Below are 230,686 nucleotides of genomic sequence, written 5' to 3'. Positions count from 1 at the left end.
GGCAGCTCTTGACCCTTCTGGAATACCATTCAAATATTTGTTGGTTAACAAGCCTTCAGCCAGGGGTGTAAAAGCGATGCTTCCTACACCACTATGTTCCAGTACATCCTGTAAGCCGCCCTCAATCCAACGATCGAGCATAGAATAACTAGGCTGATGGATTAAGAGCGGTGTGCCCAGGCTTTTTAGAATACTGAGGGCTTCAGCCGTCTGCTCCGCATTATAGTTGGATAGTCCTATATATAAAGCTTTGCCAGAACGTACCGCATAATCCAGCGCCTGCATGGTTTCTTCAAGCGGTGTTTCCGGGTCTGGACGATGAGAGTAATAAATATCAACATAATCTAGGCCTAGCCGCTTCAGGCTCTGATCCAGACTAGCCAGCATATATTTACGTGAACCCCATTCGCCATAAGGGCCGGGCCACATGTTATACCCTGCTTTTGTAGAGATCACTATTTCATCACGATAAGGAAACATATCATTGGCAAGAACTTTACCGAACAGCTCTTCTGCTGAACCAGCAGGTGGACCATAGTTATTGGCCAGATCAAAATGGGTAATTCCAAGATCAAAAGCACGAGTGATCATTTCTCTGCCGTTCTCGTAATTATCGATCCCACCAAAATTCTGCCATAATCCTAATGAGATTGCTGGGAGCTTGAGACCTGAGTTCCCGCAACGATTATAACGCATGTTGTCATATCGTTTATCGTCTGCTACATATACCATTGCTTATCCCTGCCTCTCATTACACGCTGTTGTGAGCCTACCTTATCTTTAAACTTCTGAGCGTAATAATAATCTGGCAAGAGAAACCAAAGGACAGCTTTTTCCATCTAGCTTAATAGATCCTTGACACTGCCCATTACTTTTCCAATTCGATCTGTAATCAGCAGATCCGCTTGATCATCATAAGGTGTGGGATCTCCGTTCAGCAGCACCGTACGTTTGCCCCGGAAATAAGTCACCAAACTGGCCGCAGGCTGAACCGTTAGCGAGGTCCCACCAATAATAAGCATATCTGCAGAGGCAATCGCTGCGACAGAGCCCATAAGCACGGAATGATCCAATTCTTCTTCATATAAAACCACATCCGGTTTGATAATTCCGCCACATTCCGGGCAGCGAGGAACGACCTCAGTCATTTCCAGCAGTTGATCCAGCCCGTAATACCGTGAGCAGTCCATACAATAGTTGCGATGGATCGAACCATGCAGCTCAAGGACACTACGGCTGCCCGCCTGCTGGTGCAGGCCGTCAATATTTTGCGTAATCACCGCTTTCAGCTTCCCCTGCTGTTCCAACTCCGCTAGTAGCTGATGCGCACCATTCGGACGGGCCTCTGGATGAATCATTTTACTGCGGTAAAAATCAAAAAAAATATCCGGTGAGGACATAAAAAAAGTGCGGCTCAGCATCACTTCAGGTGGATAAGGTGAATTGTGCTGAGTTTGATATAATCCAGCTGCGGAGCGGAAATCAGGAATTCCACTCTCTGTAGACGTACCCGCCCCTCCGAAAAAAACGATATTGTCACTTTCTTTGATCCAAGAAGCAAGTGTCTGCAATTGATCCATGCTAAGTAGCACATCCTTTCCTTTTATTAGCTGATCAGTAAGTGATCCGAAGCTCATTAAAACCGGAAATGATTACATCTGCATCTATAAGGTGCTCCCCATCACCACTGGCGGAAATCCCAATTGCGAGGCGAAGCCCTGCACCTTTACCTAATTGCATATCGGCATTACTGTCCCCAATAATAATCGTCTCTTCAGGCGAAAGCCCTAACTCCCGGCAGGCCAATTCAGCCATTTCAGGAGCTGGTTTTCCGTTTTTTACTCTGTCCCTAGTAACTACCGAATCAAAATAGCCTGCCACATTAAGCCATTCCAAATGCTCTCCGGTGGTCTTTGCCCCGTCGGAGGTAACCACGCCAAGCTTAAGGGATGCCGCAGAGCATTGCTCCAAAAAAGAATGAAGTCCCGCTAAAGGCTGTGCCATACGGCGTCGGCGTAATTCATACATCGCGTTTTTAGTTATGCTTTTCACACGGGTCAGCGCTTCATTCCAAGGAACTCCTGCTGCATATAGCTGCCATGCGAGTACACCGTAACTTTCTTCTTCTGTAGCCATGGTAAGCGGCCCCGCCGGGTCGTACCCTATTAACTTCCCTTGCGGATCATGTTGCGTACCCAGCACCTTGCTGCGCTCTACAATAAATCCCGCTCCCATGATCGCAAGTTGATCTTCCAGTCCACGCAGCACAAGCTCCGCCCAATTCCCCCAGGTGGCTAATAGATCGAGTATTGTCCCGTCTTTATCAAACAATATTCCGGAGCAGGGAACGCATTCATCGTTAATGTGTAATATGGGCATGAATTGTTTCCTCCCTCTGTTGAACGACCCGTAACTACCTCAGATTTCCCAGCCAATCCAACAGGGCACTTACTGTGCGACTCTGCTGTTCTTCCTCGGATATTGTGGCTTCGCCGTCCCCCTTCTGAGGCCCGTAGCTGCCAAATTGCGCATGATTCCCACCTATAATTGAACTATAAACTGTATTATCTGGCAGATAGGAGCGCCCTTTGTTGTAGCTGTCTCTGTCAATCACTTGATCCTCAGTACCCACAACCGATAACACTGACAAAGTAGTCTCTCGTAGACTGCCCTTTTCATCTGGATAAGAGGCTAAGAAAAATACACCTTCCAGCTGGTCCGTATGCTCAATTGCGTAACGTGAGGCCATGACACCCCCAAGTGAATGTCCACCCAGCACAAAAGATTGCTTCGGATGCACACGAATAATCTCTTCTGCGGCATCCCCCTTCGTAACGGCTAAATTAAACGGCATTTTGGCGATGTAGAAGGGATGCCCTGCAGCAGCGACGCTCTTCGCAAGAGGGGAATAAGCTTCCGGTTTAACCAAAGCCCCAGGATAAAATATAATCGAGGCGCCTTTAGTAATGGAAGGTTCGAACGAGATCCAATTATCATTCTGTTCGACGGTAACTCCACCACTTGAAATCAGTGCGGTTTCGGCCTCTTGAGCCGGTGCATATGGCGTTAAATACTTCCATATCAGCAACCCGGCTACCACTAAAATAATCAATACAAAAATAGCGACGCGACGCTTAGTTATTCTTCTCTTCAACATGTTCCACTCCCAGATGTTAATGCATATAAAAATTATAGTGGAATCCCTCTATTCTAACAACCTTCAACACATCGCCACATTTCGCACACATGATAACGCTTTCTATTGTGACTTAATTCACAATTAAATCAAAGAAAATCTAGTATTTTAAAATTAAATTAATTTGCATACAGCATAATTTGGAGGCTAAATCATGGTAGGGGAAAACTCGCTGGAAACGCGCGGAGAAACCTTTTTTCTCAACCTGCGTTTTATGCTTATTATCACTGTTTTTGCCGGTAATGCAATTGAACCTCTGATTAACAAAATGAGCGGAATACACGGATTATATATGTGGATTTTCAGCTTTCACATGCCGCTGTTCGTACTGGTGACCGGCTATTTCGCCAGAAAAAGCCTTGCCGGAACTACCGGCCGCAAAATGCTGCTGCAAATTGGATTGCAATACCTCATTTTTCAAAGCTTATATTCCGCACTCGACGTTTCCCTCTTTCATGTAAGCAACATCCAGCATTCCATTTTTGCACCCTATCTGCTCCTATGGTTTCTGGCCAGTCATGCCTGCTGGCGCCTCCTGATGCTCGGTATGAGCAGATGGTCCATAACCGCTAAGCTCCTCTTCGCTGTAACAGCGGGGGTGGCTGTCGGATATCTCCAGCTGGACGGTGTATGGTTTAGCATCAGCCGTACCTTTGTATATTTGCCTTTTTTCATTATCGGCTATCATTTCTCCTTCGAAACCTTCGTCAAGCTCTATCAGAAATATATCAAAATCTTTGCAGCAGCCGCCTCCATTCTACTCCTTGCCGTCATGGCCGCATGGGGGGCAGGATTTCCCTTTGGCTGGTTATATGGCAGCATGACCTATATGCAGCTTGATGCCAATGTATGGTATGCAGGCGTATACCGTCTGGGACTGTACGGACTACAAATTGTCGCTTCACTCACTTTCCTCGGCCTCGTACCTTACGGAGCGAGCCGCATGACCGACTGGGGGCGCCGCACGTTGTATGTTTTCCTGCTTCATGGTTTTATCGTTCGTCTGGCTGCCGTTTCCGGGATTTACACCTATATTGGCAATGCTGCTGGGGCAGTAGTCCTGCTGCTCACCGCCGTATTATTCACCGTATTGCTGGCTCAGCCGTCCGTTAAACGGCTCTTTCACCCGCTGGTTGAGCCGTCCGTTGACTGGATGATCACCCTTCAGCGTGCCGCCCTACGGCGCACACTCTAGCTTTACATCCAGAACAAACAAAGCAAGGCGGTTCCTTGGATACGAAGATTCGTTTCCGAGGAACCGCCTTGCTTTGTTCATCTCCTAAGCTAAAGTTCTACTTCATCCTGATCCATGGTATATTTTACCTTCATCATAATATGTTGTTCATAATCGCCAAACTGGCGCCCGAACAGGTTAAGTCCGCCTTGATGAACTGCATCAGGGTTGATTCCAATGCGCAGCCGCAATTTGGGGCTCCGGTTAATCAGAAGATCATTTAAGGAAACATTCGACACCTTCTCCATATCAAGTGTCGTCTTTTCATGGTCAACACGCCAGGTCTTGAGAAACCCGTATTGTGTAGATCCATCCCACCACCAGTTCGGATTCAGCTTGCCCCGCCGGTCACCGAAATCACCGGGACTGGTCCACATGCCGATCTCCGATCCATTCACCCATACAGAGATGTTCGAAGGCCAGTTCTGGTCATAATTCGGAGCTTCCGAACAGATCTCCATGGATAATTCCAGCGATTCAATTTGTGCTCCGGAGGGGATATCCATAGGCAGCAAATATTCCAGAAATCCTTTGCGGAGCCAGATCAGCTGAGCGTTGACATGTTTAGGGTGATAAAAGCTCGACGGTTCATCTTCTTTGATAATAAGACCCTCGCTATTAGCCATTCCGCAAGTAGGAGATACCTCACAGTCGCTATAATGGCCGATCGGCATCTCTACTTCATAGACATGAGTTAATCCCTTTGACATCGGTTCTTTCAAATTCAAGGCAATATGAAGATCATCATAATTCCGGCTGCAAACTTTCATTGCCCCGCGTGAAGCCGGAAGCAATTCTGTATGAATTAACTCTGCTGCTTCTAATACTTTAATATTGCTTGCTACCGTCGACACTGGAAGCTTCAGCCTCTCAGCGATTTCAATAATATTTAAGTTTTTGGAGTTTAAGAGCCGAAGAATATCAACCCTAGAACGAGTTGATAAAGCATGCGTTACTGTGACTAATTTTTCCGGGTCGTTTAAGCTAAGTTCCAGCACAAATCAGCTCTCCTTGTATCCTAATAATTATCCTAATCTTACTTCTTAATGAGATGAAAAACAATTACACCTACAAGCCCTTTCACCTAGAAATGACCTCCGGAAAACCGGAAGCCATTTCATATGTCTCTTAGGTTTGTTCGATTCACAATGGCTTAATATCAATGAAATCAATTTCTCCGTAACCTTCGCCTTTGGTAAAACGAAGCTTGTTCATGCCTGCCTTCAGTTGAACCCGGGCTGTGGACAGCCCCCAATTCTCCCACCCTTTATTGGTGATATAGAATGGGCTGGCAGGTCCTGCATTGACACTAAGCTGAAAATTCGACCAATTCCCGCCAGACGTTCCATTCGCCGTTCGAGCCAAAAGAATATACTCGCCTGCGGCTGCCGCATCAACCGAAAATTCCACGTAACTATCCGGCGTATCAATATGACCCGCCTTAAGTCCAGCCGAGCCCTTGGGACTCGAAGAGGCATAGGCATCGCCGCCAAATATCCCTTTTTCCGCTTCGTAGCGGGTATGCATGGTTTCACCTGAAGGCAAAGTTATCGGAAGATTAGGGTCAACGGGAATACCCAGATTAGGTGTATGATCAGCATTCCAGCTGAATTTCTGCATCCGCACCTCGCGGTTCCAGCCAGCGTTATTGTATTTGGCGACATGGTACATGATCCAATCCTCTTGGCCGTCAGGAGACTTTGTAAACGAATGGTGTCCAGGTCCATAAAGTCCATTGCCTGAGGAAAAGATAGGCTGATTGCGTTTATTCCATGATGCCGGATTCAACAGATCACTGGAGATGTCTGCGGTGATCAGTCCCAGACAATAATCATTAGTCCAGCTTCCGCTTGCCGAGTAGACCAAACTAATGACTTCTCCATTTATAATCACCTGTGGTCCTTCATTCACATTTGGGGAATGATTCGTTTCCCAGCTATACGTTGGTCTTGAAATCTCTACGCGTTCGGAATCAATGGTCCAGGGATTACTCATATGCGCGATATAGAGATTCTGCCGCACATTAACATTCCCCTCCCAGCCGGACCAGATAAAATACAGCTCGCCGTTCACTTGCAGCACAGTACCGTCTATAGCCCACTTATTGCTTGAATCTGTGATCTGGCCTTTGTACTGCCAAGTTCCCTGCATCGGGTCTGCCGCTGTGTTCTCCATTACATGCATGCGGTGGTTTACGTTATCTCCGTCGTCCATCGCATAGTAGATATACCAAGCTCCGTTTATATAATGTAGCTCAGGCGCCCAGATGCCGCTACCGCCCGTGTTGACAACTTTAGTAGTCGCTGCATCAATAGTGGTCAACTGGGCTGACTTCCAGAGGGTAACATTGCCACCTGTTGTTTTGGTGAAATAATAGAAGCCATCTGTATGTTTATACACCCATGGGTCCGCCCCGTCCTGCATAACCACGTTGTAAAAGTCATTATGATCAGAGACAGCTAGGGTCACCTTCCCCATTGGAAGAATAAGAAGAACACTTAAGGCGACCAGATATTTTTGCCGGAAATTCACTTTCATAATCTATCACATTCCTTTCGAATGAATAGTTACGTAGCGCCTCTAATCTTCAATTGCAGCCTTACGCGCATTGATGCCGCGGATTCGCTCGGGGTCGAACTTCGGCTGTCTGTCATAAGTGTACAGTCCATTGACTTCCTGCTCCACATCGTACAGCTGGGTATAGCAGAATCCAAACATCAGCGGATGATCCAATAGAACATTCGTCAACCCCTCGTAGCGTTCGATAAACATTTGCTCTGAGGTCGGTCTGTCCCCATACCCCCATGATTTTTCATCTTTCTGCTGCGGGTTCCACCAAATTCCGCCATACTCGCTGATGAAGTAAGGTTGACCTTCATACGTTTGGCGATCCGGGAAGGTATTGAATACTTCTCCGCCACTTTTCATCGGTTCATATCTGTCCCGGAACGTCTGCGGATTCTGGTCATAGTCATGAAGATCGAAGATATCTGTAGCCACATGGAAGTTGCCGCTTGTATCAATTACTGGACGTGTTGGATCCATACGTTTTGTTACGTCGTAAACAATCTGGAGCACGGGGTTATGCTGTTTCGCACCGTCCCGGTCCCAGGTCTCATTAAAAGGGCACCAGCCGATCAGCGCGGGATGATTGAAATCACGCTGCATACCTTCGAGCCATTCCGGCAGGAAGTGAGTCAGGCTATCCGCTCCAGTAATATTCAGCCCCCAATTGGCATGCTCTCCCCAGACAAGATAACCTAATTGGTCAGCCCAATAAAGATAACGCGGTTCAAAGATCTTCTCGTGAAGCCTCGCGCCATTGAAGCCAAGCCCTATTGAGATTTCGATGTCTCTGCGCAGATCTTCATCAGTAGGAGCGGTATAGATTCCCTCCGGATAAAAACCTTGATCCAGAACTAACCGCTGAAATACGGATTTCCCATTGATCCGGAATGCCATCCCATCCAGTCGTACCGTGCGGAGTCCAAAATAAGAATGGACCACGTCACTCTCCCGTCCCTGACTATGCAAGGACAACTTCAGGTCATACAATCTGGCGTTTCCAACTTCCCACAAGTGAATCTCTGATAGCGGAATCGTAAGTTTTATAGAGGGTCCGGAAACGATCACACTGCTGTCCCCAACGGGTTTGCCGCCATAAAGAGCAGTGGCCCTAAGCGTGTCCCCCGCAGCGTTCCCTTGTACCTTCATTTCTAGGTGCACACAGCCATTGTCGGGATCAGCGACAACTTTCAGATTAGACAGATAGGTTTCAGGGACTTGCTCAAGCCATACCGTCTGCCAGATTCCTGTAGTGCGTGTATAATCACAGCCGTGCGAATGGAACTGTTCACTCTGCTTGCCCCGTGGCTGTCGTCCCGATCGAACGTCGTCTTCAGCATATACAGTAATCACATTACTTCCCGCTAAAAGATTAGAAGTAATATCAAAGCTAAACGGAGTATATCCTCCGCGGTGCGTACCTACGGATACGCCGTTCACCCAGACCTCCGCCATATAATCAACGGCGCCAAAATGAAGGATAACTCTGCCATTTGTCCAGCTCTCCGGTACGGTAAACTCCCTTTTATACCATACAGCAGCCATAAAATCTTTATATTCTACACCGGACAGCTTGCTTTCCGGACAGAAGGGCACAGTAATTGTCCCTGAGAGATTATGATCGTTAACAGGGTATCCGCGCTCCTTCCCACTTTTGCCATGATCAATTTCGAATTGCCACTGGCCGTTCAGATTGATCCACTCTGGTCGAACAAAGCCAGGGCGGGGATATTCAGGACGCGGAAGCGTTGCTTGTTGTGTCATGGTGTAACTCCTTTTAGTAAATGTTATTTATTGGATATGCATCATGATGTTGCGGATCGCTTCAAGCGGAGCTTTGGGCTGTCTATCATAGGTGAGCAGTCCGTTGATTTCCTGCTCGACATCCGTCAGCTGGGTATAGCAATACCCTTGGATCACCGGGGAAGTGAACATCGGGTCAACCACAGCCTTGAGCTTCATCAGGAAATCCTCTTCATTCTCTGCCCCAGAATAACCCCAGCCCTCCCACTCACTTTTCTTGAAGGCAATTCCACCAAACTCGGATACGAGAATCGGCTGGCCTTGATACGAAGCTCCACCGACAAATATTTTGCGGTTGGCCGGCATCGCATTTACAGAAGATTCTGCCGTGGCATATCTCTCCTCCAGCACTGCCTGATGGCTCTCATAGTCATGAATAGTCACCAAATCTGTAGTCATATGCTCCCACCCATCGTTATACACAACAGGTCTCATCTCATCCAAGGATTTCGTTAAATGATACATAGCCAATCCGTGCTGCTGCTGGCGTGTATCAATCTGGACATTGGGAACACCCCAGCTCTCATTAAGCGGAACCCAGGTCACGATACAAGGATGGTTATAGTCGCGCTCGATGATCTCCTGCCATTCCTTCGTGAAACGGCGGACATACTCCTCGGAATATTCGTAAGCATTGGCTGCCTCACTCCATACCAGCAGGCCGAGCTTATCACACCAATACAGGAACCGGGGATCTTCTGTCTTCTGATGTTTTCTCACCCCGTTAAAGCCCATTTCTTTCGTCAGCTGGGCATCCCGTTTCAACTCTTCGTCTGTAGGTGCGGTTAGTATCCCGTCAGGGAAGTATCCCTGATCCAGCACCAGTCTCTGGAAATATGGGCGGTTATTCAAGCATAGCTTGCCATTTTCAATCGACACCTTACGCATGCCGAAATAACTCACTGCTTCATCAATTACTTCCTCATTCCGAAGCAATTGGAATTGAATATCATACAAATTCGGATGCTCAGGGCTCCATAAACGTCCAAGACCATGATCCGCAAAATCACCCAAGCCGATAGTGCGCAGCTGCTCAGCATTCATGACCATATATTGATCTTCCGCAATTACTTCACTGTCATACGATACCGTTATGCGCAGCTTGAGCGGATCAGCAGACTTAAATCCTTGCAGAAAGGTTCGAAGCCGGATTTCATTGCGGTCAATATCAGGTGTCATCATGGTTTTACTCAGATGCACTGCAGACAGCGGTTCAAGCCAGACACTCTGCCAGATTCCGGTTGTGCGGGTATAAAAGATGGCAGCAGACTGCTCCAGCCAATATTGCTTGCCCCGCGGCAAGGTGACATCGCGGCTGAAATCCTCTGCGCGCAGTATGATGGTATTCCTTCCTTTGAGCAGCGAAGTAGTGATATCGATCTGAAATGGTGTATGTCCGCCTTCATGCACGGCCACCAGCTGACCATTCACCCAGACTTTTGCCAAATAATCAACGGCGCCGAAATGGAGGACAATCCGCTTCCCATTCCAACCCTCAGGAACTTCAAAAGTTCTTCTATACCACACAACATCATGAAATGAAGGATCTTCAATCCCGCTCAGCTTGCTCTGAAACGCAAAGGGCACTTGAATAACCCGTGAAAATAAACCCTTTGTGTCCGTCCGATACCATTGTTCTTCCTCACCGACATCTTCATCATCAAACGTAAAATCCCATTCTCCATTTAGGCTAAGCCAATCCTTACGGGCAAATTGGGGTCTTGGATATTCTGGACGTGGAACGGATGTGCTGCTTGCTTCTGTCAACATGGTGTACTTCACTCCTATTAAATAATTTCTATATAAGATGAACTTGTTTTTTTGCCCGCTATCCTTTAATCGAACCTACGTAAACACCTTTAACAAAATATTTTTGCAAGAAAGGATATACCATTAATATAGGAAGCGTAGAAACGACGATCGCACAATACTTAACCAGCTCGCGGAAAGCCGTCTGGCTCTGGGCACTATCGATGACTACCCCGCCTGCACTGCCGATCGAGGTTGCGGTTGCATCATTAGCTACTAATATTTCCTTCATTAATAGCTGCAGTGGGAACAGCTGTCTGTCCTTCAACAACACCATCGCATTAAACCATGAGTTCCAGTTCCCCACTAAATAGTATAAAAAGATTACGGCCAGCGTAGCTTTGGACAGCGGAAGAATCACATTCGTTAAAATATGGGCCTGACTTGCCCCGTCAATGGTAGCCGCTTCCTCCAATTCCTGCGGAATGGCTTGAAAGCTAGTTCGTAGGATAATAATGTTCCATGTGCTTAAAGCACTTGGCAAAATCATGGCCCACAAATTATTGTACAGACCAATATCCTTCATTAATAAGAACCAAGGAATCAACCCGCCGCCAAAAAACATGGTGATTGTAATCAGGATCATGATGAAGTTTTTGAAATACAATCCTCGTCTGGATAATACATAAGCTCCCAGAATGGTCATGATCATGTTGACTAATGTGCCTAATCCTACATATATAATCGTGTTTTTATAGCCGTTGATCAGACTGTTATCTTTAAATACCAGCTTATAGCCATCCAAAGTGAATCCCAGCGGTTTCAGCAAAATGCCTTTATGAGCAATCAACATGCCGGGGTCGCTGACGGAGGCAAACAGGATGTGCAGGATCGGATAAAAACACACCAAGGTTAATGCGGTCAGCAGAGTATAAAGTGTGCCGTCAAATACTCTGTCACCGATGGATTTATGTTTTCGTCTTTTTTTCGCTTTACGCTGCAAATTATCTTTCATAGCTGTCCCTCTTTCTTACCATAAGCTGACCTCGGACCTGCGTTTGGCTATTGTATTGGTCATCCAGAGCAGCCCGAAGTTAACGATTGAGCTGACCAAGCCCACAGCCGTGGAATAACTAAGACTGGCTTCTCTTAAACCGCGACGATACACGTAAGAGGCAATAACATCCGCCGTATCATAGATCAGAGGATTGTACAGCAGGATAATCTTCTCGTACCCGGACGACATCAACCCGCCGATGGCAAAAATAAACAGAATGATGATAACTGGGCTGATCTGCGGCAGCGTAATATGCCACATTTTTTTAATCCGTCCCACTCCGTCAATTTCAGCAGCTTCATATAATGAAGTATCGATGGAACTCATCGCCGCAAGGTAGATGATGCTATCCCAGCCGATGCTCTGCCAAATGCCGGAGAAGGTATAAATCGGCCGGAAGAACGAAGAGTAGCCGAGCAGTGAAGAGTACTCTTTTCCGGTAATAAATTGCAGGATTTGCGTGATAATCCCTTCATCTGCGGCAAAGATATGAATGATCCCGCATACCACCACCAGGGATATAAAGTGCGGCATATAGGTGATCGTTTGGACCACTTTTTTAAACTTAACCCCACGGATTTCGTTCAGCATCAAGGACAGAATAATCGGGGCTGTAAATCCAAAGGCAATCCCCCAAACATTGAGGAGAAGGGTGTTTTTAACGACCCGCCAGAAATAAGGCCCTTGGAAAAAATCAATAAAGTGCTTAAACCCTACCCACTCGCTCTGGCCAAACCCCAGCAGGGGTTTAAAATCCTTGAAGGCGATCATAACCCCCCACATCGGCCCGTAGCAGAAAATCAGGAACCACGCTAAAACAGGGACAGCCAACAGATAGACAAACCAGTTCTTTTTCAAATCCTTCTTAATCACTAACTTGGTATTTTTAGGTTTGGCGTCCTGAGGAATGGGCTTTATCGCTCTGTTTTTTCGTAATATTTCCATAAAACAACCACCTATCGTTTGTTATATCGATCTAAGGCTGCCTGATGGATACTCAAAAACTCTTCCAGTCCCATACTCTGAGCTTCTTTCAAAAATTTATCATAGGCATCTACCGGCAGGTCTCCCATTATGATTTTTGCAAAATACTCTCCTCGCAGTGTCGACAGCTGGTTTCCAAGCTCGGCTTCCCGCGAAGCTTCATCTTTGGTAAAGGAAATAGGTGGCATAGCCATACTGGTGTCCATATTTTCTGTCCAATTCTTGCGAATGTCTCCCGAGTAACTTCCTTTGGCAGCGATCAGCGGGTTGGAATGATGCTCATCCCGGATATCCGGCCAGTTGTGCATCCGGTATTTCCATAAGGTTGTCGATACGGGCTGACCTTCAGGGTCTTTAAAGATATAACTGTTCTCTGGATAATAAGGCATTCCCGTCTCATCAATCAGGTGGACCGTGCCGTATTCACCAAAGTTAATCAATTCCCAGCCCTTTTTACTGTAATTAAAATCAAGCCAAGCCATTGCCGCTTCTACATTTTTGCTTTGCGTGGTGATTGCAGCTTCGATCCCCGCTCTTTTGAAATTTTTGTACGTGGTTGCGGACTTATCTCCTTTGTTCAGAACCGGGTTCAGTGCGCCCACAAAGTCGATACCGCTCTGCTCTTTCCAATAACTCCACATCGTATCCGGAGAGTCCATCATCATCGCGGTATCTCCCGAAATGGCGCTCGCCATTCTCTGGTTAAAGTCTGCCGTTGCCCAGTCCGGGTTCAGTAATCCTTCTTTGTTCCATTGCTGCATGGTGGTCAAATATTCCTTAGCTTTCGGCTGTGCTGGCCCCCAGGCCACTTTGCCATTCTCATCAAGGAACGTCCAATCCCATACTCCATATGCGCCATTTATGATGCCGGTAAAAATCTGGCCGTAAGTAGAGCCGTAATTAAGCGGTGCTTTGTATCCGACTTCCTTTGCTTTAGTCAGGAAGGTATGCCATTCATCAATCGTATTTGGAACTTCAAGCCCTGTTTTGTCCAGCGCTTCCTGCTTAATCAATGTTCCAAACCAAGTCCACTCTGAATATGGGGCGATGCCATAGAAGCCGAGCAGCTTGCCGTCATCCGTGACCGTGGTTTTTCTTCTTGATTCATCCGAATTGCGCCACTTCGTATAGTTCGGAGCATTTTTCTCCATCAGATCTGTCAGATCGATATAAGCGCCGTCATTTACGCCCGCTTCAAAACCTCCCGGATAACGTCCCGGCTCAATGATAATGTCAGGCAGTTCACCGGAGGAGATCATCAGCGTGAAGGCATCCGCTTCCTGGCCGATTGGCGGCGTGATGAAGTTTACTTTGATTCCCGTTAATTGCTCCACCTGCTTCTGGACAGCATGATTGTTCATATCCGGAATATTGGAATTCGCAGGCATCCATACATCCAGAACCACATCACCTTTAACAGGATAAGCTGAGTAATCATTTGGAATGACTTCATCGAAGACGTCGCCGAGGTATGTATCATTCAAGGAATGATTAACTTCGTCGATTTGCTCTTGCGTTGGGGCTGTATTGCCGCGTATGTCTGCGCTGATATCTGTAAACTCAACCGGGTCTTTGGCTGTGCTCTCGTTCTCTTTGTTGTTGGAGACACCCTTATCAGCCCCATTGTTTGCACTGTTGCCACTACATGCTGTTACAGTCGAAATGATCAGTATTAACACAAATAAAAGACTAAAATAACGCTTTGCATTGTTCTTCATACTTAACCTCCCACTATAAAATATTTGCCATAACGCCTTAAGCAAATCCAAAGCTTGGAACCACGCTCCTTTTTGCCCTGTAGATAACTCCCCTTGATTAATACAGTTTTTCTGTATCTCAGATCGAATTATAAGCATCCAAAATTCATATGTCAACGCTTTCATACAATAATTTTGTAATCTTATGAACTTTTCTCAAACAAATATGTGGCTATACCAACTACAAACCTATTAAAAAACCGTACTAACCATCCTATATTTTGGCGAAAAACCCCTTATAAAACAGGCGTTTTTCGTCAATTATTATCGACAGCGAATAAAAATATCTGCATTACATGAAAAGGCCATTCATTACAGTTTTTCTGTAATGAATGGCCTTTTCAGTCTTGATTTCCTGTTTTATTCTTATTCTCCCGACGGTACGGTCTGAGCAAGCGTATCCCTACAAGGAACCCCAAAATCTGGTGTCCCATCCACCTTCCACCCAAATTTCTGGATACGGGTCGCGCGCAAAGACACATCCGCTCCAGCGGAAGGAAGCGCATGATAGACTATCCAATCTTCCTTGCCATCAGGAGAATGTGTGAAGCTATTGTGCCCCGTGGCAAAAATCCCGTTCTCTACACTTTTGCAAAATACAGGCGACATTGATTTTTCCCATGACAGCGGTTGCAAAGGATCTGCCGCTTCGTTCATGGTGAGCATCCCTAGTGCATAATCCTCAGACCAAGTCGTACTTGCCGAATAAACCATGAAAATACGATTGTTTCGCTGCAAAATTATCGGACCTTCGTTAATCGCCATGCCACCTTGCTTCTCCCATGACAGAGTTGGAGCGGTAAGCAGGTGATGCTCCCCTTCCAAGGTCCAAGGATTACTCATTCGCATAATGTAAATAGCCGACCCATAATCAGGAAAATGACCATATCCCGCATACAGAAAATACAGCTGATCCCGCAAAGACATTACTGTTCCATCCAACCCTGGGACAGGTGTCTGCAAAGCACCTCTCCATACCCACTGTCCTTCCAGCGGGTTCGCCGCTTCATTCTCCAGCACGCAAATCCGCCGTGAATCGTCGCCTCCTCCGTCATTCGCAGTGTAGTAAATGTACCATCTGTTGTCCAAATGATGAATTTCCGGCGCCCACAGATTGTAACTGTAGCTGCCCCCCGGTTCGGGAGACCAGATCACTTTCTTGTCGCCCTCCGCAAGGCCGGTCAAGGTTCTAGATCTCGTCAGCTCCAGACATTTAGCTTTTGTGGCCATAAAGTAATAATAGCCATCGGTATGTTTGAATACCCATGGGTCTCCTGAGCTTGCTACAATTGGATTTAAAAAAGTTGTACGCTGTGACATTCCCTTTCCCTCCTTAGCTTTTCATCCCCGTAAAAACGATCCACCGCGGCGATAATAATAGACAAATCCCGATTTTCCAGCACCTCCCATAAAATAATAACTCCCATCATACTCAGCTCTCCTAAAGTTGTCTAGAGTGGTAAATAGATACATCCGAACCCTGTTCCATTTTCCAAATAAAGCACTTTCCTTTCGAAAATGAGCTTTTCCTCCACTTCCCACGCTTTGCGTCAATCGACAAACTTCACATTGTCCGGTAGAAAAAACGTGCTCTTTGTGATAGACTCACTAATAACAATGACTTCTCCGTTCATTTTAGGCGGTAACTGTTTATACCAAAACAGCGGCTTTTTTTATAGAAACGGCATCGCTTTTCTTATTGAGGAAGCAGGTCCCCGTTCTTTCTATAAACCGTATATACGCAGGTCTTTGGAGTTCATTGCGTTAATGCGACACTATATTTGATTGAAATTCATTTAGGGGGGAATGTCATTATGGCAGCCAAGAAAATGCGTTCAGACATGATTAAAAAAGGCTTTGACCGTGCTCCACACCGTAGTCTCCTGAGAGCAGCCGGAGTAAAAGAAGAAGATTTCGGAAAGCCGTTTATTGCGGTCTGCAATTCCTATATTGATATTGTTCCAGGGCATGTGCATTTGCAAGAGTTCGGTAAAATCGTTAAGGAAGCGATTCGCGAAGCTGGTGGCGTTCCTTTTGAATTCAATACGATCGGCGTAGATGACGGGATTGCTATGGGACATATCGGCATGCGTTATTCACTACCAAGCCGCGAGATCATCGCTGACGCCTTGGAAACTGTAGTTTCCGCGCATTGGTTCGATGGCATGGTCTGCATCCCTAACTGTGATAAAATTACACCGGGCATGATGATGGGCGCACTGCGTGTTAACATCCCAACCATGTTCGTAAGCGGCGGCCCAATGAAAGCCGGCGTAGATAGTAAAGGTAAAAAGCTCTCTCTGACCTCGGTATTTGAAGGCGTTGGTGCTCACCAAGTCGGCAAAATCAACGATGCAGAGCTGCTTGAATTAGAACAATTCGGTTGTCCTACCTGTGGATCTTGTTCCGGAATGTTCACTGCCAACTCCATGAACTGCCTTGCAGAAGCACTTGGACTGGCATTGCCAGGTAACGGTACGATTCTGGCTGTTGCTGATGAGCGTAGAGAATTTGTTCGCAAATCCGCAACACAACTGATGGAATTGATTAAGCTGGATCTTAAACCAAGAGATATCGTAACTAAAGAATCCCTTGATAACGCATTTGCACTGGATATGGCAATGGGTGGTTCTACTAACACAGTGCTGCACACCCTTGCATTAGCTCAAGAAGCAGGTATCGATTATCCGCTTGAACGCATTAACGAAGTTGCAAACCGTGTTCCCTATCTGGCTAAGCTGGCTCCAGCTTCTGATATCTTTATTGAAGATGTGGACCGTGCGGGCGGCGTTAGTGCTGTATTGAATGAACTGCTGAAGAAACCAGGTGCTCTGTTCGGGGAATGTATGACCGTTACCGGCAAAACATTAGCTGAGAACGTAATCGGACACGAGATCCAAGATACTTCCGTAATTCATACTATCGACAACCCTTACTCCGAAAGAGGCGGTCTTGCCGTACTTTACGGAAACTTGGCTCCAGAGGGTTCTATCATCAAGGTTGGTGCAGTTGATGCTTCAGTAGGTGGATATCATAAAGGTCCTGCGATCTGCTTTGATTCCCAAGAAGCTGCACTGGAAGGTATCGCGAACGGTAAAGTTAAAGAAGGCCATGTAGTCGTTATCCGCTATGAAGGTCCTAAGGGCGGACCAGGAATGCCGGAAATGCTGGCGCCTACTTCACAAATCGTGGGTATGGGGCTAGGTGCTAAGGTCGGTCTGATTACAGACGGTCGTTTCTCGGGGGCTTCCCGCGGAATCAGTATCGGTCATATCTCTCCAGAAGCAGCTGAAGGCGGTCCGATCGCTTTTGTTGAGGATGGAGACATCATTGAGCTGGATCTCAACAACCGGAAGATTGAATTGCTGGTTGAAGAAGAAGTATTAGCAGTTCGTCGTACGGGTTGGAAAGAATTCGAACCTAAAGTTAAAACTGGTTACCTGGCTCGTTACTCCAAAATGGTAACCAATGCAAGTAACGGCGCAGTGCTGAAGATCTAATCCCTTTAGCAAAAAAGAATATTACAACAAGCAAGAGCAGTCCCACCTTAGTATTTCTACTGGCGGGCTGCTCTTTTTTTAATTATCCCAATAAAAAAATGTTCCACAACCCATCGCTGGATTGTAGAACATCTCTTTACATGTCCACTGTAAAATATTTATCAATAAGATCATGAATCAATTGGTTACTGTCGCACCTGGCATTTCTACATCCGCAACCGAATCATTAAGTGACAACGATTCTTCCTGTTGCGATTTGCGTTTTTTTGCAGTTTTCGGATGATGAGGCAGCTGTTGATTCATCTTTTTGAGCAGCTCTGAGACAGGCATCAGGATAAGCTTCGGCACAAGGACCTCGCTCCGTTCTTTAAGCCTTGCTCCACCTGCTGGATGAATCACACTTAACAGGATCCTTAAGTAAAATTTGGAGGAACGTGCGAATAAGCCATCCGGTAAATCACGTACGGTAAAGCCGAATTTCTCCGGTCCCCGGTTAATCATGCTGACTCCATAAAGCGCTTTGGCTTCCGCAAGATCCACATCTTTGGCAATGATCTCAGCAAGAATGGGCAGATCCTTTTCCATTCTGCGGATCATTCGAATCGCAAGTTGAGCGGAAGAACGTGAATGAATCCCTAATTCGAACAACTGTTTATTATCGATGTGCAGCTCAATGACTTTGTCACCTTTACGCAGCAGTTCTCCGCCCTCGAGTTCAACCGGTTCACCCTGATATTTCCGCATCCGATAATGCAGGAAAGGATCTGACGGAGTAATCGTTTGGAGATGAAAAAGAGCTTGAAATACCTGTTCCCAAGCTAACCAAAGTCCTACAAGCACCCGTTTACCAAAAGATAAGCGCCGGATAGGTGACGTCTCAGCCATCTTAATCATCTCATCAATCCGAATGCTGCGTAGTCCCCGTTTACGGGCTTCCTCCAGAGTCTGCTCAAGAGCCACAAGCATATTCCCTGGAGCATCCGCATCTGCACCCAGCGTTGTGCCGCTATCATGCAACAACATCACTTCCCCGGGATTTAGACGGGCCAGCATCTTCTCAGTGAGTTTTTCGGCGCCGAGCTTCTCACGCCAATCGCCAAACATTGCCGACCAAAGCACAATTTCAACTTGGCGTCGTTTGGAAATATCAAATAAATTGACAATACCCCAAGGTGGACGGTAATACGTACTGCGTTCGCCAATAATATTATAGATAATATCATTCGTACGTTGAATCTGCCGGCGGACGGTTGCTGGCCGCATGAGCCAGTTCGTCTTGTGAACATAATTATGAATTCCGATGAGATGTCCCTCATCATGGATACGCTGAATAAGATCAGGATAACGTTCAGCATTAGAGCCGACTACAAAAAAGGTTGCTTTTGCATCATACCTCTTCAGTAATTCCAGCAGTAATGGTGTAAATCGAGGATCAGGTCCATCATCGAAGGTCAGTGCGAATTCATTCCGCCCAGTTCCTTTACGAAAGACACGGTAACCAAAAATCCGGCTGATCATACCAGGGATAAAAGCATAAAATGATGAGATGTAAAATAACCAGAGCAGCAAAGTCTGCATATTAATTCCCCGCTTTTCCAGAGTTGACTTTGGCTCGCCTAATGTCTGCAAGCAGAACCCGTGAAACGGCCAAGTGAAGTAGAATAAAAAAACGTTACCCCCTATTTTAACACATGTATCAAAGAAATAGACGCTTTTAAAGTAAAATCATGTACAATGTAATCAACCTGGCGTATCCACTTATAAAAAAAGGGAGTTGTTTATATCTATGCTGCCGTTATACAAAAAATATTGGCGCACATTTTTTGACATCGGATTAATTGTCCTCACGGTTTATCTAATTATGTTCTCCTTTAGTAAGCTGTATCAGTTAGCTGCACCTGTATTCCTGTCTTTTTTTGTATTTTTGCTTATCGAACCCTTGGCCCGCTTCTTGAACCGCCGTGGTCTTGGTAAACCTTTTGCCTCCGCTATTTCAGTGTTGCTCTTTCTGATTGTGCTGTTAGGTACATTATTTGGTGCCGGTCTACTGATTACGTTCCAGGCCCTTCACTTCCAAGAGAACCTCCCTAAATATACATATGTGGTGCAGCAGCATTTTGTGGAGACCACGACCTACCTGCAGCAAAAAATAGATAACTTGCCACCCGATATTACGAACAAGGTCAACGGGTACTTTAAAGATGCCACGGATGTCCTAACAGGATGGCTGATTACTTTTCTAAAATACATGGCCGGTATTCTAGGCTCCTTCTCCACCTTCATGGCCAATTTCGGGATAGCCATTATTTTGGCATTTTTTCTTAGCATGGAAATCAAAGATTGGCGTAAAATCGCGCATGACAAAATGCCAAAAACCTTTAAGAACGCCTTCGCCTTTCTGCAAGGCAATGTTTTTAAAGCTATCGGTTCCTATTTAAAAGCACAACTTATTCTGATCAGCATTACATTTGCCATAGTTCTAGTCGGCTTATTTATTCTGCGAACCGGCAACGAAATCACAATGGCATTAGTCTGCGCGGTATTTGATGTTTTGCCGCTTCTTGGCGTGACGACAATTTTAGTCCCTTGGATCATCTATTTGTTCATCGTGGGCAATACTTCACTGGCTATCGGATTAATTATCCTCCTTGCCATTGTACTAATTGTTAGGCAATTGCTTGAGCCGAAGATTACCGGGAATTCGATTGGCGTATCCTCAGCCTTCCTTATGCTGTCGTTCGTCATTCTGTCCACATCTGCTTTCGGTATGGCTGGTCTGATTCTGTCGCCGATTCTGCTTATTCTGATAAAAGAACTGATTCAACAAGGGTATCTTCAGAGCTGGATCTATCTCCCGCAAGAGGAATTTATCGTTTCACCCTTTGCAGCTAACGGTCCAGCTTCCAATCAGACCAGCTCTGCGCCACCACCTGAACCTCAAGCTCCAGAGGGAACCGATGATAATAAATCCAATATCTGACCGAACAGCTTAACGGCTAGATGTGAGCTGTCCGGAGCGACGTTCTCCACCGCTACCGACACAGCATATCTGGGATGATCCAGCGGCCCATAGCCGATAAACCATTGATTGTTACGCGGCATACCCTTAACAAGGGTTTGTGCCGTACCTGATTTCCCGGCAACCGGCCATTTCGTGCTCTGCAGACTTGTGCCGGTTCCATCCGTAACTACTTTACGCATCCAGGACAGCAGCTGGCGGGCTGTAGATTCTGAGATCCTCCCGGCAGTTGAAGGGGAAAGATGACCCGGCAGATCCTCTAGCTTTTGCCCATTTGCAAAGGTTACACGCTGGAGAATTCTTGGCGCTCTCACTTCCCCGCCATGCAGTAACGTCACCACCAGGTTCGCTGCCTGAAGTGGGGTCACTTGCACATCTCGCTGCCCAATGGCCGTCTGCACTCTGGCGCCTGGATCATCCGGCAGCAAAGAAGTAAAGATCGTCCCCTTCTGCTCACCGGACAGTGGCTTAAGAACTGGAAAACCAAGCGTATTCTCCGCTTGCCAGCTAATATCTCTTCCGAGCCCCAGCGCGAGTGCTGTCGCTTGAAGCTGCGCCCCACTCAAACGTTCTGCCAGCGCAGCAAATACAGTATTACAGGACACGGCGAACCCTTGCGCCAGCGTGAGGGGACCGTGTCCTTTTCCTTTTAGACAAGACAATCCATATTTCTCATATTGCCCTGAACAATAGAAAAGCTCATCCGCTGAGGTGACCCCGGCTTCTAGTGCTGCTGCTGCTGTGACGATTTTGAAAATTGATCCAGGTACGGCAGCCTGCAACGCCCGGTTATTCCACTCGCCCCCTTCAGGGGATATCTTCTCTGGGTCGTAAAAAGGTAAAGATACCATGGCTTCAATATCTCCCGTTCCGGTGTCTAACACCACCACGGCTCCTTCCTTCATTCCAGCTTTGACAGCTAACTCCTCTATTTGTTCCTGAAGCTTTTTATCAATCGTTGTATATAAAGACAGCGGATAATACGGATTGCCCGGGGCTCGTACTTGAATGGGACTGCCCGGGACACGTTGCCCGCGCGCATCAACCTGAGCGTATGCCTCAGTATGCCCTACACCTCGAAGCAACGGCTCCAGGGTCTTTTCTAATCCGTCCGTTCCTGTCATCGGAATTCTCAGCCCCGATGGCGAAGCCTTCCCACCAGGGTTTGGGACCGCTTCCGATAAATATCCAAGCCACTGCCGTCCAGTTGCGTTCCCATCATATCTGCGAGCAAAAGGAAGCACGCCTACGCCGTCGATCCCCAATGCACTCACTTCTTCTGCTTGTGCGGATGTAAGTGCGAGCGGTCCTTTTCCCACTGAGGATGGCCAAAGCAATGGTTCTTTAAGGGAAGATCGCTTGTTTAGCAATTGCTCATAACTCACTCCAAGGATAGCTGCCAACCGGTGCATGGACTCAGCTTCTTCGTATACGACCTGCGTCACGGTATTCCTAGCCTTCGCCTCTTGAGGAAAAAACGCAGCCGTCCAAATGGTTTCCCCGGCAAGGGGTTCACTCTTTCGGTCATACAGACGCCCCCGCCCAGTGTCCAATACCGTCTCCCGTTCGCTTTGAATTTCTGCCATCTTTGCAAGGGTATATTTCGTTCCAGGGACCGTCTGTTCCTTCATAAACAGTTGAATCCACGCCAGCCTAAGGACCAACACGGCTATTACTGAACATAAAATAATCAGTCCGCCGAGTATACGTCTGTGGACATTATTGTGCAATCCCATTCCTCCTGACTGACGTTCATAGCCTTTATTATGTCCCACCCGCTGGATTATTTACACTCATGCTTAGTTAGCTAATTTATAGCCTTTTGAATAGCACAAAGACCAGTCCCAAATAATGGGAGACTGGTCTTTGTAGTTAAAAATATTTACTTAGGTTATGCAAAGTTACAAATTAAATTTGGACAGTTTTTCTTGCAACTGCCGGGACGCATGCTCAAGCTGCTCAGACAGCTCCACTAAATGATCACTCACACTTTGTTGCTCCCCACTAAGCGAAGCCACTTCTTGAGAAGCTGCTGATGATTCTTCTGCAATGGAGCTGATATTGCCCATCGAATTTGACAGCACCTTCTGGGATTGGCTCAAGCTATCCATCGATAAAGCAACAGATTCCAAGCGTGTAATAAAATGACGCATCTGATCCTGTACAGATACGAAGATATCGCTAGTGCTCTCCACTGAAGTCACCTGCTGATTAAAAAGAGGGGCTACTTCCGAGAGAACACCTACGGTCTCGTTCATATCCTTCATAATAGTGTCAGTTATATTAGCCACCACAGCAATGGATTCTTTGGACTGATCTGCAAGCTGGCGTATTTCATCGGCCACTACCATAAATCCCCGGCCGGACTCCCCTGCCCTTGCCGCTTCTATCGTTGCATTTAGAGACAAAATATTCGTCTGCTGTGTAATATTCTGCATAACATCAAGCACCTTCATCACTGATGATGTGGTGTCTTGCAGCTCATTCACTTTCAACACGAGCTTATTCGTCATGTCACCCGTCTTATTGGTTTTACCAAGCAGCTCTTTTAACTCATTAAAACCTTCTTCACTAAGCACGCCGATACTATGTGCGGTATGATCCATCTCATGCGTAGCTGAGTTCACTTTGTTCATTTGCACCGAAATTTGCCCCGTAAGCTCGTTACCCTGGTCCGCCTCCAAAGCTAGGCTGCCTGAACCTCCGGCAATTTCTTCTGTTGCTGCGGCAATCTCTTTGGCTGCCATCGCTGTCTTACGCGATACTCTACTGAGTTCATCGGCAGTTTCCATTACCTTCCTCGCGGTTTCATTAGTATGGATTACCAGTTCTGTGATCCGTTCCATCATCCTATTAAAGGAACCCGATAACTGACCAATTTCATCTCGTGAGGTAATATCCGTACGTACTCCAAGATTTCCATCTGCCCCTTGAGACATTAGATCCTTAAGTCGGGTCAAGGGCTTAGATACCATTCTGTACATCCAGTAACCAATTAGAATGGCGACAATAGCAGCCACCGCAACAATAATATATGTAGTTTTTAGAATACGAAGTGCGTCTTTCGTAAGATTCTCAGCCGGAACAACACCAAGCAATCTCCAGCTGGAGCTTTCCATCGTCCCGTACACAGCCAGAATGGATTTTCCTTTCTCATCCTTCGTTGGCAATGACCCAGCCTCATGCTCCAAACCATGAAGAAGAGTCCCTCCCAGACTGAGATAAGTATCTGTTCCCACTTGCTGGGACGATGCGATCAATTCATCCTTATCCGTCAGCAATTGCATGTAAGAGCTGGGTCCGAGATCAACTTTACGAAGCTGATTTTCTAATTCACTAATTCTAATATCACAGATAATTATGTATCCCGGGCTTTGTGTATCCCCAGCTATCGATTGTGCCAAATGAAACATACCCGAAGTATTTCCGGCTTGCCCCTGTTCTGTTCGGGGAATCCACAATGTTTGTGGTTGCTCCTCAAGCTGCTTGAACCATGAGGACTCTCTGAATTCTTTGATAAAAGCGCTGTCTTTTGATCCCGCTGACGAAGTAGGGACTTCCTGATTCATCGGGATGAGGTATACAGCTTCTACCCCCTTTGATGCGGTCAGCCAGGCATTTAGCTCGGCGCTAATCTGGTTGGACTGCAAATTACGATCCTCATTACTTGTAGTGGGATTATTCCCTTGTTTGAGTGCATCCTGAATCTCATTGTTGTAAAGAATTCTTCCTAGGCCATCCTCATAACGCAATAATTCAACATCAAACTTCTCTGCAGCTTGGACGACTGTCTGTTGATTGGCTGACAGCGCGTTATTCTCGATCGTTTGCTCAGCTACGGAATAGGAAATGTAGCCAAGTGAGAGAACGAGCACCATTGTTGAGATGAAGAAGATGAGAAAAAGCCGCACCCCAATCGATTTGGCAGGGTGCAGCTGGAAATGCGCCTTTTCTTTTTTTACTTGCGACTTCATCAATTGTTCACCACCGTTGTCTTCAGTTATGCCTGCTGGCTTATCTCTTACAAGGTCATGAACAATTCCAACGCCCGATCGGCAAGATATGGTAAATACTCATGACCGTACTCATAATAAACCATAAGCTCTTTGGACGCTAGTATTTTATTGTATGCGGCGAATTGAGTTGAAGGTGGACAAATCGTATCGGATAACCCGGTAACCCACAGTACTTTGGCCTGTATTCTTTCGGCAAGATTCTGAATATCGATATAACCGAGCCTATTAAAAATCTCATCCTCACGCAAATGATGGGGATCAAAAAACCGGAAATAATAGTTGATCTCCTCATAAGCTGAAGTGGTAATATCCAGCTCCCAAGCACGTTTATAATCTGAAAGGAAGGGATATACAGGCAGGGCTATTTTTATGCGAGGCTCTAATGCTGCACAAGCCACAGTCAGCGCTCCACCTTGAGATAGTCCAAAGGCACCTACACGTTCAGGATCAACTTCATCCATAGACATCAGAACTCGGGCAGTCTGTGCCGTATCCAAAAACACATTGCGATAATAAAGGTTATCAGGATTAGGATCATCCATCCCTCGAATGATATGTCCGCGTATCGTAGTCCCTTTTACGGTAAGGTTATCTTCGGAGAGGCCACCCTGGCCGCGACAATCCATCGCCAGGACGCTAATCCCGTGAGCAGCATATGCCACCTTCTCCATCCAATCCCCGCTGTCACAGGAGTATCCATGGAACATCACTACACCGGGACCTTTTTTATGTACGCTGTTCTTCGGTCTTACATATTTGCAATGGATTCTTGCACCGCCAACTCCGGTAAAATACAAATGAAAACATTCCGCAAGTTCACTGACAAACTCCGCTGGTTCCAGTTCATAATCCAGCGCCTGTGCATCCAGATCACGCAATGCCCGCTCCCAAAATTGCTCGAAATCATCCGGTTTTGGACTACTTCCGTTATATTCCTTTAACTGTGACAAATTCATGTCGCTTCCCAAAATATTGTTCCTCCTTAAGTTATGTAACGATATTGTTCGCTTGCTGTTCGTAACCGCGAAGCAACGTTAGAGTTACTATGCTAGATAGAAACGGAAAACCCCATATGGGTTTTCCGTTGATGTATGGATAGTTGCGATGGAATAGTGGGATGGGATAGTTAGGATGGAAAAGTTGCGATGGAGTGGGATGCAATAGTTGCGTTTTCTGCGACTGGATAGTTTAGTCGCAGCTCCAAGGCTGGATAGTTGCACTTTGTGCAGCTATATTTCAGCTGAATATGTGTGTTTTCCTCTTAGTTGCACTTTGTACAACTAAAAAACAGTAAAAGGAGCTTTTGGAGGTTACTTGGCTTATATAGTTGCACGAAGTGCAATTATATCGCCTAGTAAACAAAGAAATGTTAGTTTAAGTGCACAGAGTGCAACTATTTACGTCAGAGCCATAGAGTAACTTAGCAACAGACTGACTGAGGTCGCCAACTGAGCCACATTCACCACTCACTCGCTGCTTGCCTATTACCTCCACAACTAATTATATTCCACGTACCTACTACCTTCTTATTACCTCTACAACCACTCACATTCCACTTATCCGCTATCTTCTTATTGCCTTCACAACTAATCACACTCCACGTACCTACTACCTTCTTATTACCTCTACAACCACTCACATTCCACTTATCCGCTACCTTCCTATTGCCTTCACAACACCCACATTTCCATCTCGCCTATTAACTTCTTTATAATCGGCACAGTAACAGCTTCTGGCTGGATAGTTGTACTTTGTGCAGCTATATTTCAGCTGAATATGTGTGTTTTCCTCTTAGTTGCACTTTGTACAACTAAAAAACGGTAAAAGGAGCTTTTGGTGGTTACTTCGCTGATATAGTTGCACGAAGTGCAATTATATCGCCTAGTAACCAAAGAAATGTTAGTTTAAGTGCACAGAGTGCAACTATTTACGTCAGAGCCATAGAGTTGTACTTTGTGCAGCTTTATTTCAGCTGAATATGTGTGTTTTCCTCTTAGTTGCACTTTGTACAACTAAAAAACGGTAAAAGGAGCTTTTGGAGGTTACTTCGCTGATATAGTTGCACGAAGTGCAACTATATCGCCTAGTAACCAAAGAAATGTTAGTTTAAGTGCACAAAGTGCAACTATTTACGTCAGAGCCATAGAGTGACCAAGCCACAGAGTAACTAAACAACAGAGTGATCAGAATCGCCAACAGAGTCGAATTTCCTCCTAGCCTGCTACTTATCTATTACAGGCGATAATGTGTCGTTCTGTTGTACATTCTGCAACAGAACACGGAGGTCGCACAAGGCAACCTCCGCACTGAGCACACCCAACAACATTCAACACACCAAACCCAAAACACTTCTTGCAAACTCTACGCTACGCAATTCTCCGGAACTCTAGCAAGCTCACTGAAAATATAGGTCATTAAGTCCAATTTAGATTTTTCCTAAACCTGCATCATCGCCAACCTCTTCATGGGTTTCGATGACATAGTTGACGATTTCATTAACCGTTGTATAAGCAACGCCTACATAAGTATCAGCCGCGCCATAATAGATGGCGATACGGCCGGTTTCTGCATCATGCAGAGTAGCACAAGGGAATAGGACGTTATTCACAAAACCTCTTTCCTCGTACCATTCTTCTGGCGTTAATACAAAGTTCTTCGAGCGATATTTTACTTTCGAGGGCTCATTGATGTCCAAAATAACCGCTCCCATACTATACACAAGACCATTGCACGTTCCAGTTACGCCATGGTAGAACATCAACCAGCCTTCAGTAGTTTCAATCGGCGCTGGTCCGCCACCAATTTTGACACTTTGCCACCAGCCTTGACCACCCTTGGTCATTACATGGCGGTGTTTTCCCCAATATACGAAGTCAGGGCTCTCACTAAGGAATACATCACCAAATGGCGTATGGCCACTGTCACTTGGACGGGACAACATCACGAAGTTGTTGTTGATTTTTCTAGGGAACAGTACGCCGTTCCGGTTGAATGGCAGGAATGGGTTTTCCAAGCTGATAAATGTTTTGAAATCTTGTGTTTTTGCTACCCCAATAGCTGCGCCGTAGAAATCTGTACACCAGATAATATAAAATGTATCTTCAACCTTCACCAGACGTGGATCGTAAGCATAACGCGGCTGATAAGGATTACCTTCTTCATCTATAAATCGGATCGGCTCATCATCGATTTTCCAATCCAAACCATCCACACTATGTCCCATACGCAGATGCGGACGAGTAGTGTTATCTTCTACACGAAATACACCAATAAAACTGCCTTCATACGCAGCAACCGCACTATTGAAAATACGGGCTACACCTTTTGCAGGATTTCTTTTGATAACCGGGTTATCATTATGTCTCCAAATCGGATTTTCGTAGCCAGCAGGCTTTTCTTGCCAAGGCATGTTCGGGATGTTAATTGCACTTGCTCCAACCAATTTTACTTCACTCATTAGTTTTCCCTCCAAATGTATGCAACTTTTCAGTATGCTATTTTATCTAGTACTGTTATTAAATTTACTGTCGAGCTCACTTTACAGAACCTTGTGAAAAACCATTGTAGATATATTTTTGCAAGGCGGTAAACACAACCAATGTCGGTATAATTGCGATCATAATCGCCGCACATATTACTTCCCACTGCGATCCATATGGACCTTTAAACTTGAAGAGTGCTGTGGAGATCGTTTGCAGATCTGTTTTCGGCATATAAAGGAAAGGGGTGTAAAAATCGTTATAAATATTAACACCCTTCACGATCACTACAGTTACAATCGCCGGCTTCAACAGTGGCAAAATAATTCTCCAATAAATCGTCCAATAAGAAGCTCCGTCCAGCATCGCGGATTCATCCAGTGACTCGGAGATCGAATCCAAAAACTGCATGAAGATATAAACAGCGATAATATCCGTGCCCAAGTACATAACAATTGGTGCCCATCTGGTATTAAATAATCCCAAGTGATTGATGATTTGGAAAGTAGCTACTTGTGTAGTTACGCCTGGAATCAGGGTAGCAATCAGGAACATACTAATTAGGATCTTACTGCCTTTAAATTTGAAGCGCGATAAAATATAAGCCATCATCGAACCCGTCAACGTAGCACCCGCAATAGAAATCACAACGATAATGACAGTATTTTTAAAACCGAGCAGCATTTTTCCGTCTACAAAAGCCTTAGTGTAGTTGGAGAAATTCAACCAATTCTCTGGCAGCGTTAACGGTCCGGTAGAAGCATATTCGGCTCCGGTTTTTAATGAAGCGAAAAACACGACCACGATAGGTATCAAAGCTACAAGTGCTCCCAAAATCAAGGTGAGATATTTGAATATACTAGCAGTGGTATATTTTACAGAATGCATAGTTTATTTCTCCTCCTTGATCAGAACGCGCTGCAAAATAGTAACTATGATAACAATACCCAGCAATACCACGGCCATCGCCGATGCCAAACCAACCTTGCTGTATTTGAAAGCTACATCGACCGTCTGAATTACGAATGTACTACTTCCGTTAGATCCGCCTGTCATGACGTATGGAATTTCGAATACCCCAATGGCGCCACTAACCGCAAGAATCAAGTTCAATTGCAGAATACGTTTAATGCTTGGCAAAATAATATGCATAAACTGATGCCATCTGTTTGCACCGTCAATTTCAGCGGCCTCATAGATATCCTTACCAATAGAAGAAATAGCTCCGAGGAAAATCAGGAAGTTCATTCCCATGTATCTCCACAGTGACGCACCTGCGAGCGAGAAGTTGATCAAGTTAGGATTCAGAAGCCATTTCTGCTGCAGACTGCCAAGCCCAATCAGATTAAGAATCGTATCTAACGTTCCATCTGGTTTGAAAAAGAACAGGAAGATAAAACCGATTGCTACACCGTTTAGCAAGGTTGGGAAGAACAAAATCCCTTTAAACAAGTTTTTCATGCGAACACTAAAGCTCAAGATGGTTGCAAAATACAAGGCAAGTGCCATCTGAATAAAGGTGGTAAAGAAATAATACAAGCTGACCTTAAACACAGAAAAATACTCAGGTTTCGTAAAAATGGTCTTGTAGTTTTCTAAACCGACATATTCCATATTTTTGCTCAATCCATTCCAACTGGTGAAGCTGTACCGAAACATACTGATGACTGGATAATAAGCGAATGTGAGCAGCAACAATATCGGCACTAATGAGAATAAGATGATGATAGCGATTCTTTGATTTTTATAGCTCAAATTTGAAAACTTAAACACCCGATACACCTCCAGAAAAAGCATCCTCAATTATTTATGACTCGTTTAAATGTGAAGGGGGAAATGCTTGTTAGCATATCCCCTCCCACATTCACTACCGCCTAACCACCTATAGCATCTAAGAAGCTTATAGTTGTTACTGTGCTGTGACTTTAGCGCGAGCGGCTTTCCACTTGTCGTTCAGGTCTTTCATGATGTCATCATAGGATTCTTTTCTGTTGCCAATCGCTGCTTCAATAATCCGTTTCTTGAAGTCTGGCTGCCAAGCACCGATTTCAGCTTGTTTGTCGATTTCATCAGACCAGCCTTCTTCGCCAGCTTTAGCAGGAGCAAGAGTATCAAAGGTTACATCTGTACCTTCATATTGTTTCAGGATTTCTGGAAGCTCTGCACCGATAGCCGGGCTCATACCGCCGCCTTCAGTTGTAGGGTAGTTAGATTCGTTGATGAACCAATCCACCCAAGCTCTAGCAGCTTCTTTGTTTTTACTGTGCACGCTGACACCCAGATTGTAGTCCCCAGCAAGCGGCACAAGGATTTTATCCGCATTGGTTGGGAAAGGCATAAATCCAACATCGTCTGGATTTGTAGCCAGGCCTTTGATTTGGCCAATTGCCCAAGATCCAAGCACCATAGTCCCAATTTTTCCGTTGGCCAGATCAGCTTTGGAAGATTCCCAGTCTGTTGTAGTTGGATCTTCTTCAATCAAACCTTTTTGTGCTGCATCGTACAAAATTTTGTACAATTCATAGTGTGGTTGACCCGCTACATAGTTGTCGTCGCTAGCCACTTGAGCAATGTTCACATAATCACGGTCACCAGCTACTGTAGCCAGATCCGCTTCCCATTGTGTCAATGTCCAGCCTGCTGCGTAATTTGTGTAAAGAGGAACAGCTTGTGTTTTGTCTTTAATAGTCTGCAGGGCAGTCAAGAATTGTTCAGGGGTTTTGGGAACCTCTGTAATTCCGGCATCTTTGAAGACTTGTTTGTTATAGATAATCCCGTTAAAGTTGATAGTCATCGGAATACCATAGGCAACTCCGTCTACTGCACGTTCTTCCAGCCCTGTGTATTGTTTGCTCATTTCTTCAAGCTTGCCAAGGGGTTCGAAGAAATCAGGAATATCTTTTACAGCTATGCTAGTAGGTAACAAAAGAACGTCGCCATAATCACTAGTGCTCATACGAATTTTAATTTGATCTTCGTAAGTAGCGAGCGCTTCAAAGTTCACCTTTACATCAGGATATTTCTCATTAAATTTAGCCGCATACTCTTTGAATACGGTATCAACAATATCTGTTCTTTGCGTTATGACTGTGATATCCCCTTTGATATCCTTGGCTGCTGTACCATCAGCTGGAGCAGTTGCCTCTGCTGAAGAACCATTGTTTCCTGTGTTTTTAGCAGCTTCATTGTTAGTGTTGTTGTTTGAGGAACAACCGCTAAACAATCCCGCCACAAGTGTTAGTGCCATCAAGCCCATCATTGTTTTGCCTTTTTTCATGCTGTTACGACCCCTCTCTTCAATTCAACTCTAGTTTTAGGTAAATAACAAAAATAATAACTTTTATCATCACTCATAACTTGAAAGAGTAGCCATTAATACCGGATTATCTGAATTACTCTTGAAAACAAGTGATGATATCGCTTACAAACCCATTATAAATCTATTTTCGACGCAAAACGATGGTTTCAATTGCTTTTTCTGGTCTTGTATTTGTTATTTTTGTTTTACTTATAATAATTTTGTTATCTAATTTATAAAAACATCCACAAAAAAAGAGAGCTTTTCGCCCTCCTAATAAATAACTTCCTATATATGCCTAAAACTCACGTTCAATTTTCGGGAATTTACAGCCGCTTTTATAATCCTTAGGTGTCATACCACACATTTTCTTGAACAATTTATTAAAATATACCGGATCGCTATAACCCACCTTCTCGGCAATTTCATAATTTTTCAGGTCAGGATGCTCCATTAGCAGTTCCTTTGCTTTAGAAATTCTAATCCGAATCAGATAGTCTGTGATCGTCTGCCCCGTCTTTAATTTGAACAAACGGCTGAGATAACTCGCATTCATGCCCACCATCTCCGCTAGACGTTCAAGCTCGAAGTTCTGATCATACTCTCTCTCCAGAATACTTTTTGTCTGCTCAACTACATAATGTTCTCCACCATCCGCAGCTTGTGAGAAAATCTCCTCATGCTCCGTCACGGTCTTTTTCTTTACATCCTCTACTCTCTTAAGCAGTTCATATAGCTGAGTCTTATCAATCGGTTTAAGCAAATAATCCATCACCCCATGACGGATCGCTCGACGGGCATATTCAAATTCACTAAAACCGCTAAGGACAGCAATAGGGATATCCTCCATATGGTCTCTAGCCTGTTCAATCAGCTTAAAACCATCCATTCTAGGCATTTTGATATCTGTAATAAGCAGATCTATATCCTCCCGGGATAACTTTTCTAAATGTTCCCAGGCTTCCAACCCGTTGCCGTAAGATCCAATTACATGTACGTCTATTTCCATTCTGGATGTGATTTTTTCGAGCCCCCTGCGAATGACTTCCTCGTCGTCCGCAATCATAACATTTATCATTTGAGTAATTCCCTCCAGTTGTATCCGCCAGTTATTATGATTGCGCTATCATCACGAATAGTATCTCCCCATGTATTACGTCAATGTACGATTGCGCCCTTTTATAGTCTTATATTTACTATAACTAAAGTTATTCAAATTTCCCAGCTTCAACTACAAATTGTCCTTGAAATCATCTGCGAAAAAGTATATAACTAAATTAAGTTGTTATTATAAACTAACAAAACGATAATAACTATCTAACAAAATGAAGATTGCTAATTTTTCTATTTTTGTGTGTAAAGTGAGGATTCTCGATGATGTTAAACAACGAATACATTGCAGGCGTAACCTGGGGTTTCTCGGGTAGACGTGGTTCATGGACAACAAAAGAAGCTGAGTGTTCGCTGGAATTAATGTCCTCTGTCACCGGAGCGAACTGGACGGCCATTGCGCTCAGCGCGCTTCAAGCTACCGCTCATTCTACGGAAATCCCTTACTGGGAGGCTCCAACCGTTAGCGACGAAGAAGTTAAATGGGCTATCAGCAAAGCGAAGTCACTGCAGCTAAAAGTATGCCTGAAGCCGATTGTTAATTGTGCTGACGGAACTTGGCGTGCCCATATTAACTTTTTTGATAAGGATGTCCCTTGCGAGCCTAAATGGTCTGAGTGGTTCAGCTCTTATACTAAATTTATTCTGCACTATGCCGCTATCGCTGAGGAAACAGGCTGTGAAATGTTCTGTATTGGCTGTGAGCTTGTACAGACGGATAGACGCGAAGCCGAATGGCGTTCGCTTATTGCCGAGGTGCGGAAGGTCTACTCAGGTATTCTTACTTATAATTGCGATAAGTATCAGGAGGATAACGTAACCTGGTGGGATGCGCTCGATGTGATTTCTTCAAGTGGGTATTATCCAGCTAGTGATTGGGAGGCTCAGCTCGACCGGATTGAGCAAGTGGTGCGCTCACAGAATAAGCCGTTCTTTTTCATGGAAGCAGGTTGCCCAAGCCGGAGCGGGAGCGCTGCGATTCCCAATGATTGGACTTTAAAGGGCGAACCAAGTCAAGAAGAACAAAGTAAATTCTATCAGGCAATGTTTCAAGGCTGTGAGCACAGAGATTGGGTTCAGGGCTTTATGCTCTGGGATTGGCCTACTCATCTTTATCCAATTGAAGAAGCAGCACAGAATGATGATTACTGTATGTACGGTAAGCAAGCCGCTGGGATCATCAACGAATATTTCACCTCAAAAATCACCAAATAATGTGAGGAGTGACTGATTACAATGATTAATTCACCAGAATTATGGTTGACCCAACTTGAGGATGAGCTGAAGGATAATATTCTTAGTTTTTGGATGAAACAGACGAAGGACGAAGTGAACGGCGGTTTTATAGGTGAAATCGACAATCAGCTGAACATTACTCCTAACGCAGAGAAAAGCCTTGTGCTTAATGCCCGGATTCTTTGGTCCTTTGCGAGCGCTTACCGGATCTACGGTAAACCGGAATATCTGGCGATGGCAGAACGTGCTTATACCTATCTGATGGAACACTTCATTGATAAAGAGTATGGCGGATTATACTGGATGGTGGATGCTGAGGGCAGACCTTCTCAAGAGAAAAAGCAGATCTATGGCCAATCCTTTGCTATCTACGCACTGGCTGAATTCTACCATGCGACCGGACGTCCAGAGGTCTTAGAGGATGCGATTCAATTATTCCAGCTAGTTGAGAAATACGGCTATGATTCTATTTATAAAGGTTATGTCGAAGCTTTATCACGGGAATGGCAAATCACTGATAACCTCAGTCTCAGCAGCAAGGATATGAATGAAAAAAAATCTATGAATACCCATCTGCATGTTCTGGAAGCGTATACCGGTCTCTATCGAGTATGGAAGTCGGAGGAACTAAAGAGCACGCTAACTGAGCTAATCGAAACGATGCTGGATCATATCATTGATCAGGAAGGCCAGCATTTTCATCTTTTCTTAGATGAAGCATGGAATGTGAAATCAGATATTATCTCCTACGGACATGACATCGAAGGAAGCTGGCTGCTGGTGGAAGCTGCTGAAACCCTTGGAGAAGAGCAGCTGCTGCAGCGTGTGCGAACAGTCGCTGTCTCCATGGCAGAAGCCGTTCTTGCGGAAGGTATTGATAGCGATGGAGGGATATGGAATGAAGCTGACCCAAGCGGGCTGCTGAGCAAAGATAAAGATTGGTGGCCGCAAGCTGAGGCGGTTGTTGGATTCTATAATGCTTATCAGCTGACTGGTAACAGCAAATTTAATGAGGCTGCCCAAGCCTCCTGGACTTTTATCGATAAATACATGGTGGATCACAAGCTGGGTGAATGGTACTGGGGCGTGGACGAGAACCTTCAGCCCCTGCCTCACGGATCAAAGGTTAGCGCCTGGAAATGTCCTTATCATAACAGCAGAGCCTGCTTCGAAATGATCGCACGACTGAAATCAACTATAAAGGAGACTGTCTAATGTCATCATTATTCCAAGAACGCAAACAACAATTAACAGAACGTTATGAAGCCCTGATCGCTCGCAAGAACGAAAAGCTTCCTTATGGAAACGGCATTTATGACCGATATGCTCATCCACTGCTAACTGCTGAGCATGCGCCATTAATCTGGCGTTATGATTTTAACCCAGATACCAACCCTTATTTTGCCGAAAGAATTGGCGTCAACGGCGTCTTCAACCCGGGTGCTATTGCACTGAATGGCAAATTCTATCTTGTTGCTCGCGTGGAAGGCAATGACCGAAAATCTTTTTTCGCTGTAGCAGAAAGCGACAATGGCGTAGACGGCTTCCGCTTCTGGGATCATCCAGTTGTGCTGCCGGAGACAGAAGTTCCTGATATCAACGTCTACGACATGCGCCTCGTAAGCCATGAAGATGGCTGGATCTACGGCCTCTTCTGTACAGAACGCAAAGATCCAGAAGCCCCACATGGTGACCTTTCTAGCGCAGTAGCACAGTGTGGTATTGTTCGCACCAAAGATCTGAAGACCTGGGAACGTCTGGCGGATCTCAAAACAGGCTCTGCTCAGCAGCGTAATGTCGTGCTCCACCCTGAATTTGTAGATGGAAAATACGCTTTCTACACTCGCCCACAAGATGGCTTTATCGATGCAGGTTCCGGTGGCGGTATTGGCTGGGGACTCTCGGATACAATTGAAGATGCCGTAATTACCAGCGAGACTATCATGGACGAACGCTACTACCATACCATCAAGGAAGTTAAAAATGGCCAAGGTCCAGCTCCAATCAAAACTGCAAAAGGCTGGCTGCATATTGCTCATGGTGTACGCAACACAGCTGCTGGACTCCGATACGTGCTATATGCTTTCTTGTCTGACCTGGATGAGCCAAACAAAGTTACTCATTCACCTGGCGGTCATTTCATCGCACCAGACGGTGAAGAACGTGTCGGTGATGTCTCCAATGTCGTGTTCTGTAATGGCGTGATTGCACGTGATAACGGTGAAATCTATATTTACTACGCCTCCTCCGACACTCGTATCCATGTGGCTACAACTACCGTTGACCAAATGTTAGATTATGTGCTGAACACTCCAGAGGATCCCCTTCGTTCTTATGCTTGTGTACAGCAACGTATTGCTCTTATTGATCGTAATTTAGCATTGTAAAAAAAGTTCATAAACCCTAAAAATCAACAGAGCAGCGATTCTCCTATATTAGGAGGATCGCTGCTCTGCGTTTTGATCATTCACTGTTTGCTTCAAGCGAATATCAATCATCCAGAATAACTTAAGGACTCTGATGACGCTATTCACATGTATTTAGCCTTCAAAGTAAGTTTTCGGACTCCAGGGGCGCTATTCCCTGAAAAGAGTCCCATTTGGGGCGTTTTCTAGGCCGATAGCTGCGCTGGAGTCCGTTAGCATTGTAAATATCGGATAATACTGCATATAGGGTCTGCTGTGTCCGTTAGCGGGTTACTATGCGTATTTGATTGCGTATTTGATTGTGGTTTTAATTGCGTATTTGATAGTATTTGCCGTTTGCCTTTTCGACACAAAAAGCCTTTTACATGACGCACATCCATACTTTTCAGCCCATTCATGAGTAATTCCTATAGATTAAGCTCAAAATAGGTCAGTAACCCCTAACTCCAAGGAGGCTGAGATATTAATGTTCAAACGTATGGATGAAATCATGATTGAGATTCCTGAAGTTGAGAAGCCCGATCCCAATGCTGCTGCCGCTGTTCAGGAATTACTTGGCGGAAAGTTCGGTGAAATGTCGACCCTTAACAATTACCTCTTTCAATCCTTTAATTTCCGTTCAAAAGACAAGCTGAAGCCTTTTTATGATTTGGTGATGAGCATAACAGCGGAAGAGCTTGGCCATGTCGAGCTGGTTTCGCATGCCATCAACAAATGTCTTCGAGGGTCAACAAGTTATAAAGAGCCCGATTCCACCCCTCTAGGGTCCGCAAAAGATGCGCGTCTATCCTATCACTTTCTGGCTGGTGCACAAGGGGCTATGCCTTTTGATTCAACGGGGAACCCGTGGACCGGAGCAAACGTCTTTAATAGCGGCAACCTAGTGGAAGATCTGCTACATAACTTCTTCCTCGAATGCGGAGCCAGAACACATAAAATGAAGGTCTACGAAATGACAGACCATCCAGCTGCACGCGCTGTAGTCGGATTCCTTTTAGTCCGTGGTGGTGTCCACGTGGTCGCTTATGCCAAAGCCATCGAAGTGGCAACAGGTGTTAATGTAACTAAGCTCGTGCCGATTCCTTCGTTAAATAATAAATCATTCAGCGAAGCAAAAAAATATGAAGAAAAAGGCGTGCATACCAAGCTATACACCTGGAGTGAAAGTGACTTCGGCGCCATCGATCAGATTTGGAAGGGAACCCACCCAGAGGATAATCTTCCGCTTGAAGTTATTCAAGGATCCCCTAAAGGCTTTCCGATCCCCGTTGCTCCGGCAGTCGAAGAGGAATTCGCTCCCGGAATCTCCCCCGAAGACTTTAAAGAAATTGCCAAACGTCTCAAAATGGCTGGAAACATTACAGACTAATATTCATAGTGAATCTGGTGAGGAAGTTACTTACAATCTTCCTTACCCTAGATTCACTTTTTTTAATTGTACAAACTGCGGAACTCATCCTCAAGCATGGACATCAGAATCATGTTATGAAACTCTCCGTCTACATAAAGAGCATCCCGCTCCACACCGTCGCGTTGAAAACCAAGCTTCTCATAGACATGAACGGCTCTGGGGTTAAAAGTATATACACCGAGATGGATGCGATGCAGCTTCATAGTTTCAAAGCCATATCGTAGCATTTGAGTCATAGCTTCAGTCCCGTAACCCTTACCCCGATGTTCATGCCCACAAATGCCGATCCGGATATTTGCACTACGATTGTCCGGATCTATTTCATTTAGTACCACTTCTCCAATGAGCTCACCCGTGTCCTTTACTATAATCATAAGATCTACACGATCCTCGGCTGGAACACTAATCTTACGAATCCAAGCTGCCGTTTGCTCACGAGAGAAATCTCCTTGCGAACCTGTTAATTGCCCCATCTCAACATCAAGCAAAAAATTATAATAAGCCTCCAGATCGGATGCTTGCACACCACGTAGTTGAATCTGTTCGCCATCAATCTTTGGGATGGCAACTGGTTCTGTCATAACTAAATTCCCCCTTACTCAAGCAAAACTAGATTCCATGGCTTTTATATACTTTTTAAATCAACAAAGTTCTAGTCTCGCGGCTTATCCACGGAATCACGATGAACAATGTCCGCTGCGATAAGGATTTTCTCAAGCGGTGCAGAAGGATTATGAATACGGCTCAGAAGTTTCTCCACTGCGGCTCGGCCCATCGCTTCTTTAGGAACATGAACAGTTGTAAGCGGTGGAACGCCTCTTAAGGCATCCTCAATATTATCAAAGCCAGTAACCGAGATATCCTCCGGAATATTAAACCCTTCTTCCTTGAGGATGTCACTGACCGAAAGGGCTGTGGAGTCGTTAGCGCAAACCAAGGCTGTCGGGAGTGTTTTGGCTTTTTTACGCTTATTTACCCAGTTTTTAAAATCCTCCTGAAATAAGTCTTCCTCCACCCCTTCCAGAAAAAGATTCGCATCATCTTCCAAAGGCAGTCTTATTCCGCTCTCCTCCAGCGCACTCCGGAAGCCAATCCACCGGTCGCGGAAACTGCGTGAGAATCCAATATTGCCGATAAAATGTATTTGGGTATGGCCTGTGCCCATCAAATGATTCGTAAGTCGAGCCATAGAATCCACATTATTCGCAAACACGGTATCACTTGGAATTAGCGGATCTTCATGGTCAATCAACACCATCGGCAAACCAATACGGTGTACCTCAAGCAGCAAGGAAGTAGAGATTTGGCCCACACCTATCAAACCAAGGATTCCATTGGGATTCAAAATATTAACGAAATTATCCGCACGGTTCTCGGAGATAATGACCATCCCAAGCCCTTCCTGATCCAGCGCAATCGCAATACCATCCACAATTTTTCCCCAATACAAGGAATCCTGCGTCTGAGAACGAATATTCGGCATTAACACCAGCACGGATTGCTTATTCCGATCCCCGCCACCTACCGGAGGCGTGCGTTTTATACCTTGGACAAAAGCATTTTTTTGCGTAAAATAACCCAGCTGCGATGCCGCTTGAATCACTCGTTCTCTTGTCGTCTCATTAACGCCGCCTTTACCCGAAAGTGACTTGGAGACAACGAATTTGGATACGCCGAGATGATCAGCGATTTTTTGCATGGTAACCTTTTTAGCCATATATAACCCTCCAGAGAATGTCATCAAATTTATGTAGTACTAACTTTAATGCTGAGAAGTTTGTGACGCTCCTGCCCGCGCTTCCTTCCATTTTGCATTTAATTCGTCAAAAGCCTTTTGTAAATCAGGCGCAGCCAGTAACTCCTGAATATAATCCCCGGACCAAAAGGACATTTTGGCTCTATTCGCCAGCTCGATGAACGCATCACTTTGTACAGTAGCATCGAGTAGCTTAGGCTTATAAGATAAAAACTCACGATACTGCGACATAGAGGGATTCAAGCTTCCATCTGCCGGAAGAAATCCCCAATCATCTCGATAGGAAGTCTCCTTCACAAAAAAATTCAACCACGCCATAGCAAGCTCTTTGTTCTTGGTATATTTACTAACCCCCATGAACCAATCTGGATTGATCGGCGCATAATGAGCACTGCTATTATCATACGGAAACGGGAAGAATCCAATATCATCCGGGGCAGCCCCCACATCAAGGACTTGTCCAATCGTCCAATTTCCCAGTAAATACATCCCTGCTTGACCTTTAGCTAGCTTAGTCTTCGATATCTCCCAATTGTTCGAGAATAGTTCATCTTCAACATAGCCTTTACCAATTAAGGTTCGAGCAATGGAAATTGATTTCCCCCACTCATTATCAAGCTGCCACGGGCTATCCTCATTTACCATATTATTTAGATACTCTGGATTACCTGTCATATAGTTAACCAAACTGTTTCCCCATTCACGTAGAGGCCAGACGGCTCCATAATTCATATATAGGGGGATAATACCCGCTTGTTTTAATTTCGCACAAGCTTCGTAGAATTCATCCAGCGTCTTAGGAACAGTAGCTATTCCTGCTTTTTCAAATGCCTTTTTATTATAGACAATCCCAACCGTAGTAGTCCCCGTGGACAGCCCATAACGTTTCCCGTTATACGTAGCAAAAGAGGTGAAACGCTCACTAGCGGCGGTTTCTTCATCCAGCGGTTCGAAAAAATAATCCAGCTCCTTTGACGGAAGATTCACCGGAAGCAACAGTACATCACCGGCATCTTTCGTGGACAGCCGTACCAGAATATCCGTTGCATAATTGGACAAGCCTTCAAATTCCACATTGGCTTCGGGGTATCTCTGTTTAAATTGGTCCGCGTATCCTTGAAAAGTTCCGTTCTCAATCAGATCTATTCGATTGGTCATCATGACTATGGTGCCGGACAAGTCAGACTTCACCTCGTCTCCAACTGGAGGCGGAGTGGATTCCGTCTGCTTATTGTTATTGGCACAGCTACTACTCAATAACACTAAGAGAAGTAACAGTATGGTCCGCATAGTCCATTCTAATTTCAACCCCTTCAACGGACAGCCCCCTCTTATTTCGTTACTCAGGTAAGCCAATTAATTCCTGTTCCAGTAATGGCAGCGACAAAATAACATCGGTCCCTCGTCCAAGCTCACTATATACCTGGATCCCAAATGCCGCTCCATAATGAAGACGCACTCGCTGCTGTACATTTTTCATGCCTATCCCCCCGTTAATGCTTTTCTTAGGAGGACTTTCGTTCTGCAGCCCATCATTCAATTTCTCCAAAGTCTTCTCATCCATTCCGATCCCGTCGTCTTTAATATGAAACAACAGCATTTGCTCTGTAATCTCGCAGCGGATGCTTAAATGCATTTGCGGCTTATTATCATCTAAGCCATGGTAAGCTGCATTCTCAATGATAGGCTGGAAGACCAGCTTGATAATAGAGTAATTATCTAACGACTTCGGCACATCGATATCCAGTAAAAAACGGTTAGGATAACGATAGTTCAGCAGCTCGACGTAATTACGCACATACCCAAGCTCTTGCTTCAATGTCGTATTACTACTCAGATCACTTGTACTGTACCGTAGCAGTTTGCCCAGAATAGAGATCATATCCGCAGCTTCGACATCATCATTCAGCTCGGCGGTCATTCGAATGGACTCCAGTGTGTTATAGATAAAATGAGGATTGATTTGACTCTGCAGCGCATGAAGCTCTGCTTCCTTTTTCTGTTCTTCTATGCGGTAAATATCCTGAATTAGCTGCCTGATTCGGGCTAACATACGATTAAATTGATGCCCTAGCAGACCAATTTCGTCACGCCGTTTAACTCTGAACATCACATCCAGATCGCCGCCCTGAACTTTTTTCATCAATTGAATCATTTGAGTCAGCGATTTAGTAAGGGCAACGGAAAGAATAATCGAAATAATTAACGCCAGTACTATGATACTTAATGTAGCAGCAAGTGTTGTATTACGGGTCAGCTTCACATCACGCATCAGTACATCAACAGGAATAGAGATAATTACCTTCCAATTGGTTTTGGTAGAGCCAGAGTAAATATTCAACCGCTCTTTTCCGTTGACTGTATCATAAAAGCTTCCAGAAATGCCTCCAACTCTTTTGAACAAGTCTGAATCAGAAATATCTGTGGCCAGCAGCTTCTTGTCGCTGTCGTAGATGACCATTCCCTTCTCATCCACAATCAACGACTTCCCATGGGTGACTTTATCCAGCCCCGTAACTTGATTCTCCAAATTGCTAATATTCGCTTCAACCGCAATCAGCCCGATTGGATTTAACAAGCCATCCACGATTTTGCGAACAACGGTAAAAGCATATCGAGTGCTCTGCAGATTACTTGTATACGCTTGAGTACCGAACAATAATGCTTCTCCGCTGGAATCCTTAGTCTGCTGGCTCCAGTATTTATAGCTTTGCTCGAGATCGAGTCGTACGCCACCATCCTTCGCAGAATAATAACCATTTCCGTAAGCGTCAAAAATATAAACCGAGTTCGCACCTCGCTTAATATTGTTAATAAACGAAATATTGCCCTCTATCCCCCGTTGAATGGACAACAGTAGATCAAAATCACCGGGCGACAAAGCAGCACTCCCAGTTGCGCCTCCCATAATCTTTTTCTGCTCATGGTAGTTGTTCGAACGTATTAAATTCTGTTTGATATCATTCACATAGGCGGGCATAGATGAAATACGCTTCATATCTTCGATATAATCGTCTACTCCATCCATCATTTGATCGATTAATTTCTCAGAATAAGCAATGGTGTTCCCCTGAATAGATTCTGAGTAGCTCTTGAAGGTAAATACACTGATGAAGGATAGCGGGAGGGTAATGATAATTAAAAAGACGAGGAGCAGCTTGCGTTCCATGCTCATGTCCCCGATAACGGACCACCAGCCAGAGATGCGTCTACCTTTCATTTGGTCCTTCTCCTTAATACTTTTTACCTAACTTGTTATTAAATTATAACAAATACCTAACAAAGTTATTATACGGTGTAGTTCTTCATTACACAACAACAAACCGCCTCTTCATGTTGAAGAAGCGGTTTTGTTAGGTAAACAATTTAGAAATTAGTGATGAATCCACTCATTTTATAGTGAATAATGACAGCTTGTCCTTCAATTGACCTGAAGCACTTTCCAGCTTGCCAGATAATGAAACGAGTTGATCACTTACATTTTGCTGTTCATTACTGAGTGAAGCTACTTCTTGGGAAGTTGCTGAAGATTGCTCAGCTACGGCGCTAACGTTCCCCATAGCCTCTGACAACACACCTTGCGAATGATTCAGACTGCTAATCGCTGTCGTCACCGATTCCAGGCTTGTTATGAATTCATCCATCTGTCCTTTTACGGACAGGAAGATATCACTTGTACTCTTCACGGAGCTTACTTGTTCTTTAAACAGTGGTGCTACTTCGGATAATACAGCTTCCGTTTCGTTCATTTCCGCCATGATCTTATCCGTAATTCCAGCAACAAGGGCAATAGATTGTTTCGATTGGTCAGCAAGCTGCCGCACTTCACCCGCAACTACCATGAAGCCCTTACCAGCTTCTCCTGCACGAGCGGCTTCTATTGTCGCATTTAATGATAAAATATTCGTCTGTTGCGTGATACTCTTCATCACATCCAACACCTTAATTACGGAGAATACTGTCTCCTTCAGGTGGTTGACACGTTCGACAAGTGCACTTGTTTTTTCTCCAGTGCGGCTAGTCTGATCCAGCAGGTCAGTTAATTGCTTAGCACCTTGAGCACTAGCTTCACCAACCCCACGTGCTGCTTCATCCATCTCAGTGTTGGCGTATATTACAGTCTGCATTTGCGTAGCTATCACATCTGTAAGCTCATTACCTCGTTCAGCTTCAAGCGCCAGACTGCCTGCCCCACCGGCAATTTCTTCCGTAGCGGCTGCGATTTCCTTCGCAGAAATAGCTGTCTTCCGTGAGGCTTCACCAAGCTCACCAGCGGTCTCCAGCACATCCCGAGCGGTTTCTGTCGTTTGCGATACAAGCTCAGTAATACGCTCCATCATCACGTTAAAGGAAGCTGATAGCTGGCCAATTTCATCTTTAGAGACATATTCTGTACGTACACTTAGATCACCACCTGCACCTTGTACCATAAGATCCTTCAAGCGTGCTAGAGGGCGAGCAATCATACGCACCATCCAGATCCCGATTACTATGGCTAGCAGAGCCGCACCAGCAGCCGCAATAAAAGTAGTCAACAGAATCGGACGTGCTTCTTTTACTAGCTCATCTGTTGGGACTACCCCTGCCAACTTCCAATCCGCCCGGATCATTGGATTAAAGACAGCAAGGATCTCTTTCCCGTTTGTATCCTTCTCATCCAAACTTTTGTTATCCTTTTTACTTGCCTGAATAAAAGCGAACTCTGAAGGTTTACCATCGTCTTTTGAATCCGAAGAAGCTACTACGGTTCCATCAGGAGTGACAAGTTGAATTCGAGAGCCATCTCCCAGCTGTACACTTGCGAATGATTCCTCCAGCAATGTATTCTTCAACACAAGGATGACTATGTATCCTGTACCTGAGCCCAGGGTTTTGAGAGATCTTGCCATAGCAATATTTTTGTCTCCATCACCTTGAACAGCTGTCGAGAACCATATGTTCTTGGCTGCATCACCATCACCTTTAGAATAGTAGGATTCATAAGATGCAGTGTTGTCGACAATCTTCTTATACCATTCTTGTTCTCTTATGTTATCTAACTTAATGCCGCCACTGCCACTTGTAACAATGTCTTGATCAGGCGACTCCGGGATCAAAGAAACACTAAGAATATTAGAATCCGTTGTAATCTGACTGGACAACTTTTTACTTACTGCGCTTGTAGCTTCAAATTTCTCATAGGAAGATTGTGCAGTCACTAAAGACTTCAAATCTTCTTGCATCTGCGCATCAAAATAAAGCTGTAAAGCCAAGTTCTCGTACTGTTTCAAAGTAATATCTAACTTTTCTGAGGTCTGAATAATAGTCTGACGGTAGGCTTCCGATACGTTGTTCTTAATTGTCTTCTTGGCTTTTGAATAAGATAGCAGTCCAAGTGCCATTACCACAATTACAATTGCACACAAAAATATCAGGAATATCTTCACGCCAACAGATTCCATAGGATTAACTCTTTTGATCTGTCCCCGCAAATCTATCCCATTCTTCAAATTAAACTTAGGTGTCTTAACTGCCCCTTCAATCTTGCTTGTTTCCTTGTTTCCTGTGATCGCCGATTTCTTATTCTTTTTATTCATGCTAAACCTTCTCTCATTATGCTTTTCACTAATACTATCTTGATCAGGATCCCCCATCTTGATCACCTACCCGCTAATATTAGAATACGCATGAAAGCGTTAACCAATATATATATCGGCGTATTAGGTCTTTTTCCTTAGCTTTACGAGACTTTTTTTACAACTTTTAACCTATGTATGTTTAAACATAATAAATAGCTTGCTGCACCTCCTCTCTTGGAGATATTTGTTAATCCCTAATATATATAACTTATTGTTTGCTTTGTCAAAAAGAAAAACAGGGAGGCTCTTGGATGACCAAAGGCTTCCCTGTTTTTTATTAAAACTTCTTCTTACGCATCATATCAAAGTATGCAACCGGTTGATCTACCTTCATACGAATAGGTTGCAGTGGATGACGGGCAGCATCAAGCGAATTGCCTTTCTCATCCCATATTTCGCCAACCGTTTGCTTGAAGAACGTATCGTTAGGTCCAAAGAATTCTACTTCCTGACCTGGCTTAAAGTGATTGCGCTGTTGAACTAGTGCCGTACCACTTTCAGCATCATATTCAATTACAAGTCCGGCAAAATCATACGGAGCTGCTTTTTCTTCAGGCTCATAGATATGATCTTCATGATCCGGAGTATCATAGAAGAATCCTGTGTTTAGCGGACGGTTAGCCGCTTTGTTAAGCTCATCCAGCCATTCCTGCTTCAATTCATACCCTTCCGGATCTGCCATATAAGCATCAATGGCTTTACGATATGCATTAACGACAGTAGCCACATAGTGGATTGACTTCATTCGTCCTTCGATCTTGAAGCTGTCGATACCCACTTCAATCAGTTCAGGTATACTTTCCAGCATACACAAATCCTTAGAGCCCATGGAGAAGGGATTATCTCCTTGCTGATGCAGTGGAATCTGAGTTACCCCGGGAAGCAAAGGAGCTGGAGATTTCGCTTCAGCCTGCTCTTCCTCAGACACCCAAGTCCCTTCCGGACGTGCATCCTCAAACAAATCATATTTCCAGCGGCAAGACTGGCAACAGCCCCCGCGATTGGAATCACGGTCGGTGAAATGGTTGGACAATACACAACGACCCGAATACGAGGAACACATTGCACCATGGATGAAGCTTTCGATTTCAATGTCGACATGTTTTTTAATCTCAGCGATCTCTTCCAGGCTTGTCTCACGGCCCAAAACAACACGCGGAAGCCCCTCTTCCTTCCAGAAGGACACCGCTTGCCAGTTCAACGTAGACTGCTGTGTACTCAAATGCACTTCAAGACCAGGCACTAACCGGCGTGCTGTATCTACAATGATTGGATCAGCTACGATAATAGCAGCAATCCCAGCTTCATATAAGTTACGCAGGTATTCTTCAATTCCCGCGACATCTTCATTGTGAGCATAAATGTTTGTTGCAACAAATACCTTAGCGCCATATTTCTTGGCGAATTCAACACCTTCGCGCATTTCCTCGAAGCTGAAATTATCTGCGCCGGAACGCAAGCCGTATTGTTGTCCTCCGATATAAACAGCATCCGCACCATAGTGTACTGCGAACTTCAATTTTTCCAAATTACCAGCCGGAGCGAGGAGCTCCGGTTTGTCCAGACGGTAACGTTTGCCCTTATATTGCGGCTTTGTCATGGTTCCCATTCCTGTTCTCCCCTCCATCGCCCACAAAGCTAAGTCACATGCTATAAATGCTGTACCTAATCTTCGTGGGGACCTATAACCTCTTTATTTTTATCAAACTTAATATACTTGCTCTTTATAGAAAAATCCGAAGCTTAACTCCCGTTCAGGGTCCTGCACCGTTCTGATTACATCCATCCATTCCTCATTGAAGGCATAACCTTCCGGATCAGCCGCATAAAGATCTATAGCTTTACGATAAGTCTTCACAACCGTTACATTATACGCTATCGATTTCAAGAGTCCCTCAATCTTAAGGCTGTGTATACCTGCAGCCATCAGAATATGCAGATCCTCCAAAATACAAATATCATCCGAGCTCATAATATGAGTGCCGTTCTCGTCTTCATAAATCGGGAATTTCTGGTCATCTCGTTCTTCCTCAATCAGAAATAGTCCGCGTTCCTTCCCGAGACTTCCTCCATCACTAGGACGGCCTTGATGTGACATATAGCTTTCAACAAGCTTCCGCTTGGAATGGTATATATTGGTCATTCCATGAACCTGCACCTGTGCCTCAATCTCCAAAAGCGGAACCATTTCCGTCATTTCATCCATATTCAGCTCACGGGCCAGCACAACGCGAGAAGCCCCCTTGCGTCCCCAATAATTCGCTGTCGCATAGTTGGTGGAAGTCATTTCCGCATTCCAGTGCAGCTTCATTGCTGGCGCTTCTTTCTTCACAGTGGTTAACACTGCTGGATCCCCGAATTCAACACCATCAATGCCAAGCTCACCTAAAGCCTTCACATAGGCAGGAAGCTCATCCAGCAGACGGTTGGACATCAGCCCACCCAAGCTTGCATACACTTTGCAGCCTCGCGAATGTGCCATTTCTACGACAGTCGCTGTATCCTCCAGAGAGAAATGTCCAGCAAGCCGCATCCCGAAACGGTCATCCCCAATGAGCAACGCATCTGCTCCGGCATCCAGCAGAGCAGCAGCTTCCTCCAAGGACGCTGCCGTCACCAGCAATTCCGGTTTGTTAGTCATGTTGTACCTCCTACTTGTACAGTTATTTCAACCGCACCACTCTTCATTTTAATAGTTTATTTCGATTCTTGCTTACTTTTTTCGATATTGGCTAAATGTTCCTTGTAGGTCTTAGCAAATAAATGGCCCTGTGTACCATCTTTTTTGGTCACATAGAAGTAATATTCAGAAGCTTCTGGTTCGAGTGCCGCTTGAATGGACTCCAGCCCCGGATTACTAATAGGTCCCGGAGGAAGTCCAATATTCTTATACGTATTATATGGACTATCAACTTCCAAATCTTTATACAAAAGTCTTTCCTTCTGCTTATTGAGTAAATATTGAACGGTAGCGTCGATCTCCAGCTTCTGCTCTTTCTTTAGGCGGTTATAAATAACACCAGCCACAAGCGGACGTTCACTATCCACCACAACTTCCCGCTCAACCAGCGAGGCTACGGTCAACAGTTCATGCAGAGACAATCCACGCGTTTCTAGCTTTTGCTGCCAGTTAGGAATCGTATCGAGCTTCTTCTGGAACTGATCCAAAAGCGCTTCTACAACTTCCTGGGGCGTGCTATCTTTGACCAGCTCATAGGTTTCGGGGAATAAATATCCTTCAAGACGGTGGCGTAGATTCTTATCCTGCGGGATACCAAGAATATCAATCCCCTTCAAACCTGCACCAGTATCCATAATTTCAAGAAAAGTAGCCGCATCCTGATTCCAGGCTTCAGCGAGCTTCTTAGCGATCTGCTCAGCAGTATATCCTTCGGGGATAGTAAAGACCACAGTTTCTTCCTTAACTACATCACCTGCATTTAATCTTGCAATGAGTTCATCATAGCTATCACCGGGCTTAGCGATATAAGTACCTGCTTTGAAGCTAGAGCCTTCTTTAGTCCATTTCAAATATCCCTTAAAAAAAAGACTCTTACGGATAATGCCATTCTGCTCAAGCAGATCAGCAATCTCCGCACTTCCCATGCCCTTCTCTATCGTAAATGTTACAGCAGGACCTGCAGGCTCTACCGGCTGCATCCCGTTCCAAATGTACCATGCGCCCCCACCTCCTGCTGCTACCAGCAAAAGAATAATGATTAACACAGTACGGATTGCGGATTTCAAGTCTGGTTCCTCACTTTCCGACTATAAAGTATAAAAGTGTATTGCCTAAAATTCAATATATATTTCCTTAGATTGATGTATATAGGATATTGCTCGCATTTCAAGCAAAAAGAGCGCGGAATTCTCCGCCCTCTTCCGTGCCCATCATAAATGTAACGTACATGTTTAAGTTTTATTCAGCGCCATCTGCTGGAAAAGTCATCTCATCGTATAGCTCAGAGATGTCTTCCCACTCTTCATCGTCCATAATGCTCTCCAATTCCGGAAGTCCGTCAGAAGAGACAACGATACGCAGGATTTCATACTCCACGTCTTTGCCAGAGCCTTTCAGCACTGCATATCCGCGATCACCGACTTCAAATTCGGCGATAATATCGTAAATGGAAGATTTGCCTTGCTCATCTTCCAGTTCTACAGTTTCTCCGTATGCTTCTTTAAGCCGTGAAGTCCATACCGCTTGATCAGCGGATATCTCAGTCATTCTCCGATCCTCCGTCCAACTCGTCGACCAGTGTGTTGAAAGTCTCTTCGACAATCGCCCACTCCTCGTCATTATCGATCATGAACAATTGAAGATCGTCGCCTTCTTCCACATAACGGAACGCATATACCTCATCGGTTTCCTCGTCCTCGGAGTCTAGCGGAACCACCATCATATACTTAGCGTCCGAGCCATCAACCTCAAACTTCATAATGACCTCGAATTCCTCTTCATTACCTTCCTCATCGGGAATATAGATAATTTCCGGTTCTTCCTCTTGGCCAATCTGTTCGTTTGTCATATCCTCGCACCCCTCACCTTTTACTGTTAGCATCCAAAAAATTTTGCAAAATCAGGGCTGCAGCCATTTTATCCACAATCCCCTTGCGTTTCTTCCGGCTGACGTCCCCTTCAATCAGCACCCGCTCTGCGGATACCGTCGTCAGACGCTCATCCCAAAGGTGTACGGGCATTTCTAACTCTTCCCGTAGCTTATCAGCGAACTCTATACAGATTTCGCCCCGGGGTCCTACTGAGCCGTTCATATTCTTCGGTAGACCAACTACAATCTCTCCAATTTCGTGCTCTGCAACAAGTTCACGAATGCGTTCGAACTCATTACCCGTACCTCGGCGCTCAATCGTTTCAAGAGCTTGTGCCGTCCAGCCAAAAACATCACTTGTGGCTACACCGATTCTACGGTCGCCGTAATCTAAACCTAACTTCTTCTTCATTTCGGATTGTCCACCCTGTGATTGACGAGATAGAATCTAACCAGCTCTTCAATCAGCTCATCACGTTCTTTTCTCCGGACCAAACTTCTCGCATTGTTATGGCGCGGAATGTAAGCCGGATCTCCGGAAAGAAGATACCCTACGATCTGATTGATCGGATGATACTCTTTCTCCACCAGTGCATCGTATACTGCTAGCAATATTTCCTGGGGAGAAGCTTCCTTTTCGTCGCCCTTCACATTGAATTTGACCGTTTTGTCCATGGAGTCCATTTGTGACACCTTCCTTCTGCAAAATCGCCTTTTGGGACGGCTTCGCAAAGTTGCTACTGTGCAGCTCGCTTGCTTCCTTTATCATAACATATTCATGCCCCAACGAGGAAATCCTGCCCGTTATTAACGCTTTTTTTGGCATTTTCTCTACAAAAATTATGATATTTTTGGCTTTTAAGCTATTGTCAAGCACAATTATTCATGAATATCTAACATCCTGCTAATAAAGAGTAGCGGTACTGATATCAAACTCTCAGTACCGCTATGTTTTCTCGTAATACGTTTAGTTAGAGAAATGGTTTCGTAATTTTAACTTAGGCTAAGGAAGCTACCAATTCTTCAGCCTTTGCCAATGCTTCGTTTAGCTTAGAAGCATCTTTACCGCCGGCTTGCGCCATATCTGGACGCCCACCGCCACCACCGCCGCAAACTGCTGCAATTTCTTTAACGAGTTTACCAGCGTGGAAACCTTTCTTCACCAGGTCTTGCGGTACAGATACTACAAAGTTTACCTTATCATCCATCGCTGCACCTAATACAAGCACTGCATCCGGAAGCTTGGATTTCAATTCATCCGCTGTGGAACGCAAAGCATCCATATTGCCTGCTTGAACAGCAACAGCCAGGAGCTGCGTACCTGCGCCAACTGTCTTCACACTGCTTGTAAGTTCAGCAGCAAAAGTAGCACTCAGCTTGGATTGCAAGGACTCATTCTCACGCGAAAGCTCACGCACCTGGTTATGCAGCGCTTCGATCCGTTTCGGAACGTCATTCAGAGAAGACTTAAGAAGGCCTGCTGATTGTTTGAGCAAATCTAGCTGACTTTCAGTGAACTGGTAAGCGTAACGTCCGGTAACCGCCTCGATGCGGCGCACTCCGGAACCAATGCCACTTTCGCTAAGCAGCTTGAAAATTCCGATTTGCGACGTGTTGGATACATGACAACCACCGCAAAGCTCAAGGCTGTAATCACCCACTTGAACGACACGGACGATATTACCGTATTTTTCACCAAAGAGTGCCATTGCTCCCATTGCTTTAGCTTCATCAATCGGCTTGTTCTCAATCACTACATCTAGACCGCGCCAGATTTGTGCATTTACGCGATGTTCGATATCGCTCAATTCTTCTGGAGTAATCGCTCCAAAATGGGAGAAGTCAAACCGCAAACGAGCACCTTCCACTAAAGATCCCGCTTGATTAACATGCCCGCCAAGAACTTCTTTAAGCGCTTTGTGCAATAAATGGGTAGCTGTGTGGTTCTTCACGATATCTTCACGCTCCGCACGATCCACTTCCGCGCGAACGGATTCGCCCACTTTCAATTCTCCCGCTTCCACAGTTACCAAATGTACGTGTTGGCCGTGTGGAGCTTTAAAGAGTCCTTTTACCTTAGCTGTAACTGAACCCCCAGTAAGCACACCCGTGTCACTTACTTGTCCGCCGCTCTCAGCATAGAACGGTGTTGTATCAAGAATAACTTGGCATTCTGCGCCTTCACCGGCGACATCTACCAATTCATCACCCACAACAATAGCCAGGATTTTCGACTCTGTTACCGAGTCATTATATCCAACAAATTCACTTTTAACCGTCAGGTCTGCTAGTGCGCCTCCCTGGATCTTCATGCTGCCGCCATCATGACGTGCAGCTCTCGCGCGGTCACGTTGCTCCTGCATAGCCGCATCAAAACCTTCTCGGTCTACAGTTAAACCTTGCTCCGCTGCGAAATCTTCGGTCAGGTCAAATGGGAACCCATAAGTATCATATAACTTAAATGCATCGGCTCCAGCAATATTGCTGAGACCCTCTGCTTTTGCTTTAGCACTGATCTCACCCAAAATAGCCAATCCGTCAGACAATGTTTCGTGGAAACGTTCTTCTTCAGTACGAATAATCTTTGCGATATATTCGCGGTTGTCCACAACGGATGGATAGTAGACACCCATAATTTCGCCAACGGTTTCAGTCAGCTCATACAGGAATGGACGATCCAGACCCAAGGTCTTTCCGTACCGAACAGCACGGCGAAGCAAACGGCGGATAATATAACCGCGTCCTTCATTAGAAGGAAGTACTCCATCCCCTACTGCAAAAGTAACGGTACGCACATGGTCAGCGATTACTTTAAGCGCGATATCCTGCTCAACGTTATCTTTATAAGTTACACCCGCGAGCTGTGCTGTCTTTTGAATAATAGGTTGGAACAAATCAGTGTCGAAGTTGGAATCTACATCCTGTAGAATGGATGCAAAACGCTCCAAGCCAGCCCCTGTATCAATGTTTTTATTCGGAAGCGGCGTATAGCTGCCATCCTTGTTATGGTTGAATTGTGAGAACACCAGGTTCCATACTTCTAACCAGCGTTCATTTTCTCCACCTGGATACATTTCCGGATCGCTCATATCACTGCCGTAAGCTTCACCACGGTCATAAAAGATTTCCGAGCAAGGACCGCATGGGCCTTCGCCAATATCCCAGAAATTATCGTCGCCCAGCTTAATGATGCGTTCAGCAGGCAGGCCAACCTTTTCATTCCACAGCTTAAATGCCTCTTCATCCTCTGCGTACACCGTTACGGAAATACGTTCCGGGTCAAAGCCGATCCACTCTTTGCCGGTTAGGAACTCCCAAGCCCATGTGATAGCTTCTTCTTTGAAATAATCGCCGATGGAGAAGTTACCCAGCATCTCGAAAAATGTATGGTGACGGCGTGTCTTACCCACATTCTCGATATCATTGGTACGAATACATTTTTGTGAGTTAGTCAGGCGCGGATTTTCTGGAACCTCCCGGCCATCGAAGTACACTTTCAAAGGTGCCATACCCGCATTGATCCACAGAAGCGAAGGATCGTTGTGAGGAACGAGGGACGCACTTGGTTCAATCTTGTGACCTTTACTTTCAAAAAATTTAAGCCATTTGGAACGAATTTCACTTGCTTTCATCATTTACAGCTCCCGTCTCATCTTTTTACTTCGGCATTTACACCGGAAATTACAAAATACCTAAAAAATAAAAACAAAAAAACGCCCCTGAATAATTCAGGGACGATTAATATCGCGGTACCACCCTGGTTATCGCCTTGACCCCACTAATGGGACAATTGCAGACGATCGCCTTGTCGCGGCTGATAACGGGCGCCCCCGGTGAGCATTGATCTCACACTCCGAAATTAGCTTTCCACCGGCCTATCTTCAAGGTTCTCACAGCCATTACGAAACGTTTCGTAAAGGAACCTTTTCTCTGATCAAGCCATCCTCCGGTGTACTTCATTTTCATCAACGATTTGTCCGATTTGCATTTTAACATTTCAAGTATAGCCAGTGCCCTTGCTTCTGTCAATCTGGGGATGGGCGAATGTGAAGAATAACACATGATTTTTGTAACAGTAAACTTGGACTCAAAAAGGATATAGTGAAATCTAAGGTTAATTTGGAATATTTTGTATTCAGGAGGGCTGCCGTTGATGCTTCACGTCAAGGAGTTCAATCCATCATCGATTTTTGAAACAAAGCCTACACACTACCTTTTTATAGCGAGCCTCATTTTTATTCATATTATCTTTACTCTTGCGGTTAATCTCATCCTTTTTGAGCATGGATATTTAAGTTTTATTGCCAAAAACACAAACCACTGGATCAATGAAACGTTAGCCGCCAATCTAGTTGGGCTTCTCTTAGAAGTAATTATTTTTTTGATTCTGATAGCTAAAGTTTCGCCCCGGGATTTTGGGTTAAAAATAGAAAAATTACGAGCCGGACTGCTGGGTACCTTTCTGTTTTGGCTCGCTATAAATATAGTAGATTTGTGTATGGTACACTTGAATCACTCAGAGCTAACACTTAACAATGCTATCTTCAACCATTCAAATTTAGTTTTCGGTGAAATTCTAGGTCAAATCTTCGGAAATGCTTTATTGGAAGAAATCTTATTTCGCGGCTTCCTGCTCGTTCAAATCTATCTATACTTAAAAAAAATCAACAACAAAACTACACGGATGATCTCTGCAATGCTAATTTCACAATCGATCTTTGCCGCCATACATATCCCAAACCGGATTTACTCAGGATTAGTTGGAATGGAGTTTGTTTATGATTTTATCATGCTTCTAATTCTAGGAATTATATTCGCTCTACTCTATATCTTAACCCGAAATTTATTTTTCGTGATCGGCGTTCACTCATTAATGAATATTCAGATAGTGTTTTGGAACAGCAATTTCACATATACGGCAACTTTATTATGTATCTTATTACTGACTTGTCTTTTGCTTTGTATAAAAAGGAAAACATTTCGTGCGCAGCAACGGGCGGATATGGGGCTCTGATAATTAGAACTTTAATTATTCACAAAAAGAAGTTCCCCCCTTTAAGCAGGAGGAACTTCTATCACTATTACTATAATGTCTCTATTAATTCGCACCCTCTGCAATAGCTTTATAAGCAGCTAAATCCGTATAAACTTCCTCTTTAAGCGGATTGCGTTTATGCTTGATGATTTTATAGAAATGATAACCAAACACTGCAATATTAGCAGCTAAAGATAATGCACTTACTATCCACAGAGCGGTTTCACTATGAGAGGATTGTACAGAGAACTTTGACTCGCCAACAAACGCCGGGAACGACATCGTAAACATCATCCAAATCGCCAAAGTCTGTGCACGATGCTGCAGCCATGCCCCTTTTTTAAAGAAGAACGCCGGGATGGTACAAGAGATCAACAATGCTGCACCTGCATAGAAGGAATGGTCAGAAACTGCATTATATACATAGGCAAAGTTCCAAATGTCATAAGCAATGATCCAGAACCAAAGCTGGTCAGGCCACAACATATCTTTACTCTTATCTTTACTGATCACAATACCCATCCAACCAGAAATCGTAATAATGTTCAGAATACCTGCGATCCCGTTCATAATGTTCCAAGGACCACCTACCATCATTACGCCATCCACCATACCTTGCAAGCTGTACACTTGGAAATCACGAATAACTGCTTCAAGAATGTTAACTGCAAGGATAATAGCCGGGAACATTAATATATATTTATTTTTGTCCCATCCTTTAGCATAACGGATAGCCATAAACCCTATACATCCTGCCAAAGCAGAATATACTTTTACCCAGTGAAACCATGTTCCAGTACTGGAACCTTCTCCTGCCGTATTTGGCCAAACCGCTATGGTAAGAACAATAGGGACAACTATAAAAAGAATGATTGAGAACCACTTGCTCTTCCGTGCGATTTCATTTACAAACATTAATCCTGCTAGTACTACTAACCACATTAGCGCAGAGTACCAGGGAATCGATTCGAATAAAAACATGTTTTACTCCTCCTTGTAGGTTGGTGTATGTAATCTGTGTCTCAGGTCCAATATAGCCCATCCCTCTTTAAACGATCAAATCGCTTAAAACGTTGATTTATCAGTGTTTTTTTAGTTTCATTTCAAGTTGAGTTTACACAACCCTAGCACTAGAATTCGCCAAACTTTCTACCTTTCTTCTGAGAAATCTATTAGAATACATGTCTATAGAACTATATACTGCAAACCTAACTTGAATGTAAAAAAACCTTGTCGACAAATTTCTTTGTGGACAAGGTTCCTCATTAATGTTATTCAAAAGAATCGTTCAACCAAGTGTTTCGCGTATATAATACAATTCTCAAGTGTAGGGAAGTTCATGATTTCTCCAGCTAAATAGATATTGTTTTTCCCCTGCATCTGATCAACCCGTTCATAAAATCCCTCATGTAGCGCATTAGAATCCACATGTGGGAAATGCCTCCAACGCTTCATCATATATAGTCGAATGCTCTCTCCGCCCAGCTCGCGAAGTTTATTTTCTACCGTCTCTCGCATTTCCAGATCAGTCATAGCTTCATTCTCTGCTACATAAACCGTAACTAGATCCGTAGTTCCCATATCTGCCCACCGATAGTACCATGCCATCATATGCCCTTTACGTTCAGGGTACATATTCCGGGGGATATAGCCAGAAAGCTCCGGCAACCCCTTCACTCTATACGCATATACCCTAAACCATTCATAGGTTATATTCGCTAATAAAGTTTTGTCCTCACTTGACAGGCTAACTGTATCGCCCATTTGCTCTAAAGCTGCTGTATAAATGACCTTGTCAAAATAAAAGATGTCCTGACTCGTCTCTACTCGAACCTGCCCATCTTGTTCTTGCTCCATAAAAAGCACTTCACAAGTCAGGCGTAGATCGTTTACTTGGTCGGCCATTCGTCTAATCAGCTCAGTAACACCCTTAGGCCAGGTTATCATATGAGTAATTTCAATAAACGACAACAGATTATCATAGCTTAGAAATTTCAGCACATATGCAGCGGGAACATTATGGATACCACCGAATCCAAAAGTATTAAAATAATGCATGTAGACCTGCTCAAGGACAGACAGCTTATTCTCTACACACCACTGCGAAAATGGCTGACATAAATCTGGCGGTAAGTGGAGAAAACCCGGTTCTTGGAGAGACTCATAGCGTTTTAGAATATCCGGCAATCGTTTGAATTCTTGTGTAAACGCCTCTATCTGCTCCATGGGAATTTGTGAAGTTTTTCTCCCATTATTATCAAAAAATCCACGTTCTAACAATGGTCCCCTATCCATAAGATCAAAATCTCTCATAAAATCCATCGTATGTTTATAGGTAGGCAGGCCGATTAGCGTCCCCATTTCATAACTTTTTCCTTTGTACTCAATAGAATGACACTTTCCTCCTACTCTATCCGACTTCTCCATGAGGGTAATGTTGGTATATCCTTTTTTCGCTAATTCATAAGCAGCCGTAACCCCAGAAATCCCTGCACCGATGATTCCAATTCGGTCTTTATTCTTTGTGTTTGTCATCATCCGTTATCTCCTTGTAAATAACCATAATGGCAAAGTTTCTCGTTGTCCCGTATAGGCAAGTGCGACATCCGATGGTATTTTACCTTGATTAGGTCCGTCTGTAATTTGCCTGTTGAAGTTGTAGGTTCTCAAGTATTCATGTAAGCGCTTTTCTAAAATTTCAAAGGAATCTATCGTATCATCTACCCAAGCCTGCTGGTAGAATTCTTTGGTCAACACCGCCGCAAATTGCTGCAAGGGCTGAAATATCTCTGTTTGGTCTACCGTTATAGCGACTTGATTAATATTGTTCTTATGTAAAAATTCACTATATTTATGTTTTCCTCTGTCCCAGTTCGTAATGAATTCACGGCTTTTGTTCGTAACCAGATTATCGATATGAAAATCTAATGTCTTCATCAATGGGAGAACTTTCAGATGCATAAAATCTATAAAATGAATGGTAGATTTCCGATTGTATAGCTTAACTAGACCTAGTCTGGAGTAGGCATCATAAATTACATATTGATATACCTTTCCGACCCTCGGGAAAACTCCCAAATAGCTAATACTCTGCTGACACATATACCCGGGATGAGCATTTATCGGATTCTTCATCTTATAATCTAGTATTTTCCGTTTCTCTTTAAATCCTTTAGTGTGAGTGGATTGTGCGCCATTCCTCTTCTTTGCTTTGATTTGATTGGCGTAAGCTTCACGTTCTATTCGTTTATTTAGTCCGTTTCGACGTAGTACATTATAAATACCGGATTCCCCTATTTGCATACCTTCATCTTGCAGTTCATAAAAGATGCGTTTAGGCCCATCCTCAGGAAATCTGGCGACGTACTCCAAGATCAATCTTTCCGTTCTCTTATCTACTTTATTAGGCATTACCGGCTTTCTTTTCTTCTCCCCAAGTCCATCCATTCCATGTTGTTGATAAGCTTTAGACCACTTATAATAGATCGTCCGGGAAATGCCAAACTCCTTACAGGTTTCGCTCACATTCTTGCTGATGGCCCCTTGCATGAGGATATGATATTTGTTGTTCGCATTCACCTATTTGCACCCCTCCTATCTTTATTTTATACATAGTTAACGTTTAATTCATTACTATTCTAAAAAAAATGGGAGAACGCTCAAAGCGTCTCACCATTCCGAACAAAATGCGTTATGTATTTCCCTGCGGAAATCTCCAAGCAATTTAGTCGTTGGCCATATGCACAGCCGCCATCTATCCCAATTTTATCTCCCAGTGGACTAAACCAGATTTCTTCTGAATCATGCAGATCCATCGTCGAAGTATGACCGAAAACAACCGTTTTGTTAGTGCTAACTACCGGATTCTTATAAAAGGGTTCTCTAATCCAGATAAAATCATAAGGGTCTTGCTGCTTCCAATCCTCTATTAATGGATTAATGCCTGCATGAACAAAAATATGTTCTTCCGTCTCATGATAAAGCGGCAATGTGCTCAGAAAGTCTATATGATGTCTATAGTCCCGCCTAATTTTTTCTTTTAGCTGCATATAATCCTTCCAGCCAAAATCCTTCTGCAAACCTTCGTAGCCCGCCTCGCAATAACTCATCAGTGTATGAAATCCGCCGTTAGTTAGCCAATGGGTATCCAATTTATCATCTTCGCTGGTGAGCGCATCGCAAGCCATTTTATCGTGATTTCCTTTGAGAACTATCGCTCCACATTCTTGCTGCAGAGTCATCACTTGCTCCACAATTCCTTTACTGTCCAGACCTCTATCCACATAATCTCCCATTAAAATAAGCTTATCCTCCGCCGGGCGATAATTCACTTTTGATAATAGGGCATTGAATTCTACATAACTTCCGTGAATGTCACTAATTGCTAATATTCTGATGATAATCACTCCTTGCTCTAAGATGCAAAAAAAGATGTTCCCGCAGGTCTGCAGGAATATCTTTTGATGTTGGGCTTTCTATACTGAATCTATAACTAATGGCTCCTCATCCGACTGTGGAAAAAAATGACGGCTTCTGACCTCATGCACCGCTTCTTGAAAACGATCGCACAAAAAGATCAGCTGGTCGATCTCTTCCTTACCGACCTTTTGCGTGATTTCACTCAAAATGCCGGAATAGGATGCCATCTGCCTGCTATAAATCTGCTCTCCAAGCTCACTCAGACAGATATATACGACCCGACGATCTGTATCGGATGTTGTACGCACTACGTAACCTTTTTCCTCCAAAGTATTTGCCATTTGCGTGGCAGTAGGTCTACTTATCTGGAGCAGGTCACTTAATTTAGAAATCATAACTCCCCGGTGCTGTTTGTCACCTTCAGTGGCTTTCTTTTGCTTCATTACAGTGTGAATGACGTACATCATAACAAACTCTCTATACGATACTACATCAATCGAGTAGGGGCGAGCAGTCAGACGCTTTATATTTTCAAGGGCTATGATCAGCTTCTGCTCTTGATTGTCATGGGTATCCATAGGGCACCTCCAATATACCTCAATCTAATTAGATTACTTACCTATTCCCAAAAAATCAAGTCAAATTCAAATTCTCTTTAAATTAAAATTTAATAATTAACCTGTTGTGCTAATTGATGAATTTGTGTATTATACATAAATGATAGTTTGGCTACCTAATTATTACGACATGAATTCCCAAACTACAATATATAGAAGTTAAAGGAGAGGAACTGCTCTGGAGCATCTCACTCAGAAAAAGAAAGTTACAATTATGATTGCTTTAATGGCGGCTATGTTTTTCGCAGCAATCAACCAGACGATTGTGGGCACAGCAATGCCCCGAATTATTGCGATGCTTGGAGGTATTGAACATTATACCTGGGTAATTACCATCTATATGCTCACCTCAACCATTGCTACCGTACTTGTCGGTAAGTTATCCGATATTTACGGAAGAAAGCCCTTCCTGTTATCAGGGATTGTCATTTTTATTATAGGTGCTTTCCTATCCGGATTGTCGACCAACATTTTTCAAATGATCACTTATCGCGGGATACAAGGTCTAGGCGGCGGGATTCTAATGTCGGCTACCGTAACCGCTGTAGGTGATTTGTTCGCTCCAAGAGAGAGAGCCAAGTGGACTGGAATTATGATGGCGATATTTGGTTTCTCCAGCGTAATTGGTCCTACCCTTGGCGGATTCATGGTAGATCACATGGCTTGGAAATGGATCTTCTGGATCTTCTTACCTTTCGGGATCGTGGCCTTCTTTATGATTTTGAAAATGTTCCCTAAAACAACGCGTTCTACATCTGAGTCCATCGACTACTTAGGCTCCATTTTCCTTTCCCTGACCATCGTTGCGCTCCTGCTGGGCTTTTCATGGGCGGGAACAAAATATGACTGGGGTTCTCCGGAGATTCTAGGCTTGTTTGGGGCTTCCATTCTGGGTCTGATTATCCTGATTCTGATTGAACGTAAAGCTAAAAGCCCAGTATTGCCATTATCCTTATTTAAAAATTCCATCGTATCCATCTCAATGATTGTCGGCTTCCTGATGAATGCTGGTATGATGGGCGCAATGATCTACCTGCCTTTCTTCGTGCAAGGGGTAGAGGGCGTCTCCCCAACTAAATCTGGTTTTATCAATATGCCAATGTCACTTACTATGATTGTACTAAGTACTTTAGTGGGAAGATGGATCTCCAAAACAGGAAAATATAAACGTTATGCTCTAATGGGGATGCCATTCATGGTTGTAGCCATGATATTAATGGCCTTTATGAGTAACATTGCTACGGCTGTAGTCAGCATGATTATCTTCGGGGTTGGGTTAGGACTATCGATGCCTGTATTTACACTAACCGTACAAAATGCTGTAGCGCCTTCAATGCTAGGTGTTGCTACTGCTACAAATACTTTATTCCGTAATTTAGGTGGAACCATAGGTATTGCCATCATGGGTACCATTATGAACTCCTCATTAACGAAAAAATTAGAGGCAGCGGTGTCCTCTGGCAAAGGTCCGGATTTATCCAAACTTGATCCTGAATCCGCTAAACAGCTTTCTGCCTTTATGAATCCTCAAATGCTGCTAGATCAGCCTAAGCTTAAAGAATTGCATGCAACACTGCCAGAGCAAATCCAGCCGCTCTTCAATCAATTGATTGAGATGCTGCGGAACGCACTAAGCGATTCCCTGACAGTTGTGTTCTTAAGTGGTACGGCGCTGTTAGTTATCGCAGCACTGCTCGTTCTGTTCCTTAAAGAGATTCCATTACGTAGTGGAGAGAAAAAAATGGAGACACACGCAGAGGATAAAAACGGGAGTAAAAAACTCGAAAAATCTGTGCCTGCTGCACATTAATCACAAATAACCTTACATTAGAGATGTCCGTAAACAGCTTAGGCTGTGCGGCATCTCTTTTTTTATAAGAAGGGCTAGGATTCATTTGGTTGATCGTTCAATTCTTCGAAGTAAACATAGACTCCGTTTAACAGCTCCATTAACGTATCCGTCTGTTCTTTGCCCATGTAATCAATCATACCTTTAAAGGTATTCCGGGATTTCGTTACAGCCATCTCAGCCAGATGCTCCCCTTTTTCCGTAAGCGTGATCTCACTAACTCGGCGATCCTGTGCATCAGAAGTACGCACCACATATCCTTGTGCAATCAGACTATTGAGCATTTGGGTAACCGTAGGAGAGGTGACTTTCAGAAACTTGCTAATCTCCGAAACCGTCTGTCCCTTCTTCCCTTCCCGTTCTTTACCAAGCTTTAAAGAAACCAACATCCGGACCTCACTTGGCTTCAAGCCCCAAATCGTGGTTTTACGCCAGTTCATTCTAGCGAATTGTTGGAAAGCCTCCATTAATCCATCCACATTCTGATATTTCTCTTCGTTCATCAGTACACCCCATAAAATCATTTAACACTAAGTATAGCCTAATATGACGTAAAAAAGAATTGATAGATGTCAGATTACCCATTTTCAAAAAATAACTAATGGGATGTATAATATAATAATCATCCTAAATTGAAAGTGGGTATCTAATTTGTCCTTTTCTTACTCTACCTATGACGCTCTAGGACTTGCTTCACTTGTCAAAGCACGTGAAATTTCACCTCGTGAGCTGGTCGAAGCCGCCTTTGCTCGGTTAGATGAGGTCAATCCGGTCATAAATGCGGTGGTGCGCACCCGTCGTGAAGCTGCTCTTAGAGAAGCCGACGAGATGCCTGTTCAGGATAACACTCGGCCGTTTGCTGGCGTTCCGTTTCTATTAAAAGATATTTCCCAATCTATCGCTGGCGAGCCCATCACTTGTGGGGCTATGCTGATGAAGAACAATGTCGCACGGTGGGATTCAAATTATGTTGCACGAATTAGGAAAGCCGGCTTTATTCCACTTGGCCATACGAATACACCCGAGTTCGGCTTAAAAAACATTACAGAGAATGTCCTCCACGGCCCTGCTCGTAATCCTTGGAATCTCGAATATTCTCCTGGAGGTTCAAGTGGCGGAGCCGCGGCGGCTGTAGCTTCTGGTATCGTTCCAGTAGCGGGAGCCAGTGATGGTGGTGGATCCATCCGTATTCCCGCCTCATTCACAGGCCTATTCGGACTTAAACCCACGCGCGGGCGCACACCAGTAGGACCCGGAGTCGGCCGTCAATGGCAAGGGGCTTCTATTGATTTTGCCTTAACCCGGTCCGTTCGCGATAGCGCTGCTATGTTAGATCTGCTGCAGGTTGTGCAGCCGGAAGCCGCCTTCCAGACCCCGTTATACCCGGGCGTATATCTGGATGATCTGTTTAAGCCTACGCAACGTAAACTACGAATTGGATTTACGACGGCTTCCCCAGTAGGTACGCCTGTCTCTGAAGAGGCCGTAAATGCTGTTCTCAAAACCGTGAAATGGCTCGAAGCTGAAGGACATGCGGTTGAAGAAATAGAAAGTCCTGTGAATGGCACAAGACTGATGGAGAACTACTATACGATGAATGCCGGAGAGGTAGCAGCGATGTTCGTCTCCCTGGAGAGAAATATGGGACGTTCCATAACTGCTTACGATGTCGATATCATTACGTGGGTCCTTGGTGAGACCGGAAAAAATGTTTCAGCGGCCGAATTCGTACATAGTCTGGATGAATGGGACGTTGCAGCCGCCCAAATGGCGGAACTGTTTAATCATTACGACTTATATATAACACCTACGAATGCAAACTCTGCTCCCAAAATTGGTGAATTAACGCATAAACCTGCAGAGATAGCAAAGCTGCTGCACGTAAATGAATTGCCAAAAGAAGAACAGAGCCGCTTAATTTACGAGATGTTTGAGCCAAGCCTAACCTATACACCGTTCACCCAGCTCGCAAATCTGACAGGCCAGCCTGCAATGAGTGTGCCCGTCCATAAGTCAGCAAATGGCCTGCCGCTAGGCGTTCAAGTCATGGCGAACAAAGGCCGTGAAGATTTGTTGCTTCAGCTTGCTGCCCAGCTTGAACAATCCGCTCTTTGGATCGGCATGAATGGAAATCCGCTGTTCACCTGATCAATTAAGGGTGATGCTCTCGCAGCTCAAGCTCCCCTTACTCTTTCCCGCAAATGCCATAGAAGAAAATATGGATGGCTTCCTCGATGAAGGCATCCATATCTTCCTGTTTGCTAGCTTCGTCTAGAAGTTCACCCGCATTACGCATATACATCCCCATTAGTGAAAGTATCCCTTTGGTGGATACTTTATTTGAGATTTCTCCCCGCGCTTTCCCATCCTCGACCATCTTCACCAGCACCGGCAAAATGTCATTCGCATATCGTTCCTCAATATAATGGAACATTTCTTGATCCTCAACCATAAGCTCCTTCACAGTTGCGGGAGATAAACCGCTGTAAGTTTCCCTCTCCATGGTTAGAATGTAACCAATAATCTCCTTTAGAGAATGCTCTTGATAAATGTAATCTTCAAATTCCTGAATTTCCTTCTGAACAAAGTCCTTAAAAGACTCACTAAGCAGCGCTTCCTTACTGCCAAAATAATTATAAATCGTCACCTGAGAGACCCCTGCTTCTTTCGCAATATCAGCGATCCGTAGACGTTTCGGTTCCCAGTTCTTGAGCATCTCCATGGTAGTTTTCATAATTTTGAGTTTAATCTGTGCTGCTCTCTTCTCAAATCCATTCATAGCTTCCACCCTAACTTCGTTATTAAGTATGCATATTCAAATTTAATGAAATATTCCATTTTAATTATTTCATAATTATATTGACTTCATTAACCACTAGGAATAATATAACATATGAAATATCTGATTCATAATAGTTCATTATTTTGCGGCGGGGGTGGCAGCATGCTGGTTGTAGAAGGTTTAACTAAACGATTTTCGAATGGCAAAGGAATCGAAGATGTAACATTTACCGTAAATAAAGGCGAGGTTTTTGGATTTCTGGGTCCTAACGGTGCGGGTAAATCGACGACCATACGGCATATCATGGGTTTTATGAAACCAGATCAAGGGCATACGAGTATCCATGGGCTTGATGTATGGAAGGCACAAGGGACAGTCCAGAAGCATATCGGCTACTTACCCGGTGAAATCAACTTTTTCGATGGGATGACGGGTCTTTCTTTCCTTAAATTTATCTCAGCCATGCAGGGAATCAAAAATACTACCAAACGCGAGCAGCTGATTGAACGTTTGCAATTTGATGCCACCACTCCGATCCGAAAAATGTCAAAGGGAATGAAGCAAAAGGTCGGAATCGTCGCTGCTTTTATGCACAGTCCTGACGTTATTATTCTGGATGAACCTACCTCGGGTCTCGACCCGCTCATGCAAAAGGTATTTATTGATCTGGTACTGGAGGAAAAATCAGCCGGAACCACCTTTCTCATGTCCTCACACAGCTTTCAAGAAATTGAACGCACCTGTGACCGCGCCGCAATTATCAAAGACGGACGGATTATCACCGTGAAAAATATTCATGAACTGCAATCGATGCAACGGAAGCTGTTTGAGGTCATTTTTGCGAATAGTGAAGATGCAGTGAATTTTGCCGCCTCCGGCCTACAAGTGGAAGCTCACGAGGGAAATAGGGTCCGCATAGCTGTGCAGGGCAATTATGACCGATTCATCCGGGAAACTGGAAAATACAATATCCGCAGCATCGACGTATTCACGCAAAATCTGGAGGACATCTTCATGGACTATTATGACCGCGAGGGGGTAGTGTAATGAATCTTCCGCTCTATAAGGAAATGATGCGAGTGAACCTGAAAGGAATATTGAATTACGCCTTTGGTTCTGCCTTCTATATTCTGTTTATGATCTGGCTTTATCCTGGGATTGCGGGGAGCACACAAGCAATTGATGACCTTATTAAGGCGATGCCAGAGGGTGTGGGTAAAGCCTTTGGATTAAACAGCGGATTTACCAGTGCTGAAGCTTTTATCTCCGGAGAATATTATGGACTTATACTAGTTCTGATTCTTTCCATAGTTTGTGTGCAAATGTCAACGCAGCTTATGGCTCGACTCGTGGATCGCGGCGCCATGGCTTATCTGCTCATAGCCCCAACTACACGGAGAAAAGTCGCTACCACGCAGGCACTTGTTCTCACTACAGCATTACTCTTAATTATGGGTGTAACCACCCTCGCCGGATTATTAGGTAAAGCATGGTTCCTTGGCAGTGAATATGACTTTAACAGTGGTCGCTTCGCTCAGCTGAATACCGTGGCGTTTTTATTATTTTTTGCGGTAGGCGGCCTTACCTTTCTCGTGTCCTCTGTATGTAATGACGAGAAAAAAGCGCTCGGAATTTCCGGCGCCATCGCCTTCGGATTTTTCACTCTGGATCTACTCGGTAAAATAAGCGACAAACTGGAAGGACTGCGTTTCCTAACCTTATTCTCCTTCTATCAACCCGGGGAAATCGTTCAGGGCAACGTGGAGATTATTCAGGTCTCCAGTTGGCTGCTGTTGATCGGAGTGTTCACCTTTTCCTTGGGAGTAGAGCTGTTCAGAAGACGGGATCTTCCATTATAAGAGTACCTCATTTGATAAACTCGCTTTTACGCATTCCCAAAGCAACTATCGGACACCGTTGACCTTAAATGCAACTTTATCACAAATTTGTGTACCTAACGGACCCTAAAGTCGTTATTGGCTTGAAGAACAGCAAAAATGAACCTTTTCTAAAGGAATAGCTGCACTGGGGTCCGCAACCTTCCTCAAATGTCCAAAAATTTGCAAATAGCGTCAGCTGAGTCCTTAAGCCTCAGGAGGGTTATAACTATGACTCTTATAAAAAACAACAGAGCAGTGTTTCTCCACCTCTGGGAGAATCATTGCTCTGTTGTTTTATGCGACAAATCCCTTTTTATTTCGTATCCGGTCTAGGTACACCAAAGTTTGGCGTTCCGTCTTCATTCCACTGGATTACTTGCACACGTGCGTGACGATTCGGATCGTAAAGCGGATCACCGACAATTTCCTTATAGCTTCTAGCATGGAAAACAAGGATATCCTGTGTGCCATCCTCAGAGACAGTGAAGCTATTATGTCCCGGACCATATTGGCCGTTTTCCTCAGAAGTCGTAAACACAGGTTCAGGTGTCTTGACCCATGATTTTGGATCCATCAAATCACTATTCTCATCAGCAGTCAACAATCCCATACAATAGTTGTGATCTGTTGCACTAGCTGAGAAAGTCATGAAAATGCGTCCATTACGCTTAAGGATTGCCGCGCCTTCATTCACCAAAAATCCGATTTTTTCCCAATCGTATTCAGGAGTGGTGATGCACACCTGCTCGCCTTTTAGTGTCCAAGGGTTCTCCATTTCGGAAATATAAATATTTGAATTGCCAGGGATAGCAGGATCTTTTTGTGCCCAAACGTAATATCTAACTCCTTTATGCTCAAAAGTTGTTGCATCCAAGGCAAAAGATTCCCATTTTGTTTTTATTTGACCCTTTTCGACCCATTCACCCTCTAAAGGATTTGCGGATGAGTTTTCTAGTGCAAACATGCGATGATCAAATAAACCATCTTTCGTATCAGAGGTATGTGCAGCTGCATAATACACGTACCATTTCCCATCAATATAATGAATCTCTGGCGCCCAGATATTAGCACTCATCAAGCCCGTTTCATGCTTAACCCAAATGGTCTTCCCTTCAGCCTCAGCTAATCCTTGAATGGATTCAGAACGGCGAAGCTCAATTCTATCGAACTCTGGAACTGAAGCTATGAAATAGTAGTACCCGTCAGTATGTTTATAGATCCAAGGATCTGCTCGTTGCTCAACTAGTGGATTTTTCACATTAAATTCTCTCACAATGACAACTCCTATATTTATCTCTTTTTTTTATATTTGCAGGTCACCAAAACACACCCTTCCTTATAAGAAGTCAAGGTGTATTTAAGTTTAAATTCATTCGATCTAACCTTTGATACCCGAATTCAGGTTGATGGATTGAACGAAGTATTTTTGTGCAAAAACGAATAGCAGCAATGTTGGAATAATCGCCATGATTGCCGAGCCCATTAATTGTCCGATCATACGATAGTTTCCGTAGATATCTTGCAATAAGAGCAAACCAGCGGTAATTGGCATTTTGTCTACATCTGTGTACACAATAACCGGCCAGAGGAAGTCATTCCAAGATCCAGTAAAGGAGAACAATCCGCAAACAATCAATATTGGTTTAACTAACGGCAATATAATTTGCGCGAAAATTCTAAAGTCACTAGCACCATCAACTTTAGCCGATTCATCTAATTCTTTTGGGATACCGTTCATAAACTGTCTGACCAAGAAGATATTACCCATACCCGCAAGACCAGGGATAATCATAGCCCAGGAAGTATTCACCCAACCAAAGGAGTCAATGATTTTATAAGAAGGAATCAAGTTAACAACACCCGGGAAGAAGGAGATTCCCAGCAAAGTAAAGAACAATGTGTCTCTTCCTTTAAACTTAATACGGGTGTATCCAAAACCTGTAATCGAAATAACAATAACAACCAGAATGGTGTGAGATGTAGCAATAAACAATGAGTTACCTAACCAACGTAGAATTGGAGCTGTAGAGGTATTGTTTAAGATTGTAACGTAGTTCTCAAAGACCCACTCTTTAGGAAATAGTCTAAAGCCCGAGGATACTACTTCCGTTTGTGATCTAAATGAGGTGGAAATCCCGAATATAACAGGAATGATCCAAATCACACATAGGATACCTAGAAATATATAGGAAATATATTTTGAAATACTTACACTGGAGGAGCCTTTTATTTTGCCTGTTGTATTTACAACTGGATTTACTGCCTGGTTTGACATTTTAGTACACCTACCTTTTCCATTTCCTTGTTAGTCAATTAGTTTCTGCGAACCTATGAAGCATTTCGGTTCATTACAAAATATTGCAGCGCTGAGATCACCAAAATAACTAATCCCAGTAAAACTGCCATAGCTGATGCCATCCCGGCGATGGACTCACCGTTACCGAAAGCTAATTGACGAATATACATCATTAGAACGTGTGTACTTTGTCGAGGTCCGCCATCGGTCATCATTAACGGTTGGCCGAATACATTAAAGGCACCCGCAGTTGTCATAACAAAGGTATAAATTAATGGAAAACGAATAGATGGCAAGGTAATACTAGTGAATTTTTTAATAGAACCCGCACCATCGAGCTCAGCCGATTCATATAACTCTTGAGAAACGCCACTTAAGGAAGCACGATAGATAATCATGTTGCCCCCAATACCACCCCATAAAGTAATTACAATGATAATAATCCACGCATAGGGTTGATTTGCAGGCCAAGCAATTTGTGATCCAAATAGATTACCAGTGATCCCAAGTTGCTTATTAAAGATCAACAGCCAAATCAGTGCGGCCGCAGAAATTGAAATCAAGCCAGGAATATAAAGAATAGATTGAATTAAGCTCTTCATTTTAACTTTTTTATGTTCCAACGCCACCGCGACCATTAATGGAATAATAATCAGCAACGGAACAGACATAGCAACGAAAATCAATGTATTTTTTAGGCCTCTGAAAAATTGAGTATGAAAGGTTGAACTGTTGTCAAAAAGAATAGCCTTATAGTTATCAAAGCCTACCCATACCGGATCACTCATTAAATTCCATTTTGTAAATGAAGCATAAATCCCATAAATCGTTGGCAATAAAATGAAGACAGCAAACAAAATGACATGCGGACCTACAAAGAAAGCAGGTGCCCAATTGATTTTCTTTTTCATAGGAATTCATTTCTCCTTTTGCACAAAGTAATGCACCATAACATGGCACATTACTTCGTACAATCTATTCTATTTTGCTTTATTTTGCTGCACTGCTGCTTTCCGCAATTTTATCTTCAACAAATTTTTGCATCGTTGCCAAAGTCTCATCAATATCAACGTTGCCACGCACGATATCCGCACAGTAAGTATCTACAGCTTCCGCAATGTATGGGTAGTATTCATAGGTGTAAATGTATAGGGATTCGATTTCTTTTTCATCAGATGTAAAGAAGGATTGCATATAGTCTTTGTACTCAGGGCTTTGGTTAACTACGTTACTTGCTACGTTTTGTCCAGCTTTTGCCCATTCCATCGAATTCGTACGAACATATTCCAAGAAGTTAGCAATACCCACTTCTTTTTCGTCTGTTCTCTTATCATTTTTCAACATAGCGAACAAGTGAGAAGAAGATCTGTTGGTGAATTTATCAGGAGTAGGAGAATAAACATTGGTCACGCCAAAGTTCAAGCCTTCAACCCCAGCATGTGCTGTAGAACTCCAAGTTCCGTCTGTCGAGAAAAGTACATTTTGAGATTGGAACATCAAGTAACCGTCTTCACCAAACGGAGTCATCAGGCCAGCATCAGCGATTTTCTTAACATTTTCAAACGCTTGTTTAAATACAGGGGTATTAACAGCCGGTTTTCCATCGACTTGGATATCCCCGCCCAAATCTTGAATTTGAGCCAAGATAACCCAGCCCAGCAAGGCATCATTAACTACGTAATCGCCTTCATCCAATTTACCTTGTAAGGAAAGCATTTCATCAATAGTAACAACGTTATCATCCAAGAAGGATTCAGCGTTATATTTTTTCAGCAAATCTTTATTGTAATACATTACGTTACTATGAATATCAAGAGGAACTGTGTATTGAGTTCCATCGATATTACCAGTGTTCCAAGCTTGTGGTAAGTAATTTTCAGCTTTCAGTTCAGGTTGTGCTGGCAATACGGTATCTTGCATGGATTCTAGTACACCTTGTTTAACAAACCCAGGAACACGGTCAGCGTGGATAATTGCTAAATCAGGAACACCTTTGCTAGATGCCAAAACTGTAGAAATTTTTGTGTACATATCAGCCGTAATAACATGTTTTACTTTGATTTCGGGATTCGTTGCATTGTAGTTTTTAACAATTTGATCCATATAAGCACCGTCATCACCGGTCAGCGGTGTCCAGAACGTAATCGTCTTACTATCATCTTTACCACCGCATCCTGCCAAAACTGTCGATAATGTTAGAACCGTTGCTAATAAAACTCCAAATTTCTTTTTCATTACTCTCTCCCCCTGCAGCTGTAATGTTAAGATAACCATTCATGTTCACTTTCTTTGAAAACGATTAACTTGAGATTAGTATACATTCATTGTGAAAGCGTAGTCAATAACATTTAAATAAACTTAACAGAATTTTTTTTCGTTTAATTAACCTTTTGATTCATCTCTCGGAGATGAAAGCGATATTATATTTACTTCGGTTACCTTTCATGTTACTTTATATATAGATTAATAAACTTTACAGTATATGAAATAACTTTGAAAGAAGTGGGTAAAATGCAGTTGGAAATCGACAAATCCTCTCTTGTTGTTTACGAAGCTTTAGCGAGTGAAGTACGCATCAAAATTATTCAGTTGCTCTCCAAAAATAAGATGAACATCAAAGATTTGGCAGAAGAACTTAAAATAAGCAGTCCTATCGTTACCAAACACATTAAAAAACTAGAAGATGCAGGGCTCATAAAAACTGAAAAGGTGCCTGGTAAATCAGGAATGCAAAAAATCTCAATCCTTAGGGTGGATCATATTGAGATTAACTTCCCGAAAAAAATCTTTCACTCCTTTGCCTCCTACGAGACATCAGTGCCGATTGGTCATTATACCGATTATGATCTGAAACCTACTTGCGGACTTGCTACGGATAAGGAGTTTATCGGCAGAGTAGACGAACCTAAATATTTCATGGATTCTAAAAGAGTGGACGCAGAGATACTCTGGTTCACGCAAGGTTATGTGCAATATAATATCGCTAATTTCCTAAAAAAAGAGGAAACCTTACAGCAATTTGAAATTAGCTTAGAGCTTTCTTCCGAATTCCCCTTTGCTAATGACGTATGGCCTTCAGACATCACCTTTTCTTTGAATGGCTTGGAATTAGGGACTTGGACGAGCCCCGGAGACTTCGCTGATGCTAGAGGTAAATTCACACCGGAATGGTGGCCACACAATATCAATCAATACGGATTGCTAAAAACGATTAGAATTACAAACCACAATGGAACTTATATTGACGGTGACCCGCTGTCTCAGGTTTCGATTGAGGATTTAGATACGAATTGTGATCGTTGGACCTTTCGGATCGAAGTGAAGGAAGATGCAAAACACGTAGGAGGAGCAACGATTTTCGGAAAAAAATTCGGAAACCATGATCAAGATATCATTTTCAAGTTGTACTATCTGTAAATTTTTCATTTATGATCTAAGCAAAACTGGTTTTTTTGCGGGGGTGAACAACTAATTAGCTATTCTTCTTTAGCTCCCCCCCACCTGTTATGCCCTATCCCCTCTCTTTATCTTGCTGATATATCCCGCCTAGTCATCCATTCACTGTATTTCACTCTTATCCACTTCAGCAGTAATCACCAGTAGTTAAATCATTTGCCTCTATTTTGAATTTATAATTTATAAAAATATAAAAAGATTCATAAATCATTAAATTTCTGTTTGACTATTTGCTGATATCATGCTTAAAATGAGAGCATTATAAAACGTTTTCCGTATTATGGTTTAGTAATACATAAATTAAAACCATTTTCATATTCGAAAGCGTTTTTTTAGTAGCTAATTATGTAAGCGTTTTACATTTTTTTCAGTAAAGAAGGGAGGAATTGGAAAAATACGCGTGTACAAGCTCTACATCACTAGAATCGGAGGATCATACATTTGAGAAAAACTACTGGTAAACTAACCGCTTCCCTGCTTGCCCTCACTCTATTAGTGCCTGCTCCATTAATTTCTGCTGCTTCTGCAAGCGATTCCAAAGCAGTCGCATTATCCACTCAGCAACAAACTGCCGATTATTCCGGCCACTGGGCACAAAAAGATTTTCAAACCTGGGTAGATAAGGGCTTGATTCTGGGTTACGGAAACGGAATATATAAGCCAAATCAAGAAATCAACCGTGCAGAGTGGGTTACTCTGGTTAATCGGGTCTTTAATTTGCAGGAAAAAGCCGATATAGGCTTCACGGATGTTTCCACGACAGGTGCTTATTACGGAGATATCCAAAAAGCAACCGCTGCAGGATATGTAACAGGATACAGCGATGGCACCTTCCGACCCGCACAGCAAGTAAGTCGGCAAGAAGCTGCAGTAATGTTATTTAGACTGTTCCAACTCAACTCATCTGTTGGCACTTCTGCACCAAAGGATGCTGCTGATTTGCCAGAATGGAGCCAAGAAGCAGTATTGTCTTTACTTGGTGAAGGTTATCTGCAAGGCTACACTGACGGCAGCTTTAAAGGAACTCAGGCTGTAACAAGAGCGGAAGCACTGCGCATGATTGAGAAGCTTAGCGGAGAAATCACGCCTAAGAGCGGAAGCTATTCGGGGATTAACACTCGGAATATGGTTATCAGCAGCCCAGGCGTAGAGTTGAAAAACTCCACAATCTCAGGGAATCTCTACCTTACCGAAGGTATTGCTGAGGGCGATGTCACACTGAATAATGTCACTGTTAAGGGAAAAGTATTCGTTTCTGGTGGCGGTGAAAACAGTGTCGTACTAAGCGACTCCAATGCTGCTGAAATGGTAGTAGATAAGCATAACGGCAAGCTGCGAGTCGTTACTAGAGGCACAAGTGCCGTACCAAACGTACGCGTACATTCCAGTGCAATACTAGAGGAAGATGCATTAACGGGGGCAGGTTTCAGCCGGGTTATTGTTGAGAATACGCTGCCTAAGGATTCCATCCTCAAGCTGAAAGGAAGCTTTGATTCCGTTGAGCTTCAAGCGTTGGGAGAGCCTACACTCCATCTGACAGCAGGCAGTATTGCTGAAGTTACACTGAAGCAAAAAGCCAAGCTGCGTGTAGAGGCAGGTACAGAAATCAAGAATCTAATCCTTGGTTTCAACGATATCCTAACCATCCAAGGCACGGGTAAGGTTATCTTTGATAGCAAGTACAGTCAGTTAATCCATTTTGAAACACCAACTCCAACGGCTACGGCAACCACTGGTACCGGTGGATCTAACGGCGGTTCTGTTGCTACTTCGGCTCCGGAAGTTACAGCTACTCCGGCCCCAACGGCTACACCAAATCCGACAGCTACACCAAATCCAACAGCTACACCAAATCCGACGGCTACTCCGGCACCAACGGCTACACCTAGTCCGGGAGCAACTGCACCAGCACTCACCAATGTCTCGGTACATGATCCATCGGTGGTAGTGGATAATGGAACTTATTATGTATTTGGCTCCCATATCGATGCGGCCAAATCAGATGATCTGATGAACTGGACACAGTTCACTAATGGTTATACAACACCGGGCAACGTGATTTTTGGTGATCTGTCCAAGAATCTGGCAGAATCCTTTAAGTGGGCTGGCGAGAACGATTCGGACAGTAAAGGCGGATTCTCCATCTGGGCACCGGACGTATTCTGGAATAACGATTATAAGAACGCTGATGGAACAACTGGCGCTTATATGATGTATTACAGCGCTTCTTCTACTTATATCCGTTCGGCGATTGGCTACGCCACTTCGCAAAATATCGAAGGGCCTTATACTTATGGAAATACCGTAATTTATTCCGGTTTCACCAAAGATGAAGCTTATGACAGTGACAGTAAAGTAAATAAGAAATGGGACAATACAAATATCAAGGACCTTATCGACAATGGAACGCTGGAAGGTGTCAATCCAGATTGGTTTAATGCAGGTGGTTTGTATCAAAACAAAACCTATACAAATGCAATTGACCCAACTATTTTCTACGACAAAGACAACAAGCTTTGGATGACTTATGGTTCATGGTCAGGTGGTATATTCATTCTGGAGATTGATCCAGCTACCGGAGAACCTAAATATCCAGGCAAAGATGGAAAGACCGCTGATGGACGTCTTATCGACCGCTATTTCGGAACCCATATTTCTGGCGGAATGACCAAATCGGGTGAAGGTCCGTATATCGTTTACGATAAGGATACTGGTTACTACTTCTTGTATGTAACTTACGGTGGATTGGACTCCAAAGGCGGTTACAGCATGCGGCAGTTCCGTTCAACAAATCCGGACGGCCCTTATACGGATGCAGCAGGACAGAATGCTGTTCTAACTACCGATGGTGACAACACACCATATGGTAATAAGCTGTTAGGAAACTTCATGTTTACAAATCAAAATGCAGACCCGAATTTCCAAACGTATGGTTATGTGTCCTCAGGACATAACTCGGTACAATATGATGATGAAACGGGTAAAATATTTAACTTCTTCCACACTCGTTTCCCACTCCGTGGTGAAACCCATGAACTTCGTGTGCATCAAATGTTCACTAACGAAGATGGCTGGCCAGTAACTGCCGTACATCGTTACACGGGTGAAACTATTGGGGTTGTAGCACGGGATAATGTTGTCGGCTCTTATCAGTTCGTTAACCACGGCAAGGATGTTTCAGGCATTATCAAACCTACAGTAGATATCGAGCTAAAAAGTGACGGAACGATCGTTGGATCGTTAACCGGAACTTGGGAATTGAAGGATGAGTACTTCGCTCATTTGCTCATTAACGAAACGGAAAATGGAAGCACCGTACAACATCTCTACAAAGGTGTATTTGTGAAGCAATGGGATTCCTCACGCCAACAGCATGTTATGACGTTCACCGCAATGTCAGATCAAGGGATCACTATCTGGGGCAGCCAGATGGAATCGATGAGCGTTGAGCAGATTTTGAACAATATTGCTGCAGGCTTGAGTATTGGTGACACAAGAAAAATATACGATGACATCACCCTTCCTACGGAAGGCTTGCGCGGAGCAGAAATTTCATGGTCCTCTTCCAATGAGGCTGTAATTGCTAACAATGGTAAGGTTACTCGTCCTGAACTTGGACTTGGAAACGCTACAGTTGAACTGACTGCTACAATTAAGCTAGGTGAAGTCGCAGTAACTAAGACCTTCACCGCCGTTGTTATGGAAAAAAAGAGCACGCAATTGGAAGACGGCTTAGTAGCTGCCTTTGACTTTGATGGCGACCTTGCAGAAAATGGGGATCGCACAGCTGACGGCATAGTCACCGGAAATCTGATCAACAACACTGAGGATGGAGACATCACTTTTGAGGCTGGTAAAGACGGTCAGGCAGCCAAGTTTGATGGTAAATCCGGTGTTCGTCTACCTGACGGATTAATTCAAAGTAGCGCATATTCGGTAGGGATGTGGCTGAACCCATCCGAATTAAAAGCTTTTACTCCTGTATTCTTCGGTGCTAAAACCGAAACGAACTGGTTCAGTCTCCTGCCATATGGAAACGGTGGAGCAACCACCAGACTCTGGTTCGGTAGCGATACTTGGCTAGATGCTGATACAGGCTTACAAATTCCAGTTAACCAGTGGACGCATATTGCCTTCACTTACAATGCTGGAACAGTCAATATGTACGTAAATGGTATATTGAAATCCTCCGGAAAAGGATTCACAGATATTTTTGATACAGAAAACGGTGTATTTGCTCTTGGTGTGAACTACTGGGATGCACCATACAAAGGTTTGGTTGATAAATTCCGCGTGTATGATAGAGCATTGTCTGCGGAAGCTGTGGGCTGGCTTGTAAACGGTGAGCCTGATACGAACATTAAAGTAAGTAATATTTCATTCAGTGAAGCTGTTAAATCAGTAGCTGTAGGAAATACTTTCACCCCTCAAGTAAGTTTGCTTCCAACCAATGCCGGAAATAAGGCGCTAACTTGGAGCTCTAGCGATTCCAGCGTAGTGGCTGTTGACGCAGCGAGCGGAATAGTAACAGCACTAACTGTCGGTGGCCAAGCTGTAATTACTGCAACAGCGACTGATGGAAGCGAAGTTTCAGCCAGCTACACAGTAAATGTAACTGATGGAAAAGTAGCTCATTATGCTTTTGATGGCGACCTGGATGACTCCTTCCAATTGAACGGAAAAGGCGAAGTTACAGGAGCAAAAGTAGATAGCCCAACAGTAGGCAATATCACATACGGTAACGGTGTCCTCGGTCAAGCTGCAATATTCAACGGTACCTCCGGTATCCGTTTGCCTGATGGATTAATTGACAGCAATACCTACACCGTATCTATGTGGCTAAATCCTGAACAACTTACAGATGCAACAACTACTTTCTTCGGCGCTGCCACTAAAAATAGCTGGATTAGCTTCGTTCCTCAGAACGGTGGCGGTAAAACGTTGTTATGGTCCGGAGAAGCTTGGTATGATGCTATTTCTGCCATGAAGATTCCAGTAAATACATGGACACATGTTGCGTTTACGGTCAGCAATGGTACCGTAAAAGTTTACCTCAACGGAGTAGAGCAGTTCTCTGGTGAGGGCTTCCCGAATGTCTTTAAGAACAAGAACGGCGTTTTCGCTCTAGGCGTCAACTATTGGGATGCACCATTTAAGGGTATGATTGATGAACTGAAGATTTACAGCAGAGCGCTCAAGTCAGATGAAGTACAGGCAGAGTATAGCTCGAACGTAGATTAAGCAAGATTTGATTTGAAAAGAGAGCGGAGCCACAGGCTCCGTTCTTTTTTTAAAGTCCCATATTGTAAAAAAAGTATTTAACTAATATAATCATTAACTATACATCCGAAATAAACGTCGATTTTTATATTGTTATTAATAAATTTCTTAATCATCGGCGATTAGCCCATAAATTTTAATTGGAGGCCATTTATGAAACTTGACCTGTCGGAAGAATCCCTTCCCGTCTATGAAGCTTTAGCCAGCTCAGTACGCCTGCACATGTTGCGTTTGCTTGCCGAAAATCCTATGAATGTTAAGGAATTGGCCGCAGCAGTAAATTTGAGCAGTGCCATTATGACTATGCATGTGCGTAAGCTGGAAGCTGCCGGACTGATCCAGACGCATATGGCACCTGGTCGAAGTGGTCTGCAAAAGATCTGTACTCTAGCTGCTGAAGGAGCAGAAATCACCTTCCCAGGCAGACTGATCAATGAGCGCAAAAGTTATCGCAAGGAAATTCCGGTTGGACATTACTCCGACTTCCTGATCGAGCCAACCTGTGGTCTTGCAACTACTGAGAAAGTGATCGGCAGTTTTGATGATCCCCGCTATTTCTGGGATCTTGAGCGTATGAATGCGGGGATTCTTTGGTTCGGCAAAGGATTTATCGAATATAAAATCCCTAATTTCCTCCTCTCCAGCCAGCATCCTGAGGAACTGATTATAACCATGGAAATTGCTTCCGAAGCACCTTCCATTAATAATAATTGGCCTTCGGATATCACATTCACTCTGAACGGAGTGAAGCTTGGATTCTGGACAAGTCCCGGTGACTACGGGGATAGCCGTGGTAAATATACACCGGCCTGGTGGCCAGCACTCACGAACCAATACGGCTTGCTCAAGCAGCTGCGTATTACAGCGAAAGGTACATTTATGGATGGTTTGAAGCTCTCAGAAGTTACCCTTGATCAAGTGAATATCCGTGACAAACAGTGGTCTTTCAAGCTTTCCGTAGATGAAGATGCCGAGCATATTGGCGGGATTACTCTTTTTGGCAAAGGTTTTGGAAATTATAATGAAGATCTAATCGTTGAGTTGTTCTATACGGATAACCAAGAATAAAGCCGCATTCACCTCCCATTGGAGAGTCGAATGCGGCTCTTATTTTAGCTTAATTCTTTTCGATAAAGGGACCCCACAAGCCACCCCCCGGCAATGGACAACTACGTTCCTTAAGCTTGGCTACTACGGGGATGATGCAGCCGCAAGCGACGCAAGTTACCCCTTCGTGCAGCTTAGGGCAAGTCCCACAAAGGGCAACCCGTTCAGCGTAAACTTCATCTGGAACACAAAACTCTGGCTTAAACATGGAAGAAGACAAGATACGATTAATCTGCGTTGGCGTAACTTTATAATCCTCTCTGCATCCCTTGCATGTTGATGTTGTTGACATGGTAACACCACCTTAAGCCTTCGGCGTAATCTCCAGCACAGTTACTGACATTGGAGGCAGTTCAACATTAAGAAGATCGCCCTCCAGAGTGAAGGCAGTGAAGGCTTGCGGCACTACCGCCTCCGGTTGGCTGAAGGTATTGTGAGCATCAATTTTATCACCGGCAAGTGTTGTGCCTGTCACTTCAACCTTCTTCCCGGAAAGACCACGAAGCTCAAGTGGAACAGCAGCAGAAGCAGCATGGTTCAAGTTGCAAAGACTGACATGGATGATTCCAGAAGCAGTTACGGAAGCCGAAGCAGATACTTCAGGAATCTCACGGCCTTCAAAGCTGTAAGTGCCACTTTCCAGTGCTAAATCCAGCAACTCCGCATCCTGATGGACTTTAAACATATTGAATACATGATACGTTGGGGTCAGCACCATCTTTTCCCCTTCGGTCAATATAACTGCCTGAAGTACGTTAATCGTCTGCGCAATATTTGCCATCCGTACCCGGTCACTATGTTTATGGAAAATATTCAAGGTCACGCCTGCTACAAGAGCATCCCGAATTGAATTTTGTTGATACAGGAATCCTGGATTCGTCCCCGGCTCTACATCATACCAAGTTCCCCACTCATCTACGATAAGACCTACTCTTTTATCCGGATCATATTTATCCATAATAACGCCATGTCTGGTGATCAGCTCATCCATGCGAAGGGCTTTCTCTAATGTACTAAACCATTCACTCGTTTCAAAGCCTGTAGCTGCACCTTTATTCTCCCATGCTGGACCAGGAATTGTATAATAATGCAGGGTAATCGAGTCCATAAAGCGTGTTGCCTCACGCATCAGAACCTCCATCCAGTGATAATCATCCACGTTAGGACCACAAGCAATCCGGTGAATACGATTGTCCCCGTAATTTCGTACATACGTCTGATATTGGCGATAAAGATCTGCATAATATTCTGGACGCATATTCCCGCCGCAGCCCCAGTTCTCATTCCCCACGCCAAAATAAGTCACAGCCCAAGGCTCTTGATGGCCATTCTGCTGGCGAAGCTCGGACATTGGAGATACGCCTCCAAAGGTTAAATACTCCACCCATTCGGACATCTCTTGAACGGTACCACTGCCCACATTACCGTTAATGTAAGGCTCACATTCCAGCATCTCACATAATTCCATGAATTCATGCGTACCAAAATGGTTGTTCTCAACCGTTCCGCCCCAGTGAGTGTTAATCATACGTTTACGACCTTCACGGGCTCCGATACCATCTTTCCAGTGATATTCATCCGCGAAACAGCCACCTGGCCAGCGTAGTACAGGAATTTTAATTTCCTTAAGCGCTTTCACGACATCATTACGAATACCGTTGGTGTTAGGAATAGTTGAATCTTCTCCAACCCAAATCCCTTCATAAATGCAACGGCCAAGATGCTCAGAAAAATGTCCGTAAATATTTCTGTTAATCGTCCCTTTGCGAATGTCAGTATTAAGGATCGCACGTTCTGCCATGGTTAAATACCGCCTCTCAACGTTTATATTTTTATTAACTAATTAATAATTATATAAACATTATAAGACGCTGCTTAGGTATCCGTCAATCTCCAATATGAACAAAAGCTATTCTTTATCAATAGGTTTCTTTATCCCGTCTTCATAATAGTCAAAAATCAGCTGCTGCTGCGTTCCTCTTACCCCGTAAAACACATCAGAAATTTGTTTCCCCTTACGTCTTAACTCGTTCTCCAGCCACTCTTGGGTCAGGCCATTATCCTTAAGATTATCTGCGAGCATTATTCCATCCATAATCAATTCAACGGGAAAGCTCTGAGGAACGGACAACAGCTTTAGATCTTTTCGGGTAACATATTGGTACTCTTGTTTCTTTAATACAGACACCATTCCGTTATCTTCCAGCACAGCGTATTCTACTACCTCTAGATTAAAAATTTCCTTTTCTCTCAAGGCCTGATCCAAAGAATCCAACGAATATCTTACCTTTTTCATATTTTGCTCAAGAATTTTCCCATCCTCAATAAGTACAGTGGGTGAACCTGAAATCCAGCTTCTCATTTTACGACTTTTTAAAGCGATGATAGATAGTAAAAAAGATGTAACGGTAACGACTATAAGCGCCAGGATCATGTAGGAAGAATGCAGCTGTTTATTAAACGCCAAGTTCGCGGCTATTGAGCCCAATATAATACCCGTCACGAAATCGTGGAAGGTCAAGTTAGATAACGTTTGTTTTCCCAATATTTTGGCGATCAGCAAAAGCATGATCATAGCAACAAAGGCCCTAAGCACAATGTCCATATATACCTGCATCTCTAATGCTCCCTTCCTATTCAATCCTCCATTATTCACAAACCGAGTAGAAATGAAACCTCAACGAAAGCTCTGCCCATCCAAATCTGCCGATTTCTCTAAACGCCAAAAGGGCTCTGGAATGGTTCTACTGAACCTACCCAAAGCCCTGGCTTCAAATTCTTACTTTTCAGTCTTAATTGCTAAAAGATTGTATAGAACCATTGCGCTCTCAGCTCGAGTTGCTGAGCCTCCCGGAGCGAATTGCTGGTCACTTCGACCCTGGATAAGTCCAAGGGCTTGGGCAGCAATGATCGATTCACGGGCCCATGAGGCAGCCGCACGCAAGTCACCGAATTGGATTACAGGCTTCGGTTCCACCTTTTTCCCGCTGACATATTCGTAGGCTCGCATCACCATGACCGCCATCTCTTGGCGGGAAATAGGGGCTTCTGGAGCGAAGAGAGTCTCACTCACCCCATGGACTATCCCCGCCTCTACAGCCTGCGCCACTTCCTCCGCATACCACTCATCCGCAGATACATCCGCAAATGCTGTAGATGATTTCCCTTCAAGTCCCAGCAAGCGGATCAGCATAGCTGTAAATTCTGCACGGGTCACTGACCGGTTCGGCTCGAAATTCCGAAGTCTGACTCCTTGAATCAGATGTTTGGCCGTTAGCTCTTGTACAACCGCCGCCGCCCAATGTCCAGAAGGAACATCGTCATACGATTTGTTGTATTCCAGCACGGCATATGTGCCTAAGTGTTCGGTGCGCAGAGCCACCTTGCCCTTCAGCCAGGAACCGCCCGCATACTCTATATTTCCGGAATCCGGAAAATAATAGCCGCCGAGCAAATTCCTTTTGGCCTCAGGGTAGGCGTTAAGCTCTAATGTAACGGGCTCAACAAATTTGGGAAGTATGCTTCTTGTACCGTCACCAGCAACAATATACAGGTTAAAGAGAAGGAACTCTCCTGCCTGGTTTAGCACTGCACCAGATTTCTTCTCTGCGCTAGCTAGTATTCTCTGCGCCGCTTCCCCATTCACCTCAGAAGCCTCCAGAAAGATCTGGCTGCCGGCCAATTGCTCCGCAGGAATCAAACCCCGCAATTGTTGAAGCACCGCTGCCGGAAGGGTCACATTAAAGTTAGAAGCCTCTACCCGAAGCGGCTTCTGTTTGAGCATGTCTGCTGCCATCCCCGGCAATACTAGCATTCTCAATTTACCCTCGTAGACAATGGCTTCCGAAAGATCGTTCAACGAAGCTGCGTTTAGTTGCAGCCGCCCCGCCGTTACCTCCGGTACGGAAGGCACTTGTGGTTGCGGACTCGGAACAGTTGAAGTAGTCTCTTCCGCTTGTAGAATCTGAAGCCTCAGACTGCTCTGCCGTCCTCCGTAACTTGCAGTAATCACAGTCATGCCCGGATCAAGTGCTTGCAGCTGCCCCGTTGCCGTTACTGTGGCTACCTTCCTGTTACTGCTCTCGTAGATCACACCCTCGGTTACCGTAAGGTGGCTATCATCACTATATACCGCCGTTGTGACCACCTTACCGCTCTGCCCTATTTCCAAGGATGTCGGACCGCTTAACGAAATAGAGACGAGCTCCGGCAGTTGTCCATACACCTTTAATAAATAGGAAGCGGTCATGTTGTCATATACGGATGAAATAACCGAAACGCCCGGTCCTTTAGCTTCAATATGGCCATCTTTGCCTATACTTGCGACGTTAGGATCGCTGCTCTCATAGACTATACCTTCGGTTACTATATAACGGCTGCCATCGCTGTACACTACCGAAGTAACCGCCGTTCCGGTCTCCCCGACAGCCAGGCTTTCCGGGCCGCTAATTGCCGTTGAGACTCTTTCTGTAGGCTCCATGACTGTCACCTGAAGCTGTCGGAAAGGCTCTACATTTCCAGCCTTATCCACCGAACGATAATCGATCCCGAAGGTTCCGGGGTTCTCGATATATACGCTCTGAGTAACCGTATTCCATGCACCACCATTGAGCCGGTATTCTGTCCGCTTGACTCCCCAGCCGACAGCTCCCCCATTGGATTGGTCGGTGACATCAAAAGTGATATTGACTTTGCCCTTATATGCGCCCCCTTCTCCTGTTTCTCCAAGTATGGTAGCCTTCGTGACTGGAGGTGTTGTATCTTTCGGCAAAATTTCCAGATACGCGGCATATTTGCCATTCTCATTCTTACGGCTTCTTATGTCTGTGGCGAGATTATAGCCTACCTGCCTAAGAGCCAGACTTATCACCGGATCGGAAGGGAACTCCGTGCCAACCCATGAGGTAATATCGAACTGCCGCCACTGCTCCGGTCCGGAAAAAGTCTGCAGCGCAGCTTGAGTACCGATTTTTGGAGCATTATTGTAATTTAGCGTTGCCTCCGTCCAATCATCATCTTGGACTCCAAATACACCGATATCGGACAAAGTGCCTGCCCCGTCATTTGTCTTTCCGAACACATTCAGCTTCACAGAACCAACTTCACCGAGAAATGGACTCAGATCGAATTTTAGATAAACCCTTCTGTCTGTGTCCCCGCTGCCATTTCTGATCTGCAAGTAATTGACCGAACTATAATTGACTGCAGCTTTCGATCCTCCATTGACATACGCATCTTCAGAAACATACAGCTTCGTTATTGCCACTTCGTCTGGTTCCGAATCGGAAGGCTCAGAAGGCTCGGCATTCGGATCAATTCTGAACTTGACAACATGGCTTTTTCCTTTGGACCCGCTGGTATGAATTGCGAGTTCAATCCTCGGTGAGGTCTGCAGTACCGTTACGGTTGGATCTTTCATCAGCTCTTCCAGCGCGGTTCTGCCGACATCCACATTCACCACAGATTGAGACTGTGTCGGATCCGAAATGGCTATCGTCAGTTCATCTCCAGACTCCTTGATAATAATGGAGGCTGGATGATTGGCGCGCACGGATTCGATCATTCCCGGTACCCAGAAGTTCATAGCCGTAAGTCCCAGCTTCTGTTCCTTGACGGCTTGCACACTATCCGTGTTGGCTATAATTTCGATGTCAGGACTACTGCTGTAGCGCGCTGTCGCCGTTTCATCCTGATTCGGCAGAAGCACATACGAATACGATTGATTCACCGGATTCGTTCCTTGAGCAATCGACAGGCTGGCATAATTTCTCGTAATCGGCTCCGTTGATCCCCCTTGATTAATATCCTTCCATGCGCCAGTCCGAGACTCACGCAGACCGTCTATCGTTGGGGCATCAGGGAAATAATAACCGATTCCCGAGCCGGGAACATTGCCTTCCAGATGTGCCCAATGCACCTGATTCATTGACTCAGACCAACCCAGCGCGGATGGCTTGGCCTCTCCGTTGACCGTAAGTACATTGTCTCCGCTCGCCTTGAGCTTACGGTTATCTACGATGGTCTCCACCTTGCGGTTATCCGTGCTTGTAATGCCTGCCCCAAGTGCTACGATTTCATCATCGAACATGAACCAGGACTTTTTACCGGACAATGTGCTGTTATCCGGATCCAGATCCATGCCGGCCGCTCCATATAGGCCGTCTATGGATGATCCTCCCACCCATGTTTTAGATGTAGTCTTGGCTGCACCGCGACTTGCCCCATCCGATGTAACCCCAGGCAGACGATAAGCGTTCACGGTCGGCCAGAATGCATCTGCATATTGATCCAGATCCTGATTATACAGATAGGTCATGCCTTCGCCTGTATACCAGCCCTTCAGATTCTCTGTGCCCGCTTCATAGTTGGCAATTCGGGCCGAAGACATGCTGATCCCAAAGGCATATCCAGGCCGATGGTGGACAATCCGGTCCATAGCCGAAAACTGCTTATGCACAGTAAGGTCTCCTGATGGCTGCACCTCTGGATCGTCCATAAGCGTCTGGAGCAGAACAATATCGGCTACTCTTAGACCGTCGTAATAACTTTCTACTACCGTATCGGCTTCGAACCAATACTTCACCATCGATTTAAATCGGGCCGCTTGCTCCGGTGGCGCGGAAGAAGCCAGCCGCAAAATATGCGACCAAGGCACGAGCTGCCGGTTTCCCCGGGCTATCGATCTACCGAACACCATATCCATCATTAATTTTCTGTAGACGAGAGGTTCATAAGAATCCGTTACCCAGTTGTATACATTCTTCATATTGGTATCAGTCAGCGGCCAAGAGGACCCTGTCAGCAAAGTCATCATTTTCATCATATCGCCAAGCAATACAGCCCCATAACTGCCGGTATAAGCAATATTATTATGCTGGATAAAGGAGCCGTCCTCATAAAATCCGTCTCCGCGGGTCACATAGGGTAATACTTGGCTAACCGCATCCCTCCCTTGTTTGATCTTCGCACTGTCACGATTATGAATGCCCCTCAAGACCACTGCCAGTGCTTTATCCAGCCGATTCGCGCCGGTTTCCATCAACGAGGGTTGATTAGTCCGTTTGGTTGGGTCCGGGCAGAATTTATCAATGGCTTTGGTATATTTGGTAATCTGATCGGCTGACAAATACTCGAACATTAAGGCCATCGTATCTCCCAATGCAAGCGGAATGCCGATCTCCCATTCGAACCAATTGCCTTTCTCCAGTTTAGTTTCGTTATACCAATTCGCGTATAAGAAATCTAAACCATCCAGAATATCTGATTTCAACTGCATATTCTCGTACAATGGTGAGCCGGATGTCGAAAAGGCAATAGCCATATCCTTCAACCGGTTATAAGAGGCTGCCGTATCAAAAGCATCCGCTGTGCTGCCCGGCTTATCGCTCCATAAATAAGTACGGTTCATTTGCTTGTTCATCGTATCCCAGAATCCAGTTCGCTCCTGATTACTGATCTTATCGGATAAAGTCTTTATAGACTTGGCAATGTCCGGGTTATTCGGGTCGAAGGATTGCCCTCCGGTCAAATACTCCACCCATCTTCCACGAAGCTCGTCATATTCGTCTTTTGGAGTCTCTCCTTCAGTAATATTAAATTTCAATACATGCGTTGCCCCTATAGAATTCTTCACATCCACCGTTATAACTGTATTTCCCGAAGCTTGCACTACATCCGTCTTGCTATCTTTGCTGAGCAGTGTCAACCCCGGTATATCCAGTTCCAGGGACAATAGGTTTTGCGACTGAGTAGGATCAGACACCGAAACGACAAGCTCCTGATCGATCTGCCGAATCATCACGGAAGCTGGATTGAGTGCCTTGATGGAATCTACTGTTCCTGGATTCCAGAAATTAGCGGCGGTTATGCCCAGCTTCTTCTCTCTGACCGCATGCACATCCTCTGTATTGCGCAGCACTTCGATATCCGGGTTGCCACTGTAATCCTCAGTACCTGAAATGTCACGATTAGGCAACAGAACATAGGAGTATGAGCCATTCGTAGGCGTATCTCCATGCTCAACTGCCAGGCTTAAATAGTTGCGTGTAATGGGAACATCGGATTGAGTGGCATTAATCTCTTTCCAACTGCCGGTTCTGGCTTCACGTTGCGCCAGTATACTTGGAGCTTCAGGGAAATAGTAGCCCACGTCGGCACCTGGCACATTACCCTCCAGATGGGCCCATTGAACGTTCTTTAACGTCGCTGACCATCCGGACTGTGACGGTTCTACAGCTCCGTTGATTAGAAGTTTGTTGTTACCCACTTCGTTAAGCATCCGGTTATCGATAATCGTCTCAACAGACTGCGGGCCGGCAGTTGATTTAGAAATTCCCGAACCAAGCGCCACAATCTCATCATCGAACATAAACCAGGATTTCTTGCCTTGCAAATCGCTACCGGTCACTTGGGAGAGTGAGAAATCCATACCTGCTGCACCGTATAGGCCTTCCAGCGACGATCCACCCACCCAGGTTTTCGGATTCATGTAACTTTTCCATTCCACAGGCACCATCCCCTGCCCCGATCCATCCGTTGTCGTGCCAGACAAGCGGTAGGAATTGACGGTAGGCCAGAAGTCATTCCGGTATTGGGTCAGATCCTGATTGTATAAATAGGTCATCCCAATCCCCGTATACCATCCTTTCAGGTTCTCGTTGTTCCCTTTCTCAAACGCCGAGATGCGATTCGAGAACAGACTCAAGCCGAAGCCGTAACCTTCGCGTAGATGAACCACCCGGTCCATGCCGGCGAATACCTGATTCTTAATGAGAGCTCCTCTTGGATTGATCTTCCCGTCATTCATCAGCTTTTTCACAATCGTTATATCGGCAAGCGACAACCCTTCATAATAATTGCCGGATGTCATATTCGCTGAAATCCATTCCTTCGCCGCTTGCTTTATGGATACTGCAATATTCTCCGGAGCAGTTTCAGCCATCCGCAGCAAGGTGACAATTAACCCTCTTGCGCTGCCGCTTCCTTTTCTAGATATACCTCTGCCATTTACCGAATCCATAAATTGACCGTTGTAGATCACCGGCTCGTAAGTCTGAGCCACCCATTCGTAAATGTTCAGAACATTCGGGTCCGTTATTGGCCATGGAGAATCGGTCAGCAGATAAGACATATCCGCCGTCCCTTTGAGCCAGACCGAACCATATCCTCCCGTATAGGCAATATTATTATGCTGAACGAGGGAACCATCCTTATACACACCGTCACCATGGGTCGTGTACAAATACTCGGAGCCAATGGAATCACGGCCCTGAATGATCTTTGCACTGTTGTTGCCAATCACGCCTCTTACCGTGACCACAAGCGCTTTATCTAGTAGATTTGCTCCCGTCATCTTCGTACCCTTAACGCCAAGCACCGACCCTACTTTGGGGTCTGGACAGAAGGCATCAATAGCCGCAAGATACTGATTGATTTGCTGCGGTGTTAGATGGTCATACATGAGCACCATAAGATCATTCACAATCTGCGGCGTGCCAATCTCCCAGTCCCACCAGTTCCCATAAGCGCTTTTGCTCGGATTATAGCGGTTTGTATACATCCAATTGATTGCGCTTACAACATCATTCGCCAAAACGCTGTTGCCGTAAAGCTCCGATCCCTCCACAGAATAGGCCAATGCCATAGTCTTCAAGCGATTGTAAGCGCTTGTAATAAACTGCGAATCTGTAGTGCTCGCGGTATCACTCCACAAGGAGGTGCGGCCGGAGGATTTATCCATACTCTCCCAAAGTACAGCAGCCGATGCAGCCTGAGCGCTAATACTAGCAGCTATATCAGGATCACTCCCATCGTATTGACCACCACTTAATCGGTCGTACCATTTCAGCCTCAGTTTATTGTAGGCCTGTATCGTGTCGGGAGCTTCGACAGTAACCAGACATTCGGCTGCAAGGCTACCATCCGGTGTGGCGATCTTGATGGTCGAAGAGCCGATCCCCGTACCCATTACATTACCAAGTGCGTCCACAGTCGCAGCTTCTGGATTGCTCGAAGTCCACACTACCGTTTTATCCACCGCCGTTATAGGGGATAAAGTCGGCAGAAGTGCAACCGTGTCCCCTTTGACCATAGAAAAGGCCGTACGGTCTAGCGCAATTCCTGTAAGACCCGCATATTCCTCCAATGCGATATCATCTATCCATAGCTTTCCTTTTCCGGTCTCCAAAAAAGGCTCGATGACTAGCTTCGTCGCGTTAGCCGGCATAGTTAGAAGTACTTGCTGCATACTCCAGTCCTGTGTGCCTGTTATTTTGGGAGAGGAAGGTCCATCTCCCACTTTGGCAGTATTGTAATACTGTGTTCTAAAGTAGGCTCCCTGTCCAGTGACGTTGTCCGTCTTTAGCCAGACTTTAAGTCTGTAGGATTTACCGGGGATAACCGAAGTTACCCCCTGATTGATGGAAATCCTGCTTGTGGCAAAGGCATCGAACAGCATGGACCGGGTTCCTTCATGCGCAGTGCCAGCGTCTATCTTGATATTCGCTGTTTTATTCGTGCCTTTCCCGCTACCTGTAGGGACCCATAAGCTCCAGCCCACCGGAGCAGCGTCTGTAACCCCTGTCCAGGTTGAGTCAAGGGCTGTCGTTGTATTCTCAAAGCTTCCGTTAAGCATAAGATTTGATGCAGCCGCAGATGCCCTGCTATGCGAGGGATAAAGAACTCCCCCACAGGAAGAAAAAAGATCAACAATGAGAACTAATACTAAAAATAGACTTGGTTTACGCATTTGTTCACCCCAATCTTAGAATTGGTTAAAGCTAAAGGCATCTACAAGTTATCATCCTGCACAAAATTCAACACGGCGTCATCGACGGCCGAAGTTCTTCCCAGATCAGGAAGGTTCACAAGCTCAATCTCGCAAGTCTCCGCACGGCCGTGCAGCTCCAAAAGAACCAGCTCATTGCACCCCTTGCGCAAGAGTGGACCAGGGATATATAGCGCCCGCTGCGGTCCAACGTTCCAGTAACGGCCCAGATTAAATCCGTTAATCCAGGCGACCCCTTTATTCCATCCATCGAATCGTAGAAAGGTATCGCCAATCTCCTCCGCCTCGAAGCTCCCCCGGTAGAATCCGGGCAGACCCGAAAGGGGCGCAGCTTGCTGCTTCTCCACCGGATGCTTCTTGTACGCTAGTGAAGCCAGCTGTTCCTGTTCCAACGGCAAAGTACGAATCGTCCAGTTATATTGCAGCTGGTTATCAATCCGAACCCCGTCCAGAATCCCTTTCGGATCGCGAATGAGCGGCCCGTAATTGATTCGTCCCATGTTCTCGACGAGGATATCCAGCTGCGCTCCCCCAGCGGGGATGGAAAGTTCCAGTGGCAGCGGATTCCAGCGCTCAATCACCCCAAGCACCTGTCCATCCAGGAAGACCTGGGCCCGATCGCGCACGCCCTCGATGTAAAGCTTCTGTCTGGACCGCGGTCCCTGCACAAAAGTGCTGTACAATATAAAACCATAGGATTGTCCGAGCTTCTCCATCGGCTGTATACACACGCTGTTCACCGTCTCTGATAACTTCTCCAGATTGGAAGCCGTGAATAGTTCCGCTCTTTCCGTCAAAGCGACTTTCCCGTAAGAAATCTTCGGAATCGGCTCAGGGAGTGGACAAGTCGGGGCAAATCCATGGTTGCTGAGTACCGACCGGACAGCTTCAAATTTCGCCGTCGTATCTCCCCATTCCGTGAGCGGGGCATCATAGTCATAGCTTGTAGTCGTTGGCTCGTAGGTGACGATATGATTCGCACCATTATAGAAACCAAAATTGGTTCCACCATGGAACATGTACATATTAAATGAGGAGCCCTGGGTCAGAATCTCATCCAGAACACCTGCTACATCCCCGGCATCGCGTACATGATGATCCTCCATCCAGTGATCAAACCAGCCGTTCCAGTATTCCATCACCATAAGCGGCTCTTCAGAGCGGTATTCCCGATATTTGCGGAAGGATTCCTCTGTACTGGAGCCGAAATTGACTGTCGCATGCACATCCTCCAGTGTTCCGCCGAGCAACATCTCATCAGTTGGCCCGTCGGAAGTAAAGAGCAGCACATCGATCCCTCTGCTGACCAGTCCATCACGCATATAGCCCAGGTAGCCACTGTCATTACCATAGCTGCCATATTCATTTTCTACCTGAACGGCCAGAATTGGTCCGCCATGTGTGGAGAGCAGCGGAACCAGCAGAGGAATTAGCTCATCGTAATAACGGTCTACCTTGCTTAAATAAAGAGGGTCACAGCAGCGAAGCTGGAGTTCCCCGTAAGCTAGCAACCAGCCCGGCAGGCCTCCGAACTCCCACTCCGCACAGATGAATGGACTCGGTCTGACAATAACATGAAGCCCAATCTCCCCAGCCAGCTCGATAAAAGATACCACATCGGCCATGCCATCAAATACGAACTCCCCTTCTTTAGGTTCATGTATATTCCAGGCGATGTAGGTCTCCACGGTATTGAATCCGCAGGCTTTCAATTTCAGCAGCCGGTCTTTCCAATATTCAGGCACAACCCGAAAATAATGAATGGCTCCCGATACGATACGATAAGGCTGTCCGTCCAGCAAATAGTGTCCGTCGTTCCAGGTGAGCAGGCTCATTATCGACAACCTCCTTTATTAATATTTATTCTAACGATTCCCCGCAGTGGTAGACGGCAAGCCGTCTGATCTTGGGGCTTGCGGCAGCTTCTGACACCCGTAAGCGGATTTTCTCTGCGACAACCGGAGGGAAGGCGTCGATTTTCTTATGGCCAATCGAACTGCCACGCTTCAACTCCAGCCACGCTCCGTTGCTGTACGCTTCCAGCATATATCCTTCTACTCTTTCGCCGTAAGCGATATCCTCCATAATCTCGACATGATCAATCACAGTAGCTGCTGGCAATTCCAGTTCAACAATATCTCCAGTACCTGCTGTTACCGCCAGAGCCTTGTCAAATCTGCGTCTTATCTCCTTGCCGAATTCCAGCAGCCGCTGCACATCAGCCTCCGGAAACAGCCCGCGGTTGTCAGGGGCTACATTGAGCAGCAAAGTTGCCCCATGTCCAACCGAACGATAATAAATATCCATTAGCTGCTCCAGAGACAGCAGCAGATGCTCCTCCTCAGGATGCCAGAACCAGCGGTCTTTACGGATGGGCACATCGCATTCCGCAGGCACCCAGCTCGGCGTTCCGGGAAGCCAGTTCAATGAAGCTTCACTGAACATGCTACCCCGCGCAGAATTCGCAGTGTTCCAGCATGGATAAGGAGCAACGCCATCCTCATTGCCAACCCAGCGGATCGTTGGTGCCCCCATATTAAACACCATGGCGCCTGGCTGATGGCGCTTGATCAGATCCATAATCCGCTGCCAATCGTAATTGCGGCCCTCCGACCCTGCGCCGTCGAACCAAATTTCCGTAAGCGGACCATAGCCCGTAAGCAATTCCTGCAATTGCAGGGCATAGAAATCATCGTACGCTTGCGGATCTGCATAACAGGGCTCATGTCTGTCCCACGGAGACAAATAAATGCCGAAGCCAACTCCAAGTTCACGGCAAGCCTCCGCGCATTCCTTGACGACATCGCCGCGCCCTTCTTTCCATGGGCTAGAAGCCACAGAATAAGTACTTGTCGCAGTCGGCCACAAGCAGAAGCCATCATGATGTTTAGCTGTCAGTATAAAATAACGGAATCCAGCTTCTTTGGCTGTACTAACCCATTGGTGGGCATCCAAATGAAGCGGATTGAAGACCGCAGGTGAATCATTGCCTTCTCCCCACTCCTGATCGCAAAACGTATTGATGCCAAAATGGCAAAACATCCCCAGCTCCAGGTCCTGCCACTCCAGCTGTTCCCTAGAAGGCAGCGCCAGTTGCTCTTCCGGCTTGTTCTGTGAAAATCTGCTTTCCATCATTTCTACACTCTCCCATATGTTTGTGTAGGCCCAATATATAAATAAGGCTTTGGAAAGCCAGTTGATGACCTTCCAAAGCCCCGTCCACAACTTGTGATACTTGCTTATTCCCTGTTTATTTGATAACACCTTTTTCGTTGATAATTTTTGTTGCTTCATCAACCATCCATTGCTGCACCTTATCAATCGATTCATTTCCAAGCATAAATCTGCTGAAGCCGTCATCAATTATTTTGGTCAATTCGGACGTTGCCGTCGTCATCACCTGCGCACCATCAAGGAACTGAATTGCACTGTCAAAGAGTGTATATTTGAGTGAATCCATATCATACATATCCTCTTTGCCAGCTACCAGTTTGGTCAGCAAGGCTTCATTATCCGCTTTTTTATAACCGGAGAATTCCAGTCTGTTATCACTAACAGCCGTTGACATAAATCTCATCAGTTGGAAAGACGCCTCTTTGTTCTTCGAAGTAGCGCCCATCGCCAGCATATTGCCGCTGGTGAAGTATTTGCCCTCGTATTCTTTCGGTTCCGATCCTGCCGGAGGCACCGGTACCGGAGCAAAAGCTGTCTTGAAATCATGCGGATACTGCTCTGTATTGCCCGGATCAGCAATCGTCCAGTTACCAGCCAGAATCATAGCGGCTTCTTCATTAAAGAATTCCGTGCGGTAATTGAGCTTAGCCGCTAAAGCGTCTGCATAAGTTTTCGCAGATTTATCAGCAGACTCCATATCTTTGCGCAGCTGGAAGAAGTATTTATAGGTTGGATCCGCGAAAATGGTCGTCCCGTCATCATACACGAATGGATCTTTCATCATCGTTTGGGCCGGTGCGTTCATATACAACTCCCAGGTGTGGAAGTATGTGCCGTAACGTTTGTCTACGCCTTCACCTTTGGTCAGTTTTTTGGCATAGTCGCGGTAGTCATCCCATGTCCAGCCAAAAGTAGGTACAGGCAGACCCGCTTCATCCAGTGCATCTTTGTTCAGCATTACATAGTTGCTGCTCTTGGTATATTGCATCCCATAATAGTTGTTGTCTACCTTAGCATTCACATAATATTCATCCTCAGGAACGAGGTTATCCTTCTCATAGAATTCGTTCAGCGGGGCAAGCGCTCCCCGGGTCGCCCGTTCAAGTACGCCTCCAAGGCTTGGTACCTGAACAACGTCAATCGCTTCGCCGGATGAAATCAGGAAGTCGAGTTTCTTCAGCATCTCCACAGAATCACCGGGAACGAGTGTCACATGCTCTACCTTGATATTTGGGTTCTGATCCATAAATTCCTGCAGCATGGCATCCGTGCCTGCTGATTGGGCTTCATTGTCCCAGTTGTAATATTTGATGGCGACTTGCTTGTCCACCTTGGTGTTCCCGGCATTCGTACTGGCTTCAGCACCGCCATTCTTCTCTGAATTTCCGGAATTTCCACAGGCGCTTAACGTTAAGGAAACCGCCAGCATGGAGCCTAGTACAACGGATAATCTTTTTTTGCCCTTTGTTTTCATTTTACTTCCCCCCGCACTGAAATTTAAGTATAGTGCCTTGTTCATTTCTTATTATAGGCACCCGCTGTACAGGCCAAGTGCACAATTTTGCTGTAGTAGGATCACATTTTTGACTTTTACCCTCTTTTGCATACTCGCAAGTCAGCCCTTTACGCCCCCCAAGGAGATTCCGTTAATGACTTGCTTTTGCAGGGCAATGAACACGATGACCAATGGGATGATCGCCGAAACGGCTGCCGTCATCATAATCGCATAGTTGTTCGAATAATCATCTCGGAACAGTGTCATACCGAGTGGGATAGTGTACAGATTCTTGTTTAGCAAGAAGATCAGCGGATTCTGGTAGTCATTCCAGGTCCAGATAAATTTAATGATCGCCACGGTAGCGAGCACCGGCTTGCAGAGCGGAACAATGATAGACCAGAATATCCGCAAATGGCCTGCACCATCAATTCGCGCCGCTTCAATATATTCGTCGCTGATACCAATCATAAATTGCCGCAGCAAGAACGTGAAGTAGATGGAGAACATACTCATTAATACGATAGCAGCATGAGTATCATAGAGGCCGAACCAACGAATCAGCAGAAAACGCGGAATCAGCGTGGCCTGGTCAGGAATAATCATGAATGACAGCAGCGCCAGAAAGACCATATTCCGTCCTTTAAACTTGATTTTGGTCAAGGCATACGCCGACATAGATGAAATGATCAGTGTGATGCAGGTTGTAATAATCGCAACTTTAAAGGAGTTTAAATAGAAATGGGAGAAAGGTACCCGTCCCATCCAAACCATCTTGAAATTATACGCTACATTGATCTTCTCGGGAATCCATTGGATCGGGAAGCGCATTACATCTTTTTCATATTTGAAGGCTGCGGAAATCATCCAGATCAGCGGAATAAGAAATACAATGGACAAAGCCCCCATGATGCAGGTAGTGATCACTCTGGACATATTTTTTCTAATCAGTTGCATATTAATCTCCCCCCTTTATTCTTCATTTCTCATTTTCCAAGTGGCCGCGGTAATCAAGCCGATAACAGCGAATAGCAGCCAGGAAATTGCAGAAGCGTAGCCCATGTTGTAGTATTTGAATCCTTCCTCATAGATCCTGAACACAAGCACGGTAGAAGAATTATTCGGACCGCCTTCGGTCAAAAAGGCGATGATGTCGAACACCTTAAACGAGCCAATCAGCATGGTAATAAGCAGGAAAAATGTGGTCGGACGCAGCATCGGAACTGTGATGGCAAAGAATTTTTTCAACGCGCTGGCGCCATCTATTTCGGCGGCTTCGTAGATTTCATCGGAAATATTCGTCAAGCCAGCCATATAGATAATTATGGTGTAGCCAAGACTCGCCCAAGAACTGATAATAGCAATGGATAACAGTGAGGTCTTTGGATCAACTAGCCATTTCGGAGGGCTGGAAATTCCAAACTCCATCAGCAACTGATTGATCGGCCCAAGAGACGGATGGAACAATGCACTCCATACGGCAGCTATCGCAATAATCGAAGAAATATAAGGAATAAAGAAAGCCACTTTAAAATAATTTTTGAGGAACACACTGTTTTGAATCAATGCCGCGAGCACCAGCGCAATCGCAATCGGTATCGGCACGGTCATAATCATATAAAAAGCATTGTTCTTCAAAGCTTGAATGATACTCGGATCATGGAACATTTTGATATAGTTATCCAATCCGATGAACTCGATTCCTTTGACTCCCGACAATAGATCCCATTTCGAGAAGCTCAAATAAAGTGAGAATCCAAGCGCAAATACATTAAGAAAAAGCATCCCGACAATTTCCGGTGCCAAAAACAGCCACCCGGTTAAAGCCTCTTTCCGTTGCGGAGTCCAGAATTTCCGCTTCTCTTGCAGAATTTTTGGCACAGGTTGTTTTGCAGCCTCCACGTTGTATCACCTCGACAATTTGATTTGTCATTATAGTAATACATCCGCCTTCCGCAAGAAGGAGTGATTATGACCCGGAATGTGCAAGATTTTGACCTTTGTCCGCCGACAACAAAAAACCGCCCTAGAGGGGCGGCGAGTCTGTTCATATCATTAACAATTGTGCTTCTCAGCGTACCGAATGTTTGGATTTATATTCGCTTGGCGTTGTTCCTACATATTTTTTGAACACTTTTGAAAAATAGGTTCTGTCCGAATATCCCAGGCCGACGGCCAGCGACTCCAGGTTCTGGCTGGAGATTTTCAGCATTTTGGTAGCGACCTTCATCTTGTGCTGATGTACATAGTCCGTAAAGGTCAGGCCAGTCATGCGCTTGAAATAACGCGAAAAATAGCTTGGATCCAGAAACAGATAACGTGCCATATCAATTGAGGTGATATTATCGCCAAGATGCTGGTCGATATACTGCTGGATAAGCTGCAGCTTGGGCTCCTGCGGAGAAGCTCCTGTCACCTGCTGCTTGCTGCCTGTAATCTGTACAAGCTTTCTTTCCACCAGTTCCATCGTATCTTCAAGTGTGCGGGTCTGCACGAGATAGACGAACAGATCCTCATCGAACATCAGGCTTGTAAACATTAACTCGATGCCGCGGAGCATAAAGGATAAATCCCGGGCGAAATCGCCTGGATGAATAGACATTGCTTTTGCAGTCCTAGCGATTTCCTGTAAAGTGCCACGGATGGCTTCAAGGTCTTTTTTAATCACGGCCCGTTCCATCTGCGGGATATAGCTGTCCAGAAATCCTTGGGGAGCAGGCTGGAAACGTGGAGAAGCGATTTGCAAAGTATCCAGAACCGTGTAATCCGCACTTGCATAGAACTCGCATTTGTCCTGAACAATCTGCCGATGGATCTGGCCAATCGCCTGTAGCTCCATTTTCTCTGTGACGGCAATAATGCCCGGTTGAATCTTAAGAAGATGGGAGCATTCAGAACACAGCCGCTGTAAATAATCGTGAAAATGAAGACTGGCATTCTGCGCCAGATTCACACGATAATTATATAAAATCACAATATTCTTTTGCTCCAAGAAAGGCGTAATCCCTTCACACGTTTCGGACAATTCCAAGGCTATATTGTAAATAGCATATAAAATAAGTGGATACTCACTCTGCTTGTATCGCTTGTCGAAGCTGGAAAAATGAATACTGACCGTGCCCAGCATAAACCACGGATACGTCCAGGATATGCCGATTTGCGCCGCATAGGCCAGTGTGGTTTCAGGCGGAGCACCGCCAATCACCCTTTGGAGCAGGTTCTGCCGGAAGAGCTGGCTGTTGTAGCCTGTCTCCCCATGGCTGATCAACCCGATCTTCGACTTAAGCAAGTGTATGGACTTGGCAAGGCTTTTCTCCAGTTGCTCTTCTGTAAGCTGGTCCTTGATTAAATAATCATCCACTTTCAGCTTTACCGCTTGCTGAGCATAATGGAAATCCTCATGACAGGTCAGGAAAATAATTCTGACCTCCGGCTTCATGCGGGTGAAGCAATCGGCTAGCTCAATCCCGTTCTTTTGCGGCAAACCAATATCCGTGATCACAATGTCAGGCTGCACTTCCTCAAACATTAATAACGCCTTGGCACTGGAATAGGTGCTGCCGACAATCTGCAAGCTATGTGCCTCCCAGTCAATCATCTGCTGAAGCACTTTGAGCATAGGAACATCATCGTCTATGAGCATCACTTTATACATCAATATCCCTCTCTCTCTGACAGATTAACCTGATGATTGCCTTGCGGCAAATACAGAGAAACGGAAACCCCACCCTGCGGCAGATTATGCAGCGACAAGCGGGTATCCTGACCATAGGTCAGCCTCAGCCTTTGAACCACGTTAATTAAACCGACCCTTTGATAAGCTTCATCCTGTTCATCGTCCTTATACAGTAACCTGCGGTTCAGGCCCGCCAGAACTTCAGCCCCTGCACCGCAGCCATTATCTTCAACTTCAATCATGATCCCATCAGGGACCGTTCGCGAGCGAACGACAATACGCGGTGCCGGGTGGTCAACCAATCCGTGGACGATTGCATTTTCTACAAGGGGCTGCAAAATTAGCTTAGGGACGATGAGCTTCTCTGTATCCTTTTCCAGATCGACCTCCAGTTCAAGAGGGATTTCGTTGCGGATCTTCATAATATCGATATAATGGCCAAGCAGTTTGCATTCTTCCCGCAAGGTAGCCGGTTCATTGACCTTCAAATAGGCCCGGAGCAGACTCATTAATGAATCGATGATCCCGCTATGCAGCTTATCTTTGGCCAAAATAAGGCTACATTTAATCGAATTCAACGTGTTGATCAAAAAGTGGGGGCGAATCTGCATAAACAGCGCCTCCAGCTCCATCACCCGCTTCTGTTCCTGCTCCAGCTCGATGTCGTGAATCAGTCCTTGCAGCTGGTCCAGCATAGTATTCAACGTCTGCCCCAGCTCAGCGATTTCATCCTTGCCCTTGACCTCCAGCCTGACATCAAGATTCCCCATCCCGAACTGGCGCACAACGCGCTGCAGCTTCATGATCGGACTATGCAATCTTTTGGCAATCAGCATGGAGGTAGCCGAAAAGACAATAAATAAGAGGAGTACCAAGCCAATGCCACTATAAAACGTCCGCGAGATCTGGCCCGACCATTCTTTCTCCGAAGCTTCATAGATCAGCTGCCAATTGGATTTGTCGATAGCTCTGGCTGTACGAACGCTTCCTCTCGCTTCCTTGCCTTCTGGAGCCAATTCTGAGTTCCCAGCGATCAAGCCTCCTCCAGAATCAAATAACGCAACCTTGCCAAATTCGACGGGTCCGAGCAATTTATTGAAATAGGATTCAGGAATTGAGATAAGCAGCACGGACACCTGCCGTTTCTCCCGGCTGTCATAGATTACTCTGGCAATATAATAGCTGCTGCTTTTACCGGAACCGCTGTCAGCCATCCCAAGCCATTGCAAGGTCTCCGGTTCGTGGATATTGACACGGCTCATCAGCTTGTCCAGGTTAGCATTGATTACAGATAAATTCTCCGTCCCAGAGGAGATCACAAAGTGTTTCCGGTTGACCAAATACATGCGGATATTATTATTCAACGGCTTAGAGTTGATGAGCGAAAACACATCTTGAATTTGCGTAAAATGTACGTAATCCTGATAGCTATTTAGCCGCTCAGTATCCGCAAATGACTTCAGATTAGCGCGGAAATTGGTATCGTTTACAATAAAATGGGAAGCGAACGTCACATCATCAATAGTTTTATTTAGTTCGTCAATCATAACGTTCAGGAAGTTATCGTTGCTGAGCTGCAGCTTCTCTACCATCGTATCCCGGATGAGCACGAAGGAGATGATCGATACTGCAATCAGCGGGATAAAAATCAGCAAAAGAAATGAAACCTGGATACGTCTATAGTAAGTGAATTTGAACATGTTTTCTCCGCGCCTCTCTCATGCTCTTTTCTTTTATTCTATCAGCCCGTTGTCCAGTATCATACATTATCTGATTACCGTGACTTTCTTTTGACCGTCTGCAGAAACCATAAGCACTACTTCTCCAAAAATTTGTACGCCTTCCACTACATAGGAATCTAAATGACTGGATGGAATCTCGTGGCTGATCACGATAATATGCTCCTCATTCCTTTCGGGGAGGATGATGCGGCAGGCCTCCGCCTGTGCAGCAGCCACCGGTTCACCCGTATGGCGGTAAATCGGCACTTGTTCGACCAGCGGACAGAACAACTCACCCGCAGACTGCGGGTACAGCACCTGCATGATCGAGACCGTTCCTTTCCCCTTTCGGGAGTACACAGCATACTGATTGGGTTCCAGCAGATTATATTCGCGGGAGATTACCCCAGCATCAACCCTGCCCTGAAGACCATCAACATGAACAGGAAGGATACAAAGATTGGCTTCCCGCTCATTTTTGGTACGGCATATTAGCGTTCCATCTTCCATCTGAACCGTTCCGGGTGCAAAATGAAAATGCTGGGAAAATGTATGCTCCTGCCGGGAACTGAAGCTGTCCACCAGAAGCCAGTAAAAAGGCTTAATAAATAGGATCCTCCTTAACGGGTAGACCGGATCATCCCAATGACGGTAGCCGTCGTGGCTGCCCTCTACATAATCAAAGTCCGGATGGCTGATCCATTGGCAGCCCGTTGGCTTCGCAATCTGAGAGAAGGACCATGTATCCGTGATTTCGGTAAATCCAATTCCGTCGACAGTGGTCGTATTATGGGCAGCGCTTTCTTTTAGCGCTTTTCTAAGTGGTGTATGATCACTATAGTTGTATCTGCCAAGATCGGTAAGCAGATCCCGCCCATAGGCATACAGATCGAAATGTAGCAGATCCGCGTGCCCATGTCCACCCCCAAGCGGTCCGCAGTGAAAATATAGGTACAAATCCTGCTCGTCCCAGCCCGTTCGCATCACATAATGGCCGGAATGTGCATAGGCGTGTGACAAGTTTGGCGGTAGCTCCGCAGTCAGCCGCTCGTAGCTCTCAACTCCATTTATCCCAAACAACCAGGCATTGTCATAATCCATTTGATCGTATCCGCCAAAGCGGAGTACAGCATCCTGAAATAACCAGCCCGCATAAGTCAAAAGCGAACGGATATCGCTGTCATCACTATCGCCAAGCATCGGCTGCCGGTGATTCGGCTTGGCCCAATACAATGAAGCGACAGCCATTTGCTGAACCTTTCGCTGAAATTCTTCCTGAAGCTCCAGTCCGTTCAATCGGGCTAAGTGGATGCAGTCGAGAAAACATACCAAAACCTCATGGTGATAGGTGGGAGATTGCTCCCAGTGGATGCCGTCCGCCATAATCTGAATTCGCGCCGTCTCTCCCAATCTCTCCTCACTGAGCTGTCGCCAGTTATTGGCGCTAGTGAACTCAGGGAAGTAGAGCGCAGTTTGGAACAAACCACAAGTCTCCAACACCCCCCAGTTGCTGATCTTCTTCCAGCCCGTAAACGATAAAGCTAAATATTGGCCGTGTTCATGCAGAGATATCATCACTTTGGCCAGCAGCGTCGGTGTGAGCAGCGGACTATCCTGTATATAAGACAGTGCTTTAATCCAGTTAGCACAACGAAGGCCCGCTTCAATTGTACGCCATGTCAGCGTATCATTCGCAGGCTTGTCTGGAACGGGGTTACGGTCTATCCAATCTTCAAGCTGGCAGCAAAATACTCTCGCATAAACCTCTTTACCTGTTATCGCATACGCTTGTCCTAATGCCACCCAGTAGCGGTGGCGATTCAGCATATAAGCCCATTCTACATCCTTGTCCGGAACATGACGCCAGTCAATTTCTTCCTCAAAGGTAACCGGAATGCGGCTGCGCTCCATATCCCAGGGAAAACGAAAGAGAAACGTCTGTTCCACAACTTCATCCGCTGTCTTCATTACAGCTTCCAGCTCGTCTGCACAATAAAGCCGTACATAGTCAATAAGCTGCTTCCGGTTATCCTCTTTCCGCCAGCCCGGCGTGCTCCGTCGGGTCAAATACCGATGTAATTCAGTCAGCGCATCGTCCTGCCGCGCTTGGCTGAGCGCATTCTTCACTAGAGCTAAAGCGGGCAACTCAAGGTTGAGCAGCGCAAAGACGGCATAGGGGGAGATTTGTCTGACATCAGCGTTCATACCAGTACCCCTTGTTGCCTTTTTGCAGCCGCATCAATGCTTCAAGATAGAAATAATCTCCCCAGATCATGAAGTCATCTGGAGACAGATCGCCGCGCACATGGTAAGAACCATGCTTCAGCAGCCCCTCCGCCTCTTCACCGAGCGTGGAATAGTTCTGCACAAGCGAAGTCATCGACTGCACTAATCCCTGCTGAAAATAAGCCCGCTCCGAATCCTCCCCATCCATTAGCTCCAGCAGTTCCTGTAGTCCGGCTGCTACTATTGCTGAGGCCGAGCTATCCCGGTAAGTATCCGGAGATACCGGAGCATTAAAATCCCAGTAAGCGACATGATCCTGCGGCAAATGCTCCAGAAAATAGCGGGCCATCCGCTTGGACGTTTCCAAATACAACGGATCTTTGGTATAGCGGTAGGATAACGCAAAACCGTAAACACCCCAAGCCTGCCCGCGCGTCCAGGTCGATCCGTTAGTATAACCCTGGTGTGTGGCGCCGCCAATCGGCTCTCCGGTCTTCGGGTCGAAGAAAAACGTATGGTAAGAGCTGTCATCTCCCCGTACCAGATACCGTCTCGTTTTCTCCGCCTGCAAGACCGCCACCTCCCTGTATACGGAATCACCGGTCTGTTCTTCTGCCCAATACAAAAGGGGAAGATTTAACAGACAATCAATAATGATCCGCCCGCCTTCCTGAGCATCCCCCTCCGGTCCCCATGCCTGAATAAAACCGCCAGCTGTACGCCAGCGCTTCAGCAGCAGGTCTGCCGCCTGCAATGTCAGTTGACGCGCAGATTCGTCTTTATCTATAATCCACTGGGCTTTAGAGGATAACGAATACAGGAAGCCAATGTCGTGATGATCAAGCACGGTCTTTGCCGCGAAACGGCGGCGGAAATCTTCTACGGTATGGGATGCCGCAATACGGAAGCTGTCATCCCGCGTATATTCATAACACAACCACAACATGCCGCTCCAAAATCCGTTAGTCCAGTCGTCGTTGTTATTGAGCTGATAAGTTCCATTCCTGCTGACATGAGGGAAACTGCCCCCGAACCGGTCTATGTTCTTACGTACCTTCTCTATCGCATCTTCAATCGCACTGCTCCACATAAGTTCCTTGCTCCCTTCAGGCTCTTCGTTTCTTACGTTTCATGATAAGGAGAGTGAACAGGATCTAATAGGGGCGATTTTTGCTTTGATGTGCATTATTTTGACTTTTGAATGACGTGAAGTACTGTAAATTTACTTTCCAATCATAGGCATCAAATCAATATAGTAACAAAAGGTATAACTGTTTATGGGAAAATACGTTAAAATCAGAGAGTGACTTACATCTTTCATTCTTTTTTAGAAACGGAGTGTCCTATTAATGAAAAAGCTAGGTGCATTATTTTTATCCATTTTCATGGTTATGTCTGTCTTTACCACTGCGCATGCTGCTGAAAAGCCTGTCGGTGTATGGATTGATGGAACCGAAATAAAGTTAGGCAATTCTAACCCTGTTGTAGAAAAAGGAACGACCCTAGTTCCTATGCGTCCCCTGCTAGAGAAGCTTAATGTAAATATTAATTGGAATAAAAAAACCCAAACCGTAACAGGGACCAAAAATGGACTGGCCCTCTCACTGACCATTGGCAGCACAACCGCAACGGTAAACGGGGAGAAGAAAAAACTAGAGGTGGCTCCTAAAACCATCAACAATGTCACCTATGTTCCTGTCCGCTTTATAGGAGAAACGATCGGCTATAAGGTGGAGTGGAGTCCAGCGCTGCGCACCATCACTTTTGTGGCCAATGCTCAAGCTGCCGGAAGCACCGGATTCTTATGGAAAGTGGAGAACAACGGCAACACCGTCTATCTGCTTGGTTCTATCCATGTGGCTAACGACAAAATGTACCCGCTGCGTCCGGAGATTGAAGCTGCCTTTGAAGCCTCGCAATATTTAGGTGTCGAAGTAGATATCTCTAAGATTGATCAAGCTGAGATCCAAAAGTTTATTTTGGAAAAAGGCTCTTATACAGATGGAACCAAGCTCAAGGATCATGTATCCGCAGATACCTATAACAAAGTGACTCAACTGCTAAAAGCAAATGGTCTGGCGGAAAATGCATTCGATTCCTTCAAACCGTGGGTCGTTACCCAAGGTGTCTCAAGTCTACAGATGCAAGTTACAAGTTATACGGCGGATACCGGCATTGATTTATATTTTTTACAAAAAGCAGGCAAGCTGAACAAACCTATTATTGAACTGGAAAACACACAATTGCAGCTGAATATGTTCGACCAGTTCTCAGATGGATTGCAAGAAAAGCTTCTTGTCGACACACTCGGCAGCCTCAATCAAACGGACAATACTTCCACAGCAGCTTCACTGGATGCACTATCCCAAATGTGGATGCAAGGTGATGAGCAGTCGCTCGTAGCGATGACAAAAGCGGTCGCGCAAGAGCCAGAGTATTATAAAGGCCTGGTTTCGGATCGTAACGTCAACATGGTGAAGCATGTAAAAGAATATTTGAATAGTGATAAAAAAGCGACTTACCTTGTCGTCGTTGGCGCGCTGCATATGCTCGGTGACGATGGTATCGTGACCCAATTGCAAAAAGATGGCTTTAACATCGTCAAACAATAATTGTTTTAGCTAAAATAAACAAGGCTGTCTCTTAGTCATCTACGATGATTTTGGAGACAGCCTTTTATTTTACTTTTTTAGCTCAATCTAAAAGTAGAAGTTGGCTTAACGTGCGGACAGAGCGGAGGGCCCTCCGGGATTCTGGAGAAACGCACCCTCCGAACCCCAAGCCGCTTGTTCATAAACGGGCTACTACAATTTTATTAACTGATCTACCTTAACTGGAAGTCCAGTAGCTATTGAACGATTTGCCGCAATCCCGGTCATAATAGACAACGCCCCGTCCACATGGGAAGCCGCACGATTAAAGCGATCCTCCAGCGGACGTTCAAAAATATCACGCAGCATCACAGGATCTCCGCCCCCGTGCCCCCCAACTCCTTCTTCTATCTCCACTTCGTAAGGCGCTGCGAAATGAGGGAAGACCGTGATCCGCTTGTCTTTTAACGCCCCTTCATCTTCCTTGTTTCCTCCGGCATTTACATAAGACTGTTCGACGACCTTTACTTCCATCCGCCCCTTCGTTCCATTAAATACTACAATGAAGCCCTCCCAAGGCAGATAAGCATTAAGTGAATAATTCATAATCGTCTTATTTTTGTATTTGACCATAACCGCCATCGTATCCTCAATACTGATATTATCACCGAACACACTTTGGTCTCGCAGGTAACCATCCTCACGCTCCGTATCCAGATACATCTGCTTTAACTGCTCATTATCTTTAAGATGCAGGGCAAACGGATCATTTTCCGCCGCACTGCTACCATGAGCACGCTGATAAAACTCAGTCACCCCGCGCTTCTCCGCGTTTTCTCTGCCATAAAATCTTAGATCACCCATCGCATAAACCGTATCTGGGCGCGAACCCAGCCAGAAATTCATCAAATCGAAATGATGTGTGGATTTATGAACCAACAGACCACCGCTGTTCCGTTTATCACGATGCCATCTGCGGAAGTAATCCGCCCCATGCTGCGTATTTAGCAGCCACTCGAAGTTGACGGAAAGCACTTCTCCAATCGCGCCGTCCATAATAAGTTCACGGATTTTGGTGTTGTGTGGTGCATAGCGGTAATTGAAGGTCACACGCAGCTTTTTCCCAGTCCGCTCAATCGCTTCAAGAATTTCCTGACATTTCTCTTCATCCACTGTCATCGGTTTCTCCGAAATAACATCGCAGCCAAGCTCCATCGCCCGGATAATGTAACGATGATGCGTGCGGTCAATACTCGTGACAATAACCGTGTCAGGTTTGGTTTCCTCAATCATACGGTCAAACTCATGAGCTTTATAGGTAGGAACCGCTTGATATTTATATTTTTCCTCCAGCAAACGGTTCGCATAATCCATTCTTGCTCCATTCACATCGCAAAAGCCTACAATTTCAGAGGTTTCACGATAATTCGTGGTGATCTCACCATAAAAAAACTCCGCTCGGCCGCCAGTTCCTACGAAAGCATATTTCTTGTTGGACATCAGGATCACTCCATCACTTATTGATTTAAAAACGTTTTCTTCTTATAGTGTATAGTATAAAATACATCTGAATCTAAGCAATTATTAGCAGAAACAATAAAAACTTTGCATATATTATCCTCATTATCAGAAAGGAGCAGATTTAGCATGGAACAGGAGCCTCAGCCTCCTTTTATGATTGAGCAAATAAAAAGAGCCGGTCCATTCAGCATGGATTCCGACCATTATCACGATACTTATGAAATCTATTATTTACTCGCCGGGGAACGCAGTTATTACATTAATAACCTGATCTACACCTTGCGTAAAGGTGATCTGATTTTTATTAACAAGAACGAGCTCCATCGTACCACGTCTAAAGGCTCTGCAAGCCATGAACGGATCTTAATTAACTTTGAGGAAAGCTTTCTGCAAAAGACATTGGCGCACTTCGAGCTGCATTTTCCATTTATGGCTACACAAAGCTTGCTTTTGCGGCCCGGAGTACATGAACAGGGGGCCATTGAATATCTTCTTTTCAGCATGCTAAAAGAACAAACAGAACCACGGACACAGCAAATTCCCTATCTTCAAACGCTGCTCATCCAACTATTTATTGAAATGAACAGAATACAGGAAATAAGCCGCGAGCCCATTGCCCCTGAGAGCAGTGAGAAGCAGCTAAAAGTCTACGAAATTATCGATTTTTTACAAACACATTATGCTGAAAAGCTTACATTGGAGCGGCTATCTGAGACTTTTTTCATCAGCAGCACCTATCTCTGCCGTGTGTTCAAGCAGACGACTGGCTTCACCATCGTAGAATATCTAAACTACATTCGGATCAAGGAAGCCCAACGTCTCTTGCAGAGCACCAACGCTAAAGTTACGAACATCGCCGAGGATACCGGCTTTGACAGCATCGCCCACTTCGGGCGTGTGTTTAAACAAATCGTTAAACGTTCGCCCTTGCAATATCGCAAGCAAAACCGCTGATCCACAGCTAGAAATCACAACCGATTCTCTATGTAGCCGCTCCGTCGCCCGGAAGGATACATGTGAAATGTTGTCGGCATATGGGGGCATCGGGGGCATCAGGAGCATCGGGAGCATCTGGCATCTGGCATCTGGCATCTGGCATCTGGCATCTGGCATCTGGCATCTGGAGTATCTGGGGCATCTGAGCAACAACAATACCCCGTCACTAGATTATCTTTTCGCGCGAACAAAGTTCATGAGGCTATCGGACCCAGTGGACCTTATTCGCAGCATAATCGCTATTTTGGGATTTTATCGGACCCCATAGTCGCTATTGGCATAAAAAGCTACCTATATTGGCCGTTTTCGAAGCAATAACGTCACTGGAGTCCGAAAATGGCCCCAAAAGGCGATAAATCTGCAAATAACGTCATCTGAGTCCGCATAACTTTGTCTAGCAGGAGTAATCGGCGGTTTCGGGGGGGGCCGGGGGTTTAGGTAGCACTGTAACGCATAACAAAGAGCAGCGATCCCCACTAATGGAGTATCGCTGCTCAGCTGGCATTTTGTGATTAATACGGTCATCTCATTCCTCATCATGCCATTCATTTTGCTTCGTTATGTGATTTCATTTCCAAATCTCGTACGAGCCTGTGAACCTCAATTCCGGCCAGCAACACGATGCCAATCCCATGTGTATCGTTTAATTGCCAGGTCAATTCATCTTTATAATACAGTTTATTAAACGAATAACCCGAACCGCGGCAGACACCGTAAACATTGCCTTGTTTGTCAATACAATGACGGGTTAAGCCGCTCCAGCCGTTGATTGCAGAGGTTACGTATGAGTCTGGTTCCAGCAGCCAACCGCAGCGTACGCCTCTAGCAAAAGCGTAAATAAACATAGAGGTACAAGAAGCCTCCGCGTAGGACTCAGGATCCGTCAACACTTGATGCCATAGGCCCCGCTCATCTTGCAGCTTAAGATAGCCTTTACTAAGCTCGCGGAAATAATCAAGCAAATCAGCTCGCAACGGATGTTGCTCAGGCATAACTTCAAGCAGCTCAGTCAGCGAGAAAATCACCCAACCATTACCTCTGCCCCAAGGCACGCCATTGGGTTTATTAAACTTATAATCATACACATGATGCATAATGCCAAGCTCCGGCTGGAACAGCCGCTCCTTGTAATGTAAAAACTGCACCGCCGCATCATCAAGATAAGCCGCATTTCCGGTCATTTCATAATATTTGCTTAGAAATGGCGTGCTCATATACAGATCATCACACCACATCGTCTGCTGCATAAAATCAACTGTGCCACTGGTCCGATACAAAGCTCCGTCAGGCAGCCTGCTCTGCACTTTAGTAATGTAATTGGCAATTTCAGCAGCAGCTTCCGGTGCGCCCTGTAGTGGACGAAGCTTATGTGCTTCCAGCATCGTTGCCCCGAAGGATCCGCAGTCGTCCAGCGAATCCATCAGCGCCAGCTGATGATTGATGCCCGGAGCGCCATAACGTCCAAGGTCCCATAAGGCATATTTATGCAGCCCTGTACATTGCTCAATATGGTGTTGTGCATATTCGGCATAATGGGGGGCCTTAAGCTCTACTCCTGTTCTCAGCAATCCGTACAGGGTTACGCCTAGAGGGTAATTCCAGCGCCCAAACATAACACTCTCCAAATAAGGCCTAACCCAGCTATTCGGTTGGTCTACACGCCAAAAGGTTACTTCATCCGCTTCCCCAAATAAAGTATCCATAGAGGTCAGTTCTAAGACTTTCGGCGCTGCCTCCTTGGTGAACAATCCAAGGTACAACCATGGATCAGTTAATCCTTCAACGGGATATGGTTGCACGAGACTACTCTGAACACCACCAGACCGTACGTCCAGTTCAAATCCCCAATTCCCCTCTCCACAGATGGACTCCACGACCAGATCATGTAGTCCATAACCAAGCTCCAGTTGGATATCAAGCATACCTTTCACGTTCTGATACTCAGCTACAAGTTTCCCATTCACATAGATAGAGATTTCAGCCATTCCACGATAGCTACCTTGCAGACGAATGTCGTCTTTCTGTAGGCTGTTAACTTCCAGCTTACACCAAGCATACGCCTTGGCTCCCAGCATTTCCCCAAATATGCGTGAACAGTTGCCAGTTGCCTGTTCCTGTGGCGACCATTGCTGTGTCGGAAACCAAACGCAGCGAGCTGTCATTTGCTCTTCAGTGAATTCAGCTTCCAGCCAAGCTGCCCAAGATGTCTGCTGGGGTCCACTATAAATCCAACCTTCACAACCGCTTAACTGCGCCGTCGGAATAAGAAAGTGTACTGGTGCACCTTTGACACTGCCCGTTCCAAAAACCCCTCCGCAACCTGTACCTGTTGCAACATACTCCAGTACCAGATGGTTCCAGCCTTTATCCATGCCCGCCCGAAAAAACGTCTTTCTGTCCGGAAACACATCATCATTTAGATTGGAGCTAAACACCAGCCGTCCATTTATGTAAACCTTAACTGGACTATAGCAACTAACTGAGAAAGGGGCATCTACCTCATTGTCACTCCACAGCTTTCCCCATACATATACGAATTGTCCTGCTGCTAGCTCCGGCAGTCGTTCTTCCAGATTCATATCGTAACGGCAGTCGCGGAGCCGGTTGAAACCACTCTGCGAATGTACCCGGTACACCGGAGGCTGCGGGGGATAGGCACCGATAAAACGGCTGGCCACAGCGGCCAGTACATTTTCGATTTTGCCCCCATTATATTTGGCAATACAATCAGGATCAGGAAAGTATTCTGTAATATAAGTACTCACTAAGCGTATCCTCCTTCACACCGTTATTTCTCCACCGGGATACAGCGTCGAGTTGTACAATCTTTTAGGCTGAGGTAACGATTTCTCAGAGGCACAGGTACTAATATCTATCCACTCGCTTGAATATACCGTTGCGGACTCATCATTATAAATTACAACCTGTTCCCTGCCACATCCCAGAAGATCGCCGTGAACGGCATAACCTTCCTCCTTGAATTCAGCTACAACCCGCATATGTCCATCGTACAAAGCAGGATATACTCCGCCTCCCCGGCGGTACGCGAGAATATAATCCGGAGAACCCGCTTGCCAGTTGCTCACGGCTTCAACTATAGTCAGCCAACCGTCGCTTGTACGTTCTTCTTTCCAAAGTTCCTTGCCATTACAGTCTAGAAGAAACAACGCATCCTTGCCCTTCAGCCCTTTGCCGTCATCTTCGCGGATCATTCGGTCCAGCCCGGCAACCTGAAGGCCAGGCAGTTCAGGCCGGAATCGGCCTAACGCCAGATGCTGTGACTCGATGGAGCCGTCATAACGCCAAAGCTCTTGTCCGTCCCGGTCATACATCACCGTTACGCTTCCGCCGACAACCAGTTCAGGATAGCCATCTCCATTCACATCACCAACCCAAATACAGTCCGCATGGTCGTCAAGATCATGGCAGCTCCATAATAAATCACCTTTAGAATCAAGCAGATCATAACCTGCCATCACTTGATCCTGTCCATTTCCATGAAGATCGTGAACCCACGGATAATGTCCTACATTGCCTTTATGCGTCCATAATAAATTGAAATCCTGATCCATGGCCCACAGTTGATGATAACGGTCCTTCAGAATGATGTCGGAAGCGTGTTCTTGCCCTGTTAGATTGGCGATGATAATACAATCATGTGCATGTTCAGCAGGTAAGTCGTATATCGACTTAACCGTTCCTGTTGAACCTTCAAGAATATGAAACCGTCCATCCATTACACATAATACTTCCAGCGCCCCATCACCATCTAAATCATAAATTTGCGCTGGATAGTCCGAGCCTTGGCTGCCAGCATCAGGATCGGGTGTGCCCACCTGCCACAGCAGCTTGCCATCCATATCAAAAGCAGTCAGGCATTGCACCTGATGGGGAATATAACGTACATCCTGGCGATTATCCGGCTGAACCAGCAGCATTTCCGCACGTCCATCCCCATTCAGATCGCCAATAAGCATTTTGCAGCGTGGACCGGCAGCGGAAATATCTACTTTTGCCAGCTGATAGACTAATTGTGTGTCCTTCGTTTTCATTAGAATCCTCCTGTCTTCTCTCTTCGATTAGATCTCCGGGAAACGGACGGTTTGTCCGCCTGCTACTTCTATAATCAAACCGTCGATTTCCAGCCAGACAGATAGCGCTCCCGGATTATATACAAAATCCCGAGCAGCGGAGAAAATAAGGGCTTCACAAGCCTTCATATAATGAACGAGTTCAATATTTGTCGCGTACCAGATTTCCTCTAGTCCTCCCACTGCTTCACAGAAGCTTTCCATCAGCTCCCAGTTATTATCGTTATCAAATTCATAACTATGGCCCCACACATACATCAGATATAAATACTGCCGTTTATGCAGCTTCACGAACTGCTCCGCATGCTCCAGCAAATGATCATTATGATGGCAAGTCCCCCGCCATTCCAGCCAATCCTCCGGCAGCCCAAAGCCGCCGCCAGTGGTCTGTACCACACGGGCATATTCCATGCCTAAATGAGGCAAAAGCTTCTTTATCTCCTTGTTAAAGGAACCGTTAGGATAAGACATTCCCCGTATCGGCACCTGGAGCAGCGTCTCAAAACACTTTCGATCCTCCATAATCTCATGGATGATTTGCTCCTGCGGACAACGGGCCATCGTCGGATGGTGTTGCGTATGAACAGATACCTCATGTCCCTGGTACAGCTCAGTTATTTCATCTGCCGCAATACGATCACCTTCACCCAGCAGGCCAGAATTGAGATGAAATGTTCCTCTAATCCCATGGCGGTTAAATAGTCTTACCAATCTTTCGTCAGCCCGTCTGCCGTCATCATAGCTCATTGTAAGCGCCTTATGTCTGCCTTCAGGGTAACAATAATAAATAATAGACATCAATCTGAAGCCTCCTTCGCATTACTGTCCAAAAACCGTCAGATTTGAGTATTCAGCCATCAGGGGTGCCATCTGTCGAAACCCAATTTTCCCGCCTGTCAGTAGCGGCCCATAGGTTTCACCATCATCTATCCATGTAAAAATCGGCAGTTCATTGATTGCAAAAGACAGCATAGGACCACGCTTTACCACTAACATCCGGTAGGGCTCAGTCATGTCGCTTACGTCCGGAAGCGGATCGGCTGCCTGCGTAACCAGATGAAAACCATAACTTTTGCGCAAATTACAGGTATGAAATTCACGTTCTTCCACCCAACGCCTGCGAAAATACGAGATATGATACGTATCTATCTGCCCGTGATGGTATTGATCATATTCACCCGTACGGCGAGCAAGCGTGGAATCAAATAAATCCTTCCCACCCTCTCCTTTGGCCGCGATAAACAAAATCGCCAACCCCGGCTCACGCAATGAGCGGAAATTCCAAGATACGGCGAGGTCTGCCGGGAACTCTTCTGGACACCAGAGAACGACATTTGCTTGTTGTCCGGCCTCGGCATGGATAGTACTCTCCAGTCTCATTCGCTGTAAAGGGAAGGAAACCGCTCCCGCTCCCTCCATCTGGAATCCAGCGATATCACTAGTTGAAGCGAGGGGATTATGGTAGATTGGTTTCCATGCTTCAGGGATCAAACCACCTATACCCGTGTCCTGCATCGGCCTAGTCATAAATCATTCCTCCCCACAATGAAGCCTTTAATTCGCGCGTTCCGGTAAAGCACTACCGATTAATTCCAAGGCAATGATCGTATTTAAAGACCACTGCGAGGCTTCATTTGTATTCATCCAATCGATCTCATTTAACTCAGTCATATAAGTGACCCGATCAGCTTCCTCCTGTAGATTCACACAACCAAACGGATTCTCCAGCAAAATCGACCAGCACCGCTCTGCCGTCGCTGGATCCTTGCGGTAATATGCTCCATATGCAGCAATGGCTACGCTGAGTACAGGATGCTCAAAACGGAGTTTTCCTGAAATCAACCCTCCTGTAAATGCGTCCTTCTCTTCTTGTGGCAAATTATAAAATACGCCGAACTCAGCCAGCATATCTTCCCAGTCCGGGTCCTCCAGCATTGCCGCCAGCTCGAACCACACCTGCGGACCTCCCATGCTAATCGCTAAATGACGCCCCCAGTTATCGTCGCCCATTCCTGACAATAGGCCAGTTGCCGGATCATAACCATATGTGGGACCAGATAATAGCCGTAAATTTGCCCTTTTGATGCAATCCATGCCTGTTATAATCTTGTCACGATAAGCGGTATCCTCGAACCGCTCCCAGCGGGTCATCCAATTAGAGCTAAAGGCCGCCCAGTCCGGACCCACCCTAACATGAGTCGGGAATTCATCCTTCGGAAAATACGCCCGCATCGGGTCCAGAGTAACTGTTGAATAATCAGCATCCTTTACACTGTCCATAATATCGCCGACCCGCTCGTCTCCGGTCAGATAATAATAGTAGCGATGCAGACCCGCCATGGCGATACGAGCCTCTTTGCAGCCGCAGCCCCAGTGGATGACATTATGCCGCGAGCCTAGTCCGGCGTATTCGCCAAAATGATATACATCTACCTCACTCGTATGCCTGGTCATAGCTTCGGCCATACGGAACACATCCGCTCTCCCGGACCGGAGAAACGTTACCCACAACCACATATTTGGCACCAGCTCGGAATTCTGCCAGGCGCAGCCACCGAGATCATAGTTCCATACATGTCTGACCGGATCGTAGCTGTGCATGAAATCTCCGTAGTCCCAAAAACCGTACCATTTGCGCTGCTCGATCTCTTCCTTGTAAAAGGAGATGATCCCGTCCAGCCGCTCTTCCAGATATGCCTTGGCTGGCGTGTTCCGATCAGGCAAACTCCAGAAACCAAAAGCACCCGCTTCATGATAATAAGTTGGTTCGCAAACCAGCAATGAAGGTTCTTCAGCTTCTGCCTGCATCCGCTGCAACAATTCATGCCCGGGAGTCTGCGCCGTACACCAGAATGTTAGCTCGCTAGTATTAGCGATACCAAATGGAGTGGCCCGTAATTCTTCTGCACCTTCATACGAGGATTCCACATGTGTTTTCGTATCATAATGCCGCAAGTCCATAGCTGCCGCATCAGGTGACCAGAACCAGACAGTAAGCGCTGCCGCGTCAGTGGCAGTGGAACCAATCTCCATTCCTGCCGGATGCTTACGCCAGAAATTCTTCATCCCGACGGCTAGCCCTCCGCCCTCTGCCCCAACATAACCAAGTCCACCTGCCCGGCGGCCTTCTGCTGCCTTGATCCAAGCGCAGCCATCCTCTGTCCGCTTCCAGATCCCATAATGCTCGGAAGAATCTTGAACCAGCCGAAAGCTGCCCCAAGTAGCGGAGTCATCCAATAAACTAAGGAAATAGGCATCCTCTTCTGGATTAAATTTCACAGCACATCCTGCTACCTGATCGAGGAATAAATCACGGTACCTACCTTTGGTTCGCCGTGTATGCAACGTCTTAGGAGACTCGCTAAACAAGCCGCTATCTCCGGCAAAACGAACATGGCGGTTGTAAAGAGGTCCACGCATCGGCACTGTGAATTCTATTCCCAATCCTTTAATAAAATCCTGCTGTGGATTACCGTCATAATGAAACGTATGAACTAATCGAATAGACTCCAGCCCAGCATAAAAATATAAACGTAACGTATAGGGAAGCCACTCACGAGCACTGTGCGAAGCTTGGTGAAGTCCATCTAGCTTCACCACTGCGCGAACAGGTCCGTCCTGTTCAAGGATGGCACTTAACGTTCGTCCTGCGAACCGCTCCTCACGTATGCTCAGGGTGCCAGCACCCTCATCTCTCTGTTCACGTATACATACAAGCTCGCCATTACTGCATACTTCGGTTCCTTCCGTGTCCGCCGGATTTCTGCGCACAATACTGCGGATAAGACCCTTCCCCTGCTTGTTAACCGTGCAAATAATAACACCTGTATCTATAATGAAAGCTTCCTCTGTTTCCTGCACAGTTAGTCGCTCAGTCACTTCCGTAGCTGGAGTCGCTTGATTTATTGTCATTGTCACTAAGGAATCCTGCTGAATATCCGAATTTCCGCTTACTGCCGAGTGCGTGGACCATTTGACGCTCCCGTCTGGCCAAAAAGCTGCTGGCCAGCTTTGCAGCGGCACATGCTTTTCGTTCTTCGGCATACTTAAGCAGAGATTCTTTAACGATTCCCTGTCGAGCGCTCCTTTTTTCCAAGGAACCCCCCAGGTAACACCCACATCAATAGCGGGCTTTTTTAGCCAATGCAGGCCAATCGGCAGAGCCGTAGGCACAACAACCATCTCCTTCATACGTTCTTCGCCGCACGTCCTCTTTACTTTTAAAGAGCTTCATTATTATGGCTTAGCTCTCTATAGCGGCTTGGGGTTATTCCCTCTTGTTTCTTAAAAATCCGGTTAAAATAGCTATGCTGATAACCCACCTGTTCAGCTACATCGTTAATTCGCAGCGAAGTATCACGCAGCAGCTCCTTGGCTTTATCAAGCCGTAATTCGGTCAGATAATCGATGAAATTTTTCCCGGTGACCCGTTTGAATGATTTACTCAGTAAAAATGGGCTGATTCCTGTATAATCCGCACATCCATCCAGCGAAATATTATCCATATAATGCTCATTGATATACATCATGGCATGCTCAATCGTCCGTTTGATTCCGGCATCAGAACGTTCACTCAGCTCCGTCAGATACGGTGCGACTACCTTTTCCTGAAACCAGGCAAGGATAAGCTTCGGCTCATGAATTTGCGACAGTGCCGCGTACAGATTAGCCCCTTTGAACAGTTGGTTTGGATGAATGCCTGAGACCATAATGGCGTGCTGAATACTGCCTAACAAATGAAGCATACCCTGCTGTACATCAATCACTTTTGCCCCATTGGCACACAGTGCCTCCAGAAATTCCTCCAACAGCCGGTAAGCCTCTTCCGCTTCTCCTGTGCGCAGGGCCTGAATCATTCCGCGCTCCAAAGTGAACGAATATTGCGGTTCTGGCGTACTTTGCCCCTCACGATCCAGTAGCTCCATATTAATAATCTGGTTCTCACCACCAAACTGGCGATAACTAGCGGCTTGCTTCGCAGCCTCGAACGCTAGCGGAATACCGGATATCCTTCCAACCGGTGCACTAAACGCCACTGTTACCCTCATTTTTAACATGCGATTAATCGTTCCTGTCAGTTCTTCGCTAAAGGCTTGCACCGCTTCCAGCGATGGATTCGCAACGGGTTCGATAAGAAGTAATCCCGCCGTGAGATCATGGAAATTGATAATATCAGCCTGTTTAAAGTGCTCGGCAGACAATTCTCCGATAATATTGACGGCGGCGAATGATACAAGACTTTCATCACCGTTGCGGAACTTCCCCTCCTGGCTGGAGATGCCTGTAAGCTGAATATAAAGAATAATATAATGACAATCCTCTACTTCCCACTTAAAGCGCCGCATCCGGCTTTGCAGATCCTGCTCAGAATAAGAATATAAATACCCCTGAAACAGCTGATGTAGAAAGCTTTCCTTCACATGTGGAAGCTGCTCGGAAAGAGTGTACTTCAGGGCATGGCTCTCCCCGTGCAAGTTCTGCCAATGCCGTTCAATCAGAATGAACTCATCCTCCCTACTCGCAGCCGCCGCTTGGTCAGGCAACAAAGTCTGCAGCAAACGTCCTATCGGTGAATAGATTTTACGGGAAGCAAACCAAGACAGAATCGCCGCCAGCAGCAAAGCACTAAAGCTTACTAAAAATATCAGTCTTGAAATGAAGACGACAGGTGAAGTTATGCTGGTTATCGGTGAAGCGGACACATAGAGCCAATCTGCGGAGAGTCGGGAAAACTCACCATAAGTCACTGCATATGTAGCCTTACCCCAGTCGAAGAGAAAAGAGGACTCAAGATTTGACTCATGGTTCGCGCCCCGTTCCACAATCTCATTATGCAATGCGGTAAGTAAGGGAGAATCCTCGGCACTGTCTCCAGCAGATACGTACAAATCCCCCTTCGTCTGCAGCAAAAATGTCTCGCCGCTATTATAAGGTGTCATAGTTCGTAGCATCGCAGCTACTTTCTCCGTATCCATGCGGAGCAAAAGAGCCCCGAAGGGCTTCAAGCTTCCGCCCGGAATATGATGGACAAGCGTTAATTCTTTGACATTTGGTTTATTGGGATCGAATGCCCACTGCGTCCAATAGGTGCTTTGTTCAGTATCAATCAATTTGTCATATTGACCAGAAACCATGCTGGAGTCAATCGTGCCATATTCGGGATTAAATAGTAATGGATGATCTCCTGATAGATAGAGTTCAACGTTACTCGTCATCGTGTTCGAGCCCTGCATCACTACGAGTGTCTTCGTAATATCCCAAGCCCGCTCATGATCCTGAATAAAATCAAGGCCATTCAAGCTGTAATCAAACTTGGGATCAAAAGCCCAATGTGCCAGCATCAGCTCCAGATTGGACAGCTGATCATCAATATTAGCCGCCCGCTGTTCAATCTGCCTGTTATGCATCTGCAGCAGCTCGCTCTCCAGACGTCCCCCTGCCATCCAGTAGACAAGCGCACCAATAATAAACCCCGGAATGGATGACACCACCAGCATAATGATCAGGTTTTTCCGATAATACCGGCCTTTACAGCCTGACCAGCCTTTTGTATAACGCTTCCATTTCGCCACATTTCTCATCACTATGCTCTCACCAGCCGAATCAGATAAATTTGAAGTGCAATCGAACCACATTCGTTTTGCTCCTCAGATCCTTTCCAGCCGGATAAAAGCACTAGGAAGGATCTAGTGGTCAGCCTTAGCGTATAATTCGTTCATTTCCTTAACTAAATCATCTCCACCTGTTTTTCTCCATACGTCAAATGCTGATTTCAATTCAGCTTCATCAATTTGTCCTACAATATACTTTATGCGTGCATCGTTAATTACATTGTCTAGTTGAGCACCCTTTTGCGAATATACTGTGGAAATAAAGGCCTCTGCTGGATTAACCACGATCGAAGCTTCATTTGCCTTTTGAACTTCAGTTTGTTTAAGACGCAGCGGCGTTTGTGCTACAGTCTTGGACTTATCCTCTGGAATATAGGCCAATATTTGGTTTAGACCTTCCACTTCTGACTCTACAAGTACAGTATCTTTGGAGCGTTCAATAAAACCATCCACCATAGTGTAGTGAGTACCTTCCAAACCAAAACCTAACATCGTTTGTAATTCCGGATTATTGATTTGATCTAGAAAAGCCAGTACCCGTTTCAGTTCTTCTTCGCTCTTCACAGATGATTTTGGAATAGCCAGCATGCCCGAGAAACCAGAGGTCGGCAATGTGTGTAGCTTGCCATCCGTACCTGTTACGCCCCCGCTTACATCTACATAATGTTTATCCGGTTCGTCTTTGCCTTCTTTTTCTAGCGCAGCGTGAATTTTATCATCCACCCGGGCGCCTGTATCGACCACATCGACGATTACTCCTGCCTTATTGTTCACGATCGGATCTGTCCATTTGGCACTGTCCATTACAGCGAAGTCGGAGTTGATCAATTTCTCATCATACAGCTTCTTCATGAACTTAAGCGCTTCCAAATATTCTGGATATTCATGCTCAGGCACCAGCTTGCCATCTTGCACGCCCCATTTATTCGGTGTTCCAAACCATAACTTAATGGTATCAAAACCGCTGGCCCACTGGCCGCTCCATTTGACAAGCACCATGCCATACGTATCCTCTTTACCATTGCCGTCTGGATCTTTTTCCTTGAACGCTTTCAGCATATTGTAGAAATCATCTACCGTCTGCGGTGTTTGCAGCCCCACCTTCTCTAACCAATCCTTGCGGAAAACCATACCGTTACGGCCGAGTACACGCCCCCGATAGATTCCGTAATTCTTCCCATCAATGGCCGAGTTTTTCAGAATAACCGGGTTCGCTTGGCTTAAATTCGGATAATCCTTAAGATAAGGCCCTACTTCCCAGAATGCACCCGATTTGGCAGCGTTCACAAAACTAGAAGCCTTAACATCCCCCACGTAGATAATAGTCGGCAGCTTCCCAGAAGCTAGCGTAATATTAAATTTATCTGCATAAGATGCGTTCGGGACCCACTCAAAGTGGATTTTTGTGTGGGTCTGTTTCTCCAGTTCAGCAGCAACCGGACTGCCATCCTTCGGATAATTTGTTTTGAATATCGGCAGCATGAGGGTCAGATCCAGCGGGGACTCGCTTTTCTCTTCTCCAGTATTACTACTCCCCTCACTTTTGCTGTTAGAACCTGCAGATTCATTACCTGAGCAACCTGCAACAACAGTTGTAACCATCATAGCCACAAGTAAAAGTAACAACCAGCGCTTCTTTTTTACCGAACGATTAGCTTCCATTATTATACCTCCAAATTGGAATAAGTTAAGTTTGCTATCCTTTAACAGAACCCAGCATCACCCCTTTAGCGAAATGTTTTTGCAGAAATGGGTACACACATAAAATAGGTAGAGTACCTACTACAATAACCGCCATTTTAATCGACTGCTCCGGTGGCTGCACAAAGCTCGGATCCATAGAACTCATATCGCCAGCCGCAGATTGGGACAACATTACGATCTGTCGCAGCATCACCTGCAAAGGCCATTTTGTCGGATCCGTAATGTAGAGCAGTGCCGAGAAGAAATTGTTCCAATGTCCCACAGCATAGAACAACGTAAATGTAGCGAGAACCGGTTTGGATAAAGGAAGGACTATCTTCCACAACAAGCCCAGCTCAGAACAACCATCAATACGCGCCGCTTCTTCCATTTCTATAGGCAGCTCCTGAAAAAAGTTTTTGACAATAATCAGGTTAAAGGCGCTAATTGCTCCCGGTAAAATAAGAGAATTGAGCGTATCCAGCAGATGCAGCTCCCGAATGACGAGATAGGTTGGAATCATTCCTCCACCAAACAGCATCGTAAAAATAACAAGGTTGAGTACCAAATTACGGCCCATCAGATATCGTTTTGCCATCGGATAAGCCATAGTTACCGTGAAGAATAAATTAACGACAGTTCCGATTACCGTAACATAAATAGAAACCCCTATACTGCGCATAATCGTATCTGTTGAAAAGATAAACCGGTAGGCGTCAAATGAAATCGTGGTCGGGATCAGGAATACGGCACGTTTAGTAATTTCCGCATCTGTAGCGAAGGAGCCCGAAACCACAAAGAGGAAAGGGAGAATCGCTACGATTCCGATAATCCCTAAAAATATATAATTGAATATATCAAATGCAGTTCCACCCGTACTCTTGTATTGTTTGGCCACGGCAAGCTTCTCCCTTCTCAATAAAGTCCAGATTCACCAAATTTTTTGGCGATCCAATTCGTTCCGAGCACAAGCGTCACACCGATTATTGATTTGAATAATCCAACAGCCGTGCTGTAACTAAAAGCTCCCTGGGTAATCCCCAGTGCGTATACATAGGTATCGAACACCTCACCTACTTCACGATTAAGAGCATTCATCATTAAATAAATTTGTTCAAAACCGTTATCCAAAATCGTTCCCATCCGAAGAATAAGTAAAATAACGATTGTACTGCGGATAGCAGGCAACGTAATATGCCAAATCTGCCGCCACCGGTTCGCACCATCTACTACCGCAGCCTCGTATTGCTCCACATCTACACCGGCCAGCGCTGCCAGGAATATAATCGTCCCCCAGCCGCACTCCTTCCAGATCGTCTGGAGAATAATCAATGGACGGAACCAGTCAGGATTAGCTAGAAAGTCTATTTTCCTGCCTGTAAACGTATACAAAAACTCATTTACAGTCCCGCCTTCCGTAGTTAGAAATACATAGCTCATACTGGCCACAATGACCATGGATATAAAGTGCGGAACATAAATCATCGTTTGTATCGTCTTTTTATAGAAGGAAAGCCGTATTTCGTTTAGAAGCAGTGCCAGAATAATCGGCGCCGGAAAAAAGAAAATCAAATTATAAAACGATAACAATAACGTATTGCGCAGCAGCATAAAGAAATCAGGATTCTGGAAAAAAACACGAAAATGCTCAAAACCTACCCATTCACTTTTCTGAAAACCAAGAAACGGCTGGTAATTCTTAAAAGCCAGCAGCACGCCCCACATCGGAACATATTTGAAAACAAGAAAATAAAGGACTCCAGGGAGCAGCAGAATATATAACCATTTATCACGTTTAAAACGTTTCCATCTTCTTACCCGGATATTTCGATAGGTCTGCGGCTTTGGCTGTTGTTCTGCAGTTCCCGGAACTGTTACGTGCTTCATCCTGTTCACCTCCATTTGTCATGTACAGCTCGCGATTACTGTAGCCATGGATTACTGCAATCACCCTTACTGCGACTCCTATTATGCTGCTAGTGATTTTTTCCAGCAATCGGACTTTTTTGAACGCTTTATATAAGCTAAAAATTCCATTTTATCTAAAAAGTCCAAACCGCGCAAAAGTTTACTATTGTCCGTAAGACATTAAGCACCTATGATTCCAAGTGATGAGTTCCAGCAAATGTTTGCCTTAAAGGAGGAACTGAATTGAAGAACAAGCTATACTACGGTGCTGCTTGGTATCCCGAGCTATGGAGTGAAGAGGTGCTTGAGCAGGACATCCTTCTAATGAAAGAAACGGGGATTAATATCGTACGAATCGGAGAATTCATTTGGTCTGCTTTGGAGCCAGAAGAAGATAAGATTGATATCGGCCCCGTCGTGAAATATATCGAAAGGTTACATAGAAACGGAATTGACACAGTAATGTGTACGCCGACACCTACACCCCCCATCTGGCTTACTCATGGACATCCTGAGCGCTGTTATGTGGATGAAAGCGGAACGGTAATGGGACATGGAGCACGGCAGCATATTTGTACCAACAATCCTTATTTTCGTAAGCGGGCTGCCATCATTACGGAGCATATTGCCAAGGAGACCGGAGCACTGCCGGGGTTAACCGCCTGGCAGCTCGATAACGAATTCAAAGCGCATGTGGCGGAGTGTATGTGTGAGACCTGTAAAGACTTATGGCATATCTGGTTGCAGCAGCGCTACAGCTCCATTGAAAGGTTGAATGAGGCATGGGGAACAGCCGTCTGGAGCCAAACTTATCAACGTTTTGATCAGGTGCCACAGCCAGGACCCGCACCTTTCCTCCACAATTCATCCCTGCGGACGATGTATCGCTTATTTTCAATGGAAAAGATCGCTGAATTCGCCGATGAGCAGGCTGATATTATCCGCCGCCACTCCACTGCGCCAATTACCCACAACAGCAGTGTCGCTTTTCATCTAGATAATGAGCGGCTATTTCAAAATCTCGACTTTGCTGCCTACGACACCTATGCCTCACAGGAAAATATGCATGCTTATCTGCTTAACTGTGATCTGTGGCGAAATTTCAAGCCGGGAAAAGATTTCTGGATAATGGAGACCGGACCCTCGTTTGCCGCATCTCTAGTCAGTTTTGGTGTGCCCCATCCGAATGGATATCTGAAAGCAGAAGCAGTTGCCGCCTATGCGCTGGGTGCAGGTGCATTTTGCTATTGGCTCTGGCGCCAGCATACTTCCGGAAGTGAACAAACACATAGCTCGATCCTTAGTGCCTGGGGAGAACCAGCTCTAGGGTACGTTAATGTGCTGGAGGCCAATCAAGCACGGCGGGAAATTGAACAAATTATGCTCTCCACCCGGCCCCTTCGGGCAGATGTTGCGATCACCTATTCGGACAGAACCAAAGCTTATCTCGCAACTGAACCTCATCGGAAGCTAAATTATCGTAGTCTGCTGGGCGATTTCTACAAAAGAATTCTTCATATGGGCATTCACAGGGATCTGCTGCCCGAAGGCGGAGACTTAACCGGATACAAGCTGTTATTCACTCCATTCGTACATTATTTGTCCCCCGAGTATGTGCAAAGTGCCCTGGCCTTCACAGCAGCTGGCGGGATTTGGATTGTCGGTCCTCTTACCGGAGGACGAACGAAGGAGCATACCCTTCATACGAATGCCGGACTTGGGGAATTGGAGCGGTTAGCAGGCGTCAAAACTAAGTTTACCTATCCGCTGGAATCAACAGGCACGATTGGACACGCTTTTGGGGTATCTGCTCCCTTGTCCTTGTGGAGTTCTGTTTTTGAACCCGTTTCAGAGTCCGTTTCCAGTATCGGAATGATTACGGAAGGGGTGACGCCGGGGTTGTCCTTCCTGACGGAGCAGCCTTACGGACAAGGCACTATTGTTATGCTGGGTTCAATGCCTGCCGGTGAAGAAGGCGACCTAATGTTATATAAACTCATTGATCATTATGCAGAACGTGCTGGTGTTACCCTACGCAGTGATGTCACTAAGGGAACCCTTGTCTGCCCTAGAAGCGATGACCAGGCTGCCGAAGTCTGGACCCTTGTAAATATGGATGGACACGGGGGAAGTCTCACACTCCCGCGGGACGGACATGATGTTCTCTCAGGCAAATCCGTGGCCTGCGGCCCCCTCTCCCTTGGTGCATATGAGTACCGAGTAATCCGGTTATAAATACTTATCCTTGCAGCATAAAAAGCCGCTAACTCCTTGGTCACCCAAGCGGTTAGCGGCTTCATTTCCGTTATTTCAACTTTTTATAACGCCTTTTTTAAGAATAACGTTCCCATACAACGCTTCCTCACCTGTAACTATCACTGCATAACTTTGCTTAGAACGGTTATAGAAATCAAAACGTTCCTCATGTTTAATCGTGGCTTCAGCATCATGTTTGGCGATGATAGTCTCGTATGTGGTCCAAATGACCGGCACAGTTGGATCTCCTGCAACCACTGCCATAAAAGCCACCTGTTGCTCTGCGTAATGATCCAGAGGTAACAACTCTAAGATGGCATCCAGCAGTTCAGGAATACCGATGCCATCATATCTCAGTACCCTCGGATTCAACGAATGTCCGGGATAATTCGCATCAGCCAATACAAGCTCATCCCCATGACCCATCTCCATCAGAATGCGTACCAGCTCCGGAGACAGCAGCTTAGGAATTCCTTTTAACATAAGGCACCTCTTTACTTCCCATAAAATGATCGCAACGCTACCAGCTCATCAATCCGATGCTGCGGCAATTCTCTCTCCCCGCCAATCATCCGGGTAATGAAGGTGAGCTTGGCGGTATACTCAAGCCGCTCCATATTCAGATATGCTTCCATAACATCTTCTCCCCAAGTAAGGGCTCCGTGATTCTCTAGCAGAACTGCAGTTTTTTTGCCCAGGAAAGGCATCAGTGAATCTGGAATTTCTTCCGTCGATGGTGTTCCATATTCCGCCAACGGAATATCTCCGATCATAATCACCGACTCTGGCATCATCATCTTGTCGAGCGCCTCACCTTTTATGGCAAATGCAGTAGCATACGGGGGATGTGCATGGACCACACCCTTCATCTCTGGCAGCTCATTATAAATTCTTAGATGCATTTTTGCTTCAGTTGAGGGTCTGTAGCCTTCAGCTGCTTCAAGGACTTCACCTTGCAGATTCACTTTTACAAGCATATGAGGCTCTAAATATCCCTTACTCACCGCTCTGGGGGTAGTCAGAATTACATTCTCTGATAAACGAGCAGAAATATTCCCATCATTAGCCGCGATAAAATCTTTATTAAACAGGTTTCTCCCGATATCACAAATCTGCAAACGTAATTTTTGTTCTAAGGTATCCATAGGGTTTCTCTCCTCGTATCCTATTTTTCACAAACCTTCACCAAAGAAGGCAGATATGTCTTAAAGGCAAAAGAACTTTCCACTACCTGCTTGCCCCCGTAGATTTCCAGTTCCCCTAGGGCAGCCAGTTGAATAATTATATTGCCAATTGCACTGGCTTCCACAGGCCCTGCTACAACTTTTCTCCCCGTAATATTAGCGGTAAGCTGACAGAGCAGTTCATTCTGAATCCCACCACCGACCATATGAATGATATTGATTTTTTTGCCGGTGATCTCTTCCATTTCGTCAATCGTATGGCGATAGGACTCTGCTAAGCTCTCAAGTATGACGCGTATAATCTCAGCTTTCGTATAAGGGGCTTGCTGGCCTGTTCGTTCGCAATATTCTCTAATCCGTTGGGTCATCACACCGGGTGTACTGAACAGCTCGTCATTCGGATTAATAATTGCTGGAGCATGATTTATGGTTTCGGCTAGCTCAACCATTTGGCCTTGGCTGACGTATTTTCCCGCTTCGGCCCAATTCCTTTGCAGCTCCTGCAAAATCCATAGTCCCGTTATATTTTTGAGCAAACGATTAGATTGGCCGTAACACTGCTCATTTGTGAATCCGTATTCATAGCTTTTGTCTGTAATGACAGCTTTAGGCGTCTCCATGCCCACTAACGACCATGTACCACAGCTAATAAATGCTGCATCTTCCTTTAGAGAATAAGGAATAGAAGCTACTGCTGAAGCCGTATCATGAGAAGCGCCCGCAATTACCTCCATTGAACCTACGCTAAGCTCCTCTTGAATTACCGGAAGGATAGAACCAATAACCGTTCCCGCTTGAACCCGTTGTGGCACTATACCAACCGGGATATTAAGCCTGCTGAATACTTCAGTGGAGACTTCACCAGATACAGCGTCCATTAAGCCACTTGTACTCCAAATCGTGCTTTCTGCTGCCGCGATACCAGAGAATAAATAGTGGAACAGGTCTGGCATCATTAAAATAGTATCTGCGATCTCTAGCAGAGAATCATTATCCTGAAAATCAGCAAACAGCTGATAAACCGTATTAATCAAGCTCGGTTGAATACCTGTAATGCTAAATTGCTCCCTTGGTGGAAGCAGCGCCTCCAACCCTAGACGATGACTTCCCATTCTCCTATCCCTATAATGATGGGGGGAATAGAGCAACATCCCTCTTTTATCAATAAAACCGTAATCGACTCCCCACGTATCCACGCTTAGAGACCTCAATTTTCCATGCGCCCTATAAGCTCTCTGGATTCCTTTTTTCATTTCGTGGAAGAGCTTCAAAACATCCCAATACAAATGCCCGCCAACATACACCGGCGTATTAGCAAACCGATGAATTTCTTCTATGCGAAGGGTGTTACCGTCATACAATCCCAACATCACTCTTCCGGAACTGGCGCCAAGATCCATAGCCAGAAGCTTAATCGTATCACCCATTTCAAGCACACCTGCTCCACAAGAAGATTTTAATATAGCGGTCCGAAATTCTGACAGGCTCTGTAATCTGCTCCTTCCAGATTCTCCGTCCCAAATAACGACCACACCCGTGGTCTGAAAATACGTGATTCCTCAACGTTATGCATACTTACTGGAATGCGTAAAATCGACGCCAGCGTAATCAGATCCGCCCCGATATGGCCATAACTGATCGCCCCATGATTCGCGCCCCAATTATTCATGACATCATATACCGATTGGAATGAACCACTGTTAGTTAGCTTAGGAGCGAACCAGGTCGTCGGCCATGTCGGATCTGTTCTTTGATCCAAAGTATGATGAACCTCTTCAGGCAGCTCTACAGTGTAACCTTCAACAAGCTGAAGAACAGGTCCAAGCCCCTTCACCAGGTTCAAACGAGCCATAGTAACCGGCATTCCGCCTTGGGTTAAATAATCGGTAGAGAAGCCGCCTCCCCGGAAATATTCTTGAGAAGCTGGCCGGAATTGTGTATTGCTTAGACAAGCCTCAGCCTCTTCGTCTGTAATCTCCCAAAAAGGTTTGATTGCAGGCTTACCCTCTATCCTTTGCTCACCTGTACCATCAAGCGCTGCCGAACCAGAGTTGATCAGATGCAGTATTCCGTGAGCTGCTTCTCCCTCCAATTGATGACCCGTCACTCGCTTCACAGCATCGGGACTCCAGAAGGTTCGGACATCCGCAAAGATTTGTGCTGTATTCGTAAGCAAATAATTGAACAGCATCGTTACCCCATTCAAGCTGTCATTCTCTGTCGCTACGAGATAAGGTGCACGTTTGCCGTTCCAGTCAAAAGAAGAATTCAACATCGTCTCCATGAAATCGCCGTTAGGGAAATGGTCCGTCCATTGTCTCTGGCCTTGGAAACCGCCAACAATTGCATTGTGGCCGTTAGCTTCCTCCTCAAAACCAAGCTCAGCGAGAACCGGATTGCCGATCATCAGGTCGCGGGCGATCAATGTCATTTTCACACAGGTCTCCCACTGCTTCTCTTTCTCTTCTGCACTGATTTGCAGATGCGGCGGATTATTATCGGCGCCAACTTGGCAGTTTTCTTTAGTCCACGCTAGCGCACGCTTAAATTCCTCTTTATCATAAATCTCTTCTTCAAAGCGCCGGACATATTCAGACATATCTATATATTCATTGCGCATGCCCAGATACTCTTGGAAAAACTGTTCATTCACAATGGAACCCGCAATCCCCATCGAAACAGAACCCATAGATAAATATGATTTCCCCTTCATTTGAGCAACTGCTAAGCCTGCTCTAGCAAACTGCAGCAATTTAGACTGCACATCCGCTGGAATCTCTTCACTGCTAGACTCTTGAACATCTTCACCATAGATACCAAACGCAGGAATTCCCTTTTGAGCATACGCCGAGAGAACAGCAGCTAGATACACAGCACCCGGCCGTTCCGTTCCGTTAAATCCCCACACGGCATGCGGAATGGATGTATCCATATCCATTGTCTCTGAGCCATAACACCAGCAAGGCGTCACGGTGATCGACACCCCTACGTTAGCCCCGGAGAATTTCTGAGCCGCAGCAGCAGCTTCTTTAACTCCACCGATCGTAGAATCGGCGATGATGCACTCTACAGGACTCCCATTCGGATACCTTAAATTCGCTTCAATAAACTTAGCCACCCGCTGAGCCATGCCCATCGTTTGCTCTTCCAGTGATTCACGAACGCCTCTTCTTCTGCCATCAATGGTTGGGCGGATACCAATTTTCGGATAGTTTTCTATCAATGCCGTTCCTCCTCAAGATCATCTTAGAGTCATCGTTAATAGATCTATTTCTCCTTCATCATAAAATCTGCAAGCGCTTTAGTCAACACAAAACAACATATTACCTAAACAAAAGTGTGGTTTTATGTGATATAATTATTATATATTGTGGTTTTATGTGAATATGTAATTATTTTTAGATTTAAACAACAATGTAGTACACTAGAAAGCAGACGATTTATATATAAAGGTGAGTGAATGAATGAAAGCATTTGAACGACGGGATCTAATTATTAAAGAGCTTTACAGACAGAAGAAGGTCCATGTCGCAGAGCTAGCGCAAAAATTCAACGTCTCGGAAGAGACCATTCGGCGGGATCTAGATAAACTGGACAAAGAAGGTCTTGCCAAAAAAAATTATGGTGGGGCCATTCTCAACGCCCATACCAATGAAGATCCTTCCTACATCAGCAGACATCAGGTCAATATTGAAGCGAAGCGAATCATAGCCGATAATGTACTGCAATTAATCAATGATGGAGACAGCTTGGTGACAGATACGAGCTCAACGGTGTTTGAAGCCTTGCGTAGAATTATTGAGGAGAAAAACAATCTGACAATTATTACGAACTCTCTGGTGGTATTATCCGAATTTCAACACTCCGGTCAAAAGCTGATTTCCACAGGTGGCATTTTAGGTCCCGAGACCAGCTCCTTTGTTGGAAATACCGCTTCACAGACGATTCGAAAATATAATGTGGATGTAGCTATATTCAGCTGTAAAGCATTGTCCATGACAGGCGGGCTAAGTGATTCAAATGAAGAAGAAAGTGAACTGAAGGTGCTTATGCAGCAGCAGGCAAATAAAGTGGTTCTGCTCGTAGATCACTCCAAATTTGACCGGACTGCGTTCATTAAGTTGTTCAGCTTTGATAGAGTGGATTATATCGTTACAGATCAGAAGCCTTCTGAGGAATGGACCGATTTCTTAAATAATTACCATGTATCTCTTATCTATGCGCCCGCTGAGTGATCAGCAGGTGCATAGATAAAGAGAGATAATAACTTTATAACTTAGTTGTTTAAAAGACCACTTTCCAAGACGACCTTCAGCCATTCCCCAGCAATCAGATCATGCCCGGCAGTCGTCGGATGAACACCATCCCAAAGCCAGTAGGCTGCTTCTGCTCTCTCCACAGCTGCATTGAAAGCATCCTGTAAAGGTACATAGACCGTATCAAATTGCTCAGACAGCTGCTTAACCACTCCCTGATAATGTGTAATCTTCGCTTCCCATTCTGCCCACTGTTCAGCTGGAGCTCCGGTATTTAAAATAAAAGGCTCACATAAAACCAGCTTCGTATGTGGCAGAACTTCACGTGTTTCTTCAAGTACATGACGGTAAGCGCGTTCAAAACGGTCCGTAACTCCACTTGGTTCCCCTTTCATCATTCTCCAAATATCGTTAACCCCAATCAATATACTAATGATGTCAGGCTGCAAGCTAATTGCATCTTCATTCCAGCGTGCATATAAATCGGAGATTCGATCTCCACTCACTCCGCGGTTATAGAATACCAGATTCTCTTCTGCCCGCTCATTCCCTAGCTTGCCACCGATGATATACGCATAGCTATGTCCAAGAATATGATTCGGGTCTTCATCACGACCCCGATTCCCATCCGTAATGGAGTCACCCTGAAATAAGATCACTTTTGATTTTTTAGTAGCTGGATTAGTCATTGAATCTTTCATCTCCTTGATTACTAGTATATTAATCATTCAACTTGAATGTCTCCTATAATACAAGTAAAGTTATCATATAGAATACAAGGAGGAAAGAGAAAAATGAAATATAGAAGACTAGGCAATTCAGGGCTCAAAATCAGTGAGATCGGACTAGGCAGTTGGCTTACATATGGAACAGCAGCAGAGCAAAAGGCAGCCGATGCTTGTATCAGCAAAGCTTTTGAATGCGGTATCAATTTCTTTGATACGGCTAATGCATATAACCGTGGTGAAGGCGAAAAAGCGATGGGTGCTGCTCTACGCTCCTATGAAAGATCATCTTATGTGCTAAGTACAAAGGTCTTTTTCCCCATGGGAGACGATGTTAATAACCGTGGTTTGTCCCGGAAGCATATTATGGAGCAATGTGAAGCCAGCCTCCGCCGCTTAGGCACCGATTATATTGATGTATATTTTTGTCATCGCTTTGATACAGAGACCCCTGTAGAGGAGACTCTACGCGCGCTGGATGATCTGACGGCTCAAGGTAAGATTCTCTACTCCGCTGTTAGCGAATGGAGCGCAGCCCAAATCTCCAATGCTGCTGGTATCAGCCGCAGACTGAACCTGCGTCCACTGATCTCGAATCAACCCATCTATAATATGTTCGAACGTTATATTGAAGACGAGGTCCTTGAAGTATCCCAGCGTGAAGGGCTGGGCCAAGTGGTCTTCTCTCCTCTAGCGCAAGGAATTCTGACTGGCAAATATAAACCGGGGCAACAACCTCCAGCAGGAACCCGTGCAGCGGATAATTCAGTTAATGGTGTGATCTCCAGCTACCTCCGTGATGATGTGTTGTCTGTGGTTGGACAGCTGGATGAACTCGCTCACAGTTTAGACCTGAAGCTTTCGCAATTGGCATTGGCATGGATTCTACGCCAGCCTGGTGTAAGTTCAGCATTAATTGGTGCCAGTAAACCAGAGCAAGTTGCAGAAAATGCCAAAGCTGTAGATACGGTACTCTCCGCAGATACTTTACAGCAAATCGAGGAGATTCTTAAGCCGGTAGCTGATTTTGCTCCTGCAAGATAACCTATTGCGCACTTGCCATATAGTACACAAAAGAGGTTGTGCCAAAAGCCATCACCATGGCTTAGGCACATCCTCTTTTTCTTTAAGAAATCAATTTAGACTCTTCGGCTTGTTCAGAAGCCTTATGGATAAAAGGCTCCAGTGGTTTCTTGAGGAGTAATGCCAGCAAGAGTGCCAGCACACCGAAGATAATCAAATAAATCACATCACGAATCGCCACTTCCGGCAGAATTCCCCCTACCGCCTCCCGCATCAGACTAATTGCATAGGTAAACGGCATATACGGATTTAATATTTGAAAAAAACGCCCAGTCGTACTAATCGGAAATGTACCGCCGGAGCTAGAGAATTGAAGCACCATGAACACGATTGCTATTCCTTTTCCCAGGTTGCCAAATACAGCGACAAGCGTAAATACAATGGTTACGAACACGATGCTGATTAACACTCCAAAAAGTACAAACCACACCTTATTCACCACATAACAGTGCAAAATAAAAATGTTGCCCAGGACAGCCACCAGCCCCTGAAGAATCCCCACCGTAAGGAAGGTCAGCAGGCGGCCAAAATACAATTGATATCTTTTGTACGTTAGCCCCCCCGTATCCACACCTGTGCGGAGAAGAGAGACAAGCAGTGTGCCTCCGACCCATAAGGAAAGTACGACATAAAAAGGAGTCATTGCTGAGCCGTAATTCGGAATGGGATATAACTTATTCTCTTTTAACACTACCGGATTGGCCAAAAAATCACTTTTGCTCTTAATATCTCCTCCGAGCAGTTGCGCAATTTCCCCCAGATCAATCTCTTCTTTAATTTGGCGGATCGTGGAGGCGGCTTTTCGAATCGAGTCTTCCAGTACTGGAAGATCATTTCTCACCAAATCTGCGGCAAGCGCCACTCCTTTGTCTGCACGGGGGAGTCCTGTACGAATCAGCTCCGAGACCTGATGAACCCGCTCTTCTACAGTAGGCAGATCCTGACGCACGAAATTCGCAGCTTGCTGTATCTTTTCCCCTGCAGTAGGTAAGCTGCTCTCCAATAGCGGAAGTGTATCTCGGATGAAAGCACCAAAGCCCTGGGTCTGATCGGCAACCCCACTGGCTGCTGTGTGGACCGCTTCGCGTATAGCTGGCAAATCCTGCTGCAGACTAGCTAAGCTTGTCTGCCCGAACTCAATCGCCGACATCGTCTCTTCCAGCAGGGTACCCAGCGCGGGTATACGATCTGGCACCTGCTGCAATGCGGTGGCTGTGACATCTGCCGCCGAAGTTATTTGCTCCAGTGTATTTTTTATGGCAGGGATAGTCGACGAATCATACCCAGAGATAAGCTTCGCAATTGCCAGCTTCCCAAGACCAGACTTTAGGAACAATTGGTTAATTGCACTGGAATCAGCGTTATCCTTATTCTGAAGGTCAGCCGCCATAGCATTTACCAAGGACTTCTGAATGTTCAAAACACTGTCTACACCTTTCAATGCCGCAAGCTCAGCAATAGACACTGTTTCAGGGGAAAATGTGTTCAATGCATTTAACATAGAAAGTGTGTGTTCAATTACGCTGCTTCCTGCAGCCAACTGTGCTGAGAGTAACTCCAACTGCTCACGTACCGCTTGTGGCTCGTTATCCTCTCCCTTTAACTGTTCAGCAAGCTTGACCACTGAGCTCTCCGTTTGCTGTAGGAGATTAAGATTCTGTTTGACAGCTGCTGGAACAGCTTCAAATGCAGCACTGTTCTTCTCCAAAAATTGTTGAAGCTCCAGAACAAAATCATTTCCGGCAGTGGCAATCTTTTCTGCCTCAGGCAGTGCTGTTAAGGCAGCATTAACGATTTTATGCGCTTCCGTAAGACCTTGCGAGGCCTGAGCCATGATCTGTTCAACTTCACCATAATGGTTATCAAGTTGAACGATTAGCTGTGCCGCTTCTTCAATCTTGGGCAGCTTGTCCTGTAGCCCCCCTAAATGATCTAAGGTACTCGCGATTTGCGGCCAATGCTCAGCAATTTTCTCTAAAGCCTCACCCGCTTTTTCCACCTCTGGCAGCTTATTCTCCAATGTGGAAATACGCTCTGCTGAGGCATGAATCTGCGGCCAATTTTCCTGAATTTTTAATACACGTTTACCTGCGGTTTCAATTTCTGGCAGGCTCGCCTCTAATTTAAACAATCCTTTTTCTACCTTGCGTATAATGGGCAATTCAGATTGAAATTCCTTATCAATTTGACTTAAAACAGTAAATACCGTCTCACTAATCGTTTCCGTGAAATTCTCACTGATCTGTGTGGTGATTGAAGTGGCGCCTTTATCTGTGATTTTAGGAGCAATCGCATTTATTTTCTCATTGACGGTATATTCGATCTCTGGTTTCACAATCGTTCCTTCAAGAATTCCAGTCATTCGTTTGGAGAAATTAGCAGGGATAACAATACTGGCATAGTAATCTCCGCGTTTGACACCATTATGTGCACTCTCTGCATCTACAAAGGTCCAGCCCAAGTTTTTATTGCTCCGAAGACTTTCCATGACCTCATTGCCGATATTAAAATCCTTCTCCTGCACCTTAGTACCTTCATCTAAGCTGGTAACAGCAATTTTAATGCCAGAAGTATTGCTATAAGGATCCCATACTGACGCAACGTTCACCCAATCATACACGGAGGGCAATACCACCAAAGCGGCAACCAGCAATACGGCCACAGGAACTCTGAATAAATTACGCCAATCGTTCCTATAAATCCGTAGTATTCCGCCCATTCGCTGCTCCCCCTAATCTGCATGTTTTGATATTTTAATATGCCCGAGGAGACAAGCTTTTACTATTCATTTTAGGAAACTCATGACTTCTCATTGCTTTTTAAAAAAACTTTTAAAAAAATGCAACAAAAACTGCTCTTCTCACGTAAAGAGTAATATAAACCCGTTTAAGAAAAAACAGAGCGGGTAATAAGTTCTATACAACGTCTTACATATCTCAAGGGGGAGATTAATAATGTTTAAGAAAAAGTCAGCGTATGTGTTACCGGTTGTTGTTCTGTTGTTTCTTTCCCTCATTACTTCTGCAAGTACCGTTGGAACACGGGTAGATGCGCAAGATAGTGACAAGACCCAGCATCAAACAGTTTACTTTCATACTATTGAATCCGACCATGGCAAGCTCTCCGGTATGACCGATGAAATAAACTGGTATCAGGGTGCTGATGCCGATCGAATCTTTGCTGAAAGAGATCCAGAAGCTGCAGCAGAAATAGGCGGAGCTCCAGACAGTTATTATATTGTAAATGATGTTGATACTCTGACAACTTATCCGATTGCGGATAACGCCACAGTGACGATGCAAATTTTTGATCACACTGGCAATATGGATGACTTGGATATCAACTGGAATGAGTCCATCACCTTACAGCAATTTATGGATCAATTTAATAAAACGGATGTCATCGACTTGAGCCAGTTCCCGTATCACATCACCATTCAGGACGGCGTAATTACTTCTATCGTTCAACAATATATACCTTAAGGTGCAACATAAGAAAGAGGGTTACTCAGCAGCCATGTAAATGGCTTATAAGTAACCCTCTTTTTTTATTTCCTTAACGAATTATTGTTTAGCTGCATCCTTAACGGGAACCCCAAAATTCGGCGTACCATCTTCATTCCAATGGAAGACTTGAGCACGAGTATGACGGTTCGGATCGTACAGCGGATCGCCGGTAATTTCTTTATAATTGCGGCAGTGGTAGATGAGTACATCTTCCCCATTTTCATTTACAGTAAAGCTGTTATGACCCGGTCCATATTGTCCATTCTCTTCATTGGTCTGGAATACCGGTTCCGGCAGTTTGGTCCATGAAGTGGCATCCAGCAGGTCGCTGTCCTCATCTGCAACTAAAAGTCCCATGCAGTAATTGAAGTCCGTAGCGCTAGCCGAGAAGCTGATAAAGATACGGCCGTTACGTTTAAGCACTGCAGCTCCTTCGTTTACCTTGTACCCAATAATCTCCCAGTCATATTCAGGAGTAGCAATCATGGTCTGAGGACCGGTTAGCGTCCATGGATTACTCATTTCCGAAATATACAGGTTAGAATTCCCCTCAATATTCAGATCCTTCTGTGCCCATACATAATACAATTTTCCTTTGTGTTGAAAGGTGGTTGCATCCAATGCAAAGGATTCCCAAGCGGTTTTTACCTGGCCTTTTTCTACCCATGTTCCTTCTAAAGGATTGGCAGATTCATTCTCAAGAGCAAACATACGGTGATCGAATAATCCATCCTTCGTCTCCGTAGTACGCGCCGCCGCGAAATAAATGTACCATTTCCCGTCAATATAATGGAGCTCTGGTGCCCAAATGTTTGCACTAAGCGGACCCGTCTCATATTTACGCCAAGCTACAACCGGTTCTGCAGCAGCCAATCCCTCGATTGTTGTTGCTCTCCGAACTTCGATCCGGTCGTATTCTGGGACAGAAGCAATAAAGTAGTAATAACCATCTGTATGTTTATATACCCATGGATCAGCTCGTTGCTCCACCAATGGATTTTTATATTCTACACTCGTATTCATAATCTCTCTCCTCTATTTAAACTTTAACAATACAGAACCATGCTGTGGAAGAGTTTGAGAAATACCTTCGTTAACCACTTCCAAATCGCGGCTCTGCCATAGATCACGTATAGTATTAGGAATTGAAACCTTAAGCTGCTCGAACGACACCTGAAGCGTTAAAGCTTCATCGCTAAGATTAAACAAAGCTACATAATGGTTACCTTGTTCATCCTCAGATGTCCAGATCGCATGCTCCTCATTTAGCGCCACCTGTCTGCCGCCTTTACCATAACGATGCAGATGAAGCACTTCCTTATTGGTCAATAAAGATAATGTCCAATCATCATTGTCCCGAAGTTCTCCTCCAAACATTAACGGGGAGCGGAAAATACTCCATAGTGTCATCATGGTGACCTGCTCGTCATGAGTAAACCGCGTGAACCGGTCTCCCCCGCCATCTACAGAACGAATGCCCAGATGACCTAACGGAAGCATGTCACAATCCGGCCAATGGCCCGGCTGCACATAAGGAGCCCATTTCTCACAGCGCTCAAACATCCCGCGCAGCAAATGCCAATGATCCCAGTAATCATCGGTCATTCTCCAAAGGTTAGCGTGTCCGGCTAAGTGTTCAGCCTCTTCCACTGGAGCAGGTCCAGGCGAAAGACTGAGCACCATCTCGCGACCACTGCGGTCAATAGCCTTACGGATCATAGCAACTTCTTCTTTGTGATATCCATAAATGCGTGAAGCGGCAATATCATCCACTTTCACATAATCCACACCCCAACTGGCATACAACTGGAACAGCGAGTCATAATACGCCTGACTGCCTTCTTTTGAAGCATCTACTCCATACATATCCGTATTCCATGGACAAATAGAATTTGGGTGAGCCACATCGCGTGCGGTTTGCTCAGATCCTAGAATGGCACTGGCCGCATGAGCAGCCTGACGCGGGATTCCGCGCATAATGTGTATGCCGAATTTCAAACCCAATCCATGTACATATTCAGCGAGTGGCGCAAACCCTTTGCCTCCCGCTGCGGAAGGAAACCGGTTCTCAGCAGGTTGAAGTCTGGAGTACTCATCCATAACCAGCGGTACAAAGTTGCGGTACTGCGAAGAATTCGCTCCAGGCTCATACCACTGAATATCCACAACTACATATTCCCAACCAAAGTCCTTCAAATGGGTAGCCATATATTCTGCATTGCCTCTTACTTCTTCTTCATTTACACTGGCCCCGTAACAATCCCAACTATTCCAGCCCATCGGGGGCGTAGCAGCTAACAAATTTTGTTTGATGATTTTCACGTCCTTTTCAAAAACTTAGTATTCACTCCCAGCGAGGTGCCAAGGGATAAGGGCAAGTAGAGTCCTGCAATCTTGTTCTTACCTCTACAAGACAGCCACAATAACGGCAAGTGCTACCAAATTGCAGGCCAGAGCAATCTCGGCAATGTTCAATACGCTGCAAATATTGCTCCTCCGGTGCTAAAGGTCTTTCTCTAGTGGCTATTTCTATTAAACGCTCCAATTTTTCTGGGCTTATTCTCATGTTCTCATCACAGCTTTTGCAGCGACGGTTTTTTTCTTGGTTCTCTGACATGATGTTATTCCAGAGTCAAGACTACCACGGAAGCAGGTGGAAGCTCACAGCTCAGCTTTTCACCTAATAAAGACGCACCCTCAAAAGCTACTGGAGTAACTGTATCCGGTGCCTCAAATGTATTGTGCGCTCCCAGCACGGAATGCGTTAAAATCTGACCTGTCACTTTGCTAAAGCTAACCTCTTCAATACCAATACTTAGCGATGCGCTGTCCTTATGGCTCAGGTTACAGAGTGAAACATATACTTTGCCATTCGTATCACGAGATGCAGAAACGCTAATCTGTGGAATTGTAAGCTCCCCAAACGTATAATCAGGGCTCTCAATAGTAACTTCAAGCAGTTCATTATCCTGATGCTCTTTGTACATTTCAAATACATGATAGGTAGGCGTTAGAATCATCTTGTCGCCCTCCGTCAGGATAAGAGCCTGCAGTACATTGACCACTTGAGCCAAATTCGCCATTTGCACACGACTGCTATGCTTTTGGAAAATATTCAGCGTTACCCCTGCTACCAATGCATCTCTGAGTGTATTCTGCTGATACAGGAACCCTGGATTCGTACCAGGTTCACTTAAGAACCAGGTTCCCCACTCATCTATAATCATTCCAACCCGCTTATCCGGGTCATATTTATCCATAACCGCTGAATGTTTAGTAATCAATTCATCCATATGCAAGGTTTTTTGCATAGTCTCAAACCATTCGGCTTCATCAAAACCTAAAGCGTAACGTTTCTCTTCCCAGCTTCCAGGAATCGTATACGAATGAAGACTGAGACCATCCATAAACCGTCCAGCTTCGCGCATTAGCACTTCCGTCCAATTATAATCATCAACGTTGGCGCCACCAGCGATTCTATAGATCTGATTTTCACCATAATTGCGCACATATGTCTGGTAACGTCTGTACAAATCTGCATAATATTCTGGACGCATATTGCCGCCGCAGCCCCAGTTCTCATTACCTACACCAAAATACTTCAACTTCCACGGCTCTTCACGCCCATTTTCACGACGCCAGTCCGCCATCGGTGATTCGCCTTCAAAGGTCATATATTCAACCCACTCCGACATCTCCTGAACAGTGCCACTGCCAACATTCCCGCAGATATACGGTTCACAATCCAGCAACTCACATAATTCAAAAAATTCATGCGTCCCAAAATGATTATTCTCGACGACACCGCCCCAGTGCGTATTCACCATCCGCTTACGGGTTTCTTTTGGACCAACGCCATCCTTCCAATGATACTCATCGGCAAAACAACCCCCCGGCCAACGAAGGACAGGAATATTAACTTTTTTGAGTGCTGCTAGGATGTCATTGCGGAAGCCCTTGGTGTTCGGAATCGGTGAATCTTCCCCCACATAGATCCCGTCATAGATACATCTGCCCAAATGCTCAGCAAAATGACCATATAGATATTTGCTGATCTTATTAATTCCTTTACCTGCATGTAGCTTGATCGTAGTCATCTATTCTCTTCTCCATTCTTTTGCTTACCCCAGATGGAAATTCCATTTTCATTTAATCCAGTAAATACAAGGGTCTGAGTTTCTTTCTCCCAATCCCATGACGGAAGCAATTGCACCTTCTCTATCCGGCCTTCACCCTCGACAACATCATTCCAGACCAAGGTCAGGACTCTGCATCCATCAAAAGACCAGCTTCCCTTTCCATTCGCACCTTCCAGCTTAAAGTCAGAGGATAGACTTATGACGGCAGACTGAATCTGGCCATCCGCTGAGGGGTCCATTACAATCCATTCCCACTGTCCTGCGATTAGCTGTTCTGGAATATCCTGTTCCACTTCACCCGCATACCGTTCTGGAGATACAACAGGCCAACCATCCTCTGTCCACAGAATTCGACGAACCTGTAAATAGGACCAATGTTTATCGATTTCACCACGTGCATGATGAACTATATAATAGCTGCCATCCTCATGAAGAACTGAGTTATGGCCGGGAGCTATCCAACCTGGATCTTGTCCAAAGCGATAGCCACCCAGTATTTTATTGCCGACCTCATATCGGGGTTGATGCGCACTATCAGTCATATCTCGTCCGTTATAATCCACATATGGGCCGGTAATAGTATCTGCACGAGCGACACGAACGTTATAATCCTCAAACAGGGAGTCATAGGAGACGAACAAATAGTATTTTTTGAATTGCTCGTTATACACTATGTACGGTCCTTCAACTGCTCCATCTTTAATGGTATTATCCCGTTTAGCGATCAGCGTACCAAAACCTTCTTGCTTCGGTTTGCCCGTTTCCGCATTCAGCTCAATGATATGAATTCCACCAAAAAAAGAACCATACACCATCCACATTCGCCCATCTGCATCCGTAAGCACATTGGCATCAATCGCATTCAGTGAATCTTCAGCACGCGTCTGAATCACTACACCTTCATCGGTCCAAGGTCCCTCAATAGAAGCTGAAGTTTGAAGTCCGATTAGCGATTGTCTACTTCCGAAAGATGAGGCCGAGTAATACATTCGATACTGTTCACCGTATTTCACCACATCGGGTGCCCATAAATTAGTAGCCCCTGCCCATTCCTTCGCAACTTGGGGAATTCCCGGCAGCGCATAATGAACCCATTCCCAATGGATAAGATCCTGTGATTTCCGAACCATTACGCCTGGACGTAATTCTCCTCCGACTCTTATGTCCGTAGAAAAAACATAGTAACCCTCATCTGTTTTAATAATGCCTGGATCATGTGTGTTGTGAATCGTCCATAAAGACTCGATATCAATCACTGATAGATCATACATTGGCATGTTCCCCGGGGAACTTGGAAAGACAAGATCTGATGTTTTTTTTACCATTAAATTATCACCTCAGAAATAGCAACAGATTGAACAGCAATAAATATTAAATTTAAAATGAAAAAATATGTATTCGCTTACAATATAAAATAACATATATAAAAAGCCTTGTAAATATATTTCTATAAACCTTTTTATATTTATATGAAATTAAACTCGAAATAAATGAATTAGGGCGAAATAACAGCCTTTTTCTTTAGATTAATTCTTTATATGTTTAAATTTTACTAAATCAAATAAAAATCATGCCAAAAATCCCTCTTATATTCGTACATTCTACAAAATAAGGAAGTATACTTTATTTATATGCCTTATTAGTTTATAATTTTATAAAATAGTATAATTTATGACGTAATCGGAAGAAGGTATTGATAAAATGATCTATATTAAAGATTTAATGAGTGGATTAGAAATTTTTAAGGCACTAAGCTCAGAAATCAGAATTCTCATTTTAGAGCTCCTTGCCACCAATCAAGCCTTGAACCTGAATGAAATTGCCAAGAAACTGAACCTCAGCAACGGCGCCATCACCATGCATATTAAAAAGTTAGAAGAAAGCGGTCTCATTGAGATAAACACATCAGTGGGTAAGCACGGTATTCAAAAGGTCTGCTATTTAAATAAGGACAAGCTTATTGTTGACCTTCGCAGCAAGGATGTTGATAATCTTTACGAAGTAGAAATTCAAGTAGGTCATTACAGCAACTATCAGGCTGTTCCAACTTGTGGACTGGCTACCAAAGACAGCATCATCGGGGATTTCGACGAGCCGCGTTATTTTGCAGATCCGCAGCGAATTGAATCCGAAATTATTTGGATGGCTGAAGGGTTCCTCGAATATAGAATTCCGAACTACCTTAAAGCCAACCAAACGTTCCGCGAAATTCAGTTCTCGATGGAGATCGGCTCTGAAGCTCCTGGGTCTAACGATAACTATCCGTCCGACCTTTATTTCTATTTAAATGGAATTGAAATCGGATTCTGGACTAGCCCTGGCGATTTCGGAGATACCCGGGGAACATTTAACCCCGATTGGTGGCCTCCGCACCTAAACCAATACGGTATGCTGAAGCTGATCCGTATCAATAATGAAGGCAGCTTTATTGATGGCTGTCGGATTTCTGACGTGACCCTTGATGATATCCAATTGGATTACAAAAGTGAACTCACTTTCCGTATCGCAGTAACCGACAAACCTACAAACAAACGTGGACTCACGATTTACGGAAAACATTTCGGCAATTATAGCCAGGACCTACTGGCACGTGTGTTGTATGATGTACATGAAGTTGGAGAGGGCCTCCCTCGTAACGCTGTTATAATAGCAGAGTAACAACCCCGCTTAAATAAAAAGACCCTAGATTCAGCTAACGCTGATTTAGGGTCTTTTTGTGCTTCGTATATTTTTTCGATATTGAACCATAATAACTTTGTCTCCCAAACCACCGAGAAGGAGTGTTTCGAATGCGTGAAGGTCTAATTCCCGCTGTTCTTGGAACCGTCGTAACCGCTTCTAGCGCCGCTTTTCTTGGAAGCAAGTATAAGATGGCAGCAACAGGCGTACTTGGATTTGGTCTGGCTCATGTCGTATTGGGTGCCATTGATCTGTTTGAGCATCGGTAAGGATTGGAAGATGCCGGGTGGTATGAACACTGCCCGGTTTATTTTGTATTTCTTATGTTGGCGCAATTACAAGCTGCTCCAACAGATGATGTCATAAAAAAAACAGCGCTTCTCCTGATATCGGAGAAGCGCTGTTTATGTTTGGGTCATTGGCTGGTTGCTCCAACCTTGTCTCCATCATCTCACGTATCTCACGTGGCTTACGTGACTTACGTGGCTTACTGGCTTACGTGGCTTACGTGGCTTACGTGGCTTACGTGGCTTACGCGGCTTACTGGCTTACGTGGCTTACGCGGCTTACGTGGCTTACGCGGCTTACTGGCTTACGCGGCTTACGTGACTTACGCGGCTTACTGGCTTACGCGGCTTACTGGCTTACGCGGCTTACGTGGCTTACGGACCCAGATGACGTTATTTGCATATTTTTAGCTCTTGGAGCATGTTTTCGGACTCCAGTGACGCTATCCATTGGAAAATGACCAATATTGGACGTTTTTCAAGCCAATAGCTGCAATGGAGTCCGATAGCACCCAAAATATTGGAAAATGCTGCGTATAAGGTCCGCTGGGTCCGATCGCTACTATTAATACGTATATCTGATGGTACTTGTGCATGCATGCGTGATGGGTAGTGAAAACCCACACGCATGCGGCAGCGGTAATGCATGAGCATTCGAGAGCGGCAACCCACACGCTTCCGCAATGGGCAATATATGAGCATTCGAGAGCGAGAACCTACACGCTTCCGCAAAGCGGCAATATATGAGCATTCGAGAGCGAGAACCCACACGCTTCCGCAAAGCGGCAATGCATGAGCATTCAATTGCGGGAACCTACTTGTTTCCGGCAGCGTCAACCTATGTGCTTCTAACAGCAGCATTCCACTCGCTTCCGCCAGCAATAAGCTAAAGTCAAAAAAAGGGGCTGTCCCAGCAGCTATTTTCATAGCTTATGGGACAGCCCCTCTTAACATTTTGAATAATTATTTTATAGCTACATAAAATAATCGTTCAGCATCATCTTCTGCCTCTACCCACTCGAAATCGGCGTAGATCTTCACATCACTAAACCCAGCCTTAAGCAGCTCTTCCTTCATCCAGTTAGGATCGTAGGCGCGCTGAATATGGGTCTCTTCGAATCGGCGATAGCGATCGCTATGTCCGTCTTCACGGGCAAAAATGGACAGATGATGTTCAATTTCGCGGCGTGGAACATCCATCTCACAAGTCCAAATATAAGAAACAGATGGCTCGTCCAGAATAAAGGGCTGTTCTTCTTCATAACGAATTAGTGTGTTTGGATGATGCACATCGAACAGGAAGGTTCCGCCTTGCTTTAACCCTGCATAGGTACTGGCAAAAACAGCGCTGATGTCATCCTCTTCCAACACATAATTCAGACAATCACAAAAGGAAATTACAGAATCCACCAGCTCCGGAAGCTCCCATTCCTTCATGTTTTGTCTAATCCAACGAACACTGCCTTCGCGCAAAAAACGCCGTCCCAGGGGATGATCCTCCATTTTGCGCTGTGCCACTGAGAGCATATCAGAAGATAAATCGATTCCGGTCATATGATATCCTGAACCCGCCAAAGGAATTGTAATACTTCCTGTTCCGCAGCCAAGCTCGGCTACAGTTAACGGTTTGCCGTATTTACTCCATGCGGCTTCAGCAAAGGATATCCAATCTGGATACGGCATATCTGCCATAAGCTCATCGTATACATAAGCAAATTTCCCATAGGAAGACACAATTACACCGCTTTCTATAACAACATTTTATAAATTCCGTCTATTGAATCGTAGCTTAATCCGTCGTTTCTTCTTGCCCTTCGGTTGTTCCTTCTTCATTATCCTTAGCAACAAGATACGTCCAGTTCTCTTTTTGAGTAATATGGCCTTCCTTCATCAGCTTCCCAAGTGCACGCTTGAAGGCGGATTTACTGATTCCGAACCGTTGTTTGATAATATCTGGCGGCGTAGCATCCGAATAAGGCATCGCTCCACCTGGACGAGCATTTAAGAACTCCAAAAGTGCGGCGGAATCTACATCCATCCCCACTTCTTTACGAAGACCCATAGAAAGGTTAACACGTCCATCTTCACGGATATGAGAGACACGTGCTTCAAACTGCTCACCAAGACGCAGCAGACGGCTCCGCTCCGAGGAATGGACCATACCGATAATCCCAAAGCCTAGCACACCCGCATCCACAAGTACAAAAGTACCCATTTGCAGCGGCTTATACACTCGGGCTGTTACAGTCTGCCCCATCCAAGATTCAGGTGCAGGCAGAGCTAGAGGAGCAAGCTCCTGTTCTCCGGCCAGCTTGGCACGCAGACGCCCCTGTTTATCATGCTCCATGATCGCAAACACATAGTCCCCAACCTGCGGACGCAGCTCTGGAAGCTCTGGAAGCTCACGGATAGGCAGCAGCAGCTGACGTCCAAGACCCATCTCCAAAAAGCAGCCCAGACGCGGATGAATATCAGCCACTTCCAATAACGCCATCTCGCCCAGCGTCAGAAATGGTTTTTTCATCGTTGCCGCAAGACGGTCCTCGGTATCAAAGAAAATGAAAACTTCAACTTTATCGCCGGCTTTTACCTTCTCTGTCAGCTCCGTATAATGCAGCATAACATCTTGGTCTCCAGCATTCAGAAAAAATCCGTATGGCGAAACTTCCCGCTCTACATGAAGTGTAACCGTAGTTCCTGCAATCAGGCTCATACAGTCTCCACAACCTTGGCATCGGACCACAGACGCTCGATATTGTAATATTCACGCTCATCGCGGTGGAATATATGAACGATAACATCGCCAAGATCCATCAGCACCCAGCGTGCTGAATCCATGCCTTCAATCCCTTTGATCACTCCGCCTGCTTCATGAACCACTTTACGGACTTCGGTAGCGATCGCCTGTACCTGAATATCCGAGTTACCGTGACATACGATAAAGTAATCACTGATTGGTGAAACATTACGTAGATCTAGTGCCACGACGTTCATTGCTTTTTTATCTTCAACAGCCTTAAGGGCCAGTTCTAACAGCTTGCTTGGTTGTACACTCATATTTTATCCTCCAATATTCTAACTAAATCATTACGCGCCAGTACCGTTAAGGGGAAAATCACCCGACGTTTCTCCAGTAACAAACTAATCGTAGAATCGAACCCAGCGACTAATCCTTCTTCCAAACTTACTTGTGCCTTCTCGCGTATCTTATCAACCCCGGGAAAATCACGCCCAGGCTCGATGTAGTCAGCTAGGCAGACGATCTTTTCAAGTAAACTCATGTCTTCACGGCCTGAGGTATGGAAACGAATCGCATTGATAATATCAGGATCCGTAATCCCATAGTCTTTCTCAGCTACAAAGGCGCCTACTTCCGAATGCCACATCTGCTTGTCATACACCAGAAGATCCAAATTTAATTGATTTTGTTCAATGATCTCCTTCATACGCTCAACCGGCCAATACTTAGCCACATCATGCAGAATTGCTGCTGTCTCTGCACGCTCAGGGTCAGCACCATATTGCTTCGCCAGTTGAATAGATGTCTCCATCACGCCGAGTGTATGCTTCCAGCGCTTATCAGGCATCTGTGCGGAGACCGCTTCAATCAGTGCTTCGCGGCTGTATGCCATACAATCCACTCCTTTGAACATAATCGAACACTGCCTCTGGAACCATATAACGAATAGATTTACCTGCTGCCGCCCGTTCTCTTAACATCGTTGACGAAATATCAACCAGTGGCATATCTGCAAGCAATACCTTTTTTGCTATAAAGTCTGGCAATGCATCTAGATCAAGAGGTGTCCCCGGACGACCCACACCAATAAATGTAAGCCGCTGCACCAGTTCTTCAATCTCGTTCCATTTCGGCAAATACTGAACCATATCCGCTCCAATGATGAAATAAAGATCGAAATGCGGATACTCCTCTTGCAGACGTCTTATGGTCTCATAGGTATAGGAGACGCCACCTCTGACAACTTCCCAATCTAATGTGCAAAAAGCTTCGTGATTCTTCACCGCTTCCTGCACCATGGCTAGTCGGTCTTCTCCAGATACACCCGCCTCATGTTTATGAGGCGGGATATGTGAAGGCATAAACCATACCTCTTGCAGACCATAAGTATCTCTTGCGGCTTCCGCTGCCATCATATGACCGATATGAAGAGGATCAAAGGTACCTCCCATAATTCCAACTTTCAAGAGGACAACCTCCTCGGTAAGGTATACTTACAGCTATTAACGCGGCAGCTCAATGGTTTTGTTATCACGTGATTCTTTGTATAGAACGACAGTTTTACCGATCACTTGCACAAGCTCAGAACCCGATTGTTCAGCCAGAGCAGCACCGATTTCCTTGGGATTCTCAATATTATTGCTCAGTATACTAATCTTCATAAGCTCGCGCTTCTCAATAGCTTCTTCAATATGGCGTACGAGGTGATCGTTTACTCCACCTTTGCCCACTTGAAAAATAGGATCGAGATGATGCGCCAATGAACGAAGATACCGTGTTTGTTTACCAGTTAACATAAATGAATAACTCCTTAATTAACATATATTATTACCTATTATTACCCTAACTTGATGAATCCATTTCTTACTCATTTCCACCCAAACAATCGAGAATAGTCTGCCGCATGATTTCCGTAGGTGCAGGCTTCCCTGTCCAATACTCCAGAGCATAAGCTCCCTGATAGACAAACATACCAAGGCCTCCATGAATCGTACAGCCCCGTTCGAGTCCTTCCAACAATAGCCGCGTGCGCAGCGGATTATAAATCAGATCGCTTACGACCATTCCTTCACGAAGCAGTCCAGGATCTATCGGTGTCTCATCCATATGAGGATACATACCTACGGAGGTAGTATTGATCAGCACGTCTACACCACTTAGCATTTCTGCTACTTCGTTCATGCTAATCCCGATGACATTCCCTTTGCTACGGCATTGTGTCGCCAAATCCTCTGCCTTATCAACACTGCGATTAGCGATAATGATTGAAGAAGGCTTCTCCTGAAGTAGTGCGGCAACAATTCCTCTTGCTGCTCCACCGGCCCCGATAACCATAATCTTCACACCAGACAAATCAGAAATAGCTTCCGCTTTGAGCGAACGCACATAACCGATCCCATCCGTATTATATCCGGTGAGCACTCCGTTATCATTAACAATCGTATTGACTGCACCAACGGCTACTGCACTCTCATCTAATACATCCAAATATTGCATCACCGCAACCTTATGCGGAATCGTCACATTCACTCCACGGAAACCAAGCGTACGGATCGCTTGCACCGCATCGCCCAGCTTCTCCGGGCGGATGTGAAGCGGTACATAAGCACCCGGAATTCCCAGCGCTTGCAGCGCTGCTTCATGCATAATTGGAGATTTGGATTGTATAATAGGATCTCCCATTACACCGAGTAGAATATTACCGCTATTGTAGCCTTCGACTGCAGTTGTAGACAATAGATTATCCTCCCTCGTTAAATCATCGAAGGGCGGGTAAGCACCTTCACACCACGCGGAACATGAATGGCCACAACTGCACCTTCAGTTCCATTAACCTTAATCCAGCCCAGACCCGAAATATACAGATCGGCTCTGCTGCCCCGGTTAATCCGGAACTCATGCCGCTGCCAAGGTGGCAGCTTGTCCATCCGGTCACTTCCCGGTGGAGACAGCATTTCACCGCGATGATCCTGATAGAGGGAATCTGCGCGTTCCAGCTTCGTGCGATGGATTTTTAAAGTACCACTAATAAAGCAAGTGAAGGATTGATGCGGGCCTTGTACGAAATCAAAACGTCCCAATCCACCGAAGAAAAGAGTCTGTCCTTCGTTCAACTGATAGACTGTCGGCTTCAAAGGATTGGCAGGCATAACTGCATCCAGATCCTGACGCTCAACTAATTCACTATAACGCCAAGGATACACAATCCCTGGAGTATCTATAATGTAGTGGCCGTCATCCAGTGGAATTTTGACCGTATCGAGTGTTGTGCCAGGGTAACGTGAAGTCGTTAACTCCTGCTCTAAATCGCTATAGTCCGAAATCAGACGATTAATAAGTGTGGATTTGCCCACATTGGTAGCACCTACTACATATACGTCGCGTTGACCGCGCAACTCCGTTACGGCTTCCAGCAAACGGTCAAAACCTTGATTGCGTTTCGCACTGCAAAGTACGATTTCAGCCGTCCGCAAGCCTTCCTCTTTACAGCGCTGCTGCATCCAGTTACGCAACTTGTTCCAGTTTGTAACCTTCGGCAGCAAGTCACATTTATTCACTGCAAGAATAACAGGGTTATTGCCAACAAACCGCTGCAGGCCGGAAATCAGACTGCCTTCGAAATCGAAGATATCGACAATATGAATAACAAGCGCATTCTTCTCTCCTACTCCACTCAGCAGGCGAAGAAATTCATCCTGATTCACCGAAACAGATGAAGCCTCATTATAATTTTTAATCCGGAAACAGCGTTGGCAAATCACCGGGTCACGTTCAAGTGCAACCTCCGGAAGGTATCCTGGTTGATCCTTATGTTCCGTCTGAAGCTTGATGCCGCAACCGCTGCACTTCTCAGGACGCTGTGTTTCGCTTTGTTCGTTCATTACTATTTATCCTCCTCGTGCCACAATCCTTTTTTGCGAAGCCGTGTCAGAGCAACCCGCTCTACCCGGCGATTAAACCTTGTGCCGAACCCCTCGTCCTTGACGGAGATTGGCAGTACCAAAACAGTATACAGGCCAAGGCGATTGCCGCCGTATACATCAGTAAGCATTTGGTCTCCCACCACAATCGTTTGTTCAGGGGGCAGCTCCATCTGCTTCATCGCTTTGAGAAAAGGAGCATTACTCGGTTTACGAGCCTGGTGCACAAATTCAATATTAAGCGGTGTTGCAAAGCGGGACACCCGTTCCATGTTATTGTTAGATACGATGATGAGCTTAAAGCCCAGTTCCTTCACCTTTTCGAACCATAACAACAGCTCCGGAGTAGCCACAGGCGCTTTGGCACCGACCAGTGTGTTATCCAGATCCGTGATGATTCCGCGATATCCCTGTCTATACAGCTCGTCCAGAGCAATATCGAATACCGTATTCACCCGGAGTTTGGGAACTAACATTTCAAACAATACGTTCACCTCGATTTCATACAAAAAACTATAACATACTCCTTGCGCATCGCAAATAAATCTGTAGCTATACTTTCACGCAAAGTGTTATTTCTTGGATCTCATTTTTCTCCGCACCCACAAAGCTTCAGTATACACGCTCTGCCAGTCTTTGTCTTCAATAACCTCAGGGCTATATTTCGCCTTTTCGAACATTGTTAGTAGTGAGTATAGATGATCAGCCACTGCCGGCCGTTCTCCACTCCAGCGATCTACGGCTTCACGTAAAGTTTCGTGTTCTTCTTTTAGCATTCCCTTGCGATGCAAATACCTTACCCAACGCTCAGTTTCCGCCACTACTTTCTGATCTGGCGTTAAAGGCCGGCCATTGCGCAGCTGCTGCATGAAGAAGCGAAGCTTAAAGCGTCTATGCCAAACTATAAAAATCGCCCAGGACAGCAAAACCACTACAGCTGCCACAACAACCCATAGACCTACATGAAACCCTTGATCTTCTTGTGCATTATTCACAGGCGCTGGTGTAGGTTCTGCCTGCTCTTCTTGATCTTCTGGCTCGACTTCAGGGGTTTGCTCACTCTGAGTTAGAAGCGGAATATTAAATCCAGGTGTAGCTTCAACTGGAATCCAACCATAATCACCAAAATAAACCTCAGCCCAAGAGTGGGAATCCGCATTGGTAATTGTATAGTTATTATTCACTGTGCCGGATTGCTGTTGTGCCGGATTCATTGGGATTTCTGGCTGTTCCCCAGGTGCGTACCCCTTAACCCATCGTGCAGGGATGTTCAGAGAGCGCGCCATAGTAACCAGTGCCGTAGAATAATAATCACAGTAACCTTCCTTTAACTCAAACAAAAACCCTTCTACAAAATCGTTGCTTGTGACACGTGATATATCTGGATTATTGGTATATGGAAAGGTTTGTTGTAAGTATTGTTGCAAAAGCGCTGTTTTTTCATACGGCGTTTTTCCTTCAGCCGTGATTTCCTCAGCCAGCTCCCTGACTCTTTTAGGAAAATCGTTAGGCAGTTGAAGAAACATTTTCTCCAAATCGTTCCCTTTATATAGCTCCTCATACGTCTTTGTTGTCAATTCTTGAACAGGAATTACAGGAACCTCAGACGTCACCTCAAAAGTAGACGGATAAGCGAGTTTTTTCCCATCCACATCCCAGATCAGCTCGCTGTCTCGGCTTCTCCAGGAGAGTCCATCTCCAACTTTTTCCCCATTTAAAGAATCCACCGAAGATACTGAATAAGTGCCAAATAGTACGGGAAATTCATTATTATTAAGCACGGTTACTGTTTGTTTCAGTGTTCGTGTATTTACTTTAGAACCCACACTGCTCTCTAAAGCTTCACCTACATCCACCGCTTCTAGAGGTCCCCGATTTAACCGGTCTCTATCGACCCAACCTCTTCCGGAATATAATCTGCGCGTTTCTCCCCGCATATAAATACGCAAATCAGAAACTACTGTCATCACCGGTGTATAATCGAAGGTAAAGCCGCCACCTAGTTGATCATCATTCAGACTGTAGCCTGACGAAGTATTGTTAGTAGGGGAGACAGAACCCATCTCAGATTTCGTGGTCCCAACTGTGCCCTTCCCAGAAGACTTCCCAATCCCATTCCATTCTTGCCAAGCGGTATAAGGATCGGTTAGGGTAGGCCTTACCCCAGGCATATTCACTCCAATTAGGATGACCAAAGAGAAGACGATGGCAATATTAATGACTATTTTCGTGGGATATTTCAGCAGATGCACCCAACCACGCGGATATTGAAGCTGGAAGCTTCTCAGATGCTGGCTGACCAGCCAGCCCATCCCCGCAAATACCGTCCAGGCTACTTCCTGCCACAAAACAATAGATGTAAAGGAATCCAAGGCAGCCAAGGCCACTATGTTCATTCCTATAAACCATAAAATACGTCTTTTTGAGGATGCCCACCAAGACGACAACAGCAGCAGGGCTGAGGCTCCGAGAGCAAACCAGATATAGGGCACCATATGAACTGCAATATCCTGCAGTCTGTCCGGGAGGGTTGTTGCCCAAGGATCAGCAACGTATATACCATAATTGATAAGTATCCGATAAACGATATAAATAATAGCTGCCGCTTCAATAAAGAGCCTTATCTGAACTTTTACAGGAATTATGATTTCAATAACAGTGATCGTTATTAATGCAGCCCACACAACAGCAGTTGTCTGTCTTAACCAGATAGGTTCCGTATAAGAGACCCACTGGTGGGCTATAATTAAAAGCCACAATAGACCTAAAGAACGGTGCCAGGAGAATTTCATCTGATTCCACCAGTTTCTCATATCAGACTTCCCCTCCTAATACTATGGGAAGCTCTTGCAGTGAGCTAATGCTGTAGCCTGTAATCCCCCGTGATCTTAGAACGTCTGTCCAATCTGTGCTGCTATTCGTTTCTGATAAATTCCCTATATGAATGTGCGACGGAGTCATCCCTCTGCTGTCAGCCCAACGTAGTGCATCCAGTACAGGCTGACCACGTTGAGGACTAATTAGCACGAAGTATGAGCCTTTAGGGAACATACGGTAACCTTTTTCCAAACGGGATATGAGTGGACCGTGCCCTTCGGCGTTAAGATCGATCAAATATTGAATCATTTTCTGACGCTCAGCAGCACCTTCAACAGGTGCAAATACCTTCGTGGTCTTATCCAAACAGCAAAGACCGATCCCAATTCGCTCTCGAATGCCGAATCCAAGTAGTGAGGCTGCGACGGAGACTGCGAGTTCAAATTGATTCGAATTCGTATAAGCAGAAGCAGAGCCGTCCAGAACTAGAATGGTCTTGGGAATCGACTCATGCTCGAACTCTTTGGACTTCCACGAGCCTGTCTTTGCCGTTGCATTCCAATGAATGCGTGTTAGGCGGTCGCCATATACGTAGTCGCGTACACCGTTAATTTGGGTAGTCTCACGTCGTGATTGAACAACAGAGGTCTGTGGCCCAGAAAGACGGGATTTTCTTTCATATAACTGCCACCGCGGAACATAGATTGCACGAGGCAACACCTGAAACTGGCCTTCAGCCAGAAAAGTACCTTTATGCTCAACAAGGCCAAAAATATCTTGGCTGATGATATCCGTATCTGAAAATGTATAAGTGCCCCGTTCGAGAACTGGTGTCTGAAACCGCAGTTCCCCAAGTCCTCTGAGGCTGGGAATCAGGCTTTCCTCAAATACCCAGGATTCGCCATTATGCCGTTTCAGAACTTCCCTAACAACTACATAAGGTAAAGGCAAAATCCCCGGGATTGTGACCTTCAGACCTACACGAAGATACCCACCGGCAGAGAGCAAATCTCCCTTATCCTGTTCGGCATAAAAACTGCGAACACCCTTAGCCCGCCGAACGCCTCCCAAACCTCCAGCAATCAGATATGCAATAAGTACAGAGACCATAATAAACAACATAAATGCAGTTTTACCGCCCTGAAATAGTACATATAAGAGAGTAATACTCCAAATTACAAGGATGCTGGCGAACTTAGTAGGCTGAATGCGAGCTGCCACCGTAGACAAATAACGTCTCATATTATTGCCTCATCGTAACAGGCACTTGAATGCTCTGCAGAAGCTTTTGAAGCAGTGAATCTACGCTAACATTATCTAGGCGCGACTCTGGACGCAGCAATATACGATGACCCAAGGCAAATGGAGTAAGCACCTTTACGTCATCTGGAAGCACATAATCTCTTCCCTGTAAGAAAGCATAAGCTTTACAAGCCAGCATAAACGATAACGAAGCTCGTGGACTTGCACCGAGCAATACAAGCGGATGCTCTCTTGTCTGGCGCACAATATCTAACAAGTAATTCAGTACAGGATCACTCATATAAATCTCACGAATTTCCTCCTGAATACTAGCGATCTGCTCCATACTAGTGACAGCCGTAAGCCTGTCCACCGGTTGACCTTCTTGATGGCTCAGCAATAGATTTTTTTCGGTTGCTGCATCAGGATAACCAAGACTAATTCTTAGCATAAACCGATCCAACTGAGCTTCCGGCAGCGTGTAGGTTCCCTCAAAATCTATCGGATTCTGGGTGGCGCACAACATAAATGGATGCGGCAGCGGATAGGTCTCCCCATCTACGGTTACATTTCGTTCCTCCATCACTTCCAGAAGGGCGGATTGTGTCTTTGTGGTGGCTCGGTTAATTTCATCGGCCAGCAGGATATTCGTCATCACTGGACCTGGGCGGAAATGAAACATCTCATCTCTCGGATGATACACAGATACACCGGTAATATCACTCGGAAGAATATCCGGATTACATTGTATCCGGCGATACTCTCCGGACATTGATCTGGAAAGTGCGCGAATAAGCTGGGTCTTTCCTGTTCCCGGTACATCCTCGATCAGAACATGACCACCGGCAAGCAGCGCTGTTAGCAGCAATTGTATTTCAAATGATTTTCCAAGTATGCAGGATTCTAGATTATTACGGACAGCATTCATGATGTGCATTGATTCTTGACGAACGGGCATATATGATCCTCCTAGGTCAGAATAAGCAGTAATATTTATATTTTACATGATTAGGGGACCCAAAGTACATTGTTGAAGCTTACGAAGTGTAAACAAACCAAAAACCCGCAGGACAAAATGTCCCGCAGGTTCTAATCTAAATCGCTAAAATCCCATTATCCTTTAGGCCGAACAACCAATGCAGCCAGGAAAGAGAACACAATCGCTGACGAAATCCCTGCGCTCGTGATATCAAAAATCCCTGTAACTACACCGATCCAGCCATCCCTTTCCAGCTCTGTCAATGCTCCATGGACCAAAGAGTTACCGAAGCTTGTGATTGGAATGGTTGCGCCCGCACCCGCAAATTTCACAAGTGGATCATAGATGCCAAAAGCATCAGCAATCGCTCCGGCTACAACTAATGTACTCATCGTATGTGCAGGTGTCAGCTTCAATACATCAAACATCAGCTGGCCTATAACACAAATGGCTCCTCCGATCAGAAAAGCCCATAAGTAAATCATCATTAAACTCCACCTCCACTTTCTATAGCAACAGCATGAGCCACACACGGAATGCTCTCTCCCTGCTGGTATGACAATGGGGATAATAAGGCTCCAGTTGCCACAATCAGCACCCGTTTTAGTTCACCTTTTTTAATACGCTTGAGTATATGACCATAAGTCACTACTGCGGAACACCCGCAACCACTTCCTCCGGCGATCACATACTTCTGTTTCTCCAAATCGTAGATAAGCAAACCGCAATCATCAAAGGTTGTTTGCTCCATTGGAATCCCTTCTTTAGCTAATAAGGTTTTCGCAATGGGCAAGCCTACAGATGCAAGATCACCTGTAACAATTAAGTCATAATGCCCGGGGGATAGTCCGGTATCCCGAAAATGCGCAGTGATCGTATCCGCCGCCGCCGGTGCCATCGCTGTTCCCATATTAAAAGGATCTGTCAAACCGAGATCCATTATTCGTCCAAGGGTAGCCGAGACCACTACCGGATTGTTGCCAGTCCCATCATTCTGACCTACTACAGCACAGCCCGAGCCTGTGACCGTATATTGCGCCGTTGGCGGCTTCTGTGAACCGTATTCGGTAGGATAACGAAATTGCTTCTCCACCGTACAGTTATGGCTGGATGTTCCCGCGAGCACGTATTTGCTGCCTCCGGAATCTACGATCATAGAGGCAATTGCAAGGCTCTCCATGGAAGTGGAGCAAGCACCGAAAACTCCAAGATAAGGCACACCTAATTTTCTTGCCGCGAAGGAGCTGCTGATAATCTGGTTCATCAAATCTCCGCCAACAAAAAACTCCAGCTTCTCCTTATCCAGGTTTGCATTAATCAGTGCCAGTAGGGAGGCTTTTTCGAAAAGAGCCCGCTCAGCCTTTTCCCATGTTTTTTCACCCATTTCCAAGGAATCAAATATAAAATCAAAATCTGACGTTAATGGACCCTCTCCCTCTTCAGGACCCACTACAGCGGAAGAGCCTAAAATAACGGGACGGCTCGTGAACTCCCAAGTCTGACTGCCAAGCTGTTTCATGTATGTGCACCTCCGCCAACGCCTAAAAAGAGATAGACGATACCAATTATGAAAGCAGCAACGGCACCAAATACGATGACTGAACCCGCCAGCTTGAACATATTGCCGCCCACACCGAGCACAAGTCCTTCCGCACGATGTTCAAGAGCTGCTGAGCACATACTGTTCGCAAAACCAGTAACCGGAACCGCAGTTCCTGCACCGGCCCATTGCGCCAGTTTGTCATACACGCCAAAGCTGGTCAGGATTACAGAAAGTAGAATCATCGTCGCTACAGTTGGACTTGCGGCTTCTTTGGAGGTCATATCGAATATTGCCATATAAGCCTCCTGAATCCCTTGTCCAATTACACAGATTAGGCCGCCAGCAAGAAATGCTCGCACACAGTTTTTGAATACGGGCCTAGCGGGTACAAAGGGCTTGGACAATTTCTCGTAATCTTGCGGGGTCAGGGTATCAAGCTTCAGCTTGACACCCGATTTTTTCGTTTTCGCCGGCATTGAGGGCACCTCCTGAAAGTTAGGCGAAGGGGGCTGACAAGCATCATAGTAGTACTCACTTTGAGCCCCTCAAGTTGTTTCTTCGCTTAGAAGTTTTCCTTATTGTTTGCCATACCCCGCTTCGTTATGTCCCTCCAATTCAGGAAAAATACAGTAACACAACTATCAGCAGCAAGAACAGCACAAGAATAAGCACTGCTTCCTTTTCCAGAGAGTTGTGGCGCCAGTAACGTCTGCGCGCTCCGCTAACCTTTAGGTTTCTTTTGGAGTATCCTCCCTGCACCCTTCTTTTGGGTACACTACCTGCTACCCTCATTTCCTTCGCATCCTTTCTAAAGCTCCTGCCACCAGAGCCCCTATTGCATTGTATTCGCGGAGCGTTCACCGGGTGTTCATTGTCTCTTTAGCATGGACAAGTGAGCTCACAATGTTCATACTAAGTGGCAGGAAGAAATAACGTTGTCGTCCATTTTGGATCGCAACCGTTTCTCGTAGAACTATAAGGATGATGTATAACGCAAAGCTTATACGTCCTTATATTTTAATAAAGGAGTGATTTCAAATGAATCAAGAAACATTGGATCTATTCAAAACACTTACCGAATTCCCTGCAGCCCCGGGCTTTGAGCGCGAACTCCGCGCTTACGTCAAGGATGCTATGACACCTTATACCGAAGAGTTCGTGCAGGATCGTCTCGGAAGTCTGTTCGGCGTATTGCGCGGTGAGGAAAACGGGCCAAAAATTATGGTCGCTGGACATTTTGACGAAGTGGGCTTTATGGTCACCGGAATTACTAACACCGGGATGATTCGTTTTCAACCGCTAGGCGGATGGCTTGCTTCTGCTGTTGCTTCCCAGCGTCTCCAAATCATTACACCAAAAGGCACATTGACCGGTGTTGTTGGCAGCACGCCTATCCACCTACTAAGCGCAGAAGAACGCGGCAAGACGGGCGAAATTAGCAAAATGTATATTGATATCGGTGCAGACAGCCGTGAAGAGGCGGAAAGCTTTGGCGTCAGACCAGGTCAACAAGTACTGCCGATCTGTCCGTTCACCCCGCTTGCCAACCCTAAAAAAATCATGGCTAAAGCGTGGGATAACCGTTACGGTGTAGGTCTCGCCATTGAGCTGGTTAAGTCATTACACGGCAAAAAGCTGCCTAATACTGTTTATGCTGGTGCTACTGTACAAGAAGAAGTCGGACTTCGTGGAGCACGTACAGCCGCTAATCTTCTGTCCCCAGACATTTTCTTCGGCTTGGATGCGAGCGCTGCTGCCGATATGACCGGGGATAGCCAAGCCTTTGGCCATTTGGGAAAAGGCGCTCTCCTGCGCATTTATGATCCTACGATGGTTACACATCGCGGCTTAATCGAATATGTACAAGACACAGCGGATACTCACAAGATCAAATACCAGTATTTTGTCTCCCAAGGTGGAACAGATGCAGGTCAGGTTCATGTAAGTGGAATCGGCGTTCCTTCCGCAGTCATCGGAATATGCTCACGCTACATTCATACTGCTTCATCAGTTATTCATAGCGATGACTACGAAGCTGCTAAAGAGCTGTTAGTTAAACTGGTAGAAGGCCTCGACCGCACTACACTGCAAACGATTATTGAGAACAGCTAAGTTCTTATTTTTAAAAGAGCAGCGATCCTTTTTGAAGGATTGCTGCTCTTTTTTGGGTCGGGGCTTACGGACCTGTGTCACTTGCGCCCCAGTGGTGTTTACAAACCCCGATATTACTTCTAAAAAACAATTGTGCTTATGAACCCCGTTGCCCGCTGATCCCGCCATTGGTACTACGACGGACCCATGATGCTTACGAACCCACGTTGTTTATTGTTTACGCTCCCAAGGTTACTTGCTTACGGCGACACGTTGTTTATTATTTACGCTCCCAAGTTACTTGCTTACGGCCCCATGTTGTTTATTGTTTACGCTCCCCAAGTTGCTTGCTTACGGCGACACGTGGTTTATTGCTTACGCTCCCAAGTTACTTCCGGACTCAGATGACGCTATTGCTAATTTAGAGCCTTTTGAGTAAAGTTGCGGACCTCAGTGACACTATTCCAGAGAAATGGGCTCATAATCGGTGTCATTTATGCTAATAGCGACTATGGTGTCCGATATTCCTCCAAAAGTGGCATAATTCTGCGTTTAAGATCATCTGTGTCCTATAGAGACTCCCCCTATCTCTTTTCATATAAAAAAAGCCCGCCTCAACGGCGAGCTCTTTGACAATTCTCAGACAGCTATATCAACTCATATCCAGCGGCACTTTCCACGAAGGTATCGGGAAAGCCTCATCCAGCTTCCATCTTTCTTCTTCACTCAGCGTAATTAAACCTGCAGCAGCATTCTCAATTACATGCTCACGTGAAGAAGCTTTTGGAATCGTAATGATGTCCTCCTCGCGGATCGTCCAAGCTAACATAATTTGTAGTGGGGTTGCGTTATGAATACGGGCAATTTCCTGAACTGCCTCACTCTCGATAACCCCTTTGCGGAGCGCGCCTGCTTGTGCAAGCGGAGAGTACGCCATTACGGGCATGCGGTGACTTTTCTGCCATGGCAGCAATTCAGCTTCGATGCCTCTCGACCCTAAATGATACAGCACCTGATTCATAGCACAGTGAGTTCCCCCAGCTATACTAAGCAACTCTTTCATATCGTCAACATCGAGGTTCGATACACCCCATCTTGCTATTTTACCTTGAGAGACCAGTTTCTCCATGCCTTCCACAGTCACTTCAAGCGGAATATCTCCCCGCCAGTGCAGTAAATAGAGATCCAGATGATCCGTATTCAGTCGTTGCAAGCTTTCTTCACAGCTGCGAATAAGATTCTCGTTGCCGGCATTATGTGGGTATACTTTGGATACCAGGAAAACGTCATCCCGAATACCTTTAATAGCATCACCTACTAAAAGCTCTGAGTTTCCTTCCCCATACATCTCCGCCGTATCTATCAAATCCATGCCTAATTCCACGCCTAATCTAAGAGCAGCAATTTCTTCCTCTCTACGGGAAGCATCATCACCCATATTCCAAGTTCCCTGTCCTATTCTAGGCACAGAGGTACCGTCTGGAAGCAGCATGCGGTTAGCTCGGTTCACTTTCACAATTTCAGCCAAATGCTCGATTGAATCCTTAGTCATTGTAAAAATCTCCTTACCGATAAATTGTATACTTACTTTATACGACCTTTATGACCCTTTCGAAACATCTGAATCGTGTCTAATTTATAACTTATCTTTCCTTTAGGAGAGAAAAAGTAACAAATTGATTGCTAACTACGCTATCAACTTCAGCCCCACTGCGGCTCCCAGTATCATAAAAATACAGATAACCCGCCGCCAGTCTTTGGCCTCCCCATATAAAAGCATCCCCAAAATTGCTCCACCGGATGCACCGATCCCCGTCCATACCGCATAAGCTGTGCCCATAGGCAAACTTTTCATTGCAAATGATAGAAAAAGAAAACTTCCTCCAAAACCAAGGAAGAGCAGCAAAAACGACTGCAGATTCCGGTATTTATTCAACCTGTTAATCATAGCCACTCCGAACATTTCAAACAATCCAGCAACAACCAAAAATGCCCATGCCATTTAAGACTCCCCCTTTATTTCAGTTTCTTTGATATCTTTGGTTTCGTTAGTTACCATTTTCAGACCTATAACTCCTGCCAGCAAAATAACCACCAGTACCAGCTTCATTAGCTTGAAGGGTTCACCGAATATAACCATGTCCGCAATGACTGTACCTGCTGTCCCCAGCCCAACAAATACAGAATATACGGTACCCACCGGTAATTTACTGCTTGCTGAAATAATGACATAGAAACTTATTATTATGGCTACAACTGTGATCAGCCACTCCCACACGCTTGAAGCATGCTTTAAACCTATGACCCACATGACTTCGAAAATCGCAGCGCCAACTACCTTCAGCCACTCTGAATTCTTTTTCATTTCAAGCCCTCCTTCAATTCTCCATAACTTATGATTGCCCACGGACAAACAAATAAGCCCGGAAGGTCATCGCCAAATGGCGATACCTCCCGGGCTTTTATCCCTCCGTGTAAACACAAACTTAATGTTCGTGCGTTTTCCCTCGGACCAGACCAGCTGTGCACTCGCTGCGGAACCCTAGAAAACAAATAAATGATTAAGTTACATCGTATGGTAGCAAATCGGGCGTATAAAAGCAACCTTTTCTATTCCGAGCGTAATTAAATCATAGTATAAAATTCCATAAAATTATAAAATAGATATAAATTTCATTCGATTATCTAGGAAAAGAGGTTAATTTATGTTTATTTCCAGACATTTTAACTGCGTCCCTCTAGTGGAAGGCATTTATTGCCTTGAAGCGAAGGAGCAAGGCGGAGCCATGAGCAATGCCGGTTTGATAGATATGGGTGATTACACATTAATCTTTGATACATTCAACACTCCACAAGCTGGCAAAGATCTTAGGGATGCCGCTCTGTATTATTTTAATAAACCTATCAAATACATCGTCAACAGCCATTGGCATGGAGACCACGTTAGAGGGAACCAATTCTTCTCGGATGAAGTAATCATATCCTCCAGTAGAACTAGAGAGCTCATGATAAAAACTCAACCAGACTGGCTTGCCCGAATGAAGAAACTGCTTCCTAATCTTGAAGAAGATCTTACGAAGCTTAATACATCTCTCGAGCTCGAGCTCGAACTCGAACTCGAACTGAACGATTCCAAACAACGAGAGCTCCTTTCGCAAATAGGTTATTTACAAGAAATCAAAGAGTCTATACTAACGCTTGAAGTAACCCTTCCCCAACTAACTTATGACCGCAAAATGACTATACATGGCTCGGCAAGGACCGTTGAACTCCTATCGGTGGGTACTGCCCATACGGAATGCGATTCTATTCTATTTTCTCCATCCGATTCTTTAGCTTTTGTTGGAGATATTGTCGCAGTTGATAATCATCCATTATTAGTAGACGGTAATCCCTTATCCTGGTTGGAGGCACTTACTTATGTCGAGCGCTTAGATGTGAACATAATTGTTCCCGGTCATGGGCCCGTTACTCAAAAACATTATCTACAGCAAATAAAACGGTATATAAATGATATAATCCATATTAGCGAATCATTGATACGCGAAGACATGAATGTGAATGTGAACCATATAGAAATTCCCGAGCCTTATCTGGGCTGGAATTATGGGAGTATTTTTTACAGAAATCTTGAGTTTTTGACGAAAGCAGCTAGTAACTAATTTTTGGAGTTGAAAGGAGCGGTTCGTTATGGTTTTTGGGATACTATTTGTAGGTGTTGCTGTATTTATTATTATACAAGCCGTAATACGTAATGGCTCGAGCTCAAACAAAAGTACCTTTGATAGAAATAGGCAAAATGATGCCGCCAACATGTCTTTTATGGCTGCCAGTCATCCGGATCTGCTGGATCCAAACCACTCTAACCACTCTAATCATTCTAACCACCACCATAATCACTACGGAGATCACTCGCATCACCATTCTGGACCTGACAGCGGGGGGCATAGCTGGGGTGGAGACGGCGGACATAGTGGCGGTGGAGACTTCGGTGGGGGTGGAGATGCTGGCGGGGGCGGTTGTGATTAATTGAAAAGAAACGAAAAGGACATCCCTGATCCTTCAGGAATGCCCTTTTTTTTAATGCTCATTTATGATACTGAGAATTTTAGCTTGAGTTTGGCTTAATAACTTTTCGGCACCGTGCGGATGGATTGGTTCGCTCCAAGCGAAGCCATCTCCTTCGTATCTAGGGATAAGATGCATATGATAGTGAGTCAGGTCGTTAAACTTCCCGCCATTTTGGCAAATGCTGATGCCAGCAGGTTCAAACAAAACCTTCAGGACAACTGATAGCTTCTTTGAAGCGTCCATAATCGCATAAGATGTTTCTGAATCGATATCTTCGAGATCCCAATAATGCTTTTTAGGGAGAATTAGGAGATGTCCTTCGTTAAATGGAGCAATGTCGAGCACACAAGTTACAAATTCATTCTCGTATACTACGTTTACGTTAGCCTCAATCCCGTTAGCGATTCGACAACCCAAACAATCCATACAGGCACCACCACTCCATCCGAAGAAATTAAGCGCGTTCTAGCTTATCTTATTGATTAAATTGAAAACGGCTAAGCAGTACCTCACCATTAAAAATGAGATAAACATCGGTAGTTTCAGATTCCACGGACACTTCACCAGTAAGTGTGTTCCACTGCTGCAACACGCCACCCGACGTTACAGTCACAGATCCAACCAGCTTCCCTGCTGGGCTGCCCGTTCTGATCTCAAGGGTGCCACCTTTTGCAGAGGATACCAAGGCTTCAAAAGCTCCTGCCCCTTGCTCGAACAATACATCTTTAAAAGCGATCCAAGCGCCATCTTTTACCGGATGTATGGAGGCACCGCCTGCTTTGCACTCGTCCAGATATACGCCTTCGTAGTCATCGTAATTCTCTGCTTTGGTATTGATATACAGATTACGCGACGGAATAACGTCCCCTTGAACTAATAGTTGAGCGGATAATTGGATATCAGCAGATGAACGGCCGATCAGAACCATGTACTCTCCATTTTCCACGCAATATTGCTCACGGGTAACATCCCAGAATGCCAGCTCGGCAACCGGTAACGTAAACTCTAGGGTTTGCGATTGACCTGCGGTTAGGTTTACTTTTTCAAAACCCTTCAACTGTTTAATCGGACGTTTGACCCGGGAATTCAGAGCTTGCACATATAGCTGCACCACTTCGTCCCCATCAACAACGCCTGTATTCTCTACTTGAACAGAAATTTTCAGCGTCTCATTCGCTTGCAGCTCCTTAGCGCTTAGGCTTAGGTTGCTGTAGGAAATTTGGGCATAACTTAAGCCGTGTCCAAACGCATACAGTGGCTCTCCGTCAAAGTACATATATGTTCTTTTGCCTTTGATAATATCATAATCCATCAGCTCAGGCAGCTGTTCTACAGAACGAAACCAAGTCATGTTCAGCTTGCCGGAAGGACTGTAATCGCCGAAAAGAACTTCTGCCACCGCATTGCCCAGCTCTTGTCCACTATGGGAGGTATACAATACAGCCGGAATGTTCTCGTCAATCCAAGTGGAAGTTATCGGGTAACTGCCGACAATGACCACTACCGTATTCGGGTTCGCTTCATAGACAGCTTTAACCAATCGCTCTTGCTCCTCTGGAAGCACAATATCCGGTCTGTCGATTTCTTCTTTTCCGTTAAGGAGTGGATGGTTGCCCACAAAAACCACAGCGATTTCAGCAGCCTTGGCAGCTTCTACTGCAGCCTCTATGCCGTTAGTTACGATGTTCTTTTTAAAAAGACCTGCTTGCGCATTGGCATCCTGATCTGCCACTTGCAGCGTTCCATTTTCCGGATTCACCGAGATCATTTTATCATTCCAGGTCCGCAAAGATACCGTATCTTCGCCTTCCGGAACGATGTTAATCGATTCTTTTACAAACCAGCCGTAAATTTCATCAGCAGATGCTGTGAGAGTCTCTGCTTCGCTTAAAGTTACATACTGACCGCGACTTGTCGCCTTCAGAGTATTGCTAGTCCAGCCCCAAGCTGTATGATGGAACAATTCTCCGTGCTCTGCTATGTCATGTTGTACAGCCAGTCTTCCGTCCTCCCCTGTGATTCCAATGGCTTGGCCGTTTGCGGCTGAAGTAAGAATGATCTGATCTGCGCCACTCTCAAAAGTAACGTGTTTACCAGGCAGCTTTTTGCTAACCCCCTGCAGCGGAGTCACTCCATAAGGTAAAGTGCCAGAATACCAGTCTCTAAAGGCTTCATCACCAAGCGGACCAATAATCGCCAATTTGCTCAGACTGCTTTTGTTCAATGGCAATGTGCCTTGGTCATTCTTCAACAATACTATAGATTGTTTCGCAGCTTCCAAGGAGAGTGCGGTATGTTTTTTGCTAAGTATAACGGAATCGTCGATTGCTGCGTATGGGTTCCCTTCAGCCGGATCGAACTCTCCCAGACGGAAACGAACTCTGAAAGTGTTGGCAAGCGCACGATCCAAATCTTCCTCTGCTAAGAGGCCTTGGTCTAGTGCTTCGTGAAGAACCTTGATTGTCTCTGCGGTTTCTTCTGTTACGCTGTCAATTCCATTTTTGATAGATTCAGCCATCGATTGTGCAAAAGATTCATAATACTTGTGATCCTTCACAATCCCAAAAAGATCGCCGGCATCGCTTACGATAAAGCCATCCATTTCCCATTCGCCTTTAACCACATCCATTACTGCCGGATGAAGAATAACAGGCACGCCATTCACCGAGTTATAAGCGGTCATCATGGACTGTGCGCCACCTTCTTGAAAAGCAGGCTTAAACGCTTCCAGATAATACTCCCGCATATTTCTCGGATCGATGCTCGCGGAGCAGTTCCCGCGTTCAATCTCATTATTGTTGCCGAGGAAATGCTTCAGCGTTGCTACCGCTTTCAAATAGACCGGGTGATCACCTTGGATTCCCTGCACAAGTGATGTGCTGAGGCGTCCGGTCAACTCTGGATCTTCGCCGTAAGCTTCCTCGGTTCTTCCCCAACGCGGGTCACGTTCCATATCCACCGTTGGCGCCCATAATGTCAGACCGTTCACCGTTGGATTCTTTTTGTAAAAGGCTCTAGCTTCATCTCCGATGGCCGAACCAATCTCCTTCAGCAGCTCTGGATTCCAAGTACAAGCCAGTCCGCTCGGCTGAGGAAAAGAAGTCGCTTTTCCAAGCCAAGAAATCCCGTGCGCCGCTTCCGTACCATGCTTGTAAGCCCCAACACCCAAACGCTCTATGGCAGCTTGATACTGAGGCATCAGGCTTACTTTTTCATCAAGTGTTAATCTGGAGATCAGATCCTGCACTCGCTCATTTAAAGGTAAATCAATCTGTTGAAATGGATATCTAGCTATATCTGTTCCCATCAAAATCGCTCCTTCGTCTCTTGTTGATAGCGGTTTCATTCATTCTCGAGGACAATCCTTCGAAAAAACACCCATACGTCCTATCCATCTAATCATAGAAGATTCCCCTCCTCCGCAACACCTTAACAATCTAAATAGAAATCAGGTCATAATTAGAGATTTAGGGGGGATGATGTGAGTGTGAGTGCATGGGTTTGCTCATTATTCGCCTCCAATCTGCGGGATTTATACCGTTCATTTGCCCTATTCTCGCTGCACGCCTCCAATCTACGGGATTTATACCGTTCATTTGCCCTATTCTCGCTCCACGCCCGCAATCTACGGGATTTATACCGTTCATTTGCCCTATTCTCGCTCCACGCCCGCAATCTACGGGATTTATACCGTTCATTTGCTCACTTCTCGCTCCACGCCTCCAATCTACGGGATTTATACCGCACATTTGCTCGATTCCCGCTCCCCACCCACAATCTGCGGGATTTATACCGTTCATTTGCTCAATTCTCGCTCCACGCCTCCAATCTGCGGGATTTATACCGTTCATTTGCTCGATTCCCGCTCCATCTCCGCAATCTACGGGATTTATACCGTTCATTTGCTCAATTCTCGCTCCACGCCTCCAATCTGCGGGATTTATACCGTTCATTTGCTCGATTCCCGCTGCACGCCTCCAATCTGCGGGATTTATACCGTTTATTCACCACAGCTGAATATCGTTAAGTGAATGTACATATTCATAACGACAAACCCTCCCACTCACCTGGGAAACTATCGGCTTAAACTTACCTTTCTCACAAAGTGACCTCATACATTTCCTAACTGTACGCAGATCAATGCCAATCTCCCTCACCAAATCAACAGGCCGAATGTCCCCGCTCGAACGCACCGCAATTTGCAAAATATCACGCTCCAGTCGACTAAACGCCTCCTTCTCTTCTGTCCTTAAAGCGAGGTACGGCATCAGTAATGATCTCAACAAAAAAATAGTATTCTCAGGACTCGCTTCCAGATCATCATATGGTATCGCCACTACCCGATAACCCGCGATTTGTAGATAAGTCTCTCGATTCAATTCCTGCCGATAACGCGTCCGATCTGTGTTTTGCACATGTGGGCCGTAACCTTTTACCTCAAAAGCAAACTTAACCTGCCCAGGCTTCCACGCATAATCAACAAAATAAGGCCATCCCCGCCAATCCAACACTTCATATTCAGGATGAAGATCATTAAAATGACCCATCATTGGCCACCAAACCTTCTCCGTAAACATTCGCTCACCATGCCCATGTCCCCGCTCCAATCTCCCCCGTCTTTCTCCCGTTCTTCGACTAATATGATCTCCCACCCACTTACGATGTTCTTCCGTAAACCCCATAACGTTCTCCTCCTCCTTGGCATAAAAAAATCCCGCACCCAATTATGGATGCGGGACGTGCTTCGTCCTATTACTCAGAAGTATAGTATTCGCCTTCTTATGCTGTCAATGACACTCTACATTCAACGTTAGCACTCGAGATAAATTTGCTTACCTATTAAAAAATCACATTGGTTAAAGTGAGTCGCATTAAAGTAAGTTCAGTTACAGTTAGCTCATTACAGTAAGTTCATTTAGAGTCAGATCACTAAAGTTAGTTCAGCTAGAGTAGATCATTACAGTAAGTCCAGCTAGAGTTAGATCACTAAAGTTCAGTTAGAATTAACTCAGCAAGAGCAATCTTGGCTAAGTAAACTACATTTGAGTTAGACGACTAGATTTAGCTCAATATAGGTAGGTTTTGTATAGTAGTTCCGTTAAAGTAATCTCGGTTTGACTAAGTTCCGCTCGAATAATATTATTCGTCCTACCTTTTTGAAATTGCCCAAAACCGTTTTCCATTCTCCACTATTCACTGGCTATCGACCTATGCTTTTTCTATTTAATTGTATTTCATGCAACTATTTATCCCTTATCCCCCTAAAAGTCCATTTAGTTGTACTTTCTACAACTAAAAAAGGAAACATTAGGTAGTTAAGCGTAAATGATCAAATTTAGATGTACAAAGTGCAGTTAACTGTTACTTTTCCTAAAACTACTGAAGTTTAACTGCACAAAATGCAATTAAAACTGAGTTCGAGAAGAGGCTGACTGGATTGCGACTTAGTTACATTGACTTAGCCGCCTAGCTATAACATTGCGACTTAGTTACATTGACTTAGCAGCCTAGCCACATCATCGCGACTTAGCAACATTAATTTAGCGACCTAGCCACCATCACGACTTAGCAACATTAATATAGCGGCTCAACTAGAGTGACATATTGCTCCCTCTTCACTGCCTTCCCTCACCTAGCAAATGTGCAGGCCGAGCCCCTAGCCCATAGGCATCATAAGAGATCATTCCATCGACACCCTGACTTCGACACCCCAACTTCAATCCGAGACGGGAAATCAATGACCTTAAATCCATTATCCATTATCCTTCACAACAACCTTTCACAGATATGTCGGAGAGCGTTCTTTTGTTCCCTAACAAATCACCATTTACCGCATATAGCTTACGAAATCCCTGCTTATAAAGAATTCTCGCGGCTTTATTTCTCTTGTAGTAACTTCCTGCAAGAATTAGAACCGAGTCGCCCGGAGATAGACAGTGCTGCCAGACATAGGGTAACCGCCCCAGCGAAATATTTATCGAACCACGGATACTGTCCTTCTGGTAATCAACGGCATCCCTGACATCGAGCATTTTCATAGCCAATGATTGATCCGCTAATTCGCGAACCTCACGGACTTCTATATAAGTAAGTGAACGAACAGGCCAAGCATAACGCAAAAACCTCACAATACTAAAGACAATTAAAATACTCAGTAGGATCCGAACCATCATGCTCATATCATTACTCCCGTACCAAAAAATCATCCGTCCAAGCGCCTAATCCACCCGTCATGTTCACAACGTTATACCCCTTTTCACTCAGCAGCTCACAAGCCAGTCCACTACGGCCACCACTAAAGCACATCACAATTATCTCGCCATGAGAATCCAGTTCATCTGTGCGCATCAATAGCTGTCCAAGCGGAATATGTTTAGCACCCATTACATGTCCCTCCACCCATTCGGCGGGTTCGCGTATATCCAACATGGTAAGAGTTTCGCCATTCTTCAAGCGTTCCGCCACTTGCTGTGGGGTAATTTCCTTTGAAATTTTAAAAGACATCGAGCATCTCTCCTTCACCTTTATAAAAATAACTTGATTTCCATATCACTATATCATAATATTACGATATAAGGATATTGTAAAGCGAGGTGTTCGTTACCATGGACAAAAATTTCAAAGCCTATAACCAAACCGCCGAAACCTTAAAGGCTATAGCTCATCCCGTGCGCTTGTGCATCATTAAAGGACTTCTGGAAAAGGGCAGCTGCAACGTGAGCTTCATGCAGGACTGCCTCGATCTTCCACAATCTACGGTGTCCCAGCATTTACAGAAGCTTAGATCACTAGGCATCGTTGAAACCGAACGTAATGGGCTGGAGATTAACTATTCTGTTAAAGACGAAAAAATCAAACATCTGATTCAGTTATTTTTAGGGGAGGAATAAGTCATCATGAGTAAAAAAATATTAATTGTTGGCGGTGTTGCAGGAGGCGCGTCAGCAGCCGCCCGACTTCGGAGATTAGATGAAGATGCCCATATTGTAATGTTTGAGCGTGATCCGTACATTTCTTTTGCCAATTGTGGACTTCCTTATTATATCGGTGGGTCCATTCAGGACCGCTCCAAGCTGCTGGTGCAGACACCGGAGGCGATGCATAAACGTTTTAACATCGATGTTCGGATTCAAAGTGAAGTCGTGGCTATCGACCCTGTGAACAAAAAAGTGCGAGTAGAAAGCATAGAAAAAGGCTCCTATGAAGAGAGCTATGATGCGCTTATTTTATCGCCAGGTGCTAAACCGATTCGTCCGAATCTGCCCGGTATCGAGAGTTCCCAAATACACATGTTGCGTAACATTCCCGACACTGACAAAGTCAAAGCTAAAGTCGCTGCGGAAGGCACACGTTCGGCCGTGGTGATCGGTGGTGGATTTATCGGTGTGGAAATGGCTGAGAACCTTAGAGAAGCTGGTCTGGAAGTTTCCTTAATTGAAGCAGGACCACAAATATTAGCTCCATTCGATACTGAAATGTCTTCTATTTTGGCAAAAGAACTCGACGAGCATGGCGTTAATCTTATTTTTTCCGATATGGTCAAAGGGTTTGCTGAGGTGGGAGAACAAATACAGGTGCAATTAGCAAGTGGCACTGTACTGCAAAGTGATATGGTTCTGCTGGCTATCGGCGTTTCTCCGGATACCTCTTTTCTGAAGGACAGTGGCTTAGAATTCGGTCCCCGTGGCCATATTTTAGTCAATGAGCGGATGGAGACCAATCTGGATCAAGTGTTCGCTGTAGGTGACGCGGTTGAGGTGGTTGATTTCGTAAACGGAACAAAAACCGCCATTCCACTAGCTGGTCCTGCCAATAAGCAAGGGCGGATTGCTGCGGACAACGTCAGTGGTCTCGGCACAACTTACAAAGGATCACAAGGGACTTCTATTATAAAGGTTTTTGGAGTCACAGGTGCTTCTACAGGTAATAATGAAAAAACATTACAACGTTTGGGTCTGCCGTATCACGTGATTTATATACATCCAAGCTCACACGCAACCTATTATCCGGGGGCAACCCCGATATCTATGAAACTGATTTTTGATCCAAAAGGTACGGTGCTAGGAGCACAAGCTGTAGGTTACAGTGGTGTAGACAAACGTATCGACGATATCGCTACAGTTATTCGTTTTAGAGGTACGGTCACTGATTTGACGGAGTTGGAGCTATCTTATGCCCCTCCTTATTCTTCCGCTAAAGATCCGGTGAATATGGCTGGATTTGCCGCTGAAAATATTTTGCATGGTTTGACTACGGTATTCGTCCCTAAGGATTTAGAAGGTCGTGACAAAAACAATACCATTTTAGTTGACGTACGTTCGGAAATCGAACATGCTAATGGTCATATTGAAGGGTCTATTAACATCCCTGTGGATGATCTGCGTAGTCGGCTAAGCGAGCTTGACTCTAGTAAAGAAATTTGGGTGTATTGCCAAGTTGGACTCAGAGGCTACACCGCTTCCCGGATTTTACAGCAAAAAGGTTACCGTGTGAAGAATCTGACCGGCGGTTATAAAACCTATCAGATGAGCCAATTTACGCCTAAAAAAAAAGATAACTTGACGCCAAACGTTGGTACACCAGCAGCCAGTAAAGAAATCGCAGCAACGGGAGCAATGACGGAGACTGAAACTGAAACTGGAACTGGGACAGAGACTGGAACTGGAACTGGCACAGTTACACCAACCGTTAACGCTACAGCTTTCACAACACCTGATTCCGTGCTTGATGCCTGCGGACTGTGCTGCCCAGGGCCGCTGATCCAAGTTAAAATGAGCATGGACCCGCTCTTGGACGGGCAAGTCCTGAAGGTCACTGCTTCCGATCCTGGATTTTATGAGGATATCAAGGCTTGGGCTCGTATGTCCAACAATACGCTTTTGCAGCTAACAAAGCTGCCTACTGGCATGATCGAAGCTTATCTGCGCAAAGGAGTTATCGAGACTTCAGCATCAGCACCAACCGGAGCAGGCGCACAAGTAATTCAAACTAGCAATGCAAGCACAATGGTTGTTTTTAGCGGGGATTTGGATAAAGCGATCGCTTCCTTCATCATTGCCAACGGAGCAGCATCCAGCGGCAAAAAAGTCACAATGTTCTTTACCTTCTGGGGCCTCAATATTATCCGCAAGGATGAGAAGGTGCCTGTGAACAAAAACTTTATCGGAAAAATGTTCGGTGCCATGATGCCACGCGGCAGCCGGAAGCTGACGCTTTCAAATATGAACATGATGGGCATGGGCTCGAAGATGATCCGCTCTCTAATGAAGAGCAAAAATATCTCTTCCTTGGAGGAATTGATCCAGATGGCTATCGACCAAGGTGTGGAAATCGTCGCCTGCCAAATGTCCATGGATCTTATGGGCATCACTCGTGAAGAACTGATTGACGGTGTCGGAATCGGCGGCGTTGGTTACTATCTCGGCCAAGCCGATCAGTCGGGTCATAATCTATTTATCTAAATACCTTAACATCGCAAAGGGACTCCTCTATTTAAATAGAAGAGTCTCTTTCGTATATAAAAATGAACTCACGAGAATCGGTGATATAGATTTGAATAACCAAAATGCAGAAATTGGCTGGATCTGGATACAGAATCTAAAACCTGCTATCCTATTTAATAGGCATTCATCCGAACAACGACCTATTTCAGGTAAAAAAAGGAGATTAAATGAATAACCCGATACATATTCTTGTTGCTGAGGACGACAGCGACATCAACCGATTGCTGTGCAACATTATCAAGAAAAGCGGCTATATTCCCCAACCTGCTTACTCGGGAACGGAGGCACTTCTCTATCTGGAGCAACGTCAATGGAGCATGCTGCTACTGGATCTGATGCTGCCAGGCATGTCGGGTGAGGAACTACTTGAGAAGATTGCCGGGCGGGATGATATGTCGGTAATTATCATTTCTGCCAAGGGTGAGCCCCAGACCAAGGTGTCTGCCCTGCGGGCGGGGGCGGATGATTTCATTACGAAACCCTTCGACGTTGAGGAAGTCTCTGCACGGATCGATTCTCATCTGCGTTTGTATTCGCGGATTACGCAATCGGCTTTGCCTAACGTGCTCCAGCATCAGGGTCTTGTGCTTCATCGAGAGGCGATGTCGATTACGGCAAATGGTGTGGAACTGACGCTCACAGCTCTAGAGTTTGAAATTCTCTCGTTACTTTTGTCAGCCCCCAAAAAGGTGTTTACGAAAGCGAATTTGTATGAAAGAGTCTGGCACGAGCCATATTACGGGGACGATAATACGGTCAATGTCCATATGAGCAATTTGCGCAGCAAGCTAACCAAGGCCGCACCAGGAAGCGAATTTATCGAGACGGTATGGGGCATAGGTTATCGGCTCAAGCCTTAAGACATTCTTAAGATTTGGCTTTAGCTCTTCTTATGTTTTCAATTCTATACTTGGTCTATCACGAAAAGGAGGCCAAGACGAGATGTACGAGTATGTATTAAAAACAAATCAGCTATCCAAAAAGTTCAAGGGCCATACAGCGCTGGACAAAGTCAATTTGTCAATCCGTAAAGGCTCTATTTATGGTTTTATTGGACAAAATGGAGCCGGAAAATCAACATTAATCCGGATTGTGACCGGACTTGCTTTTCCGACTCAGGGGACGATCGAGCTGTTCGGAGCCAGTGAAGAGCAAGCCCTGATCCAGGCTCGTAAGCGAATCGGCTCGATTATCGAGAGTCCCGCTTTATTCCCCCATATGACTGCGAGTGAAAATTTAGAAGCAAACCGGATTCTACGTGGTATTCCCGGCAAAGATTGTGTTCCTAGAATGCTAGAGCAAGTTGGACTGCAGGGCGCCGGAAAGAAGAAAGCCAAAAATTTCTCACTTGGAATGAAGCAGCGGTTAGGTCTTGCCATCGCCTTACTGGGAGATCCAGAATTTCTGATTCTGGACGAGCCAACTAATGGGTTGGATCCGATGGGTGTCGTCGAAATGCGCGAACTGCTCAAGCGACTAAACCGTGAGCTAGGCATTACGATAATGATCTCAAGTCATATTCTAAGTGAGCTGCATTTAATGGCAAGTCATTATGGCATTATTCATCACGGTCAGTTGCTTGAACAACTCACTGCGGAGGAATTAAACGAGAAATGTCAGCAGTATTTATTTATCAAAGTGGATGATCCGGGCAAGGCAACAGCCGTCATTCAGAACGAGCTGGGTACGGCCGATTTCGAAGTGATGCAGGATGGAACCATCAAGTTGTATAGCCGTATTGAGCAGCCAGGCAAAGTATCAACAGCGTTATTCAATGCCGGCCTCGAGATCGAGAAGTTTATGCCTATGGGTGAAGACTTGGAAAGTTATTTTACAAAGCGGATTGGGGGGAACCCAAATGTATAATCTGATCAGAGTGGAGTTTTTCAAGCTCCGTAAGAATAGATCATTTTGGACTTTTCTATTGGCACTTTCCGTCCTCTCGCTTGCGTACCCTTTGCTATATTATTTTGATCATCGCTCCAATGGGGAACCTCAGATCACCGGCGCTGAATTTCTGACTACCTTTATTTCAAGCAATGCCTACATTATTAAATTCGGCGTAGCCATTCTGGCTGGATTCTTTATCTCTAACGAATATTCCACAGGGGTCATGAAGACGATCGCATCTTCGGGCAACACCAGAGGCCGGCTGTTCGCAGCAAAACTAATCGTATTCGCAGTTGGAGCCATGGCGATTTCGCTCGTCTTTCCTATTGTCAGCACAGTCGAAGTCACGCTGCTTTCGGGCTTCGGTCATCTGCCGGAAGGAAGCACTACACTTTTCATACCGCGAGCTCTCGGGCTAACGTTATTGTACACGGCTGGTTACGCAGCCATTGGGGCGCTGTTCACCGTAATCCTAACCGACAGCGGCAAAACTATCGGCTTCTCAATGATTTTCTTCCTTATGATCGATACGGTTTTGGCTAGTATAGGTTCGAAGATCTCTTTCTTTAGTAATTTGTACGATTATTCCATCTTCAAACGGGTGAGCGATATCGGTAAGCCCAGTATCGACAGTGGAGATTGGCCAGCGCTTTTACTTGTACCGTTGTTGACAATAGCCGTTTCCGGGGTACTCGGTATTCTCGTATTCCACCGAAAAGAGATCAAATAGCAAATGGGGGGTGCAGGAGAGTGTTGCTTATTCTGACAATCATATTGTTTGTGGCAGGAGCTCTCCTGCTTTTCCGTTTGTTAATGTTAAGGCGAGAGCTAGGGCGGATAACAGGGCAATTGCATACCTACAATAAGCGAGCAACCGGTAAAAAAATTGATGTGGCTCTATTCGACCAGAAGCTTGAGGCGCTTGCAGGACAAATCAATCGTCAATCTGATTTAATCGTCGAAGCGGACGCCCAGCGAAAACGTGTCGAACAAGAATTCCGTCAGGCTGTTACGAATATCTCACATGATATCCGTACACCCCTCACCTCCATCTTCGGTTATATTCAACTGTTGGAGGATGAGTCTATTACCCCTGATGAAAAACTTGAATATGTTTCCATCGTTAAAAATCGGACGAAACGGCTGCAGGCGCTGCTGAATGATTTTTTTGAGCTTTCCTTGATCGAATCGCTAGATTATCCTCTACATACGGAAAAGCTTGGGATGACGGCCCTGCTCTCGGAAATTCTGGTCGGATTTTACGATTCTTTCAACGAACGCAATATTACACCGGGTATACGACTACCTGAGGAAAATGTATCCGTATACGCCGATGAATCCGCTGTGCGGAGAGTTGTCGAAAATTTACTTGTCAATACGGTCAAACATGCGACCGGGTATGTAGAAATCCATTTCGAACGACAGCAGGAAACAGCTGACTTAACAATTGTAAACGATGCGAAGGAACTAGTCGGAAGCGATATTAACCTCTTATTTGACCGATTCTATACCGCAGACCGTACCCGATCTTCTCAAGCTTCCGGGCTGGGTCTCTCCATCGCCAAAAGTCTAATGAATAAAATGGGTGGCACGCTGACAGCCGAACTGGAGGGTGAGAAGCTGATAATGACCTGCCGTTGGAAACTAGGCGATGCTGGCATTAGCTTGGCTACTTAATTCATTTTATAGTTGGTCTAGACTAACCATTGTTCTAACCCGTTTATGGAAGGTAGCTCATTCCCGATAGCCAATGGTCTGCAGGTTTTTCCGGACTTCTTCGAACTGATCTCCCACCCGTTCAGGTTCATGGTTCTGAACAAAACTTTATCGAGAAACTATTCAATAAAATGGTCTCTGAATTTACGAAGCAACCTCCCGGCTATGAATTATATTTAAAAACACTTATGTTTGAGCTGCTTATTTATATTTATCGCCACCAGGAAGCTCGTGCCTTGTTAATCAATACTGCCTTTAAAGTAGCCAAGATAGCTGAAAATGTTGGATTTGATAATATGACTCACTTTGGTCGGGTATTTAAGGAAATCACCAGGCTTTCTCCACTAAAATACCGCCAGACTTATAAGATAGAAAGTCCATGATGTATCTACGAAAAAGGAGCAGCTGCAATCATTTTTATTACAATATCTAAACCAAAAAGACTCCTCTATTTATATAGAAGAGTCTTTTTTTTGTTACGACAGGCTAACGGATTATGTTTAAAATCTAACTCAGCAAGTTTAGGCTTGCTTCTTCAAGCGAGGGTATAAGAAATTTATGATCGATTGGCGATGACATCACGATCAGAATCGTGTAAGTACCGTATTTGTCACATTGATTTCCGAACTCCTCGAGGGCTCGTGTAGAGTCGGTTACTACCTTCAATAAGTAGTTGTGTTCCCCACTTATACGGTAACATTCGACGACATCAGGACTTGAGCGGCAGAAATCAAGGAATGCATTACAATCCCTAGAATGAAATAACATGTAGGCAGCTGCTTGTTTCCCAATCTTTTCAGGAGAAATTATGGTGCGATATTCGCTGATGATGCCTTTTTCCTCCATACGCCTAACTCTCTCCGTAACCGCAGGTTGCGATAAACCGACACATTTGCCCAGCTCTGTCATAGAAATTCTTGCTTGATTTTGAAGATGGAAAAGAATTTGCTTATCAACATGGTCCATCAAAATCGCCTCCTTTAAATTTAAGGTTTTCTATATTAACTAGATTGTAATTAACCGTTATAAAGCTAATTTAGCTTAGTTGCCTTATGTAATCAAGATAACTTGTTATATATAATAACCCTACAATAGTAAAGTGTTCTTGACTTTAACTATTCCGAAGGGATGAAGACCGTTGAGTATATTGGATTCAAATAAAATAATTACAGAATGTTTATCAGGTCGCATCGATAGAGTAATCGATCGAACCCTCGCTGACAAGCGCTTGGTCGGTGCTGTCATTAAAGTGGCGATAGATGGGGAACTGGTTTATAGCCGTGCTGCCGGTTTTGCCGACCGCGAGCTAGGCCGACTTATGCGAGAAGATGCCTTATTCCGGCTCGCTTCAGTTACTAAACCTATCGTTTCAACGGCAGGCCTAGTATTAGTTGCGCAAGGTCGTCTACAACTGGACGACCGCGTTGATCGTTGGCTTCCAGAGTTTCAGCCGCGTTTGCAGAATGGCGAGTTCGCTTCCTTGACGATTCGTCATTTGATGACGCACACCGCGGGCCTGTCTTACCGATTTTTCCAAGAAGAGAAGGGTTCCTATCAGTCAGCAGGGGTATCAGATGGTATGGATCAGTCCGGCATCACATTGGAAGAGAACCTGCGCCGTCTTGCCTCTGTCCCCCTCCTTTATACGCCAGGTACCGAGTGGAAATATTCCATCGCGACAGATGTGCTGGGAGCAGTAATTGCAAAGGTCACAGAAACACCGCTCAGTGAGGCTGTACATTCACTCGTGACCAAGCCGCTTGGCATGAGCGACACGGGTTTTATTGCAGTCGATCGAGAACGGCTGGCCACTTCCTATGCCAATGATACTCCAGAGCCACGGCCCTTACTTGATCCTGACAGTATTGCCTTTGTGGAGGGAACGGCTGGGTTCCTGCTTGCCCCTAGCCGAGCACTTGACACTACTGCCTATCCTTCTGGAGGAGCTGGCATGGTCGGCAGCGCCGGAGATTTTTTGCAACTGCTGGAAACATTACGTAAGGGCGGAGCGCCGCTGCTACCGGAGTCACTGGTTCACGATATGACGACCAACCAGATCGGTGATCTGCCAATGGCCTTCTGGCCAGGACGAGGCTTTGGCCTAGGCATCACGGTACTAAAGGATCCTGTCGCCGCAGACACTCCAGAATCTCCGGGTACTTGGCGCATGGGTGGTACTTATGGTCATTCGTGGTTCGTAGATCCCAAGCAACGCCTCAGTGTCGTCGCTTTCACTAATACCGCATTGGAAGGCATGTCGGGTCAGTTTACTGTAGACCTTTGTGATGCCATTTATGATAGACGTAATAAATAGAGCATGAACACAAGAAGCCTGGGTCCGGAATGAACCAGCCTAGGCTCTCTGTCCAGTAGACCCTATTCGTCGTCTATATCATTGAGTTTGCTAAAATTATATAAGAGAGGGGCCTCTCTATGAGCCAAAACACATCTTCTGCCACACAAAGTGCCCCCAGCACTCCCTCTTCTGAACGTCTGCCATGGGCTGGATTACTCGCCTTAGCTATGACGGGGTTTATCTGTATTCTTACCGAAACGATTCCGGCAGGCTTGTTGCTCCAAATAGGTGAGGGGCTTGGTGTCTCCGAGGCCCTTGCCGGTCAACTTGTCACTTTGTATGCTCTTGGTTCCCTGTTGGCCGCGATTCCCTTAACTACCGTGACGCGTGGATGGCGGCGGCGACCACTGCTACTAATGTGCATCCTTGGTTTTCTCATATTCAACACCGTCACCACTTTTTCTTCCAATTATATACTTACGCTAACAGCTCGGTTCTTCGCCGGCGTATCCGCTGGAGTCTTATGGGGCATGATAGCAGGTTACGCCCGGCGCATGGTGCCGGAGTCACTCAAAGGACGAGCAATGGCGGTAGCGATGGTTGGCACACCTCTCGCTCTGGCACTCGGTGTCCCTGCTGGAACCCTTCTTGGCACCCTTGTAGGCTGGCGCTCTATCTTCGGGTTCATGTCGCTATTAGCTCTCATGCTGATCGCTTGGGTATTTTGGAAGCTACCGGACTATCCAGGAGAAGCCCCTGATAAACGGCTCCCTCTCTACAAGGTTTTTGTTATTCCGGGGGTACGGCCGGTATTGTTTGTCGTTCTGGTATGGGTACTAGCACACAACATCTTGTATACCTATATTGCCCCCTATCTTACTCAGGCCGGGCTAACCCAGCGGGTTGACTTGGTATTGCTTGTTTTCGGCATTACAGCGCTTGTTGGCATCTGGGTCATCGGTATTTTGATCGACCGCAAACTGCGTCCATTGGTTCTGATCAGCCTAGCTGCTTTTGCCTTGTCATCCATTGTACTAGGCATTAGTAGCAGCCAGCCCATAGTGATCTATTTAGTGGTTGGTGTATGGGGGTTGACGTTCGGAGGAGCAGCTACTTTGCTACAGACAGCCGTTGCCGAAACCGCTGGCGAAAGTGCAGATGTGGCCCAATCGATGCTGGTGACGGCATGGAACCTAGCTATTGGCGGTGGCGGAGTGATAGGCGGAATTCTTATTGAAACACTTGGTGTCCGCTCCTTCCCGTGGGTAATGTTTATACTATTGATTCTTGCGCTGCTAGTAGCGTGGCGCGCTAAAGATTACGGATTTCCTTCAAGGAAACGTTGAGGCATACCTATCGAGTTAATGGGTAACGGTATCCAGACAAGAAATTTACACAAATAAGGCCAGTGGTGCATATTAGATAGGACTAATATGTGCCACTGGCTTACTTCTACTTAGTAGCCAATGTATTAAATTCTTGCAGATCCTTGGCTAAATCTTCTTCCGTGTATTTCCCTTGGCCGAAACCGATCATTGCCCGCAGCGGCATATATTTCATCATCGCCATGTACATTTCCGGGTTATCATCCATCGCACCCTCTAAGCCAAAAACACTGCTGAATTTCTTCACTTTTTCCGCTGTCCGTGGATTATCCAGCAAATCACCAATAGTACTATTCCGATGATAACGCATCGTAAGCGGATTGGTCGATTCTACTCCGATACAAGTTGTCAGACGAATATCCCGCGATGATGAGCCAATAGCAATTTCAAAATCTCCACTTTCCACATGCCAATCACCAATGTTAACGTTGTAATAAGCAAAGGAGCGTTTATCTAACTCAAAGGTTACCTCCTGCTCTTCTTCAGGCTGAAGCTCTAGCTTCTGGAAGCCTTTTAGTTCCTTCAGTGGACGGATCACGCTGCTCTCCACATCACTAACATAGAGCTGAACGATTTCTTTTCCTGCGCGAGTGCCCGTATTTTTAACGGTAGCCTTAACCTGAACAGTCTCGGTGTCCTTTATGCTGCTCTTGGAAATTGTTAAATGACTGTATTGAAACTCTGTGTAGCTGAGACCAAAGCCGAAAGGAAACAGCGGTTTTATCTCTTTTTTATCATAATAACGATAACCTACGAACAAACCTTCCTTATACTCTACCTTATCCCCTTCCCCCGGGAAATTAAGAAAGGATGGATTGTCGCTCAGCTTCATGGGGAATGTCTCTGCCAGTTTACCGCTTGGGCTGACCTCTCCAAACAATAAATCTGCTACGGCACCCCCAAACGCCTGCCCACCTAGATAACCCTCAAGGACTCCTTTTGTTTTATCAATCCAAGGCATCTCTACAGGTGAGCCATTACTGAGTACAACAACGATATTACTCTGGACCTCAGCTACCACATCGATCAGCGCTTTATGGCTCTCTGGAAGAGACAAGTGGCTGCGATCATAACCCTCTGACTCATAATTATCCGGCAGTCCAAGGAACAACACCGCTACATCACCTTTTGCCGCTGTTTCTCTTGCCTCTTGCAGCAAAACCTCATTAATCTCATCATGCTCCAGTTCATATCCTTGGGCATATAGCAGCTCAGCAGACCCCGCAAGACCTCTCATCTCTTCAAAAGCATCATCCAATTGTGTTGGATTCACATGCGAGCTTCCCCCACCTTGATAACGCGGATTTTTAGCAAATTCCCCAATGATCGCAATAGTACCTTGTTTAGATAAGGGTAGAACTTCCTCCTCATTTCTAAGAAGCACCATGCTTTCCCTCGCCACTTTCCGTGCCAGTTGGTGATGCTCTTCAGCATTAAATGAAGTATTATCTTTACGATTGTCTACCGCCTTAAAAATAAAAGTGAGCAGCCGCTCCACCGCAAGGTTTAACGTTTCTTCAGCTAGTTCCCCACTTTGCACGGCTGCGACAATCTTGGCATCGCCAAGTCCTCCCGTTGACGGCATTTCCAGCTCCAGCCCTGCTTGCAGCGCCTTCACTCGCTCATTGACCGCACCCCAATCCGAAACTACAAATCCTTCGAAACCCCATTCATCTCTAAGAATCCGCGTTAGAAGCGTTTCACTCTCAGAAGCGTATTCACCGTTAACCCGGTTGTAAGAACACATTACGCTCCAAGGTTGACTGTTCTTAACTGCACCTTCAAAGCTAGCCAGATAAATCTCCCGCAGCGTCCGTTCATCAATAACGGCATCTACCGACATTCTCCGGTGTTCCTGATTATTGGCGGCAAAATGCTTAAGCGAGGTGCCGACTCCTTCGCTTTGCACACCTTTGATATGGTTCCCCCCCATCTCCGCAGAAAGATAAGGGTCTTCCGAGAAATATTCAAAGTTACGACCGTTCAGTGGAGAGCGTTTAATATTCGTCCCCGGTCCCAACAGAACAGCAACGTTTTCTGCCTGGCACTCCTTACCAAGCGCCTTCCCCACTCGCTCAATTAGTGCCCGATCCCACGAAGAAGCCAACCCTGCTGCTGAAGGAAAACAAGTTGCGGGAACACTGTTATGAAGCCCGAGGTGATCGGCACTCTCTTTTTGCTTGCGTAAACCATGGGGTCCGTCCGTTACCATCAAAGAAGGGATTCCGAGTCGTTCAATCCCCTTGGTATGCCAGAAATCAAGCCCTGAACAGAGTCCCGCTTTCTCCTCAAGGGTCAATTGTGATATGAGTTCATGAATTTTGGTTTTCATAAAAATGCCTCCTCTGAATGTATACTATCCCCATTTTAATATACTTCATGCTTGATTTATGGCATTATTATTGTGTTTTTGGTATTCTTGTTAGGTGAGGAGGTCATAACATGTTAGATCATTTGGAGGATAAGGAAAGAGTCCAATATATCTGTAAAGTGATGTATGAGTCACAGCAAATTCCCGTGTTCCTGCTCGACGCCACTCGGGAAATTGAATTTGCTATGCCTTCCTCCTTCGAGGGCGCCCCTTGGGTTCATAATCTTACTGAGTCACTTTCTGAAATTACTAAATCTTCTTATCGTGAGAACAACTCTAATGGCAATGGACCGACTTCTACTGTACCAATCGTTCGTACCACAAATTTTCTAGAGAATTACATTATTCTCCATCTACCCTCAGACAAGAGCAACGAGGGAAGCATTGTGATTGGCCCTTCATTGTATGCTCAACCTACGGAGGATAATGTGGCAAGTCTGATGCGCGATCATGAAGTTCCGCTTAAGTTTCAGGAGCTATGGCTTAACTATTATCGCAGCCTGACCGTGTTAAATAAAATGAGACTATACCATACCGCTATGCTGCTATACTCGCTCGTCACTGGAAAAACCTTGACCCTTAGCGAACTGCTGCTGGACTCCCGCATTCTTGCCTATAAACAACTGCCCTCAGGCAGTTTGGATTTGGATATTTCTTATCGCCGTGAGAATACGTGGCTGCACCATGAGCCTATGCTAGAAAAAAATCTCTTTCACTATGTCAAAAAAGGCAATAAAACTGAGCTGCTACGCGTTCAAGCTTCGTTCTCCGAAGAGAGTTACGGGCTTCTCTCTAAAAGGAGCCAATTACGTAACAAAAAGAATCTGGCAATCTCTTGTATTACACTCGCTACACGTGCAGCTATAGATGGAGGGCTGTACTGGGAAATTTCTTATACCCTAAGCGACTTTCATATCCAGCATATCGAAGAACTAAAAGATATTCCCGCTGTAGATCATGCCGTTCTTAATGCCCTTTGCGATTTCGCAGACCATGTCAAAGAGAGCCGGATGGCGAAACTGTCGCGCACCGTGGCTCTCTGTCAGAACTATATTTTCAATCACCTATATGAGGAACTTTCCTTAGATAGACTGGCTGAGGTTGCAGGATTAAATAGAAGTTATCTCTCCCTATTATTTAAGAAGGAAACCGGCTTCACCATCAGCGATTTTATTCAATTGGAGCGGATTGAAGAGGCAAAACGACTAATAGAAGTACCAGAGATAAGCTTATCGGACATCGCCTCACGCCTACATTTTAATGATCAGAGCTACTTTACCAAAGTGTTTAAGAAATATACCGGAATCACCCCTAAACAATTTAGAACAAATAGGGAAAACACACTTTAAGAAAAGTAGACACAACAAAAATTCAAAATGGATATGAAAATAGCAGCTGACATCACAGCTCTGTGATTGCTGCAAGAACAGTATTGTTGAAGTAATCAACATACATATTTTTAAATGGCTTCTGGTGATCCAGCTCTACGGATAAATGAACCGTCACTGTCTGATAAATCGGATCCACGCAGAGGAAAGGACCTGCCGCCCCCCAGTGTGAATAGGCATCTGCAGAGAGCAGATCTCCGCCGTCACGCTTCGTGCCATTAATCGCCCATCCGTACCCCCAGTATGCTTCAGGGAAAACTTCGTCTCTATATTGTGAGGATACGCCCGGAATTTGATTGCGGGTCATTTCTTTTACTGTTACCGGACTAAGCAATCGTACTCCGTTATAAATTCCGCCGTTAAGGAACATCTGGCCAAAAACAGCCAAATCCATAGCCGTTGAGTAAGCGCCGCCCCCCGCAGATACAGAATTCAAATTGTATTCGCTGTCTACCCATTCCGCGCATGCTGCCTCAGGGGCACGTCTAACTACTCTGTTCCGCACTTCCATTGGCACACGATAATATGTATTTTCCATTCCAAGCGGTTTAAAAATGGTTTCCTTTACGAATACATCATAAGCTTGTCCACTAACTCGCCGTATAATTTCACCCAACAGCTCATAACCATATCCACAGTAAGACATCACAGTACCTGGCTCATGGCTAAGTGGTGCATCATAACCGCCATTAACCTCAATTCCAGAGGTATGTGTCAACAAATGATGTACGCATACCTTTGTTTTGTTCTCCCCTGTAAATTCGGGGATGTAATCAGAAACCGGCCTGTTTAGGCCCACTTTCCCTTGTTCCACTAACATCATAATAGCGGTTGCAGTAAATAGTTTTGTGATGGAACAGAGTGGAAATATAGCATCCGCTGTTAAATCTGCTGCGTCTGCTTCAGGTCCGAATTTCCCATTCGCTTGATGGACCAGCAGCGTCCCCTTTCTCGCAGCAACAATAACTTGCGCAGGTGTGAAATTGTCTTCAACCATTTGTGCGGCGGCTGTACGAATGCGCTCCACACCAAAAGCCGAGACACCCGCCTGTTCTAAAGAATTAAATGCTAACCCTCTCATCGGTAGCCCTCCAATATGATTCATTTAATACATATATAAACTATTATACAAATATATTAAATAATCCTGCTAGTTTACTATTATCCTGTGACTGAATTGTTGAGTTTCTATTAACTATTTGCTAAAAAAACTAAAGCTGACCCCGGTTTCTCCCGAAAATCAGCTTCAGCTTAGTTTTTGCTAAGTTACCGCTACCTTAAAAGCATCTACATTAAATGTTGTCCCGTTGATGGATAATGTGGCATTGTAATAACCCCGATCACCATTTGTTTTGCATTTATATTCCCCAGAACATCCACATACGAAAAATTTAGTTTTGTTGTAACCGGGATATATATTACTAAGCTTTCGGTAAAACAGATGTCCATGATGCGTAAAAATAGCTAACACCTTATCTCTCACTTTTGTAGGAATGGATGAAAAAAACTTATTCGTCTCCGATGCGCTTAATACATGGGTTGGGTCCACCGTAATCCCACTTACTTTGAGAGGCCAATGAAAATCTATAATATAATAAAAACTATCATCTAAATTTCTCAACAAATTTATACTACCCGGAGTAAACCGTCCAAGCGCACAATTAAGCCATACATACTTGACCTTCCCCTGCGTACCCGGAAAATTCATTTGACCTTCAACAGCACCTAAATATTGTGTGAATAAGGACTGTGTGCTTGCCTCCCAATTTCCTATAGATGCTTTATAAGGAATACTCCCAAGCGTGCTTGTTACCGTATCCTTGAAGTCCTTGTAGTAAGCATTCGCATTATTTCCATGATTAGCTCCCGCTTGCGTATTATCTCCTCCAAAAATAACAAATCTCTTATTCCCGTTATTCACAGCTTTAGGCAAAAGATTACTAAAAATGCTTGAGCTGTTTCCATACCCCACATGACTATCACCAATAACCGCAAAGTTAATGATTTGCGCTTTTGCTTTAAGAATTAAACTACGTTTAGGCTGCAGTCTGGAGGCAGGTCTTCTTTTCCTACTAGGTTTCACCTGTCTTTTCATCTTAGATTCACCTCTTTTAAAATGGATGAAGGATCATAGTAGTATTTATATTCGCTTGACCTTAGGGACTCTTGGACCAATGGATTCATCTAGGAGATTAGTTTCTCTTCTACTTTGTGGTCATTTATGCGGCTTGTCCCAAACGGGAGATGTTATAATTAGTCCCATAGAAGTGAAGAATATAATACCATTCATAGAATTATAGGTAACGGAGGCTTAAGATTTGAATAACGTAGTCCCAGAATGGGCGGAGTCCCATTTCCCTTTATATACCGCTGATAGTATTCAGTCGATGTATGGAACCTCAAATCTGCCAAGACTTCAGATTCATGAGCATTCAACCGTCCTACTAGCTATTGCTGCTGGCAAGGGTATGCTTGAGGTCAATCATCAGACTTATGAGCTAATGGAAGGCGTTGTCGTCCTTCTCCCCGAGAATACTTACGCCTCTCTAATTACAAATCGCCAGCAGCCGCTTCATGCTTATAAGCTTTCAATCCGGATTCAAGAACAGACACGAGCACTGCCCTCCAGTGCTATGACGCGGACAAGCCAACTGACATCCAATTCAAATATGCTGTTGTTTCCTCATGAACCAGCCATTGTATCTAATATGAAGGAATTGTATCTTCACCGGTTGCCAGATCGTGAAATACGTCATGTGCAGAACCAGATCCTGTTCCATCAGATCCTTCTTCAATTGCTGGAGCAGCAGGAAACAAGATTTGAAGTGAGTGAGCAGCCCTCAATGGAACGCAGTATCACATACTTAGAGAATCACTTCAGTGAAAAAATATCACGTGAGCAATTAGCTGCAATTGCGGGTGTGAGCGGTTCACATTATTCAACGCTATTTAAACAATTTACGGGCTTTACCCCTAATGAATATCTGTCCAGGTTGAGAGTTCACAGAGCGAAGGAACTACTGCTTAATAGTTCAAGCACACTAAGAGAAATTGCTTTAAAGGTGGGCTACAAGGATGAGTTCTATCTTAGTCGGCGCTTTAAGCAGCAGACCGGCGCATCTCCTTCAGGCTATAATCTTATCCCTTTCCAACGTGTAGCGGTGATGCTCACTCCCTATGCCAGTCATTTGCTGCTGCTTGGCCTGGAACCTGCAGTTACCATTTCAGAGAGCAGCGAGTATTTAAATATTTCTGACCAGGAACCACCACAGTCTATGAAATTCATCCATACGAACAGCTCGGCTGAGCATATAAAAGCGTTATTACTGGAAGCAAACATTGAATTGCTTATTGCAGCCACACAACATCTGGAAGAATTCGGCTTGAACGCTGAGCAGCTGCGGGCGGTCGCTCCTATTGTTGAAATCTCTTGGCAGGAACTAGGATGGAAAGACCACTTGCGCTTGATCGGCCGTGCCATTCACCGTAGCGAACGTGCTGAGCAGTGGCTGGACGATTTTGAACAAGAGGAGCTGGAAGCTCGGGCCGTGGTGCAGCAAAGCGCGGTGGCTAACGAGATTGTAACCCTTCTGGTCATTAAACCAGATGGACTATTAGTATACGGGGCAAGAAATGTTGGGTATGTGATCTACCAATCGCTAGGTCTCAAGGCTCCTGCCTTGATTGAGGATCAAATAAATAAACTCGGCGACCAGTTTCATTCCCTTATGATTGACGTCTCTGAGCTGGAGGCTTATGCCGGTGACAGATTGTTAGTCACTGTATTTCCAGACGCAAAAGGCTCCACTGCACACAGTGAAGAAATCTTCCACTCCTCTTATTGGAACCAGCTTTCTGCTGTGCAGAACAAGAAGATCCATCTGCTTAATCTGGATGAATGGGTGCCTTATAATCCAGTTTCCATTCGTTTGCAGCTTGGACGTGCGGTTGCATTATTCGAAGGCCAATAATAGTCCAAGTCTTTTTTCCAACAAAAAGGCATGGTTAGGCACATAAGTGATCCCTATAATGATTACAAATGCGAATGATTCTCATAATCAATCTATGGCGTAGCCTGGGATTCATTAAATAATGGAATTATTCACGGAAACATAGTCATTAAAAGGGGAGAATTATTTAATGAGAAAGATATTTATTCCGTTTGTACTTATTTTAGGGCTTGCCCTTAGTGCTTGTGGGGGAAATCAGACGAAGAATGAGGTTAGTCCTACAAACAGCCCATCCTCGGCTCCTGCTGCGGAGTCAGAAAGTGCGACTTTTACTTATGAATCGGAAAATGGTCCTGTTGAAGTTCCGACACATCCTCAGCGTGTCGTTGTCCTCACTCGATTTTTAACAGGTAATGTTATGGCACTAGGTGTACCTGTTGTAGGCGTAGATGAAATGTCCAAAACCAATCCGCGCTTTGAAGAGCAATTGAAAGATGTAGAAGCTGTAAGTGATGAAAGTCTGGAGAAGATCATTGAGCTGCAGCCGGATCTGATTATCGGTCTCTCCGATATTAAGAACATCGATAAATTCAAGCAAATCGCACCAACGGTTACTTATACTTATAATAAAGTTGATTACTTAACCCAACAGCTGGAAGTCGGCAAATTGGTGAACAAAGAAAAAGAAGCCCAAGCTTGGGTAGATGACTTTAGTGCCCGCACCAAAAAAGCGGGTGAGGAAATCAGAGCGAAGATCGGCGAGGATGCAACTGTCTCTGTCATTGAAACCTTCAATAAGCAATTGTATGTATACGGGTATAACTTTGGCCGCGGAACTGAACTCCTCTATGGGGACTTCAAGCTCGGTATGCCGGAGACAGTAAAGGAAGGCACCAAAACAGATGGTTACGTGGCCCTCTCAACAGAAGTGCTGAAGGATTATCTAGGCGATTACGTTATTTTCAGTAAAAATGCGGATGAAGATAATTCCTTCCAGGATACAGAAATCTACAAGAGCATCCCAGCTGTCAAAAATAATCATGTTTACGAAGCTGATGCCAAAGCATTCTATTTTAATGATCCGCTTAGCTTAGAATATCAACTGGAATTCTTTGAAAAAAGCTTTCTAGGAAAATAATAAAGATGACTACGAAGCAAACTTCCATTCCATTCTTTTATAAGCTGCTTGGTAGCGTGCTGGTAATGGTTATTTGCCTCGTGATCGCGATGTTATTCGGGGCTAAAGAAACCACCCTCCATGATCTGTGGCTTGCCATCACTTCAAGTTCAACGGCAGACAATGTCCTCATTCTTCGTGAGATCAGGCTGCCGCGTGAACTGGCCGCCATGCTGATCGGCGCCGCCTTTGCCGTATCCGGTGCTATTATGCAAGGAGTTACGCGCAATCCGTTAGCCGATCCCGGCCTGCTGGGGTTAACTTCAGGAGCTAATATGGCACTGGCGCTTACCTTCGTATTTATGCCGGGGCTGAACTATTTTGGTACCATGATTGCTTGCTTCTTCGGCGCTGCTCTGGGAGCCGTTCTGGTTCTTATTCTCGGCTCCGTGCGCCAAGGTGGCTTGTCTCCGATCCGTATCGTACTCGCTGGTGCTGCGGTATCTGCATTCCTATATGCTATCGCAAGTGGTGTCAGCATTGCCTTCAAGATATCCAAAGATGTATCCATGTGGACTGCCGGTGGGCTTATCGGCACAACTTGGGGCCAGCTTCAGGCCATTGCACCTGTGATCCTCATCGGGATCGTGGTGGCATTAATATTTTCTAACCAGCTGACTATTCTTAGCTTGAGTGACGAGGTAGCGATCGGATTAGGACAAAACCTTGTTTTGGTTAAAGGGATTCTGTTCACGCTCATTATTCTGCTGACTGGCGCATCGGTCGCTCTAATTGGGGACATGGCTTTTGTAGGGCTAATGATTCCGCATATTGTCCGCAAAATAGTCGGCACCGACTACCGCTATATTCTGCCGATTTCAGTATTCACTGGGGCATCCTTCATGCTACTTGCAGATACCATTGGACGTACAATCCATGCCCCTTATGAAACGCCGATAGTTGCTGTCGTGGCTATGCTAGGACTGCCTTTCTTTTTGTTCGTTGTTCGTAAAGGAGGTCAAACACTCTCATGATTTCCTCTGCTCCAGTACGAAAACAACGTCTTATCCTGTGGGTATGCACCGGACTGATCCTGCTTACGGCTATTGCCAGTATGGGAATCGGCTACTCTTCCCTGTCTTTTGACAGGCTGCTTCCCGTTCTCTTCGGTCATGGAACCTTTAAAGAGGACTTTGTATTATTTTCTGTGAGACTGCCACGTATTCTAATTACGCTACTGGCAGGAATGGCCTTGGCCTTATCTGGGTCGATTCTGCAAAGTGTTACCCGAAACGATCTAGCAGACCCCGGTATTATTGGGATTAACTCCGGGGCAGGTGTGGCTGTCGCTGTATTTTTTCTCTATTTCCCGGTTAGCGTTGGATCCTTCATTTATGCGTTGCCGCTGGTTGCTTTTATAGGGGCTATAATTACGGCAGCATTAATTTATCTTTTTTCATATAGTCGGACTAGAGGGCTTGATCCTATTCGGCTAGTTTTGGTCGGGGTCGGATTTTCCCTAGCGCTGTCGGGAGTTATGATCGTAATCATTTCATCCGCAGATCGTGCCAAAGTTGATTTTATCGCAAAATGGATTGCCGGGAATATTTGGGGTACAGATTGGCCCTTCATCTGGGCTTTACTGCCTTGGTTATTACTGCTAGTTCCCTTTACCCTGTACAAATCGCTGCGACTCAATCTGCTCAGTCTGAGTGAGGTATCAGCCATTGGTGTCGGTCTGAATCTGGAGCGCGAACGTATCGTCCTGATTCTTATCGCCGTCGCAGCTGCCGCCTCCGCGGTATCCGTAACAGGTGGAATCGCTTTTATCGGATTGATGGCACCACATATTGCGAAATCGTTGGTGGGTCCGCGCAATCAGATGTTTATTCCCGTCGCAGTATTGCTGGGTGGCTGGTTGCTTCTGATCGCGGACACCGTTGGCCGCAATCTCGTCTCCCCTGATGGCATCCCCGCTGGGATCATGGTAGCATTGATCGGCGTACCTTATTTTGCTTATTTATTGATTAAGAAATAAATAAGCATATAGAAAATCAAAAAGAGGTAACTCAGAAGCCATGAATGGCTATTGAGTTACCTCTTTTAGTTAGAACACTCTTTATTAAATCTTCATATCCTTACCCGTATAGTCTACAAACATGAATTGACCTTCCGGTGTAGTCCGCTTCTCGATCAAGTCCATGATGCCCTCAGCACTTTGGGTCGGATTCGTTGGCGCCTCTGCCCCGCCCATATCCGTATGCATCCAGCCGGGATGTACGCCGAGTACTTGTACCCCGCGTTCTTTTAAATATACATGCAGCTGCTGTGAGAACATATTAAGTGCCGTTTTGGAGATGGAATAAGGATAGTCTCCGGAATAAGCATTAGTAATGCTGCCTGCTTCCGACGATATGTTGATGATCGAAAGCTCGGGTTCAATGAGTAGCGGCAAGAAATGCTTAACCACTCGCATCGGTCCATAAAGATTAATATCCATCGTGGTAAGCATATCTTGGAAATCCAGCTCTTCAATCTGTGTGTCCCTTGCAGTCAGTACTGCCGCATTATTGATAATGGCACCAAGCGTCCGGCCTTGTCCTTGCAGATTTGCAGCAAGTGCCGCGATTCCTTCTTCATCCGTCACGTCCAGCTGGGCCACAGTCAGCTTCTCCCCGTAGGTCGCAGCGAGCTGAGATAGTGCTGTTTGTTCCTGATCGGGACGGCGAACCCCGGCAATGACTCCATGTCCCCGCTTCAATGCCTCAGCCGCCAGCTCATAACCTAGTCCACGTCCGGCACCAGTAATTAGAATATTCACTATACATCCTCTCCTTTATCTTTATCTTTATCGTTCTCCAGCAGCTCCACAATCACCTTTAACTCCTTGAACGTGTCCATATAAGCATAACGCCCCCCGGTATACTCGCCCTTTTGCTGGAGTGGGAACCCTTTGCCTTCGAGCAGCATAATCTTCTCCTTCATTCCTTCAACCACAAAAGCAATATGATGAGGTCCCTCACCATGTTCATTCAAATAATCACGCCATGTACTGGGCTGCTGGTCTGGCTCGATCAGTTCAAGCTGCAGGGAGCCCATATCAAAAAAAGCCAACTTCCCCCGCGCCACCGTCGCCTCGCCATTATACCGAGTCTGCGCCTGATCTTCTGTATCTGTAACGATAATTTCCGGCTTTTCCAGTCCAAAAAACTCCGCATAAGCCGTGCTTACCTTTTCAACATCATTCACCAAAATTCCAATCTGCGTAACAAAATGATTCCCCAGCCATCCTGACATGTACCCTACCTCCCATTTGTCTGACAAGTCCACCATACCGATTCTTTGAAAAGGCTGTCAAGCCCGAAAAGAAATCGCTCCGGGCCAATGAAAATTATCCAGAGAAAGCTCAGCCGACTTCGGCGCTATCAAGGGCATTTTTGCCTCTCTTTTCTCCAAACCGCACACTTTCGGCGCTATCAAAGGCATTTTCGCCTCTCCCGATGCCGCAACTCGTTAAGAATACTTGGTGCGTTATATTACTGTTTGTTTCGGTTAATCACCAATTCGGTTATAGAATGAAAAGTTTAAATTAACAAAAGGGGTGAGGAACGATGGACCATAGAAAAAGATCACGCCTGATGCAGCAGTTTATTTTTGTCGGGCCAACTTCCTTGTTTTTCTTTATTATTGTGCTGATTCCTTTCTTTTTGGGACTCTATTATTCATTTACCAGCTGGAACGGAATCTCGCGGCATGTCGAGTGGACCGGACTACGAAACTATCTACATATTTTCACCAAGGATCCTTCCTTTCTTAATTCATTCTGGTTCACGGCGAAGTTCACTTTCTTCGGTCTAGTGCTGACCAATCTGCTTGGCTTCGCACTCGCTTATGTGCTGACGCGCAAACTGTTCACACGTAATGTCCTGAGAACGGTATTTTTTGTACCGCATGTGATTGGCGGACTTTTGCTCGGGTTTATTTGGCAGTTTATTTTTGTCAGAGGATTCTCCTCTATCGGGCAGGCCACCGGCTGGTCCTTCTTTAATCTTCCCTGGCTAGGCACCGGAGGGACAGCATTCTGGGCGATTGTTATCGTATTTGTCTGGCAAAATGCGGGATATCTGATGGTGATTTACATCTCTGCTATCAACAATGTTCCCCAAAGCCTAATTGAAGCGTCCAAAGTGGATGGAGCCGGACGTTTTCAGGCCTTGCGCCATGTCACTCTTCCACTGGTCATGCCTGCTGTAACTGTTTGTCTATTTCTATCTATCTCCTGGTCCTTTAAGCTGTTTGACCTCAACCTGTCGCTGACCAAGGGTGGACCCTTTAAAGCTACCGAATCTGTAGCCTTGAATATTTACAATGAAGCCTATACCATCAGCCGGTTCGGAATGGGCTCGGCTAAAGCGATGGTTTTCTTCGTCATCGTGGCCGTGATCTCCCTACTACAGGTTAGAGCAACCAAGAAAAGAGAGGTGGAGCTGTAATGGAGACTACCGCCAAGAAATTTAATGTCCCCCTGCTTCTCATCGAAGTGATTGTAATCCTGCTGGGACTTCTATTTTTAGTGCCCTTTTACTTTTTACTGGCTAACTCAGTGAAAAGCTATAGTGAAATACTTTCTGACTCTGCTGCGCTGCCTTCCGCACTCCAGTGGAGCAACTACGCGGAAGCTTGGAAAGCTACCAATTTCCCTCGCGCCTTCCTGAACTCTTTTATCATCACGGTGATTAGTAATATTCTGCTAGCGTTCCTCTGCTCTATGTGCGCTTACAAAATGGTCCGCAACAACAGCTTGTATAACCGTGTGCTCTATATTGCATTAGTAGCCGCCATGGTTATCCCATTTCAATCTATTATGATCCCGCTGGTACAGGTCGTCAGCGGTTTGGGCGTCATGGATTCAACCGCCGGTTTGATTTTAGCATATCTTGGGTTTGGGGCCCCGATGACTGTTTTTCTATTCCACGGCTTCGTCAAATCGGTACCTCTCGATATCGAGGAGGCTTCAAGAGTGGATGGCAGCAGTCCTTATGGTACCTTTTTCCGGATTGTTCTTCCGCTTATGCAGCCGATTATCGTCACCGTCATCATACTGAACACCCTGTGGATCTGGAATGATTACTTGATGCCATCGCTTATTCTGCAGGATCCGGTGCTTCGCACCATTCCTATCGCCACTTATAGCTTTTTCGGACAATATACGAAGCAGTGGGATTTGGCGCTTCCAGGACTTGTACTCGGGATTACGCCGGTGGTCATCTTTTTCCTAGTGATGCAAAAATATATTATTGAAGGCATTGCCCAGGGCTCCGTGAAGGGCTAATGATACATGTTGCTTTCAGCCAGAGAGGATGAATGAATATGAGAACAAAACGTGGAATTCTCCTCGCATGCTCCCTGCTGCTGGCTGCCCTGACAGCCGGTTGCGGACGCAGCAGCGACAATGCAGATGGAGTCAAAACCGTACACATCTACCAGTTCAAGGTTGAAATATCTGAAGCGCTGGCTTCGCTCAAGACCGAATTCGAGAAAGAACATCCCGATATTAAGCTTGAGGTGCAAAGCGTGGGTGGCGGGACCGATTATGGCGCCTCGCTGCGTGCCAAATTCTCTTCCGGAGATGAACCGGATATCTTTACCATCGGCGGCAACAATGAACGTGATATGTGGCTGGAATATCTGGAGGATCTGAGCGGCGAAGCTTGGGCCAAGGATGTAAAGCCACTCGCAGCAGAACAAATGACTATAGAAGGCAAGCTGTATGGGATGCCGATGAATCTGGAAGGATATGGCTTTATCTATAATAAGGATCTATTTAAAAAAGCCGGAATCACTGAGAAGCCATTGACGCTAACCGCTCTACGCGAAGCCTCCGAGAAGTTAAAAGCGGCAGGCATCACACCTTTTGCGAATGGTTACCAAGAATGGTTCGTGCTTGGCAATCATAATGTAAACGTGCCTTTCGCCCAGCAGCCTGATCCAGAGGCATTCATCGCCGGACTTACAGACGGTTCCAAAACCTTCGCCGGAGACCCTATTTTCTCCAAGTGGATCGATCTACTTGACCTTACTGTTGAGTACGGCAATAAGAACCCGCTCTCGACCGACTATAATACACAAGTCACTATGCTAGCGAGCGGCAAATCTGCGATGATGCAGCAGGGTAACTGGACACAAGGGCAGATCGACGGCATCGATCCCAATCTAAACCTTGGCATCCTGCCCATGCCCATTGACGACACTCCCGAAGACAACGACAAGCTTTATGTAGGTGTACCCAGCAATTGGGTTATCAATAAAAACTCTCCCGTTAAGGAGGAGGCCAAGGTCTTCCTGAATTGGCTAGTCACCTCCGAGACCGGAAAAAAATATATCACTAAGGAATTCCAATTCATCCCTGCGCTCGACAACATTAAGGGAACCGAAGAAGATCTTGGAGCACTAGGTGCTGAGGTGCTGGCTTATACCGATAAAGATCAAGCGCTGACTTGGAACTGGACCCGCCTGCCGAACGGGATGCCACAGGAATTATCCAGCAGCATTCAAGGGTATCTCGGCGGTAAGCTGACCAAAGAAGGGATGTTGAAGGAATTCCAAATCAACTGGGATAATCTCAGTGTGCAGTGATTTACCTGCTCTAAACACGGGCAAACAGCCGCGTAACGATGCGTGGCTGTTTGCCCGTGTTCATTTAATTCCATTCCGTTCATTAGTCGGAACCCGTTGCTAGTTCGCACGCAGCATGCTAATTTGTCTGGCAAGATACACAGGCGTATAGGGCATGTCATCTCGGAGCCAAGAAATAACCGTGCCAATTAGAGCTGCTGAACCGTACCAAACGGCAATGTCCTTTTGTATCGGTACCTTTGAATGATCAACGGCCCCATCCTTTTTCTTCTGGTGTGCAGAAATGATTTCCGCCATCAAATTAAACAGGCGATCTGTAAAAATCGGGCTTCGTTTCGATGTGAGTATGACTTTGTAGAATTTTGCATTTTCCGCAATATGCTTAAGCAGACTCTCTAATATCCTCAGATTCTCTTCATCAACCGATTCAACATGGTTGCCATCGTTGTTCACCACTTGTAGAATGTCCTCCACCATCTCATCCGCCATCTTTTCTAACATATCCGGGAGATCCCGGTAGTGCAGATAAAAAGTAACACGATTGATTTTAGCCCGCTCTGCAATACGGTTTACGGATATTTTCTCAATATCCATTTCCTCAAGCAATTCAATTACAGCATCTCTAAGCAATTGGCGCGTCCGAAGTACCCGGGGATCTGTACGTTGCGTTGTGTTATTCATCTTCTACTCTCCAATCTTTTACTTTCATATTGTAAGCTACATATTTTAAATAATTGTTGTTTTTTAAAAAGAAAAAACTACATTTTCACAAAGAATGTAAACTACTTTACATTTTTTCGCAAATTGTTGCTTGATTACATGAAAATTTCATTTATAATCTAATTCATGCATTGTAAACTATACAACACACTGTAAATTTAGTCCATGATCGACGAGTTGAAAGGATGGAGTGGAGTGAGTACAAAGAGAGAAGTAACAAGCAGTTCCGTGAAAAAGGGCCCCATCTTATTCATTATGATTTTGGGCGCCTTTCTTGCGACACTGAATCAAACGGTAATGAGCGTTGCCGTTCCGGAGTTAATGCATGATTTTAATATCTCGGCGGCTACAGCTCAGTGGCTGACAACGGGGTATATGCTGGTTAATGGTGTTCTAATTCCAATTACAGCTTATCTAATGCAACGGTTTACGACGCGGGAGCTTTTTCAAGCTTCTATGTTTATATTTTTGGCTGGAACGATCGTATCGGCCGTCGCGACAAACTTCCCTGTTCTGTTGACCGGGCGTATGATTCAGGCAGCTGGTGCCGGGATTATTATGCCACTGCTCACGAATGTCATCTTGACCCTGTTCCCTCCTGAAAAGAGAGGGGCTGCCATGGGGATGGTAGGGTTAGCCATCATTTTCGCACCTGCGATTGGACCTACTCTGGCTGGATATATTTTGGAACATTATTCTTGGGAGACAATGTTTTATGGCATGATTCCTTTGACCGTCATTGTAATCATATGTGGATTTATTTATTTAAAAAATGTATCGGAACGCATCTTTCCCAAGTTGGACATTGTTAGCGTAACTATTTCTACCATCGGTTTTGGAACCTTGCTGTATGGCTTCAGCCGCGCTGCCAGTGCGGGTTGGTCGAGCGCAGAAGTGTTATTGTCTTTAGCAGCAGGTGTGCTTTCCCTTGGCTTGTTTACTTGGAGACAGTTGGCTTCCCAAAATCCACTGCTTGATCTCCGGGCCTTTAAATACAATATGTTCTCCTTAACAACTGTCATCAGTATCGCAGTTACAATCGTGATGTATGCGGATATGATGCTGCTACCTTTGTACCTGCAGAATGCCCGCGGTTTTACAGCGATGGAGTCCGGCTTGTTGCTGCTTCCCGGTGCACTCGTAATGGGATTGTTGATGCCGGTAACCGGAAAGCTGTTCGACAGGTTTGGGGCAAAATGGCTCGCTATAATCGGTCTACTGATTACAATTGCAACGACTCTAAGCTTTGTAAATTTAACAGACTCAACCAGCTACATGTATCTGGTATACATGTCAACAGGCCGCCGGATCGGGATGGCTTTGCTCCTCATGCCTATACAAACTCTGGGTCTAAATCAACTCCCCGCCAAGCTTAGTGCGCATGGTACAGCGATTTCGAATACCATTCGACAAGTAGCTGGCGCCGTTGGGACTTCCCTGCTCGTCACCGTAATGACAAGCCGTACTACAACGCATATGAAGGATATGCTGGCCTCTGGCAGTACACAGAACGGAACACAGGAACATATGATTATGGAAGCATCCATTCAAGGGATCAATGATTCCTATCTAGTGATTGTGGGAATTGGTATCCTCGGTCTGCTGCTATCTTTCTTTATTAAACGTGTTGGGCAAGCGCCTGACCCTGAGCAAGAACCCAAGGTGAAGCTCAAAAAAATCATTGCCAAAGAAGCTTGATATAAAAGTTATCAGCACTGTGTAAGCCTCATAAAAAAAGAGATCAACGATGAATAACATCGTTGATCTCTTTTTCTGCTAACTTGCATAACTATTTCAGTTTAAAATAGATGGATCTTTTGTCGGACTCAAGCTTACTATCGTTTCTATAAAGAATAAGGGTGTTCTCCTTGCCTTTGATTATTGGCAGAACAACTTTACCCGAAGCTTCAAAAGAACCCGGTTTACTTGGGGTGACTTCAGGAAAATCAGCCAACAGCTTTTCGATATTTTCTCCGAGAGATCCCTCAAAATAATCACTAGAGCCACCAATATAGTATTGTCCACTGGATGTTTCTACCCCCCAAATGGTAGGTGTAAAACTTGAAAGGAACTTCCGCCCTTGGTCCTCACTACCTTTTACAAGAGTGGCGTTTTTCACCTTAAGCGTTACATCAAGCAGGACATAATCTACAGCTACATCGGGATCAGTGACATGTTCCTCAAACCCAAGAGCATGTAATTGTCCGAGAGTAGTCGACGTAACCTTATTGATAGTGAAAGTATATTGAGCAGATGTTGAATCACCCTTAGGGCTATAATTGTTATCAAGGTCCGTATAAGTAAAAGAAGTACCCAACTTCACTGCATCTGCAAACGAAGCGCCGCTGTTACTGGAAGTCGTAGCGGAAGATGATGCAGCAGGCTTTGGTGTTGCTTGCGGAGTGGGCTCGGTTGCAGGCGGAGTAGATACGGTTGCCGGCTTCGCAGTAGCTTGTGCAACAGTATTGTCCTTATCCGGGACAACGGATGTAGATGTTCCGCCGTTCGCCGATGTGATCACAACAGCTTGACGACTGTTATCCCATTTCACGGTTGCCCCCAGTGCTTCAGATACAGCCTTGGCGGATACATAGCTATGTCCCTCATAGATAATTGGGTACATTGTTCCTTCACTACTTGACAGGTTCACTTTCTGATTATCCACTTCAATGCTGATGGCCGCATTCTGATATGCAGAAATCTTCTTCAATGTCGTGTCTGCATAAGCGACTGCACCCACAGCCAACAGCATTGAGCTAACTGTAATAATTGACATGACTTTTTTGCTTGTTACCTTTAGCATCTTACACTCTTCTTTCATGTTTATGTATATGAATCTCGAAAATTATATCACTTTATATCGAATTTTGTAAATATTGGAATGATAGGATATTCGTTCTTTATTTGTGAATACTTAAAAAAGACACATTTCCATTGCCCAACGCCACATTTCACTTCTAATCTCCTAAATAGCATGAATACTATAAATCTTTATACTCAAATCAAAAAGCAGCCCTGGGGGCTGCCTTGATCAAATGTATTAGTAAGTCTCTTAGAATCATTCTACGCCGAAGCTTCAATGATCTGTCCTGCCAAAGCAATCAAATCCTCCTTGGTCAGATGTCCACCGGTTTCCCGAATAATATAATTGACACGGGTCTTTGGATTCATCCATGCAACTGACTTGTACTCCATCTTATCAATAGGTGTGTATACCACCTCTTGGCCACTCACTTTTAGCTTCTGCGACTGTGCATTTGCTGGTTCGGATTCAACAGTCGTATCCTTAGGTCCTGCAGGTTCGGCAGCGATGGCAAGAACTCCTCTTTTACCATTTTTCTCTGTGGTCATATTATAGATGATGTTGATAGCCGTACGCTTCTCCTGCAATTTCTTTACATAGATTTTCTTATCGGACGCCTTACCCTCGGCGATCACTTGATAGTATATCTTATCCTGTTCTTTTTTCGTCATATATGGAGAAACAATTGCCCTGAAAAAATTGTAGCCTTCCGGAGGTTCTTGCAATTGCAGTGGCATGAAGGTATTGCCGGCAGCATACCTTTCCACATATTCATTATACGTATTAAACGAAAGGGAATAATATGCACCCGCAGTGGGTGATCCCTTAGCATAGGCTTGATATTCCTTGTCATTAATATACACATATCTGATTTCTCCAGGTTTAAGCTCTTCACTTAATGCTTTCTGCTGCAGATCTTTGAGATTTTTGAATTTTTTTTGTTCCTGATCTGTTTTCGCTTTGGCAGCTTCATCGATGCCCTGAGCTATATATTTGACTTCCGCCTTAATGGCGGTTTCTTCCACAGACTGAGCAACAGACTTCTCGGCGTAAGCTTCTCCTTTGAAGCCATAACCTAAACCGAACATTAGGGTCATACTGGTCATGGCAATGAGTGTTTTTCTATTATTCATTAAAATACCTCACCTTCCTGTATATGTAGTACTCTTACATAACACTTACGTTACCGGATTTGTGACATCAAATTTCTATACTTATTTCATCATGTCGGCAGCAATTCGGATAACCTCCTCTTTGGTTAAAGAAGAAGACTCCGGTGCAGCAGTCATATCGTATACTACATTTTGTTCTGGATCCGTCCAGACAAGTCTGTATCTATACCCCAACTTTATTTCAATGTTTGTAGTTTCCGTATAGATCAGTTGGGTTCCGTTAACAAGAATATTCTCTACGTTTGTAGTGTTAGTCCTTAATAAGCTTTCCACCGTTCCGGTCTTTGCCTTGATGTGTTTGGCATTAATTCTTACCATACTCTCTCCTTTTTTGTATCTCATCGACGAATATTCATAATTAATTCTGGCCGTAGGTTCTTTTTTCCACATAACCCGGTAACCGCCTTCCAGCTTTATACCATCAGTCAGGGTAAGCAGTTCATTCTCGTTGACCTCAAAATCAGGTTGTATCCATGCTTGATCAAAAACATACCCTTCTGGCAAATACTCCGGGCGTGGCAAATATGGCGCCTTATACTCCTCTGCTTTGGCTAAATAACTAGAATAATCATTAAATAGCATCGCAGGAATAACTCTGCCAAGCTGAGGACGTTCATCTCCAGCACCTTCCTTTTTTAACACGTAAGAAGCGCCCTCTCCCGGCAGTAATAATTTCTCTACAACTCTATATGCCTCTAAATTTTTTTCACTCAGCAGCTCTTCTTCTTTGGTCGCCACTCTCTGAGGAATTTTTACCTTTGAGGGAACTAACGGATTCTTAGATACTTCAATCGTCCCCCCTTCCTTCGTTGCAAGAAGCGGCTCGTACGGCAGCACTTCATATTGAAATTTGGCAGCTTGCCAGGGACTCTCCTTAAACAAGGAATAGCTTCCTCCTACCAAGACAACCAGGATCAGCACCGCTGCCCATCTCCTTACAGGCCTGCTCCACATGCGCTTACGGCATCGTTTGGCATAGGTTGCTGGCTCCATTCGATGCATAATATCTGGGATGTCCGCCTCCTGCAAGGGTGGTACAGAATTAATAGCAAAGCGATCATTCCCTAGCCCAATGGCTTGCATTACAGAATCATGAACATCAACCAGCGGAAGTTTGGCAGAATTATCCCCCTCCTTCAGAAACAACTCTTCGGAAGTCAATTCGTCCTTGCGCATAGTTGTTTCTCCTTTCTTTCAATGACTTCTCTGAGCTTGCACCTTGTCCGCTCGTATCGTTTCCTAACAGTGACCGTACTTTTACCCAGAATTTCACCAATTTCTGCAAATGATTTATCTTCAAAAATGCGTAAAATCAACAGATTACGTTCCTCCACGCTAAGCTTTGCCAGGGCAGAGGCCACGGATTCACTGAACAACTGATTTTCCACCATTTGTTCAGCGCTTTTAGTGGTTACATCCTGTCTGAGTAATTTTCGCAGCTGATTTTGAAATTTCTTCCGGCGCAATTGATTCAGGCAATGATTATAGGAAACCCTGTAGAGCCACGAGTTAAAACTTACCTGAGACTCAAAATGGCCGATGTTCTGGTAAGCCTTAATAAATATGTCCTGAACCGCATCCTCAGCTTCTTCCTTATTGTTCAACAAGCGAAAGCAGTAGAGGTAGATCCGTTGTTGGTAGAGTCTGATAATATCTGAAAAAAGGTAGACTTCTCCCGCTTGTACCCGCTTTATCTTCTCTTCAATAGAGTCCACGACTGTCTCCTTTCTACTATCAGTACAGTTATAACACTTGAGCGGTCTGTTTCGTGACATTTTTTTCCGTTTCAGTTTCAACTTAACGGAACATACACACAAAAAAATCGCTGCTCCTCTCCGCAGGGAGGTGAGCAGCGATGCTTAAAACAGAAGAACGCAAGGGATGGTTGCACACGTATTTCCACTCTTCAGACTAAATATGGCCTTGAGTCAATTCAGACTTTTTTTCTCTGCTGCCGGGACTACTACTTCCAGATACGATACAGAATGACTGCCGCTTCTGCACGGGTAAGGTTATCGTTCGGTGCAATTCTATTGTTCTTTCCGTTTACGACTCCGGATTGGATCAACAATGATGCACTGTCTTTTGCGTAGCTGGAAATGCTTGCTTCATCAAGATAAGCAGCAGCTACAACGCCGCTCGCCTTAACTTGCTTACCGGTTGCCGCCAGCGCTCGTGCTGTCAGCACCATCATATCTTGTCTGGAGATATTGCTATTGGGTCTAAACGTATCATCTTTAAAACCTGTAGCAATTCCCAATTCCTTCGCGATGACCAGTTCATCATAATAGTAGTCTGTCTTTTGGACATCGTTGAACATTATTGCACTTTTGCCCGTTCCCTTCAGTTCAAGCGCTCTTACGAGGAGAGTAATGAAATCCGCTCGTTTGATTGAATCTGCAGGTGAAAAGCTGTTCGTGGACGTTCCTTTGATGATATCGCGAGCCGCCATAATGTCTATAGATTGTTTGGCCCAAGAAAGATTCTGCAGATCTCCGAAGTTTTTCTTTACGAAGGTTACTGCATAAGTGCTGAAGTGGGTTGTTTGAAAGACAACCGTTTGGGTTGCAGCATCATATCGACTGCTCGGAACCGGCAGTACGTTGCCTTTGCCATCGATGTACCAAACGACTATAAGCTCGGGAAGGCTTAGCTCCTCCGCTGTCGGCACGTAAGGAATGGCTACCGTTACAGGTGCTTTAGGGTTATTCCAAGGAATAACTTTGTCACCTGCTACTACGCTTAGACCGATAATTGGACGGTTGCCAATCATATTGCGGGTAGCTGCTTCCAAGCTGTCCGTGGTGACTTTACTTATTCGTATAGATACTTGCTCAGCATTGTCTGTTACGTTGGACAGCATATTGCTTGGAATTTGAATTGTGGCATTTTCCGTCTTAAGCCATAGTTCAAAGTTTTCTTTCCCCGTTAGGCTTTGGGTCGGTAATTGTATATCATACCCTTTCGCGTCCGTTTGCTTTGGCACTTCAATGATAATTTGTTTCTTGCCGTTTGCCGCTACAGTAGCCTGCTCAAGCGCTTTTTTCATGTTGTCGCTGGAGATGGTACCTATAGCACGCCCGTTGTCGGACTTTACCTCCAGTTTAATCGTAACAACACCATCTTTGTTTGTAATGGCTCCAGGCTGTGAAGTTGCTACAACATTACCCGAGTTACTGCTACCCGTTGGAGCATTTGTTGGTGCTGGCGTCGCTGTTGGAACAGGTGTCGGGGTTGCCGATGGTTCCGTTGGGTTTGTTGGATCGGTTGGATCGGTTGGATCGGTTGGATCGGTTGGGTCAGTTGGATCGGTTGGGTCAGTTGGATCGGTTGGGCTCGTTGGTGTCGGTGTCGGTGCTGTTGTCGGCGTTGGAGTGGGTTCCGGACCCGTAGATTTACCCTTTAGAGTAAGCACACCATAAACGGATGTGTCCATATACCCAGTTCCACTCGTATCATTCCAAGCCGCGACACTTTGACGTGAGCCCTCTTTAGCATCGTTGATCTGTACATCAAAACCAAGCTTTTTATCGTTGTCCGGAGTGATCCCTTGAAGTGGAATCTTCACTTCAACCGTATAGTTTGTTCCGGAAATCTGGGTTGCCGATTCAAAACCGGCTGCGATACTTAAAGGATTAAATGAAGTCTCGTTGTCAAAATTGATTCTGTACTGGCCGTCATCATCTTGATAGAACGTCGTTTTCCCATTATTTTGGTCCACGAAGATTTCGACCGAATCCTGTTCATGTGCATTCACACTGCTCTTATCAAGCTGTGTATCACTCACCTGGATCAGGACATATAAATTTTGATCATCCCAGAGTGCTTTTGCCACTCCACTCGCTCCTTGCCAAGCGGTTTGATACCGATTGACCGGAATCTCAGCGGTCTGGCTCCAGATCTCGTCAACTGTTCCGTCTATAACAGGTGCAGCAAATTTAGCAGTAGATTGATTAGCTTCTACTGATTCAGGCTCATGCTCTTCAATGAAGGTATCAGGATCGATAACGCCATAGTAAGCCGGCTTGGCTTGCAGATTTTTATCGAATAACAACGGATTGGATGAAGCTCTCCAGCTTGTGTTATCATCCATTCCCCAGAAGGTAACACGTTTGATAGAATTAGCGTGATCCCTGAAGATATTTAACAACTGCGCATATAGATAACCCTGCGCATTAGCAAGCTTTTCAGAGAGCTGATAGTTGGTTCCGGCCTGAATGTCCAGCTCAGTTATGCTTACTTCGACACCCAAGGAAATGAACTTTTCCAAGGAAAGCTTCACATTCTCTGGGTTCGTATTAATGCTGTAGTGCCCCTGCATACCAACACCATCGATAAGCAATTTGCCAGGGTGAGTCAGCGCGTACCTATCATTGATTTCTTTGACCATACTATAGATGGCTTGCGCTTTATTCTGATTATCTTCGTTATAATCGTTGTAATAGAGCTTAATATCCCAATCTGGATGCGCGTCCAGTAATTCTCTTGCCGCCAGGAAGGCTTGCTCTACGTAATCTGCTCCAATGGCACTTTTCCATGGGGCGGATCGCAGCGCTGTTTTCCAATCTGTTGGGTTGGATGGATTATCGCTCATCGCCTCGTTTACAACATCCCAGGAGATCACCTTGTCACCAAAATGCTCCATAACGGTTTGGATATGGGTCTGCAAATTCATAAGAGCTTCATCCCGTCCCAAGGGTATCGTGTTGTTAGCTGCGTCTGTTGTTGTATTCAGCCATGCAGGCGATTGTTGATGCCATACCAATACATGTCCATGCATCTGCATGCCCTCAGCCAGTACTTTATCTACAATTGTATCTGCCGCGGTAAACGTGAAATTACCCTTCGTAGGCTGCAACGCGTCCGGCTTCATGGCATTACCTGCCGTAGCAACATTGTGATGCATTTTCAAAAGCTCAAGTCTGACACCTTCCAGATCCTCAGCGGTTATCGCATTTCCGATCAGAAAATCATTCTGATAAGCATCCTTAATCGGTATAAGATCTTTTTCGATATCTACCGGGCCAGAGCCTACCTTTTCAAAATTAATATCATCAATATAAAAAGAGGCCGTGCTATTACTGGAGCTTTCCACATAAATGGTCAAATACTCACTGCTTACATTGTTATAACGGTAGGATCCCTCAAACTGAATCCAGCCATCGCTTGCACTGATGGTTTTAGGTGCGAGCTGCACATAATTGGCGCTGCTGCCATTGCCAACCTGCGTGGACAGCTGGAGCTGCGAGCTTGCAGGCTGGATCAGCTTGACCCATAACGAAATTTTATATTCGTAGCCTTTGTCCACATACTTCTCCACACGTAATGTCGGCCCATGCCATGTACTGGTTCTTCCCTCAACCTTCAAAGCGTATGAACCATCATCCGTATGATTCGCTTCATTAGTAACCGTAAGCGTTTCTGTACCTGCCCTGCCTTCAAAACCACCTGCTGTTTGATCCTCAAAAGTAACAGTGGTAAAAGGTAAAGCTGGGTCTCTAGGTGTTTCTGGTGTTGGAGTTGGCTCTACGGTAGCCACCTTTTCTGTGACCAATACATCCCCAATGTAGAACGGAACCGTTTTCCCGTCATCGTTGGATTGAACACGCAGTGTCGTATCTTTGTCCGTATCCACGGTAAATTCTTTCGTCAAGGTGACCGCTTTGCCTGCTTCATAATTCACATTTGCCAAAAGAGCGTAGCTGCCTATCGCTTGAAGATAAGCTTGGGCTCCGCTAGGTACTATCACATCAGCGTCTACATACACGGATGCAGTTACCGTATAGGTTTTGCCGTTCTCTAGGCCCATGTCGCTGAATTTAAAATCAGCCGCGTCCCAGTTATTCGCTCTATTGCTTACATATAAAGCTGCCCCGTCAGCATTGCCCGCAAAAACTTTTCCGGTGACAGGGGTTAGGTTAGCGCTGCCTGATTGTGAGGCTAAACCTTTGCCACTCGCAAAAGTTTCGTGATAGATTTCTTTATCCGTTTCCGTCACTGCTTTTTTTGCTGTAATGAGAAGCTCCCCAATGTAGAACGGAACCGTTTTCCCGTCATCGTTGGATTGAACGCGCAGTGTCGTATCTTTGTCCGTATCCACGGTAAATTCTTTCGTCAAGGTGATTGCTTTGCCTGCTTCATAATTCACATTTGCCAAAAGGGCGTAGCTGCCTATCGCTTGAAGATAAGCTTGGGCACCGCTAGGTATAGCCACATTAGCATCCACATAAACGGTTGTAGTCACCGTGTAGGTTTTGCCGTTCTCTAGGCCCATATCGCTGAATTTAAAATCAGCCGCGTCCCAGTTATTCGCTCTGTTGCTTACATATAAAGCTGCGCCGTCAGTATTGCCGGTAAAAACTTTATCATTCACAGGTGTAAGGCTAGCACTGCCTGCTTGAGCTGCAATCCCCTTGCCACTCGCAAAAGTTTCATGATATACCGTTACCCTATCTGATGATACTGTCGTATCCTGCGCCGCAGCTTCAGTAACCGGAGCGATCCAGCTTGTCGGAATAAGCAAGGCAGCTGCGAGTAAGATCGAGATTACTTGTTTAAGCATTCTACTCATTTAATGCATTCCTCCTCTAGTGATTTTCATAAAAATCAGTTAATGACCTACCTTATTAGCACCAGCCCTATATTCCCACGCTAATTTCCTTACCTGCTAAATCCTTAATTTCAACAGTGGTACAATCATCCCGAAGAGCAGTAGAACATCATCACAAATGAATCTTTTTACTTACAGATCCCCTCCTTTTATGTAAACGCTTTCATGTGTACTCACACTATTTTACAGCCTCGCTGCTACGTACTACTACGCTAATATTAAAGGTGTTACCCCCCATAATTATAGGAAAACATAGGTATGATTAAAGATTCTACAAATTTAACCCAAAAAGAAAACCCCACTTACGGACCGTTGAACGTAACGGAAGGTAACGGGGAATTGGTTTGTTAGTTGTTCTGCCGCATAATTAAATGGTCTGTTTGGATAACGCTCCAAAATATTCTACAACTACCTCCCGAAATTCCAAAGCGGCCTGAGAAATGTACCGGCTCCTGTGCCACAATAAAGCTATCTCCCTTTCCAATTCGTGATTCTCTACTTGGAGGTATTGGATATCTTCCCGTGAATTCCGTGCCGTGCTTGGTATGAAAGCTAAACCAATTTCAGCTTCCACAAGAGTGCTAAGCCTTGCGGGTTCATCTCCCTCATACACATATTTAGGCACAAATCCAACTGATTTGCATACAGAGTCTATTAAATCGCGAGTACCATAGCCACTCTTTACCCCAACAAACCACTCATCCCTTAGCTCTTTCAAAGTTACGCTGCTTCGATTGGCCAGCCGATGCCCCTTTGGAACAGCCACAAGAATTGGATCGATAAAGACGATTTGACATTCGATGTCATCCCCTTTTATTGGAGGTGAGGATAAGCAATAATCAACTTCTCCTCTATTAAGAAGTGTAACCATTTCCTGCGTGGTCAGCATTTGCACATGGTATTGAATATCAGGCCGCTTTTTCCGAAACTCTCGCAGGATATTGGGTAATGTGCTTGCCGTCGTCACCGCTAATTCGAGTGTGCCATGTTCAGGACTGGATAAATCGCTAAGCTCCTGTTTTCCCTGCTCCAATTCAAACAATGCCCTTTCAGCTCGGCGAAGGAACCGGCTTCCGGACTCATTCAGTCGCAGCTTTCTTCCTACCCGATCGAATAAAGGTACCCCCAGATCCTCCTCCAAACGCTGAATCGTTTTGCTTAGTGAAGATTGAGTAACGTGTAGATTTCGTGCAGCTTCAGTCATATGTTCCAACCGAGCTACCGCGAGAAAATATTGCAGTTGCAAAAGTTCCAATTCGCACCTCCGTTCATTCCCTCAAGTCAATGAGATCATAACATAAAATGCGTTGGAATGAATAATCGATTTCAAGTACGATGACATTAATAAGCTTTAGGGGGATTTAAAATGAGTGTTCGCAACAGGTGGTTAATGATTTCAGTAGGTCTGGGGATTTTATTGAACCCTTTAAATTCTTCGATGGTGTCTGTGGCTATTCCAAGGCTGCAAAATGTATTCCAGCTTGACTATACAGGTGTTTCCTGGATTATTTTTTCTTTTTACATTGCAAGTAGCATCGCTCAACCTGTCATGGGAAAGGCCAGCGATTTATTCGGCCGGAGGAAAATATTTCTTACCGGGCTTGTCGTATCCTTCATTGCAGGTTTATTAGCTCCTTTCTCCCCAAACTTTGGCTGTCTCATCGTGTTCCGTATTGTGCAAGCCATTGGAACTAGCATGATGGTTGCCGTTGGAATGGCCATTGTGCGGATTCATATTACGGAGAAACAAGCGACCGCACTATCTGTTTTATCCATCTTCCTATCCGGCGCGGCAGCAATTGGTCCCTTTATTGGCGGGGTTATTATTCACTGGTGGGACTGGCCAGCTATCTTTTTCGTCAATATTCCATTCGTGATCGCTAGCTTTCTATTATCTTGGAGGCATATCCCCAAGGACGAACCGTCAACAACCGTTACCCGGGGAATGTCCCTGCGCAAATGGTTTGATTTGATTGATGCGTCAGGAATCCTGCTCTTCACTGTGGGGCTGATTGCCGTGCTCCTTGGATTGCTTTCAGCAAAATCATCCGGACACATCTCATTAATACATGTCATTACCTTGCTAACAGGACTCGTTCTGCTAGGAGTATTCGTCCGGCATGAGCTAACAGCGGCATCACCCTTTATTCCTTTACGTACATTTGCCAAATACCCGGCAATGACTTGGGTTAATGTTGAATTCATGCTCGTTAATGTACTTTTTTACTCACTCTTTTTCGGGATCCCATCCTACTTGCAAATGGTACGTCATGTCAGTGAATTCCAAACAGGAATTCTCATGCTAACGCTGGGATTATGCTCACTGATTACTGCTCCAATAGCAGGACGCTGGATCGATAGATCAGGACCCCGGCCAGCATTGCTAGTGTCCGGGGTCCTGATGACATTGGGATCAGTGTGGCTTGTGACCTTAAATCAGACTTCACCAGTTATCAGTGTATGTATGGCTTTAGCTGCATTCGGTATTAGCAACGGATTGAACAATGTCGGCCTGCAAGCAGCCTTGTTCCAAAGTTCTCCAAAAGAAATAATCGGTGTAGCCTCCGGATTATTTAATACATCGAGATACCTGGGAACCATTCTCTCTTCATTGTTAATAGGTATCATAATGGGAGGTAAGTTTAGCTTCGAGGGATTTCAAGTCCTTGGGGTTATCCTCACGGTAATTGCATTGTCTTTGGTATTCATGAGTCGGAAGCACCGTGAGTCAGGGCAATTGCAGGAATCGGCTAATTCGGGCGCTAACAAATAGGAAAGTGCAGACAAATAAGACCTGTCATCAGACGGGTCTTGTTTTGTTATTTTAATGCGTAGCCTCAGCTCTTTATGAGTTTTATTTAACTCTTCAAGGTGGGGATAAACTCGATTCATAAATAGGATAATAAATAAAGCGCCCATAGTAAACTTGTGCTCGGTGAGCCAAAAACATAATGAAGAAACCAGATTTACATATATTTTTCCGTCCAATTTCAAGCTCAAAAGACACATTTATAATGTAAAAACAGTTTCGGCAGCTCGATATTTTGAAACTTGTCCCGGCTTGAACCGTAATTTTTAAGAACAAAGACACAGCACAGCAGAGAGGAGCTATCATTAGTGGAATATTACCGCAACAATGTAGCCGACAGTTTACAGGATGTTCAGAGTTCAGCTAACGGGCTTACTTCGGCAGAAGTCGACAAACGTCTGAAAGATTATGGTTTTAACGAATTAAAAGGAAAGAAAAAAGATCCTGTTTGGAAGCTTTTTCTTGAAAACTTCAAAGACCCTATGGTAGTCGTACTGCTTATAGCCGCCATTGTCCAGATTGTTATGGGCCAAGTTATGGAGTCGCTTATTATTTTCCTCGTGTTGATTCTCAATGCAGTTATAAGTGTCATCCAGACCCGTAAAGCGGAGAGTTCACTTGATGCCTTGCAGCAGATGTCAGCACCCGAGGCCAAAGTGCTGCGTGATGGAGAATTAAAAACCGTCCCGGCAAGGGAACTTGTACGCGGTGATATCGTATGGCTGGAAGCCGGCGATTTTGTACCCGCCGATGGCCGGATTATAGAATCGGAAAGCTTAAAAATAAATGAGGGTATGCTAACCGGAGAATCCGAAGCTGTGGAAAAGCATACGAATATCATCGCGAAAGAATCTCCGCTTGGAGACCGGCGTAATATGGCGTTCAGCGGCTCACTAGTTGTATATGGCCGCGGAAGCCTGGTAGTAACGGGAACTGCACTCACTACCGAAATCGGTAAAATTGCTGAACTCATTGAAAGCGCCGAAGCCAAGCAAACGCCGCTGCAGCGCAAGCTCGAAACATTCAGCAAGCAGCTGGGGGTAGCAATTATACTCCTGTCCATTATAATCTTTGCCATCCAGGCCGGACGTGTTTGGTTGTCGAATGATACTGTGGATACAACAGAAGCTATCCTGAATGCGTTAATGTTTGCAGTCGCTGTGGCGGTTGCTGCGATTCCCGAAGCTCTTTCCTCAATAGTAACTATTGTCCTATCCGTAGGTACTAATAAGATGGCTAAGCAACATGCGATTATTCGTAAGCTGCCCGCTGTCGAAGCCCTTGGGTCAACCAGTGTCATCTGTACAGATAAAACCGGTACCCTCACCCAGAATAAAATGACTGTTGTAGATTACTTTTTGCCAGAAGGGGATCGTGATCAATTCAATCAAGCGCCTGAAGAATGGTCTGAAGAAGCCCGGCGGCTCCTGCATATTGCTGTGCTCTGCAACGACTCTAACATTAATGAGGATGGTAAAGAGCTGGGTGATCCTACAGAGGTAGCGCTTATTGCCTTCAGCAACAGCAAGAATAAAGATTATAAGGAAATACGCGATAATTTCCCGCGCGAAGCCGAGCTACCTTTTGACTCGGATCGCAAGCTGATGACGACCTTGCATACTTTTAACGGGCAAAAAGCAATGATTACTAAAGGTGGGCCCGATGTGCTCTTTGGTCTATGCTCGCATGTACTGTTAAGTGGAAAAGAAGTACCGATGACACCAGAAGTTCTTGAACGCTTCTTCGAAGCCAATGAGGAGTTCTCCAGCAGAGCACTACGTGTACTTGCCTATGCCTACAAAACCGTACCAAATACGGTTACTGAAGTCGGATTAGAGGATGAACAAAATCTGGTGCTCGTAGGTTTGACAGCTATGATTGATCCACCTCGGGAAGCTGTCTACGGCGCGATCGCAGAGTCTCAGAAGGCTGGCATCCGAACCATCATGATTACCGGTGATCATAAGACAACCGCACAAGCGATCGGCCGCGATATCGGTCTGATGACTGAGAATGAAATTGCCGTAACCGGCCAAGAACTCGATGCCATGTCTGACAAGGAACTTGATCAAAAACTCGAACAGATCGGTGTGTACGCCCGTGTCTCCCCGGAGAACAAGATCAGAATTGTCCGCGCGTGGCAGCGGAAAGGCAAAATAACAGCCATGACCGGTGATGGTGTAAATGACGCGCCTGCTTTGAAACAAGCAGATATCGGAGTTGCCATGGGCAGTGGAACCGATGTTGCCAAAGATGCGGCTGCCATGATTTTGACCGATGATAATTTTGTATCTATTGTCAATGCTGTATCTGTGGGCAGAACGGTATTTGACAATATCAAAAAAGCGATCGCCTATTTGTTCTCAGGTAACCTGGGTGCAATTATCGCCATCCTCTTTGCCCTTATTTTCAACTGGATTAATCCTTTCACAGCGATTCAGCTTCTATTCATCAATCTGGCGAATGATTCTCTGCCCGCCATTGCTCTTGGGATGGAAAAACCTGAACCTAATGTGATGAACAGAAAACCAAGAGAGCTCAAGGAAGGAATATTCGCAGGAGGAATGATGCAGGCCATTGTCACTCGTGGTCTACTCATAGGTATAGCTGTAATCATATCCCTGTATATCGGACTTCAGGATTCGCCTGATATGGGCGTAGCTATGGCATTCACAACCCTGATCTTGTCTCGTACGTTGCAGACCTTTGCCGCCCGTTCGAACAGTCAAACTGCTATTGAAGCTGGGCTTTTCAGCAACAAATACGTCATCGGAGCCGTTCTGGTCTGCTTTGCCTTTTACGGCATTGCGGTACTGCCAGGGGTTAGAGAAATCTTCTCGATTCCGGCTACATTTGGAATGTCAGAGTGGCTGATTGCAGCAGGCTTAGCCCTCGGCTCCCTCATCCTAATGGAAATAACGAAGGTTGTTCGAAGAGCTTTTACACCCAAATCTGTTGAACAGAATCCTGTAAATTCCTGAGTAAGCTATAATCGACCGAAAAGACAAAACAGCGATTCTCCAATGATGGAGTATCGCTGTTTTTCTGACATCTAGAGTTAAACCTAGAAAAGCTTCTGTTGATTTTAATCAAAATAAAATAATTCTTCGAATTTTTTATCCAACGCAATACATAAAATCAAAGCCAATTTTGCAGTAGGGTTAAACTGTCCGGTTTCAATCGAGCTTATAGTATTTCTTGAGACACCCACCATTTCTGCCAATTGTGCTTGCGATAATTTTTGTTCTGTTCTAGCTTCGCGCAGTTTATTTTTTAAAACCAAATGTTCACTCATACTAATCACTCATTCCATAAAAGTAAATAAACAAAAAATAAACACTTATAATTAATCCTAAAATGAATTTGAGTAAATCCATCTTTTTCTTAGTTACAGAATACATTCCAAGACCTTCACAGCCCAAATATCCAAAAAACATAGCTATCATAGCTTTTAATGCAAAATTTGTTTCCTGACTATGATTATATAAATTGAAGACACTCAGAATGCAAAATACAATCAACATTCCAATGAATCCGCTTTTTCTGCCTTTAGCAAATACAAATTCTTTTCCTTCGTCTCCTTTTTCATTTCGGCTTTTTTCTAATATTTCTTCCTTTTTCATAAAAATTTCTCCTTTCAAATTGAAAAGATGATGACAAGTTTTCTTGTCATCATTATTATAATACGCCAAGTTTTCTTGTCAAATAAAAAAATAGCCCACTCCAATCCAAAGATTGGTGGTGAGCTATTTTCTATACCTTCATATATTCGTTATATAATTGCTCGAAAGTATTGTATCGTTCGACTTTCCTGCCTACCTTGTTGTATTCCTCCAGATATTCATCCATGACCTTCAGAAACTCATTCTTAAAGACTTGAAGATGGTCAGAATCAAAATACTGCATGATATCAAACTTTTTGGTTCCCTTCCATTCTGTCATTTCATCAAGAAAACCTTGTATGCCCATTGCTGCAAGATACGCATACGATCTATCACCCGATTCTACACTTGCTATAATCTTATTGCGGTAATTGCACCATAACTCCTCATAAGTTCCGCCAAGATTATCATAGCTTGGGACTGGCTGCACTACAAAATCCTTATACATTTTATTATATAGATCGTTGATGTTTCTAAGGGACTTATATGCTGCACTTCTGATTTCATCGATAGTCTTCGCCTCTATCACAGCCATATATGTCTTTTCAAAATCATCAGGAACATAACGGTACGTAGCTATTTCCTCCAAATATCTTTTCATTCCCCGTTTGAAATAAGTATTGTTCAAATGAGTTAGCGCATTTAACAAATTGTATAAAACTTCGCTTGAAGCATATCTTACTGCTCCTATATCTTCAGAAAGTAATGTATTCGCATATTCCTGTTTTGCTATGTCTATACACTTTTTCGCTCTACTGATACATTCTTTCCCTATAGGCATTGCCAGAGCATCGAGTGCTCTCTGTTTATATAAATTTAGCCTTTCCAAATATTCGGGTTTTGCACAGTATAACATCTGTAAATCCACCAGACATGAAATCATTGGACTCTCGAGATTGGCTTGATCTTCTATCCTTGTTTCCCATGGCGTACAATATAGATCGTATCCAATATCATCCAAAATAAAACACGAAGATATTCCCCAGCCTTGCTCTGTGTTATTAATTATGATTAGATCAAGATCGCTTTTTTCATGAAAATCCCCAGTACTAAAAGAACCTGTAAGCCCAATAATTGCAATATCATCAGAAAAATCTCTCTTAGCCCGTTCAATGACCATGCTAATAAGCTTTTCATTTTTGATTAAGATCTTTTCTTTATGAACAGCATCCATATCCATGTCCCCTCTCCAACCTTATTAATTCTATTGTATAAGCATGTTGTTAGAGTAGGTATTCCAACTTTAATTATATTAAATCTATACCAAGCCTTTCCTCTCCTTCAAAGAAAACAAAAAAACGCGCTGGCAAGAGCATAATTAGCTTCTCTCCAACACGTTTTATAGTCGTTAGTGAATATTTTTCTTTTTGAAACTGCCACCTTTAACTTCTGCAACATCGTAGACTACTACAAAGGCATTCGGGTCAATTTCACGAATAATATCTTTTATTTTACTTTCTTCCAGACGGTTAATGACACAAGTGATTTCTTTGAATTGTTCATTTGAGTAGCCGCCATAAGCATCTGTATAAGTTGCTCCACGACCCAATCGGTCACGAATAGTCTCGACCATGATTTCCGGTTGAATGGTGATGATTTTAAACGTTTTAGAGCCACTCAAACCTTCTTCAATAATATGAATGACCTTAGAAGCAATAAAATAAGCAAGCGCTGATAGAATAGCCCCTTGTAGGCCAAATACTGTTGAAACAACAATAAAGACAAACATGTTTAGAAATAAGATTAAATCACTGGTCCCAAAAGGTAATTTTCGTGAAAGTAAGACAGCTAACATATCTATCCCATCTAATGCTCCACCATTACGTAAGGCTAAACCCATGCCAAAACCGATAATAATCCCGCCAACAACGGTAATTAATAAGGTATCACCTTCTATAATCGTCGGTACATGATGCATAAGACTAGTGCCAATAGCCAGTGAAGCAATACCGATAACGGAATAAAGAGCAAAGCTTTTACCAATTTGCTTATATCCTAGCCATACAAAAGGGATATTAATTATGCCAATTAGCAGCCCTAGCGGTAAGCCAAACAGTTCAGAGCCAACGATGCTTAGACCTGTGACACCTCCATCTGAGACGTTGTTGGGTATCAATACGGATTCTAGACCATAGGCAGCTATTAGCGCCCCAATAATAATCATGAATACTTTTGAGAATATCTTGAGTTTATTTGATTTCTGTTTTCGCGTTTCAATCATTGAATTTCTCCGTTTCACATTGCTTAATTTAGTCCATAAAAATTTCCTCTAAAGGTCTTCCGTCACCTGGATTAAAATCAATCCCTAAAATCTTTGCCATCGTGGGGGCTATATCTACCATTTCGATGTCCCCTATATGATGCCCATTTCTAATCTTTTCCCCGGAGACAACCAAGTTGCATCTATAGCCGTCTTTATCAGGAGAATAGCCATGCGTGGCAAATTTAACGCCTTGTTTGTCCAAATCAACAATCGTTGGTTCATCCATACTTTCGTCGAAACAATAACCTCTCTTAGCCTCAAGCATATACTTTGTGGTTTGGCCCACATGAAAATAATCCAGTTCATCTCTAGCATACAATTTCTCTATACCTGAGGATTCATCTCTCATATTATCTCCAATAACAGCTAATGCTATTTGCTCAGCTTCTTCATCGCCCTGCCGGATATGCAAGTAAGCCGCTCCACCCCCACACTGAAAGTAAGCTCTCCACTTCATTTCGCCGTTCTCTTCATAGATCAGGCCCTTTTCCTGCAAAAGGTTGTTTAAATGCACCTTGTACCTAACATTAAACTGGCCATGGTCCCCCAAAATTAAAAAAATCGTATCATCCTTTATCCCCGCTTCATCCACTGCCTGCATAATATCGCCTAACCTTTTATCCATACGTGTGATTACCTGCATCACTTCGTCACTGTCAGTTCCATAAGCATGTTTGGCATCATCCAGATCGATCAGATGCATCATTAGAAGATTAGGTTTTTTGCGCTTAATCGTTTCTATAGCACATTTGGTCGTGAAGTCATCCAGATAGGGCTGCTCAATCCCCTTGCGGATCCGGCCATATTTCAGCTCCATATCCACGCAGTATAAGGGGCTTCCGCTTTTTAATATCTTCAGTGCCTGATTTTCGTTTTTGATGGCTCTGATTTCAGGTATATTGTATTGGATGGAGGATTTACCCGATACTGGCCATAGGATTCCGGCGGTGCTCATCTTATGCTCGCGCGCAACATCATAAATCGTTGGCACCTTGATCGCATTTCTAAACCAGAACCAATTCTGCTCCTCTTCCTTAATAAAGGGCTGAAACGGATTGTTGTGATGGATGCCATGCTTATCCGGATATACACCGGTTGCTATGGTGGTGTGCACTACATATGTGAGCGTGGGATACACACTTTTCAATTTATGGCTGTGGGCCCCGTTTTTAATTAATTCCGCTAAGTTTGGAAGCCGGCTGGCCAATGCCCAGTGGTCTTCTGAAAAGGCATCGTAAGAGATGACGATCAAATGCTTGGCCATAGCCGTTTGTGCTTTAATTGACTTCATAGAATAAGCCCCTTAGGTTCGTCATGTTCAGGCTGCTCTTTAGGTAAAGTTATAAATACGAATAATCCAATAATAAAAAGTGGGATAATCGCTAAAATACTAAATTTAGCATTACCTGTTAAGGTTGTTGTTAAAGACATTACAGCAGGACCAACAATGGCCGCGAACTTGCCAAAAATATTGTAAAAACCAAAGAATTCATTGGAATTCTCCTTTGGAATGATCTTCGCATAATAAGACCTGCTGAGCGCCTGAATGCCTCCCTGAGCGGAACCAATTAGCGCACCTAGAATAAATATATGCCACACTGAAGTGATAAAAAAAGCTGCGATGCAGGAAATGATATATGTAACAATCCCCACGATGATCAAAGTCCTGGCGGAGTATTTTTTGGCGAGATTACCATACAGGATTGCACAAGGAAAAGCGATGATCTGGATAACTAATAATATCCCCAGTAAGGTAAAGGTGTCAAAAGCATCCGCACCCAGAACCGATGTGGCATAGGGCACCACCATTTTAATAATCGTATCTACCCCATCAATATAAAGAAAGTACGCAATTAAGAAAACAAATACAACTTTATGCTGTCTAACATTCCTAAAGGTGTCCCCCAGTCTTTTAAAACTGTTGATTACAGGTCTTGGTTCAGGCTCAATATAATATCTCTGCTTTACATCTCTGATCATGGGTATGGTCAACAGCCCCCACCAAAGAGCAGTAATGATAAACCCAATCTGATAACCGATCGACTTATCCATCCCCATAAACAGAATCAATAGCAGGCTGATGCCAAATGGAATGACGCTGGCGATATATCCATAAGCAAAACCTTTTGTGGATACCTTATCCATCCTTTCATCAGTGGTTATATCCACAAGAAAAGAGTCATAAAAAATATTGGCTCCGGCAAAACCTATGACAGACAGGATGTAAAACACAATCAATAACTGCCACTGCCCGCTCGCAGGTGCAACGAATGCCAACGAAGCCGTAGCCAGCACACCGATCAAAGAGAAAAATAAGAAAAAGCGCTTTTTCTTATCCTTGTAATCTGCGATCGTGCCTAAAATCGGACTAAGGATAGCCACAAGAATACTAGCAATGGAGTTAAAGTACCCTAAATCCATGCTGCTGTTAACATTTGAAAACATGCCAAATACAATAGGCAATAATGCAGTTGTAACCGCCATCGAATAGGCTGAATTCCCGCAGTCATATAAAATCCATGATTTTTCCTCTTTGCTAAGTTTCATCTAACAGCCACCTTTTCACCTATTTGTAACTGTTATATCATTTCAGCATAAGAGCCATGTTAAATGAATGTTAATTACATCACAACTTCTTCATAAAAAAACGACCTTTTAAAATTGAAAGGTCGCTTACTCGCTTATATATATGAATTTAATATTTGACGATATATTCGCAATATTCATCCCCATTAACATTACATTTTATTTCCCGGACGGAAACCCGCTTTCCACGAATTTTAGTAAGTGCTCCTTCGATAATGGCCCCCTCCAGGTCACAAACCATTTTCCCTTCCATAATAGGTAACCCTTCGCAGAAACAATCGTGTACTGCAATCGTCATCCCCTTGTCATCTTCATGGGTTATTATAGGAATCCCTATCTTCAATTGTTCGAATAACTCGAATAGTTCATTAACCGAGGTAACACCAAACTCTTCCCCAATTTTTCTTCCTATAGTCAACGTTGTACCCTTACCATTCATGGGTAACGCTTGATATAAACCAATAAGTCTAATCGTTCTGAAAAGCTCCAAAGGTACGACATTACCTAAATTTTTTCTCTTTATTTTTTTCATATCTGTAAAAGTAAATTGATCCATGCCAGTAGCCTCCAATTGCTTATGTAATTTATATTTCAAATTTAATTGATATATTGAGTATAAACGTATCCAATAATTGCTTTGTGATCTTACGCACATCCTGATTTTTTGTAGAACCATAACAAAAAAAGCAACTTCCCTGTTGGCAAGTCGCTCCTTCATTCATTAGATGCAGCAGCATCTCAAATATGATAATCATAAACCCAAGGCAAAATAACCCTCACGCTAGTTCCAACCTGAACCTCTGAATCTACCTTAATATGCCCCCCATACATTTCAATTAATTGTTTACAAATCGATAATCCAATCCCTGTCCCTTTTTGCTTGGTAGTAAAGAAAGGGTCAAATATCCGTTTTAATTTATCCTGTGGAATTCCTTCTCCGTTGTCTTTAAAGAGTAGAATAATTTCGTTTGTCTCAGCAGCTGTGGTAACAGAAATATCTATTCTGCCTCTAAAAGCTGTGAAGGAATCGATACTATTTTTCAAAATATTAAGAATTACCTGCTCTAGCTGAGAGGCGCTTCCAAACGTTAGTACTTTTTCTAAAGAGCACTCTACTGAAAGTATAATATCATCACTAAGTATGAGTTGATTCACAATGTTATTAACTCTATGTATAACCTCCATAACGTTAAATACTACGCCGTTATTTTTCGTACTGTCACCTTTTCGAGCCAGTATTAGAAAGTCCGTTACTAATCCATTCAGAGCATCAATCTCTTTGATGGTGATATCCAGATATGCACGCAATTCATCCGCTTTGATCTCCGGCTCATTTAGCCTGATATTTACAAGCTGAGCAAAACCTTTAATCGAAGCTAGCGGATTTCTTATTTCATGCGCCATTCCTGCTGCCATTTGTCCCATAACAGCAATTTTTTGTTCATGTAAATTGTCAATCTGTTGATTTTTATTAGACAAATAACCTTGTGCAAAGCCAGTAAAACGGGTCCAGTTGCATTCCATTAAACGATTATAAAAAAACAATCGGATCGCGGAATCATCTACAAACTCTTCAATGATCTTAAACATAATATTCTGAGCGGTTAAATTTAAATCCTTGCTCATATCAAGTAAAATATCAAAATGATCACCGAATATTTCTGCAGTATAAACCCCTTGCTCAGCCCCCTCTTTTTCTAGCAGGTTTAAGTATTGATCGTAACCAAAAGAATCAAAAAACAAGGCTTCTACCATACTCATTAATATCGTACTGAATGATGAATCTAACAATTCCTTATGCGTCTCTACAAACCAGGAGAATTCGATGTTTTTCATAGTCATGGAATGATAATGCCTGTTTAAAATGATTGGAACTGCTAAGATTAATGACGAACGCAATTCATTTTCTTTGTATGACATTGTCATCCTCCTTCTTTGTAGTTTGTATTCAAGATATGTGTATATTTTCCTGCTTCAAAAACACAGTAATTCACTTTGTTTTAATCATCATATTATATTCTGGACTTGACTGTTAGAGTGGCATCGAAGATAATTACAACCTCACCAAAAAACCAAAAAAACTATAATTAGGAAGATCATTGATTTTGAAAAGGGGCGGTCGTCATTAGCTGGTTAAGTGATCTCTACAAATTACAGAAGCAGGAGCTAAAGAAGGACATCGAGCCCTCTTTAGTCAATGCTATCTTTCGCATGTATGATAAATTTCCCAGGATTGGACTTAAAGAGCGGATCGGCCAGCAGGATATGTCTCTAGATATCGCTGATGCCTATATTAATGGTCGTAACGCGATGATTGAAGCTGGAGTCGGCATCGGCAAGTCCTTTGCCTACCTCATTCCCAGCCTGCTTATTAACCAAATCTCAAGGCAACCGGTTATTATTGCGACATCCTCCATACAACTTTCAGAACAAATACATAAAGATCTGAGATTCATCGGAAGTCGGCTCGGATTTACAAGGGTACGTTCGGTAGTTGGAAAAGGCATGGGGCAGTATGCTTGCCGGTATAGGGCAGCAGATCTGTTCCAAGCGGATGATTCAAACGCCCCTCTGTCTGCGCTTGCTCAACAGATTGTCAATTATGAAATTGATGAGCGGGCAGATATTAAGGGCGGGGTTAGTGATGCAGTATGGTCTAACGTTTGTGTGAATGATTGCAAATTTGAACGTTGCCATTATAAAAGTACATGTACGTTTTATGAGATGAGAGCTAAAATTAATGCCAACGCGAGCGATATGGATTTTATTATCGTAAACCAGGATCTGCTCATCCGTGATTTAATTAAGAAAAAGGAAGGAACGAAGGGGTTAATCACTGAACGGCCGGCTCTGATCGTAATTGATGAAGCTCATAATCTGGAAGCGAAGGTTAGAGATGCAAGAACGCTCGAATTTACAAACCGGGGAACCTGCCGTATTCTGGATGACGCCTTACAGATTCTCTTCAAACAATCTGCCGATACAGAGCTTATGCCGCAATTTAAATTTATAAAAAGATGCGTTGGCCATATTTTTAAACAAGTTGAGGCAGACTTACTGCAAACAGCCAAGCAGGACAATGACCGTATAAAAATATCGCAGATCACAGGAATCCCCTTAAGACGAGCGGCACAGGTTTTAAAAGATTTTAATCTCAGCCTTTCCGTCTTAACTTCACGGCATGAGCGGGAGATTGACAATATTTTCGAAGCCATGAACGGACTTATCGACCTCTTTGATGTACTCGCCGGAGTAGAGGATAACTATCTGATCTGGGCAAGCAATACCCAGCGGGAGAGTACCCTTAGTATCTGCCCTAAAGGGATAAGCCAGTTTCTGAAATATACCTTATTTAACGGGAAAACCTCTGTTATTTTAACGTCAGCAACGATGTGTCAAAACGGAGAAACGCTGGAAGAACAATACGCTTATCTGACTGAGTCCCTCGGTTACAGGGGAGATTATATGGAGCGCCAAGCTTCACCGTTTGATTATGATAACCACACCATGCTGTATATTGCCAAGGACATCCCCTACTATAACCATCAGCGGCGGGAAGATTATCTTGAAGCGGCATACAAAGAAATGATGAGACTCTGTAATTTAACAGACGGGCGGACATTGGTTCTTTTTTCAGCTAAAGAGGATATGAAGTATATTCATAAGAAATTAAACTCTGAGAAGCTGGCATGGGCATTACATGTTCAAAGGGAAGGCTCGTCCCAGGACGGGGTGATCGCTGACTTTCGGGGCAGTAAAGGCGTTCTACTTAGTACCGGTGTATTCTGGGAAGGTGTGAATATCGAAGGTTCCGATTTGTCGCAGTTAATCATTTTTCGTCTGCCTTTCCCTGTTCCTGCCGATCCTGTCTATGAATATAAGACTTCGATGGCAAAGAATCCCTTGAAAGAGGTTTTTGTACCGGACATGCTGCTTCGGTTAAGACAAGGAACCGGGCGCCTGATCCGCAGTGAAACTGATCTGGGTGTGCTCAGCATACTTGATTCCCGCCTGTCCATTGCCGCCAAAAAGGATTACCGGGATCAGGTACTGGAAGCCTTACCTTTTAAAAAGGTTACTGAGGATTTCAAGGTTCTGGAGAAGTTTGTGAAAGAAAAAGGGATACAGCTTAGTGATACGTAGAGAGATGAAAAAAAGCAACCCATCCGCAGACAAGTCGCTTCTAAACCCTATAACGTTATCTGGCAATTAAACTACTTTATGTTTGTATACCCGCATCGCTATTAAATAAGCAACTACTAGAATGGCTATGCACCATATGATGGCTCCCCAAATATCATTGCCGACAGGCTGCCCCATCAGGAGGGAGCGAACCGCCTCTACTATAGATGTAACGGGTTGGTTTTCAGCAAAGGCGCGAACGACTGGCGGCATCGATTCGGTAGGCACAAAGGCCGAGCTGATGAAAGGAAGGAAAATAATCGGGTAGGAAAAAGCAGTCGCGCCGTCCACCGATTTTGCGGATAGTCCAGCAATTGCTGCGACCCAAGTTAGAGCCAGCGTAAACAATATCAGGATGCCGGCAACCGCCAGCCATGAGAGCACTCCTGCCGATGAACGAAACCCCATAATCAATGCAACAAGAATGATGACGCTAACTGAAATCGCATTGGATATCAGGGAGGTCAGCACATGTCCCCACAGCATGGTAGAACGTGCAATCGGCATAGAATGGAATCTCTGAAAAATCCCTTTTTGCACATCATTAAACAGGCGGTAAGCCGTATAAGTTACACCACTGGCAATAGCGATCAGTATGATCCCGGGCAATAAATAATTCACATAGTTATCCGTACCCGCCTGGATGGCCCCACCGAACACGTAAACAAACAACAGCATAAATGCAATTGGCATGATAGTTACCGTGATGATGGTATCCATACTGCGGAGAATATGGCGCATAGAGCGTCCGAGCATTACACTCATGTCACTGAAAAAGTGCTTCTTAATCATTTCCATTTACTTTCCCTCCTTTTTGCCGATGATTGCGAGGAATATTTCCTCCAGCGTCGGCTGCTTTTCAATGTACTCAACTTTTGCGGGCGGAAAACGCTTTTTTAGTTCTTCGAGTGTACCGCTCGCAATAATTTTACCTTCATGTAGAATGGCGATTTGATCAGCAAGCTGCTCTGCCTCTTCCAAATACTGCGTCGTCAAAAAGACAGTCGTACCGCCGTCGGCAAGCTCCTTAACCATCTTCCATACATCAATCCTTGCCTCAGGATCAAGTCCAGTGGTTGGTTCGTCGAGGAAAATAATCTGCGGTTTTCCAACAAGACTCATCGCGAGATCTAATCTCCGGCGCATCCCGCCTGAATAAGTGGATACCTTGCGATCCGCGGCATCGGTCAAAGTGAAGCGTTCCAGCAGATCGTCCGCAACTTGACGCGGATGCTTCTCATGGCGGAGCCTCGCAATCATGATCAGATTTTCCCGGCCGGTCAGAATCTCATCCACGGCAGCAAATTGACCCGTCAGGCTGATGGACTGGCGTACATAATCAGGCTTTGTGGCGACATCAAATCCGTTCACTGCAGCAGTCCCGCCATCTTGATTCAGCAAAGTGGTGAGGATTTTGACAATGGTGGTCTTGCCTGCACCATTGGAGCCCAGCAGAGCAAAAACGCTGCCCTGCTCCACTTCAAAATCCACCCCCTTTAAAACTTGAAGCTGTCTGTAGGACTTTTCCAACCCAACCACTTTAATGGACTTGTTCATTGCATTCCCTCCTCAAGGTTTTGTTAGCATATCTTTATGGAATTCTCCCCGCAAAACTCACTTCGGAAGCTCAGGCTTATAGAACTGTAACCTTTGTCAAATCAGCTTCCATGCCTTTGAGCGCAGCAAAGGTCAACTTATCCATCATTGCACCATCAAAGTTGATCGTTTTGATTGCACGATAAAACTTCTTGGATAACGAAAACCCGGAGAGGAATGACACATTTTTTAACGTCGCACCTCTAAACGAAATATCGTTCAGCGCCGACTTTTCAAACTTAACCCCGATAAAGGTCTGGCCGTCAAAACATAATCCCCGCAGATCAGAGGTTTTAAATTCCACACCGTCAAAGATACAGTTCTCAAAGATTGTTTTCGTGAGATCAGTCGTACACAGCTTGACGTCGGTCAGTCTTGCACTGATAAATTTCGCCCCTGTAAGTCCTGATGAGCTAAAGTTGGTGCGAACAAGAATAGATTTGTGAAAGCTCGCATTTGCGAGTTCAATGCCGGACAGATTGCAGTCGGTCAGATTAGCGCTGTCGAACTTGGCCTCGCCTACGTCACTGCCCGCGAAAGAACTGCCAGTCAAGTCAGCGCCTGTAAAATCTGAGCCCCGCAACGCGCTCACTTTAAAATCCCCTTTATGGGCGGTAACGCCTGCAAAATCGCTCTTCGATAAGTTGCTCGCCCTAAAGCTCGTCACCACCTGCCGCTCAAGTGAACGGGAGAGATTGGCAACCTCCTGCACCGTCTGTTCAATGTCGCCGATGCTGTCTATCGTCATCTTAAACGCCGTTTCATCATCCTTGCCTTCAGCCTTGAGTTCACTGAACCGCTCCTGCAAATCGGAAAGGAGGTCACTCTTTAATTCAGCAACGCTTTTTATCCCGTCATAGGGTGCGAATACGCCATTTAAATACATGTTTAATTTCTCATTCATATTATCAAGTCTCCTTATAATAAGTTTTCAAGCACACGCTTTGCGTACTCCCAATTAGTCTTGTTATTGGCGTAAACAGCTTTCCCCTTCTCGGTAATCCGAAAATACTTCCGTCGTCCCCCCTGAGACTCATCCCCCCAATACCATTCAATGTCACCGTCTGCCTCAAGCCGCCGGACGCTGGAGTACATCGTAGCTTCTTTTAATTCATACTCGCCTCCGGAACGCTCAGCAATCAATTTGACGATTTCATATCCATAACGATCGGCTTCGGACAAGAGCCGTAATACCATCGTATCGGTATGCCCTCGCAGCAGATCGGATGTGATTTTGTTCTCACTCATTTCATCACCTCATAATCGCATTGTATATCATACTACTGTGACAGTCAAGGTACTTTGATCATCATGTTTATACAAAATAAAAAAATGCCGTCCTTAGTTGTCTAAGACAGCATTTTTCTCTTTTAAGTCTGAAGTTCCAATTTACGCTAACCAGAAATAAGTTAATTTATGTCTGCTGGTAATTCACAGCTACCTGCCGGCAACCCTCACACAAAAATGCATAATAAATCCCCTCGCTGTCCTCGGCCTGTTCCATGTCCATTTGGGCAATAAACTTCATCGTCGTCGAACAGCAAGGGCACACAGGATATTCCGCATCCTGAATCCAAGCCGGATGTCCTCCAATCTGCGACGCAGGCGCCTCAAGCATCCAATACGAATTTTCATAGGTTCCCATCTGCCGTTCCGATAGCTGCATGGCATGCCATGCTATTTCTTCCCTGTCTTCATTTGCAGGCAAAAAATCAGGAACGGTATTATATTCACTCCACGAATATTGGCCATCCAGCTCCGCTTTCATAAACACGGTGCCATAACAATTACAATGCATGCAAGCTGCAACCCTTAACCGCTGGCCGGAAAGCTTCATAAATTGAACCAGTGGATTCTGCAAATCGTAATCAAACAGCACTGTCAATTTACCGCCACACCAAGGGCAGGAATGCTCACCCTCCTGCAGCGCCGCTACCGCCGTATGATCCCGATCCAGCTCATTTTTTCCGTCCCTGTTTACTTCAAAATGATAACTCTCGGGGTAAAAGAGCAGCCTTTTCCCACCGTCGGGATCTAATTCCCATCCTGCTTCGTGAGCATAGGTTTCCGGAGCCACATTTAACTCCGATGTCCATCGAGGCGGATGCTGCCGCCATGTCTCGAACTGCCGTACAACCTCTTTATCGCCAATCCAGGCCAATGCAAGCAGCAAATGATTACGGTTTTCCGAGTCATGCTCTAACTGATGAATGATCATATCGCGGATCTCCTGACCCGCTTCTTTATAGAGAATACCGGGATAATACTTCCCTTTGTGAAAAAAAACCTCCAGCCCCCGTTCAATGAACGCACTTGAAAAACATATAAGCGACAGTAAAATAGCCTCAGCCTGGTCAAAATCATCTTCTTCCATCAATTCAATGGCGTAGGATTCCAATCGCTCCCTTTCGCTTTCAGTCAGTTGACGATACAACTCTTGCGCGGTTTTGTGATAGGAGATTTCGTGTTCAAGCGGGCTCCATCTCCGCGGTTTGTGCATGATTTTAAGAATTTCAACCGGATCATTCACACCTGCGTACAAATCAATGTCTTTTCGATTTTGTTCAATATAAGCCTTTTGCTCCAGCGCAAGCTTCCTTTGATGACAGGGCATGCAGATTCCCCCCGTCTTTAAAGCAGTTGCAGGAAGTATGCTTCCCTTGCAGCCTGAGGTTTGGCAGGGTATACGCTCGCTCATCGTATCTCTCCTATTCTGTATAAGTTATTCTCAAAGACTATTATTAATAAGCTAAACTGCATTATAGAATTAGCTATATTATAGAATTAGCTGCATTAAATATATCACCGGATTTAGCAGCTTTAAATTCATTTCAGATTTCAATTGGATATATCCCCCACCATCACCTTAAACGGAAACAAAAAAAGGTCAACCAAATATTTCTGGTTAACCTGATAAACGAAAACTCCCCCGGATAAAGAAGAACCGGTGCCCTTGTATTAGGCTTAATCCGTAATCTTCACATTTCCAAACACAGCCTTATTCCTCGAGTCATCCCCGGGATTGCTAAGTGCTATGCCAATATACACCTTGCGGTTCATCGGAATCTGAACAGTTCCGACCGTTTGCCAGTTATTCCCGTTCGTCGAAATAGCCCCTTTGAAGGTATTTCCACTTCGGGTCAGCTTTAGCCATCTTGGAGCCGAGGCAGCCGCAGTCTGATCAACCATATTGCCCGCAGTCTCTGCACGATACTGGAAGGTGGCCCCATTCTCGGGGGTAAGCATCATATCTGCGTGCTTCGAATTATGACCCAGCGACTCCCGAATCATAATGCCGGCCTTGGCCCAGCCGTCCAATCGGCTAGTGGACTGCACTTTAACAATAATCTCCGCATCGCCCCGCACGGATTGGTATATATAATTCAGTTGATCTCCATTTCCCCAGATATCCGTAGAGCTGCTGCTGAGTGTAAATTGCTCATTGGAAGAATTGTAGGTAACATTCCCCGGCATGGAACCAATATTTCGCGCCTCCCACCCTGCTGGTAATTGAGCCGGATAATCTTGTTCTACCGGAGGCGTCCAGCCTGGCGTAGGCCAGGTTTCACGTTCTTTGATATTGGCTAGCTCATCTTCTGGCCAGGCCCCGTAAGCAAAGAACGACAGACGCTTCACACCTGGATAATTCTCGCGGATTCCCTTGTAAATCTCCTGATATTGATCATCTGTCCAGTCATTATCCAGCGTCGCAACAATTTCCACGTCACTGCCGCTAATCCGGTCGCTCGTATCCTTCAGGATTCCGTAGGAAGTGCTGTATACCCAATCACTGTTGAACTCCCAGTCATCAAAGTACGCCATTGGTGCAACAAAGTCGATATCATCCTTGAATTTGGCTACATTCTGCCCAACTTCAATGAATTCTGGCGGCAAAATATACACGCCGAGCTGCACATCCGGCTTCGAGGACTGGGTGATATCCTGACGGATATCGCCCACATACTGTCCGATTTGTTCGGTTCTCCATTCATTCCACTGCTCACGCTGAGGCGAATCTGTCTCGAAGTCAATGCTGAGCGGTGAATACCCGAACTGCGCCTGATACTTCAGGGCCGTGTAATCACTGACGTCCATGTTGTAATTGTCGAAGCGGATCCAATCCAGCACAACGCCATCCACATCATAATTCTCGATTACTTCCTGAATAATGGAACGCTCATACTCCTGCACTTCATGGTGAATCGGATTGACGAAGTATTCGTTGCCGTTAGAACCTGTAAACGGTGTCTGAACCCCGTCAACCAGCGCCTGCATCTGCCATTCATCGTGCTCCAGGAAAGCCTGCTGATCATGGAACTGCGGAATCCAGGCATGAACCTTGATTCCTGCAGCATGGGCTGCCGTTATGACAGCCTGCAGGGCATCGAAATTCTGGTAGCCTTGGGCAATTGGTGCGATATCACTCTGATAAAATACACTTCCAGACGGAACCTCATCATCTTCATCCTGCTTCACGTTCATGCTAATAACATCGACGCCATAGCTTGTAGACAGCGCGATGAAATTCTGGACATCCGTCATGTTCTTAAACTGGTTTACGGTCCGTACAATAACTTCCGTTTCGAAAGGGGGGTTACTCTCCTCTTCGGCCATAACAGGAACGGAACCACCGGCTATCGAAGAAACCAACACGATGCTTAACAGTGCTATGAACCTCGATCTCAACGCAAATGCCATAATCTCGCCTCCACAATTATAAGATTTTATAAATAGTCTTATTTCGTCGCGTTGATTTTCTTAACATTTTCCTGCCATTTTTCGGTTCTGAATTCAAGCAGCTTAGCAAGCCCCGCTTTTTCGGTGTTCTTTTTAGCTGTCTTTAGCGCCGACAACACCGCTTCATCCGACTTCGCCTGAACCATCTGGGCGTAAGCAAGGGTATAAATATCCCCGATATTCTGTGCGATGATGCCGATCTCCGTATCCGGAATAGGATCGGTATTTACAAACTCCGTGATATCCAACGCGGTTTTCCAGGTCACCGTGGACTGCGCCACGGTCTCCCAGGATTTCTGGTTCGCGGAAAGCAGCGCCTCGAGGCTCATTTTCGCCGTATCAATAAAGGTCGTATTTCCCGCCCAGTTAAAGTCCTCGAATTTCCGCATCGTTTCCGTACGCTCGTTAGCAGGAGTCGTCTTGTATTTCTCGTTCGGGATTGGAGCTCCGTCCGCATCCTCTTTATCCCAGTACAAGCCTTTAGGACCGAAGAAAAGCACCTTCTGCCCCTCCGGACCCGTAATCCAGTCAAAATAAGCGAAGATGGCCTCCGGATCCTTGGCCTTTTTCGTAATGACATTAACGTTCCAACCCAGCGTCTCAAAGCCGCTTACAAACACTCGTGTTTTGTCTAGTCCGGATTTATGAATCGGCCATATAATCTCATAACCGCTGTCCGGATTATTCGCTGTCAGTGCCCGGTGTCCCTCTGCTCCATACGTAGTGATATTGGATTCGACCATGACTGCTACCCGGTTGGTATTGACCTTTTCTTTGACCGCATCCTGGGTTTGCTGCAGTGCATCCTGCGTAATCAGCCGTTCACGATACAGCTTATTAATATACAGCACCATCTCTTCGTAAGCAGGATCATCCAAGATAGATGACAGCTTGTCGCCATCCGGATATCCCATGAGTGAAATAAACTTACTGGTGGAGTTCTCCTTAAAACCACCATACATAATTTCCAGACCTGCCCCCTTCTCCCCAACCTCCAGAGGTACTACATCCGGATACTTTTCTTGCACCTTAAGCAAATATTGATACAAATCATCAAAGGTCTCCAGCGCCGGTCTGCCGAGTTCGTTATAAATATCTTTATTCACCATCCATCCGCCGTTGCCGAATTGCCCGGATGTATACCAGTTCGGGATTTGATAGATTTTCCCGTCTTCTGAACGGAGCAAATTCAGGGTGGATTCCTTCACATATTTCTTGAAGTTCGGATACTTCTCATAGTAATCATCCAGCGCAACGAGTTGTCCTGCCTGCACCAGCCGCTCCACTGAGGATCCCCGGTCAGTAAAAATGACATCCGGTAAATCACCGCCGACGATCATCGTGTTGAGCTTTTCTCCGGCCGCTCCTCCGGATTGTATGGGTTCAACAGTAACCTTACGGTTCTCCTGAATCCATTTTGTCGCCTCATTATCCCCCCAGGGTGATGTCGTAAGCCAGTCATAGTTTCCATAGAAGCTGAAGGTGACGGGCTTGATCCCGCTGCCGTCATCTGTGGCGGCCTCAGTATTCAGATTTTTCTCGCTTGTGTTTGGTGAAGTGTTAGAATTTCCTCCTCCGCTACAGGCAGCGAGAAGAAGCACCAGTGAAGTCAGCAAAAGAGATACCCATTTCATACGATTGCGCATCTTTTCCCTTCTTTCTACATAATATGGAGACTGCTATTCTTTCATCGAACCAATCATTACGCCCTTAACAAAGTACTTTTGGAGAAAAGGATACGTCAGGATAATTGGAATGGTAGCGATCATCATCGTAGCCATAGTCAGTGACTTCGTGGTAATCGTCCGATTCCGGTTCATATGATCCAGCGCGATAGCATTCGATGAGCCAATTTGGGTCATGATGTTGGAGTTCATAATCTGGCGCAGCAGGGTCTGTATAGGGAGCAAGTGATCCTTTGTAATATAGATCGCTCCCGTAAACCAGTCATTCCAATAACCTACTGCGGTGAATAAGGCAATCGTGGCCAGCACCGGGCCGGAGACGGGAATGACGATTCGGAAAAAAATGCCGTAGTTGCTGCTTCCGTCGATTTTGGCAGATTCCTCCAAACCCTCCGGCAGAGCATGGAAGAAGGTGCGGATGACAATCATGTTCCAGACACTGATGATGCCGGGGATAATCAGCACCCAAAAGGTGTCCAGCATACCCAAAGAGCGAACTAGTAAATAACTAGGGATGAGCCCTCCACTGAAGAACATCGTAATCATGAAGAACACCATATATTGTTTTCGAAAAAGCAATGTCTTCTTGGACATTCCGTAGGCTAACAGTGCCGTGAAAAAGACAGACAATGCCGTGCCGCTTAACGTTCTAAGAATGGTGATCAGAAAAGAATTCAGCAGGCGTTGATCCTGAAACACAATATAATAATTTTCCAGGGTAAAAGCTCTCGGTAACAAGGTTACACCGCCGAGCGCCGTATCGCTCCCTAGATTAAAGGAAATGACCAACGCATTCCAAAACGGGTATAGCATGAGTAACGCCAGCAGCGTCAAAAGGGTATAAATACTCCGCTGCATGATTTTGTCGCCTAGGCTTAGTCTCATTGTTCACTCCTCCTAAAAGGTTTATGGAGCATCGGAAGCATTCGCTATGAGTAGTAGTACTACCAGAGACTAACATCTGCCCGGCGAGCGATTTTGTTGGCCGTCACTAGCAGAATGACACTGATCACCGCCTTGAATAGCCCTACCGCTGTCGCATAAGAGAATCTGGCATTTAAAATCCCAACACGGTACACATAGGTGTCGATAACATCGGAGTAGGGTCGCAGAATTGGATTGGTTGCCAGCAGCAAAATGTCCTCGAAGCCCGCACTGAGCAGACTGCCGATGGCAAGAATCATAAAGATAATGATAATGGGGGTAATGCTGGGGAGTGTAATCAAGTGAATTTGCTTAAACCGGCTTGCTCCATCTATAGAAGCGGCCTCATATAGGGTTGGATCAATACCTGCAATCGCGGCCAGGTAGACAATGCTCCCGAATCCGACCTCTTTCCATACATTTACGCTTACTAGAATCGACCAGAAGTATTTGGGTAACGCCAGGAAGTTAACTGGCTCCCCTACCAAATTGAATCGCTCCAGCAAATAGTTCACCGTTCCGTTATCAACGGATAACAGCGAAAATACAAAACCGGATACAATAACCCAGGACAGGAAATAAGGTAAATAGCTGACGGTCTGGATAATCCGTTTAAAGCCCATATTCCCGATTTCATTCAGCATCAGTGCAAGAAGAATCGGGGCAGGAAAAGAGATAATCAATTTAAGCAAGCTAATCACAAGGGTATTTCGCATCACATTCCAGAACTCCGGCGCCTCGAAGAACATTCTGAAATGCATAAATCCAACCCAGGGGCTCTTCATAATGCCGCCAAAAATATCGTATTGCTGGAATGCCATAACCACGCCATACATCGGAATGTAGCTAAAAATGAATACAAAGATAATTCCCGGCCAAACCATGGACTGCAAATCCAATTGACTGATAAATTTCTTCCATCTACGCGGTTTCTCGGCCGTGTTCATCCACTTTTCCTCCTCTGGACGATTCTAGTGAAACAACGGCAACAACGATTTGTTCTTCTCCAGCATTTCATCCAGCAGTTGTTCAGCTACGGTGACCGAAGGCACGAGCGGATGATGAACCATAGCCTGTAGGGCTATATCCCGGTCTCCGTGCACAGCCGCCTCGATGGTGAGGCTCTCGTATTGCTTGACCGCGGCCAGCAAGCCTTTGATGGGCTGAGGAATTATACGCAGCGGAATCGGCAGCGGGCCTTGCTTGGTTACCATACAGTTCACCTCAATAGAGGCATCGTCCGGCAAGAAGTCAATCATTCCGTTATTCCTTACATTCAACGTCTGGATATCGCGGGAATCATTATAAATGGAGCGCATCAGCAGCACTGCCGCCTCCGAGTAGTAGGCTCCGCCGCGCTGTTCCAGCTGCTTGGGCTTTTCCTTCAGCGCTACGTTCCGGTACAGTTCAAACAGCTCTTCCTCCACCTTCTTCACTACCTCAGCGCGCGATCCAGTCGTTGCTGCTGCTTCCTTCTGTTCCGCAAGCATCGCGTCCGTCATATAGTAATAGCTCAGGTAATAAGAGGGAATCGCTTTCAAAGCATTCAGAAACCGGTAGTCCCAGGAATCAAACGGCACATTGCTTGCCTTGTAACTCTGCGGGTAATCAATGAGCTCCTGCAGCTTGCTTTTACCATCAATCACGATATCGGATACCCAGTGCAGATGGTTGATGCCGACAAACTCCGCGTAGATTTTCTCCATAGGAAGTCTGAAGAATTCGGAGAGCCACTTTTGAAAACCAATCGGCGAGTTGCACAAGCCTACGCTTTTTACCGATGAGTATTTGTGAACAGCTTCAGTCACCATACCGGCCGGATTCGTAAAATTCAGCAACCAGGCATCCGGAGCCAGCTCCTCAATGTCTTTGCAAATATCCAGAATGACCGGGATGGTCCGTAGACCTTTCATCATCCCTCCGGGACCTGTCGTCTCCTGGCCGATGACATTGTATTGAAGCGGAATTAATTCATCCCATTTGCGCGCTTCCAGCATGCCTACCCGGATTTGCGTACATACAAAGTCCGCTCCGGCAATGGCTTCCCTGCGCTCAAGCGTCTGGACCACGGTAATCGGCAGTCCGGACTCAGCAATCATGCGTTTGCTCAGTTCTGCAATCGTATGCAGCTTCTCCCTTCCCTCCTCAATATCCACCAGCCATACTTCGCGAATGGGAAGCTCTTGGTGATGCAGGATGATGC

At 45.1% G+C, this 230,686-nt stretch carries 183 protein-coding genes and 1 riboswitch (2 of these 184 running past the window's edge); of the genes, 50 read left to right on the top strand and 133 right to left on the bottom strand.

Annotation, left to right across the window (positions count from 1 at the left end; all coding sequences use genetic code 11):
- The 4 genes from mgrA to MHI25_RS08345 all read right to left on the bottom strand — a co-directional run.
- Positions 1-732, bottom strand: partial view of an L-glyceraldehyde 3-phosphate reductase gene (gene mgrA, locus MHI25_RS08360; protein WP_248547688.1) — the 5' portion only. Its footprint begins 267 nt before the window's first position; 732 of the gene's 999 nt are visible here — the first part of the coding sequence; it begins with the start codon at positions 730-732; its stop codon lies off the left edge, out of view.
- Positions 733-839: 107 nt separating this feature from the next.
- Complete coding sequence (locus MHI25_RS08355; RefSeq protein ID WP_076126354.1) at positions 840-1,580, bottom strand: NAD-dependent protein deacylase; 741 nt, start codon at positions 1,578-1,580, stop codon at positions 840-842.
- A gap of 34 nt (positions 1,581-1,614) precedes the next feature.
- Complete coding sequence (locus tag MHI25_RS08350) at positions 1,615-2,379, bottom strand: HAD-IA family hydrolase (RefSeq protein WP_076192853.1); 765 nt, start codon at positions 2,377-2,379, stop codon at positions 1,615-1,617.
- Positions 2,380-2,413: 34 nt separating this feature from the next.
- A complete protein-coding gene (locus MHI25_RS08345; RefSeq protein ID WP_076126350.1) occupies positions 2,414-3,157 on the bottom strand; it encodes an alpha/beta hydrolase in 744 nt (247 codons plus the stop codon).
- Between the two features lie 193 nt (positions 3,158-3,350).
- Between MHI25_RS08345 and MHI25_RS08340 the strand changes: the two genes are divergently transcribed.
- Entirely contained in the window at positions 3,351-4,391 is a 1,041-nt protein-coding gene (locus tag MHI25_RS08340) for a fucose 4-O-acetylase (RefSeq protein WP_076303830.1), read from the top strand.
- An 89-nt stretch (positions 4,392-4,480) separates the two neighbouring features.
- Here MHI25_RS08340 and MHI25_RS08335 read toward each other — a convergent pair whose 3' ends face one another.
- From MHI25_RS08335 to MHI25_RS08300, 8 genes are all read right to left on the bottom strand, one after another.
- Positions 4,481-5,428, bottom strand: coding sequence for an ArsR family transcriptional regulator (locus MHI25_RS08335; RefSeq protein WP_076126345.1), 948 nt, complete (start codon positions 5,426-5,428; stop codon positions 4,481-4,483).
- A 145-nt stretch (positions 5,429-5,573) separates the two neighbouring features.
- Positions 5,574-6,968 carry a family 43 glycosylhydrolase gene (locus MHI25_RS08330; RefSeq protein WP_340395239.1) on the bottom strand — a complete coding sequence of 465 codons (1,395 nt, stop codon included), beginning with the start codon at positions 6,966-6,968 and terminating at the stop codon, positions 5,574-5,576.
- Between the two features lie 42 nt (positions 6,969-7,010).
- Positions 7,011-8,759: a sugar-binding domain-containing protein gene (locus MHI25_RS08325; RefSeq protein WP_076141371.1), complete on the bottom strand. Its 1,749-nt coding sequence runs from the start codon at positions 8,757-8,759 to the stop codon at positions 7,011-7,013.
- A gap of 27 nt (positions 8,760-8,786) precedes the next feature.
- Positions 8,787-10,568: a sugar-binding domain-containing protein gene (locus MHI25_RS08320; RefSeq protein ID WP_340395238.1), complete on the bottom strand. Its 1,782-nt coding sequence runs from the start codon at positions 10,566-10,568 to the stop codon at positions 8,787-8,789.
- Between the two features lie 58 nt (positions 10,569-10,626).
- Entirely contained in the window at positions 10,627-11,562 is a 936-nt protein-coding gene (locus MHI25_RS08315; protein WP_076126337.1) for a carbohydrate ABC transporter permease, read from the bottom strand.
- A gap of 15 nt (positions 11,563-11,577) precedes the next feature.
- Positions 11,578-12,549 (bottom strand): ABC transporter permease subunit, encoded by a 972-nt coding sequence (locus tag MHI25_RS08310; RefSeq protein ID WP_248547691.1) that lies wholly within the window; start codon positions 12,547-12,549, stop codon positions 11,578-11,580.
- An 11-nt stretch (positions 12,550-12,560) separates the two neighbouring features.
- The gene (locus MHI25_RS08305; protein WP_076126335.1) at positions 12,561-14,306 is read right to left on the bottom strand and encodes an extracellular solute-binding protein; all 1,746 of its coding nucleotides are present in this window, start codon (positions 14,304-14,306) and stop codon (positions 12,561-12,563) included.
- A 405-nt stretch (positions 14,307-14,711) separates the two neighbouring features.
- Positions 14,712-15,665 carry a glycoside hydrolase family 43 protein gene (locus MHI25_RS08300; protein WP_340395237.1) on the bottom strand — a complete coding sequence of 318 codons (954 nt, stop codon included), beginning with the start codon at positions 15,663-15,665 and terminating at the stop codon, positions 14,712-14,714.
- A 494-nt stretch (positions 15,666-16,159) separates the two neighbouring features.
- Between MHI25_RS08300 and ilvD the strand changes: the two genes are divergently transcribed.
- On the top strand, positions 16,160-17,845 hold the full coding sequence (gene ilvD / locus MHI25_RS08295; RefSeq protein WP_076134060.1) for a dihydroxy-acid dehydratase: 1,686 nt from the start codon (positions 16,160-16,162) through the stop codon (positions 17,843-17,845).
- A 177-nt stretch (positions 17,846-18,022) separates the two neighbouring features.
- Here ilvD and MHI25_RS08290 read toward each other — a convergent pair whose 3' ends face one another.
- Positions 18,023-19,423: a polysaccharide deacetylase family protein gene (locus tag MHI25_RS08290; protein WP_076192865.1), complete on the bottom strand. Its 1,401-nt coding sequence runs from the start codon at positions 19,421-19,423 to the stop codon at positions 18,023-18,025.
- 208 nt (positions 19,424-19,631) lie between these two features.
- Between MHI25_RS08290 and MHI25_RS08285 the strand changes: the two genes are divergently transcribed.
- The gene (locus MHI25_RS08285) at positions 19,632-20,825 is read left to right on the top strand and encodes an AI-2E family transporter (RefSeq protein WP_076219288.1); all 1,194 of its coding nucleotides are present in this window, start codon (positions 19,632-19,634) and stop codon (positions 20,823-20,825) included.
- On the opposite strand, the gene MHI25_RS08280 is transcribed toward MHI25_RS08285, so the two are convergent.
- From MHI25_RS08280 to MHI25_RS08245, 8 genes are all read right to left on the bottom strand, one after another.
- The gene (locus MHI25_RS08280) at positions 20,783-22,600 is read right to left on the bottom strand and encodes a penicillin-binding protein 2 (RefSeq protein WP_248547958.1); all 1,818 of its coding nucleotides are present in this window, start codon (positions 22,598-22,600) and stop codon (positions 20,783-20,785) included. The two genes, MHI25_RS08285 and MHI25_RS08280, sit on opposite strands and share 43 nt — an antisense overlap.
- 165 nt (positions 22,601-22,765) lie before the next feature.
- Positions 22,766-24,838: a methyl-accepting chemotaxis protein gene (locus MHI25_RS08275; RefSeq protein WP_081387869.1), complete on the bottom strand. Its 2,073-nt coding sequence runs from the start codon at positions 24,836-24,838 to the stop codon at positions 22,766-22,768.
- A 47-nt stretch (positions 24,839-24,885) separates the two neighbouring features.
- Entirely contained in the window at positions 24,886-25,848 is a 963-nt protein-coding gene (locus MHI25_RS08270) for an alpha/beta fold hydrolase (protein WP_143762377.1), read from the bottom strand.
- Positions 25,849-27,305: 1,457 nt separating this feature from the next.
- Entirely contained in the window at positions 27,306-28,337 is a 1,032-nt protein-coding gene (locus tag MHI25_RS08265) for a glycoside hydrolase family 130 protein (protein ID WP_036675546.1), read from the bottom strand.
- Positions 28,338-28,413: 76 nt separating this feature from the next.
- Positions 28,414-29,247, bottom strand: coding sequence for a carbohydrate ABC transporter permease (locus MHI25_RS08260; protein WP_076126321.1), 834 nt, complete (start codon positions 29,245-29,247; stop codon positions 28,414-28,416).
- 3 nt (positions 29,248-29,250) lie between these two features.
- On the bottom strand, positions 29,251-30,132 hold the full coding sequence (locus tag MHI25_RS08255; protein WP_036675555.1) for a sugar ABC transporter permease: 882 nt from the start codon (positions 30,130-30,132) through the stop codon (positions 29,251-29,253).
- Positions 30,133-30,268: 136 nt separating this feature from the next.
- Positions 30,269-31,636 carry an extracellular solute-binding protein gene (locus MHI25_RS08250; RefSeq protein WP_076134055.1) on the bottom strand — a complete coding sequence of 456 codons (1,368 nt, stop codon included), beginning with the start codon at positions 31,634-31,636 and terminating at the stop codon, positions 30,269-30,271.
- Between the two features lie 319 nt (positions 31,637-31,955).
- A complete protein-coding gene (locus MHI25_RS08245; protein WP_076126317.1) occupies positions 31,956-32,735 on the bottom strand; it encodes a response regulator in 780 nt (259 codons plus the stop codon).
- A 296-nt stretch (positions 32,736-33,031) separates the two neighbouring features.
- Here MHI25_RS08245 and MHI25_RS08240 point away from each other — a divergent pair, with 296 nt between their 5' ends.
- From MHI25_RS08240 to MHI25_RS08225, 4 genes are all read left to right on the top strand, one after another.
- Positions 33,032-33,982, top strand: a complete 951-nt coding sequence (locus MHI25_RS08240; RefSeq protein WP_076184711.1) for a 1,4-beta-xylanase — start codon at positions 33,032-33,034, stop codon at positions 33,980-33,982.
- Positions 33,983-34,003: 21 nt separating this feature from the next.
- Complete coding sequence (locus MHI25_RS08235; protein WP_340395236.1) at positions 34,004-35,218, top strand: AGE family epimerase/isomerase; 1,215 nt, start codon at positions 34,004-34,006, stop codon at positions 35,216-35,218.
- Entirely contained in the window at positions 35,218-36,390 is a 1,173-nt protein-coding gene (locus MHI25_RS08230; protein WP_339172473.1) for a glycosidase, read from the top strand. The genes MHI25_RS08235 and MHI25_RS08230 overlap by 1 nt, the downstream gene beginning before the upstream one ends.
- Positions 36,391-36,895: 505 nt before the next feature.
- On the top strand, positions 36,896-37,798 hold the full coding sequence (locus tag MHI25_RS08225; RefSeq protein ID WP_076126309.1) for a manganese catalase family protein: 903 nt from the start codon (positions 36,896-36,898) through the stop codon (positions 37,796-37,798).
- Positions 37,799-37,860: 62 nt separating this feature from the next.
- Here MHI25_RS08225 and MHI25_RS08220 read toward each other — a convergent pair whose 3' ends face one another.
- The 13 genes from MHI25_RS08220 to alaS form a co-directional block, all read right to left on the bottom strand.
- Complete coding sequence (locus MHI25_RS08220) at positions 37,861-38,421, bottom strand: GNAT family protein (protein WP_076184714.1); 561 nt, start codon at positions 38,419-38,421, stop codon at positions 37,861-37,863.
- Positions 38,422-38,492: 71 nt separating this feature from the next.
- Complete coding sequence (locus MHI25_RS08215) at positions 38,493-39,557, bottom strand: LacI family DNA-binding transcriptional regulator (protein WP_340395235.1); 1,065 nt, start codon at positions 39,555-39,557, stop codon at positions 38,493-38,495.
- 45 nt (positions 39,558-39,602) lie between these two features.
- On the bottom strand, positions 39,603-40,913 hold the full coding sequence (locus MHI25_RS08210) for an ABC transporter substrate-binding protein (protein ID WP_340395234.1): 1,311 nt from the start codon (positions 40,911-40,913) through the stop codon (positions 39,603-39,605).
- 22 nt (positions 40,914-40,935) lie between these two features.
- A complete protein-coding gene (locus MHI25_RS08205; protein ID WP_340395233.1) occupies positions 40,936-42,816 on the bottom strand; it encodes a sensor histidine kinase in 1,881 nt (626 codons plus the stop codon).
- Between the two features lie 169 nt (positions 42,817-42,985).
- The gene (locus MHI25_RS08200) at positions 42,986-45,172 is read right to left on the bottom strand and encodes a methyl-accepting chemotaxis protein (protein WP_248547696.1); all 2,187 of its coding nucleotides are present in this window, start codon (positions 45,170-45,172) and stop codon (positions 42,986-42,988) included.
- A 319-nt stretch (positions 45,173-45,491) separates the two neighbouring features.
- The gene (locus tag MHI25_RS08195; RefSeq protein WP_036675585.1) at positions 45,492-46,823 is read right to left on the bottom strand and encodes a U32 family peptidase; all 1,332 of its coding nucleotides are present in this window, start codon (positions 46,821-46,823) and stop codon (positions 45,492-45,494) included.
- A gap of 99 nt (positions 46,824-46,922) precedes the next feature.
- Complete coding sequence (locus MHI25_RS08190) at positions 46,923-47,855, bottom strand: peptidase U32 family protein (protein WP_076126299.1); 933 nt, start codon at positions 47,853-47,855, stop codon at positions 46,923-46,925.
- A 56-nt stretch (positions 47,856-47,911) separates the two neighbouring features.
- Positions 47,912-48,961: an endolytic transglycosylase MltG gene (gene mltG / locus MHI25_RS08185; RefSeq protein WP_339247381.1), complete on the bottom strand. Its 1,050-nt coding sequence runs from the start codon at positions 48,959-48,961 to the stop codon at positions 47,912-47,914.
- 172 nt (positions 48,962-49,133) lie between these two features.
- A complete protein-coding gene (locus MHI25_RS08180) occupies positions 49,134-49,442 on the bottom strand; it encodes a DUF1292 domain-containing protein (protein ID WP_076104918.1) in 309 nt (102 codons plus the stop codon).
- The gene (locus MHI25_RS08175; RefSeq protein ID WP_038569507.1) at positions 49,435-49,743 is read right to left on the bottom strand and encodes a DUF1292 domain-containing protein; all 309 of its coding nucleotides are present in this window, start codon (positions 49,741-49,743) and stop codon (positions 49,435-49,437) included. Before MHI25_RS08175 ends, MHI25_RS08180 begins: the two co-directional genes overlap by 8 nt.
- Before the next feature lie 13 nt (positions 49,744-49,756).
- Positions 49,757-50,176, bottom strand: coding sequence for a Holliday junction resolvase RuvX (ruvX, locus tag MHI25_RS08170; RefSeq protein ID WP_036675598.1), 420 nt, complete (start codon positions 50,174-50,176; stop codon positions 49,757-49,759).
- Positions 50,173-50,448, bottom strand: coding sequence for an IreB family regulatory phosphoprotein (locus tag MHI25_RS08165; protein ID WP_036675601.1), 276 nt, complete (start codon positions 50,446-50,448; stop codon positions 50,173-50,175). Before MHI25_RS08165 ends, ruvX begins: the two co-directional genes overlap by 4 nt.
- Before the next feature lie 314 nt (positions 50,449-50,762).
- Positions 50,763-53,396, bottom strand: a complete 2,634-nt coding sequence (alaS, locus tag MHI25_RS08160) for an alanine--tRNA ligase (protein WP_076126297.1) — start codon at positions 53,394-53,396, stop codon at positions 50,763-50,765.
- Positions 53,397-53,917: 521 nt separating this feature from the next.
- Here alaS and MHI25_RS08155 point away from each other — a divergent pair.
- Positions 53,918-54,778, top strand: a complete 861-nt coding sequence (locus MHI25_RS08155; RefSeq protein ID WP_340395663.1) for a type II CAAX endopeptidase family protein — start codon at positions 53,918-53,920, stop codon at positions 54,776-54,778.
- 84 nt (positions 54,779-54,862) lie between these two features.
- On the opposite strand, the gene MHI25_RS08150 is transcribed toward MHI25_RS08155, so the two are convergent.
- The 5 genes from MHI25_RS08150 to MHI25_RS08130 all read right to left on the bottom strand — a co-directional run bounded on the left by MHI25_RS08150 (position 54,863) and on the right by MHI25_RS08130 (position 59,796).
- Positions 54,863-55,780, bottom strand: a complete 918-nt coding sequence (locus MHI25_RS08150; RefSeq protein WP_340395232.1) for a DUF5692 family protein — start codon at positions 55,778-55,780, stop codon at positions 54,863-54,865.
- A gap of 294 nt (positions 55,781-56,074) precedes the next feature.
- Positions 56,075-57,337 carry an FAD-dependent oxidoreductase gene (locus MHI25_RS08145; RefSeq protein WP_076184718.1) on the bottom strand — a complete coding sequence of 421 codons (1,263 nt, stop codon included), beginning with the start codon at positions 57,335-57,337 and terminating at the stop codon, positions 56,075-56,077.
- A 3-nt stretch (positions 57,338-57,340) separates the two neighbouring features.
- A complete protein-coding gene (locus MHI25_RS08140; protein WP_076126290.1) occupies positions 57,341-58,378 on the bottom strand; it encodes a helix-turn-helix domain-containing protein in 1,038 nt (345 codons plus the stop codon).
- An 80-nt stretch (positions 58,379-58,458) separates the two neighbouring features.
- Complete coding sequence (locus MHI25_RS08135; protein WP_305953954.1) at positions 58,459-59,205, bottom strand: metallophosphoesterase family protein; 747 nt, start codon at positions 59,203-59,205, stop codon at positions 58,459-58,461.
- A gap of 69 nt (positions 59,206-59,274) precedes the next feature.
- Positions 59,275-59,796: a MarR family transcriptional regulator gene (locus tag MHI25_RS08130; RefSeq protein ID WP_076126288.1), complete on the bottom strand. Its 522-nt coding sequence runs from the start codon at positions 59,794-59,796 to the stop codon at positions 59,275-59,277.
- Positions 59,797-60,013: 217 nt separating this feature from the next.
- Here MHI25_RS08130 and MHI25_RS08125 point away from each other — a divergent pair, with 217 nt between their 5' ends.
- Entirely contained in the window at positions 60,014-61,645 is a 1,632-nt protein-coding gene (locus MHI25_RS08125) for an MDR family MFS transporter (RefSeq protein ID WP_076192880.1), read from the top strand.
- Between the two features lie 74 nt (positions 61,646-61,719).
- On the opposite strand, the gene MHI25_RS08120 is transcribed toward MHI25_RS08125, so the two are convergent.
- On the bottom strand, positions 61,720-62,208 hold the full coding sequence (locus MHI25_RS08120) for a MarR family transcriptional regulator (protein ID WP_081383250.1): 489 nt from the start codon (positions 62,206-62,208) through the stop codon (positions 61,720-61,722).
- Positions 62,209-62,335: 127 nt separating this feature from the next.
- Here MHI25_RS08120 and MHI25_RS08115 point away from each other — a divergent pair, with 127 nt between their 5' ends.
- Complete coding sequence (locus tag MHI25_RS08115) at positions 62,336-63,832, top strand: amidase (protein ID WP_340395231.1); 1,497 nt, start codon at positions 62,336-62,338, stop codon at positions 63,830-63,832.
- A 37-nt stretch (positions 63,833-63,869) separates the two neighbouring features.
- On the opposite strand, the gene MHI25_RS08110 is transcribed toward MHI25_RS08115, so the two are convergent.
- A complete protein-coding gene (locus MHI25_RS08110; RefSeq protein WP_076126280.1) occupies positions 63,870-64,463 on the bottom strand; it encodes a TetR/AcrR family transcriptional regulator in 594 nt (197 codons plus the stop codon).
- 165 nt (positions 64,464-64,628) lie between these two features.
- Between MHI25_RS08110 and MHI25_RS08105 the strand changes: the two genes are divergently transcribed.
- Together MHI25_RS08105 and MHI25_RS08100 are read left to right on the top strand one after the other, a co-directional pair.
- Positions 64,629-65,513, top strand: coding sequence for an ABC transporter ATP-binding protein (locus MHI25_RS08105; protein WP_340395662.1), 885 nt, complete (start codon positions 64,629-64,631; stop codon positions 65,511-65,513).
- On the top strand, positions 65,513-66,325 hold the full coding sequence (locus MHI25_RS08100) for an ABC transporter permease subunit (RefSeq protein WP_076126276.1): 813 nt from the start codon (positions 65,513-65,515) through the stop codon (positions 66,323-66,325). The genes MHI25_RS08105 and MHI25_RS08100 overlap by 1 nt, the downstream gene beginning before the upstream one ends.
- 334 nt (positions 66,326-66,659) lie before the next feature.
- Here the strand turns inward: MHI25_RS08100 and MHI25_RS08095 are convergent, their stop codons facing one another.
- The 4 genes from MHI25_RS08095 to MHI25_RS08080 form a co-directional block, all read right to left on the bottom strand.
- On the bottom strand, positions 66,660-67,619 hold the full coding sequence (locus tag MHI25_RS08095) for a family 43 glycosylhydrolase (protein WP_076184723.1): 960 nt from the start codon (positions 67,617-67,619) through the stop codon (positions 66,660-66,662).
- A gap of 105 nt (positions 67,620-67,724) precedes the next feature.
- The gene (locus MHI25_RS08090; RefSeq protein WP_036675639.1) at positions 67,725-68,621 is read right to left on the bottom strand and encodes a carbohydrate ABC transporter permease; all 897 of its coding nucleotides are present in this window, start codon (positions 68,619-68,621) and stop codon (positions 67,725-67,727) included.
- A 53-nt stretch (positions 68,622-68,674) separates the two neighbouring features.
- Positions 68,675-69,553, bottom strand: coding sequence for a sugar ABC transporter permease (locus MHI25_RS08085; RefSeq protein ID WP_076138280.1), 879 nt, complete (start codon positions 69,551-69,553; stop codon positions 68,675-68,677).
- Between the two features lie 79 nt (positions 69,554-69,632).
- A complete protein-coding gene (locus MHI25_RS08080) occupies positions 69,633-70,877 on the bottom strand; it encodes an extracellular solute-binding protein (RefSeq protein ID WP_036675642.1) in 1,245 nt (414 codons plus the stop codon).
- Between the two features lie 276 nt (positions 70,878-71,153).
- Here MHI25_RS08080 and MHI25_RS08075 point away from each other — a divergent pair, with 276 nt between their 5' ends.
- The 3 genes from MHI25_RS08075 to MHI25_RS08065 all read left to right on the top strand — a co-directional run bounded on the left by MHI25_RS08075 (position 71,154) and on the right by MHI25_RS08065 (position 78,446).
- Positions 71,154-72,059, top strand: coding sequence for an ArsR family transcriptional regulator (locus MHI25_RS08075; RefSeq protein WP_076126270.1), 906 nt, complete (start codon positions 71,154-71,156; stop codon positions 72,057-72,059).
- 480 nt (positions 72,060-72,539) lie between these two features.
- A complete protein-coding gene (locus MHI25_RS08070; RefSeq protein WP_340395230.1) occupies positions 72,540-77,339 on the top strand; it encodes a LamG-like jellyroll fold domain-containing protein in 4,800 nt (1,599 codons plus the stop codon).
- A gap of 192 nt (positions 77,340-77,531) precedes the next feature.
- On the top strand, positions 77,532-78,446 hold the full coding sequence (locus MHI25_RS08065) for an ArsR family transcriptional regulator (protein ID WP_340395229.1): 915 nt from the start codon (positions 77,532-77,534) through the stop codon (positions 78,444-78,446).
- Positions 78,447-78,495: 49 nt separating this feature from the next.
- Here the strand turns inward: MHI25_RS08065 and MHI25_RS08060 are convergent, their stop codons facing one another.
- The 13 genes from MHI25_RS08060 to MHI25_RS08000 all read right to left on the bottom strand — a co-directional run bounded on the left by MHI25_RS08060 (position 78,496) and on the right by MHI25_RS08000 (position 102,653).
- A complete protein-coding gene (locus MHI25_RS08060) occupies positions 78,496-78,777 on the bottom strand; it encodes a DUF6171 family protein (RefSeq protein WP_076100542.1) in 282 nt (93 codons plus the stop codon).
- Between the two features lie 12 nt (positions 78,778-78,789).
- Positions 78,790-80,286, bottom strand: a complete 1,497-nt coding sequence (locus MHI25_RS08055; RefSeq protein WP_076104908.1) for an alpha-N-arabinofuranosidase — start codon at positions 80,284-80,286, stop codon at positions 78,790-78,792.
- Positions 80,287-80,394: 108 nt separating this feature from the next.
- Complete coding sequence (locus tag MHI25_RS08050) at positions 80,395-81,102, bottom strand: DUF421 domain-containing protein (RefSeq protein WP_076126261.1); 708 nt, start codon at positions 81,100-81,102, stop codon at positions 80,395-80,397.
- Positions 81,103-81,264: 162 nt separating this feature from the next.
- Positions 81,265-89,118 carry a polysaccharide lyase family 8 super-sandwich domain-containing protein gene (locus MHI25_RS08045; RefSeq protein ID WP_340395228.1) on the bottom strand — a complete coding sequence of 2,618 codons (7,854 nt, stop codon included), beginning with the start codon at positions 89,116-89,118 and terminating at the stop codon, positions 81,265-81,267.
- Positions 89,119-89,273: 155 nt separating this feature from the next.
- Entirely contained in the window at positions 89,274-91,106 is a 1,833-nt protein-coding gene (locus tag MHI25_RS08040; protein WP_340395227.1) for a beta-galactosidase family protein, read from the bottom strand.
- A 25-nt stretch (positions 91,107-91,131) separates the two neighbouring features.
- Positions 91,132-92,406 carry an alpha-L-fucosidase gene (locus MHI25_RS08035; RefSeq protein WP_339190174.1) on the bottom strand — a complete coding sequence of 425 codons (1,275 nt, stop codon included), beginning with the start codon at positions 92,404-92,406 and terminating at the stop codon, positions 91,132-91,134.
- Positions 92,407-92,521: 115 nt separating this feature from the next.
- Entirely contained in the window at positions 92,522-93,919 is a 1,398-nt protein-coding gene (locus tag MHI25_RS08030) for an extracellular solute-binding protein (protein WP_076100552.1), read from the bottom strand.
- A gap of 141 nt (positions 93,920-94,060) precedes the next feature.
- The gene (locus MHI25_RS08025; protein WP_036675652.1) at positions 94,061-94,897 is read right to left on the bottom strand and encodes a carbohydrate ABC transporter permease; all 837 of its coding nucleotides are present in this window, start codon (positions 94,895-94,897) and stop codon (positions 94,061-94,063) included.
- 15 nt (positions 94,898-94,912) lie between these two features.
- The gene (locus MHI25_RS08020; RefSeq protein WP_051490863.1) at positions 94,913-95,842 is read right to left on the bottom strand and encodes a sugar ABC transporter permease; all 930 of its coding nucleotides are present in this window, start codon (positions 95,840-95,842) and stop codon (positions 94,913-94,915) included.
- Between the two features lie 169 nt (positions 95,843-96,011).
- A complete protein-coding gene (locus tag MHI25_RS08015) occupies positions 96,012-97,595 on the bottom strand; it encodes a response regulator (RefSeq protein ID WP_340395226.1) in 1,584 nt (527 codons plus the stop codon).
- Positions 97,595-99,316 carry a histidine kinase gene (locus MHI25_RS08010; RefSeq protein WP_340395225.1) on the bottom strand — a complete coding sequence of 574 codons (1,722 nt, stop codon included), beginning with the start codon at positions 99,314-99,316 and terminating at the stop codon, positions 97,595-97,597. The genes MHI25_RS08015 and MHI25_RS08010 overlap by 1 nt, the downstream gene beginning before the upstream one ends.
- A gap of 66 nt (positions 99,317-99,382) precedes the next feature.
- Positions 99,383-101,542 carry an alginate lyase family protein gene (locus MHI25_RS08005; RefSeq protein ID WP_340395224.1) on the bottom strand — a complete coding sequence of 720 codons (2,160 nt, stop codon included), beginning with the start codon at positions 101,540-101,542 and terminating at the stop codon, positions 99,383-99,385.
- Positions 101,532-102,653 (bottom strand): glycoside hydrolase family 88 protein, encoded by a 1,122-nt coding sequence (locus MHI25_RS08000; protein WP_340395223.1) that lies wholly within the window; start codon positions 102,651-102,653, stop codon positions 101,532-101,534. Before MHI25_RS08000 ends, MHI25_RS08005 begins: the two co-directional genes overlap by 11 nt.
- A 259-nt stretch (positions 102,654-102,912) precedes the next feature.
- Here MHI25_RS08000 and MHI25_RS07995 point away from each other — a divergent pair, with 259 nt between their 5' ends.
- A complete protein-coding gene (locus tag MHI25_RS07995; protein ID WP_340395222.1) occupies positions 102,913-104,175 on the top strand; it encodes a TraB/GumN family protein in 1,263 nt (420 codons plus the stop codon).
- 192 nt (positions 104,176-104,367) lie between these two features.
- On the opposite strand, the gene MHI25_RS07990 is transcribed toward MHI25_RS07995, so the two are convergent.
- A complete protein-coding gene (locus MHI25_RS07990) occupies positions 104,368-105,654 on the bottom strand; it encodes a Gfo/Idh/MocA family oxidoreductase (protein WP_340395221.1) in 1,287 nt (428 codons plus the stop codon).
- Positions 105,655-105,801: 147 nt separating this feature from the next.
- Here MHI25_RS07990 and MHI25_RS07985 point away from each other — a divergent pair, with 147 nt between their 5' ends.
- Positions 105,802-106,629, top strand: a complete 828-nt coding sequence (locus tag MHI25_RS07985; RefSeq protein ID WP_340395220.1) for an AraC family transcriptional regulator — start codon at positions 105,802-105,804, stop codon at positions 106,627-106,629.
- A gap of 62 nt (positions 106,630-106,691) precedes the next feature.
- Complete coding sequence (locus MHI25_RS07980; RefSeq protein ID WP_340395219.1) at positions 106,692-106,817, top strand: hypothetical protein; 126 nt, start codon at positions 106,692-106,694, stop codon at positions 106,815-106,817.
- 399 nt (positions 106,818-107,216) lie between these two features.
- Here MHI25_RS07980 and MHI25_RS07975 read toward each other — a convergent pair whose 3' ends face one another.
- The 9 genes from MHI25_RS07975 to MHI25_RS07935 are packed head-to-tail and all read right to left on the bottom strand — an operon-like array spanning position 107,217 to position 120,943.
- Positions 107,217-109,436, bottom strand: a complete 2,220-nt coding sequence (locus MHI25_RS07975) for a glycoside hydrolase family 88 protein (protein WP_340395218.1) — start codon at positions 109,434-109,436, stop codon at positions 107,217-107,219.
- 15 nt (positions 109,437-109,451) lie between these two features.
- Positions 109,452-110,723, bottom strand: a complete 1,272-nt coding sequence (locus MHI25_RS07970; RefSeq protein ID WP_076310670.1) for an FG-GAP repeat protein — start codon at positions 110,721-110,723, stop codon at positions 109,452-109,454.
- A gap of 27 nt (positions 110,724-110,750) precedes the next feature.
- Complete coding sequence (locus MHI25_RS07965; RefSeq protein WP_340395217.1) at positions 110,751-111,560, bottom strand: polysaccharide deacetylase family protein; 810 nt, start codon at positions 111,558-111,560, stop codon at positions 110,751-110,753.
- Between the two features lie 21 nt (positions 111,561-111,581).
- On the bottom strand, positions 111,582-112,289 hold the full coding sequence (locus tag MHI25_RS07960) for a DUF1961 family protein (RefSeq protein ID WP_340395216.1): 708 nt from the start codon (positions 112,287-112,289) through the stop codon (positions 111,582-111,584).
- A gap of 27 nt (positions 112,290-112,316) precedes the next feature.
- Positions 112,317-114,944 carry a hypothetical protein gene (locus MHI25_RS07955; RefSeq protein ID WP_340395661.1) on the bottom strand — a complete coding sequence of 876 codons (2,628 nt, stop codon included), beginning with the start codon at positions 114,942-114,944 and terminating at the stop codon, positions 112,317-112,319.
- 38 nt (positions 114,945-114,982) lie between these two features.
- Positions 114,983-117,397, bottom strand: coding sequence for a helix-turn-helix domain-containing protein (locus tag MHI25_RS07950; protein ID WP_340395215.1), 2,415 nt, complete (start codon positions 117,395-117,397; stop codon positions 114,983-114,985).
- Between the two features lie 51 nt (positions 117,398-117,448).
- The gene (locus tag MHI25_RS07945) at positions 117,449-119,035 is read right to left on the bottom strand and encodes an extracellular solute-binding protein (protein WP_076138302.1); all 1,587 of its coding nucleotides are present in this window, start codon (positions 119,033-119,035) and stop codon (positions 117,449-117,451) included.
- 34 nt (positions 119,036-119,069) lie between these two features.
- Entirely contained in the window at positions 119,070-119,954 is an 885-nt protein-coding gene (locus MHI25_RS07940) for a carbohydrate ABC transporter permease (protein ID WP_076130713.1), read from the bottom strand.
- 17 nt (positions 119,955-119,971) lie between these two features.
- Positions 119,972-120,943 carry a sugar ABC transporter permease gene (locus MHI25_RS07935; protein WP_036675672.1) on the bottom strand — a complete coding sequence of 324 codons (972 nt, stop codon included), beginning with the start codon at positions 120,941-120,943 and terminating at the stop codon, positions 119,972-119,974.
- Positions 120,944-121,207: 264 nt separating this feature from the next.
- On the opposite strand from MHI25_RS07935, the gene MHI25_RS07930 reads away from it, so the two are divergent.
- On the top strand, positions 121,208-123,199 hold the full coding sequence (locus tag MHI25_RS07930) for a beta-galactosidase (RefSeq protein ID WP_076280516.1): 1,992 nt from the start codon (positions 121,208-121,210) through the stop codon (positions 123,197-123,199).
- Positions 123,200-123,274: 75 nt separating this feature from the next.
- Here MHI25_RS07930 and fucU read toward each other — a convergent pair whose 3' ends face one another.
- From fucU to MHI25_RS07910, 4 genes are read right to left on the bottom strand one after another with little or no spacing between them, the layout of a single operon-like run.
- Entirely contained in the window at positions 123,275-123,703 is a 429-nt protein-coding gene (fucU, locus tag MHI25_RS07925) for an L-fucose mutarotase (protein WP_076277110.1), read from the bottom strand.
- Positions 123,704-123,714: 11 nt separating this feature from the next.
- The gene (locus tag MHI25_RS07920; RefSeq protein WP_038569477.1) at positions 123,715-124,365 is read right to left on the bottom strand and encodes a class II aldolase/adducin family protein; all 651 of its coding nucleotides are present in this window, start codon (positions 124,363-124,365) and stop codon (positions 123,715-123,717) included.
- Positions 124,366-124,385: 20 nt separating this feature from the next.
- Positions 124,386-125,831: a rhamnulokinase family protein gene (locus tag MHI25_RS07915; protein WP_340395214.1), complete on the bottom strand. Its 1,446-nt coding sequence runs from the start codon at positions 125,829-125,831 to the stop codon at positions 124,386-124,388.
- A gap of 29 nt (positions 125,832-125,860) precedes the next feature.
- Positions 125,861-127,627: an L-fucose isomerase gene (locus tag MHI25_RS07910; protein ID WP_076277111.1), complete on the bottom strand. Its 1,767-nt coding sequence runs from the start codon at positions 127,625-127,627 to the stop codon at positions 125,861-125,863.
- Positions 127,628-127,868: 241 nt separating this feature from the next.
- Here MHI25_RS07910 and MHI25_RS07905 point away from each other — a divergent pair, with 241 nt between their 5' ends.
- The gene (locus MHI25_RS07905; RefSeq protein ID WP_076130709.1) at positions 127,869-128,639 is read left to right on the top strand and encodes a DeoR/GlpR family DNA-binding transcription regulator; all 771 of its coding nucleotides are present in this window, start codon (positions 127,869-127,871) and stop codon (positions 128,637-128,639) included.
- A 41-nt stretch (positions 128,640-128,680) separates the two neighbouring features.
- On the opposite strand, the gene MHI25_RS07900 is transcribed toward MHI25_RS07905, so the two are convergent.
- Positions 128,681-129,388: an SGNH/GDSL hydrolase family protein gene (locus MHI25_RS07900; RefSeq protein WP_076220130.1), complete on the bottom strand. Its 708-nt coding sequence runs from the start codon at positions 129,386-129,388 to the stop codon at positions 128,681-128,683.
- Between the two features lie 66 nt (positions 129,389-129,454).
- Here MHI25_RS07900 and MHI25_RS07895 point away from each other — a divergent pair, with 66 nt between their 5' ends.
- Positions 129,455-130,429, top strand: coding sequence for an aldo/keto reductase family protein (locus tag MHI25_RS07895; RefSeq protein WP_076280513.1), 975 nt, complete (start codon positions 129,455-129,457; stop codon positions 130,427-130,429).
- A gap of 82 nt (positions 130,430-130,511) precedes the next feature.
- Here the strand turns inward: MHI25_RS07895 and MHI25_RS07890 are convergent, their stop codons facing one another.
- Entirely contained in the window at positions 130,512-133,187 is a 2,676-nt protein-coding gene (locus MHI25_RS07890) for a YhgE/Pip domain-containing protein (protein WP_340395213.1), read from the bottom strand.
- A gap of 235 nt (positions 133,188-133,422) precedes the next feature.
- Between MHI25_RS07890 and MHI25_RS07885 the strand changes: the two genes are divergently transcribed.
- A complete protein-coding gene (locus MHI25_RS07885) occupies positions 133,423-133,950 on the top strand; it encodes a hypothetical protein (protein WP_076130705.1) in 528 nt (175 codons plus the stop codon).
- Between the two features lie 81 nt (positions 133,951-134,031).
- Here MHI25_RS07885 and MHI25_RS07880 read toward each other — a convergent pair whose 3' ends face one another.
- Genes MHI25_RS07880 through MHI25_RS07860 form a run of 5 tightly spaced genes read right to left on the bottom strand, consistent with a single transcriptional unit; the run spans position 134,032 to position 139,384 of the window.
- Entirely contained in the window at positions 134,032-134,997 is a 966-nt protein-coding gene (locus tag MHI25_RS07880; RefSeq protein WP_076125166.1) for a family 43 glycosylhydrolase, read from the bottom strand.
- Positions 134,998-135,009: 12 nt separating this feature from the next.
- Positions 135,010-136,287, bottom strand: a complete 1,278-nt coding sequence (locus MHI25_RS07875) for a glycoside hydrolase family 27 protein (protein WP_076125487.1) — start codon at positions 136,285-136,287, stop codon at positions 135,010-135,012.
- Positions 136,288-136,318: 31 nt separating this feature from the next.
- Positions 136,319-136,591: a DUF6171 family protein gene (locus MHI25_RS07870; RefSeq protein WP_076125168.1), complete on the bottom strand. Its 273-nt coding sequence runs from the start codon at positions 136,589-136,591 to the stop codon at positions 136,319-136,321.
- Between the two features lie 4 nt (positions 136,592-136,595).
- Complete coding sequence (locus MHI25_RS07865) at positions 136,596-138,071, bottom strand: alpha-N-arabinofuranosidase (protein WP_076125169.1); 1,476 nt, start codon at positions 138,069-138,071, stop codon at positions 136,596-136,598.
- Positions 138,068-139,384: an arabinan endo-1,5-alpha-L-arabinosidase gene (locus MHI25_RS07860; protein ID WP_305954080.1), complete on the bottom strand. Its 1,317-nt coding sequence runs from the start codon at positions 139,382-139,384 to the stop codon at positions 138,068-138,070. Before MHI25_RS07860 ends, MHI25_RS07865 begins: the two co-directional genes overlap by 4 nt.
- Before the next feature lie 430 nt (positions 139,385-139,814).
- On the opposite strand from MHI25_RS07860, the gene MHI25_RS07855 reads away from it, so the two are divergent.
- The 3 genes from MHI25_RS07855 to MHI25_RS07845 all read left to right on the top strand — a co-directional run bounded on the left by MHI25_RS07855 (position 139,815) and on the right by MHI25_RS07845 (position 141,540).
- Positions 139,815-140,771 carry a winged helix-turn-helix transcriptional regulator gene (locus tag MHI25_RS07855; RefSeq protein WP_036675692.1) on the top strand — a complete coding sequence of 319 codons (957 nt, stop codon included), beginning with the start codon at positions 139,815-139,817 and terminating at the stop codon, positions 140,769-140,771.
- A gap of 131 nt (positions 140,772-140,902) precedes the next feature.
- Complete coding sequence (locus MHI25_RS07850) at positions 140,903-141,061, top strand: hypothetical protein (RefSeq protein ID WP_036675694.1); 159 nt, start codon at positions 140,903-140,905, stop codon at positions 141,059-141,061.
- Between the two features lie 137 nt (positions 141,062-141,198).
- Entirely contained in the window at positions 141,199-141,540 is a 342-nt protein-coding gene (locus MHI25_RS07845) for a hypothetical protein (protein WP_340395212.1), read from the top strand.
- A 502-nt stretch (positions 141,541-142,042) separates the two neighbouring features.
- On the opposite strand, the gene MHI25_RS07840 is transcribed toward MHI25_RS07845, so the two are convergent.
- The 15 genes from MHI25_RS07840 to spoVAC all read right to left on the bottom strand — a co-directional run bounded on the left by MHI25_RS07840 (position 142,043) and on the right by spoVAC (position 154,796).
- Positions 142,043-142,813, bottom strand: a complete 771-nt coding sequence (locus MHI25_RS07840; protein ID WP_340395211.1) for a class I SAM-dependent methyltransferase — start codon at positions 142,811-142,813, stop codon at positions 142,043-142,045.
- 55 nt (positions 142,814-142,868) lie between these two features.
- Complete coding sequence (locus MHI25_RS07835) at positions 142,869-143,792, bottom strand: S1-like domain-containing RNA-binding protein (protein WP_036675697.1); 924 nt, start codon at positions 143,790-143,792, stop codon at positions 142,869-142,871.
- Positions 143,789-144,136 carry a ribosome silencing factor gene (gene rsfS, locus MHI25_RS07830; RefSeq protein WP_036675699.1) on the bottom strand — a complete coding sequence of 116 codons (348 nt, stop codon included), beginning with the start codon at positions 144,134-144,136 and terminating at the stop codon, positions 143,789-143,791. Before rsfS ends, MHI25_RS07835 begins: the two co-directional genes overlap by 4 nt.
- Positions 144,133-144,711 carry a bis(5'-nucleosyl)-tetraphosphatase (symmetrical) YqeK gene (gene yqeK / locus MHI25_RS07825; RefSeq protein ID WP_076125176.1) on the bottom strand — a complete coding sequence of 193 codons (579 nt, stop codon included), beginning with the start codon at positions 144,709-144,711 and terminating at the stop codon, positions 144,133-144,135. The genes rsfS and yqeK overlap by 4 nt, the downstream gene beginning before the upstream one ends.
- Positions 144,683-145,285 (bottom strand): nicotinate-nucleotide adenylyltransferase, encoded by a 603-nt coding sequence (locus MHI25_RS07820; RefSeq protein WP_076125178.1) that lies wholly within the window; start codon positions 145,283-145,285, stop codon positions 144,683-144,685. The genes yqeK and MHI25_RS07820 overlap by 29 nt, the downstream gene beginning before the upstream one ends.
- 36 nt (positions 145,286-145,321) lie before the next feature.
- Positions 145,322-145,615 carry a ribosome assembly RNA-binding protein YhbY gene (gene yhbY / locus MHI25_RS07815; RefSeq protein ID WP_036675703.1) on the bottom strand — a complete coding sequence of 98 codons (294 nt, stop codon included), beginning with the start codon at positions 145,613-145,615 and terminating at the stop codon, positions 145,322-145,324.
- Between the two features lie 67 nt (positions 145,616-145,682).
- Positions 145,683-146,555: a shikimate dehydrogenase gene (aroE, locus tag MHI25_RS07810; protein WP_076125180.1), complete on the bottom strand. Its 873-nt coding sequence runs from the start codon at positions 146,553-146,555 to the stop codon at positions 145,683-145,685.
- A gap of 17 nt (positions 146,556-146,572) precedes the next feature.
- Positions 146,573-147,700, bottom strand: a complete 1,128-nt coding sequence (yqeH, locus tag MHI25_RS07805; protein WP_076125182.1) for a ribosome biogenesis GTPase YqeH — start codon at positions 147,698-147,700, stop codon at positions 146,573-146,575.
- A gap of 2 nt (positions 147,701-147,702) precedes the next feature.
- Positions 147,703-148,224, bottom strand: a complete 522-nt coding sequence (locus MHI25_RS07800) for a YqeG family HAD IIIA-type phosphatase (protein ID WP_036675921.1) — start codon at positions 148,222-148,224, stop codon at positions 147,703-147,705.
- 87 nt (positions 148,225-148,311) lie between these two features.
- Positions 148,312-150,552, bottom strand: coding sequence for a transglutaminase domain-containing protein (locus tag MHI25_RS07795; protein WP_076305044.1), 2,241 nt, complete (start codon positions 150,550-150,552; stop codon positions 148,312-148,314).
- A 1-nt stretch (position 150,553) separates the two neighbouring features.
- Positions 150,554-151,798 (bottom strand): DUF58 domain-containing protein, encoded by a 1,245-nt coding sequence (locus tag MHI25_RS07790; RefSeq protein WP_076301931.1) that lies wholly within the window; start codon positions 151,796-151,798, stop codon positions 150,554-150,556.
- A 1-nt stretch (position 151,799) separates the two neighbouring features.
- A complete protein-coding gene (locus MHI25_RS07785; RefSeq protein ID WP_076125188.1) occupies positions 151,800-152,756 on the bottom strand; it encodes a MoxR family ATPase in 957 nt (318 codons plus the stop codon).
- 155 nt (positions 152,757-152,911) lie between these two features.
- Positions 152,912-153,262, bottom strand: coding sequence for a stage V sporulation protein AE (gene spoVAE, locus MHI25_RS07780; protein WP_036675923.1), 351 nt, complete (start codon positions 153,260-153,262; stop codon positions 152,912-152,914).
- 2 nt (positions 153,263-153,264) lie between these two features.
- Entirely contained in the window at positions 153,265-154,296 is a 1,032-nt protein-coding gene (gene spoVAD, locus MHI25_RS07775) for a stage V sporulation protein AD (protein WP_036675714.1), read from the bottom strand.
- On the bottom strand, positions 154,293-154,796 hold the full coding sequence (spoVAC, locus tag MHI25_RS07770) for a stage V sporulation protein AC (RefSeq protein WP_076125192.1): 504 nt from the start codon (positions 154,794-154,796) through the stop codon (positions 154,293-154,295). Before spoVAC ends, spoVAD begins: the two co-directional genes overlap by 4 nt.
- A 562-nt stretch (positions 154,797-155,358) precedes the next feature.
- Here spoVAC and MHI25_RS07765 point away from each other — a divergent pair.
- Positions 155,359-156,432 carry a M42 family metallopeptidase gene (locus MHI25_RS07765; RefSeq protein ID WP_076125194.1) on the top strand — a complete coding sequence of 358 codons (1,074 nt, stop codon included), beginning with the start codon at positions 155,359-155,361 and terminating at the stop codon, positions 156,430-156,432.
- Positions 156,433-157,063: 631 nt separating this feature from the next.
- Here MHI25_RS07765 and MHI25_RS07760 read toward each other — a convergent pair.
- From MHI25_RS07760 to MHI25_RS07750, 3 genes are all read right to left on the bottom strand, one after another.
- Positions 157,064-157,963, bottom strand: a complete 900-nt coding sequence (locus MHI25_RS07760; protein WP_076185306.1) for an aldo/keto reductase — start codon at positions 157,961-157,963, stop codon at positions 157,064-157,066.
- A 135-nt stretch (positions 157,964-158,098) separates the two neighbouring features.
- Positions 158,099-158,413, bottom strand: a complete 315-nt coding sequence (locus tag MHI25_RS07755) for a multidrug efflux SMR transporter (RefSeq protein WP_076125196.1) — start codon at positions 158,411-158,413, stop codon at positions 158,099-158,101.
- Entirely contained in the window at positions 158,414-158,776 is a 363-nt protein-coding gene (locus tag MHI25_RS07750; protein WP_340395210.1) for a multidrug efflux SMR transporter, read from the bottom strand. It lies immediately after the preceding gene.
- An 84-nt stretch (positions 158,777-158,860) separates the two neighbouring features.
- A riboswitch (guanidine-I (ykkC/yxkD leader) is annotated at positions 158,861-158,968 on the bottom strand.
- 148 nt (positions 158,969-159,116) lie between these two features.
- Between MHI25_RS07750 and MHI25_RS07745 the strand changes: the two genes are divergently transcribed.
- Both MHI25_RS07745 and MHI25_RS07740 read left to right on the top strand, forming a co-directional pair.
- On the top strand, positions 159,117-160,073 hold the full coding sequence (locus MHI25_RS07745) for an MBL fold metallo-hydrolase (protein WP_340034161.1): 957 nt from the start codon (positions 159,117-159,119) through the stop codon (positions 160,071-160,073).
- Positions 160,074-160,101: 28 nt separating this feature from the next.
- Complete coding sequence (locus tag MHI25_RS07740) at positions 160,102-160,440, top strand: hypothetical protein (RefSeq protein ID WP_076185308.1); 339 nt, start codon at positions 160,102-160,104, stop codon at positions 160,438-160,440.
- Between the two features lie 51 nt (positions 160,441-160,491).
- Here MHI25_RS07740 and MHI25_RS07735 read toward each other — a convergent pair whose 3' ends face one another.
- On the bottom strand, positions 160,492-160,908 hold the full coding sequence (locus MHI25_RS07735; RefSeq protein WP_076185309.1) for an HIT family protein: 417 nt from the start codon (positions 160,906-160,908) through the stop codon (positions 160,492-160,494).
- A 49-nt stretch (positions 160,909-160,957) separates the two neighbouring features.
- Entirely contained in the window at positions 160,958-163,789 is a 2,832-nt protein-coding gene (locus MHI25_RS07730; RefSeq protein ID WP_340395209.1) for a glycoside hydrolase family 3 C-terminal domain-containing protein, read from the bottom strand.
- A 184-nt stretch (positions 163,790-163,973) separates the two neighbouring features.
- On the opposite strand from MHI25_RS07730, the gene MHI25_RS07725 reads away from it, so the two are divergent.
- Complete coding sequence (locus MHI25_RS07725; RefSeq protein WP_340395208.1) at positions 163,974-164,513, top strand: hypothetical protein; 540 nt, start codon at positions 163,974-163,976, stop codon at positions 164,511-164,513.
- On the opposite strand, the gene MHI25_RS07720 is transcribed toward MHI25_RS07725, so the two are convergent.
- The 3 genes from MHI25_RS07720 to MHI25_RS07710 form a co-directional block, all read right to left on the bottom strand.
- Positions 164,487-165,164, bottom strand: coding sequence for a hypothetical protein (locus MHI25_RS07720; protein ID WP_340395207.1), 678 nt, complete (start codon positions 165,162-165,164; stop codon positions 164,487-164,489). The two genes, MHI25_RS07725 and MHI25_RS07720, sit on opposite strands and share 27 nt — an antisense overlap.
- A 1,077-nt stretch (positions 165,165-166,241) precedes the next feature.
- The gene (locus tag MHI25_RS07715) at positions 166,242-166,661 is read right to left on the bottom strand and encodes a rhodanese-like domain-containing protein (protein WP_076185312.1); all 420 of its coding nucleotides are present in this window, start codon (positions 166,659-166,661) and stop codon (positions 166,242-166,244) included.
- A 4-nt stretch (positions 166,662-166,665) separates the two neighbouring features.
- Positions 166,666-166,986, bottom strand: coding sequence for a rhodanese-like domain-containing protein (locus MHI25_RS07710; protein ID WP_340395206.1), 321 nt, complete (start codon positions 166,984-166,986; stop codon positions 166,666-166,668).
- A 101-nt stretch (positions 166,987-167,087) separates the two neighbouring features.
- Here MHI25_RS07710 and MHI25_RS07705 point away from each other — a divergent pair, with 101 nt between their 5' ends.
- The 7 genes from MHI25_RS07705 (at position 167,088) to MHI25_RS07675 (ending at position 173,974) form a co-directional block, all read left to right on the top strand.
- Positions 167,088-167,372, top strand: coding sequence for a metalloregulator ArsR/SmtB family transcription factor (locus MHI25_RS07705; protein ID WP_036675735.1), 285 nt, complete (start codon positions 167,088-167,090; stop codon positions 167,370-167,372).
- Between the two features lie 6 nt (positions 167,373-167,378).
- Positions 167,379-169,943, top strand: coding sequence for an FAD-dependent oxidoreductase (locus tag MHI25_RS07700; RefSeq protein ID WP_340395205.1), 2,565 nt, complete (start codon positions 167,379-167,381; stop codon positions 169,941-169,943).
- A 209-nt stretch (positions 169,944-170,152) separates the two neighbouring features.
- Positions 170,153-170,845 carry a response regulator transcription factor gene (locus tag MHI25_RS07695; RefSeq protein WP_076125214.1) on the top strand — a complete coding sequence of 231 codons (693 nt, stop codon included), beginning with the start codon at positions 170,153-170,155 and terminating at the stop codon, positions 170,843-170,845.
- An 82-nt stretch (positions 170,846-170,927) separates the two neighbouring features.
- Positions 170,928-171,851: an ABC transporter ATP-binding protein gene (locus tag MHI25_RS07690; protein ID WP_076301939.1), complete on the top strand. Its 924-nt coding sequence runs from the start codon at positions 170,928-170,930 to the stop codon at positions 171,849-171,851.
- On the top strand, positions 171,844-172,605 hold the full coding sequence (locus tag MHI25_RS07685; protein ID WP_076141190.1) for an ABC transporter permease: 762 nt from the start codon (positions 171,844-171,846) through the stop codon (positions 172,603-172,605). Before MHI25_RS07690 ends, MHI25_RS07685 begins: the two co-directional genes overlap by 8 nt.
- 20 nt (positions 172,606-172,625) lie before the next feature.
- On the top strand, positions 172,626-173,552 hold the full coding sequence (locus MHI25_RS07680) for a HAMP domain-containing sensor histidine kinase (protein ID WP_340395204.1): 927 nt from the start codon (positions 172,626-172,628) through the stop codon (positions 173,550-173,552).
- Positions 173,553-173,779: 227 nt separating this feature from the next.
- Positions 173,780-173,974: a helix-turn-helix domain-containing protein gene (locus MHI25_RS07675; RefSeq protein ID WP_179089394.1), complete on the top strand. Its 195-nt coding sequence runs from the start codon at positions 173,780-173,782 to the stop codon at positions 173,972-173,974.
- 124 nt (positions 173,975-174,098) lie between these two features.
- Here MHI25_RS07675 and MHI25_RS07670 read toward each other — a convergent pair whose 3' ends face one another.
- Complete coding sequence (locus tag MHI25_RS07670; RefSeq protein WP_076185318.1) at positions 174,099-174,557, bottom strand: Lrp/AsnC family transcriptional regulator; 459 nt, start codon at positions 174,555-174,557, stop codon at positions 174,099-174,101.
- Between the two features lie 172 nt (positions 174,558-174,729).
- Here MHI25_RS07670 and MHI25_RS07665 point away from each other — a divergent pair, with 172 nt between their 5' ends.
- Positions 174,730-175,905, top strand: a complete 1,176-nt coding sequence (locus MHI25_RS07665; RefSeq protein WP_248547722.1) for a serine hydrolase domain-containing protein — start codon at positions 174,730-174,732, stop codon at positions 175,903-175,905.
- Between the two features lie 119 nt (positions 175,906-176,024).
- Entirely contained in the window at positions 176,025-177,233 is a 1,209-nt protein-coding gene (locus tag MHI25_RS07660) for an MFS transporter (protein WP_076185319.1), read from the top strand.
- A gap of 106 nt (positions 177,234-177,339) precedes the next feature.
- On the opposite strand, the gene MHI25_RS07655 is transcribed toward MHI25_RS07660, so the two are convergent.
- Positions 177,340-179,604, bottom strand: a complete 2,265-nt coding sequence (locus MHI25_RS07655) for a glycoside hydrolase family 3 C-terminal domain-containing protein (RefSeq protein WP_076301941.1) — start codon at positions 179,602-179,604, stop codon at positions 177,340-177,342.
- Positions 179,605-179,714: 110 nt separating this feature from the next.
- On the opposite strand from MHI25_RS07655, the gene MHI25_RS07650 reads away from it, so the two are divergent.
- Positions 179,715-180,992, top strand: coding sequence for an AraC family transcriptional regulator (locus MHI25_RS07650; protein ID WP_340395203.1), 1,278 nt, complete (start codon positions 179,715-179,717; stop codon positions 180,990-180,992).
- A 52-nt stretch (positions 180,993-181,044) separates the two neighbouring features.
- On the opposite strand, the gene MHI25_RS07645 is transcribed toward MHI25_RS07650, so the two are convergent.
- On the bottom strand, positions 181,045-182,112 hold the full coding sequence (locus MHI25_RS07645) for a serine hydrolase domain-containing protein (protein ID WP_340395202.1): 1,068 nt from the start codon (positions 182,110-182,112) through the stop codon (positions 181,045-181,047).
- A 180-nt stretch (positions 182,113-182,292) separates the two neighbouring features.
- Positions 182,293-183,126 (bottom strand): metallophosphoesterase, encoded by an 834-nt coding sequence (locus MHI25_RS07640; protein WP_076220365.1) that lies wholly within the window; start codon positions 183,124-183,126, stop codon positions 182,293-182,295.
- Between the two features lie 223 nt (positions 183,127-183,349).
- Here MHI25_RS07640 and MHI25_RS07635 point away from each other — a divergent pair, with 223 nt between their 5' ends.
- From MHI25_RS07635 to MHI25_RS07620, 4 genes are all read left to right on the top strand, one after another.
- Positions 183,350-185,002 carry an AraC family transcriptional regulator gene (locus MHI25_RS07635; RefSeq protein ID WP_340395201.1) on the top strand — a complete coding sequence of 551 codons (1,653 nt, stop codon included), beginning with the start codon at positions 183,350-183,352 and terminating at the stop codon, positions 185,000-185,002.
- Positions 185,003-185,171: 169 nt separating this feature from the next.
- Positions 185,172-186,119 (top strand): iron-hydroxamate ABC transporter substrate-binding protein, encoded by a 948-nt coding sequence (locus MHI25_RS07630; RefSeq protein WP_076301944.1) that lies wholly within the window; start codon positions 185,172-185,174, stop codon positions 186,117-186,119.
- A gap of 5 nt (positions 186,120-186,124) precedes the next feature.
- Entirely contained in the window at positions 186,125-187,132 is a 1,008-nt protein-coding gene (locus MHI25_RS07625; protein WP_076185325.1) for an iron ABC transporter permease, read from the top strand.
- Complete coding sequence (locus MHI25_RS07620; RefSeq protein ID WP_339281831.1) at positions 187,129-188,136, top strand: iron ABC transporter permease; 1,008 nt, start codon at positions 187,129-187,131, stop codon at positions 188,134-188,136. The genes MHI25_RS07625 and MHI25_RS07620 overlap by 4 nt, the downstream gene beginning before the upstream one ends.
- An 84-nt stretch (positions 188,137-188,220) precedes the next feature.
- Here MHI25_RS07620 and MHI25_RS07615 read toward each other — a convergent pair whose 3' ends face one another.
- Complete coding sequence (locus MHI25_RS07615) at positions 188,221-188,919, bottom strand: SDR family oxidoreductase (protein ID WP_076125244.1); 699 nt, start codon at positions 188,917-188,919, stop codon at positions 188,221-188,223.
- A complete protein-coding gene (locus MHI25_RS07610; RefSeq protein WP_340395200.1) occupies positions 188,919-189,395 on the bottom strand; it encodes a VOC family protein in 477 nt (158 codons plus the stop codon). The genes MHI25_RS07615 and MHI25_RS07610 overlap by 1 nt, the downstream gene beginning before the upstream one ends.
- Positions 189,396-189,709: 314 nt before the next feature.
- Between MHI25_RS07610 and MHI25_RS07605 the strand changes: the two genes are divergently transcribed.
- Genes MHI25_RS07605 through MHI25_RS07595 form a run of 3 tightly spaced genes read left to right on the top strand, consistent with a single transcriptional unit; the run spans position 189,710 to position 192,734 of the window.
- On the top strand, positions 189,710-190,591 hold the full coding sequence (locus tag MHI25_RS07605; protein ID WP_076125253.1) for a sugar ABC transporter permease: 882 nt from the start codon (positions 189,710-189,712) through the stop codon (positions 190,589-190,591).
- A complete protein-coding gene (locus MHI25_RS07600) occupies positions 190,591-191,430 on the top strand; it encodes a carbohydrate ABC transporter permease (RefSeq protein ID WP_036675762.1) in 840 nt (279 codons plus the stop codon). Before MHI25_RS07605 ends, MHI25_RS07600 begins: the two co-directional genes overlap by 1 nt.
- A gap of 38 nt (positions 191,431-191,468) precedes the next feature.
- Entirely contained in the window at positions 191,469-192,734 is a 1,266-nt protein-coding gene (locus MHI25_RS07595) for an ABC transporter substrate-binding protein (protein WP_340395199.1), read from the top strand.
- Between the two features lie 99 nt (positions 192,735-192,833).
- Here MHI25_RS07595 and MHI25_RS07590 read toward each other — a convergent pair whose 3' ends face one another.
- Positions 192,834-193,415, bottom strand: a complete 582-nt coding sequence (locus MHI25_RS07590; protein ID WP_340395198.1) for a TetR/AcrR family transcriptional regulator C-terminal domain-containing protein — start codon at positions 193,413-193,415, stop codon at positions 192,834-192,836.
- Positions 193,416-193,709: 294 nt separating this feature from the next.
- Between MHI25_RS07590 and MHI25_RS07585 the strand changes: the two genes are divergently transcribed.
- Positions 193,710-195,152, top strand: a complete 1,443-nt coding sequence (locus MHI25_RS07585) for a DHA2 family efflux MFS transporter permease subunit (RefSeq protein ID WP_340395660.1) — start codon at positions 193,710-193,712, stop codon at positions 195,150-195,152.
- 91 nt (positions 195,153-195,243) lie between these two features.
- On the opposite strand, the gene MHI25_RS07580 is transcribed toward MHI25_RS07585, so the two are convergent.
- The 6 genes from MHI25_RS07580 to MHI25_RS07555 all read right to left on the bottom strand — a co-directional run bounded on the left by MHI25_RS07580 (position 195,244) and on the right by MHI25_RS07555 (position 205,294).
- The gene (locus tag MHI25_RS07580) at positions 195,244-196,257 is read right to left on the bottom strand and encodes a stalk domain-containing protein (protein ID WP_076125261.1); all 1,014 of its coding nucleotides are present in this window, start codon (positions 196,255-196,257) and stop codon (positions 195,244-195,246) included.
- Positions 196,258-196,517: 260 nt separating this feature from the next.
- Positions 196,518-197,390, bottom strand: coding sequence for a hypothetical protein (locus MHI25_RS07575; RefSeq protein WP_248547729.1), 873 nt, complete (start codon positions 197,388-197,390; stop codon positions 196,518-196,520).
- Between the two features lie 81 nt (positions 197,391-197,471).
- Complete coding sequence (locus MHI25_RS07570) at positions 197,472-198,605, bottom strand: DUF4367 domain-containing protein (protein WP_340395197.1); 1,134 nt, start codon at positions 198,603-198,605, stop codon at positions 197,472-197,474.
- A complete protein-coding gene (locus MHI25_RS07565; RefSeq protein ID WP_076193465.1) occupies positions 198,587-199,144 on the bottom strand; it encodes an RNA polymerase sigma factor in 558 nt (185 codons plus the stop codon). Before MHI25_RS07565 ends, MHI25_RS07570 begins: the two co-directional genes overlap by 19 nt.
- Positions 199,145-199,392: 248 nt before the next feature.
- A complete protein-coding gene (locus MHI25_RS07560; RefSeq protein ID WP_340395196.1) occupies positions 199,393-204,000 on the bottom strand; it encodes an endo-1,4-beta-xylanase in 4,608 nt (1,535 codons plus the stop codon).
- Between the two features lie 406 nt (positions 204,001-204,406).
- Entirely contained in the window at positions 204,407-205,294 is an 888-nt protein-coding gene (locus MHI25_RS07555) for a LysR family transcriptional regulator (protein ID WP_076305027.1), read from the bottom strand.
- 111 nt (positions 205,295-205,405) lie between these two features.
- Here MHI25_RS07555 and MHI25_RS07550 point away from each other — a divergent pair, with 111 nt between their 5' ends.
- Positions 205,406-206,812 (top strand): MFS transporter, encoded by a 1,407-nt coding sequence (locus MHI25_RS07550; protein WP_340395195.1) that lies wholly within the window; start codon positions 205,406-205,408, stop codon positions 206,810-206,812.
- A 344-nt stretch (positions 206,813-207,156) separates the two neighbouring features.
- On the top strand, positions 207,157-209,829 hold the full coding sequence (locus tag MHI25_RS07545; RefSeq protein WP_340395194.1) for a cation-translocating P-type ATPase: 2,673 nt from the start codon (positions 207,157-207,159) through the stop codon (positions 209,827-209,829).
- A gap of 104 nt (positions 209,830-209,933) precedes the next feature.
- Here the strand turns inward: MHI25_RS07545 and MHI25_RS07540 are convergent, their stop codons facing one another.
- From MHI25_RS07540 to MHI25_RS07505, 8 genes are all read right to left on the bottom strand, one after another.
- A complete protein-coding gene (locus MHI25_RS07540) occupies positions 209,934-210,143 on the bottom strand; it encodes a helix-turn-helix transcriptional regulator (RefSeq protein WP_076125269.1) in 210 nt (69 codons plus the stop codon).
- Position 210,144: 1 nt separating this feature from the next.
- Positions 210,145-210,471 carry a DUF6442 family protein gene (locus tag MHI25_RS07535; protein ID WP_076219426.1) on the bottom strand — a complete coding sequence of 109 codons (327 nt, stop codon included), beginning with the start codon at positions 210,469-210,471 and terminating at the stop codon, positions 210,145-210,147.
- A gap of 130 nt (positions 210,472-210,601) precedes the next feature.
- Positions 210,602-211,690, bottom strand: a complete 1,089-nt coding sequence (locus MHI25_RS07530) for a nucleotidyltransferase domain-containing protein (RefSeq protein WP_340395193.1) — start codon at positions 211,688-211,690, stop codon at positions 210,602-210,604.
- 168 nt (positions 211,691-211,858) lie between these two features.
- Positions 211,859-212,731 (bottom strand): YitT family protein, encoded by an 873-nt coding sequence (locus tag MHI25_RS07525; RefSeq protein WP_036675789.1) that lies wholly within the window; start codon positions 212,729-212,731, stop codon positions 211,859-211,861.
- Between the two features lie 28 nt (positions 212,732-212,759).
- Positions 212,760-214,064, bottom strand: a complete 1,305-nt coding sequence (locus tag MHI25_RS07520) for an ectonucleotide pyrophosphatase/phosphodiesterase (RefSeq protein ID WP_339172281.1) — start codon at positions 214,062-214,064, stop codon at positions 212,760-212,762.
- Positions 214,061-215,320 (bottom strand): MFS transporter, encoded by a 1,260-nt coding sequence (locus MHI25_RS07515; protein ID WP_076098890.1) that lies wholly within the window; start codon positions 215,318-215,320, stop codon positions 214,061-214,063. Before MHI25_RS07515 ends, MHI25_RS07520 begins: the two co-directional genes overlap by 4 nt.
- 148 nt (positions 215,321-215,468) lie before the next feature.
- The gene (locus MHI25_RS07510; RefSeq protein ID WP_076185335.1) at positions 215,469-215,915 is read right to left on the bottom strand and encodes a V4R domain-containing protein; all 447 of its coding nucleotides are present in this window, start codon (positions 215,913-215,915) and stop codon (positions 215,469-215,471) included.
- A gap of 182 nt (positions 215,916-216,097) precedes the next feature.
- Positions 216,098-217,279 (bottom strand): ATP-binding protein, encoded by a 1,182-nt coding sequence (locus MHI25_RS07505; protein WP_076125275.1) that lies wholly within the window; start codon positions 217,277-217,279, stop codon positions 216,098-216,100.
- A 291-nt stretch (positions 217,280-217,570) separates the two neighbouring features.
- Here MHI25_RS07505 and MHI25_RS07500 point away from each other — a divergent pair, with 291 nt between their 5' ends.
- Positions 217,571-219,502 carry an ATP-dependent DNA helicase gene (locus MHI25_RS07500; RefSeq protein ID WP_256715761.1) on the top strand — a complete coding sequence of 644 codons (1,932 nt, stop codon included), beginning with the start codon at positions 217,571-217,573 and terminating at the stop codon, positions 219,500-219,502.
- Positions 219,503-219,568: 66 nt separating this feature from the next.
- Here MHI25_RS07500 and MHI25_RS07495 read toward each other — a convergent pair whose 3' ends face one another.
- From MHI25_RS07495 to MHI25_RS07450, 10 genes are all read right to left on the bottom strand, one after another.
- Positions 219,569-220,339: an ABC transporter permease gene (locus MHI25_RS07495; RefSeq protein ID WP_036675795.1), complete on the bottom strand. Its 771-nt coding sequence runs from the start codon at positions 220,337-220,339 to the stop codon at positions 219,569-219,571.
- The gene (locus MHI25_RS07490) at positions 220,340-221,098 is read right to left on the bottom strand and encodes an ATP-binding cassette domain-containing protein (protein ID WP_036675796.1); all 759 of its coding nucleotides are present in this window, start codon (positions 221,096-221,098) and stop codon (positions 220,340-220,342) included.
- A 76-nt stretch (positions 221,099-221,174) separates the two neighbouring features.
- Positions 221,175-222,041 carry a pentapeptide repeat-containing protein gene (locus MHI25_RS07485; RefSeq protein ID WP_076125280.1) on the bottom strand — a complete coding sequence of 289 codons (867 nt, stop codon included), beginning with the start codon at positions 222,039-222,041 and terminating at the stop codon, positions 221,175-221,177.
- Positions 222,042-222,055: 14 nt separating this feature from the next.
- Positions 222,056-222,385 (bottom strand): PadR family transcriptional regulator, encoded by a 330-nt coding sequence (locus MHI25_RS07480; protein ID WP_036675798.1) that lies wholly within the window; start codon positions 222,383-222,385, stop codon positions 222,056-222,058.
- 166 nt (positions 222,386-222,551) lie between these two features.
- Complete coding sequence (locus MHI25_RS07475; protein WP_076308016.1) at positions 222,552-223,835, bottom strand: DUF1963 domain-containing protein; 1,284 nt, start codon at positions 223,833-223,835, stop codon at positions 222,552-222,554.
- A gap of 266 nt (positions 223,836-224,101) precedes the next feature.
- A complete protein-coding gene (locus tag MHI25_RS07470; protein WP_340395192.1) occupies positions 224,102-225,835 on the bottom strand; it encodes a family 10 glycosylhydrolase in 1,734 nt (577 codons plus the stop codon).
- A gap of 38 nt (positions 225,836-225,873) precedes the next feature.
- A complete protein-coding gene (locus MHI25_RS07465) occupies positions 225,874-227,520 on the bottom strand; it encodes an extracellular solute-binding protein (RefSeq protein ID WP_339247232.1) in 1,647 nt (548 codons plus the stop codon).
- Positions 227,521-227,553: 33 nt separating this feature from the next.
- A complete protein-coding gene (locus MHI25_RS07460; RefSeq protein WP_076185342.1) occupies positions 227,554-228,444 on the bottom strand; it encodes a carbohydrate ABC transporter permease in 891 nt (296 codons plus the stop codon).
- A 59-nt stretch (positions 228,445-228,503) separates the two neighbouring features.
- Positions 228,504-229,430 (bottom strand): ABC transporter permease subunit, encoded by a 927-nt coding sequence (locus tag MHI25_RS07455; protein WP_076185343.1) that lies wholly within the window; start codon positions 229,428-229,430, stop codon positions 228,504-228,506.
- Between the two features lie 24 nt (positions 229,431-229,454).
- Positions 229,455-230,686 carry the 3' portion of a 6-phospho-beta-glucosidase gene (locus MHI25_RS07450; RefSeq protein WP_340395191.1) on the bottom strand. The gene runs 67 nt beyond the window's last position, so 1,232 of the gene's 1,299 nt are visible here — the last part of the coding sequence; the start codon falls outside the window, past its right edge — the gene reads right to left on this strand; its stop codon occupies positions 229,455-229,457.

The organism is Paenibacillus sp. FSL E2-0177, assembly GCF_037992975.1.
Classification (GTDB): domain Bacteria; phylum Bacillota; class Bacilli; order Paenibacillales; family Paenibacillaceae; genus Paenibacillus_AQ; species Paenibacillus_AQ odorifer.
Note: the sequence above shows the minus strand (reverse complement) of the source record. Positions and strands in the feature narration are given on the sequence as shown.

What these genes read in the sequence shown, in the direction of transcription:
- MHI25_RS08120 (WP_081383250.1), bottom strand. Translation starts at nt 62,208, where the DNA reads ATGATTTTATGGGGTGTACTGATGAACGAAGAGAAATATCAGAATGTG.
- MHI25_RS07570 (WP_340395197.1), bottom strand. Translation starts at nt 198,605, where the DNA reads ATGCGCAAGGACGAATTGACTTCCGAAGAGTTGTTTCTGAAGGAGGGG.
- MHI25_RS07960 (WP_340395216.1), bottom strand. Translation starts at nt 112,289, where the DNA reads ATGACTAGGCCGATGCAGGACACGGGTATAGGTGGTTTGATCCCTGAA.
- MHI25_RS08235 (WP_340395236.1), top strand. Translation starts at nt 34,004, where the DNA reads ATGATTAATTCACCAGAATTATGGTTGACCCAACTTGAGGATGAGCTG.
- MHI25_RS07650 (WP_340395203.1), top strand. Translation starts at nt 179,715, where the DNA reads ATGTTAGATCATTTGGAGGATAAGGAAAGAGTCCAATATATCTGTAAA.
- MHI25_RS07460 (WP_076185342.1), bottom strand. Translation starts at nt 228,444, where the DNA reads ATGAGACTAAGCCTAGGCGACAAAATCATGCAGCGGAGTATTTATACC.
- MHI25_RS07625 (WP_076185325.1), top strand. Translation starts at nt 186,125, where the DNA reads ATGACTACGAAGCAAACTTCCATTCCATTCTTTTATAAGCTGCTTGGT.
- MHI25_RS07520 (WP_339172281.1), bottom strand. Translation starts at nt 214,064, where the DNA reads ATGAAGTCAATTAAAGCACAAACGGCTATGGCCAAGCATTTGATCGTC.
- MHI25_RS07835 (WP_036675697.1), bottom strand. Translation starts at nt 143,792, where the DNA reads ATGAGCCTGATTGCAGGAACTACGGTTACACTTCATGTAGAGCGGGAA.
- MHI25_RS08180 (WP_076104918.1), bottom strand. Translation starts at nt 49,442, where the DNA reads ATGACTGAGATATCCGCTGATCAAGCGGTATGGACTTCACGGCTTAAA.
- MHI25_RS07860 (WP_305954080.1), bottom strand. Translation starts at nt 139,384, where the DNA reads ATGTATGATCTATCAGTGATTGATATCGAGTCTTTATGGACGATTCAC.
- MHI25_RS07970 (WP_076310670.1), bottom strand. Translation starts at nt 110,723, where the DNA reads ATGAAAACGAAGGACACACAATTAGTCTATCAGCTGGCAAAAGTAGAT.
- MHI25_RS07535 (WP_076219426.1), bottom strand. Translation starts at nt 210,471, where the DNA reads ATGAAAAAGGAAGAAATATTAGAAAAAAGCCGAAATGAAAAAGGAGAC.
- yhbY (WP_036675703.1), bottom strand. Translation starts at nt 145,615, where the DNA reads ATGTTAACTGGTAAACAAACACGGTATCTTCGTTCATTGGCGCATCAT.
- MHI25_RS08105 (WP_340395662.1), top strand. Translation starts at nt 64,629, where the DNA reads ATGCTGGTTGTAGAAGGTTTAACTAAACGATTTTCGAATGGCAAAGGA.
- MHI25_RS07540 (WP_076125269.1), bottom strand. Translation starts at nt 210,143, where the DNA reads ATGAGTGAACATTTGGTTTTAAAAAATAAACTGCGCGAAGCTAGAACA.
- MHI25_RS08030 (WP_076100552.1), bottom strand. Translation starts at nt 93,919, where the DNA reads ATGAAAACAAAGGGCAAAAAAAGATTATCCGTTGTACTAGGCTCCATG.
- MHI25_RS07950 (WP_340395215.1), bottom strand. Translation starts at nt 117,397, where the DNA reads ATGTGGTTCGATTGCACTTCAAATTTATCTGATTCGGCTGGTGAGAGC.
- MHI25_RS08110 (WP_076126280.1), bottom strand. Translation starts at nt 64,463, where the DNA reads ATGAATGGATTTGAGAAGAGAGCAGCACAGATTAAACTCAAAATTATG.
- spoVAC (WP_076125192.1), bottom strand. Translation starts at nt 154,796, where the DNA reads ATGCCGGCGAAAACGAAAAAATCGGGTGTCAAGCTGAAGCTTGATACC.
- MHI25_RS07700 (WP_340395205.1), top strand. Translation starts at nt 167,379, where the DNA reads ATGAGTAAAAAAATATTAATTGTTGGCGGTGTTGCAGGAGGCGCGTCA.
- MHI25_RS08230 (WP_339172473.1), top strand. Translation starts at nt 35,218, where the DNA reads ATGTCATCATTATTCCAAGAACGCAAACAACAATTAACAGAACGTTAT.
- MHI25_RS07685 (WP_076141190.1), top strand. Translation starts at nt 171,844, where the DNA reads ATGTATAATCTGATCAGAGTGGAGTTTTTCAAGCTCCGTAAGAATAGA.
- MHI25_RS08145 (WP_076184718.1), bottom strand. Translation starts at nt 57,337, where the DNA reads ATGATGACAAACACAAAGAATAAAGACCGAATTGGAATCATCGGTGCA.
- MHI25_RS07730 (WP_340395209.1), bottom strand. Translation starts at nt 163,789, where the DNA reads ATGGGAACAGATATAGCTAGATATCCATTTCAACAGATTGATTTACCT.
- MHI25_RS07465 (WP_339247232.1), bottom strand. Translation starts at nt 227,520, where the DNA reads ATGCGCAATCGTATGAAATGGGTATCTCTTTTGCTGACTTCACTGGTG.
- MHI25_RS08310 (WP_248547691.1), bottom strand. Translation starts at nt 12,549, where the DNA reads ATGGAAATATTACGAAAAAACAGAGCGATAAAGCCCATTCCTCAGGAC.
- MHI25_RS08320 (WP_340395238.1), bottom strand. Translation starts at nt 10,568, where the DNA reads ATGTTGACAGAAGCAAGCAGCACATCCGTTCCACGTCCAGAATATCCA.
- MHI25_RS08090 (WP_036675639.1), bottom strand. Translation starts at nt 68,621, where the DNA reads ATGTCAAACCAGGCAGTAAATCCAGTTGTAAATACAACAGGCAAAATA.
- MHI25_RS08045 (WP_340395228.1), bottom strand. Translation starts at nt 89,118, where the DNA reads ATGCTTAACGGAAGCTTTGAGAATACAACGACAGCCCTTGACTCAACC.
- MHI25_RS08340 (WP_076303830.1), top strand. Translation starts at nt 3,351, where the DNA reads ATGGTAGGGGAAAACTCGCTGGAAACGCGCGGAGAAACCTTTTTTCTC.
- MHI25_RS07945 (WP_076138302.1), bottom strand. Translation starts at nt 119,035, where the DNA reads ATGGAAGCTAATCGTTCGGTAAAAAAGAAGCGCTGGTTGTTACTTTTA.
- MHI25_RS07655 (WP_076301941.1), bottom strand. Translation starts at nt 179,604, where the DNA reads ATGAAAACCAAAATTCATGAACTCATATCACAATTGACCCTTGAGGAG.
- MHI25_RS08035 (WP_339190174.1), bottom strand. Translation starts at nt 92,406, where the DNA reads ATGATGGAAAGCAGATTTTCACAGAACAAGCCGGAAGAGCAACTGGCG.
- rsfS (WP_036675699.1), bottom strand. Translation starts at nt 144,136, where the DNA reads ATGAGTGTACAACCAAGCAAGCTGTTAGAACTGGCCCTTAAGGCTGTT.
- MHI25_RS08155 (WP_340395663.1), top strand. Translation starts at nt 53,918, where the DNA reads ATGCTTCACGTCAAGGAGTTCAATCCATCATCGATTTTTGAAACAAAG.
- MHI25_RS08015 (WP_340395226.1), bottom strand. Translation starts at nt 97,595, where the DNA reads ATGTATAAAGTGATGCTCATAGACGATGATGTTCCTATGCTCAAAGTG.
- MHI25_RS07920 (WP_038569477.1), bottom strand. Translation starts at nt 124,365, where the DNA reads ATGGATACCTTAGAACAAAAATTACGTTTGCAGATTTGTGATATCGGG.
- MHI25_RS08265 (WP_036675546.1), bottom strand. Translation starts at nt 28,337, where the DNA reads ATGAGTGAAGTAAAATTGGTTGGAGCAAGTGCAATTAACATCCCGAAC.
- MHI25_RS08300 (WP_340395237.1), bottom strand. Translation starts at nt 15,665, where the DNA reads ATGTCACAGCGTACAACTTTTTTAAATCCAATTGTAGCAAGCTCAGGA.
- MHI25_RS08150 (WP_340395232.1), bottom strand. Translation starts at nt 55,780, where the DNA reads ATGTTTTTATTCGAATCGATTCCCTGGTACTCTGCGCTAATGTGGTTA.
- MHI25_RS08245 (WP_076126317.1), bottom strand. Translation starts at nt 32,735, where the DNA reads ATGATAAATGTTATGATTGCGGACGACGAGGAAGTCATTCGCAGGGGG.
- MHI25_RS07735 (WP_076185309.1), bottom strand. Translation starts at nt 160,908, where the DNA reads ATGGATTGTTTGGGTTGTCGAATCGCTAACGGGATTGAGGCTAACGTA.
- MHI25_RS08060 (WP_076100542.1), bottom strand. Translation starts at nt 78,777, where the DNA reads ATGTCAACAACATCAACATGCAAGGGATGCAGAGAGGATTATAAAGTT.
- MHI25_RS08040 (WP_340395227.1), bottom strand. Translation starts at nt 91,106, where the DNA reads ATGAGCCTGCTCACCTGGAACGACGGACACTATTTGCTGGACGGACAG.
- MHI25_RS08350 (WP_076192853.1), bottom strand. Translation starts at nt 2,379, where the DNA reads ATGCCCATATTACACATTAACGATGAATGCGTTCCCTGCTCCGGAATA.
- MHI25_RS07955 (WP_340395661.1), bottom strand. Translation starts at nt 114,944, where the DNA reads ATGGTTGTTGTGCCTACGGCTCTGCCGATTGGCCTGCATTGGCTAAAA.
- MHI25_RS08280 (WP_248547958.1), bottom strand. Translation starts at nt 22,600, where the DNA reads ATGGGATTGCACAATAATGTCCACAGACGTATACTCGGCGGACTGATT.
- ruvX (WP_036675598.1), bottom strand. Translation starts at nt 50,176, where the DNA reads ATGAAGAAGAAGTTAGGTTTAGATTACGGCGACCGTAGAATCGGTGTA.
- MHI25_RS08190 (WP_076126299.1), bottom strand. Translation starts at nt 47,855, where the DNA reads ATGACTAACAAACCGGAATTGCTGGTGACGGCAGCGTCCTTGGAGGAA.
- MHI25_RS07505 (WP_076125275.1), bottom strand. Translation starts at nt 217,279, where the DNA reads ATGTCATACAAAGAAAATGAATTGCGTTCGTCATTAATCTTAGCAGTT.
- MHI25_RS07470 (WP_340395192.1), bottom strand. Translation starts at nt 225,835, where the DNA reads ATGGCATTTGCGTTGAGATCGAGGTTCATAGCACTGTTAAGCATCGTG.
- MHI25_RS08075 (WP_076126270.1), top strand. Translation starts at nt 71,154, where the DNA reads ATGCAGTTGGAAATCGACAAATCCTCTCTTGTTGTTTACGAAGCTTTA.
- MHI25_RS07480 (WP_036675798.1), bottom strand. Translation starts at nt 222,385, where the DNA reads ATGAGTGAGAACAAAATCACATCCGATCTGCTGCGAGGGCATACCGAT.
- MHI25_RS07490 (WP_036675796.1), bottom strand. Translation starts at nt 221,098, where the DNA reads ATGAACAAGTCCATTAAAGTGGTTGGGTTGGAAAAGTCCTACAGACAG.
- MHI25_RS07965 (WP_340395217.1), bottom strand. Translation starts at nt 111,560, where the DNA reads ATGTCTATTATTTATTATTGTTACCCTGAAGGCAGACATAAGGCGCTT.
- MHI25_RS07600 (WP_036675762.1), top strand. Translation starts at nt 190,591, where the DNA reads ATGGAGACTACCGCCAAGAAATTTAATGTCCCCCTGCTTCTCATCGAA.
- MHI25_RS07690 (WP_076301939.1), top strand. Translation starts at nt 170,928, where the DNA reads ATGTACGAGTATGTATTAAAAACAAATCAGCTATCCAAAAAGTTCAAG.
- MHI25_RS07710 (WP_340395206.1), bottom strand. Translation starts at nt 166,986, where the DNA reads ATGTCTTTTAAAATTTCAAAGGAAATTACCCCACAGCAAGTGGCGGAA.
- MHI25_RS07745 (WP_340034161.1), top strand. Translation starts at nt 159,117, where the DNA reads ATGTTTATTTCCAGACATTTTAACTGCGTCCCTCTAGTGGAAGGCATT.
- MHI25_RS07660 (WP_076185319.1), top strand. Translation starts at nt 176,025, where the DNA reads ATGAGCCAAAACACATCTTCTGCCACACAAAGTGCCCCCAGCACTCCC.
- MHI25_RS07575 (WP_248547729.1), bottom strand. Translation starts at nt 197,390, where the DNA reads ATGAATAATAGAAAAACACTCATTGCCATGACCAGTATGACCCTAATG.
- MHI25_RS07845 (WP_340395212.1), top strand. Translation starts at nt 141,199, where the DNA reads ATGTTTGGGTCATTGGCTGGTTGCTCCAACCTTGTCTCCATCATCTCA.
- MHI25_RS07515 (WP_076098890.1), bottom strand. Translation starts at nt 215,320, where the DNA reads ATGAAACTTAGCAAAGAGGAAAAATCATGGATTTTATATGACTGCGGG.
- MHI25_RS07495 (WP_036675795.1), bottom strand. Translation starts at nt 220,339, where the DNA reads ATGGAAATGATTAAGAAGCACTTTTTCAGTGACATGAGTGTAATGCTC.
- MHI25_RS07850 (WP_036675694.1), top strand. Translation starts at nt 140,903, where the DNA reads ATGCGTGAAGGTCTAATTCCCGCTGTTCTTGGAACCGTCGTAACCGCT.
- MHI25_RS07475 (WP_076308016.1), bottom strand. Translation starts at nt 223,835, where the DNA reads ATGAGCGAGCGTATACCCTGCCAAACCTCAGGCTGCAAGGGAAGCATA.
- MHI25_RS08065 (WP_340395229.1), top strand. Translation starts at nt 77,532, where the DNA reads ATGAAACTTGACCTGTCGGAAGAATCCCTTCCCGTCTATGAAGCTTTA.
- MHI25_RS08325 (WP_076141371.1), bottom strand. Translation starts at nt 8,759, where the DNA reads ATGACACAACAAGCAACGCTTCCGCGTCCTGAATATCCCCGCCCTGGC.
- MHI25_RS07550 (WP_340395195.1), top strand. Translation starts at nt 205,406, where the DNA reads ATGAGTGTTCGCAACAGGTGGTTAATGATTTCAGTAGGTCTGGGGATT.
- MHI25_RS07990 (WP_340395221.1), bottom strand. Translation starts at nt 105,654, where the DNA reads ATGTCCAACAAGAAATATGCTTTCGTAGGAACTGGCGGCCGAGCGGAG.
- MHI25_RS07895 (WP_076280513.1), top strand. Translation starts at nt 129,455, where the DNA reads ATGAAATATAGAAGACTAGGCAATTCAGGGCTCAAAATCAGTGAGATC.
- MHI25_RS08355 (WP_076126354.1), bottom strand. Translation starts at nt 1,580, where the DNA reads ATGGATCAATTGCAGACACTTGCTTCTTGGATCAAAGAAAGTGACAAT.
- MHI25_RS07900 (WP_076220130.1), bottom strand. Translation starts at nt 129,388, where the DNA reads ATGATTAATATACTAGTAATCAAGGAGATGAAAGATTCAATGACTAAT.
- MHI25_RS07885 (WP_076130705.1), top strand. Translation starts at nt 133,423, where the DNA reads ATGTTTAAGAAAAAGTCAGCGTATGTGTTACCGGTTGTTGTTCTGTTG.
- MHI25_RS08225 (WP_076126309.1), top strand. Translation starts at nt 36,896, where the DNA reads ATGTTCAAACGTATGGATGAAATCATGATTGAGATTCCTGAAGTTGAG.
- MHI25_RS08085 (WP_076138280.1), bottom strand. Translation starts at nt 69,553, where the DNA reads ATGAAAAAGAAAATCAATTGGGCACCTGCTTTCTTTGTAGGTCCGCAT.
- MHI25_RS08130 (WP_076126288.1), bottom strand. Translation starts at nt 59,796, where the DNA reads ATGGATACCCATGACAATCAAGAGCAGAAGCTGATCATAGCCCTTGAA.
- MHI25_RS07455 (WP_076185343.1), bottom strand. Translation starts at nt 229,430, where the DNA reads ATGAACACGGCCGAGAAACCGCGTAGATGGAAGAAATTTATCAGTCAA.
- MHI25_RS07855 (WP_036675692.1), top strand. Translation starts at nt 139,815, where the DNA reads ATGATCTATATTAAAGATTTAATGAGTGGATTAGAAATTTTTAAGGCA.
- MHI25_RS08315 (WP_076126337.1), bottom strand. Translation starts at nt 11,562, where the DNA reads ATGAAAGATAATTTGCAGCGTAAAGCGAAAAAAAGACGAAAACATAAA.
- MHI25_RS08240 (WP_076184711.1), top strand. Translation starts at nt 33,032, where the DNA reads ATGATGTTAAACAACGAATACATTGCAGGCGTAACCTGGGGTTTCTCG.
- MHI25_RS07935 (WP_036675672.1), bottom strand. Translation starts at nt 120,943, where the DNA reads ATGAAGCACGTAACAGTTCCGGGAACTGCAGAACAACAGCCAAAGCCG.
- MHI25_RS07585 (WP_340395660.1), top strand. Translation starts at nt 193,710, where the DNA reads ATGATTTTGGGCGCCTTTCTTGCGACACTGAATCAAACGGTAATGAGC.
- MHI25_RS07915 (WP_340395214.1), bottom strand. Translation starts at nt 125,831, where the DNA reads ATGGGTGATACGATTAAGCTTCTGGCTATGGATCTTGGCGCCAGTTCC.
- MHI25_RS07720 (WP_340395207.1), bottom strand. Translation starts at nt 165,164, where the DNA reads ATGGGGTTTACGGAAGAACATCGTAAGTGGGTGGGAGATCATATTAGT.
- MHI25_RS07645 (WP_340395202.1), bottom strand. Translation starts at nt 182,112, where the DNA reads ATGAGAGGGTTAGCATTTAATTCTTTAGAACAGGCGGGTGTCTCGGCT.
- MHI25_RS07640 (WP_076220365.1), bottom strand. Translation starts at nt 183,126, where the DNA reads ATGAAAAGACAGGTGAAACCTAGTAGGAAAAGAAGACCTGCCTCCAGA.
- MHI25_RS07525 (WP_036675789.1), bottom strand. Translation starts at nt 212,731, where the DNA reads ATGATTGAAACGCGAAAACAGAAATCAAATAAACTCAAGATATTCTCA.
- MHI25_RS07605 (WP_076125253.1), top strand. Translation starts at nt 189,710, where the DNA reads ATGGACCATAGAAAAAGATCACGCCTGATGCAGCAGTTTATTTTTGTC.
- alaS (WP_076126297.1), bottom strand. Translation starts at nt 53,396, where the DNA reads ATGAAAGCAAGTGAAATTCGTTCCAAATGGCTTAAATTTTTTGAAAGT.
- MHI25_RS07870 (WP_076125168.1), bottom strand. Translation starts at nt 136,591, where the DNA reads ATGTCAGAGAACCAAGAAAAAAACCGTCGCTGCAAAAGCTGTGATGAG.
- MHI25_RS08165 (WP_036675601.1), bottom strand. Translation starts at nt 50,448, where the DNA reads ATGGACTCCATGGACAAAACGGTCAAATTCAATGTGAAGGGCGACGAA.
- MHI25_RS08330 (WP_340395239.1), bottom strand. Translation starts at nt 6,968, where the DNA reads ATGAAAGTGAATTTCCGGCAAAAATATCTGGTCGCCTTAAGTGTTCTT.
- MHI25_RS08000 (WP_340395223.1), bottom strand. Translation starts at nt 102,653, where the DNA reads ATGTGGAGCAGTGCGATTGAAGATGCGATAGAGAAGGTACGTAAGAAC.
- MHI25_RS07765 (WP_076125194.1), top strand. Translation starts at nt 155,359, where the DNA reads ATGAATCAAGAAACATTGGATCTATTCAAAACACTTACCGAATTCCCT.
- MHI25_RS08215 (WP_340395235.1), bottom strand. Translation starts at nt 39,557, where the DNA reads ATGGCTAAAAAGGTTACCATGCAAAAAATCGCTGATCATCTCGGCGTA.
- MHI25_RS07985 (WP_340395220.1), top strand. Translation starts at nt 105,802, where the DNA reads ATGGAACAGGAGCCTCAGCCTCCTTTTATGATTGAGCAAATAAAAAGA.
- yqeK (WP_076125176.1), bottom strand. Translation starts at nt 144,711, where the DNA reads ATGGCATACAGCCGCGAAGCACTGATTGAAGCGGTCTCCGCACAGATG.
- MHI25_RS07500 (WP_256715761.1), top strand. Translation starts at nt 217,571, where the DNA reads ATGTATGATAAATTTCCCAGGATTGGACTTAAAGAGCGGATCGGCCAG.
- MHI25_RS07695 (WP_076125214.1), top strand. Translation starts at nt 170,153, where the DNA reads ATGAATAACCCGATACATATTCTTGTTGCTGAGGACGACAGCGACATC.
- MHI25_RS08285 (WP_076219288.1), top strand. Translation starts at nt 19,632, where the DNA reads ATGCTGCCGTTATACAAAAAATATTGGCGCACATTTTTTGACATCGGA.
- MHI25_RS07675 (WP_179089394.1), top strand. Translation starts at nt 173,780, where the DNA reads ATGTTTGAGCTGCTTATTTATATTTATCGCCACCAGGAAGCTCGTGCC.
- MHI25_RS08080 (WP_036675642.1), bottom strand. Translation starts at nt 70,877, where the DNA reads ATGAAAAAGAAATTTGGAGTTTTATTAGCAACGGTTCTAACATTATCG.
- spoVAE (WP_036675923.1), bottom strand. Translation starts at nt 153,262, where the DNA reads ATGATTTACTTATGGGCTTTTCTGATCGGAGGAGCCATTTGTGTTATA.
- MHI25_RS07485 (WP_076125280.1), bottom strand. Translation starts at nt 222,041, where the DNA reads ATGAATGAGAAATTAAACATGTATTTAAATGGCGTATTCGCACCCTAT.
- MHI25_RS08100 (WP_076126276.1), top strand. Translation starts at nt 65,513, where the DNA reads ATGAATCTTCCGCTCTATAAGGAAATGATGCGAGTGAACCTGAAAGGA.
- MHI25_RS07705 (WP_036675735.1), top strand. Translation starts at nt 167,088, where the DNA reads ATGGACAAAAATTTCAAAGCCTATAACCAAACCGCCGAAACCTTAAAG.
- MHI25_RS07880 (WP_076125166.1), bottom strand. Translation starts at nt 134,997, where the DNA reads ATGAATACGAGTGTAGAATATAAAAATCCATTGGTGGAGCAACGAGCT.
- MHI25_RS07580 (WP_076125261.1), bottom strand. Translation starts at nt 196,257, where the DNA reads ATGCTAAAGGTAACAAGCAAAAAAGTCATGTCAATTATTACAGTTAGC.
- MHI25_RS08195 (WP_036675585.1), bottom strand. Translation starts at nt 46,823, where the DNA reads ATGGGAACCATGACAAAGCCGCAATATAAGGGCAAACGTTACCGTCTG.
- MHI25_RS08205 (WP_340395233.1), bottom strand. Translation starts at nt 42,816, where the DNA reads ATGAAAGGTAGACGCATCTCTGGCTGGTGGTCCGTTATCGGGGACATG.
- fucU (WP_076277110.1), bottom strand. Translation starts at nt 123,703, where the DNA reads ATGTTAAAAGGAATTCCTAAGCTGCTGTCTCCGGAGCTGGTACGCATT.
- MHI25_RS08175 (WP_038569507.1), bottom strand. Translation starts at nt 49,743, where the DNA reads ATGACAAACGAACAGATTGGCCAAGAGGAAGAACCGGAAATTATCTAT.
- MHI25_RS07740 (WP_076185308.1), top strand. Translation starts at nt 160,102, where the DNA reads ATGGTTTTTGGGATACTATTTGTAGGTGTTGCTGTATTTATTATTATA.
- MHI25_RS07715 (WP_076185312.1), bottom strand. Translation starts at nt 166,661, where the DNA reads ATGAGCATGATGGTTCGGATCCTACTGAGTATTTTAATTGTCTTTAGT.
- MHI25_RS07890 (WP_340395213.1), bottom strand. Translation starts at nt 133,187, where the DNA reads ATGGGCGGAATACTACGGATTTATAGGAACGATTGGCGTAATTTATTC.
- MHI25_RS07750 (WP_340395210.1), bottom strand. Translation starts at nt 158,776, where the DNA reads ATGAAAAAGAATTCAGAGTGGCTGAAGGTAGTTGGCGCTGCGATTTTC.
- MHI25_RS08025 (WP_036675652.1), bottom strand. Translation starts at nt 94,897, where the DNA reads ATGCAACTGATTAGAAAAAATATGTCCAGAGTGATCACTACCTGCATC.
- MHI25_RS07760 (WP_076185306.1), bottom strand. Translation starts at nt 157,963, where the DNA reads ATGACTAAGGATTCAATCGAGCATTTGGCTGAAATTGTGAAAGTGAAC.
- MHI25_RS07670 (WP_076185318.1), bottom strand. Translation starts at nt 174,557, where the DNA reads ATGGACCATGTTGATAAGCAAATTCTTTTCCATCTTCAAAATCAAGCA.
- MHI25_RS07995 (WP_340395222.1), top strand. Translation starts at nt 102,913, where the DNA reads ATGAAAAAGCTAGGTGCATTATTTTTATCCATTTTCATGGTTATGTCT.
- MHI25_RS07590 (WP_340395198.1), bottom strand. Translation starts at nt 193,415, where the DNA reads ATGAATAACACAACGCAACGTACAGATCCCCGGGTACTTCGGACGCGC.
- MHI25_RS07595 (WP_340395199.1), top strand. Translation starts at nt 191,469, where the DNA reads ATGAGAACAAAACGTGGAATTCTCCTCGCATGCTCCCTGCTGCTGGCT.
- MHI25_RS08275 (WP_081387869.1), bottom strand. Translation starts at nt 24,838, where the DNA reads ATGAAGTCGCAAGTAAAAAAAGAAAAGGCGCATTTCCAGCTGCACCCT.
- yqeH (WP_076125182.1), bottom strand. Translation starts at nt 147,700, where the DNA reads ATGAACGAACAAAGCGAAACACAGCGTCCTGAGAAGTGCAGCGGTTGC.
- MHI25_RS08005 (WP_340395224.1), bottom strand. Translation starts at nt 101,542, where the DNA reads ATGAACGCTGATGTCAGACAAATCTCCCCCTATGCCGTCTTTGCGCTG.
- MHI25_RS07530 (WP_340395193.1), bottom strand. Translation starts at nt 211,690, where the DNA reads ATGGATATGGATGCTGTTCATAAAGAAAAGATCTTAATCAAAAATGAA.
- MHI25_RS07755 (WP_076125196.1), bottom strand. Translation starts at nt 158,413, where the DNA reads ATGGCATGGGCATTTTTGGTTGTTGCTGGATTGTTTGAAATGTTCGGA.
- MHI25_RS07510 (WP_076185335.1), bottom strand. Translation starts at nt 215,915, where the DNA reads ATGGATCAATTTACTTTTACAGATATGAAAAAAATAAAGAGAAAAAAT.
- ilvD (WP_076134060.1), top strand. Translation starts at nt 16,160, where the DNA reads ATGGCAGCCAAGAAAATGCGTTCAGACATGATTAAAAAAGGCTTTGAC.
- MHI25_RS08200 (WP_248547696.1), bottom strand. Translation starts at nt 45,172, where the DNA reads ATGAATAAAAAGAATAAGAAATCGGCGATCACAGGAAACAAGGAAACA.
- MHI25_RS07620 (WP_339281831.1), top strand. Translation starts at nt 187,129, where the DNA reads ATGATTTCCTCTGCTCCAGTACGAAAACAACGTCTTATCCTGTGGGTA.
- MHI25_RS07905 (WP_076130709.1), top strand. Translation starts at nt 127,869, where the DNA reads ATGAAAGCATTTGAACGACGGGATCTAATTATTAAAGAGCTTTACAGA.
- MHI25_RS07865 (WP_076125169.1), bottom strand. Translation starts at nt 138,071, where the DNA reads ATGACTACGATCAAGCTACATGCAGGTAAAGGAATTAATAAGATCAGC.
- MHI25_RS07785 (WP_076125188.1), bottom strand. Translation starts at nt 152,756, where the DNA reads ATGCCCGTTCGTCAAGAATCAATGCACATCATGAATGCTGTCCGTAAT.
- MHI25_RS08220 (WP_076184714.1), bottom strand. Translation starts at nt 38,421, where the DNA reads ATGACAGAACCAGTTGCCATCCCAAAGATTGATGGCGAACAGATTCAA.
- spoVAD (WP_036675714.1), bottom strand. Translation starts at nt 154,296, where the DNA reads ATGAAACAGCTTGGCAGTCAGACTTGGGAGTTCACGAGCCGTCCCGTT.
- MHI25_RS08050 (WP_076126261.1), bottom strand. Translation starts at nt 81,102, where the DNA reads ATGCAGGTATATATGGACATTGTGCTTAGGGCCTTTGTTGCTATGATC.
- MHI25_RS08290 (WP_076192865.1), bottom strand. Translation starts at nt 19,423, where the DNA reads ATGCAGACTTTGCTGCTCTGGTTATTTTACATCTCATCATTTTATGCT.
- MHI25_RS07790 (WP_076301931.1), bottom strand. Translation starts at nt 151,798, where the DNA reads ATGAGACGTTATTTGTCTACGGTGGCAGCTCGCATTCAGCCTACTAAG.
- MHI25_RS08260 (WP_076126321.1), bottom strand. Translation starts at nt 29,247, where the DNA reads ATGCATTCTGTAAAATATACCACTGCTAGTATATTCAAATATCTCACC.
- MHI25_RS08345 (WP_076126350.1), bottom strand. Translation starts at nt 3,157, where the DNA reads ATGTTGAAGAGAAGAATAACTAAGCGTCGCGTCGCTATTTTTGTATTG.
- MHI25_RS07795 (WP_076305044.1), bottom strand. Translation starts at nt 150,552, where the DNA reads ATGAGAAACTGGTGGAATCAGATGAAATTCTCCTGGCACCGTTCTTTA.
- MHI25_RS08010 (WP_340395225.1), bottom strand. Translation starts at nt 99,316, where the DNA reads ATGTTCAAATTCACTTACTATAGACGTATCCAGGTTTCATTTCTTTTG.
- MHI25_RS07610 (WP_340395200.1), bottom strand. Translation starts at nt 189,395, where the DNA reads ATGTCAGGATGGCTGGGGAATCATTTTGTTACGCAGATTGGAATTTTG.
- MHI25_RS07630 (WP_076301944.1), top strand. Translation starts at nt 185,172, where the DNA reads ATGAGAAAGATATTTATTCCGTTTGTACTTATTTTAGGGCTTGCCCTT.
- MHI25_RS07560 (WP_340395196.1), bottom strand. Translation starts at nt 204,000, where the DNA reads ATGAGTAGAATGCTTAAACAAGTAATCTCGATCTTACTCGCAGCTGCC.
- MHI25_RS08250 (WP_076134055.1), bottom strand. Translation starts at nt 31,636, where the DNA reads ATGAAAAAAGGCAAAACAATGATGGGCTTGATGGCACTAACACTTGTG.
- MHI25_RS08055 (WP_076104908.1), bottom strand. Translation starts at nt 80,286, where the DNA reads ATGGCAGAACGTGCGATCCTTAATACTGACATTCGCAAAGGGACGATT.
- MHI25_RS08305 (WP_076126335.1), bottom strand. Translation starts at nt 14,306, where the DNA reads ATGAAGAACAATGCAAAGCGTTATTTTAGTCTTTTATTTGTGTTAATA.